The sequence below is a fragment of the Edaphobacter modestus genome, assembly GCF_004217555.1.
Classification (GTDB): domain Bacteria; phylum Acidobacteriota; class Terriglobia; order Terriglobales; family Acidobacteriaceae; genus Edaphobacter; species Edaphobacter modestus.
Genome location: NZ_SHKW01000001.1, coordinates 5414261 through 5644946, shown reverse-complemented (window position 1 = coordinate 5644946; position 230686 = coordinate 5414261). Strand labels below are relative to the sequence as shown.

The 230686-nt window shown below is 58.4% G+C and carries 200 protein-coding genes and 14 pseudogenes (2 of these 214 cut by a window edge); 111 read left to right on the top strand and 103 right to left on the bottom strand.

Annotated features, from left to right (window positions below; all coding sequences use genetic code 11):
- Window positions 1-587 carry the beginning of a nicotinate phosphoribosyltransferase gene (gene pncB / locus BDD14_RS23800; protein ID WP_130421830.1) on the bottom strand. The gene continues 718 nt to the left of window position 1, outside the view, so the window shows 587 of its 1305 coding nt (coding positions 1-587); it begins with the start codon at window positions 585-587; its stop codon lies beyond the left edge, outside the window.
- A 131-nt stretch (window positions 588-718) separates the two neighbouring features.
- On the opposite strand from pncB, the gene BDD14_RS23795 reads away from it, so the two are divergent.
- The 4 genes from BDD14_RS23795 (at window position 719) to BDD14_RS23780 (ending at window position 4789) form a co-directional block, all read left to right on the top strand.
- The gene (locus tag BDD14_RS23795; protein WP_130421828.1) at window positions 719-1786 is read left to right on the top strand and encodes a 1,9-bis(guanidino)-5-aza-nonane synthase; all 1068 of its coding nucleotides are present in this window, start codon (window positions 719-721) and stop codon (window positions 1784-1786) included.
- Window positions 1787-2161: 375 nt separating this feature from the next.
- Window positions 2162-3859, top strand: a complete 1698-nt coding sequence (locus BDD14_RS23790; RefSeq protein ID WP_242618166.1) for an ATP-binding response regulator — start codon at window positions 2162-2164, stop codon at window positions 3857-3859.
- Window positions 3860-3926: 67 nt separating this feature from the next.
- Window positions 3927-4352: a response regulator gene (locus tag BDD14_RS23785; protein ID WP_130421824.1), complete on the top strand. Its 426-nt coding sequence runs from the start codon at window positions 3927-3929 to the stop codon at window positions 4350-4352.
- Between the two features lie 107 nt (window positions 4353-4459).
- Window positions 4460-4789 (top strand): Hpt domain-containing protein, encoded by a 330-nt coding sequence (locus BDD14_RS23780; RefSeq protein WP_165420219.1) that lies wholly within the window; start codon window positions 4460-4462, stop codon window positions 4787-4789.
- Between the two features lie 7 nt (window positions 4790-4796).
- Here BDD14_RS23780 and BDD14_RS23775 read toward each other — a convergent pair whose 3' ends face one another.
- Window positions 4797-6734, bottom strand: a complete 1938-nt coding sequence (locus tag BDD14_RS23775) for a glycoside hydrolase family 88/105 protein (RefSeq protein ID WP_130421820.1) — start codon at window positions 6732-6734, stop codon at window positions 4797-4799.
- A 110-nt stretch (window positions 6735-6844) separates the two neighbouring features.
- Window positions 6845-9223: a DNRLRE domain-containing protein gene (locus BDD14_RS33800; protein ID WP_278045532.1), complete on the bottom strand. Its 2379-nt coding sequence runs from the start codon at window positions 9221-9223 to the stop codon at window positions 6845-6847.
- 256 nt (window positions 9224-9479) lie between these two features.
- On the opposite strand from BDD14_RS33800, the gene pgm reads away from it, so the two are divergent.
- Window positions 9480-11126, top strand: a complete 1647-nt coding sequence (gene pgm, locus BDD14_RS23765) for a phosphoglucomutase (alpha-D-glucose-1,6-bisphosphate-dependent) (protein ID WP_130421816.1) — start codon at window positions 9480-9482, stop codon at window positions 11124-11126.
- 59 nt (window positions 11127-11185) lie between these two features.
- Here pgm and BDD14_RS23760 read toward each other — a convergent pair whose 3' ends face one another.
- Both BDD14_RS23760 and BDD14_RS23755 read right to left on the bottom strand, forming a co-directional pair.
- Window positions 11186-11575, bottom strand: a complete 390-nt coding sequence (locus tag BDD14_RS23760; protein WP_130421814.1) for a DUF1634 domain-containing protein — start codon at window positions 11573-11575, stop codon at window positions 11186-11188.
- A gap of 2 nt (window positions 11576-11577) precedes the next feature.
- Window positions 11578-12414 (bottom strand): sulfite exporter TauE/SafE family protein, encoded by an 837-nt coding sequence (locus tag BDD14_RS23755; protein ID WP_130421812.1) that lies wholly within the window; start codon window positions 12412-12414, stop codon window positions 11578-11580.
- Window positions 12415-12520: 106 nt separating this feature from the next.
- On the opposite strand from BDD14_RS23755, the gene BDD14_RS23750 reads away from it, so the two are divergent.
- Window positions 12521-13828 carry an NCS2 family permease gene (locus BDD14_RS23750; protein ID WP_130421810.1) on the top strand — a complete coding sequence of 436 codons (1308 nt, stop codon included), beginning with the start codon at window positions 12521-12523 and terminating at the stop codon, window positions 13826-13828.
- 99 nt (window positions 13829-13927) lie between these two features.
- On the opposite strand, the gene BDD14_RS23745 is transcribed toward BDD14_RS23750, so the two are convergent.
- From BDD14_RS23745 to BDD14_RS23720, 6 genes are all read right to left on the bottom strand, one after another.
- On the bottom strand, window positions 13928-15028 hold the full coding sequence (locus tag BDD14_RS23745) for a DsbA family protein (protein WP_242618165.1): 1101 nt from the start codon (window positions 15026-15028) through the stop codon (window positions 13928-13930).
- Window positions 15029-15074: 46 nt separating this feature from the next.
- Window positions 15075-16751: an NAD+ synthase gene (locus BDD14_RS23740; protein WP_130421808.1), complete on the bottom strand. Its 1677-nt coding sequence runs from the start codon at window positions 16749-16751 to the stop codon at window positions 15075-15077.
- A gap of 51 nt (window positions 16752-16802) precedes the next feature.
- Entirely contained in the window at window positions 16803-18242 is a 1440-nt protein-coding gene (locus BDD14_RS23735) for a sugar transferase (RefSeq protein WP_242618164.1), read from the bottom strand.
- A 430-nt stretch (window positions 18243-18672) separates the two neighbouring features.
- The gene (locus BDD14_RS23730; protein ID WP_130421804.1) at window positions 18673-19695 is read right to left on the bottom strand and encodes an ABC transporter ATP-binding protein; all 1023 of its coding nucleotides are present in this window, start codon (window positions 19693-19695) and stop codon (window positions 18673-18675) included.
- 56 nt (window positions 19696-19751) lie between these two features.
- Window positions 19752-20474: a molybdenum cofactor guanylyltransferase gene (gene mobA, locus BDD14_RS23725; protein ID WP_130421802.1), complete on the bottom strand. Its 723-nt coding sequence runs from the start codon at window positions 20472-20474 to the stop codon at window positions 19752-19754.
- Complete coding sequence (locus BDD14_RS23720; RefSeq protein WP_130421800.1) at window positions 20474-21877, bottom strand: dipeptidase; 1404 nt, start codon at window positions 21875-21877, stop codon at window positions 20474-20476. The genes mobA and BDD14_RS23720 overlap by 1 nt, the downstream gene beginning before the upstream one ends.
- Before the next feature lie 205 nt (window positions 21878-22082).
- On the opposite strand from BDD14_RS23720, the gene BDD14_RS23715 reads away from it, so the two are divergent.
- Window positions 22083-22490 carry a cupin domain-containing protein gene (locus BDD14_RS23715; protein WP_130421798.1) on the top strand — a complete coding sequence of 136 codons (408 nt, stop codon included), beginning with the start codon at window positions 22083-22085 and terminating at the stop codon, window positions 22488-22490.
- 84 nt (window positions 22491-22574) lie between these two features.
- Window positions 22575-23378: a class I SAM-dependent methyltransferase gene (locus BDD14_RS23710; RefSeq protein WP_242618163.1), complete on the top strand. Its 804-nt coding sequence runs from the start codon at window positions 22575-22577 to the stop codon at window positions 23376-23378.
- Here BDD14_RS23710 and BDD14_RS23705 read toward each other — a convergent pair.
- Window positions 23375-23881, bottom strand: a complete 507-nt coding sequence (locus BDD14_RS23705) for a MarR family winged helix-turn-helix transcriptional regulator (RefSeq protein WP_130421796.1) — start codon at window positions 23879-23881, stop codon at window positions 23375-23377. The genes BDD14_RS23710 and BDD14_RS23705 overlap by 4 nt on opposite strands.
- 39 nt (window positions 23882-23920) lie before the next feature.
- Between BDD14_RS23705 and BDD14_RS23700 the strand changes: the two genes are divergently transcribed.
- The gene (locus tag BDD14_RS23700; RefSeq protein ID WP_130421794.1) at window positions 23921-25534 is read left to right on the top strand and encodes a DHA2 family efflux MFS transporter permease subunit; all 1614 of its coding nucleotides are present in this window, start codon (window positions 23921-23923) and stop codon (window positions 25532-25534) included.
- On the opposite strand, the gene BDD14_RS23695 is transcribed toward BDD14_RS23700, so the two are convergent.
- Complete coding sequence (locus BDD14_RS23695) at window positions 25531-26301, bottom strand: bestrophin-like domain (protein ID WP_242618275.1); 771 nt, start codon at window positions 26299-26301, stop codon at window positions 25531-25533. The genes BDD14_RS23700 and BDD14_RS23695 overlap by 4 nt on opposite strands.
- 330 nt (window positions 26302-26631) lie before the next feature.
- Here BDD14_RS23695 and secA point away from each other — a divergent pair, with 330 nt between their 5' ends.
- The gene (gene secA, locus BDD14_RS23690) at window positions 26632-29637 is read left to right on the top strand and encodes a preprotein translocase subunit SecA (protein ID WP_130421790.1); all 3006 of its coding nucleotides are present in this window, start codon (window positions 26632-26634) and stop codon (window positions 29635-29637) included.
- 62 nt (window positions 29638-29699) lie between these two features.
- Here the strand turns inward: secA and BDD14_RS23685 are convergent, their stop codons facing one another.
- The 3 genes from BDD14_RS23685 to BDD14_RS23675 are packed head-to-tail and all read right to left on the bottom strand — an operon-like array spanning window position 29700 to window position 33681.
- A complete protein-coding gene (locus BDD14_RS23685; RefSeq protein ID WP_130421788.1) occupies window positions 29700-30290 on the bottom strand; it encodes a hypothetical protein in 591 nt (196 codons plus the stop codon).
- Window positions 30287-32218 carry a sensor histidine kinase gene (locus BDD14_RS23680; RefSeq protein WP_130421786.1) on the bottom strand — a complete coding sequence of 644 codons (1932 nt, stop codon included), beginning with the start codon at window positions 32216-32218 and terminating at the stop codon, window positions 30287-30289. The genes BDD14_RS23685 and BDD14_RS23680 overlap by 4 nt, the downstream gene beginning before the upstream one ends.
- Before the next feature lie 2 nt (window positions 32219-32220).
- Window positions 32221-33681 (bottom strand): sigma-54-dependent transcriptional regulator, encoded by a 1461-nt coding sequence (locus tag BDD14_RS23675; RefSeq protein ID WP_130421784.1) that lies wholly within the window; start codon window positions 33679-33681, stop codon window positions 32221-32223.
- Between the two features lie 206 nt (window positions 33682-33887).
- Between BDD14_RS23675 and BDD14_RS23670 the strand changes: the two genes are divergently transcribed.
- Together BDD14_RS23670 and BDD14_RS23665 are read left to right on the top strand one after the other, a co-directional pair.
- Entirely contained in the window at window positions 33888-34214 is a 327-nt protein-coding gene (locus BDD14_RS23670; protein WP_130423551.1) for a rhodanese-like domain-containing protein, read from the top strand.
- Between the two features lie 126 nt (window positions 34215-34340).
- A complete protein-coding gene (locus BDD14_RS23665) occupies window positions 34341-35750 on the top strand; it encodes a two-component system sensor histidine kinase NtrB (RefSeq protein ID WP_165420218.1) in 1410 nt (469 codons plus the stop codon).
- Here BDD14_RS23665 and BDD14_RS23660 read toward each other — a convergent pair.
- A complete protein-coding gene (locus BDD14_RS23660; RefSeq protein ID WP_130421779.1) occupies window positions 35674-36654 on the bottom strand; it encodes a tyrosine-type recombinase/integrase in 981 nt (326 codons plus the stop codon). The two genes, BDD14_RS23665 and BDD14_RS23660, sit on opposite strands and share 77 nt — an antisense overlap.
- 14 nt (window positions 36655-36668) lie before the next feature.
- The gene (locus tag BDD14_RS23655) at window positions 36669-37616 is read right to left on the bottom strand and encodes a tyrosine recombinase (protein WP_130421777.1); all 948 of its coding nucleotides are present in this window, start codon (window positions 37614-37616) and stop codon (window positions 36669-36671) included.
- A gap of 181 nt (window positions 37617-37797) precedes the next feature.
- On the opposite strand from BDD14_RS23655, the gene BDD14_RS23650 reads away from it, so the two are divergent.
- The 3 genes from BDD14_RS23650 to BDD14_RS32575 all read left to right on the top strand — a co-directional run bounded on the left by BDD14_RS23650 (window position 37798) and on the right by BDD14_RS32575 (window position 39786).
- Window positions 37798-38079 carry a hypothetical protein gene (locus BDD14_RS23650; protein ID WP_130421775.1) on the top strand — a complete coding sequence of 94 codons (282 nt, stop codon included), beginning with the start codon at window positions 37798-37800 and terminating at the stop codon, window positions 38077-38079.
- Between the two features lie 61 nt (window positions 38080-38140).
- The gene (ffh, locus tag BDD14_RS23645; protein ID WP_130421773.1) at window positions 38141-39526 is read left to right on the top strand and encodes a signal recognition particle protein; all 1386 of its coding nucleotides are present in this window, start codon (window positions 38141-38143) and stop codon (window positions 39524-39526) included.
- A gap of 29 nt (window positions 39527-39555) precedes the next feature.
- Window positions 39556-39786: a hypothetical protein gene (locus tag BDD14_RS32575; RefSeq protein ID WP_207231813.1), complete on the top strand. Its 231-nt coding sequence runs from the start codon at window positions 39556-39558 to the stop codon at window positions 39784-39786.
- A gap of 594 nt (window positions 39787-40380) precedes the next feature.
- On the opposite strand, the gene BDD14_RS23635 is transcribed toward BDD14_RS32575, so the two are convergent.
- Window positions 40381-40719 carry a GIY-YIG nuclease family protein gene (locus BDD14_RS23635; protein ID WP_130421771.1) on the bottom strand — a complete coding sequence of 113 codons (339 nt, stop codon included), beginning with the start codon at window positions 40717-40719 and terminating at the stop codon, window positions 40381-40383.
- A gap of 248 nt (window positions 40720-40967) precedes the next feature.
- On the opposite strand from BDD14_RS23635, the gene BDD14_RS23630 reads away from it, so the two are divergent.
- The 7 genes from BDD14_RS23630 (at window position 40968) to BDD14_RS23600 (ending at window position 47469) form a co-directional block, all read left to right on the top strand.
- Window positions 40968-41366 (top strand): hypothetical protein, encoded by a 399-nt coding sequence (locus BDD14_RS23630; RefSeq protein ID WP_130421769.1) that lies wholly within the window; start codon window positions 40968-40970, stop codon window positions 41364-41366.
- Window positions 41367-41540: 174 nt separating this feature from the next.
- Window positions 41541-41924 (top strand): VOC family protein, encoded by a 384-nt coding sequence (locus BDD14_RS23625; protein ID WP_130421767.1) that lies wholly within the window; start codon window positions 41541-41543, stop codon window positions 41922-41924.
- Window positions 41925-42416: 492 nt separating this feature from the next.
- Window positions 42417-43979, top strand: coding sequence for an FAD-dependent oxidoreductase (locus BDD14_RS23620; protein WP_130421765.1), 1563 nt, complete (start codon window positions 42417-42419; stop codon window positions 43977-43979).
- Window positions 43980-44012: 33 nt separating this feature from the next.
- Entirely contained in the window at window positions 44013-44393 is a 381-nt protein-coding gene (locus BDD14_RS23615; protein WP_130421763.1) for a group III truncated hemoglobin, read from the top strand.
- A gap of 131 nt (window positions 44394-44524) precedes the next feature.
- Window positions 44525-45754 (top strand): GGDEF domain-containing protein, encoded by a 1230-nt coding sequence (locus BDD14_RS23610; RefSeq protein WP_165420217.1) that lies wholly within the window; start codon window positions 44525-44527, stop codon window positions 45752-45754.
- A 69-nt stretch (window positions 45755-45823) separates the two neighbouring features.
- The gene (locus BDD14_RS23605) at window positions 45824-47242 is read left to right on the top strand and encodes an alpha-L-fucosidase (RefSeq protein ID WP_242618162.1); all 1419 of its coding nucleotides are present in this window, start codon (window positions 45824-45826) and stop codon (window positions 47240-47242) included.
- An 83-nt stretch (window positions 47243-47325) separates the two neighbouring features.
- Window positions 47326-47469 (top strand): DUF3309 family protein, encoded by a 144-nt coding sequence (locus tag BDD14_RS23600; protein WP_130421759.1) that lies wholly within the window; start codon window positions 47326-47328, stop codon window positions 47467-47469.
- 65 nt (window positions 47470-47534) lie between these two features.
- On the opposite strand, the gene BDD14_RS23595 is transcribed toward BDD14_RS23600, so the two are convergent.
- Complete coding sequence (locus BDD14_RS23595) at window positions 47535-49073, bottom strand: helicase HerA-like C-terminal domain-containing protein (RefSeq protein ID WP_130421756.1); 1539 nt, start codon at window positions 49071-49073, stop codon at window positions 47535-47537.
- 26 nt (window positions 49074-49099) lie between these two features.
- Window positions 49100-49648, bottom strand: coding sequence for a GNAT family N-acetyltransferase (locus BDD14_RS23590; protein WP_130421754.1), 549 nt, complete (start codon window positions 49646-49648; stop codon window positions 49100-49102).
- A gap of 36 nt (window positions 49649-49684) precedes the next feature.
- On the opposite strand from BDD14_RS23590, the gene BDD14_RS23585 reads away from it, so the two are divergent.
- From BDD14_RS23585 to BDD14_RS23575, 3 genes are all read left to right on the top strand, one after another.
- Window positions 49685-50677, top strand: coding sequence for a dienelactone hydrolase family protein (locus tag BDD14_RS23585; RefSeq protein WP_242618161.1), 993 nt, complete (start codon window positions 49685-49687; stop codon window positions 50675-50677).
- A gap of 59 nt (window positions 50678-50736) precedes the next feature.
- Window positions 50737-51432, top strand: a complete 696-nt coding sequence (locus BDD14_RS23580) for a peroxiredoxin-like family protein (protein ID WP_130421753.1) — start codon at window positions 50737-50739, stop codon at window positions 51430-51432.
- Between the two features lie 65 nt (window positions 51433-51497).
- Window positions 51498-53039, top strand: a complete 1542-nt coding sequence (locus tag BDD14_RS23575) for a hypothetical protein (protein ID WP_130421751.1) — start codon at window positions 51498-51500, stop codon at window positions 53037-53039.
- A 217-nt stretch (window positions 53040-53256) separates the two neighbouring features.
- Here the strand turns inward: BDD14_RS23575 and BDD14_RS23570 are convergent, their stop codons facing one another.
- Both BDD14_RS23570 and pgi read right to left on the bottom strand, forming a co-directional pair.
- On the bottom strand, window positions 53257-54918 hold the full coding sequence (locus tag BDD14_RS23570) for a two-component system sensor histidine kinase NtrB (protein ID WP_242618160.1): 1662 nt from the start codon (window positions 54916-54918) through the stop codon (window positions 53257-53259).
- Window positions 54919-55350: 432 nt separating this feature from the next.
- A complete protein-coding gene (pgi, locus tag BDD14_RS23565) occupies window positions 55351-56988 on the bottom strand; it encodes a glucose-6-phosphate isomerase (RefSeq protein WP_130421747.1) in 1638 nt (545 codons plus the stop codon).
- Window positions 56989-57191: 203 nt separating this feature from the next.
- Between pgi and BDD14_RS23560 the strand changes: the two genes are divergently transcribed.
- Window positions 57192-58055 carry an IclR family transcriptional regulator domain-containing protein gene (locus BDD14_RS23560; protein WP_130421745.1) on the top strand — a complete coding sequence of 288 codons (864 nt, stop codon included), beginning with the start codon at window positions 57192-57194 and terminating at the stop codon, window positions 58053-58055.
- A gap of 28 nt (window positions 58056-58083) precedes the next feature.
- On the opposite strand, the gene BDD14_RS23555 is transcribed toward BDD14_RS23560, so the two are convergent.
- The 6 genes from BDD14_RS23555 to BDD14_RS23530 all read right to left on the bottom strand — a co-directional run bounded on the left by BDD14_RS23555 (window position 58084) and on the right by BDD14_RS23530 (window position 67805).
- Window positions 58084-59001: a type I phosphomannose isomerase catalytic subunit gene (locus tag BDD14_RS23555; protein ID WP_242618159.1), complete on the bottom strand. Its 918-nt coding sequence runs from the start codon at window positions 58999-59001 to the stop codon at window positions 58084-58086.
- The gene (locus BDD14_RS23550; protein WP_242618158.1) at window positions 58988-61846 is read right to left on the bottom strand and encodes a phosphoesterase; all 2859 of its coding nucleotides are present in this window, start codon (window positions 61844-61846) and stop codon (window positions 58988-58990) included. Before BDD14_RS23550 ends, BDD14_RS23555 begins: the two co-directional genes overlap by 14 nt.
- A 391-nt stretch (window positions 61847-62237) precedes the next feature.
- The gene (locus BDD14_RS23545; protein WP_130421741.1) at window positions 62238-63272 is read right to left on the bottom strand and encodes a UDP-glucose--hexose-1-phosphate uridylyltransferase; all 1035 of its coding nucleotides are present in this window, start codon (window positions 63270-63272) and stop codon (window positions 62238-62240) included.
- Window positions 63269-64441, bottom strand: coding sequence for a galactokinase (galK, locus tag BDD14_RS23540; RefSeq protein WP_130421739.1), 1173 nt, complete (start codon window positions 64439-64441; stop codon window positions 63269-63271). Before galK ends, BDD14_RS23545 begins: the two co-directional genes overlap by 4 nt.
- A gap of 68 nt (window positions 64442-64509) precedes the next feature.
- Entirely contained in the window at window positions 64510-67092 is a 2583-nt protein-coding gene (locus tag BDD14_RS23535; RefSeq protein ID WP_130421738.1) for an ABC transporter permease, read from the bottom strand.
- A gap of 2 nt (window positions 67093-67094) precedes the next feature.
- Window positions 67095-67805 (bottom strand): ABC transporter ATP-binding protein, encoded by a 711-nt coding sequence (locus tag BDD14_RS23530; RefSeq protein WP_130423543.1) that lies wholly within the window; start codon window positions 67803-67805, stop codon window positions 67095-67097.
- Between the two features lie 67 nt (window positions 67806-67872).
- Here BDD14_RS23530 and BDD14_RS23525 point away from each other — a divergent pair, with 67 nt between their 5' ends.
- Window positions 67873-68616 carry an arylesterase gene (locus tag BDD14_RS23525; protein ID WP_130421736.1) on the top strand — a complete coding sequence of 248 codons (744 nt, stop codon included), beginning with the start codon at window positions 67873-67875 and terminating at the stop codon, window positions 68614-68616.
- On the opposite strand, the gene truB is transcribed toward BDD14_RS23525, so the two are convergent.
- A complete protein-coding gene (truB, locus tag BDD14_RS23520; RefSeq protein WP_130421735.1) occupies window positions 68597-69469 on the bottom strand; it encodes a tRNA pseudouridine(55) synthase TruB in 873 nt (290 codons plus the stop codon). The two genes, BDD14_RS23525 and truB, sit on opposite strands and share 20 nt — an antisense overlap.
- 166 nt (window positions 69470-69635) lie before the next feature.
- Window positions 69636-70214 carry a TetR/AcrR family transcriptional regulator gene (locus BDD14_RS23515; protein ID WP_130421734.1) on the bottom strand — a complete coding sequence of 193 codons (579 nt, stop codon included), beginning with the start codon at window positions 70212-70214 and terminating at the stop codon, window positions 69636-69638.
- Window positions 70215-70330: 116 nt separating this feature from the next.
- Here BDD14_RS23515 and BDD14_RS23510 point away from each other — a divergent pair, with 116 nt between their 5' ends.
- Together BDD14_RS23510 and BDD14_RS23505 are read left to right on the top strand one after the other, a co-directional pair.
- Window positions 70331-71311, top strand: a complete 981-nt coding sequence (locus BDD14_RS23510; RefSeq protein WP_130421733.1) for an SDR family NAD(P)-dependent oxidoreductase — start codon at window positions 70331-70333, stop codon at window positions 71309-71311.
- Between the two features lie 65 nt (window positions 71312-71376).
- A complete protein-coding gene (locus BDD14_RS23505; RefSeq protein WP_130423541.1) occupies window positions 71377-72267 on the top strand; it encodes an SDR family oxidoreductase in 891 nt (296 codons plus the stop codon).
- Window positions 72268-72508: 241 nt separating this feature from the next.
- Here BDD14_RS23505 and BDD14_RS23500 read toward each other — a convergent pair whose 3' ends face one another.
- Entirely contained in the window at window positions 72509-73600 is a 1092-nt protein-coding gene (locus BDD14_RS23500; RefSeq protein ID WP_130417184.1) for an IS5 family transposase, read from the bottom strand.
- Between the two features lie 1282 nt (window positions 73601-74882).
- Between BDD14_RS23500 and BDD14_RS23495 the strand changes: the two are divergent.
- Window positions 74883-76044, top strand: a pseudogene (locus BDD14_RS23495) (IS30 family transposase).
- A gap of 153 nt (window positions 76045-76197) precedes the next feature.
- Here BDD14_RS23495 and BDD14_RS23490 read toward each other — a convergent pair.
- Complete coding sequence (locus BDD14_RS23490; RefSeq protein ID WP_130421731.1) at window positions 76198-76752, bottom strand: TetR/AcrR family transcriptional regulator; 555 nt, start codon at window positions 76750-76752, stop codon at window positions 76198-76200.
- Window positions 76753-76921: 169 nt separating this feature from the next.
- Between BDD14_RS23490 and BDD14_RS23485 the strand changes: the two are divergent.
- The 6 genes and pseudogenes from BDD14_RS23485 to BDD14_RS23460 all read left to right on the top strand — a co-directional run bounded on the left by BDD14_RS23485 (window position 76922) and on the right by BDD14_RS23460 (window position 81096).
- Window positions 76922-77661: pseudogene (locus BDD14_RS23485) on the top strand (3-oxoacyl-ACP reductase family protein).
- A gap of 73 nt (window positions 77662-77734) precedes the next feature.
- Window positions 77735-78502 carry an SDR family NAD(P)-dependent oxidoreductase gene (locus BDD14_RS23480; RefSeq protein WP_130421729.1) on the top strand — a complete coding sequence of 256 codons (768 nt, stop codon included), beginning with the start codon at window positions 77735-77737 and terminating at the stop codon, window positions 78500-78502.
- Window positions 78503-78522: 20 nt separating this feature from the next.
- Window positions 78523-78915, top strand: a complete 393-nt coding sequence (locus BDD14_RS23475; RefSeq protein WP_130421727.1) for a DUF427 domain-containing protein — start codon at window positions 78523-78525, stop codon at window positions 78913-78915.
- Between the two features lie 45 nt (window positions 78916-78960).
- Window positions 78961-79362 (top strand): nuclear transport factor 2 family protein, encoded by a 402-nt coding sequence (locus tag BDD14_RS23470; RefSeq protein WP_130421725.1) that lies wholly within the window; start codon window positions 78961-78963, stop codon window positions 79360-79362.
- A gap of 69 nt (window positions 79363-79431) precedes the next feature.
- On the top strand, window positions 79432-80346 hold the full coding sequence (locus BDD14_RS23465; RefSeq protein ID WP_130421723.1) for an NmrA family NAD(P)-binding protein: 915 nt from the start codon (window positions 79432-79434) through the stop codon (window positions 80344-80346).
- Between the two features lie 12 nt (window positions 80347-80358).
- Window positions 80359-81096, top strand: a complete 738-nt coding sequence (locus BDD14_RS23460; protein WP_130421721.1) for an SDR family oxidoreductase — start codon at window positions 80359-80361, stop codon at window positions 81094-81096.
- Between the two features lie 661 nt (window positions 81097-81757).
- Here BDD14_RS23460 and BDD14_RS23455 read toward each other — a convergent pair.
- The 4 genes from BDD14_RS23455 to BDD14_RS23445 form a co-directional block, all read right to left on the bottom strand.
- Window positions 81758-82813: an IS110 family RNA-guided transposase gene (locus BDD14_RS23455; RefSeq protein WP_130421719.1), complete on the bottom strand. Its 1056-nt coding sequence runs from the start codon at window positions 82811-82813 to the stop codon at window positions 81758-81760.
- A gap of 162 nt (window positions 82814-82975) precedes the next feature.
- A complete protein-coding gene (locus BDD14_RS23450; protein WP_278045501.1) occupies window positions 82976-83680 on the bottom strand; it encodes an NAD(P)H-dependent flavin oxidoreductase in 705 nt (234 codons plus the stop codon).
- The gene (locus BDD14_RS33795; RefSeq protein WP_278045500.1) at window positions 83664-84059 is read right to left on the bottom strand and encodes a nitronate monooxygenase; all 396 of its coding nucleotides are present in this window, start codon (window positions 84057-84059) and stop codon (window positions 83664-83666) included. The genes BDD14_RS23450 and BDD14_RS33795 overlap by 17 nt, the downstream gene beginning before the upstream one ends.
- Window positions 84060-84120: 61 nt before the next feature.
- On the bottom strand, window positions 84121-84516 hold the full coding sequence (locus BDD14_RS23445; RefSeq protein ID WP_130421717.1) for a hypothetical protein: 396 nt from the start codon (window positions 84514-84516) through the stop codon (window positions 84121-84123).
- Between the two features lie 258 nt (window positions 84517-84774).
- Here BDD14_RS23445 and nagA point away from each other — a divergent pair, with 258 nt between their 5' ends.
- Window positions 84775-85896, top strand: coding sequence for an N-acetylglucosamine-6-phosphate deacetylase (gene nagA, locus BDD14_RS23440; RefSeq protein ID WP_130421715.1), 1122 nt, complete (start codon window positions 84775-84777; stop codon window positions 85894-85896).
- Between the two features lie 570 nt (window positions 85897-86466).
- Here nagA and BDD14_RS23435 read toward each other — a convergent pair.
- Together BDD14_RS23435 and BDD14_RS23430 are read right to left on the bottom strand one after the other, a co-directional pair.
- Window positions 86467-86949, bottom strand: coding sequence for a hypothetical protein (locus BDD14_RS23435; RefSeq protein WP_130421713.1), 483 nt, complete (start codon window positions 86947-86949; stop codon window positions 86467-86469).
- A gap of 60 nt (window positions 86950-87009) precedes the next feature.
- Complete coding sequence (locus BDD14_RS23430) at window positions 87010-89460, bottom strand: ABC transporter permease (RefSeq protein WP_130421711.1); 2451 nt, start codon at window positions 89458-89460, stop codon at window positions 87010-87012.
- A 575-nt stretch (window positions 89461-90035) separates the two neighbouring features.
- On the opposite strand from BDD14_RS23430, the gene BDD14_RS23425 reads away from it, so the two are divergent.
- Window positions 90036-90818 carry a hypothetical protein gene (locus BDD14_RS23425; protein WP_130421710.1) on the top strand — a complete coding sequence of 261 codons (783 nt, stop codon included), beginning with the start codon at window positions 90036-90038 and terminating at the stop codon, window positions 90816-90818.
- Between the two features lie 616 nt (window positions 90819-91434).
- On the opposite strand, the gene BDD14_RS23420 is transcribed toward BDD14_RS23425, so the two are convergent.
- The gene (locus tag BDD14_RS23420; RefSeq protein WP_130421708.1) at window positions 91435-92349 is read right to left on the bottom strand and encodes a phosphodiester glycosidase family protein; all 915 of its coding nucleotides are present in this window, start codon (window positions 92347-92349) and stop codon (window positions 91435-91437) included.
- A gap of 150 nt (window positions 92350-92499) precedes the next feature.
- A pseudogene (locus BDD14_RS34665) lies at window positions 92500-92694 on the bottom strand (ATP-dependent DNA ligase); the annotation flags it as partial.
- A gap of 133 nt (window positions 92695-92827) precedes the next feature.
- On the opposite strand from BDD14_RS34665, the gene BDD14_RS23410 reads away from it, so the two are divergent.
- Together BDD14_RS23410 and BDD14_RS23405 are read left to right on the top strand one after the other, a co-directional pair.
- The gene (locus BDD14_RS23410) at window positions 92828-93112 is read left to right on the top strand and encodes a hypothetical protein (protein WP_130421704.1); all 285 of its coding nucleotides are present in this window, start codon (window positions 92828-92830) and stop codon (window positions 93110-93112) included.
- 295 nt (window positions 93113-93407) lie between these two features.
- Window positions 93408-93800, top strand: a complete 393-nt coding sequence (locus tag BDD14_RS23405) for a cupin domain-containing protein (protein ID WP_130421702.1) — start codon at window positions 93408-93410, stop codon at window positions 93798-93800.
- Between the two features lie 464 nt (window positions 93801-94264).
- Here the strand turns inward: BDD14_RS23405 and BDD14_RS23395 are convergent, their stop codons facing one another.
- The 3 genes and pseudogenes from BDD14_RS23395 to BDD14_RS23385 form a co-directional block, all read right to left on the bottom strand.
- Entirely contained in the window at window positions 94265-94597 is a 333-nt protein-coding gene (locus tag BDD14_RS23395; RefSeq protein ID WP_130421698.1) for an SDR family oxidoreductase, read from the bottom strand.
- Window positions 94598-94705: 108 nt separating this feature from the next.
- Window positions 94706-95817, bottom strand: a protein-coding gene (locus BDD14_RS23390; RefSeq protein ID WP_423201764.1) for an IS3 family transposase whose coding sequence is annotated in 2 segments (ribosomal slippage) — window positions 94706-95556 and window positions 95556-95817 — 1113 coding nt in all. Because the reading frame shifts where the segments join, the coding sequence is not laid out codon by codon here.
- A 75-nt stretch (window positions 95818-95892) separates the two neighbouring features.
- Window positions 95893-96477, bottom strand: a pseudogene (locus BDD14_RS23385) (integrase core domain-containing protein); the annotation flags it as partial.
- Between the two features lie 100 nt (window positions 96478-96577).
- Here BDD14_RS23385 and BDD14_RS23380 point away from each other — a divergent pair.
- On the top strand, window positions 96578-97546 hold the full coding sequence (locus tag BDD14_RS23380) for an AAA family ATPase (RefSeq protein WP_130421694.1): 969 nt from the start codon (window positions 96578-96580) through the stop codon (window positions 97544-97546).
- A gap of 388 nt (window positions 97547-97934) precedes the next feature.
- Here BDD14_RS23380 and BDD14_RS33230 read toward each other — a convergent pair whose 3' ends face one another.
- Together BDD14_RS33230 and BDD14_RS23370 are read right to left on the bottom strand one after the other, a co-directional pair.
- On the bottom strand, window positions 97935-98474 hold the full coding sequence (locus BDD14_RS33230; protein ID WP_242618156.1) for a tyrosine-type recombinase/integrase: 540 nt from the start codon (window positions 98472-98474) through the stop codon (window positions 97935-97937).
- A 6-nt stretch (window positions 98475-98480) separates the two neighbouring features.
- A complete protein-coding gene (locus BDD14_RS23370; protein ID WP_130421692.1) occupies window positions 98481-98705 on the bottom strand; it encodes a hypothetical protein in 225 nt (74 codons plus the stop codon).
- 593 nt (window positions 98706-99298) lie between these two features.
- Here BDD14_RS23370 and BDD14_RS23365 point away from each other — a divergent pair.
- Window positions 99299-100300 carry a class I SAM-dependent methyltransferase gene (locus BDD14_RS23365; protein ID WP_165420216.1) on the top strand — a complete coding sequence of 334 codons (1002 nt, stop codon included), beginning with the start codon at window positions 99299-99301 and terminating at the stop codon, window positions 100298-100300.
- Between the two features lie 57 nt (window positions 100301-100357).
- Here the strand turns inward: BDD14_RS23365 and BDD14_RS32025 are convergent, their stop codons facing one another.
- The 8 genes and pseudogenes from BDD14_RS32025 to BDD14_RS23330 all read right to left on the bottom strand — a co-directional run bounded on the left by BDD14_RS32025 (window position 100358) and on the right by BDD14_RS23330 (window position 112239).
- A complete protein-coding gene (locus tag BDD14_RS32025) occupies window positions 100358-100522 on the bottom strand; it encodes an SOS response-associated peptidase (RefSeq protein ID WP_165420215.1) in 165 nt (54 codons plus the stop codon).
- Window positions 100523-100621: 99 nt separating this feature from the next.
- Complete coding sequence (locus BDD14_RS23360; RefSeq protein ID WP_165420214.1) at window positions 100622-100966, bottom strand: carboxypeptidase-like regulatory domain-containing protein; 345 nt, start codon at window positions 100964-100966, stop codon at window positions 100622-100624.
- 1315 nt (window positions 100967-102281) lie between these two features.
- Window positions 102282-102827, bottom strand: a complete 546-nt coding sequence (locus tag BDD14_RS23355) for a recombinase family protein (RefSeq protein ID WP_479724023.1) — start codon at window positions 102825-102827, stop codon at window positions 102282-102284.
- Between the two features lie 204 nt (window positions 102828-103031).
- Window positions 103032-103738: pseudogene (locus BDD14_RS23350) on the bottom strand (IS6 family transposase).
- Window positions 103739-103897: 159 nt separating this feature from the next.
- Complete coding sequence (locus tag BDD14_RS23345; protein WP_130421687.1) at window positions 103898-105490, bottom strand: glycosyl hydrolase family 28 protein; 1593 nt, start codon at window positions 105488-105490, stop codon at window positions 103898-103900.
- A gap of 100 nt (window positions 105491-105590) precedes the next feature.
- Window positions 105591-109028, bottom strand: a complete 3438-nt coding sequence (locus BDD14_RS23340) for a TonB-dependent receptor (RefSeq protein ID WP_278045531.1) — start codon at window positions 109026-109028, stop codon at window positions 105591-105593.
- A 251-nt stretch (window positions 109029-109279) separates the two neighbouring features.
- On the bottom strand, window positions 109280-110728 hold the full coding sequence (locus BDD14_RS23335; RefSeq protein ID WP_130421683.1) for a metallophosphoesterase: 1449 nt from the start codon (window positions 110726-110728) through the stop codon (window positions 109280-109282).
- Complete coding sequence (locus BDD14_RS23330) at window positions 110728-112239, bottom strand: multicopper oxidase family protein (RefSeq protein WP_165420212.1); 1512 nt, start codon at window positions 112237-112239, stop codon at window positions 110728-110730. Before BDD14_RS23330 ends, BDD14_RS23335 begins: the two co-directional genes overlap by 1 nt.
- A 1074-nt stretch (window positions 112240-113313) precedes the next feature.
- Here BDD14_RS23330 and BDD14_RS23325 point away from each other — a divergent pair.
- Together BDD14_RS23325 and BDD14_RS23320 are read left to right on the top strand one after the other, a co-directional pair.
- On the top strand, window positions 113314-113934 hold the full coding sequence (locus BDD14_RS23325; protein ID WP_130421679.1) for a hypothetical protein: 621 nt from the start codon (window positions 113314-113316) through the stop codon (window positions 113932-113934).
- A gap of 515 nt (window positions 113935-114449) precedes the next feature.
- A pseudogene (locus BDD14_RS23320) lies at window positions 114450-115144 on the top strand (IS6 family transposase).
- A gap of 751 nt (window positions 115145-115895) precedes the next feature.
- Here BDD14_RS23320 and BDD14_RS23315 read toward each other — a convergent pair.
- From BDD14_RS23315 to BDD14_RS34660, 4 genes and pseudogenes are all read right to left on the bottom strand, one after another.
- Window positions 115896-116892, bottom strand: a pseudogene (locus tag BDD14_RS23315) (IS110 family RNA-guided transposase).
- Between the two features lie 92 nt (window positions 116893-116984).
- Window positions 116985-117587, bottom strand: a complete 603-nt coding sequence (locus BDD14_RS23310; protein ID WP_130421677.1) for a hypothetical protein — start codon at window positions 117585-117587, stop codon at window positions 116985-116987.
- Between the two features lie 295 nt (window positions 117588-117882).
- Window positions 117883-118413: an NAD(P)-dependent alcohol dehydrogenase gene (locus BDD14_RS33225; RefSeq protein WP_242618154.1), complete on the bottom strand. Its 531-nt coding sequence runs from the start codon at window positions 118411-118413 to the stop codon at window positions 117883-117885.
- Window positions 118414-118568: 155 nt separating this feature from the next.
- Window positions 118569-118718 (bottom strand): annotated as a pseudogene (locus tag BDD14_RS34660) (NAD(P)-dependent alcohol dehydrogenase); the annotation flags it as partial.
- Window positions 118719-119118: 400 nt separating this feature from the next.
- Here BDD14_RS34660 and BDD14_RS23300 point away from each other — a divergent pair.
- Together BDD14_RS23300 and BDD14_RS32570 are read left to right on the top strand one after the other, a co-directional pair.
- Window positions 119119-119490 (top strand): YybH family protein, encoded by a 372-nt coding sequence (locus BDD14_RS23300; protein ID WP_130421675.1) that lies wholly within the window; start codon window positions 119119-119121, stop codon window positions 119488-119490.
- A gap of 298 nt (window positions 119491-119788) precedes the next feature.
- The gene (locus BDD14_RS32570; RefSeq protein WP_207231812.1) at window positions 119789-120292 is read left to right on the top strand and encodes a Rossmann-fold NAD(P)-binding domain-containing protein; all 504 of its coding nucleotides are present in this window, start codon (window positions 119789-119791) and stop codon (window positions 120290-120292) included.
- Here BDD14_RS32570 and BDD14_RS32565 read toward each other — a convergent pair.
- Complete coding sequence (locus BDD14_RS32565) at window positions 120281-120460, bottom strand: hypothetical protein (protein WP_207231811.1); 180 nt, start codon at window positions 120458-120460, stop codon at window positions 120281-120283. The genes BDD14_RS32570 and BDD14_RS32565 overlap by 12 nt on opposite strands.
- Between BDD14_RS32565 and BDD14_RS32560 the strand changes: the two genes are divergently transcribed.
- Together BDD14_RS32560 and BDD14_RS32555 are read left to right on the top strand one after the other, a co-directional pair.
- Window positions 120459-120641: an anthrone oxygenase family protein gene (locus BDD14_RS32560; RefSeq protein ID WP_207231810.1), complete on the top strand. Its 183-nt coding sequence runs from the start codon at window positions 120459-120461 to the stop codon at window positions 120639-120641. The genes BDD14_RS32565 and BDD14_RS32560 overlap by 2 nt on opposite strands.
- Window positions 120642-120649: 8 nt before the next feature.
- A complete protein-coding gene (locus tag BDD14_RS32555) occupies window positions 120650-120943 on the top strand; it encodes an anthrone oxygenase family protein (protein ID WP_207231809.1) in 294 nt (97 codons plus the stop codon).
- Between the two features lie 166 nt (window positions 120944-121109).
- Here the strand turns inward: BDD14_RS32555 and BDD14_RS23285 are convergent, their stop codons facing one another.
- Window positions 121110-122168, bottom strand: a complete 1059-nt coding sequence (locus BDD14_RS23285; RefSeq protein WP_130421674.1) for a serine hydrolase domain-containing protein — start codon at window positions 122166-122168, stop codon at window positions 121110-121112.
- Between BDD14_RS23285 and BDD14_RS23280 the strand changes: the two genes are divergently transcribed.
- The 13 genes and pseudogenes from BDD14_RS23280 to BDD14_RS23230 all read left to right on the top strand — a co-directional run bounded on the left by BDD14_RS23280 (window position 122167) and on the right by BDD14_RS23230 (window position 134885).
- A complete protein-coding gene (locus BDD14_RS23280) occupies window positions 122167-122640 on the top strand; it encodes an IS110 family transposase (RefSeq protein WP_130421673.1) in 474 nt (157 codons plus the stop codon). The genes BDD14_RS23285 and BDD14_RS23280 overlap by 2 nt on opposite strands.
- An 86-nt stretch (window positions 122641-122726) precedes the next feature.
- Complete coding sequence (locus BDD14_RS23275; protein WP_165420210.1) at window positions 122727-123251, top strand: transposase; 525 nt, start codon at window positions 122727-122729, stop codon at window positions 123249-123251.
- Window positions 123252-123880: 629 nt separating this feature from the next.
- Window positions 123881-124207 carry a PadR family transcriptional regulator gene (locus BDD14_RS23270; protein WP_130421669.1) on the top strand — a complete coding sequence of 109 codons (327 nt, stop codon included), beginning with the start codon at window positions 123881-123883 and terminating at the stop codon, window positions 124205-124207.
- A gap of 9 nt (window positions 124208-124216) precedes the next feature.
- Window positions 124217-126904: an ABC transporter permease gene (locus BDD14_RS23265; protein ID WP_130421667.1), complete on the top strand. Its 2688-nt coding sequence runs from the start codon at window positions 124217-124219 to the stop codon at window positions 126902-126904.
- A 317-nt stretch (window positions 126905-127221) separates the two neighbouring features.
- Window positions 127222-128439: a LamG domain-containing protein gene (locus BDD14_RS23260; RefSeq protein ID WP_130421665.1), complete on the top strand. Its 1218-nt coding sequence runs from the start codon at window positions 127222-127224 to the stop codon at window positions 128437-128439.
- A 77-nt stretch (window positions 128440-128516) separates the two neighbouring features.
- Window positions 128517-129071 carry a hypothetical protein gene (locus BDD14_RS33215; protein WP_242618152.1) on the top strand — a complete coding sequence of 185 codons (555 nt, stop codon included), beginning with the start codon at window positions 128517-128519 and terminating at the stop codon, window positions 129069-129071.
- On the top strand, window positions 129035-129634 hold the full coding sequence (locus tag BDD14_RS33210; RefSeq protein WP_242618151.1) for a sensor histidine kinase: 600 nt from the start codon (window positions 129035-129037) through the stop codon (window positions 129632-129634). Before BDD14_RS33215 ends, BDD14_RS33210 begins: the two co-directional genes overlap by 37 nt.
- The gene (locus BDD14_RS23250) at window positions 129615-130397 is read left to right on the top strand and encodes a LytR/AlgR family response regulator transcription factor (RefSeq protein WP_130421663.1); all 783 of its coding nucleotides are present in this window, start codon (window positions 129615-129617) and stop codon (window positions 130395-130397) included. Before BDD14_RS33210 ends, BDD14_RS23250 begins: the two co-directional genes overlap by 20 nt.
- A gap of 206 nt (window positions 130398-130603) precedes the next feature.
- Window positions 130604-131764: an IS30 family transposase gene (locus BDD14_RS23245; protein ID WP_130417389.1), complete on the top strand. Its 1161-nt coding sequence runs from the start codon at window positions 130604-130606 to the stop codon at window positions 131762-131764.
- A gap of 959 nt (window positions 131765-132723) precedes the next feature.
- On the top strand, window positions 132724-133239 hold the full coding sequence (locus BDD14_RS23240) for a hypothetical protein (RefSeq protein ID WP_130421661.1): 516 nt from the start codon (window positions 132724-132726) through the stop codon (window positions 133237-133239).
- Between the two features lie 647 nt (window positions 133240-133886).
- Window positions 133887-134468 carry a beta-class carbonic anhydrase gene (locus tag BDD14_RS23235; protein ID WP_130421659.1) on the top strand — a complete coding sequence of 194 codons (582 nt, stop codon included), beginning with the start codon at window positions 133887-133889 and terminating at the stop codon, window positions 134466-134468.
- A 49-nt stretch (window positions 134469-134517) separates the two neighbouring features.
- Window positions 134518-134634 (top strand): annotated as a pseudogene (locus tag BDD14_RS34655) (hypothetical protein); the annotation flags it as partial.
- A gap of 59 nt (window positions 134635-134693) precedes the next feature.
- A complete protein-coding gene (locus BDD14_RS23230; protein WP_242618150.1) occupies window positions 134694-134885 on the top strand; it encodes a hypothetical protein in 192 nt (63 codons plus the stop codon).
- A 940-nt stretch (window positions 134886-135825) separates the two neighbouring features.
- Here the strand turns inward: BDD14_RS23230 and BDD14_RS34650 are convergent.
- Together BDD14_RS34650 and BDD14_RS33790 are read right to left on the bottom strand one after the other, a co-directional pair.
- Window positions 135826-136014, bottom strand: a complete 189-nt coding sequence (locus BDD14_RS34650) for a LytTR family DNA-binding domain-containing protein (RefSeq protein ID WP_130423539.1) — start codon at window positions 136012-136014, stop codon at window positions 135826-135828.
- Window positions 136015-136069: 55 nt separating this feature from the next.
- Window positions 136070-136348 (bottom strand): LytR/AlgR family response regulator transcription factor, encoded by a 279-nt coding sequence (locus BDD14_RS33790; RefSeq protein WP_130421655.1) that lies wholly within the window; start codon window positions 136346-136348, stop codon window positions 136070-136072.
- A 73-nt stretch (window positions 136349-136421) separates the two neighbouring features.
- Here BDD14_RS33790 and BDD14_RS32550 point away from each other — a divergent pair, with 73 nt between their 5' ends.
- Together BDD14_RS32550 and BDD14_RS33200 are read left to right on the top strand one after the other, a co-directional pair.
- Window positions 136422-136826 (top strand): helix-turn-helix domain-containing protein, encoded by a 405-nt coding sequence (locus tag BDD14_RS32550; protein ID WP_207231807.1) that lies wholly within the window; start codon window positions 136422-136424, stop codon window positions 136824-136826.
- Window positions 136748-137356 (top strand): annotated as a pseudogene (locus BDD14_RS33200) (IS630 family transposase); the annotation flags it as partial. The gene BDD14_RS32550 and the pseudogene BDD14_RS33200, both read left to right, overlap by 79 nt.
- 112 nt (window positions 137357-137468) lie before the next feature.
- Here BDD14_RS33200 and BDD14_RS23205 read toward each other — a convergent pair.
- The 4 genes and pseudogenes from BDD14_RS23205 to BDD14_RS23190 all read right to left on the bottom strand — a co-directional run.
- Entirely contained in the window at window positions 137469-137693 is a 225-nt protein-coding gene (locus BDD14_RS23205; protein WP_130421653.1) for a LytR/AlgR family response regulator transcription factor, read from the bottom strand.
- Window positions 137694-137893: 200 nt separating this feature from the next.
- Complete coding sequence (locus BDD14_RS23200; protein ID WP_130421651.1) at window positions 137894-138139, bottom strand: histidine kinase; 246 nt, start codon at window positions 138137-138139, stop codon at window positions 137894-137896.
- Window positions 138140-138378: 239 nt separating this feature from the next.
- Entirely contained in the window at window positions 138379-139005 is a 627-nt protein-coding gene (locus tag BDD14_RS23195; protein WP_130421649.1) for a nucleoside hydrolase, read from the bottom strand.
- 518 nt (window positions 139006-139523) lie between these two features.
- Window positions 139524-139760: pseudogene (locus BDD14_RS23190) on the bottom strand (IS110 family transposase); the annotation flags it as partial.
- Window positions 139761-141293: 1533 nt separating this feature from the next.
- Here BDD14_RS23190 and BDD14_RS23180 point away from each other — a divergent pair.
- Entirely contained in the window at window positions 141294-141824 is a 531-nt protein-coding gene (locus BDD14_RS23180) for a DUF4136 domain-containing protein (RefSeq protein ID WP_130421645.1), read from the top strand.
- A gap of 123 nt (window positions 141825-141947) precedes the next feature.
- Window positions 141948-142375, top strand: a pseudogene (locus BDD14_RS23175) (transposase family protein); the annotation flags it as partial.
- Between the two features lie 727 nt (window positions 142376-143102).
- On the opposite strand, the gene BDD14_RS23165 reads toward BDD14_RS23175, so the two are convergent.
- The 4 genes and pseudogenes from BDD14_RS23165 to BDD14_RS33195 form a co-directional block, all read right to left on the bottom strand.
- Entirely contained in the window at window positions 143103-144008 is a 906-nt protein-coding gene (locus tag BDD14_RS23165) for an OmpA family protein (protein WP_130421643.1), read from the bottom strand.
- A 369-nt stretch (window positions 144009-144377) separates the two neighbouring features.
- Window positions 144378-144566 (bottom strand): annotated as a pseudogene (locus BDD14_RS23160) (IS6 family transposase); the annotation flags it as partial.
- 237 nt (window positions 144567-144803) lie between these two features.
- Window positions 144804-145046, bottom strand: a complete 243-nt coding sequence (locus tag BDD14_RS23150; protein ID WP_130421639.1) for a hypothetical protein — start codon at window positions 145044-145046, stop codon at window positions 144804-144806.
- Between the two features lie 31 nt (window positions 145047-145077).
- Window positions 145078-145416: a helix-turn-helix domain-containing protein gene (locus BDD14_RS33195; RefSeq protein ID WP_242618147.1), complete on the bottom strand. Its 339-nt coding sequence runs from the start codon at window positions 145414-145416 to the stop codon at window positions 145078-145080.
- On the opposite strand from BDD14_RS33195, the gene BDD14_RS34645 reads away from it, so the two are divergent.
- Window positions 145408-145545 (top strand): YjbQ family protein, encoded by a 138-nt coding sequence (locus BDD14_RS34645; protein ID WP_242618274.1) that lies wholly within the window; start codon window positions 145408-145410, stop codon window positions 145543-145545. The genes BDD14_RS33195 and BDD14_RS34645 overlap by 9 nt on opposite strands.
- Here BDD14_RS34645 and BDD14_RS23140 read toward each other — a convergent pair.
- The 3 genes from BDD14_RS23140 to BDD14_RS23130 are packed head-to-tail and all read right to left on the bottom strand — an operon-like array spanning window position 145511 to window position 147347.
- A complete protein-coding gene (locus BDD14_RS23140) occupies window positions 145511-146263 on the bottom strand; it encodes a flagellar motor protein MotB (protein ID WP_242618146.1) in 753 nt (250 codons plus the stop codon). The genes BDD14_RS34645 and BDD14_RS23140 overlap by 35 nt on opposite strands.
- Entirely contained in the window at window positions 146260-147039 is a 780-nt protein-coding gene (locus BDD14_RS23135; protein WP_130421635.1) for a flagellar motor protein, read from the bottom strand. Before BDD14_RS23135 ends, BDD14_RS23140 begins: the two co-directional genes overlap by 4 nt.
- A gap of 35 nt (window positions 147040-147074) precedes the next feature.
- Entirely contained in the window at window positions 147075-147347 is a 273-nt protein-coding gene (locus BDD14_RS23130) for a flagellar FlbD family protein (RefSeq protein WP_130421633.1), read from the bottom strand.
- 247 nt (window positions 147348-147594) lie between these two features.
- Between BDD14_RS23130 and BDD14_RS23125 the strand changes: the two genes are divergently transcribed.
- From BDD14_RS23125 to BDD14_RS23060, 13 genes are all read left to right on the top strand, one after another.
- Window positions 147595-148446, top strand: a complete 852-nt coding sequence (locus tag BDD14_RS23125) for a flagellin (protein WP_130421631.1) — start codon at window positions 147595-147597, stop codon at window positions 148444-148446.
- Between the two features lie 169 nt (window positions 148447-148615).
- Window positions 148616-149983 (top strand): flagellar filament capping protein FliD, encoded by a 1368-nt coding sequence (gene fliD, locus BDD14_RS23120; RefSeq protein ID WP_130421629.1) that lies wholly within the window; start codon window positions 148616-148618, stop codon window positions 149981-149983.
- 14 nt (window positions 149984-149997) lie between these two features.
- Window positions 149998-150465: a flagellar export chaperone FliS gene (gene fliS, locus BDD14_RS23115; RefSeq protein ID WP_130421627.1), complete on the top strand. Its 468-nt coding sequence runs from the start codon at window positions 149998-150000 to the stop codon at window positions 150463-150465.
- Between the two features lie 67 nt (window positions 150466-150532).
- Window positions 150533-150898 (top strand): hypothetical protein, encoded by a 366-nt coding sequence (locus tag BDD14_RS23110; protein ID WP_130421626.1) that lies wholly within the window; start codon window positions 150533-150535, stop codon window positions 150896-150898.
- A 105-nt stretch (window positions 150899-151003) separates the two neighbouring features.
- Window positions 151004-152425 (top strand): hypothetical protein, encoded by a 1422-nt coding sequence (locus BDD14_RS23105; RefSeq protein ID WP_242618145.1) that lies wholly within the window; start codon window positions 151004-151006, stop codon window positions 152423-152425.
- Between the two features lie 32 nt (window positions 152426-152457).
- Window positions 152458-153075, top strand: a complete 618-nt coding sequence (locus BDD14_RS23100; protein ID WP_130421624.1) for a non-canonical purine NTP pyrophosphatase — start codon at window positions 152458-152460, stop codon at window positions 153073-153075.
- 181 nt (window positions 153076-153256) lie between these two features.
- The gene (locus BDD14_RS23095; protein ID WP_130421622.1) at window positions 153257-154063 is read left to right on the top strand and encodes a succinate dehydrogenase cytochrome b558 subunit; all 807 of its coding nucleotides are present in this window, start codon (window positions 153257-153259) and stop codon (window positions 154061-154063) included.
- A gap of 19 nt (window positions 154064-154082) precedes the next feature.
- On the top strand, window positions 154083-155858 hold the full coding sequence (gene sdhA / locus BDD14_RS23090; protein ID WP_130421620.1) for a succinate dehydrogenase flavoprotein subunit: 1776 nt from the start codon (window positions 154083-154085) through the stop codon (window positions 155856-155858).
- A gap of 224 nt (window positions 155859-156082) precedes the next feature.
- The gene (locus tag BDD14_RS23085; RefSeq protein WP_130421618.1) at window positions 156083-156295 is read left to right on the top strand and encodes a hypothetical protein; all 213 of its coding nucleotides are present in this window, start codon (window positions 156083-156085) and stop codon (window positions 156293-156295) included.
- 127 nt (window positions 156296-156422) lie between these two features.
- Entirely contained in the window at window positions 156423-157418 is a 996-nt protein-coding gene (locus BDD14_RS23080; protein WP_130421616.1) for an acyltransferase family protein, read from the top strand.
- Window positions 157419-157429: 11 nt separating this feature from the next.
- Window positions 157430-158191, top strand: coding sequence for a succinate dehydrogenase iron-sulfur subunit (gene sdhB / locus BDD14_RS23075; RefSeq protein ID WP_130421614.1), 762 nt, complete (start codon window positions 157430-157432; stop codon window positions 158189-158191).
- Between the two features lie 249 nt (window positions 158192-158440).
- Window positions 158441-158836, top strand: coding sequence for a GlcG/HbpS family heme-binding protein (locus BDD14_RS23070; RefSeq protein ID WP_130421612.1), 396 nt, complete (start codon window positions 158441-158443; stop codon window positions 158834-158836).
- Window positions 158837-159391: 555 nt separating this feature from the next.
- Entirely contained in the window at window positions 159392-160573 is a 1182-nt protein-coding gene (locus tag BDD14_RS23060; RefSeq protein WP_130421610.1) for a dipeptidase, read from the top strand.
- Window positions 160574-160700: 127 nt separating this feature from the next.
- Here the strand turns inward: BDD14_RS23060 and BDD14_RS23055 are convergent, their stop codons facing one another.
- Entirely contained in the window at window positions 160701-160997 is a 297-nt protein-coding gene (locus tag BDD14_RS23055; RefSeq protein ID WP_130421608.1) for a putative quinol monooxygenase, read from the bottom strand.
- 110 nt (window positions 160998-161107) lie between these two features.
- Between BDD14_RS23055 and BDD14_RS23050 the strand changes: the two genes are divergently transcribed.
- From BDD14_RS23050 to BDD14_RS23040, 3 genes are all read left to right on the top strand, one after another.
- Complete coding sequence (locus tag BDD14_RS23050; protein WP_130421606.1) at window positions 161108-161683, top strand: DUF1440 domain-containing protein; 576 nt, start codon at window positions 161108-161110, stop codon at window positions 161681-161683.
- 61 nt (window positions 161684-161744) lie between these two features.
- The gene (locus BDD14_RS23045; protein ID WP_130421604.1) at window positions 161745-162527 is read left to right on the top strand and encodes a peptidylprolyl isomerase; all 783 of its coding nucleotides are present in this window, start codon (window positions 161745-161747) and stop codon (window positions 162525-162527) included.
- 64 nt (window positions 162528-162591) lie between these two features.
- Window positions 162592-163113, top strand: coding sequence for a peptidylprolyl isomerase (locus BDD14_RS23040; RefSeq protein ID WP_130421602.1), 522 nt, complete (start codon window positions 162592-162594; stop codon window positions 163111-163113).
- 106 nt (window positions 163114-163219) lie between these two features.
- Here BDD14_RS23040 and mdh read toward each other — a convergent pair whose 3' ends face one another.
- The 5 genes from mdh to BDD14_RS23015 all read right to left on the bottom strand — a co-directional run bounded on the left by mdh (window position 163220) and on the right by BDD14_RS23015 (window position 169028).
- Window positions 163220-164149: a malate dehydrogenase gene (gene mdh / locus BDD14_RS23035; RefSeq protein ID WP_130421600.1), complete on the bottom strand. Its 930-nt coding sequence runs from the start codon at window positions 164147-164149 to the stop codon at window positions 163220-163222.
- Window positions 164150-164238: 89 nt separating this feature from the next.
- The gene (locus BDD14_RS23030; RefSeq protein ID WP_130421598.1) at window positions 164239-165645 is read right to left on the bottom strand and encodes an NADP-dependent isocitrate dehydrogenase; all 1407 of its coding nucleotides are present in this window, start codon (window positions 165643-165645) and stop codon (window positions 164239-164241) included.
- A gap of 139 nt (window positions 165646-165784) precedes the next feature.
- Window positions 165785-166567: an SIMPL domain-containing protein gene (locus BDD14_RS23025; protein ID WP_130421596.1), complete on the bottom strand. Its 783-nt coding sequence runs from the start codon at window positions 166565-166567 to the stop codon at window positions 165785-165787.
- Between the two features lie 28 nt (window positions 166568-166595).
- Window positions 166596-166997, bottom strand: a complete 402-nt coding sequence (locus BDD14_RS23020) for a hypothetical protein (protein ID WP_165420209.1) — start codon at window positions 166995-166997, stop codon at window positions 166596-166598.
- 603 nt (window positions 166998-167600) lie between these two features.
- Window positions 167601-169028: a glutamine synthetase family protein gene (locus BDD14_RS23015; RefSeq protein ID WP_130421592.1), complete on the bottom strand. Its 1428-nt coding sequence runs from the start codon at window positions 169026-169028 to the stop codon at window positions 167601-167603.
- Between the two features lie 320 nt (window positions 169029-169348).
- Between BDD14_RS23015 and BDD14_RS23010 the strand changes: the two genes are divergently transcribed.
- Complete coding sequence (locus BDD14_RS23010; protein WP_130421590.1) at window positions 169349-170326, top strand: carbon-nitrogen hydrolase; 978 nt, start codon at window positions 169349-169351, stop codon at window positions 170324-170326.
- Between the two features lie 781 nt (window positions 170327-171107).
- On the opposite strand, the gene BDD14_RS23005 is transcribed toward BDD14_RS23010, so the two are convergent.
- Window positions 171108-172340 carry an IS110 family RNA-guided transposase gene (locus tag BDD14_RS23005; protein ID WP_130421588.1) on the bottom strand — a complete coding sequence of 411 codons (1233 nt, stop codon included), beginning with the start codon at window positions 172338-172340 and terminating at the stop codon, window positions 171108-171110.
- A gap of 298 nt (window positions 172341-172638) precedes the next feature.
- Entirely contained in the window at window positions 172639-172857 is a 219-nt protein-coding gene (locus BDD14_RS23000) for a hypothetical protein (protein WP_130421586.1), read from the bottom strand.
- Between the two features lie 461 nt (window positions 172858-173318).
- On the opposite strand from BDD14_RS23000, the gene BDD14_RS22995 reads away from it, so the two are divergent.
- The 5 genes and pseudogenes from BDD14_RS22995 to BDD14_RS22975 form a co-directional block, all read left to right on the top strand.
- Window positions 173319-177254, top strand: coding sequence for a TonB-dependent receptor (locus tag BDD14_RS22995; RefSeq protein WP_130421584.1), 3936 nt, complete (start codon window positions 173319-173321; stop codon window positions 177252-177254).
- 75 nt (window positions 177255-177329) lie between these two features.
- Window positions 177330-178655 (top strand): oligogalacturonate lyase family protein, encoded by a 1326-nt coding sequence (locus BDD14_RS22990; RefSeq protein WP_130421582.1) that lies wholly within the window; start codon window positions 177330-177332, stop codon window positions 178653-178655.
- A gap of 412 nt (window positions 178656-179067) precedes the next feature.
- The gene (locus BDD14_RS22985) at window positions 179068-181686 is read left to right on the top strand and encodes an AMP-binding protein (RefSeq protein ID WP_130421580.1); all 2619 of its coding nucleotides are present in this window, start codon (window positions 179068-179070) and stop codon (window positions 181684-181686) included.
- 234 nt (window positions 181687-181920) lie between these two features.
- Window positions 181921-182949, top strand: coding sequence for an alpha/beta hydrolase (locus BDD14_RS22980; protein WP_165420208.1), 1029 nt, complete (start codon window positions 181921-181923; stop codon window positions 182947-182949).
- A gap of 198 nt (window positions 182950-183147) precedes the next feature.
- Window positions 183148-183885, top strand: a pseudogene (locus BDD14_RS22975) (CehA/McbA family metallohydrolase); the annotation flags it as partial.
- Between the two features lie 431 nt (window positions 183886-184316).
- Here BDD14_RS22975 and BDD14_RS32020 read toward each other — a convergent pair.
- From BDD14_RS32020 to BDD14_RS22945, 6 genes are all read right to left on the bottom strand, one after another.
- Window positions 184317-184826, bottom strand: a complete 510-nt coding sequence (locus tag BDD14_RS32020) for an EAL and HDOD domain-containing protein (RefSeq protein ID WP_165420163.1) — start codon at window positions 184824-184826, stop codon at window positions 184317-184319.
- 248 nt (window positions 184827-185074) lie between these two features.
- Entirely contained in the window at window positions 185075-185275 is a 201-nt protein-coding gene (locus tag BDD14_RS22965; RefSeq protein WP_242618144.1) for a hypothetical protein, read from the bottom strand.
- A gap of 737 nt (window positions 185276-186012) precedes the next feature.
- Window positions 186013-186666 carry a 2-dehydro-3-deoxy-6-phosphogalactonate aldolase gene (locus BDD14_RS22960; RefSeq protein ID WP_242618143.1) on the bottom strand — a complete coding sequence of 218 codons (654 nt, stop codon included), beginning with the start codon at window positions 186664-186666 and terminating at the stop codon, window positions 186013-186015.
- A complete protein-coding gene (locus BDD14_RS22955; protein ID WP_130421570.1) occupies window positions 186657-187538 on the bottom strand; it encodes a 2-dehydro-3-deoxygalactonokinase in 882 nt (293 codons plus the stop codon). Before BDD14_RS22955 ends, BDD14_RS22960 begins: the two co-directional genes overlap by 10 nt.
- Window positions 187539-187751: 213 nt before the next feature.
- A complete protein-coding gene (locus tag BDD14_RS22950) occupies window positions 187752-188798 on the bottom strand; it encodes a ComEC/Rec2 family competence protein (protein WP_130421568.1) in 1047 nt (348 codons plus the stop codon).
- A 119-nt stretch (window positions 188799-188917) separates the two neighbouring features.
- A complete protein-coding gene (locus BDD14_RS22945) occupies window positions 188918-192244 on the bottom strand; it encodes a TonB-dependent receptor (RefSeq protein WP_130421566.1) in 3327 nt (1108 codons plus the stop codon).
- Window positions 192245-192422: 178 nt separating this feature from the next.
- On the opposite strand from BDD14_RS22945, the gene BDD14_RS22940 reads away from it, so the two are divergent.
- The 8 genes from BDD14_RS22940 (at window position 192423) to BDD14_RS22905 (ending at window position 200428) form a co-directional block, all read left to right on the top strand.
- Window positions 192423-193253, top strand: a complete 831-nt coding sequence (locus BDD14_RS22940; RefSeq protein WP_165420207.1) for an IclR family transcriptional regulator — start codon at window positions 192423-192425, stop codon at window positions 193251-193253.
- A gap of 190 nt (window positions 193254-193443) precedes the next feature.
- Window positions 193444-194334, top strand: a complete 891-nt coding sequence (locus tag BDD14_RS22935) for a cupin domain-containing protein (protein WP_130421562.1) — start codon at window positions 193444-193446, stop codon at window positions 194332-194334.
- 39 nt (window positions 194335-194373) lie between these two features.
- On the top strand, window positions 194374-195327 hold the full coding sequence (locus BDD14_RS22930; RefSeq protein ID WP_130421560.1) for a cupin domain-containing protein: 954 nt from the start codon (window positions 194374-194376) through the stop codon (window positions 195325-195327).
- Window positions 195328-195352: 25 nt separating this feature from the next.
- Window positions 195353-196096, top strand: coding sequence for an amidohydrolase family protein (locus BDD14_RS22925; RefSeq protein WP_130421558.1), 744 nt, complete (start codon window positions 195353-195355; stop codon window positions 196094-196096).
- Window positions 196097-196104: 8 nt separating this feature from the next.
- A complete protein-coding gene (locus BDD14_RS22920) occupies window positions 196105-196389 on the top strand; it encodes an antibiotic biosynthesis monooxygenase family protein (RefSeq protein WP_130421556.1) in 285 nt (94 codons plus the stop codon).
- 36 nt (window positions 196390-196425) lie between these two features.
- Complete coding sequence (locus BDD14_RS22915; protein WP_130421554.1) at window positions 196426-197766, top strand: purine-cytosine permease family protein; 1341 nt, start codon at window positions 196426-196428, stop codon at window positions 197764-197766.
- A gap of 49 nt (window positions 197767-197815) precedes the next feature.
- A complete protein-coding gene (locus BDD14_RS22910; protein WP_130421552.1) occupies window positions 197816-199054 on the top strand; it encodes a mandelate racemase/muconate lactonizing enzyme family protein in 1239 nt (412 codons plus the stop codon).
- A 48-nt stretch (window positions 199055-199102) separates the two neighbouring features.
- A complete protein-coding gene (locus tag BDD14_RS22905) occupies window positions 199103-200428 on the top strand; it encodes an MFS transporter (RefSeq protein WP_242618142.1) in 1326 nt (441 codons plus the stop codon).
- Here the strand turns inward: BDD14_RS22905 and BDD14_RS22900 are convergent.
- The 4 genes from BDD14_RS22900 to BDD14_RS22885 all read right to left on the bottom strand — a co-directional run bounded on the left by BDD14_RS22900 (window position 200425) and on the right by BDD14_RS22885 (window position 203856).
- Entirely contained in the window at window positions 200425-201177 is a 753-nt protein-coding gene (locus BDD14_RS22900) for an SDR family NAD(P)-dependent oxidoreductase (protein WP_130421550.1), read from the bottom strand. The genes BDD14_RS22905 and BDD14_RS22900 overlap by 4 nt on opposite strands.
- A gap of 2 nt (window positions 201178-201179) precedes the next feature.
- Window positions 201180-201578 carry a hypothetical protein gene (locus BDD14_RS22895; RefSeq protein WP_130421548.1) on the bottom strand — a complete coding sequence of 133 codons (399 nt, stop codon included), beginning with the start codon at window positions 201576-201578 and terminating at the stop codon, window positions 201180-201182.
- Window positions 201579-203240, bottom strand: a complete 1662-nt coding sequence (locus tag BDD14_RS32540) for a TylF/MycF family methyltransferase (protein WP_207231804.1) — start codon at window positions 203238-203240, stop codon at window positions 201579-201581.
- Between the two features lie 124 nt (window positions 203241-203364).
- Complete coding sequence (locus BDD14_RS22885; RefSeq protein WP_130421546.1) at window positions 203365-203856, bottom strand: DUF3455 domain-containing protein; 492 nt, start codon at window positions 203854-203856, stop codon at window positions 203365-203367.
- Between the two features lie 169 nt (window positions 203857-204025).
- Between BDD14_RS22885 and BDD14_RS22880 the strand changes: the two genes are divergently transcribed.
- Entirely contained in the window at window positions 204026-204496 is a 471-nt protein-coding gene (locus BDD14_RS22880; RefSeq protein WP_130421544.1) for a hypothetical protein, read from the top strand.
- 364 nt (window positions 204497-204860) lie between these two features.
- Here BDD14_RS22880 and BDD14_RS22875 read toward each other — a convergent pair whose 3' ends face one another.
- A complete protein-coding gene (locus BDD14_RS22875; protein ID WP_130421542.1) occupies window positions 204861-206180 on the bottom strand; it encodes a sugar MFS transporter in 1320 nt (439 codons plus the stop codon).
- Between the two features lie 673 nt (window positions 206181-206853).
- Here BDD14_RS22875 and BDD14_RS22870 point away from each other — a divergent pair.
- The 6 genes from BDD14_RS22870 to BDD14_RS22845 all read left to right on the top strand — a co-directional run bounded on the left by BDD14_RS22870 (window position 206854) and on the right by BDD14_RS22845 (window position 211376).
- The gene (locus tag BDD14_RS22870) at window positions 206854-207918 is read left to right on the top strand and encodes an agmatine deiminase family protein (protein WP_130421540.1); all 1065 of its coding nucleotides are present in this window, start codon (window positions 206854-206856) and stop codon (window positions 207916-207918) included.
- A 69-nt stretch (window positions 207919-207987) separates the two neighbouring features.
- Window positions 207988-209337, top strand: a complete 1350-nt coding sequence (locus BDD14_RS22865) for an amidohydrolase family protein (RefSeq protein ID WP_130421538.1) — start codon at window positions 207988-207990, stop codon at window positions 209335-209337.
- 18 nt (window positions 209338-209355) lie between these two features.
- Window positions 209356-209955: a tRNA adenosine(34) deaminase TadA gene (tadA, locus tag BDD14_RS22860; protein WP_130421536.1), complete on the top strand. Its 600-nt coding sequence runs from the start codon at window positions 209356-209358 to the stop codon at window positions 209953-209955.
- Window positions 209921-210295, top strand: coding sequence for a DUF3175 domain-containing protein (locus tag BDD14_RS22855; protein ID WP_130421534.1), 375 nt, complete (start codon window positions 209921-209923; stop codon window positions 210293-210295). The genes tadA and BDD14_RS22855 overlap by 35 nt, the downstream gene beginning before the upstream one ends.
- A 28-nt stretch (window positions 210296-210323) precedes the next feature.
- A complete protein-coding gene (locus BDD14_RS22850; RefSeq protein ID WP_130421532.1) occupies window positions 210324-211097 on the top strand; it encodes an SDR family NAD(P)-dependent oxidoreductase in 774 nt (257 codons plus the stop codon).
- A 21-nt stretch (window positions 211098-211118) separates the two neighbouring features.
- On the top strand, window positions 211119-211376 hold the full coding sequence (locus BDD14_RS22845; protein WP_130423529.1) for a glutaredoxin family protein: 258 nt from the start codon (window positions 211119-211121) through the stop codon (window positions 211374-211376).
- 3 nt (window positions 211377-211379) lie between these two features.
- Here BDD14_RS22845 and BDD14_RS22840 read toward each other — a convergent pair whose 3' ends face one another.
- Window positions 211380-213320 carry a chloride channel protein gene (locus BDD14_RS22840; protein ID WP_130421530.1) on the bottom strand — a complete coding sequence of 647 codons (1941 nt, stop codon included), beginning with the start codon at window positions 213318-213320 and terminating at the stop codon, window positions 211380-211382.
- A complete protein-coding gene (locus tag BDD14_RS22835) occupies window positions 213317-213784 on the bottom strand; it encodes a MarR family winged helix-turn-helix transcriptional regulator (RefSeq protein WP_130421528.1) in 468 nt (155 codons plus the stop codon). The genes BDD14_RS22840 and BDD14_RS22835 overlap by 4 nt, the downstream gene beginning before the upstream one ends.
- A gap of 200 nt (window positions 213785-213984) precedes the next feature.
- Here BDD14_RS22835 and purB point away from each other — a divergent pair, with 200 nt between their 5' ends.
- The gene (gene purB / locus BDD14_RS22830) at window positions 213985-215295 is read left to right on the top strand and encodes an adenylosuccinate lyase (RefSeq protein WP_130421526.1); all 1311 of its coding nucleotides are present in this window, start codon (window positions 213985-213987) and stop codon (window positions 215293-215295) included.
- A 27-nt stretch (window positions 215296-215322) separates the two neighbouring features.
- Complete coding sequence (locus tag BDD14_RS22825; RefSeq protein ID WP_130421524.1) at window positions 215323-216153, top strand: translation factor GTPase family protein; 831 nt, start codon at window positions 215323-215325, stop codon at window positions 216151-216153.
- Here BDD14_RS22825 and BDD14_RS22820 read toward each other — a convergent pair.
- Window positions 216140-218173, bottom strand: coding sequence for a glycoside hydrolase family 127 protein (locus tag BDD14_RS22820; protein ID WP_130421522.1), 2034 nt, complete (start codon window positions 218171-218173; stop codon window positions 216140-216142). The genes BDD14_RS22825 and BDD14_RS22820 overlap by 14 nt on opposite strands.
- Before the next feature lie 105 nt (window positions 218174-218278).
- On the opposite strand from BDD14_RS22820, the gene BDD14_RS22815 reads away from it, so the two are divergent.
- Entirely contained in the window at window positions 218279-218923 is a 645-nt protein-coding gene (locus BDD14_RS22815; RefSeq protein WP_130421520.1) for a YkgJ family cysteine cluster protein, read from the top strand.
- Here BDD14_RS22815 and BDD14_RS22810 read toward each other — a convergent pair.
- Entirely contained in the window at window positions 218917-219939 is a 1023-nt protein-coding gene (locus BDD14_RS22810) for a hypothetical protein (protein WP_130421518.1), read from the bottom strand. The two genes, BDD14_RS22815 and BDD14_RS22810, sit on opposite strands and share 7 nt — an antisense overlap.
- Before the next feature lie 110 nt (window positions 219940-220049).
- On the opposite strand from BDD14_RS22810, the gene BDD14_RS22805 reads away from it, so the two are divergent.
- Complete coding sequence (locus BDD14_RS22805) at window positions 220050-220682, top strand: UbiX family flavin prenyltransferase (RefSeq protein ID WP_130421516.1); 633 nt, start codon at window positions 220050-220052, stop codon at window positions 220680-220682.
- Here the strand turns inward: BDD14_RS22805 and BDD14_RS22800 are convergent.
- The 4 genes from BDD14_RS22800 to BDD14_RS22785 form a co-directional block, all read right to left on the bottom strand.
- On the bottom strand, window positions 220679-221638 hold the full coding sequence (locus BDD14_RS22800; RefSeq protein ID WP_130421514.1) for an alpha/beta fold hydrolase: 960 nt from the start codon (window positions 221636-221638) through the stop codon (window positions 220679-220681). The two genes, BDD14_RS22805 and BDD14_RS22800, sit on opposite strands and share 4 nt — an antisense overlap.
- On the bottom strand, window positions 221635-222108 hold the full coding sequence (locus BDD14_RS22795) for an NUDIX hydrolase (protein ID WP_130421512.1): 474 nt from the start codon (window positions 222106-222108) through the stop codon (window positions 221635-221637). Before BDD14_RS22795 ends, BDD14_RS22800 begins: the two co-directional genes overlap by 4 nt.
- A 2-nt stretch (window positions 222109-222110) precedes the next feature.
- Window positions 222111-222758 (bottom strand): nitroreductase family protein, encoded by a 648-nt coding sequence (locus BDD14_RS22790; protein WP_130421510.1) that lies wholly within the window; start codon window positions 222756-222758, stop codon window positions 222111-222113.
- A gap of 129 nt (window positions 222759-222887) precedes the next feature.
- Window positions 222888-223919 (bottom strand): hypothetical protein, encoded by a 1032-nt coding sequence (locus BDD14_RS22785; RefSeq protein ID WP_242618141.1) that lies wholly within the window; start codon window positions 223917-223919, stop codon window positions 222888-222890.
- Between the two features lie 55 nt (window positions 223920-223974).
- Here BDD14_RS22785 and BDD14_RS22780 point away from each other — a divergent pair, with 55 nt between their 5' ends.
- Together BDD14_RS22780 and metG are read left to right on the top strand one after the other, a co-directional pair.
- Window positions 223975-224910, top strand: coding sequence for a FadR/GntR family transcriptional regulator (locus BDD14_RS22780; RefSeq protein WP_242618140.1), 936 nt, complete (start codon window positions 223975-223977; stop codon window positions 224908-224910).
- 259 nt (window positions 224911-225169) lie between these two features.
- Window positions 225170-227686, top strand: coding sequence for a methionine--tRNA ligase subunit beta (metG, locus tag BDD14_RS22775; RefSeq protein WP_130423523.1), 2517 nt, complete (start codon window positions 225170-225172; stop codon window positions 227684-227686).
- Window positions 227687-227738: 52 nt separating this feature from the next.
- Here metG and BDD14_RS32015 read toward each other — a convergent pair whose 3' ends face one another.
- Together BDD14_RS32015 and BDD14_RS33185 are read right to left on the bottom strand one after the other, a co-directional pair.
- Window positions 227739-227879: a hypothetical protein gene (locus BDD14_RS32015; RefSeq protein ID WP_165420205.1), complete on the bottom strand. Its 141-nt coding sequence runs from the start codon at window positions 227877-227879 to the stop codon at window positions 227739-227741.
- 27 nt (window positions 227880-227906) lie between these two features.
- Entirely contained in the window at window positions 227907-228161 is a 255-nt protein-coding gene (locus tag BDD14_RS33185; RefSeq protein ID WP_242618139.1) for an ArsR/SmtB family transcription factor, read from the bottom strand.
- Window positions 228162-228316: 155 nt separating this feature from the next.
- Between BDD14_RS33185 and BDD14_RS22765 the strand changes: the two genes are divergently transcribed.
- Together BDD14_RS22765 and BDD14_RS22760 are read left to right on the top strand one after the other, a co-directional pair.
- Window positions 228317-229327, top strand: coding sequence for a zinc-dependent alcohol dehydrogenase family protein (locus BDD14_RS22765; RefSeq protein ID WP_130421508.1), 1011 nt, complete (start codon window positions 228317-228319; stop codon window positions 229325-229327).
- A 294-nt stretch (window positions 229328-229621) separates the two neighbouring features.
- Window positions 229622-230212 carry a PEP-CTERM sorting domain-containing protein gene (locus tag BDD14_RS22760; protein ID WP_130421506.1) on the top strand — a complete coding sequence of 197 codons (591 nt, stop codon included), beginning with the start codon at window positions 229622-229624 and terminating at the stop codon, window positions 230210-230212.
- Between the two features lie 236 nt (window positions 230213-230448).
- Here BDD14_RS22760 and BDD14_RS22755 read toward each other — a convergent pair whose 3' ends face one another.
- On the bottom strand, window positions 230449-230686 hold the 3' portion of the coding sequence (locus BDD14_RS22755; protein WP_130421504.1) for a cupin domain-containing protein. The gene runs 218 nt beyond the window's last position; only the last 238 of its 456 coding nucleotides appear in the window; the start codon falls outside the window, past its right edge; its stop codon occupies window positions 230449-230451.

Sequence of the window (230686 nt, the reverse complement as noted above, 5' to 3'; positions counted from 1 at the left end):
GTTCCGAACTCCGAGATCCTGACCTCGGGAACCTGGCGCAGCTTTTCGATCTTGTCCCACAGGCGCGTCTTGGCACGGGCGTAGAGGATGTCCAGCTCCAGCTCGCTCAACTTTCCCAGGGCAACGCGGCTCTTCATCTCGCTCAGCAGGGCAAGGCCGTAGATCTCCCACATCGTAACCTCGGTCCACAGCCCTGCGAAGTGCAGGACAAGCTGTCCATCGCGTTCGGCGACCTCGTATTCCGAAAGGCGAAAGTCGTGCTCAAGCCAATCCAGAAATGCGGGCTCGAAGATGCTGCGGGTTCCATAGAAGGTATTTCCGGCCAGCCAGATCAGCTCGCTCTTTCGGAAACGAAGCCGACGCACATGCTCCATCTGTTCGATCAGGGCCGGAATGGGAATATGTTCGGCCAGGCGCACCGAAGCCGTTCTATTGGTTGTCTCCGAGGTGACGTGCACCCCGGAAAAGTTCTTCCAGATGAACTGCAACATCAGCAACTTGTAAAAGTCCGTGTCCAGAAGCGATCGGACGATCGGATCCAGCTTCCAGTTGTGATTGTGAGCCCGTTCCGCGAGATCGACATTCATGCTCTCCAGTCTCTCCCTTCCGCGCCAGCCAGGCAATCTCCGCCTGCGCTTCCATCCCCAGGAGAGAGGGGTCTAAAATTCACACACAGCCGCGCGAAACGCGGGGTTCGGCTTGCTATCCTATAAGGGCTATGCTCACGAAAAAAGAACTCCTTACCCAGCCCATCAAGCACATCGACATCAAGCAGCACAACGTCGTGGCCCTGGTCGATGCCATGCAGTCGATGGCCTTCAGCTCGCGCGATACTGCCCGCGCCGCTTCGATCTACGAGATGATGCTTCGCGACACCGACTGCGGTGTCATCCTCTGCCTCGCCGGATCGCTGATCTCGGCCGGTCTGCAGAAGGTCATCGTCGACCTGCTTCGCAACAACATGGTGGATGCCATCGTCTCAACGGGCGCCAACATCGTCGACCAGGACTTCTTTGAAGCTCTGGGCTACAACCATTACATGGCCGGCGACGAGTACAAATACGGGCACGAAGACGGCGTTCTCCGCGAGCTGATGATCGACCGCATCTACGACACCTTCATCGACGAAGAAGAGCTGCGTGACTGCGACGAGACGACCCACAAGATCACCAACTCCCTGGAGCCGCGGCCCTACAGCTCGCGTGAATTCATCCGCGAGATGGGAGCCTACCTGGCGAAGAACGGCAAGACTCCGCAGGCAGGCGGTCGCGATTCGATCGTTCTGGCGGCCTATGAGAAGAACGTGCCGATCTTCTGCCCCGCGTTCTCGGACTGCTCGGCGGGTTTCGGGCTGGTAGCTCATCAGCACGCACGTCAGGGCAAGCCTTCGGTCTCGATCGACTCGGCCAAAGACTTCTACGAGCTGACACAGCTGAAGATCGCCAATCCCACCACAGGTCTGCTGATGGTCGGCGGCGGCGTTCCGAAGAACTTCGCACAGGACATTGTGGTAGCTGCCGACATCCTTGGGGTCGAGGCCTCCATGCATAAGTACGCCATCCAAATCACTGTGGCCGATTCGCGGGACGGCGCTCTCTCCGGATCGACCCTGAAGGAAGCTTCGAGCTGGGGCAAGGTCGATACGACCTACGAACAGATGGTCTATTCCGAAGCCACGATGGCCCTGCCACTTGTCGCTGGTTACGCGTTCCACAAGAATGCGCAGGCCGAACGGCAGGGAAAGAAATGGGCCACGATTTTGGATCGGGTCACGGTAACTGCGTAGATAGTATCTAAAGTCATCACCCCAAGGGCCATCTCAATAAGAGATGGCCTTTTGTGCTGGATCTCCGATCTAAACGGATATCTTACTGAAAGGGGGTACCTTTAAGGGTACCCTTCACCATTCTTTATCAAAAGGCGCGGGAGATTCTGGCATTCTCAGCTGCGAGATTCTTTTACATTTTTTTCTTTGTTTTCATATAGATGAACCGGATTATGCAGTTACCCTCAAGTTTAGTTACTTTTGTTACCTGTTTTTGGGTGACTCGATATACCCTAACTCTTGAAGAAGTTGTATTTGCCCCACTTTTTTCGAACGGAGTTCGCTCTTGTTCTCCGTCTACTGCCAAGGTTACTTAAAGGTCCGTTCAGCATGCATATGCTTCCGGTTCTAGGGTTTCTCTCTCTGTCAACGGCATGCGGAATTCTGCTGCTCGCGCTCCTGCGAGCGCACCGCGCCCTTCGCGAACTTGCGGGACAACTTACCCAGGCGCGCGAGCAGCAACATCAGGACAAATTGCAGCTCTCCGAGCGTTCCCAGCTCGATACCCTCAAAGACGAGTTCATCTCGACGGTGTCTCACGAGTTGCGGACACCGCTGACGAGCATTCGCGGAGCACTCGGTCTTCTCGCCTCCGGAACCATCGGAGACCTGGAGCCCCGAGCGTTAAATCTCCTTCGCATCGCCACGACGAACACAGACCGCCTGATCCGCCTGATCAACGACATCCTCGATCTCGAGCGAATGGAATCGGGACGGGCTCCGTTACAGATTCGCCGGTGCTCACTCCGCGACCTCTGCCAGCAGGCGATCGAGACCATGGCGCCCATGGCGGAGGATCACACCGTCCATATCGAGCTGGTTCCCTTCACCGCCGGGCAGACCGCATCGATCGACTCGCTGTTCTTCGATGGTGACTCGGACAGGATCCTGCAGGTGCTGACGAATCTGCTCTCGAATGCGATCAAATTTTCCCCGCCTGCATCGACCGTGCGAGTCCATACCGATGCAACCTCGGATTCCATCCTGGTCAAGGTTGTCGACGAGGGACGAGGAATTCCCGCCGACAAGCTCGACTCCATCTTCGATCGTTTCCAGCAGGTGGAGCACTCCGACGCAAAGCAGCGTGGCGGAACCGGACTCGGACTATCGATCTGCCGGAGCATTGTGCAGCAACACAGCGGCTCGATCTGGGCACAGCGGAATCTCATCAAGGGAACCACGCTCTTCGTTATGCTGCCCCGGACCGCGCGGTCGACGGACCTTTCGATTCCAGCGACGCGTCCTTCCCCCGGCGAGGGTGCCATTCTCATCTGTGACGACGATGCTGGCATTCGGACCGTCGTCTCCGAACACCTTACGCGACAGGGCTACACGGTCGTCGAAGCCACCAGCGGCGAGGAGGCCCTCAAACTTGCCGCGGAACACGAGGTCGAAGCCATCCTGCTCGACCTTTACATGCCCGGCCTCAGTGGGTGGGAGACGCTTCAACGACTTCGCGACAATCCGGCGACCGCCGAAATCCCTGTAGTCGTGCTGAGTGTTCTCTCTTCGACACTGCGTCCCCAGCTCACCGGCGATGCGCAGGGCTGGGTGCAAAAGCCCTTCAATGAAAATCTTTTGTTCGCCGAGCTTGGCCGAGTTCTCCACCACGGAGACGGTCCCGCGTACGTCCTGCTGGTGGAAGATGACGACGACCTGGCGAGTGTTCTGATCGCAAACTTCCGTGACGCGGCCGTGCATATCGATCATGCCTCAACCCGGCAGGAGGCTATCCGTCACTGCGTAGGCCGCCGGCCAGACCTGGTTATTCTCGACCTGACGCTGCCGGATGGGGACGGGTTCTCTTTCGTGGAATGGCTTCGGCAACAGCCTCCTCTTCGCAGCATGCCCCTGGTTGTGTACTCCGGCCACGAACTCTCCGATGTCGAAATGTCGAAGTTGCGCCTCGGTCCAACGGAGTTTCTTACCAAGGCGAAGGTGCAGCCCCAAGAGGTCGAGACGCTGGTCCTTTCGATGGTGCGGCGACTCCGATCGAAGTTCGATCATCTTATTTCAGCCGGTCCCGCAGCTTAAGCATTTAGCAACAGAAAGATCCATTCGGCCCTCCACCCTCTTTTTCTGCATGAGAAAATAGGGATTCATGCGGCAAATTCTGATCATCGACGATGAGGACGATATCCGGGAGGTCGCATCGCTTTCCCTGGAGGCTACGGTTGGGTGGAAGGTCCTGACGGCGAGTTCAGGCTCCCAGGGCATCGAGCTCGCGATCTCGCATCAGCCCGACGCGATCCTGATGGACGTCATGATGCCCGGCGTGGACGGCCCGACAACCTTCCGCCAGATGCAGCAGATTCCCGCTATCGTGCACATTCCAGTCCTTCTGCTGACCGCCAAGGTACAGGGCGTCGATAAACGGCGCTTCGCCGATCTTGGGGTCACGGCAGTGCTCTTCAAGCCTTTTGATCCTCTCACCCTCGCCGAACAGATCGCCGAAGCCTTACATTGGAGCATTGTCCCGTCTTCCTCGGTGCGGAAGATATCGTCCATCTCCTCCGCACCGAAGTAACGGCGATACCGGCTGGATAACCTGTTCCCGCCGGTACACTAATGCAAGGGATCTTTCGGTCGCGAGCTGTCTTCGACAGGACTTTGCGGCTGCATTCGCAAACTTCCATGAACCAGGCTTCTCAACCCGATTCTGAACTTCACTCGCTTTTGCAGGATCTTTGGCAGCGTCACCTCCCCGCAACCCGGGAGCGTCTGGACCAGCTGGAAAAGGCCATCTGTGTTGCGGCAGCAGGTGACCTCGCGGAGAACGAACGGGCAGAAGCGCAAGCGACGGCACATAAGCTCTCTGGCAACCTGGGAATGTTCGGCTATACGGAAGCCGGGGAAGCCGCCAGCGAGATCGAATACATCTTCAAGGGACCTACCCCGAAGACGATTCCCGCTCTACGCGATCACATGCGCCGGCTCCGCACCTTGCTGGCCGAGCATCTCTAGCAATCTCTTATTTCGTCTGCCGAACTGCCCATCCTGCAAGATCAATTGCCGCGTCGTAGCCATCAAACTCCAGCGGGAGCTTGTTTCTCCGATCGACATATTCGTTGTAGATCCATGGGTCCACTACAGCAAATACAGTTCCCTTCCCCACCTTCGCCACAGCCATCAGAACGTCCCCTTTGTCCGTCAGGATTGACTTCGCTGGTGCAGAGAGCGTGATTGTGGAGATCTCTTTCAGATAGGCCTGGTGCGGATACTCGAAGACTCCCGTTCCCTCCGGGACCATCACCGTGCCCTGCGGCCAGTAGTTGTTGTCGACCGTATTGCGAAGCACGGCATTGAAATGAAGTCCGAAGCGTTCGGTCATCGTGTTGAAGTGATCGAACTCGGAGTTCGTCTTGTCGTTCTGCATCAGAATGAGAACCCCGCCCGCCTTGACCCAGGCTTCGATTGCATCCCCGCTGGCCAGGTCCATATAGTGCAGATTCGGGTTTTTGGCGGGAATATCGGGGGAGGCCATGAGGTAGATCTGAGCTTTACGCAGGTCCGCCACTGTAGGCGCAGTCGTGAGCGTAGCGAGCTTCACGCCGTACCGCTGAAATGCACGACCGAAGAACGCGAACCCGGGGTTGGCGTCGTCGTCCCACTTGTAGTGGAACAGTTCCGTCTGACCGGCCGCGTTCTTTCTCGTCTGGGAGTTGAACCATGCATCGACCAACACGGTCTTGCCCTGGCCAAGTGCTTCCGTTCCCGCTTGTGCCAACTCCGAACCCGCAAGAAGAAAGGCGCCTATGCCTTTGGCATCGTTGGTCGTCGTCTTTTCGCCGATGTAGTAGTCGAAGGTCCCCGAACGGTAGGGTGACCCGCCCAGTCCCCCCACTTTTACCGTTCCCTCGAGCGATGTCAGGCCATCGGCCCCGGTGGTTACAAACGTAGTCTGGATCGCCTTCCATCCCCGCTGCGCTGCGGCGTCGTCGGCCTGCGGCAGGTATCCCATCCGAGTGCCCTTTGCCAGGGCATAGACAAACATGCAACTCGCCGAGGCTTCGTGAAAGTTACCCTTTTGCGAACCTTTGTCCAGCACCTGCCACCACAGGCCTGTCTTCTTATCCTGATAGGCCACAATTGCCTTGGCTGTTCGATTCAACACTCGAATCAACTCGGGCCGATCCGGATGGTTGGCGGGAAACCAGTCCAGCACATCGACCAGCGCCATGGCATACCAGCCCATCGCCCGTCCCCAGGCCTCGGGAGAGCGACCGGTCTTCGGATCTGCCCACTTCATCTGCTTCGACTCGTCCCACCCATGTCGCAGAAGCCCGGTCTTCGCATCGCGCATGTGCTGATCCATCAGCAACAGCTGCTTCGCAATGTCGTTGAAATCCTCCGGCTGCTGAAAGGTGACTGCGTACTCGGCACGAAAGGGCGCTGCCATGTACGCTCCGTCCAGCCACATCTGGTTGGGATAGATCTGTTTGTGCCAGTATCCCCCGCTCGCCGTCCTGGGCTGCAGGGCGAGCTGGTCGTAAATATACTTCGCCGCCTTGTAGTACTTAGGCTGTTGGGTCACGCGATAAACCAGAAGCACGGACCTTCCCAGCTCAATCTCATCCAGACTATGCGCGTCGGCATGGTAGTTCTTGATCGTTCCATCTTCAGTTACATATTTATCGATCGAAGCCTTGATGTAGCGGAAGTCATCCCCGTTGGCAGTCGTATGCCACTGGGCTGCCATGCCATCCAGCAGGACTCCTTCTTCGTATCCCCAGTTGCTCGGATGGTTCTCCGTCGCCACAACCCCCTTCGGCCATTCCCGCATCGCCGAATCGGCCATCTTCGCCGAGGCCTGGTCGATCTTCAGCGCGCCTTCGGCTCTCGCGTCGACTCCCCACATCGCCTGAACCGCAAACATGCCTCCGATAGCCGCAGCACGAAACAACTTCATCCTTCTCTCCCTTGCAACAAGCTGAAATTCGTAAGACAACAGCATACCTGCTCGACGTCGCGGTTCGCGACAAGGGACATCTGAGCGGAATCATTGCGCGTATGGAAGGGTCAGCTGCAGGCCAGGGCCGTCCAAACCGCGGTCTGGGTTCCGTTCCCGCCTTCAATCTTAAGATCAACAAAGCTGCCCGCCGGAACGATCACGTTCGCAGTTGCTGTACAAGTGGAGTTGAGCGAAACGGTGCATGCAAGATCGGTCGCACTCATGCTCCCGGGCATTCCCACCCGTAGGGTGATCTTGATGGTGTTGGCCTGCTGGGAATAAGCCGTCAGCGTGGTCGCCGTACATCCTGAAGGTACCCAGGTCAGGATCGCGCTCGTTTCGCTTGCGTTTGAGACAGCATTGCTTACCGAGTAATATGTTTCGAACGCAACAGGATGGTAGACCGAAGCAAACGAGCCCCAACCGCTTCCCGAACCGCCAGCCCCACCCCCACTTGCGCCGGCAGGTCCCTGCGGAATCGTGAAGTTGAGCACAGCTGCCGTCGCACTACCTGAGTTGGTCACCACGGCAGGCGTTCCCGCAGGTGCTGTCGCCACCGTGCCGATGCTCACTGTTGCCGCCACTCCCACCGGCCCGGTTGCGCCTGCGGAACCCGCCTGTGCCAGCATGGACCATACCGCCGGGGTCGTGTCGGGCCTCGCAGCCAGACTCGTAGCCACGGCAAGGTAAGTGCTGCCTTCATAGAACACGGCATCGTTCGGAACATAGCCGGTTGCACTGGACCATGCTCCCTTGAAGCTCACTCCAGCCGAACCGACCGAGCCTTGTGGACCTTGAGCACCGGCTATGCCCTGAATCCCTTGCGGGCCCACAGCTCCAACAGCCCCGGCGGGCCCGGCTGCTCCAGCAGGTCCGGCAGAGCCTTGGGGACCTGCTGGTCCTGTAGCGCCCTGAAGACCCATCGCCCCAGCGGGTCCGGTTGCGCCCGACGGCCCGGCTAGCCCCTGAATCCCTTGCGGCCCTACCGGTCCCGGGGTTCCAGCAGCAAACTTTCCCCATGCCGCAGGCGTTTGATCGGGCGCATTTCCAAGATTGCTGTCGACGAGTGACACGTATCCGGCGCCTTCATAACTTACGCCGTCTCCCGCGGCGTAGGCCAACGACGGCGAATAGGTCCCGCGAAAGGTCATCCCCACCGGACCCATCGGTCCTAACGGACCCACAGGACCCGCTTGCCCCTCCGATCCTTGCGGACCTGCCGCCCCGGTAGCGCCTGTAGCTCCAGCGGACCCCGATGGACCTTGCGGACCGATCGGACCCTGTGGGCCCGCCACTCCAGCCATACCCTGGGGTCCTTGTGTTCCTGTTGGTCCTTGTGGCCCCGCTACACCATGGGCAGCAAGCGCGCTCCACCAGACAGACCCGATGGCTGGCGCATTGCCGTAATTGTCATCCATCAGAGAGACAAAACTGGCTCCATCCCAGAAGGCGACGTCACCCGAGGAATAGTTGATCGTTGCCCCATAGGCTCCTCGATATACCAGCCCCGGGGAACCCTTTTCCCCCTGCTGTCCGGTCGCGCCGGTCGGGCCCACGTCGCCTTTTGGTCCCTGCAAACCCATCGGCCCAGCCGGACCCGCCGTTCCCTGGGGGCCTACCGGACCGATCGGCCCCACGGACCCCGGATCGCCCTTCAGCCCCTGACTTCCTGTCGGCCCAATCGGACCGGGAATCCCCTGCGGTCCTATGGGTCCTATAGCTCCTATGGCTCCTGGGGCTCCTATGGCTCCTGGGGCTCCTATGGCTCCTATGGGACCAGCCGGTCCCTGTATCCCGGGAGCTCCCGTCTCTCCCTTCGGCCCCTGCGACACCAGCACCACATCAAGCTGCGGCGCATGCCCCGTCAGGTCGTTCTCCTTGCTGTCGAACTGCACAGCCGCAGTCGTCGACGTCAGTGCGATGCCATTATTGCTCGTTGGATTCGTGATCCATGCCTGAACCAACGACGTTATGTCGATAGAGACGTATGCCTGGTTGCTGCTCACAGCAAACGCCAGGGAAGCTCCTGCCAGCGCCGGCAAACTCGCATACGTTACGCTGTACTCTCCCCACGCAGAGTTCACCGCCTGCAGATTAATCGTTCCCGGGGAATCGGCTCGATTGCAGTACAGGCGAAGCACTGCGCGCGAAACCTGGGCGGCCGTCGCTCCGGACGGAAGATTTCCCAGGTCAAACTGCATCAGCGCCGTGTAATCTCCCCCGACATTCAGGTTTGAGATCGCCCCGCTGTTCGCCATCGGCCGTGCAGCGTTTACATGCGCATCCGCCACCAGCGTCGCCTCGATCGCCGACGCCCGTATCGTCACTGTCAGCAGAACTACCGCAAGGCCCACCCACCGAGGGAACATCCGCGCGCCATACTCCTTGAAGTCCTCTGAGTCAGGAGCCTCCGCCGGCTGGCCCGCCAGGCGGAAGACCTGACACATCCTACGCAACGATCAAAGCTCTGCGATGCACGTTGCCGCATGTTCATGGACGACCATGCGTTTCTCTATTCAGGAACAGAGACCGGGAGTAACTTTGTTGTAGGTCATAGGCCATAGGAATTACAAGCATTTGGCGTACAACTTCCGTAGCACGTTCACGTTTTCGAACCACTTCCTCACGCTCGAGGTTTTCCTCATCGCGTCTGCATCTCATAGAGTGAGAAGATCAATCGCACACTAAAGGACATTCATCCCAATGAGTTCAACTGAGACTAATCAGCCCGGCCAGGTTCCCTCGCTCGACTCTCTGGTCGACCTCCCCTGTCTCATCACTGCGTATTATGCCCTTCACCCTGATCCAGCTATTCCTGCGGAACGTGTCGCCTTCGGAACCTCGGGACATCGCGGATCGGCCTTTGCCGCCGCCTTCAACGACGATCACATCGCCGCGATCACGCAGGCCATCGTCGAATACCGTGCCACCCAGCACACCCTCGGCCCGCTCTTTCTCGCCCGCGATACCCATGCTCTCTCAGAGCCCGCTTTTACCACCGCACTCGAAGTGCTCGCAGCCAACGACGTGGAAGTGATGGTCGATGAACATCTCGGCTACACCCCGACACCGGTTCTCTCGCACGCCATCCTTACTCGCAATGCAAATCTCAAGCTCCATCGAGCCGACGGAATTGTCATCACACCCTCCCATAATCCTCCTGAGGATGGCGGCTTCAAATACAACCCGTCGAACGGAGGGCCTGCGGACACCTCGGCCACCAAATGGATCGAAAATCGTGCCAATGAGATCATCGCTGCCGGACTCAAGGATGTGAAACGCATCTCCTATGCGCGAGCGCTTGGAGCCGATAAAACTTATCGTCATGACTACATCACCGCCTACGTCGATGACCTCGCCAGCGTAATCGACTTCGAGGTCTTGCGCGGGACCACCCTCAAGCTCGCAGTCGACCCCCTGGGCGGGGCCGGCGTCCACTACTGGCCGAGGATCGCAGAGAAGTATCGCCTTCCGCTGGAGATCCTTAACCCAGGTGTCGACCCAACCTTCCGCTTCATGACGCTCGATTGGGACGGCCGCATACGCATGGACTGCTCCAGCCCGTATGCCATGGCGAGCATGATTGCCAAAAAAGACAAATACGACGTCGCCTGGGCTTGCGACACCGACCACGATCGCCACGGCGTCGTTACCCGGACGAGCGGTCTCCTCAATCCCAATCATTACCTTGCCGTGATGATTCAATACCTCTTCACCAACCGGCCCGAGTGGGGCGAAAAGACCGCGATCGGCAAGACGCTCGTCTCCTCGAGCATCATCGACCGTGTAGCAAAGGGCCTCAACCGTCCCATGCTTGAGGTCCCCGTGGGCTTCAAATGGTTCGTGGACGGACTTATCGACGGCTCGCTGGGGTTTGTCGGCGAAGAGTCCGCCGGTGCCACCTTCCTGCGCCGCGATGGAAAGGTCTGGACGACCGATAAAGATGGTCTCATCCCCGGCCTGCTCTCCGCCGAGATGACCGCACGCACGGGGCGAGATCCCGGCGAGCTTTATCGCGAGCTCACGGCGAAGTACGGCGACCCCGTCTACCAGCGCATCGATGCGGCTGCGAGCAAGGAGCAGAAGGCCAAGCTCGGGAAGCTCTCCGCCTCACAGGTCAACGCAAAGGAACTCGCCGGGGAGGCGATCACGGCCATCCTCACCGAGGCTCCAGGGAACCACGCCGCAATCGGTGGCCTGAAGGTCGCCACGGAGAACGGCTGGTTCGCCGCCCGTCCGTCCGGCACCGAAGACGTGTACAAGATCTACGCCGAAAGCTTCAAAGGCGCGAATCATCTCAGGCAGATCCAGGCTGAGGCACAGGCGCTGGTCAACGCCGCAATCGCGTAGACGGCACGGGCTGCCGGCCAACTCGGCAGCCCGCACACCTCGGACGGCGCGTTTCACAATCAGTGCAAGAGCATGCTGCACGTCAGGGTCGCGAGCACGACCGCTGTGATCACCACGTAAACCCGATCATGCTCGAGCGCGAAGCCGACGATCGACAATGCCACGCGGATAATCGGTGTGAGCAGCAGGCAGATGATGCCGACCTGAGCAATGGCAAGACCTCGGTTTTCGGTGTCCATAGTCTGCGGATGGAAGGCCTGTTGCACCGTTCTCGAGGGAGAAGCGAAGAGCGACTTCGCACCAACGAACGTTTGGAACGACACAGGGTCGGAACGATGAGAGTGGAGAAAGACAGTTCCACCGAGCACGCCGACCAGCACCGCCACAAGAACTCCGGTGCGAAGGGTCAGACTGATCAGACGTTGAAGCTGTTTGTCCTGGATATCCATCTCTAAAGCCTTCCCTTCAATCCCTGCACGATCATCTGAATCGCGATCACACCGACGATCACGGCAAAGAGCCGCCGAAGAACCAGGACCGGCAGACGCGGAAGGAGACGCGCTCCAAACATCGATCCCGAGAGAACGCCGAGCATCACCGGGAGCGCGATCACGGGATGAATATATCCGCGCTTCAGATAGATTGCCGCGCTGGCCACGCCGGTGACGCCGATCATGAAGCTGCTCGTTGCCGTCGAAACCTTGAAAGGAATCCCCATGATTCGGTCCATCGCAATCACCTTCAGAGCTCCGGAGCCGATACCCAGCAGACCGGACAGAACGCCTGCCACATACATCAGCCCAAACCCGGGTCCGGGATGAGAGACAGAATACGGAACCGTCTCTGTACGCGATCGGTAGATACCGCTGAGTTTCAGTTTCTCCGCAAGCGGGCTCGGATTGACGGTTACACCCGTCTCACGACGCGTCTGGCTCGTCTGCCATGCGGAGTGCAGCAGGACCATACCGAAGATAACCGCCAGGGCCGCCGTCGGAACCTTGCTGGCCAGCATAGCTCCGCAGATTGCGCCCACCGTCGTCGCCAGCTCGAGAAACATTCCTATTCGGATATTGGAGAGGCCGTCCCGAACGTAGGCCGCCGCCGCACCAGACGAGGTAGCGATGACGGAGACCAGGCTCGCGCCGATCGCGTAGCGAATATCCACGCCAAGCAGCAGGGTAAGCGCGGGAGTCACAATAACCCCACCGCCGAGGCCCGTCAGAGCTCCCACGAGACCAGCGGTCGTCGAGACGAGAAAGACAATAATCGTGAACTCGTAAGCGGGCATTCGCCTCCATCGCCGTCATCCTCCCGGACTTCGTTCGAGGCCCAGATCCTTCACGTATCCTGAAGATGATCTATTTCATTCTATTCATCTGACGAATTAGGGACGGATGCGTTCACGACTGGAACACTATTTTGGCTTCGCGGTGCGAGGCACCGATTGGCGGACGGAGATTCTTGCCGGATTTACGACCTTCATCACGATGGCGTACATCATCTTCGTCAATCCTGCGATTCTCCACGAGACCGGCATGCCCATCGCCGCCGTGACGGCCGCCACCTGCCTGTGTGCCGCCTTTGGCAGCGTATTGATGGGGGCGCTTGCGAACTATCCGCTGGCCCTGGCTCCAGGCATGGGGCTGAATGCGTACTTCACCTACACCGTGGTCAAGGCGATGCACGTGCCCTGGCAAACGGCGCTGGGAGCAGTCTTTCTCTCGGGCGTCATCTTTCTGGTGCTCACCTTTACGGGCATCCGGCAGTTGCTGGTGAGTGCGATTCCGCATCAGCTCCACGCCGCTGTCGCAGGAGGAATTGGACTCTTCATCGCGTTCATTGGATTCCGCAACGCCGGCATCATCGTTCCCAATGCTGCGACCACGGTTGCGCTGGGCAATCTGCACACACCCTTTACGGCACTGGCACTCTTCGGGCTGGTGCTGATCGCGACCCTCCAGGTCCTGCGGGTGCGGGCGGCCATGCTGATCGGCGTGTTGGGGACCATGGCCGCAGGGCTGGCCTTCGGGCAGGTCCACTGGAGCCCGGTTCCCTACAGCCTCGCTTCCCTCGGCGAGACGGCCTTTCGGCTGGATCTTCGCGGAGCGCTCCATATCGGCGCAGCCGAGATCGTCTTCGTCTTTCTCTTTGTTGACCTCTTCGACAATATCGGGACTCTTGTCGCGGTCTCCGAGCGAGCAGGGCTGATGACGGCAGATCACCAGATCCCGAGGCTGAATCGAATCTTCTTCGCAGATGCGACCGCGACCATTGTCGGCTCGCTGACCGGAACAAGCACAGTCACCAGCTACATCGAGTCTTCGGCGGGCGTCGCGGCCGGCGGACGAACCGGCGTGACCGCGATCGTGACCGGACTTCTGTTCGCGATCGCCTTGTTCATCGCTCCACTGGTGGGAGCAATTCCGAGCTTTGCAACGGCGCCAGCTCTCATCCTGGTTGGCGGCCTGATGGTCACCGGCCTCGGCAAGATTGAATGGAACGAACCGGTGATCGCCATTCCGGCGTTTCTCACCGTCACCACCATTCCGCTCACCTGGTCGATCGCGGACGGACTGAGCTTCGGGTTGACCAGCTACGCCGCACTTGAAATTCTGACCGGACGAGCGAAACGCTCCAGCTGGATGCTCTATCTACTGGCGGCACTGTTTTTGATGCGCTTTTTCTTCCTGCACCATGGATGACCCAAAACACTCTCTGAGTAACTTTCAGTCTCCAATTACAAAAAGCCTCGGCCGTAGCCGAGGCTTTTCCTTTGTTTCTATCTCGTCTCTGGATCGAGATTATCGGTTCAAACTCGGAGTCGTCAGACGGGGAGCGGGGGCAGGAGCAGCGCCCGTGCCGACACCATCCTGAGCGGCCTGATACGAGACGATGGTCTTCAACGTCTCATAAGGCAAGGTCGCGCTGAGCGGAATAAGACGGCCGTTGATCGCCAGCATCGGCGTCTGCTCGACGGCCATATCCTGGGCAAGCTTGATCGAGGCCCCCACCGCCTTCTTGGTGTCCTCGCTGGCAGCACAGACATCGACGGCACCGGCATCAAGCCCTGCCTTGGTAACCGCATCTTTCAGAGTCTGGTCACCGGTAGCGGGGGTAAGGGCTGCCTGTTTGTCGAAGACGTCCGCGGCAAAGGGGAAGAATGCCTCGTTCTTCTGTCTTGCGATGCAATAGCCGTACGAAGCTGCCTTGTAGGCAAAGGGATGAGTATCGACGATGGGAAAGCTCTGGAAGACAACCCGCGCGTTGGGAAAGTCCTGAACCAGCCGATCCATCGTGGCCTGGGCTTCCTTGCAGCGTGGGCACTGAAGATCTGCGAACTCGACCAGCATAAGGTCTTTGCCTGCTGCTCCGCGATAGGCTCCGTCTGCATGATCCTGCAAGGTCTTACGGGCATCGGCGAACGGTGTGGCTCCAAAGGGGATGATTCCCGAGGCATCGGCGATAGCATGCTTGCCGTCGGGCGTAACAAAGAACGACGCCGAGGCGACCTTCGCATTCGGCTTCTTATCAGAGACAAAGACCACGACCTTGCTTACGCCGGGAGCCTGTGTCGTCTGGATCGCCTCGACACGCCAGATGCGGTCGGAATCGTAGCCCCACAGAGCCTTGAGGAAGGCATCGACCGTTGCGACCGTGGGAGTGGTCGCGGTAAAGAACTTCGGGTTGACCGGCGGAAACGGGTCGGGATGGCTGGAGGGATCGAGCGTCTCCAATTGCAGCGGTCGACGTGGAGCAGGAGCTGCCTGAGCGGGCTGTGCCGGCGCGCCCTGCTGGGCAGGCGCCGTCTGCTGCGGCGGGGTGCCAGTTGCCTGGGCGGAAGCGAAGGTGGCTGCGCACAGGAACGGCGCAAACGCGGTCGACAGGATATAAGTTCTCTTCAAAATCAAAACCTTCCTTCTTGGGTGGCCACAAACGGCCGTGCCTGTATTAAACCTGAACCTTGACGGCAATGGGAAACCTGCGCCCGATTCCGAACGATTTCTGCGTAACTTTCAGAACCGGAGCCGCCTGCTGACGCTTATACTCGCTCTGCTCGACAAGCTTCAGCACGGAGCGGACAAGCGTGAGATCGAGATTCTGCTGGCGGGCAATCTGTTCGGCAGAGAGGAAATGTTCAACATACTCCATCAAAATAGGATCGAGAACCTCGTACGGCGGAAGCGAGTCCGTATCGCGCTGATCGGGGCGCAGCTCGGCTGAGGGCGGCTTCTCGATCGTGTTTCGCGGAATGATCTCGGCGGAGCGATTGGCGTAGCGTGCCAGCTGGTAGACGCGCGTTTTGTAAACGTCGCCGATCACGGCGAGAGCGCCAACCATATCGCCATATAGAGTGCAGTAACCGACCGACATCTCGCTCTTGTTGCCGGTAGTGAGAACGAGTGCTCCGAACTTGTTCGACATCGCCATCAGCAGCGAACCGCGAATGCGCGACTGAAGATTTTCTTCCGCAAGGCCAAAGGGAGTTCCCGCGAAAAGAGGCTCAAGAACCTTCTGGAACTGAGCGAAGACGTCGTGGATAGGAAGAAGCTCGAATCGGATGCCAAGATTGTGCGCCAGTTTACGAGCGTCATCAATAGACCCGAGCGAAGAGTATTCGCTCGGCATGCCGATGCCGACGACGTTCTCGGCTCCGAGGGCCTCCACCGCGATCGCAGCCACGAGCGCGGAGTCGATCCCTCCACTGAGTCCGATGAGAACTTTGGTGAATCCGCATTTGCGCACGTAGTCCCGTGTTCCAAGCACGAGTGCCTGCCAGACCTCGACAATCTCGCCACAGGGAGCAGGAGCAGCTTCGGTCGTTGCGGCGAGATCGAAGACGACCAGATCTTCCGTAAAGCAGCCCGCGCGAGCAACCACGGCTCCGGTCGGGTCCAGAAGAAGCGAGGAGCCGTCAAAAACCAGCCCATCGTTGCCGCCAACCTGGTTCACCAGAAGAACGAAGGCACGGTGACGCTGCGCAATCGCGGCAAGCATGCGCTGGCGGACTGCCGGCTTACCCTGGCTGAACGGCGATGCCGAAATGTTCAGAATGAGGCGCGGATGCCGATCGAGCCGCGTGGCGTCCGCGAGCCACTGCTGCATCAGCGCATTGACGGGGTCGATCGGATAAAGCTGGCGAGGCCAGAAGTCTTTATCGTTCCAGGCGTCCTCGCAGATGGTAATGGCTACTGGCTGATCACCCACAAAGGTTAGGCATTGCGACGTCGCTGGTTCGAAGTAGCGCTGCTCGTCGAAGACGTCATAGAAGGGGAGGAGCATCTTCTGTTGCACGAAGACAGTCTTCCCTCCGGAGAGAAGGACTGCGACGTTCGATACGCGTTTGCCGACGTGCGAGGCCGCTGGCATGACGGAACCGACGAGAAGCGCGGGCCGGCCCGGCTCGGAGGTCCACGCTGCGATCTCTTCTACTGCTCGGACGGCGCGTTCGACGAAGGCGGTTTTTTCAAGGAAGTCGGCTGGAGGATAACCGCAGACGGCCAGTTCGGGAAAGACAACGAGCCCGACTTCCTGTTCGGCAGCACGGGCCGCGTATTCGAGGATCTTTCTGGTGTTTCCGGTGAAGTCTCCCACCGTAGGGTTGATCTGCGCCAGAGCTATCTTCACGTCTTTAGTCTAACGCCTCCCTCACCCAGCGAGCGAAGGAGGCGGCCAGACCTAGCTTCCCGTTCCGGCGAAGACCACGCCGAGGGTACGCGCAAGGATCTTCATGTCGAGCCACAGGCTCCAGTTTTCGACATAGGCCGTATCCAGAGAGATATAGCTGTCGAAAGAGGGATCCTGCCGCGCCTCTACCTGCCAGAGACCCGTAATTCCAGGCAGAACATCGAGGCGGCGAAGGTGGTCGAGGTCGTACTGCTCGACCTCCCGCGCAATCGGAGGCCGCGGACCGACAAGACTCATATCGCCACGAAGAACGTTGTAAAACTGCGGCAGCTCATCGAGAGAATACTTCCGCAAACGACGCCCCACACGAGTAATGCGAGGATCGTTGGAGATCTTGAACAGCACGCTGTCGCGCTCATTCATGTGAGCCAGCTGCTCTTTCAGCTTGTCGGCATCGTTGACCATGGTGCGGAACTTGTAGCAGGCGAAGGTGCGGCCTTTGCGCCCGATGCGATGCGCACGGTAAAAGATGCTGCCTTTGGAGTCCAGACGAACCGCGATAGCAATCGCCAGCATAATAGGCGACAACACAGCCAGCGCGATCGACGAGAGCGTAATGTCGAGCACCCGCTTGAGCAGGAAGGCTCCAATCGGAAAGTCACGGCGATGGAGAGGAATGGTTGGAAACTGGCCGATATATTCGACCTGAGCATTCCAGGCGAGACCATCGTAGAGATCAGGCACGACCCGGACGTCGATGCCCGCCTGCCTTGCCTCTTCGACCGTACTGATGATGAGTTTTTTGTCGCCGGGTACAGAGAAGAAGATTTCGTCTACAAAAAGAGATCTGGCCAGTGAGAGGCAGTTTCGAACATCACCGACGACATCCGCATCGCCAAGCTCGGCTTCCCTCTCTGTGAGAGCCACGAATCCCTTGAAGCGAAATCCGAGGTGCTGGAGAGAGTCCAGATGATTGCGCAACGCGTGCCCTACGCGTCCCGCTCCTACGATCAGCACGTTGCGAGTCTCGATGCCCGCAAGGCTGCGGCGATAGAAGCTTCTTCTTTGAAGAGCGCGGCGCATGCAGAGCAACGCTGTCGAAATGACGACCGTCAGCATCACAACCATGCGCGAGACCGCGTTGCCATTGGAGAGATACAGCGTTCCGCAGAGGACCAGACCCGCGGTCAGCGAGCCCTGAATGGTCATGCGTTGCTCGTGTAAGCCGCTCCGTCCCTGAATAGGCCCATAGAGCCCATACGAGCGCGAAAAGAAGATGATGCACAGTGCATACCACAACACATAAAACAGCATCGTGTGCGGCGAAGCATGCAGCAGACTGGGAACGACCGAATAAGCCGGAAGCTGCGCTGGAATCGCAGTGTGAACTCGCAGCGCCAGTAGGCCAGCGAGCAACACTGTCATAAGGTCGAGCGAAGCCCAGAAGAGGCTCGTCACCGAGGGGCGACGAAAAACTCCAATCGGCCCCACCTGATCTCGACTTCCTTTAACAGATGACTTTCGTCCTGAGACAATTACTTGCTGTAGATAGTCTGGAGTCGCCATAATCTCACGCCCTGCAACCAGGGTTCCCAGGCTTGAAAGGTTGGCGGTGACCGTCCACATGACAAAAAAAAGACAGGGACGTCTTAACCAACAGAAAATATCAATTAGTCAGTTTGACACAAGGCTGAAACGGAAAGTTGCTTTGCAAACTCTTTGCGAACTTCTGCTGTCGTTACTTGGGGAGTTAACTCCATCTATACAGTAGTTTATCGGTAACAATCGCCCCACGCAACTGAATGCCAACTCTGTTGTAGAGCAAAAATGTAACCTTTGCGATTCCACTAAAGGGGAATGGCTGTTGATAACTTTCTGAGGCATATTTGATTGGATGCGCGTTGCGGCGAAAGGTCGTCGTTTATGAATTTGGCATGACAAGTTCATCAAGCTGAAGAAATTCGCGCAGAATCGGATCGTCGCTCTTTTCCATCTCTTCCATCGTTCCAAAAAAATGTGCCTTCCCCGCATGCAAAAACACAACGCGGTCGGCAAGCTTCTTGGCAAATCGCATATCGTGCGTGACGACGATGCTTGTGAGATGAAGCTGCTGCTTCAGCCGCTCGATCAGATCGCCGAGCAGGTGCGCCATCAGCGGATCGACCATCGTCGTCGGCTCGTCATAAAGAATGGCCTCCGGCTGTGCGGCAAGAGCACGCGCAATCGCAACCGAACGCTTCATGCCCGTGGAAAGGTCGGAGGGCAGAATGTCTTCCATGCCCGCCACACCGACCATCTCGAGCAGGCCCTTAACCACCTGCAGGATCTGCTCCTCTGTAAGCTCGCCACGCTCACGCAGGGGGAACGCGACATTCTCCCCCACCGTGATGGAATCAAAGAGCGCGCCGTTCTGAAAGACCATCGTCAATTTGCGCCGGACGATCTGCATCTTTCGCTCGTCGTAGCTCGTGATGTCATCTCCCGCCACACGGATGGTTCCGCTATCCGGCTTCAGGAACCCCATCAGCATATGCAGCGACACCGACTTTCCGACACCGCTTCGCCCCAGAATGCAGAGCGTCTCTCCGGGAAGTACGCAGAAGCTGACATCCTCGAGAACAACAAAACCGTCGAAAGACTTCGAGACATGCTCGAAGGAGATGTAAGAGCCAGGCTTATTGCGGGTCTCGGGAACCGCTTCGGCCGCGGCCTCGTTCTGCTGCGCCGCCTGCCCCATGAACTCTTCCACGACAGGTGCGACATCGGCAGACACATCGGAGATAAGCGGGGCCTCGGCTTCGGAACGCGCTTCAAGACGATCATCCGAGACGTGCGCCGCCCCTTCGGAATCATCTTTTCCGAAGAGGTCCCGCTTCTCGTGCTCCGAAGCTTCGTGCTGCCGGGTAGAGCCGTACTGCTGATTCTCCGATCGATCGCGAGCCATTTGTCTTCCTCTTCCCTATTGTTGCATCGGATACACCCACCAGGGCTCGGGGTTTCTCAACCGTCCAGAGCATCAAGATGCTGCAGCGCCTCCGCAAATTCCTCTGGCGTATTCAAATTCTCAAACCAGAGATGCGATGCAGCTCGCTGAGCCGGGGTAAGAATGCTCTCACGATCCCCTTCCCAGCCGTCCCCTCCAAGTTCTTCAAACAAGGAGAGCGCGTCTTCCTGCGTCCATGGATGGCGAAGAAAAACCTCTTCCAGCATGACGCTGCGCCGATGAGCGAGTGTGCGGGCAGCTTCCTCGATCGCCGGATAGAGCTTGTACCGGCCCTGCGTGGCCGCGGCGGAAAGCAAAGGCAGCATCTCCCGATGGAGGAGGCACAGCGTTGGCTGCGGAACTTCATCCACAATAAAGATTCCAGCCCTCGCTCCTTGCTGCCTGAGGACACCGCCAGCCCAGCGCCGTAGCAAGGCCGCCGGCAAAAACGGCATATCGACCGGAACGATCATGGTCCATTCCTGACTTGTGTGCGTGAGTGCCGCTTCCATACCTCCCAGCGGGCCACAGCTCTCACGAAGATCGGGCACCAGCGGAGCGAAGGACGCAAGCTCCGGCCGACTGCCAAGAATGGAGACATTCGGGGTCAGGCGCCGAAGTTTCGAAACCGCATGTTCGATGAGAGGCCTGCCTGCAAGCGGAAGCAGGGCTTTATCCCGCCCCATACGCGAGCTTCTGCCCCCGGCCAGAACATAGGCTGCGAGCGAAGTTCCGTTCATCAGGCACCGACTTTGGCGAGAAAACGCACGATCGATTCGATGCCGCGATGAAAGTTTGCAAGGTGAAACTTCTCGTTGGGCGCGTGCAGATTGTCATCCGGCAGGCCGAAGCCCATCAGCAGTGTAGGCATGTTAAGCTCGCGCACGAAATCACCCACGACGGGAATGGAGGCACCGCTGCGCACGAAGACCGTCTCCGTAGCAAAGACCTCATGCATGGCGCTGGTGGCAGCTTTGACGTAAGGATTGTCGGTCGAAACGACGATCGGATCGGCGGAGTGGATTAATCGGACTGTAACCTCGACCCCGCGAGGGACGATGGATTCAACGTAGGCCTTGTACTGAGCGAAGATCTCCGCCGGCACCTGATCCGGCACAAGGCGCATGCTGATCTTGGCAACAGCTTTTGCGGGGATGACCGTCTTCGCTCCTGCTCCGATGAACCCCCCCGGCATTCCATGCACATCGAGCGTGGGCCGAGTCCAGATACGCTCCAGCACGCCATACTCTGGCTCACCGATCAGCTCACGAGAGCCGATCTGGTTCTCTCGATAGCGCTCCTCATCGAAGGCCAGGGTCTTCCACGTTCTGAGTTCATCGGAACTGGGTGCAGCGACCTTGTCGTAGAAGCCAGGAATCAGGATGCGTCCATCCTCATTCTTGAGCTTCGCGATCATCTGAGCGAGCGCGACAAAGGGGTTCGGCGCTGCTCCACCGTACATACCGGAGTGGAGATCCGTTCGGGCGCCACGGACCTCGAGCTCCGTATAGATCATGCCGCGCAGACCGACATACAGCGTGGGAAGGTCGGGAGCGAACATATCGGTATCGCTGATGAGCACTACGTCGGCACGAAGCTGACCACCGTGCTCCCGCACAAACCATGCGATTCCCTCGCCGCCCACCTCCTCTTCCCCTTCAATAAGAACGCGAACATTGACGGGCAACTTGCCCTGGTGTGCGTCAAACAGCGACTCGAGCGCCTTCACGTGCATCCACATCTGACCCTTGTCGTCGACGGCTCCGCGGGCATAAAGATTGCCATTCCGTTCCGCAGGCTCAAACGGCGGCGTTGTCCACTCGTCCAGGGGCTCCGCAGGCTGCACGTCGTAGTGGCCATAGCAGAGTACGGTGGGAACCCCCTCTCCCGCGTGAAGCCAGTCGGCATACACCAGCGGATGGCCGTCGGGATGGCCGTCGGTCACGGTCTCAACCAGGCGAACGTTCTCCATGCCAATGCGGCGAAGCTCCCCGGCGATGAACTCCGCGGCGCGGCGCACATCCGGGGCATGCTCCGGCAGCGTGGAGATCGACGGTATACGCAAAAGCGCCTTCAGCTCTTCGACGAAACGCTGCTGGTTGCCGCGCGCAAACTCGATTGCCGCCGCCGTATTCTCTGCCATGAGATCGCTCCTTTTCCCTTTGGTGCGCTCTGCTCCATCATGCAGGAGAGGAAGCGCACGAATCATAAGTATGCAACGCGGTGCGCCTCGAAGTCAGCCCGAGCCGGAAAGAGCGCATCCAACAACCCGTAGACATAGGCCACCTGTAGGCGTAGGCCACCCATAGGCGTAGGATGTTGGCCTGAACGGGGAGGAGAGAAGAGCGATGACCACTTCACGAGACGACGGCAACATGATCGATGATCTTGCGCGATTCGACCTGACGCAGGAGATCGCCGATTCCCGAAGCAAGAAGCCCTGGACTGCCGGCCATTTCGCAAAGACCCTGTTTAAGAAGGCGGATTTCAGAACCGTTCTGATCACGATGGAGCGTGGCTCCCGGATGAAGGAGCATCATACCGACGGAACAATCTCCGTACAGGTCCTTGAAGGAGAGATCCGCTTCACCGCTCAGGGCAAAACTCACGATCTGCCACAGGGCAGCCTCATGACGCTGAGCGCCTCGATTCCGCATGAGGTCGAGGCCGCAAAAGACGCGGCGTTTCTTTTGACCATCGCGTGGCCCAGCAACCAGGAGCTGCTGGAGATGAAACACCGAGGCTACGGCACCTAGCCGTCAATTCGCACAACCGGAGGACACGGTGGAACGCCGTGCCGTCTCTATCCGAGACAGCTTATCCTGTGCCAAGAAATTCTAATGTTGCTCGCGCGAACAGCCGGAAGCGGCAACAATAGCCTTCACATGGAAACCACCGGACAGAGTTGGAATACAGAGGCCTACGCCGCGAACGGCCGCTTCGTCGCAACACTTGCTTCAGCTGTTGTCGATCTGCTTGCCCCGCAGCCCGGAGAGCGCATTCTCGACGTAGGCTGTGGAGATGGCGTGCTGACCGAACAGCTTGCGGCAGCCGGAGCACGGGTCAAGGGCGTGGACTCCTCCCTGGCGATGCTCGAAGCCGCGAAGAAGCGAGGCCTCGACGTAGAACACCACAGCGCCGACGCCCTTCCCTATCGGCACGAGTTTGACGCGGTCTTCTCGAATGCCGCATTGCACTGGCTCTCCGAAGATCGCCATCCAGCCCTGCTGGCATCCATTCATCGCTCGCTCAAACCCGGTGGCAGGTTCGTGGCGGAGATGGGAGGTCAGGGTAATATCGCGGCAATTCGCGCGGCGTTATCGGCAGTCCTTGAGCCCTACGGCATCGACCCCGAAGAGGCGGCGGCATCGTTTTATCCGGCTCCAGCCGTATATCGGCGCCTGCTCGTGGCCGCTGGATTCACGGTGGTGTCCATCGACCTGATTCCGCGACCGACTCCGCTTCCAAACGGCATGACAGCGTGGCTGGAGACCTTTCGCAATGGCGTCCTGGACAGGCTGTCCCCAGCGGATCGTGCGAACGCGCTCGACCAGACCGTCCGGCTGCTGCAGCCGATTCTCCGCGACGGCGACGGAAACTGGGTTGCCGATTATGTAAGACTGCGATTCGCCGCCCGCGCCTAGCGGCAGCCCCCGGCCGATTCGTCCGCAATATCGAGATTGCAGAGGCAACGCTCCAGCAACGCATTGAATCGCGTCAACTCACTGTCCGTGACCCCCTGCCAAAGCCCGGCCTGCAACCCCCGCACCGTCTTTTCGACCGACTGCACGAGCCGCTCTCCCGCAGGTGTAATACGTGCCGTAACGATCCGGTCGTTCACCGGGTCCTTGCCCCGCACGATGAAACCGGCCTCTTCCAGGTGTTTAAGCAGCGCTTGAGTGGTCTGCGGAGTGATGTAGCAGGATCGGGCAAGCTGCGCACCGGAGCTGCCAGGCGTATTGCGCACGGCAAACAGCACCTGCATCTGCGCGGTGGTAACGCCCTGGGGTCGAAGCTCATCGTCCATCAGCACGCGAAAGTGCGTCAGGATGCGCTTCATGGCCCGTAGCGCCTGCCTGGTCTGCTGATACCGCTGGTCCCGCTGACTCTCGTCCACAGGCTTCGAAATGTTCGATCTCTTTGCCAAATTAATATCAGTAAGCTGATATTATCTCAGGAAGCTGATATGTCAACCGCCGTCGCTACGCTGAGCCTCGCTCCCCCCATCTGGAAGCCGCGCCATAATCCATGGGCCGTCGCCCTGACGGTGACGCTGGCGACCTTCATGGAGGTTCTCGACACCTCGATCGCAAACGTTGCCTTGCCTCACATGGCCGGCACACTCGGCGCCAGCCAGGACGAAGCCACCTGGGTCCTGACCAGCTACCTCGTCTCCAGCGCCATCGTGCTTCCCATCTCCGGATGGCTCTCCAACCGGTTCGGACGCAAGCGCTTCTACATGACCTGCGTGGCGTTGTTCACCATCTGCTCGCTTCTCTGCGGTCTCGCGCAGACGCTTCCCATGCTCATCATCGCTCGTATCCTGCAGGGAGCCGGCGGCGGCGGTCTCGCGCCCAGCGAGCAGGCAATCCTCGCCGACACCTTCCCTGTCGAAAAGCGCGGGCAGGCCTTTGCCGTCTACGGCATGGCCGTAGTCGTTGCCCCCGCGATCGGACCTACGCTCGGCGGCTGGATCACGGATAGCTTCAACTGGCACTGGATCTTCTTCATCAACATTCCGGTCGGCTTGCTCTCGCTGTACCTCAGCAATCGCATGGTGGAAGATCCACCGCACCTTAAGGTCCGCATGAAGCAGTCCCGCAACGAACGGGTCGACTTCTTCGGGCTTGGCCTGGTCGCCATCGGCGTTGGCTTCCTCGAGTTCACGCTCGACAAGGGACAGGAGAAGGACTGGTTCGGCTCGCAGATGATCGTCACCTGCGCGATCCTCGCACTCGTGACCCTCATCACCTTCGTCATCTGGGAGTGGAACCACTCCCATCCCATCGTCGATCTGAAGCTGCTGAAGAACCGCAACTTTGGAACCGCCGTCTTTCTGCAGCTGGTCCTGGGCATGGTGCTGTTCGGGAGCACGGTGCTGATCCCGCAATATCTGCAGGTGCTTCTGGGATACACCGCCGAACGCGCAGGCATGGTACTCTCCCCCGCCGGTTTTGTGATGATGATCATGATGGCGGTGGCGGGCCGTTCGCTGGGTAAATTCGACCCGCGCCTGATGGTGGCGATGGGCTACGCCGCAACCGCGGCGGGTATCTACAACCTCACGCGGCTCGATCTCAATACCGCCTTCACAACCGTGACGCTCTGGCGCATGATCCAGGTGGTCGGCCTGCCCTTTGTATTCATCCCCATCAGCACGCTGAACTATGTAGGCGTTCCCGCGGACAAAACCAACCAGATCTCCAGCCTCTCCAACTTCGCGCGCAACCTGGGCGGAAGCATGGGAACCGCGCTGCTGACGACCTATATCTTCAGAAGCTCACAGGTCCACCAGGCCGCACTCGCCGCAAACGTAATCCCCGGCAGTGTTCCTTACCGGCTGTATATGGATCGCATGACGTCCATGCTGATCTCGCACGGAACGTCCACGGCAGCCGCCACGCAGATGGCTATCGGGCACGCCTACCAGGAGATGCTGCGCCAGGCGCAGATGTTGAGCTATGAGAGCGCGTTCTTTATCCTCTCCGTCGTCATCTTCTGCCTCATCCCCCTGCCGTTCGTCATGCGGCTGCCCGAAAAGAGGGTCAAGCCTGATCCGGAGGCAATGGGCGGACACTAGTGTTTCTCCTGCGATTCCATCGCCTTCAGGGCCAGCACGAACGACCCCGGTTGAACCGCTACCGCTCCTTCATAAGGCCGCGCCAGATCGGCGATCGCCGATAACGCGGTTGCCACCACAAAGGTAAGCGCTCCCACCTGGCAGTAGTGAAGCCACTTTTTGTCGTTCCCCAGCAAGCATGACGAAACAATCGTAGCCCCTCCGCCTAGAACCAGCAGAACCCACAACAGCGAGGGCATCTGGTCGCTGCGCTGGTGTTCGCGCATATTCCTCCGCTCGGCAAGATCGCTCATGGCGTACTGGATATGATCGATGCTGTTGGTCACGATGGCGGTCTCTGGCTTTGCGGTCTCGAGAACCTGCCACATCTCACCCAGAACAGCAGTTGTAGGACGATCTTCCTGCTGGTGCTGCATGGCCGGCCACTCCTCCTTCACGACAACCGATTCATAGCGCCGGGCCAGCTCACGGATTCGCTCTTTCTGGGGAGAAGGCAGTCCCCCTGCGACCCGGTAGACATTCAGCATCGAGGTCGCTTCAAGATCCGCATCGATCTGGGCTGCCCGAAATCCCTCCCATACCGTGTAGAGCATGAAGCCCAGAATGACTCCATACGTGGTCCCGAGCACCCCCAGCTGCCATCCGGTCACGTCGTTGAGCAGCTTGCGATTCTGAATCGGCCATAGACGATTCAGAACCATAACCAGCAGAAGCGCTCCGGCAACGGAAAGACAGATCACAATCGATGTTTGCGCATAGCTCAGCATCACGGGGATCACCTGCCTGATTCGCCAGAGTAAGCCATCCGCTCCCGCCCTCTTTCTGCCGGGAAGCGAATGGGAGTGCGGCCGCTCCTATTTCATGGAACTTTCATGAATCCGGCGGGAAGCATTCTTTCGGTACATGTCTTCTCCTGGGTGTATGCGAGACGAGGATGCATGTGTATGCGAGATTAGCCCAAAGCCGGCGGCAGTGTCAGCCGTTCTCTTTTTTTAAGAACAGGTTACGAATCGCCCCAGTCGGTGCGCGGCCATCGTCCGAACCATTTACACTGATAAGTGGGTAAGGATTCTGCGCCACCACGAAGGACATAGGTTTTGTTCAACTCAGTCTTAGCAAAAGTCTTTGGAACCAATAATGAGCGGGCGGTCAAGCGGCTGGTACCGACCGTTGCCCAGATCAACGCGCTCGGGTCCGCCACGGAGGCACTCAGCGACGACGAGCTGCGCAATAAGACGGCTGAGTTCCGGCAGCGGATCGTCGAGGCTATCGCGGGCATCGAAGACACTCCGGAGAACGCAGACGCGCGTTCCGCCGCCGAAACGGCCGCACTCGACGCCATTCTCCCCGAGGCCTTCGCCGTCGTCCGCGAGGCCGGCCGTCGCGTCGTGCACATGCGCCACTTCGACGTGCAGTTGATTGGTGGAATGGTGCTGCACTCCGGCAAGATCTCCGAAATGAAGACCGGCGAAGGAAAAACCCTCGTCGCTACCCTTCCCTGCTACCTCAATGCACTCGCCGGACGCGGTGTGCACGTCGTCACGGTCAACGACTATCTGGCCAAGCGCGACGCCGAGTGGATGGGCAAAATCTACGGCTTCCTCGGCCTTTCGGTCGGCGTCATCGTGCACGACCTCGACGATACGCAGCGCCGCGAAGCCTATGCCGCCGATATTACCTACGGCACCAACAACGAGTTCGGCTTCGACTACCTGCGCGACAACATGAAGTTCGAGATCGCCGACCAGGTCCAGCGCGGACACTACTACTGCATCGTCGACGAAGTGGACTCCATCCTGATCGACGAAGCCCGTACGCCGTTGATCATCTCCGGTCCCACCGACCAGACCACCGACAAGTATGCCCGCGTCAACGTCATCATTCCCCAGCTCGAAAAGGGAGAGCTGATTGAGACGCTCGAAAACAAGACCTGGAGCGGGGACTACGTCGTCGATGAGAAGACCCGCGCGATCACGGTTACGGATGAGGGCTGGGAGAAGATCGAAAAGCTGCTCGGCATCGGCAACATCGCCGACCCGGAGAACTGGGACCTGAAGCACCATGTCGAGGTCGCCATCAAGGCGCACTCCCTCTACAAGCGCGACGTCGAATACGTCGTGAAAGAGGGCGAGGTCATCATCGTCGACGAATTCACCGGCCGCCTCATGCCGGGCCGGCGCTGGTCCGACGGCCTGCACCAGGCAGTCGAAGCCAAGGAAGGCGTCACCATCCGCAAGGAAGACCAGACCCTTGCGACCATCACCTTCCAGAACTACTTCCGCATGTACAAGAAGCTCTCCGGCATGACCGGAACCGCCGAGACCGAGGCCGCGGAGTTCGACAAGATCTACAAACTCGAGATCGTCGTCATCCCGACGAACCGTGCCATGCTGCGAATCGAGAATGCCGATGTGGTCTATCGCACGGCCAAGGAGAAATACTTCGCCGTGGCCGACGAGATCGCCCGCCTGCACGAGGAGCGGCAGCCGGTCCTCGTCGGCACCACCAGCATCGAGAAGTCCGAGCTCCTCTCGGAGATCCTCAAGCGCAAGGGCGTTCGCCATGTCGTGCTGAACGCGAAGTTCCACGAGAAGGAGGCCGAGATCGTCGCCCAGGCTGGCCGCTTGGGTATGGTGACGATCGCGACCAACATGGCCGGCCGCGGAACCGACATTCTTCTTGGCGGCAATCCCGACTTCATGGCCCGTCAGGACCTCGTGCGCAAGTCGCAGGCTCGCGCTGTCTCCGCCGCGGAAGGAACCATCTCGCCGGTCGCAGGACCGGGAATGTTCCGCTTCTATTACCAGTCGCAGGAGTTCGAGACGACGCTGGAGTCCTGGGACGCCGCCGTCGCCGCTCACTCCAGCGCCGCCCAGAAGGAGCATGACGCCGTCATCGCCGCCGGCGGTCTGCACATTATCGGCACTGAGCGCCACGAAAGCCGCCGCGTCGACAACCAGCTTCGCGGACGCGCCGGACGACAGGGCGATCCCGGAGCCTCCCGCTTCTACCTGTCGCTTGAAGACGATCTCATGCGCATCTTCGCGCGGGAATGGGTCTCCACCCTGCTGCAGCGGCTCGGAATGGAGGAGGGCGTGCCCATCGAGAGCGGCATGATCTCCCGCCGCATCGAGGCCGCGCAGAAGGCCGTCGAAACCCAGAACTTCGAGTCCCGCAAGCACGTCCTCGAGTATGACGACGTCATGAACAAGCAGCGCGAGGCCGTGTACGGCCTCCGCAAGCAGCTGATGCAGGGCGTCGATCAGAAGCAGCTCATCACCGACGACTATCTCTCGACGATCCTGTCGAACATGCTGGATGAAAACACTCCCGAAAAGGTAAATCCGGAAGAGTGGAAGACCGAGGCCTTGTTCACGCAGATCTTCGATCAGTTCGGATCGCATCTTGAGAATGAGGTTGACGTCTCGAATCTCAATCGCCATGAACTGGGCGAAGCCATCTTCGAAAATCTCCGGGGCCGCTATGAGATCAAGGAGCGCATCCTTGGCCCGCAGGCGATGCGCTATCACGAGCGTGTGGTCATGCTCAGTGTCCTCGACGGTCTCTGGAAAGACCATCTGCTCCAGATGGACCACCTGAAGGAGGGCATCGGTCTGCGCGGCTACGCTCAGCAGGATCCCCTGGTGGCCTACAAGAAAGAGTCCTTCGAGATGTTCGAGACCATGATGATGCGGTTCCAGGAGGACACGCTGCGGCACCTCTTCCGGATGCAGATCATCGGTCCCGACGGCACTCCCATCGAGAGCGTCGACCAGCTCCCTCCCGGCTTCGGAGGTTTCGGCCCATCCGTTCCGGAACTCCCCGCACAGCCGGAACTCGCTCCCGCATCGACGCATCCTGCAGCGCCGGAGCACGCGCCCGTCCCGATTCCCACCCGTGCGCCCTCCACGACCATCGATGCCCTCGAGCGCGAGTTCCAGCGGAAAAAACAGCGTGAGCTCGACCAGGCCCGCGCCGTGGGAACCGCCACTGCGACCAACGGGAACGCTCCTCGTGTCACCGGCGAGAAGGTAGGACGCAACGATCCGTGCCCGTGCGGCTCCGGCAAGAAGTTCAAGAAGTGCCACGGCACCGAGGCATAGCAGGCCGGAATCCACGAATATCGACCGCGGCAAACGACAGGTTTGCCGCGGTCTGTCTTTAACTACTTCTCAAGATCATCGAGTAAGAGTTTTGCCTTGGTGGCCAGCGTCATCGCGCCTTCCGTATCGCCCGTGTCCAGGGCCTGCTGTGCCTGCTTCTGAAAGTTTCGAATACGGCTGATCTGTGTCTTTTCCATGTTCAGCTTCTGTGCGGGCAGACTACGCAGACGTCCCTCGATCGAGTTCAGCAGCTCCACTGCCTCCTGCTGGGCACGAGGATTGGCCTCTCCGCCCAGGGAGAGCGCACCGATTGCAGCCTCTTCGGGCGACACCGTAACCGCTGGAGTTTCGGCAGGCGGCGTCGGCTGCGCAGCCGACGTAGTCGTCGGCGCTGACGGTCGCCTTCGCCGTTCGCGTCGGGGCGATGAGCCCGTGGCGACAGGCATCGGCGGCAGGTCCACCTCTGGCGGCTCAATCATAGGAGGCGTCGCCGGTTCTGGAGAGCTCAATAGCGCCATCGGTTGCGTAATGGGCGGCAGGGGCGGAAGCACGGGCTTATGCCTGCAGCCACTCAGGCCGCAGGTAAGCGCGCAGGCAAGCGCCCATCGCATCGCGGTCCTCGCCGTTACCGGGTTGCTGCTATGCCGCCTCAAACGTGCTCTCCCAGGGCTCTACGGCTGGTTCCAGCCGACGTAGCCTTTCTTGTGTCTGCTGCGGAAGCCACCGGCAGCCGCAGCGTGAATGTCGTTCCTCGCTCGTGTGCGCGTGGATCGTTGTTCGAACGCACGTCCAGTGCGCCTCCATGCAGCTGCAGGATGCGATAGGTCATCGCCAACCCGATTCCACTGCCCTTGGGTTTGGTAGTGAAGTACAGCTCAAAGATACGCGGAAGCACCTCCGGAGCGATACCTTCTCCGTCGTCGGTCACCTCCACCACCGCAAACTGATGTTCGCGATGCAGTGTCAGGACCAGCTTCCCTCCCGCTGGCATCGCCTGCATTCCATTCAGCATAAGATTCAGCAGCGCCTGCCGGACAAGCTCCGCGTCCACGCGCACCATCAGCGGATCTTCCGGTGAGTCGACGCGGACGAGGACCCCGTTCTCATGCATCTCGGCGGCGGTCAAATCCACCACCGCGGCCACAACCTGGCGCAGATCCTGCTCGCGCAGCTTCATGTCCATCGGCCGCGAGAAGTCGGCGAGCGTTTGTACGACCCGGTCCAGCCGCTGCATCTCGCCGGCAAGAATATCGACGTGACGCTGCGCTCCCCCAAAGGCCTCCGGCCCCGCCGCCGAAAGCTTGCTGCGCAGCAGCTCCAGGTGAACCACCATGGCGTTGATCGGGTTCTTCACCTCATGCCCGACCCCGGCCGTCAGACGCCCGATGGCCGCCAGACGACGCGAGATCTCCAGCTCCTGCCCGAGCTGCATCACCCACTCCAGGTCGCGCAGCGTCACCAGGGTTCCCATACTTTCTCCCAGGCCATCGTTGAAACGATCCAGCGAGATCTGCACCCTCCGGCCGTCCTCGAGAGTCACGCTTTCGGCGGTGACGGAATCCCCATCGGCAAACGAGGCCAGAACCGCGGCCCCCAGCGCCGTATCCGGCTCGAAGATCTCCTCCAGCTGCCTTCCCACCAGCTCTCCCTCGGGATAGTTCAGAAAGTAAGCAACGGCGTCCGAGACCATCGCGGCTCGGCGGTCTGCCGTAAACAGAAGCACACCGTCCCGAAGGGTATCGAGCATCTGGTTCAGATTCGCCTGCAGCGTCGTAAAACCGGCCTCCTTGGACCGCATCTGCTCCCCCAGGCGGTCGATCGTCTGCGAAACGCGGACCATCGCATCGCTGTCGGCTTTTCCTTGAGCGGCGGAGGCTGCCGGCTCCCCTGCCTGCAGCGTCAGCTTTTCCAGCTGGCGGCTGATCTGTTCAATCGGCTGGAGCGCGGCGTTTGCCAATACCGCGGCGGCCAGCATCGCAGCCAGCGCGGCAAGCAGCGCAAACAGACCAGCCGCCCGCAGCCAGGGCTCGTAGGAGTTGCGAAGAAACGTGGACCGAACCCCGACATGGACCGCGAGAAAGGGCTGGCCATTCCTCTCCAGCGGCTGCACCGTGTCAAACACCTGGGGTCGTCCAAACACCTGCCGGCGCTGATAGGCAATGCTTCCGTTCTGAATGCTCTCGAGGCTGTTTCGCTGGGGAGCCGTCTGATTCACCGCCTCGGGATCGGTGCTCACGACCGTGATGCCACGGGCGTCCGTAACGCTGACATCCTGCACCGTGGGCGAGTAACGCACGATCGCGTTCATCACATCGTCCAGCGGCTGATACCTGCGCAGGGCGCCTCCGACGGCAGCGTACAGGGCTTCGTTCCCCAGGTCCGACGGAGGATTGGCGCGCAGGCCAGTCTCCACCGCCTGCCGCGTCATCAACGTGACCTCGCTCGCGAGCACGTTATTGGCAGCAGCTGTCTGCTCGATGCGCTGTCGCAGAAGCTCGCCGACAAACAGGAGCGAGAGCACCGCAACAATCGCGAACGTCAGTCCGGTAGCCGATACCACCAGCTTCGTCTTCAGCCGCATGCCTAATCCACCAGGGCAGAGTTATTCGAGTATTCCTTCAGTTTGTTCTGCAGGGTCTTCGAACTGATGCCAAGAATCTCAGCGGCTTTTGTTTTATTGTTATGCGTCGCCATCAGGGTCTTCAAAATCAGCTGCCGTTCCGCCTCATCGACCGTGGTCCCCACTTCCACTCGCACCGTATTCTGGTCCTCAAGATAACGCTCCACCTCGCTCGAACGAGAGCTGTCGGAAGCATTCTCCGCGGCTGCGGAACTGAAGCGGCCGCTCTTGGTCGTTGAGGGGGCAAAGCCCGGTTCGCCAAAGTTGGGTGGAAGATGCTCCACGCCCAACATTCCCGTTCCAGCCATGATCGTCGCCCGCTCAATCGTATTCCTCAGCTCCCGAACGTTGCCCGGCCACGAATACGCCGTCAGCTTCTTGAGGAGCGACTCTTTCAGACCGGTCACGGTACAGTTATGCCGCTCGTTCATGTCTCCAATCATCTTCTGCGCAATCGGCGCAACATCTTCAAGGTGCTCGCGCAACGGAGGCATCTGGATGTTGAAGACATTCAAGCGGTAATACAGGTCTCCCCGCAACTCGCCTGCGGCGACCGCCTGCTCAGGATCTTTATTGGTCGCCGCCACGACCCGCACATCCACCGGTGTCTCCGCCTTGCTTCCAAGACGTCGCAGCTTGCGGTCCTCGAGCACACGAAGCAGTTTGGCCTGCGTCGCTGCCGGCATCTCTCCAATCTCGTCCAGAAGCAGGGTTCCCTCTTCAGCCAGCTCGAAACATCCCGCCCTGCGCTCCACCGCACCCGTAAAGGCCCCCTTCTCATGGCCAAAGATCTCACTCTCGATCAGAGTCTCGGGAATCGCGGCGCAGTTCACCGCGACAAACGCCTTCTTGTGGCGGGAGCTCAGTTCATGCAGCGCGCGGGCAACCAGTTCCTTTCCGGTGCCGCTCTCGCCTGTAACCAGTACGCTCACATTCGAGGGCGCAATCCGCTCGATCAGCGAAAACACCGCCTTCATCCTCTCCGAGGTTCCCACCAGCGGTCCCAGCATCCCGGTCTCGCGTTGACGACGCCGTATCGTCTCCAGCTCGGTATCGACATCGACGTGCTGACGGCTCGCATTCTGCAGAATCGTCCTTAGCCGCAGAGGATCCACCGGCTTCGGCACGTAGTCATACGCGCCCTTCCGCATAGCCTCCACGGCGGATTCGATCGAGCCCTGCGCCGTCATCATCACAACCGCCATGTGGTTGGGAAGATCGGCAATACGATTCAGCAACTCCATCCCATCCATCCGTGGCATCTTCAGATCAGTGACCACGATGCCCGGATTCCATGCGATGGCCTTCTCCAGGCCCTCCACTCCGTCGGCGGCGCCTTCGGTCTTATACCCCCAGCTCTCAATCAGCTCAGTCAGTCCCGTACGCGCGTGGACTTCATCTTCGACGATCAAAACTCGTTCCAAATCTTCCTGCTTTCCGTACCAGAGTTTGTCGGCAGATACCTGCTTCGATGCCTCTAAATCCTTAAGTGTACCGTTTCGCGAGGCATCCTTGGATACCCGTTTCAACTGCTCTGCGGCAGATTGTCTAACTCTTGAACAAGAAGCGTTTAGCCTTTCTCCGGGGTTCCACCCCGATCTCCCGGCCTCTTGCGATACTCTTTAAACCTATGCTTCCTCCGGAGATCACCGCCGAGGCTTTTGCCCAACAACGCCAGCAACCTGACCCACCTGTCCTCTTGGACGTTCGGGAACCATGGGAGTTTAGTACCGCGAACCTCCCTGGATCCGTCCTCATGCCCATGGGCGATGTCCCCTCGCGCGCACACCAGGAACTTGATCCGGATCAACCCATCGTCGTGCTCTGCCATCATGGAGCTCGCTCGCTCTCGGTGACCATGTGGCTGCGGAATCAGGGATTTGAACACGTTCAGTCCCTTGCCGGCGGCATCGATCATTGGTCCCGCGCCATCGACGCTGCCGTGCCTCGGTACTGACGTACCCAAAAAGGCCCCTCCGATGCTGCAATCCCGTCGCCGCTGGCAGCGTTTGGGTCGACATTCTGCATCCTAACTCTGGTAATGGCTGCTGATCTACGAAATACCGGCCGTCGGGTAGGGAGCATGAGCACATCGGGCTCGGTACCGCGGGCAAACGGCGTTGAAGAGGAGACGGAAACCGTCGAGTCTTCTCCCAAAACCCGTGAATCGTCCGGCCCCACCCTCTGGACACCCAACGGGAAGCAAAGCCAACCGGCCTCCTCAAATTCCCTGGACTCCCGGAGTATCGCAAGGCTCTGGCAAGAGGAGCCGGATCGAAGCTACGCCCTCCTCGCCGCGATCGTCGAATCCTCCGACGATGCCATCATCAGCAGCGACCTCGACGGAACCATCACCTCTTGGAATAGAGGTGCGGAACGGGTCTTTGGCTATACTGCCGCCGAGATGCTCGGAAACTCCACCTCGGAGCTGGCATCCCCCACCTGCCAGGAGGACACGGAACGCGTTCTCGAAAAAATCCGCCGCGGAGAGTCGGTCGATCATTACGAAACCCTGCGCCGCCATAAGGATGGCAGCGAGATCATAGTGTCCATGACCGTTTCGCCTATCCGAAACTCTTCCGGCATTCTGATCGGAGCCTCCAAAGTCTCCCGCGACATTACCAACACGCGACGCGCCGAGCAGTCCATGCGCAATGCCGACAAACTGGCGCTGGCTGGACGCATGGCCGCCAGTATCGCGCACGAGATCAACAACCCTCTCGAAGCCATCACCAACCTGCTCTATCTCGTCGAGCACGAGACACTCTCCGACGAAGCCCGCACTTATCTCACACTGGCCCAGCATGAATTGGGGCGCGTCTCACACATTGCGTCCCAGACCCTCGGCTTCTTCCGGAACAATCGCGGGCCGTCCTCGACGCTTCTGTCGGAGATCGTCGATAGCGCCCTTTCGCTCCATCTGGGCCGCCTGACCACGTCCAATGTGGCAATTCACCGGGAGTATGCGCCTCTTGCGTCTCTCTTCGTGCACCAGGGCGAGTTGAGACAGGTGCTCGCCAATCTCATCGGCAACGCGCTCGATGCGATGCCGGCAGGTGGACGCCTGAGAGTGCGAATTCGCAAGGCATTGGATCCCGTGACAAAAACCAGCGGCGCGCGAATCATCATCGCGGACACCGGAACCGGGATGAACCGTGCCACCATGCGTCAGATCTTCGAGCCCTTTTACACCACGAAAGGCTCCGCCGGAACTGGCCTGGGACTGTGGGTCAGCAGCCAGATCGTTGCGCGCCACAAGGGACATATCTTAGTCAGAAGCAGCCAGTCTCCCCAACATAGCGGCACCGTCTTTTCCATCTTTCTGCCTCACCTGACTGAAGCGACATCCAGCTACTCCGAAGAGGGTCCCGCTTCGCCATCGCAGCAATTGTCGCTGCCTATCGCCGAGATGCCCTCTACTTCGCGCGAGGATGCGTCTCGTCATACACACGCTGAACCTGACCCACAGTCAACTGCGTATAACGCTGCGTAGTCGAGAGCCTCTCGTGCCCCAGCATCTCCTGGATGGCGCGCAGATCAGCGCCTTCCTCCAGCATGTGCGTGCCGAAGGCATGTCTCAGCGTGTGCGGATGCACGTCCGCGGCTAAGCCCCTGCTCAACGCGATCGCCTTCACAATCCGTCCCACGCTGCGCGTCGTCAGCCTGCAGTCGCCCCGGGCACGCAGGTTCATCAGCAGAGGTCCCTCGTGAACCAGCGCACCCTTGCCGGCAGCGCTCAGCCGCTCCGCACGGACCGGAAGATAGCTCCGCAGCGCTGCCGCGGCCTCGTCTCCCAACGGAACCAGCCGCTCCTTCCGTCCCTTCCCCCGCACCAGGATCGCCTCGTCGCCCCACTTCACGCTGTCCATATTCAGCCCCACCAGCTCGGAGTTGCGAATCCCGCAGCCATAAAGCAGCTCGAAGATCGTCCGTTCCCGCTCCGGCCAGGCAATAGGCTCGGCCTCGGCCGCTTCTGCGCTTCCCTGCCTCTGCTTCGAGGGTGCCTCCAGGGAATTCAACACCCGGTTGACCTCCTCCACGCTCGGAACGCGCGGCAGGTGTTTCGGAAGCTTCGGTGTGCTCACCAGCAGAGCCGGGTTCTGTTCCACCAGCCGCTCCTTCGCCAGCCATCGGAACCAGCTTCGCACCGCAGCCAGCGCCCGCGCCGCGCTTGCCTTCGTCAACCCGCGCTCGTAAAGCACTCCAAGATACGAGCGGATGTGCGTGTGCTCCACCGAGGCGATCCCGGCGCTCGCGCCCAGGCTCTCGGAGAGATACACCGCGAAGCTGCGAATCTCCCGCGCATAGGCCCGCACCGTGTGTTCGGACGCTCCACGCTGATTCGTCAGCATCGCCAGAAATCGCTCCGCCAGATCGCGAAACTCGCCCGCTTCCATCTCCGGCTCCACGGCTAAACCTCCGCCCCGGAATCAGGCCGCTTCCCTCGCGGATGATGCATGCGATGAACCTGCTTCAGACGGCCCAGGGCCACGTGCGTGTACACCTGCGTCGTCGCAATGTCGGCATGTCCCAGCAGCGTCTGCACGCTTCGCAGGTCGGCTCCGTGATCCACCATGTGGGTCGCACAGCTGTGGCGCAACTTGTGCGGGCTCGCCTTCCTTCCCGCGGGAGAAACGCTCCGCACCATCTCCCACACCCACTGCCGTGTCAGGGGTCTCCCCCGCACGCTCAGAAAGAGCGTGCGCTCTCTCTTCGTGCCTTCAAGCTCCGGACGCCCCAACGCGAGATATCGTTCCAGCGCCTCCAGTGCCGATCGGCCCAGCGGAACGATCCTCTCCTTGTCGCCCTTGCCGCGAACCTGCGCCCGGCCTGTATCCAGGTGAAGATCCTCCACATGCAGCGAGCAGATCTCCCCTACGCGCAGCCCGCCACCATACAGGAGCTCGAGAATCGCGTGATCCCGCAGCGCCAGCCCATCCGCATCGGCAACACGCGCGGCCACGCCCGTCTTCTCCAGCATCTCCGCCACCTCGCTCTCGGCGAGGCTCTTCGGCAGAATCTTCCAGCTCGACGGGCTCTCCACATTCACCGTCGGGTCGTGCGAGATCTTCTTATCCATCAGCAGCCAGCGATAGAACCCTCGCAGCGCGCTCAGCTTCCGCGCAACCGACCGCGAATCGACCCCGTGGCTTCGCAAACTCTCCATGAAGCCCCCGACATCCTCCTGCCCCGCCGTGACCAGCAGGCCGTCACGCCCCTCCACATGCTCGGCAAACTGCTCCAGGTCGCACCGATAAGCCTCGCAGGTCGCCGGCCTCATCCCCTTCTCCACGCGCAGGAACACCATGTACTCCCGCACAATCTGGAGATTACCCGACTGCTGCAACCGTGCTTGCATGAACCGATTATCTCCGCCACCGCCCGGGAAAATCCGACCCCGCTCGTTCGCGTACCAGCTTAGCTACGAACCCTCCGTCGTACTCCCCTCGAAAATTGTTCGCATCGGCCGACTAATATCGTTCCCAAAATCCGGATTCCGATATCGCCTTCCCGAAACCTCATTCGAAAGGAGAAATCTCATGCCCCATCTCAATCCCCTGCTGGCGCTCGGTGTGCTGGTCTCCACCGCCGCCACCGATGCCGTCTACGTGCTATTCAACGCCGCCGTCTCCTCGCGCCGCCGCGTTCCAGCCGCCACCTGGAGCAGTATCTGGTACATTCTGTCCGCCTTCGCCGTCATCAGCTACACCAGGCACTGGATCTACGTCCTCTTCGCCGCCCTGGGATCGTGGATCGGCGCCTACGTCTCCATGACCTTTCTCACCCGGCCAAAGGAGATCCCTGGACCCAAAGTCTCCTGAGCGCCCCCTGAACCCCTTGGCGACCACAGCCCTGAACCCCGCTGCTAAACTTGAGACAGTCATGTTCGAAAACCTCTCAGACAAGCTCCAGCGATCCTTCAAAAACCTCCGCGGTCAGGGCTCCATCACCGACGAGAACATCTCCGACGCCCTGCGCGAGATCCGCCTCGCCCTGCTCGAGTCCGACGTGAACCTCGCCGTCGTCACCGAGCTGGTCGAGCACATCCGCGCCCGCGCCATGGGCTCGCAGGTCGCCACCGCCCTCTCCCCCACTGAGCAGATCGTCAAGATCGTCCACGACGAGCTTGTCAACGTTCTCGGCAAGGACACCGCCCGCTTCCAGAAGTCCTCGCAGCCCCCGTCGGTCATCCTCATGGCCGGGCTCCAAGGCTCCGGTAAGACGACCACCTCCGGAAAGCTCGCCCAGTGGCTCAAGAAGGCCGGGCACCGACCCATGCTCGTCTCCGTCGACGTCTATCGTCCCGCCGCGCGCGAGCAGCTCGCCATCGTCGCCCGCTCCATCAACGCCAATCTCTACGAGGGCGATATCAAGGGCGAACCCGCCGACTCCCGCCTCGTCGAGCGCCTCGCTCGCGAAGCCAGGCGCGAGGCCGCCAACTTCGGCTGCGACATGCTCATCGTCGACACCGCCGGCCGCAACCACATCGACTCCGAGCTCATGGACGAGATGGCCGGCCTCAAGAAGCTACTCTCGCCCTCCGAGATCCTCTTCATCGCCGACGCCATGACCGGCCAGGACGCCGTCAACTCCGCCAAGGCCTTCAACGACCGCCTCACCATCACCGGTGCCATCCTCACCAAGATGGACGGCGACGCCCGCGGCGGCGCAGCCCTCTCCATCCGCCACGTGACGGGAGCCCCTATCAAGTTCCTGGGCACCGGCGAAAAGCCCGACGCCTTCGAGCCCTTCCACCCCGACCGCATCGTCTCCCGCATCATGGGCCACGGCGACATCGCCACCCTTCTCGAGCGCGCCGAGGAGCGCCTCGACCGCGGCAAGGCCGAGCAGTTCGCCAAGAAGGCTCTCTCCGGCGACGGCTTCACCCTCGAGGACTTCCGCGACCAGCTCCGTCAGATCAAAAAGATGGGCTCCATGAAGTCCATCCTCAAGATGCTTCCCTCCGTCGGCCCCTTCGCCGGAATGCAACAGGCCATCGACAACGTAGACGAAGGCCAGTTCACCCGCGTCGAGTCCATCATCAACTCGATGACCAGGAAAGAGCGACTCGACCACGAGATCATCAACGGCAACCGGCGCAAGCGCATCGCCAAGGGCTCCGGAACCACGGTCCAGGACGTCAACAACCTCCTGCGACAGTACGCCCAGATGCGCAAGGTCTTTAAGACCATGGGCTCAGGCGGAGGCATGAAGGCCCAGCAAAGAATGATGAGCCAGATGCAGGGACGACAGCGGTTCGGAAGATAGCTTTGACGAGGATGTCAGAGAGCCACCAAATGACAACGTTCGAGTATGAACAAGATGACAAACCCCGCTCGATGCGTGAAGCAGGCGTGCGACAACGTCGACAAACAATGCTTTACCAACCGCACATTGCACCTTTGACTGCATATGCGGCCAAGCTGCGCGAGCGTGGTTCAGTAGAGGTCCCTGAGTTCGACCCATTTGACGGTGGGATTCATGCGCAAGTCTTTCTTATTCGAAAAGCCCGGTCCAATGACAGCTAGCCAAGACGGTTCGGGATTCATTAGCCGCAACAACGATGATCCCAGTGCGGAAGCAACGTTCAACTTTATGCAACATGCAGGGATCCCTCGAAAACTAACTGTTACGTGGAATGTAATCCCCTGGTGGAATGGAACACGTAAAGTGACGGGGCAGGAGTTGGACGAAGGTGTAGCCCGGAGCATTGGAACTCGTCAGCCTCCTTCCAATGCTCCGGGCTGTAGTTCTGGTTGGAAGCAAGGCTGCAAAAGCCAAGGCATATCTCGGCGAGACAGATCTTACATTGTTAACTTCGGCGCACCCATCGCCGCTGGTCAGAGCAAAATTTCCAGCGAGATGGAACGCAATCTCTTCACAGTGGGCGCAGGTGCCAGCCGTTTTAGCCGAGAGAGCAGTCTAGGCGGGTGGCCCATAAATTCCGAATAACCTACCATCGGGTGCCGGGTGCCCCATTCATGCGGTCTCATCGCATGAGTGGGACATTCGCGCAAAGCGCGAACCTGCCCGATACCCGAAAAAACGTGTCATCCTGAGCGAAGTGGTTCGCGCATTTGCGAACCACGCAGTCGAAGGACCTGCGGTTGCTTTTCCAGTCCTCAAACCTCACCAATCATCTTCACCGGCTGGCCCCACTCTTCGCTCAGATCCACCCAAGCCGGATTCTCCCGTTCAATCAACCCTATCTTCTTGGCGCGAGACCATCCCTTCAACTGCTTCTCTCTCGCAATTGCATCCTGAACATAGGGATGCCGCTCAAACCACACCAGTCGGTTGCAGTTGTACTTTTTCGAATACCCTTCGAATCGACCTTGCTTGTGTTGCTCAACCCTAAGTTCAATCTCACTCGTCATACCGACATAGAAGTTATGACTGCGACTTGCACAATGTAGGTGTAATACATGGCTTCGTTCATCGAGCCCAGCATAGCAGCGCATCTCCCCTGAACTCGAGCAAACCGCAGGTCCTTCGACTGCGTCTGGCGCAAAGAACGCGCCAAACTTCGCTCAGGATGACAAATCCCTGGACGTCACGCAGGGCCGCGCACCGCGTAAAGCGCGAACCCAACCCATCCCATCGGTCATCCCACTCCTCCCAACATCTCTCCATCACCAGCCCGCTTCTGGGACTACAATTGCGCACCCCGGGGAAGTGCAATTCAAGCCTTGTGAAAGAGAGATCCATCATGCTCGGAGAACAGATTGGCGAAACCAAAGGAAAAAGACTTGTCCGACGGGTCATCTCCATCGACCCACCAGCCGCAGAAGTTTCCTTCGAAGACACCGGCCAGATATTCGGTACTCCCACCACCGGTATGGGAACCTACACCTCCGTCATCCGTCCGGATGGCTCCATTCTTGGCCAGGGACAGGGCCTCAGCTTGACGGAGGATGGCGAGGCCATCACCTGGACCGGAACCGGCGTAGGTAAATTCGGCCCCGGAGGTGCTGTCAGCTACCGCGGCATGCTGTTCTTCCAAACCGCATCCCAGAAGCTTGCGCGCGTCAACAACGTCTGCGGAGCCTTCGAATACGAAGTGGATGCCTCCGGCAACACCCTCTCCAAAATATGGGAGTGGAAGTAGAGCTGAATCGGTTGGGCCGAGTGGCCCGAACCTCCTCCACGAAATCGGGTGCCCATCTTCGCGACGGCATCATCGTCGCCAAGGTGGGCATTCGCGCGGAAGCACGAACCATCCCCGCGTGGAATCCGCGATAAACTGCCTCCACGGCCCTTCAAGTGAAGCGAAGGAGGCACCATGATCCCCACCACCCTTGTCCCGTTCCTCTCTGTCCGAAACGGAGCCAAGGCAGTCGAGTTCTACAAGGCCGCCTTCGCAGCCGAAGAGCTCTTCCGCTTCGAAGACCCGACCAGCGGCGTAGTCTGCAATCTCGCCATCAACGGCTACGGCTTTTGGGTCGCCGATGAAGCCCCCGAGTACAAAAACTTCAGCCCCGAGACCCTCAACGGCGGCACCGTCCGCATGATCCTCACCATCGAAGACCCCGACGCCGCCTTCGACCGCGCCATCGCGGCCGGCGCTACCCCCATCTGCCCCATCAGGACCGAACACGACTGGCGCATCGGACGTGTTCTCGATCCCTTCGGCCATCACTGGGAGATCGGCAAGCCACTCGCCTGACGCAACTAGATCAAAAACATCCGTCCCGGGTTTCGCCACAAACCTGTCAAGCCCTATACCCATTTAAATCACCTATCATCAACAATTTAAAAGTGCCGATCAGTTTAACCTGATTCGCTATACTGGAATGGAAATCAAACAAGTGGGAAAGCCCCGGCATTCTAATGCCTGGGGCTTTCCTCTTTAGAATCAAGATTTTGACCCATAAATTCCCTGCTTTCAATATTTTAGCCCTGTGCAAATCGCGTAAGCTGCTCCAATAAAAGCGCTTATGAAATCACCACCCGGGGGTAGGGCCTGGGCGAGCAAAAAGAGCCTCCACTCTCCGTCGGGCGTGAAGCGACACCATACGAATAAAAATGAATTCCCGCCGGGTCTCTGCTAGGTTTGTAGCCCCGGGACAATTGCCTCATCGTATTGAATTGCTGAGCCTTGTTCGATTCCTGTCCCGAGGTGAAACGAGAGCCCGGATTTCCACGGGCAGAGGTCTTAATGGTCATCGACGGCAGGGCTGTCGGAACGGACTTTGTAGTGGAATCTGCCTACTGTGTCGTTGGCTCCGGAATGGGGGGAGCCGCGGTTGCGTACACCCTCGCCAGGGCTGGTCAGGACGTGCTTCTCGTCGAAGCAGGAAACGTCAACGGACTTCCTCCTGAGCGCCACGACAGTGTCACCGCGGAGATTACCGGCCGCCCCTTCGGCATCCCCGTTACCCGCTCCATCTCCCTCGGGGGAACCAGCAATCTATGGCATGGAAACAGCAACCCTCTCGAAGAGATCGACTTCGAGCCCCGGCCCTGGCTCGGCCTCGCCGGCTGGCCCATTCGCCGGAAAGATCTCGACCCCTTTTACGATCGAGCCGCGCAGATGCTTGGCCATGAGGAGTGCGCCGGCCTGCGACCTGAAGCGCTCAGCGCTTCCGCCCGCCGCGCGATGAAGGCAATCGACTTCGATTCCTCCATCCTGCAACAGAAGCTGATGGAGTATCGAAAGCCGCCTCACCTGTGGCAGAAAAAACTTCTCGAGCTCGCTAAGGCCGGACAGCTTCGATGTCTCCTCAACACCTGCGCGCTCGAGTTGATCTCGAATGAAGAGGGCAACCGGATCATCGCTCTCAAGGCAGGCGCGGGTGGAAAGATCTTCCGGATCAAAGCGCAGAGGTTTATCCTTTGCGCCGGCGCCCTCGAGACGCCCCGATTGCTGCTCAACTCCCGCTCCCGCAGCCCGGAGGGTATCGGCAACGATCACGACATGGTCGGCCGCTTCCTCATGGATCATCCTACCGGTCCGTTCTCAATGCTTCGCTTTCGATTTCCGCTGCGCGCGCCCGCCTATTCCACGCTCTCGCTTCCCGGCGGCTTCAGGCATCTGCGCGTCTCCCTTACGCTCCGGCCGGAACACCAGGCAGCCGCCGCTGTGCCCAACCACTACTTCATGATTCGACCCTGCATTGCCGGGCAACACATCCGGGCAGACCTGAGACTTTCCTTTATCGGCACGCGAGGCCTGCGCGACCTTTCGGTCGGCCAGATTGCCGGAATCTTCGGCTCGCCCAATCTGCTCTACCGCATCCTTGTTGCGCGCTGCCGCTTGCCCGCGATCTACCGCTATGGTGAGCTGTTCTTTATGACCGAGCAACTGCCGAACTCCGACAGCCGCACCCGTCTCTCCCCAAAAGTACGAGATCGATTCGGCTACCCGGTCGCTTCCGTGCATTGGCAGCTCCATTCAAGAGATTTCACTAGCTTTGAAACCTTCACGCGCCTGGCCTTCGACAAAGGCCTGCGATCCAGACAACATCGCATCGAGGCCGTAGATCGAATCGAGGACTGGACAAAACATCTCACCTCTGCGGCTCATCATCTGGGAACCGCGCGCATGTCGGATTCTCCCTCGGGAGGCGTCGTCGACGCGCAGCTCCAGGTCTTTGGGGTGAACAATCTCTATGTCTGCGACGGTTCTGTGTTTCACACAGCCGGAAGCGCAAATCCATCCCTGACGATCACCGCGCTTGGAATCCGTCTCGCCAACCATCTTATGGAGAAGCGAGTTTGACGCCGTCAAAGCAATCGTGAACTGATAGATGCCATGGAACCGAAGATCACCGAGGCCGAGATCGCCACGCTCGTGGACACCTTCTACGCCAGGGTCCGTATCGATCCCGATATCGGTCCCATCTTCAACGCCATCGTGGGTGACTGGCCTCATCATCTCTCCACACTCAAGGATTTCTGGTCGACCATCCTGCTCACCACCAGCCGCTACAAAGGCGACCCCATGATGACGCATCTTCAACTTCCGCTCGACCCTGAGCACTTTGAGCGCTGGCTCAGTCTCTTCGCCGTGACGGCAAACGAAGTTCTGCCGCCCCGTCATGCTGCCAACGTCATTGCCCGATCGCAGAGAATCGCGCAAAACTTCAAAGCCGGCATCGCCTATAAGCGGCAGCAGAGCCCCTCCACAACCTAGACTCTCGCCGGCGAGGTCGACGGCCAGCTAACGCGCGTCTCAGCGGAGAAATGAGGCTCTTGCCCGGGATCGGGCACACCTAAGCGGGAGGCAAATCTCCGAATCAAAACAAAGCTGTGCAGGAAAAACGGTTGTTTAGCATAAGATTGTCGCAAACTGGTATCGGGGCCACCCACTTGGACATTCATACTCTGCACGTCGAGCATGCCGTCTTTCTCGCCTCGTATACCATCCTGACTGTCGCCAACTCATGGCTCTACAAAGGGACAAAGGGGGTTTACGCCTTCTCCCTTTATGGCTTTTTCGTCTTTCTGGGGGCGAGCGCGGTCGCGATGAGAGGGCATATCCCCGACCTTATCTCGATCGTTCTTGGAAACCTCTTCGTCGTAATCGGCTACGCCTTCCTTTCTTTCTCTCTCATCGGCTTTCTGGGTCGCAAGACTTCGTATTTCTACCTGCAGATCTTTTTGTTCCTGATCGGTCTGGTCACCATGCTGCAGTATGGCTGGTTTCATCCAGATACGGGAAAGCGGCTTATAGCACTTAGCCTGGTGCTCGGCTGTCAGCATGGCCAGATCGCTTTCTTTCTTTATCGCAATCGCAGCCCGGCCCTGCGAATTCCTATCCTCTCGATGACGCTGATGTTGGTCGGGCTTTGTATCACCAACATCGTCCGCATTGTAGGAGTCGCACTCCATGGTGCCCCGCATAACTACCTCAACGCGGGACCGTTCCTTGCATGGATTCTCATCGTCAACTCCTGCCTGCAAGTGGGAGCCATGGTCTCCTTCGTCTGGATGACGGCGGCCATGCTGCGCGGCAAGCTCGAGGTCCAGACAATCACCGACCCTCTTACCGGGGCATTGAACCGCCGCGGCGTGGAGCGCGCCGCTGAGCAGAGCATTCTGATCTGCAGAAAAGATTCCGTGCCCCTCTCTGCGGTTGTAATCGACCTGGATGCTTTCAAACAGATCAACGACTGCTTCGGACATCATTGCGGCGACGCCGCCTTGATTGCCGTCGCCGCATGTCTCCGGAATCACCTGCGCCCAGACGATATCCTCGCTCGCATCGGTGGAGATGAGTTCGCCGTACTGCTGCCTCGAACCTCGATCGCCGAAGCCTCCACGATCATCGAACGGATCCGCGTCTCCATTGCTGCGACCGAGATTGTCTACGGCCAGATCCACACGAGGGTGAGTGCAAGCTTCGGGCTCGCCGAGCTGAACTCGCCTGAGCAGGACTGGGAGCAGCTTTTCATGCGGTGCGACAAAGCGCTCTACGAAGAGAAGAATGCAGGCCCAACCAAATTACGCCCCAGGGACGTCTCCAGTTCCAAGCTGGGTCTGCTCCCAAACTGACCTGAAGCAAGGCAATCGCGAATCCGCGGATTGGATAACCGCTCACGGCACTTCCAGCCAGACGGTAACATGCGAACTATGGTCCTTCCATCTTTCGACATCCCACGCGTCCGATCCGTTGCAATCGGAGTACGGAAGATCTGCCTCCTCCTTCTCGCCTCGCTTCTTCCGTCCAGAACGCCTGCGCAAAGCTTTCAAGACATCAAGCCAAGTCCCCCGCAACTGCAATGGCAGGATCTCGAGATCGGTGTCATCCTGCACTTTTCCACCAACACCTTCCTGAATCGCGAGTGGGGAGACGGTACCGCGTCCCCTTCCGTCTTCAACCCAGCTCACGTCGACACCGATCAATGGATGCAGGCCGCCCGAGCGGCGGGCGCGAAGTACGCCGTACTTGTCGCCAAACATCACGACGGTTTCGCGCTGTTTCCGAGCGCCCACACCGACTACTCCGTCAAATCCAGCCCCTGGCTCAACGGCAGAGGCGACCTCGTCCGCCTCGCTTCCGACTCCGCGCGCAAGGCCGGTCTTGGCTTCGGAATCTATCTCTCTCCATGGGATCGACACGATTCCCGCTATCCCGATCCCAAGGCCTACGACGCTTACTATCTTTCCCAGCTCACCGAGCTCGCCAGCCACTATGGTCCTCTCACCGAGTTCTGGCTCGACGGAGCAGGCTCCGAGGGCCGTACTTACGACTTCGACACGATCGTCCAAAAGCTGCGCACCTACCAGCCCAATACCCTCGTCTTCGCCGACGTTGCGCTCTATAAGAACGCAGACATCCGCTGGGTCGGCTCAGAAGATGGAACCGTTCCCTACGAAAACTGGAACGTCATCGACCGCTCGGGCTACCTCCGCTGGCGCCCCATCGAGGCCGATACTCCGCTTCGCAAGCTTCACTGGTTCTGGCATCCTAATGACGAAAGCTCTCTCCTCTCGGTCGACGAGCTGCTCGACATCTATACCAGAACCGTAGGTCGGGGAGCACAGCTCATGCTGGGCCTCGCACCGGATAACACCGGACGTCTGCCCGATGCCGATGTCGCCCGGCTGCGCGAGTTCGGTGAGGCTGTTCAGCGCCTTTACAGCACCAATCTCGCTCTCAAAGCGATGCACCCCTCGAAGGCTCCTTCTGACGCAGCCATCGATAACAACCCCGCGACCTTCTGGTCCGCACCTGAACGGCATGCCACCCTGGAACTCCAGTTCGACAAGCCCGTCACCTTCGACCGCGCCGTCACCATGGAATGGCTCAACGAGGGTCAGCGCATCGAGGAGTACAGCATCGAAGCCTGGCAGAACGGCGCATGGAGATCGCTCGTTCACGCCCATGCCATCGGCCATAAGAAGATCGATCTCTTCCCCGCTACGACGACACAGCGTGTCCGCTTGAACCTGCTGTCTACAGTCGGATCGGCGGCGATCCGCGAGTTTCAACTCTACGATGGCGCAAGCAGCGTAAAGAGCTCAACGCCGGGGAAATAACTTCGAAGGCTCCTCCGCGTGACGCAAAATCTGCATCGTACCTCTCGTAATGCAAATCTGTGTTAGGAGAATGAGAAAAGAAAATGATCCTCCTTCTGATCATCCTGATTTTGCTCTTCGGATTTGGTGGCTATCGCATGGGTCCCGGTCTGGGCTACTACGGTGGTGGAGGCCTCAGCCTGATCCTCACCATTGTCCTCCTCCTTCTTCTTCTGAAGGTCATCTGAACCAGCTGTATTCGCAGGTGTGCTCGTGGCCCACATTCCTTGCAGGAATGATGGGCCACTGTTTGCTAGCGTCGCCTGCTCGTGGCCCCGCCCAGAAGCGAGCCCAACACCCCGCGCACGATCTGCCGGCCGACCGTACTTCCCATGGTGCGCGCAGCACTCTTCACCATCGCCTGCACCACGGTATCGCCGCGCCCACGCGAGCCGCCGCCACCGAGGATGCCTCCAAGCGCAGTGCCCGCAGCTTCCAGGCCCCCCAGCCATCCTCCGCCCTGCTCTACCGTTCCCGCGCCTGCCCCGCCTGAAGCGGGCGCGGCCTCCGCAGTCGACGCGGCCACTTTGCCCTTCAGCTTCTCGTAGGCCGACTCGCGATCGACCGTCGCCTCATAAATTCCCGCAACCACCGAACCCTTGATCAGGGCTGCTCTCTGCTCCGCAGTAATCGGCCCAATCTGGCTGTGCGGTGGACAGATCATGGCACGCTCGACCACGCCTGGAATGCCCTTCTCGTCGAGGAACGAGATCAGCGCTTCGCCAACGCCCATCTGCGTAATCACCTCTTCCACATCGAGCTTGGGATTGCTTCGGAAGGTCTGCGCGGCCGCCTTCACCGCCTTCTGGTCCTTCGGGGAAAACGCGCGCAGCGCATGCTGAACACGATTTCCCAACTGACCCAGCACCGTGTCTGGAACGTCGATCGGATTCTGCGTTACGAAGAAGACGCCAACACCCTTCGAGCGAATCAGCCTCACCACCTGCTCGATCCGTGACTGCAGCACCGGGGGAAGGTCGTTGAACAGAAGATGAGCCTCATCGAAGAAGAAGACGAGCTTCGGCTTCTCCGGATCGCCCACCTCGGGCAGCTTTTCGAACAGCTCACTCATCAGCCACAGCAGAAACGTCGCATACAGCTGCGGCGACTGAAGCAACTTGTCAGCCGCCAGGATATTCACAACGCCTTTGCCGGCTGAATCGGTCTGCAGAAGGTCTTCGATATTCAGTGCAGGCTCGCCGAAGAACTGATCTCCGCCCTGCTGCTGCAGCGCCACCAGCCCGCGCTGGATGGCCCCGATGCTCGCCGCCGAAATATTGCCGTAGTTCGTCTGATACTCCTTCGCATGCTCGGAGACATGCTGCAGCATCGCCTGCAGGTCTTTCATGTCGAGCAGCAGCAGGCCGTTGTCATCGGCGATCTTGAACACCAGCGTCAACACACCAGTCTGCGTATCGTTCAGGTTAAGGATGCGACTCATCAGCAGCGGTCCCATCTCGCTGATTGTCGTCCGCACCGGGTGCCCCTCCTTGCCAAAGACATCCCAGAAGACGACCGGAGCCCCAGCAAACGTCCAGTCACCAAGCCCGAGAGACTTCACGCGCTCATCGAACTTCGGTGAACTCTTGCCGGGCTGGCTGATTCCCGAGAGATCGCCCTTTACATCCGCCGCGAAGACCGGCACTCCGATCGAGCTCAGCGCCTCGGCCATCACCTGCAGCGTAACCGTCTTTCCCGTTCCAGTCGCTCCCGCAACCAGACCGTGGCGGTTCGACATTCCCGCCAGCAGAGACAGCTCTCCGGCGCCCTTGGCAATCTCCATCTGCGTCATCGCAAACCCTCCATCGCGTTACCAGCCTACAACGAGGCGTCCTTTACCATCCGCACAACTTCGATCTGCTCCCCATCTCCTACCGGAACCATCACACGGTCCACCTCGCGATATCCCTTCAGCGTATACAGCTCCACACCGGTCAGCGTGCTCCCCATCTCGAAGCGCAGGAAGCCCGCCTGCACCGCAGCCTCCTCCGCCGCGGCAAGAATCCTGCTTCCCAATCCCTTTCGCGCAAAGCTGGGATGTACGAAGATCGCCCGAACCTTCGCTGCGTCGACCGACGGATCCAGGAACTCCGGCTCGCTCTTCTCCACCTGGTGATCGCCGCCATACAGCGTCTTGCGCCGACTCCAGCCTCCGCATCCCGCAAGAGTGCCGTCCTCGCTGAACGCCACGAAATACGTTCCATCCGCGATTATCCGGCTGTCGATCGTAAACACCGTCCGCAGCGAAGCCTCAATCTGCGCCGGTGAATAATCCTCCGCCTGCAACCTGCGTACGGAAGCATCGATCAGCTCACGAATTGCCGGAACATCCTCCTCGGTCGCCACTCTCAGCTGAAAGCCCGCCATCCGCGCAGTATAAGCGCCTTGCCGAAGTGCCGCATCATGCTCCCGCTCCCTCGCGGGCAAGACTTTTACATCTTCCCGATTGTCGAGGAAAACATCAGGGCTTACACTCCTCCCATGCGCCGCGCAACGCTTTCCCTCATTACCCTCGTTGTTTTCTTCGCCTCCCTCTCCGCCTCCGCGCAGGACTGGGCAAAGACGCGTCTCGATGCCTCACCTCGTCATCGCGAGTACGTCACCCTCAAACACGGCGACCGTTCGCTCCAGGCGTTCGTCGTCTATCCCGAGGTCAGTGGAAAGGCTCCCGTCGTCGTCCTCATCCACGAGATCTTCGGCCTCGCCGACTGGGTCAAGGAGATGGCCGACGAGCTCGCCGCCGCCGGCTACATCGTCGTGGCTCCCGATCTTCTCTCCGGCTCCGGGCCCAACGGAGGCGGCACCGACTCCTATCCAGGTATGGACGCCATCACCAAGGCGGTCTCCGGCCTCAACCCCGACATCGTCAACGCCGATCTCGATGCCGCAGCGGACTACGGAAGGAAGCTTCCCGCCTCTAACGGCACCGTCGTCTCCGTGGGTTTCTGCTGGGGCGGAGGCAAGTCCTTCGCCTTCGCCGCGCATCGCAAGGATCTCACCGCGGCCTTCGTCTTCTACGGTCCGCCCCCCTCTGAGTTCGCCAGCATCGTGGCGCCCGTCTACGGCTTCTATGCTGGCAACGACGCCCGCATTGGAGCCACTCTCCCCGCAACCATCGAGGGGATGAAGGCCGCTGGAAAGAAGTTCGATCCCGTCACCTACAACGGCGCGGGACACGGCTTCATGCGCGCCGGCGAAGATCCAGCCAACAACAATCCTGCCAACAAGGTTGCGCGCGATCAGGCCTTCACCCGGCTCACCTCGTTGCTGAAGTCGTTGCCTGCCTCACATAGCTCCACCGCAGCACCCTCGTCCGCAAAACCGTCGAGCCGGGATGCGAAGTCCACAGCCGCGGCGGCTTCGTGTCACTCCGAAGCTGCCACTGCAACCATGTAGGCGCTCGAGATAACCTTCCTCCACAGCGCGCTTCGCGAAGAGGCTGCGATAATGAAATCGTGGCCTCTTCGTTGAAAATCTCGCTCCAGGACCAGCTCGATCGCATCACCCAGAACACCCGCGCTCTCGTGCAGCCCGAGCGTCTCGCCTTCTCCGAGAGAACTGTCGCTGAGCTCTTCGCCACCGGAATCGAAGAACGCATCCTCAAGCCCGGTGCGCAGGCGCCCTCGTTCACGCTGCCCGATGCCCGCACCGGCAAGCCAGTCCACTCTGCGGACCTCGTAGCACTTGGCCCCCTCGTTCTCAAATTCTTCCGTGGACGCTGGTGCCCCTACTGCGTCACCGAGCTTGAAAACTGGCGTGACCTCGCAGCCGAGCTGCGCAATCGTGGCGCGCTGTTCGTCGCCATCTCTCCCCAAGCGCCGCGCCAGAATGTCTTCATGCTCGATCAGCACGGGCTGCCCTTCCCTCTGCTGAGCGATGCCGGGTGCAAAGTTGCCGAGCAGTTTGGACTCGCGTATACCGTCTCCCCCGAACAGCGCCGGTACTATCAGTCGATCCTCGTCAACATCCCCTTCAACAACGCCGGGCTCAACTATCAAACCGCTACAGAAGAAAGCTGGCGCCTGCCCCTTCCCGGAACCTTCATCGTCGATCGCCGAAACACCATCACCTTCGCCGAGGCTCACGCCGACTTCCGTGTCCGGCCGGAGCCAGCTGACGTTCTCGCCGCCCTCGCTGCCGCAGCAATGTAAGCCTCGCTTTCCGTACCTTCCCTGTAGGATGATCCGCCTTCATCCGGCTGATATAGTCGTCTTCGATGAGCCCTCTTCCCTTCGCACGCCGTAAATTTCTTCGCCAGTCCTCCCTCACCCTCGCTCTTGCTGCTCTTCGCCCAGCCTCACTTTTTGCCCAGGCCCCGACCGCAGCTCTCAAGCTCGGAAGCGGCGCGCCCATCGCCAAAGTTCCAGCCGACTTCATCGGCCTCTCCTACGAGGCCATGCAGCTTGAAGACCCCACCTTCTTCTCCCCCGCGAATACCGGCCTTATCGCAGAGTTCCGTAAGATCTCATCTCACGGCGTCCTTCGTCTCGGCGGCAATACCAGCGAGTTCGGCTGGTGGAAGGCTACTCCTGCCAGCCAGCCTCCTGTCCGCACCTCCGGCAAAGCCGATAATGGTGAGCCGCCGCCAACGACCATCTTCGCCATCACCCCCGAGGCCATCCACAACCTCAACGGCTTCCTGAAAGCCACCGGCTGGACCTGCATCTACGGCCTCAACCTGGGATTCGCGGTCGAAGCGGCCGACGTCGCCGAAGCCCGTTTCGTTGCTCAGACGTTAGGCACGCATCTTCAATACTTCCAGCTTGGCAACGAAGTCGACATGTTCAATCGCCATCTGCGCGACCCCAAGACATGGGGAGTCGACCAGTACCTCAAGGAGTGGGTCCCGCTTGCTCTCGCCGTCCAGAAGGCTGTCCCCGGAGCAAAGTTCGGCATGCCCGACGTCGCCTCCGACGTCTCCTGGCTGCCAAAGATCGCCGACCGCTGGGCATCTCTTCCTGAAAAGCCGAACGTCATCACCCTCTCCCATCACTACTACTGGGGAGGGCCGCCCAGCAGCGCGAACGCCAACATCGAACGTCTCCTCAGACCCAGCCCCGCCGTCGCTCAGAAGGCCGCTCTCGCCCGCGAGGCCGCGACGAAGATGGGTGTGCCCTTCCGTATGACAGAAGGCAACACCGTCTATCAGGGCGGCAAGCCCGGCCTCAGCGACGCCTTCGCCGCGGCACTCTGGGGAGCCGACTATCTCTTCGAGCTGATGTCCCTCGGCTACAGCGGCGTTAACCTGCACGGCGGCAGCGGTCACGCGCAGGCCGTCTCCGTCGGCGGCTTCCTCCGCGGCGAGCAGCTCATGAAGGACCCCAACGTCCCTCACCCCAAGCCCTTCTACACCCCCATCGCCAACGAAGGCACACTCGCAGGCTCTGGCGTCGACGGCAAGCTTAACGGCAAATACCTCATCGAGCCTGTAGGCTACGGCATGAAGTTCGCCTCGCGCTTTGCCGGAACCACACTGCTCCCTATCGACTTCAATCCTGGCACCGTCAACGCTGTCGCCTACGCCGCGCGGCGCGCCGACAACAAGGTCATCGTCGCTGTCCTCAACAAGGACGCCTCGCAGGAGCTTACCCTCTCCATGGCCGCCGCCCAGGTCATCGAAGTCCTCAGCGGCAGCGCGCTCGACCAGCCCGAGACCCACATCACACCTGGCGGCAAATCCATCAAGTCCACGAAGGCCGCCGAAGGCCAGACCATCACCATCCCCGCCCACACCGCAGTCATGCTGCAACTACGCTGACGGCAAAGAAACTGGCAAAGTGTGAGCGACAACAGTAAATGCCGTACGCACCGCGGATTTGGCGCACGCTTGAACATCACTGGACCAACACGAGAAGGACTGTCTGCTGTCCACAAGCCGACATGTCGGTACTAATCCGGGGCCTGAATGAGTGCATCGGCGGTTTTGCGCAAATGACCCCGGCTTGGGCGCACTAGGGTCCCGAGGAAATGTGGAATTACGTGACAGTATCGTGATTATTTGCTTCTTCCGCTGCCGAAGGCAGTGCGAAGTGGAATGTCGCGCCGCATCCCCCGTTCATTGTTGCCCATATACGGCCGCCGTGTGCCTCAACGATCGACTTACTGATCGACAGGCCCATGCCGCTGCCTTGCGGTTTCGTTGTAAAGAAAGCCTCAAATAATTGGTCGGACTTACCGGGCGGTAGCCCGGGGCCTGTGTCGTTTACAGAGATCTGGATCTTGCCGTCTGGGCCTAATTGCGATTTGACCGTGAGCACGCCGCCTGTCTCGCTCATCGCCTCGATGCCATTCAACATCAGGTTCATGAGCACCTGCTGAAGTTGCACTCGATCTGCCGCGGTCATTGGAAGATCATCTTTGAGATCGGTGCGGATCGATACTCCGTGCCTTGTGGCTTCACTTCTCAGCATCCCGGCCATTTCGCTGACGACCTCATTCATCGCGACCAACTCTCGTTTGGGAGCGGCCTTCTTGTACAACGATCGCAGGCGGTCGATGATTTCCGACGCACGAGTGACAGCTTCGATGATTTTTTCGGTCCCTTCGCGAACTTGCGTCAGATCGGGCGGGTCGCGCTGAAGCCATCGCAAAGATGTCTTGGCATTAAGGGTTGTGGCCGTGATGGGTTGTAGGAGCTCGTGCGAGATGGAGGCAACCAATTCCCCCATTGAGTTGACCCGGTTAATATGGGTAAGACTTGCCTGTAGCTGCTGGGCGCGCTGGCGGTCTTCAATATCCGTCGCCGCGCCACACCATTTCAAAATCTTCCCGCGCTTATCCCGCAGCGGCACGGCGCGAATCAGGAACCAGCGATATGCTCCATCCGCGACGCGTCCAACGCGTACTTCGTGCTCCAGAGGTTCCCCCGAAGCCAAAGACGCACGCCATCTGTTGACAACTCGACTGAGATCGTCCGGATGCACGGCAGCCTGCCAACCTGATCCGGACGACCGTTCTACGGTCAATCCTGTAAATTCGACCCAACCCCTATTTACGAACGTGCAATAACCGTCGGACCGAGTGATAAGCGCCATCGCCGGCATAGTTTCGATCGCTTCCCGAAACTTCTGTTCCTCGTTGGCCAATCGCACCATTCGGTAGCGAAAGCAGGCTGCGACGATCACTGCCGATGCCAGCGTTGCAGTTAGCAGAAACCACCACGTCTGCCAGAACACTGGTCTGCCCTCCACCACCGCCACCGCAACTACGCCGTGGCCCGTGGACGGCAGAAAGTCAATTCTCGCCGGAGGCTGATAAGTCGCATCCACGAGGAGCGCGGCGTATTCTGTTCCGAAATGTGTCGAGCTCCGCCACTTGGAATCTGGTTGGATGGTCGTGAAAGGATGATCAACGAGCGGCTGCACCCACCAGGTTCCCCAGTGCGCGAATAACACAACACGTTGTCCTGGGCTGCCGCGAATCACCCGGCCCTCGATTGGCTCCATTCGATCGGGACCGCCCTCGGTTGCGAGTGGAACTCTAGTGAACTCGATGGCCGGCCCGGACGGGTTCTTATTTGCACGACACGCGAACATCATGCAGGACAGCGCCATAACGCTGACCACCCAGCGAACTCGCCACATCTGACGAGCTACAGCGTACGGGTAGCCGCAACGCGGTCGAAGTGCTGAGTTCATTTCCTCCAGCGCCCGAGATCGCAAGGATGCTGCCACCTGGAATTCCCCGAATCCCAACAGATTAGTCGATTTCGAAATAGAAGACACTTTTACTGGTTGAGACCCACAGTCGGCCCGCGTCATCCTTCGGCCGCTCCACGCGGACGCTGGCCAGCAGCCTGAACCTAATGAGTCGGGGGTTCGCCACGCAAGTGTGGCCTGGTCAGATTCGGGGCAATCGTCGTTCCAAAACCGTTTACGTCCAGCGGGTCGCCCGCAGCTGATGTCATCTGTTGCTAGCAGTCCATAAGGACTCAATGAGCTTGAATTGAGGTTGGTTCAGAGAATTAGTACCCGAAAACGCCGTTGTAATATCTCAATGGCAGTCGATAGGAGATGGAACACCATGTCCGGTGCAAGGTCCATTACTTGCACCGGGCGAATCTCCAACCGTTACTTGTTCTTCCTGTACCGCTTGATCAGGTTTGTCGTCGAGCTATCGTGCTCCAGCTTCGGCTCGTCCTTGCTCTCCAGTTCGCCCAGGATCTTCGTCGCAAGCACCTTGCCCAGCTCCACGCCCCACTGATCGAACGAGTCGACATTCCAGATCACGCCCTGCGTAAACACCGAGTGCTCATACAGAGCCACCAGCTTGCCCAGCAGCGCCGGCGTCAGCGTGTCCGCAAGAATTGTGTTCGACGGACGATTGCCCTCGAACACGCGATGCGGAACCAGCCAGTCCGGCGTACCTTCGGCCTTCACCTGGTCCGCCGTCTTGCCGAAGGCCAGTGCCTCAGCCTGCGCGAAGACATTCGCCATCAGTATGTCGTGGTGACGGCCCAGCGGATTCAGCGCCTTCGCAAAGCCAATGAAATCGCACGGAATCAGCCGCGTCCCCTGGTGAATCAACTGGTAGAACGAGTGCTGCCCATTGGTTCCCGGCTCGCCCCAGTAGATTGGCCCGGTCTCATAGTTCACCTTCGTCCCATCCAGCGTCACGTGCTTGCCGTTCGACTCCATCGTCAGCTGCTGCAGGTACGCCGGAAACCGCTTCAGGTACTGCTCATACGGCAGAATCGCGACAGTCTGCGCGTCAAAGAATTCTGTATACCAAACCGTCAGCAAACCCAGCAGCACCGGCAGATTCTTCTCGAGCGGCGCCGTGCGGAAGTGCACGTCCATCGCATGGAACCCTTCCAGCATCTCGCGGAAGCCCTTCGGCCCGATCGCAATCATCGTCGAAAGCCCAATGGCCGAGTCCATCGAGTACCGTCCGCCGACCCAGTCCCAGAACCCGAACATATTCTCCGTGTCGATGCCGAACTTCGCGACCTCCTTCGCATTGGTCGAGATCGCCACGAAGTGCTTCGCCACCGCCTTCTCATCACTCAGCTTCTTCAGCGCCCATTCACGCGCCGTATGAGCATTCGTCATCGTCTCCAGCGTGGTGAACGTCTTCGAGGCCACCAGGAACAGCGTCTCCTCTGCATCCAGATCCTGCACGGCCTCAGCGAAGTCCGTACCGTCGACATTGGAGACGAACCGGAACGTCATATCGCGCTGTGAGTAGTGCTTCAGCGCCTCATAAGCCATCACAGGCCCCAGGTCCGATCCTCCGATCCCGATGTTTACGACGTTCTTGATGCGCTTGCCCGTGTGGCCCTTCCACTCTCCACTGCGAACCCGATCCGCAAAGCCGGACATCTTCTCCAGAACCTTGTGCACCTCGGGAACCACGTCCTCACCGTCGACGACAATCGATTCGCTCTTCGGCGCACGCAGCGCCACATGCAGAACCGCGCGGTTCTCGGTGATATTGATCTTCTCGCCGGTAAACATCGCCTCCGTGCGTTGGCGCAGGCCCGCCTGCTCGGCCAGCTGCACCAGCAGCTTCAGCGTCTCATCGGTCACGCGGTTCTTCGAGTAGTCGAGAAAGATTCCCTCCGCCTCCGCCGTCAGGCGCTCGCCGCGAGAGGAGTCCTCCGCAAACAGCTCCCGCAGATGCTTCCCGCGAATCTGCTCTGAATGAGCCTGAAGGGCCTTCCAGGCCGGCTGGTCGACATGAGGTGTGGATTTAGTTGTCGTCTGCATGCGATCTGTTTCTCCTCTGCTGTTAAATCGTTTGTCGTTGAGTGTGATGTTCGGCGAGATCGAAAAGGAACATTTCCGGCTGTATCTTCTCACAGCGCGCGCCCCCGCGGTATATACGGGACTTGCGACAAGAGCGCGTGTGCGTTTATCGTAAAACAAGACCGGCTATCGCCCCGATGCGGTCGCCGGAGGAAAGGGATCCCATGAGCCTCACTCCGCGTCGTCCGCTTTCACCCGATACACCTCCGCTCCCAGCGCCTCCGCCTCCAGCGCAAAAGCAGACGCCCGCAGCCTCGCTCGATGTCTTCACCGGAGATCCGAACTTCATGACCTCGCTCGCGCGAGGTCTTATCGTTATTCAGGCCTTCACCCAGCAGAACCCGCAGATGACCATCTCGCAGCTCAGCGTGCGCACCGGCCTCTCCCGCGCGGCTGTCCGCCGCTGCCTCTACACCCTCACCAAGCTCGGCTTCGCCGGTGCTGAGGACGGCTCGCGCTACTCGCTTCGTCCGCGCATGCTCACCCTCTCGCACACTTACACCGCTTCGAACACTCTCTCCTCCGCGGCACAACCGATCCTCGAGCGCATGTCTGCCGCGTTGCGCGAGTCCTTCTCGGTCGCCACCCTCGACGGAGACGACATCGTCTACGTCGCCCGCACCACTGTCAATCGCGTCATGGCCGTCGATCTCCACATCGGCAGCCGCCTCCCCGCCTACTGCACCAGCATGGGACGCATCCTGCTCGCTTACCTTACCCCCGAGCAGATCGAGGCCTACCTTGCCCGCGTCAACCTCGTTCCCCACACCACCCGCACCGTCGTCTCCGTCGAAAAGCTGCGTATGCTGCTGCGCAACGTTCGCCGCAACGGCTACGCTCTCTGCGATCAGGAGTACGAAGTGGGCCTGCGCTCCCTCGCCGTCCCTGTCCTCGCTCCCAACGGACGCGCCGTAGCCACCATCAACCTCAGCGGCAGCGCGCCGCGTATCTCCGCGCTCGAGATGCAGACGAGATTCCTCCCGCATCTCCGCAACGCCGCCAGCGAGCTGGCCGTCTTCCTGCGCTAGCAATCGTTCCCTCGCCGTCTCCGCAGTTCTAGCCTGCGGAGACGGGAGCCACGCACCGCACAAACGTCGCGCCCTCTTCCGCATCGACGATCACCTCGCCCGTACCTTGAGGAATCACCACAGCCTTGCCCGGCTCCAGCTCGACCTCATCGCCCGGCGTAATCACCCACACCTTCCCTCTCAGCCCCACCAGGCATCCGGCGCCATCCATCGTCAGGCTTCTTTCTTCCATCCTGCCCAGCTCGAACCGGTCCACCACAAAATACTTCTGCTCGATCAGCCGCGTGAAGCCCGCCATCTCCTTCGGCGCAACCTTGCCGGCGGCAGTCTTCGCCCGTATCACCTTCAGGCCCTGCTCCAGATGCAGCTCCCGCGGACGCCCATAGTCGTACAGCCTGTACGTGATATCGCTCGTCTGCTGCGTCTCCAGCAGCACCACGCCCGGCCCGATGGCATGTACCGTTCCCGCATCGACGAACAGCATATCGCCCACGCTCACCGGAACCCACTCCATCAGATCTTCCATCGTGCCATCGGCAATAGCGGCCTTGATCTTCTCCGCATCGGCGCCCGGCTTCAGCCCCAGCGCCACGGCCGCGCCCGGCTCAGCCTCCAGCACATACCAGCACTCCGTCTTACCCCGAGCCCCGCCAGCGGCCTGCGCCTGCGCATCGTCCGGATGTACCTGCACCGACAGCTTCTCGTTGGGAAACAGCAGCTTCACCAGCAGAGGAAACTCGCCGCCCAACATCTCCGAAAGCGACTCCAGAGTCCTCCCTTCCAGCTCGCCCTCTTCCACGACGCACTGCGGCCCGGTCAGCCAGGCCTCGCCTACAAGCTCGTTGGTTCCCGTCTCCGCATACCATGGCTTCAGGTCCTTCCTTCCCCACGGTCTTTCACTGAACCACGGCTTCAGCCGGAAGGGCGCAACATTAGTCGTCGTCATCGTCATCTTTTTTAATCTTCTTCCTTTTCTCCAGCAACATCGGAGGCACAGGCTTCTCGCCCATGGCGTCCATCCATAGAATAACGTTCAACTTCACCGGATCGGCCCGGTCCGCATGTTTGAAGTCCATCTTTGACGACAGCTTCGCTCCGGGAGCCGTGTTCTGGTTCGCCGTATAAATCAGCCCATTCTCGCGATTCACGTAGTTCGCCACAAAGGGCTTCTGATCTCCCGGCCCCGCAAACAGCGGGCTCATCATCGAGCTGAACGCATCGTTGTTGTTCATCGGCGGCAGCCCCAGCAGCGTCTCCATCGTTCTGATCACACTCACCGTCGAATAGAACCGACTGTCCACAAACGCGCCGTCGTCCTCTTTGTGCGGTGCATACTTGCTGATCACCAGCGCCAGGCTTCTGTGCGCGTCCACGTGGTCAGCCCCATTCTGCGCATCGTCCTCCAGAATGAAAAACGCCGTGTCGTCCCAATATGCGGAGTGCGACACCGCATCCACCGCGCGCCCGATCGCAAGATCATTATCCGCAACCGACGACCGCGGCGTAGGCCCGCCCGGAGTCGTCCCCGCCGTGTGGTCATTCCCCATCCGCAGGATGATGAAGTTCGGCATCGTGTCCTTGCCCTCCTCGCGGTCCTTCACCCACCCGTTCAGGTGCCGCATAAAGATCTCCGCACGAATCTGCTCCGGAATCCGCAGATTGAAGTCCGGAGCCTCCGGGGCGAAGTGCCCAACGAGCTCCGGCTTGGTCGCAATGTTCTTCGCAACTCGCGGAATCGCCCACGGCCACTTGTTCACACCGCCGCCCCACTCGGCCGGAATCTCCTCACCTGGGTTGATCGCCGGTCTCTCGCAGCTCTGCCCCTCCAGCAACGGCCCCTGCTGCGGATTCGCCGTCTTCTTCGCATCGCAGAACTTCGACGAGATGTACTCGCCGAAGTTGTAGTACGTCTTTCCATGTTTGGCCAGATTGCCCCACAGGTATCCACTCGAAGGCTCGTTCACATCCGGAATATTCTGCAGCAGCGGATATCCCTCCGCCACCACGCCCTCGAAGTCATACGTCCGCTGCGATCCGCGGTAATCCTGCTCCCAGGTCCTCTCCAGGTAATCCGTGCCGATCGCCGCCATCGACCACACATGGCCGTCGCCCGAAACCTCGCCGGAGTCATAGAAGTTGTCCAGCACGCCAAACTGCATCGCCAGCGCATGTTGATTTGGCGTCACGTCGTTCCCGTACATCGTCAGGCTCGCATCCCCGTTGCCCACGCGCTTGCCATTCTGCTCCAGGTCGCCGAACACCTGGTCGTAAGTCCGGTTCTCCTTGATGATGTAGATCACGTGCTTGATGCGGCTGTCCGACCCGTCGGAAAAGCGAATTTTCTCCTCCGCTGCCTTCATCCGGTTCGACTCCAGCACCTCAGCCGTCCATCGCGGAAGCTCGCGCTCCATCGCGGCAACATCCAGCGATGCCACCGATCCGTAGATCAGCGTGCCGATATAGGTAAACTTCGACTTCCCATACCGCGCCTGCGTCTCCGGCGTCAGCCGCTGGGGAAAGTTATTCGGCCCCATCCCCTTGCCCTTCGCTGTCGCGACATAGAGCTTCCCATCCAGCAGGGACATCGCCGTCGGCATCCACTCCGTCGGCACAAAGCCCACCGGCTCCACCATGCCCTTGCTCGCCGTCTTCGCTGTCAGCTTCGTTGTATCCAGCACCGCAACCGCGTCCGAAGCAGCGTTCCCCACGTACACCCGCTTGCCATCGGGCGATACCGCGAGCGCGTCCGGCTCCGCGCCAAAGTAAGTTTGCCCCGGCAGCCGAGTATCGAAGTATCCCTTTAAGCCAAAGCGTCCCTTATCAAGGCTCACCGCAGCCACAGCATCGCGGTTCGCCAGCGCGATGTACATCGTCTTCTCATCTGGCGCAATCTCCATAACCACCGGATGAGTTCCAGCGGCCGTCGCCACAGTAGGCTTCAACAGGGCAAGCTTCCGCCCCACCGTGCCCTTCTTCAGATCCAGCTCCATAACCTCCGAAGCATTCCACAACGCCACAAACGCCCGCGACTGGTCCTTCGTGACGGCGAGAGCAATCGGATAAGTTGACGGCACGGCATCCGACTCCGACAGGTCGAATCGCTTCTCCGCCGCGCCGGTCGCGGCGTCCATCAGCAGCACATCGTCCGAGAGATTTCCCGCAACCAGAAGCTTCTCCGCACCCGCCTTCCCAATCACTGCGATCGCCGCCGGAAACGGAATTCCCTTATCGCCCTCAACACCACCCACCAGCAGCGTCTTTCTTCCCGGAGCAAGCTGCTGCATCGGAATCTTCAGCATCTTCTCCCGCGTAATCTTCCCATCGCGAAATCCATAGACGATGATTCCGCTGCCCATCTTCTTCTCGCCGTCGCCCAGAGGATCCGTCTCCGAACCGAGGCTCGCGTACACATGGCCTCCGTCCACGCTGAAGGCCAATCCTGAGTACAGAGTTTGCTTCGCACCCACAAGGGTCCAGTCGTCCGGAAAGTCCTCGACCTTTCCCGTCTTCGTATCCAGCACCGAGAGCGACTGCATGTACCGTGACTCGTAGGTCCCATACCCCGCGTTCACCGTCACCACATAGCGCTTGTCCGGCGAGACGGCCATCGACAGCGGAAGGCTGTTCACCCTCTGCGGTCCACCCGGAACCGGGGGCAGAATCTGTTTACTCGTAGGCAGGTTGATCGCGCCCTGTGGTCTCGGCTCCTGTGCCCGAACCATTCCGACCACACTCACTACGCCCGCCACCGCCCATGCCGCTACTCCGGTTCTCACCGCGCCTCGAATCACTCTTGCCTCCGTACAAAATCCTGTCAAGCCCTCGACCCGCTTAAATCGAGCAGCAGCAACAACATCCATCTGCCGATTAGTTTCGGTGCAACCTCTATACTTAGATCAAGAAGATTAAACAAAGATAACTAGCTCCGTCAGCACCCGGCAGGCCCAAGCCTCTTCCCACCGAAGTACCCAAGCCGTCATTCTGAGCGAAGCGAAGAATCGCAGCATTTTGAGTCCTGCACCCAAAATGGCAGTAAAGCGAGAGCATCAGCCCGCTAAGTCTTTTAAATTCAATATTTTGCCACTTAACTCTTTTGCCTTCAATATTTTATCGAACCTAATTTGCAGTAAACACCACAAAACAAACAGGTTGTAAAAAATGGGTACCGGGGGGGGGTAGGCCTCACCGCAGCGAGGCCTGTCGCAGAGTCTCGGCAGCCGACTCCGGTGTAATGTCCCTCTGCGGCGAGCCCAGAAGCTCAAAGCCCACCATGAACTTCCGCACCGTCGCAGACCGTAGCAGCGGCGGATAGAAATGAAGATGGAAGTGCCACTCCGGATGCTCGTTCTCATCGAACGGCTGCGGATGCAGGCCCATCGAGTAAGGAAACGGAGTATCGAAGACCTTGTCGTAGGTCGCGGTAACCGTCTTCAGGATCGCCGCCAGATCGTCGCGCTCCGCATCCGTCATCGCCGCCAGATCCGCAACGTGGCGCGACGGCAGAATCATCACCTCAAAGGGCCACACCGCCCAGAAAGGAACCAGCGCAACAAAGCTCGCATTCGTCGCCACAATGCGCTCACCGCGCGCCATCTCCATCTCGCGATAGGCACACAACAGGCAGCAGCCGTGCTCCTGAAGATAAGCCGCCTGCGCCGCCTGCTCCAGCACGGCCTCGTTCGGAATCGAGCGGCTCGCCCAGACCTGTCCATGCGGATGTGGATTGCTCGCTCCCATCATCGCGCCGCGGTTCTCGAAGACCTGCACGTACTGAATGTCATCGCGCGCGCCAAGCTCCTGGGTCTGCGCGTCCCACAGGTCGACAACCTTGCGGATGTCCGCGACCTCCATCTTCGCCAGCGTCAGATCGTGCCGCGGCGAAAAACACAGCACGCGGCACACGCCGCTCTCGCCCTCGGCGATCAGCAGCCCCTTGCCGTCCTCGTCGTCGAGAAAGCGCGGAGCATCCGGTTTCAGCGCCGCGAAGTCGTTTTCGAAGACGTATGTGCTGGTGTAGTTGTCCGTGCGCAGTCCCCCGGCGCGCAGATTGCCGGGACAGAGATAGCAATCCGGATCGTAAGCCAGCGCAGCAGGCTGAACCGGCTTTTCCACCTGCCCCTGCCACGGACGCTGCGTCCTGTGCGGCGAGACCAGCACCCACTCCCGCTTCAGCGGATTGAATCGGCGGTGAGGATTCTGCTGTGCCAGCGGGTTCAAGCCGTACCGCCTTCCTGCGCCAGCGCCAGAGCACCGTCCGCTGGCTCGCAGACGAAGCAGTCCGCGTCGATTCCCATAGCCTGCGCGTACTCCCGCCGCAGCGCGGCAACAAACGCCTCGGTCTTCGATTCGCTCACCACATTCACCGTGCAGCCTCCGAACCCGCCGCCGGTGATCCTCGCCCCACTGCAGCCCGGCTGGCACAGGGCGAACTCGACCAGCAGATCGACCTCCGGGCAGCTCGCCGCAAAGTCGTCGCGGAAGCTCGCATGCGCTTCGACCATCAACGCCCCGAAGCGTTTCATGTCGCCGGCCAGCAAGGCCTCGCGAGCCTTGAGCACACGGGCATTTTCGGTAAGGATGTGCCTGCACCGCGCAAAGCTCTCGGCAGACATCTTCTCGCGACATGCCTCGAGATCGGCAACCGTGGCATCGCGCAGCAGCTCGATTCCCCGCTCGCGCTGCAACACCTGCTGCCCTGCTTCAACCTCGTCACGCCGGTTGCCATACTCGCCCGTCGCAACCGCATGCTTCACCATGGAGTTCGCAATCACCACGCGCACGTCATCGGGAAGCGGCAGAAGATCGAATTTGAGTGAGCGTGTATCCAGCATCATCGCGCGGCGCGCCACGGCCCCGGCGACCACAAACTGGTCCATGATTCCGCTCTTCGCTCCCACATACTCGTTCTCTGCCCGCCGACAGAGCGTCGCAACCTTTTCGAGCGGAAGCGTCGTGCCCGCGAAATCCTGGATGGCCATCGCCACGGCAACCTCCACCGAGGCCGACGAGCTCAGTCCCGCGCCCAGAGGAACGTCTCCCGCAAGGGTCATGTTGAAGCCGCCGAACTCGATGCATTCCATCTGAAGGCTCCATGCGACACCTGCCGGGTAATCGCTCCAGTGCCCGCGTCGACCGAGCTTCAGATCATTCTTCTCGACGACGGTCTCTTCCTTGTAGTTTTCGGAGTAGAACATCATCCGGTCATCGTGCCTGGGACCGATGACCGCCACGGTATGAAAATCGATCGCCATCGGCATCACCAGGCCGCCGGTGTAGTCGGTGTGCTCCCCAATCAGGTTCACTCTGGCCGGGGCCCGAAACAGCTTGCCTGGCTGTCCGAATCTATCCTGATGCGCAAGCAGAACCGCTTCGCTTTTTACTGTCATTCCCTGCACCGCAAGATTTTAGAGATTGCAAACCTCCACCATCCTACAGCCTCTCCATGTTCGATCGATCACTCTTCACGCAACACTTCGAGCGGCTTCTGCCCTAAGACGCGAAAGCTCGCGGCCCAGCCGGTCGCAACCGTGGCAGCAGCGGTAGCCAGCAGAGCGAGCGCCGCCCAGCTCCAGTGGAAGTGAAACGGAACCGACATCCTTCCGAGCAGAACACGCGCGATGATGTTGGCGAAGGCAATCCCCACGATGCCCGCGACCAGCCCGAGAACCGCAAACTCGATCGAGAAGACAGCGGCGATACGTGCCCTGGTAGCTCCCAGCGTCTTCAGCACGACCACCTCCCGAACCCGGCGATAACGCGTTCCCGCAATGGCGCTCGCCAGGATGACGATGCCCGCGAAGACGCTGAAGGCCGCGAGAAACTGAATCACGTAGGTGATCTGAATCACCACGGAGCGCACAGTCTCAAGCGCCTGCGCGACATTGATGACCGTCACCGTAGGATACTCTCGGTACAGTGCCCGCTGCAGCTGTCCCACGCGATTCGGATCTGCATGGACACCGCCGTACCAGACAACCGGCAGCCCCTTGAGAACTGGCTCCGGAAGAATAAACTCCGCCCGTGCATAGGTGTGCTGTCCATCCACCTTGGTGAGCGCGACGACTGTAGCGACGATCTCGGAGTCCTGCGCGGCGAAGGTCACCTTCGACCCCACGTGAACGCCGAGACGCTCCGCCTGTCGCTGCCCGATCGCAACCACAGGCTTATTCTCCTGCGCGGACCACCATGCGCCATCGACGACCGTCGTACCCGGAGGCGCGCTCGTAAAGGTTGTGAGTGAGATCGATCGCAACATCCTTCGAGGAAAGTTTTTGAGCGTGGCTTTGGTGGCAGGAACTCCGTCGATAGCAATGATGCGCGAGGAGACGACCGGCAGAAGCTCCGGTTCCGAGGTCACGCTGGGTTGCGACTTGAGCAGACGTCGAACGCCATCAATTTCCTTGGGAACTATATCGACGAGAAAAACATTGGGCAGATTGGGAGCACTCGAAAGGTGGAGCTCCCTTACGACTGCGTGCTGGACCAGAAACACCGACATGATCTGCATCACACCCAGCCCAACGGCAGCCAGCAGGGCCGCGGAGGGATTGCCCGGGCGATAGAGATTGGCAAGCCCGTGCCGGATCGCCGACGGCAGATGCAATCGGGTCTTGCCGAGAAAACTTCGCAAGGCAGCGAGAAGCGCGGCGCAGGCGGCAAGCAGAACAGCCAGGACCGCGACAAGGCCGAGCGAAAACACCTGTCCAACCGTCGCGGAGTCAGACAATGTCGTCGCAATTGCGGCGAGCCCGGTTAGAATAAGCACCACCGCAGCGATCTGAGAGAGATTCTGGGTCGCTCTCTTCCGCAGCGCGGTCAGGAACGGGTCGGAGCTCTCGTCGACGGTGCGGCGAAGAATGAGAAGAGGCCGGACCGAGCGGATGTCGAGCAACGGAGGAAGAGTGAACAGGAGCGTCGTAAGAATGCCCACACCAAGCCCGGTCAACACCGTGCGCATCTGCAGATGCACGACCGTCGGGACACCGAGCAGCTTTCCCAGAAAGTAAGGAAAAGCCATCTGCACCAATCCCCCGAGAGCGACTCCCAGAAGACCCCCCAGCAACCCGAGCAGAAGCGTTTGAATCAGGTAGATGCGGATGATCTCGGCAGATCCTGCGCCGAGAGACTTCATGATCGCAATCGTATCGAGCCTCTGCTCCAGATGAGCACGCATGGCCATGGCAACGCCGACAGCGCCTAGAACGAGGGCCACCAGGCTCATCAACGAAAGCAGACTGGTGGCGCGATCGAGCCCCTGGGTGAGCGCGGGATTGGTCTCGCGGTAGTCGATCACCTGAGATTCAGGCAGAAGCTTTTCAAGCCGCTCCTTCAGATCTGCAACCGCCTTCTCGGAGATGGGTGTGCCGTTGGCGGGCCTCGGAACCTTGAAGAGATACCGCTGCCCCGCATGGCTGCCCGGCGCAAGCAGACCGCTGGTATCGAGCCCCTCGCGCGAGATAAAGACACGCGGCCCAGCGGCAAAGTTCCCGGAGAGCCGATCGGGCTCGTTCACCACAACAGCCGCAATGCGAAAGAGGCGGCTACCGATCTTCAACGAATCCCCAACATTCAGATGAAGCCTTACGAGCAGATCGTCGGCGACAATAACCGTGTCGCTCTTGAGAACGTCCTTCAGCTTACCCGCCGGCGCGAGCTCTACGTCTCCATAGAACGGATAGAGCGAAGGATCGACTGCTTTGAGCGAGACAAGAAGAGGGTCGAGCGTTTTGGCTGAGCTCGCCATCGAGAGCATCTCGGTGACCGGAGTTATCTGGACGGATTCTGCCGCGATGGCATCCAGTCCCTTCTGCTCCTCGGGCGTGGGCTGCTGAAACATGCGTGCGGAGAGATCCGCCGCCATGATCGACCGGGCACGATCGAGCAGCGCACCACGAAAGGAAGAGGAGAAGCCACGGACGCCGGTCAGCGCGGCGACGCCAATGGCCACCGACAGGACGACGAAGAAGAACTTGCCGCGCGAGAAGCGAAGCTCGCGGGTGGCGATCTTGATGGCAGAACGATACGAGAGCGCGGCCATCGCTAGACAGCCGCCGCAGGTTGAACGGGCTGCTGCAGTGCGTCGGAGATGACGGTTCCGTCACGAAGCACGATGCGTCGGTCGGCATAGCCTGCCAGCACCGGATCGTGCGTGACGAGAACGAGTGTCGTCCCTACGGTGCGATTGAGATGCAGTAACAACTCGAGCACGTGGGCGCCGTTGGTCGTATCGAGATTGCCGGTCGGCTCGTCCGCCAGAACGATGGGCGGACGAAGGATGAAGGCTCGCGCCAGGGCGACTCTCTGCTGTTCGCCACCGGAGAGCTGCACGGGATAGTGATCGAGCCGGTCGCTCAGCCCCACACTGCTCAGCAGCTCGCGAGCGCGCTGCTGACCGTCGTTGCCGTTTGAATCTTCGGCGTTGAGCTCATAGGGCAGAAGAACATTTTCCAAAGCGGTGAGCGTAGGAACAAGTTGATACGACTGAAAGACGAATCCCACGGTCTTTCCCCGAACCTTGGCAAGCTTGTCTTCGGGCAGGTAGGAGATCGCGTTTCCGTTCAGCCGCACATCCCCGGCGCTTGGAGTATCGAGGCCCGCCAGCAGGCCCAGAAGGGTCGATTTGCCGCTGCCGGAGGAGCCCATGATCGCCACAAACTGCCCGGCAGGAACGGTAAAGCTGATGCCTTTGAGGATATCGACCGTGCGAGCCCCATTCCGGATCGATTTGCGTAACCCTTCGACCGCAATCATCGTAGATCCTTCCTTCACTCCCTGGCCCCCTCGGCTCGACGTCGTCTTGTTTGATAGATTCGTAGCAATGCGGCGAGTCGCCATTGTTCCTATACTAGCGGCAATCCTGATCTCTCTTACGGGTTGCCGGTCCAGCCAACCTCCACCGGTCTCATCGTCACAGGAGGCGGAGACGACGCCACAGTCGCCTACAACTGTCGGGAACGAGACCCCTGAACCTTCACTTGAGAGCGATACGCGTCCTCGCATCGTCTGCTTCGGCGACAGCCTGACGGCGGGATACGGAACCGATCCGGGGCAGGCGTACCCTGACTTCCTGCAGGCCGATCTTGACAGCAAGGGATACAGCTATCGAATTGTGAATGCAGGCGTCAGCGGCAATACGACGAAGGATGGCGTCGAGCGCGTCGACAGGGTGATCGCGATGAAGCCCGCGCTGGTTGTGGTGGAGTTCGGCGGGAACGATGGCCTGCGGGGGATGCGAATCGCCGACACGAGGGCCAACCTGGACAAGATCGTCTCGGCACTGGTCGCCAGCGGTACCCAGGTGGTGCTGGCGGGCATCACGCTACCTCCGGACTATGGCCCGGACTACATTCGTCAGTTCAACCAGACTTATGACCTGGTAGCGAAGAAGTACCGCATACCCATGATTCCCTTTGTACTGAAGGGAGTCTTCGGGGTCGACGGAATGATGCAGCCGGATCGGACCCATGCAACCGGGGCAGGCAACAAAGTCGTCGCGGAGAATATCTTCGGACTGATTCAGCCTTTGCTCAAGAAGCAACCCTCTAGCCAATCACGACAGTAGGCTGGATCAGCGTGCCAGCGACACGCCGCCCAATGGCAAGCAGGTCAACCGGGCTGGTAAAGATCTTGATCAGCGGTGCGTGCGAGAAGTCCGGAACATTGACCTGCAATCCGTTCCGCAGCCTGCCCGCAGTCTGCTCGTCGACCGTGACGCTCGGCATCTCGGGCAGCAGAGTGCGCGGATGCGGCAGCCGAGCCTCGATACCGGAGGGGGTGAGCGATTTCAGCTCATCGATGCTGATTGTATGATCCAGGGTGAAAGCTCCTGCGCGCGTCCGCCGAAGCATCGAGAGATGGGCTCCGCACCCGGCAAGCTGACCCAGTTCCTGTGCGACGGAACGGACGTAGCCTCCAGCGGAGACATGCATCGTGAAGGCCGCCTCCTCGGCATCGAGGGAGAGAAGCTGGAAGTCGTGAATGGTGATGCGAGCGGGCTTCACCGCTACCTCGGCGCCCGCCCGGGCAAGCTTGTGAGCGGGAACACCCTGAATCTTCTTGGCGGAGTAGACGGGAGGCACCTGATCTAGCTCTCCGCGAAAGCTTTCAGCCAGCCTGCGGAGCTGCTCGAGGGTCAGAGTCAACGGCTTCGGCGGCGAGCTGGGCGTGCCTTCGGCATCGAAGGTATCCGTAGCGTAGCCGAAACGTATTCGGCCCTCGTACCACTTATCTGACTGCCCGAGAAACTGCGCGAGGCGAGTGTATTTTCCCATCAGCAGGGGCAAAACTCCTGTTGCCATGGGATCCAGGGTGCCAAGATGACCGATCGAGCGCTCGCCGGAGGCCCGCCGGACGATCGCAACCACGTCGTGCGAGGTGATACCCGCAGACTTGTCTATAACCAATAGTCCATTCATTCCATCGAATAGTGTAGCGGCTATGGCCTCTAGTGTGGCGACAAGAGATTAGTACTGTGAAGTCAGCTTGCGTTCACTGATCTGCGAGTCGGGTTGGAAATCCCTCTTGGTGAGTATCGGCTTGTGATTCCTTCGGCGTGGCACCACTTAGCAGACAGGCTGTTCGTTAAGGCCGGGAGCCTTGAATGAGGATGTCCACGAACTGCCGCGCCTTTTCGGGCCAATCGTCTGTGCTGCCCGCGCTGGAGACCCCATAGATGGCGCGCAGCATGTCCATTGGATCGACATCTGGCCGAAGATCTCTGCTGGCGATGGCGCGGCTCGCTAGCGCATTGGCGGCCTCTTCCATGAGACCGTTGGTCTGCTGAAACACCGGAGAAGGGCCGCCTGCCATTGCGTTCAACGCCGGAGCGATGATCTTTTTCGCAACAATGTAGTCGATGAAGATCAGCATCCACGCCCGCAGCGCCTCGACCGGAGGCAGCTCGGCGGAGAACTTTCTCTGCGCCTCGGCCAGCTTCTCGACTTCGCTGATATAAACGGCGGCCAGCAGCTCATCGCGCGTAGGAAAGTGACGGTAGAGCGTCCCCGGGCCGATCTTGGCGCGCTTGGCGATCTCGTCCATGCTGGCCTCGGCGCCTCGGCGCGTGAAAACCTGCTTCGCGACTTCGAGAATCCGCTCACGGTTGCGCTGCGCGTCGGCTCGGGGCTTGCGGCCAGTTCTCTTTGCGGCTGACGTTTTCATCGACTTTTTCTGAAACCGGAGGAACTCTCCGATAATCTCATTAGCATAACGGAGATTGACTTCGTTTTATTCCGGGCCGAGGCCCATGTCAAAGATTTGTGATCGGAGTGTGCAGCATGGCAGCGAAATTTGGAGCAAAGTCAACGACGGAAGATGTCCTCGAAGGGGTCGATCTGAAGGGTAAGCGGATTCTGGTCACGGGGGTGTCTGCGGGCCTCGGCGTGGAGACGGCCCGTGCGCTGGTGGCGCATAACGCAGATGTTTTAGGCGCAGCACGTGATCTGGAGAAGGCAAAGCGGACCACATCGGAAGTCAGCAAGACCGCGGCGGAGACCGGCGCGAGCTTCGAGGTGGTCGAGCTCGATCTCGCCAGCCTGAAGAGCGTGCGCGCCGCCGCGGACAAGCTGGTTGCCGATGGCCGCCTATTCGATGTGATCATCGCAAATGCCGGCGTCATGGCGACTCCGTTCGGGAAGACGGAGGATGGTTTCGAGACGCAATTCGGGACCAATCACCTGGGCCACTTCGTCTTTGTGAACCGTATCGCGAAGCTCATCAAGGACGGCGGACGCTTGGTCAACCTCTCTTCCTCAGGGCACCGTTTCAGCAATGTGGACCTGAACGATCCCAACTTTGAGACGACGCCGTACGAATCCTTCGTGGCTTACGGGCGTTCGAAGGCCGCGAACATTCTCTTCGCAGTTGCTTTCGATCAGCGGCATCGAGAGCACGGGGTCCGCGCGGCGGCTGTACATCCAGGAGGCATACAGACCGAGCTTGCCCGCCACATGGATCCGGCCCACATGGAACAAATGGTCAAACAGATCAATGAACAGGCCGCAGCAGAGGGCAAAGGGCCGTTCCAGTTCAAAACGGTTCCCCAGGGAGCCGCCACGTCAGTATGGGCAGCTGTTGTTGCGCCCGCCGAAGAGGTAGGAGGACGGTATTGCGAGAACTGCCACGTGAGTGACGTCGTCGCAGATGATGCCAGGCTGGGCCTGCTTGACGAAGGAGTGCGCGGCTACGCTCTCGATCCACAAAACGCTGTTGCGCTTTGGAAGAAAAGCGAAGAACTGGTCGGCGAGACGTTCCAGTAAGCAGGTGCCTGGGGACAGGCGAGGTGGCTTGGCCGCGCATTTGTGGACCTAAAGGAGACATCATCATGCGTATCTTTGTGACCGGGGCAGCGGGATTCATCGGTTCGGCGCTTGTTCCGGAGTTGATTCAGGCAGGGCACCAGGTGCTTGGGCTGACACGATCGGAGGCCGGCGCCGAAGTTCTGCGAGCAGCTGGAGCCGATGTGAAGCATGGCAATATCGAGGACCTCGACAGCCTGCGCGACGGAGCGGCCAAGTCGGACGGCGTCATTCACATGGCCTTCAACCACGACTTCTCGCAGTTCCAGAAGAACTGTGATGACGACCGCAAGGCGATCGAGGCGATGGGCGAGGTGCTGCTGGGCTCGAACCGGCCGTTCGTTGTCACCTCGGGGACGGCGATCGCGGCCAATGTCAATGGCAACCCATCGACGGAGGACGGAGCGACCGCTTCGTGGAACCCGCGCGCAGCTTCGGAAGCGGCGGTGAAGGAGTTGACGACGCGCGGCGTAAACACCTCGGTGGTGCGGCTGCCGCAGGTGCACGACATGCGCAAGCAGGGGCTGGTACCCTACCTTCTCGCGGTGGCGCGCGAGAAGGGTGTCTCGGCGTACATCGGTGACGGCAACAATCGCTGGCCGGCGGCACACGTTTCCGACGTGGCGCTGCTGTACCGTCTGGCGCTTGAGAAGGCGGAGCCGGGCGCGATCTATCACGCGGTCGACGAGGAGGGCGTGTCGATGAAGGCCATCGTCGAAGCGCACTCCCGCGGGCTGAAAGTTCCGGTGGTCAGCATCAAGCCTGAGGAGTCAGAGGCACACTTTGGCTGGCTTGGCCGCTTCGCCGGGCACGATATGCCGGCCTCCAGCGCGCTCACGCAACAGAAGCTGAACTGGAAGCCAACAGGGCCGGGCCTGATCGCCGACCTGGACGGCATGGACTACACACAAGTCTGAGTCGACCGACGGCGCACCGGTGGCTGCCTGCAGAGTGCCGGTGCGCTTTTCGTTAGGCCTCGCAGGCTTCGAGCATGGCTTACACGTGGCAGGGAGCCTCTAGGAGCTTGTTGAAATAGCTAGAGCTGACTCCTTTACTGATGAGGTTTTGGGTTGATGCAGGGGAGTTGGGTTGTTTATGACGGCTGGCTGGCGGATTCTGCGGCATGTTTTCTTGCCGGGTTGAAGACTCAACCGGCCTTCAGGCGCACTGCTGCTGTGGGTCCTGCTGAGTATGGCTTTGGATGAGCCTTGGCAGACGCAGCAGGTTATGTGCGGCGCAGCTGAAGACGAAGATCCAGTCGACCTTGGCGAGTCCTCGCACCTTCAGCTGGTCGAGCGGACCGGTCTGCTTCAACCAGCCAAATGTCTTCTCCACGAGCCAGCGGCGGCTGAGGCTGAGCGCATAGCCGGCGTGCCGGGTGGTCCTGCCATCGAGGTTCGAGCGGCGTCCCTTGTCGTTCTTCTGCACATGTGCGGTGACGTTGAGGGCGCGGGCTCCGGCGATGAAGTCCTTCGCGTCGTAGGCCTTGTCGGCACCAACCGTGATGCGCCGCGAGCTGTTCTTCTGCCGCTCGTCGAGCATCAGCAGGGCGGCGTCGCGCTCGGCATGGCCGTCGGCCTGGGTCGCCATCGCGGCGGCGATCAGGCCGTTGCGGTTCTCCACCAGCGCATGGCCCAGGTACGCGAGCTTCGACTCCTTGCCATAGCTCTTCTTGTAGAGCCGCGCCTCCGGATCGGTAGTCGATTGATGGGTCTCGTTCGACCTCTTCTGCCCACGGAAGTTAGTGCCGTCGCCATCATCGGAGCCATCCTTCGGCCGGAAGCTCTTCTGCGATGCCCAGGCCTGGATCAGCGTGCCGTCCACGGTGAAGTGCTCGTCACTCATGAAGCGCTTCGCCAGCACGTTCACCTCGGCGAAGAACCGCTGCGCCACGTCCGACGTCAGCAGCCGGTCGCGGTTCTTGGAAAACACGGCATGGTTCCACACCGCGTCGTCCATGCCCAGGCCGACGAACCAGCGGAACAGCAGGTTGTAGTTCAGCTGCTCGACTAACTGGCGCTCCGAACGCACCGAATAAAACGCCTGCAACAACAGCGCCCGCAGCACATACTCGGGCGCAATCGAAGGACGGCCTGATGCCGAATATAGCGCATCGAAATCCTCGTTCAGCGACACCAGAACTGCATCCGTCAACTTGCGAATCTCGCGCAAAGGATGATCCTGTGGAACCCGCTGCTCCAACGTCACACAACTGAACATCTCACCCTGAACCCGCTCGTCGCCACGCATACAACAGAGACGGACCAACACCCAGATCAGACGAAGCCAGAACCTATTTCAACAAGCTCCTAGACGACTGATCAGTAATGGAAAGTCGGCCAGTGTTTACCGATGGCCGCCACGACATTACCACCGGCTCTCAGCTAGCACGAAGATGTCCTCTAAATTCCAGATTGATCGCTGACTCAAATCAAAGAATCGAACAGGATGAATGCTCGACCGATAGCGCTCCGGTTTTCTCATGATTCACATGCAACAATTCGCGTTCCATTTTGTCAGCGAGTATAGGTCGTCTCATTTCTCGCAACCACGCAATTGCCTTCATAATTCCTGTGGTTGTGTGCGCCTCTTCGTTGAGTGCTATTTTCTCGTCCCTCAGCTATTGTTGTACCTTCCCAGGCACACACGGTCTTGGCGAAATCGTAGTGTGCAGCTACACGAGTGTCATTTTGGAAACCAGAAGCCAAAATGAGAAAACATTTCCACTCAGATAACGTAGAGGTTGGCAACTCAGTATAAAAGATGGACACATTAATCGGACAAGTCGTGACAACCCCTTCAGCACCTCCTATGGGGACCTTTTATGGCGCATGGAAGTGCAATAAGTCGGACAGCTGCAACGCAGTCTTTTATTCCTTTGCTTCTGATTCCACTGGCAATGTCGCACTGCAAAGGCTGAGTCTTCGGTTACACCTTACGGGACGAAACAGCCTGGCTGGCACCGGCGAAAGTTCCTCGTGCAATTTGCAGGGTGAAAACTGCGTTGACCAACCAGGTGGTTTCCGATTTACGGGCAAGCGCATGACGTCAAGGGAGGAGTAGAAGATCATTCGGACCGGAGTCGACCTGGACCATCTGAACCCCAATTGCACCGGCGCAAACGCGAGTTGCATTCGGCGTTTGTTGGGAACCTGCTACAGATGGTCAAATGCAGGTTCTTCGACTCCCTTCGCTTCGCTGGGGTCGATTAGGATGACAGGCGGGTGGCCCACATCCTGATCGCCCGCCAAAGCTCGGTGCCCGAGGTCTCGATTCTGATACCTGGGATAGCACTAACCTCAGCCCGACTTCGGTCACGACTCAAATGTCGATTCGCGCCAAATCGCCAAGTCACTTGTTGACGGCGCTCATTTCACATGGACGTGTAGTCGCCATCTCAGACAAGTGGCTCAGGTAGCTGCCGGAAAACGGGTTATCGGCAACTTCAATCGAACTTGCCGCAAGGCGGGGCGGTCTCAACCGGTCGATGCCACACCATCTGATATGAATCATTTTTCTAAAGGTGGTGTTTATGACACAAGGAAAACGGGACAGGCTTTCCGCGGAGAGGACCGACATGTGGCGCCGTTGGAAGGCGGGCGAGTCGTTGCATGAGATTGGGCGCGCCTTCGGCAAGCACCATGGCTCCATTCAGTTCTTGTTGTCGCAGCGGGGCGGGATAGTTCCGGCCGCTCGTCGGCGCTCGCTGCGAACGCTGACGGTGGCCGAGCGGGAAGACATCTCACGAGGAATTGCTTCCGGTTCGTCGATTCGGGAGATAGCCAAAGGGTTGCAGCGGGCTGCGTCGACGGTGAGCCGGGAGGTGGCGGGTCACGGCGGGGGTCAACTCTATCGAGCCAATGAAGCCGATCCTCAGGCCTGGGAGTCGGCTCAGCGACCCAAGGCGTGCCTTCTTGCCATCCGCGGGAAGCTGCGGACGATCGTTGCCAGTAAACTGATCCTGGACTGGTCGCCGGAACAGATTTCGGGATGGTTGAAGATACGGTATCCCAAGAACGAGAGCATGCGCGTGTCCCACGAAACCATTTACCGCAGCTTATTCATCCAGGCACGAGGAGTGTTGAAGAAAGAAAGAGCTGATTCAGCACCTGCGGTCCAAGCGGTGTATCCGCTGCTCACGGCACTCTCGGGCTGGCGGACAGTCCCGAGGTCAGATCGTCGATGCCATCTCCATTCGGGAAAGACCTGCAGAAATTGAAGACCGCGCCATTCCCGGTCATTGGGAGGGCGATCTGCTCGGCGGCACCAGGAACAGTCACATCGCAACACTGGTGGAACGACATTCGCGTTTTACCATCCTGGTCAAAGTGCCCAGCAAAGACACAGCGACGGTCGTCGCCGCGCTGAGCCGGCAGGTTCGTAAGCTCCCCGTGTCCCTGCGGCGCTCGTTGACGTGGGACCGAGGGCTGGAGATGGCCAAACACAAGAGCTTCACGGTGGCCACGAATGTGAAAGTCTACTTCTGTGATCCGCAGAGCCCTTGGCAGCGCGGCACCAACGAAAACACGAACGGGCTGCTGCGACAGTACCTCCCTAAAAAAACCGCCTTGTCCGGCTATTCTCAATCCGATCTCGACAAAGTAGCGCTGTGCTTAAATCAACGCCCGCGAAAAACCTTGGACTTTGAAACTCCTGCGAGTAAACTCCAAGCCGGTGTTGCATCGACCGGTTGAGACCGCCGGACTTTCCGGGCAGTGGACATCAAGTTATCTATGAGCTCCGCTCCAATTCATTGAATGCTGTTGAGTTCAGCTCCCAGGATTAGTAATGGAAACGCCCGTTCTCGTCACTGATGATAAGCCGCCTTCAGGGGGCCCATCCTTCAATCATAGGCTGCGAAGGGCGGTCATGAAGTTTTCGACCTTGCGGGTGGACGAGGCCTTGCCGGATTTCAGGTTGCGCTCGATGCACAACCCAGAAAAAAAGGACAAAACCATCTCCGCAATTGCAGAAGAAGCCATCCTGGGCTTTTCGGCTTCGATATTCATGGAGAGAAGGTGGTGCAGCAATGCTCGATTCCCGGTAATGGCGCCATAAGCCTCGTCCGGAAGGATGGCGAACTCCCGCATCGAGTTGATGGCAAAACATCCCTGCTGTTCTCCGTTGTTCAGGGGACCATTCTTGAGAAATGTTTCGATGTTCTTCCAGCCGAGAGGCTCTTTGGTGAGAAGCCCTCTCTCGTCCTGGCTCTCAAGATAGTGCCGAAGGCACGCTACAAACAGATCTTCCTTGTCGCGAAACTCCGTATAGAGCCCTGACTTGTTCACGCCTGTGGCTCGTTCCAGGTCCTGAAGACTCGTGTCCGCGAATCCGTGCTTCCAGAAGACAGGCATCGCCTTCTCCAGCACTTCCTCGCGGCTAAAGTTCTTCGGGCGCCCCATGCACACATTATCTGATAAAGAACTAAATAGTTCAATATTTCTGCATCCCCCGCCGCAGCTTCGCCATCATATAGAACCAAACGGTTCATAAGTCTGGCTGGGGCGGGCAAGATCGCAGTCAGTTGAATCAGTGGAGCAGTGAATTATTCACGGAAACAGAGGAGAATCTATGTCTAAGTTGGCTAACAAAGTGGCACTCGTAACCGGCGGTTCCCGGGGTATTGGCGCAGCGATTGCAAAGCGTCTGGCCGCCGATGAGCAAGCGTGGCCATCACGTATGCGAAGGACGCGAGCGCGGCTTCGGCGGTGGTCAAAGCGATTGAGCTCGGTGGCGGAAAGGCTGTCGCGATCCAGGCAGACGTTGGCGACGCCAAAGCTGTTAAGGGTGCAGTCGAAAAGACCGTCGCAACCTTCGGCAGACTGGATGTGCTTGTGAACAACGCCGGGACAGCCATCCCGAAACCGTTCGAAGAGGCCACACTGGAGGAGATGGATCGTGTGATCGACATTAACATTCGCGGCGTATTCGCCACCACCCAGGCTGCGCTGAAGCACATGAACGATGGTGGCCGCATCATCATGGTCGGTTCGGCGGTGGGAGAGCGCGCTGTTGCGCCCGGGCTGGTGCCATACGCGGCCACGAAAGGAGCCGTCAAGATGTTCACTCAGGCGTTATCCAGAGAGGTCGGTAGCCGGTGCATCACGGTCAACAACGTTCAGCCGGGCCCCATCGACACGGATTTGAATCCCGCGTCGGGTGATTGGGCGGTACCGCAGAAGGCTGCCACAGCGCTCAACCGCTATGGGCTCGTTGAGGAGATCGCGGCAATGGTGGCATTCGTCGCCGGTCCTGAATCCTCGTACATTACCGGGGCGAATCTGACCGTCGATGGCGGAATGAACGCCTAAAACAGTGTGTCCGCCCAGCAATGGGCCCAAAGAGCGATCAATCCCGTCATGTGAAAGGGCAAGAGGGCGAATAATGGCTGCACTTCAAAACAAAACAGCACTTGTGACGGGCGCATCGAGAGGAATTGGCCGCGCGACGGCAACGGCGCTCGCTGAGGCCGGGGCGCACGTCCTGGTTCACTATGGCCGCTCAAAACAGGAAGCGGAGTCTCTTGCGGTCGAGATCCGAGGGGAAGGCGGGCGTGCAGACGCAATCTCGGCAGACCTGGGAACTCCAGACGGTGCTGCGCTACTAGCGAAACAGGTGCGCTCTATAGTCGGCGATCGCCTGGACGTGCTTGTGCTCAATGCCGGGATCAGCAAACTGGCTCGCATCGCGGATCACACGGTAGAGGATTTTGACAACCTCTTTGCGACCAACGTCCGAGGCCCGTTTTTCCTGGTGCAGCAACTCCTTCCCGTGCTGGGTGATGGTTCAAGCATTGTTGCTATCTCCTCTGCTGTAGCCCGCACCGTGGTGGGCAAGCCCGGTTTGGAAAATCCTTCCGTTCTTGCCTACGCCTCTACCAAAGGGGCTCTTGAAACTCTGGTCAAGCACTTGGCTGCCATCCTCGGGCCGAGCGGCATACGCGTAAACGCTGTCGCTCCAGGCGTCATCGATACAGATATGTCGAATTTCACGAAGACAGAAGCGGGACGCGAGGTCGCGCTGGGAATGCAGGCGTTGAAGCGGCTCGGCAAGCCCGAGGATGTTGCCGACGTAGTCGCTTTTGTAGCCTCCGGTGCCGCGCGCTGGATCACTGGTGCCAGTATTCCCGTCGATGGCGGTTCGAAGCTCTGACAGGCAACATGAGGAACGCAATGAATAACACTCCGAGCAAAGGTAAAGAGATCAAAATCCCTGGCCCCGACCATCCCATCACGATTTCGCCAGTTGAGGGCAAGGTTCGTGTCACGGTCGCTGGAAGGATCGTTGCTGAATCGACACAAGCACTTCAGTTGGAGGAGAAGGGATATCCACCCGTCTACTACCTGCCGCGCGGCGATGCGGACATGTCCTTGCTCGTTCGGACAGCGCACTACACCTATTGTCCGTACAAGGGCGATTGCGCGTACTACAGCATTCCCCTTGGCGGAACGAAATCGGAATATGCGATTTGGACCTACGAAAACCCTTACGAGGCAGTCGCCGACATTGAGGACCATCTGGCGTTTTATCCCACGCGCGTCGATGCAATCGAAGTAGTTGCCTAAGAACGTTCACCTGCCAATCATCCGGACACACCCCAGGAGCCGAACATGCCAAAGACAACACCTGAACAGAACAAGGCGATCGTTCTCGAAGCCTTTGACACCCTCTTCAATAAACGCGACTACGCGGCGGCAGAACGCTTCTGGTCGCCGAAGTACATCCAGCACAGTGCGCACATTGCGCCGGGACGTGAAGGACTGTTCACTCTTGTCCGCTCCTCGCCAGATACGTTGCGCTACGAAAACCAACTCATCGTCGCAGAAGGCGACTACGTCATCGCGCACGGCCGTTTCACTGGGATAGGAAGGCCCGCAGCCTGGATTGCGGCCGACGTTGTCCGATTCGAAGACGGTGTTCTTAAGGAGCATTGGGACGTTTTGCAGGACGAGGCTACTAAGGCTGAATCGGTCAGCGGCCTTCCCATGTTCGGCGACACATTTCCCGAGTGAGAGCCGAAAACATCGCCATCGTTCTGGCGGCGTTCGACACCCTTTTACCAAAGCAAGGAGACATGAGCTATGACTTCACCCGTTGTTGCGAATGGCAAATATGTGATTTTGGGCGCGAGCGGGAACACCGGCTCCATCATCGCTGATTATCTGTTACTAAAGGGCAAGAAAGTGCGCGTCATGGGACGCGACGTTGGGCGGCTACAGCGCTTTGTGGACAAAGGAGCTGAAGCGTTCACGGCTGATTTGAGCGATGTGGCTGCGCTCAACAAGGCCTTCAACGGTGCACACGCGGCGTACTTGATGTTGCCGCCGGCAAAATCTCGCGAGGACCAGGAGCAAGAGAGCACTGCGATCGCGCAAGCTGTGAAGGAGTCTGGCGTTGGCTACGCGGTGCATTTGAGTAGCTATGGTGCACAGGTTCCGGAGAGCACCGGGCCAGTTGCGGGGCTGCATTCTTCGGAGCAAAAGCTAAACGCGATAAGCGGCTTGAACGTCTTGCACCTGCGGGCCGCGTACTTCATGGAGAACAATCTGAAGGCCATCGGCATGATCCATGGGATGGGGTTGCTAGGAAATGCACTGCGACCCGATGTGAAGCTACCCATGATCGCGACCCGCGACGTTGGCGACTATGCAGCGGAGCGCCTTCTGCGCCTGGATTTTTCCGGCAAACAAACCCGCGAGTTGCTTGGTGAGCGCGACCTGTCGATGACGGAAGCTACCGCAATGATTGCGCGCGGCATTGGCAACCCCGATCTGGAGTACAAGCAGTTTCCCTATGACCAAGTGGAGCAGGTATTGACGGAGATGGGTATTCCGCCGAAGGGAGCTGCCATGTACATCGAGATGTACAAAGCCATCAACACAGGAGTCCTCATTCCATTAGAGCCGCGTTCGCCGGAGAACACCACACCGACTTCCTTTGAAAACTTCGTGCAGGATGTTTTTGCGGCTGAGTATCAACAGAACAAGGGACACTGAGGCAGGCCACCAATGACTGGAACTAAAAAGCTGCAAGGAAAAGTAGCAGTGATTACTGGTGGCACCACCGGGATCGGGTTGGCTGCCGCAAAGCTCTTCGTCAAGGAGGGCGCCTACGTCTTCATCACGGGTCGCCGCCAAAAGGAGCTAGACGAGGCCGTGGAAGCAATTGGCAGCAACGTCACTGGCGTTCGGGGAGACATTGCCAAATTGACCGACCTTGATCGTCTCTACGAGCTCGTCGCGGCCAAGGGGAGAATCGATATCGTTTTTGCCAATGCTGGCGTCGCCGAATTTGCTCCCCTTGGCAAAATCACGGAGGAGCATTTCGACAAGCTCTTCGACATCAACGTCAAGGGAACACTGTTCACGGTGCAGAAAGCCTTGCCGCTGCTGAATGATGGAGGTTCGATCATCCTCAACGGCTCGGTAGCGAGCGTAAAAGGTACGCCCGCCTTCGGTGTCTACGGCGCGACGAAGGCCGCTCTCCGCTCCTTCGTCCGAACCTGGACCTCGGATATCAAAGACCGTCATATTCGTGCCAACGTTATTAGCCCGGGGCCGACCGATACGCCGGTTATCGATGGACAGCCCGCAGACGCTATTGCACGAATCGTGTCCACCATCCCGATGGGACGGATGGGGGATCCCGATGAAATTGCCAAAGCGGCGTTGTTTCTGGCTTCGGATGACTCCAGTTTCGTCACAGGTATCGAACTGTTCGTTGATGGCGGCAGAGGGCAAATATGAGCGTGAGCTCATTGAATGCGACGGAATTGCTTCCGGGAAGCCGACTTTTCACAGGACTAGTCCGAACCTCGATGAGCGCATTGGCGATTTGTACTAAACCCGCTCCGCGGGTAGGTGGAAGCGTGGTAGAGTTTTTGGCAGGACAAGTTGCATGTTGCCCACGGCAGTCACAACGCTTCCGCTCAAGTCAGCACAAAATAGCTGCGATGGATTGAATCCCCATAAAGCAATTGTCCTGCCAAAACCTCACCGGGTTTAGTACAAATCGCCGTATCCACAATGCTCGCTCCAAAATCTTTCTGCAGGCCAAACTCTGCCTGCCGAGCACTGTCGATACGGCGCTATGGATTTACCACTCGTTGAGAAAGCGGTAACGAGTCAATTAGCCGCTATCACTCGTCCGGATAGCCGGTTTTACATCCATCTCTAACAATCTCGGCTGTGTCAATGCATTTTTGAGCGTAGGACGGCACTCACTCCGAGGAGCTGTTTCGTTACGCTTTGGTTGAACAAACTCATCATCGTCGACAAAGGTTCGCATGTAATCTTTCGGGCGGAATTCGGTCCGACCCAACCATCTCTCCGATCGCACGTTCGACCATGATTATTACTTCGAACTCCCTGGATAGGGAGCGGGATGCCCAATCAAGTGGGCGGTGATTTACTTCACACCATGGACGAATCCAGGCTCTCCCGCGTGCGAACCGAACTGCAAAGTCTGTTGATAATCGCATTCCTTACGCCACATCCAGTAGAGGCTGACGGCCAGTTTGCGTGCCATCGCAACCTTAGCGATGCGGCGGTCGCGACGCATGGCCAGATGAACGAAGCGACGTCGCCAGTCCGGGTCCCAGCGGACAGCAGCCTGGGCTGCCTCCACCAGTAGAAAGCGCAACAGAGAACTTCCTTGTTTGGTGATGTGCCCCAGTCGTTGACCATCGGCGCTGGAGTCCTCACAGGGAATGAGGCCCAGATAGCTACCTATCTGATGGCCGCAACCGAATCGATCCGGAGATCCAAGCACCAACACAAAGGCCAGGGCTGTGATGGGCCCCACGCCGGGATGCGTCATCAGCCGCAGTACCTCGGACCGTTTGCGTGCCTCCTGCTCGGCTGCTGCGGTAAGCTCGTCGATAGCTGTGTTCAATCGATCCACCAACTCCAGCAGGTCCTGTCGGCGCCGTGTGGCCCACCGAGCAAGCGGGAGTGCCTCCAGTTGCCTTCGTCCGGTCTTGCTCCACAGTGTCTTTTTGCGCCGTACTCCCTCGTTCATCGCTGCAGCCTGGATTTGGTTCATGGCCCGCGTGCGCATCTGCACCAGGCGATGCCGATGCCAGATTAGCTGGCGTAGATCACGGTTCTCCGGATTCGGGACCCAGATCTGGGGAAAGCGACTCTCTACCAGTAGCCTAAGCAATAACTGAGCATCCTGCCGGTCGGTCTTTTGCTTGAGTACCAGTGCTGCCTTGATCTTGGCCGGATCCCCAATCCACAGCTCGAACTTCAACTCTGCCAGAAATCGCTCAAACCAACGTGCATGTCCGGTGGCCTCTATCCCGACACGCACCTTGACCTGTCTTCGCTGTAGATCGCGATAGAAACGCTCTGCCTCTCCATCGCTGTGGTTCAGTCGCCGTTCGCCGGTCTCGCCCGTCTCCGTATCTAAAAACGCTACTTGCTGAACGCTTGGATGATAATCCACTCCTACAATGATCATGTTCGGCTCCTTCTCCCGAACCTTCCGTCGTCGATGCCCAGAGTCTAATCGCGCCTCGACAGAGCAAACACTGTTATGAAATCACGTGGACTGGATTTGTAAATACTAGCCGACTTCACGTTACCAATCTAGGTTCAATGGGCGCATCGGCGAAAGCACCTATCAGATGCGATTCAGCCGTTCCGCCGCACCTTCCACCAGGGAGTGCAAAAGTTCCGGGATTCCGGGGCAATGTGCCAGGTTGGCACTCTGTCCGGCCCAGAGTGCGAGCAGGTCAGATCTGCCAGTCTCTTGCGCGGGGAGTGCCAGGCTACGCATAAGGAACCTCTGCAATGGATATGGCAGTATCTCGGTGCCGGGCTTATTCAGTTGGAGTAGTTCGTTGTCTATTCCTCGTGCGAGTCTGCCTGTAAAGCCTTGAGTCGGTGCGGTGTGTCCGGCACTGCCGCTGAGAATGGCCTCGCGATGCAGCGGGTGCGCGCCAGACTCTTCGCAGGCGAGAAAGACGGTGCCCATCTGTACGCCTTCCGCTCCAAGCGCGAAGGATGCGGCAATGCCGCGAGCATCGGATATTCCGCCAGCGGCCACGACCGGAACCTTTACCGCATCCACCGTCTGCGGCACAAGTGAGAAGGTTCCTGTCAGCGAGTCTTGTGCCGATCTTAGAAAGGATCCGCGATGTCCGCCCGCCTCAAAGCCCGATGCAACCACTACGTCGACTCCAGCCCGATCGAGAGCGATGGCTTCGTCCGGCGTGGTAGCCGTTCCGAGCGTAACGATCCCTCTCTTCCTTGCCTCGTCTAATATCTCTTTTGGTGGAATACCGTAGATAAACGAGAAGGCGGGAACGTTAGTATCGAGAAGCACGCGCCTGATCCTCAAATCGGATCGGCTTGTACGGTGCAAATGCCGGTTGTGTGCCGCCGAGCGCTTCGATGTGTGGCGAGAGATGCGACAGAGCGCGGCGGAATGCTGCAGCGTCCGATGTGCGCGCTCCCCCATCTTCCATCGAAACCCACAAGTTCATCGCAAATGGCTTCGCCGTCAGCGAACGAATCTCGGCAATCACTTCTTCAATCGCGTTTGGTTCAAGACCGTGCGCGCCAAATATTCCGAGCCCTCCGAAATTCGATACAGCGGCGGTAAGTCTCTGCGATGAAAGACCGCCGAGCGGTCCCTGGATGATCGGGTACTCGATCCCCAGAACCTCTGAAACGCGGGTTTGATTCCATGCTCTCGCCATCATGCCACCTCGCTCAGGAAAGAAGGGGCGAGTGTCTCTCGCCCCCTCAGGCTTCAATAGTCGTTCATATCGGCAGCTCGGTCCCTACGCGATGGGAGTCCCTGTGTGTCAGCAAGACATAAATGAGAGCCAGCACCATCACCATGAGAGCATCGACAAAGAACCAGCCATATCCCAACACGAAAATGTGACTGAGAATTACGGCAGTCATCCACACAGTCAATCCCGCTCCCAATCTGGCTGTCTTCGGGATCAGGAGCAGAACCGCCACTACCGTCTCGAACACCCCTGACCCTAGTCGGAATATCGGCTGAGATACCAACCCGTGGACCACTCGCGACATCTGCGTGAACAGGGTCACCGAACCTGGCACCCCTGCAAACTTGAGAAAGATGGCGGCATACAGAAGGTTCACGGACACAAACAATCGAATTGGCAGTAGTGCGATTTTTTTACCCATACAATCTGGCCCCCTTGACGACCTCGAACCGGCCAATGCTTCGCGAGGTAGTACTCATTTCTGCGTTGTAGTTGGCAGGAAATCCACGGCCATCGAGCAGTTGGGAACTCTCCGGAGCATAGCAACGAAGACTCCACCACGTTTTCAGTGTTTCGAGATAACGTACCCTTGTATCAAGGGGCTCTACCAAACGCGTTCGTACGTTTCCCAAGAGCAGAATCGAGGTTGCACATTCCCGTAAAGCGAATTGCAGCGAAAATGCTAGCGACTCCATCTGGCATCCTGGCGGACCCGATGGTGACCATTGATGGGGAGCACATTCTGGAAATCAGCACACGGTGTGCACAACAGATTGCACATATCGACCATGACTTTCCGGATGGGACAATCACAGCTGGCTTCTTTGACATTCATTTCCACGGTATTGCTGGCCAAGATGTGATGAATGCTTCTCCCGAAGGCTTTCGAGATATTGCTCATTCTCTGGCCCGTGCAGGTGTGAGTAGATTTCTTCCGACCACGGTCACGGCTCCACTTGAGACCACAATGTCCGCACTGGAGAGGATGGCGGATTACATCGATGCGGATCCACTCGCAGGAACATCACAAGCGGCTGGCATCCACATAGAGGGCCCCTTCCTTTCGCATGCCAAGCGTGGCATGCATTCCGCGGAGCATCTGCTATTGCCTTCGCCGGAGCTTCTGAACCGGCTTTGGGAGGCTGCACACGGCAACATTCGTCTGATGACGATTGCACCTGAGTTGCCCGGGGCTCTTGAGACAATCAAACATGCAACGGCTCTGGGTATCCGTTCCTCGATGGGACATTCGATGGCTACGCAGGCGGAGGCGATTGCAGGCATAAAGAGCGGCATTGTCTCTGCGACACACACGTTTAATGCAATGCGCGCATTTAATCATCGCGAGCCCGGCATCCTCGGAGTTGCTCTCGATCAGGAAGATCTGTATGCAGATCTGATCTGCGATGGCTATCACGTTGCTCCGGAGGCGGTGCGCTTATGGTTAAAGGCGAAGGGGCCAGAGCGTGCAATATTGATCACGGACTGCCTATCGGCTGCCGGCAGGCCGAACGGTAAATACATGACAGGTGAAACTGTCGTGCATGTCGAGGGAGACGTATGTCGAACAGATACGGGAGTGCTGGCCGGCAGCGTAATCACTCTCGACCGAGCCGTAGCCAACCTTAGGAAGACTGCTCGTGCGGAGTTGCATTCAGCTGTTCGGTTGGCGTCCATAAACCCCGCAAAAATGCTTGGCCTTCCAGAGCTTCTCGCACCAGGCGCTGTTGCGGATTTTAACGTCTACGATGCAGATGGAATTAGACGAGAGTGCTTTATCCGCGGATCGTTGGTCGCATGACACTTCAATCAAATTTCTGTCGGGCAACGTTGCAAATGATCGCATGAGTCCTTAGAAGTCGGCTTTTGCGTCGGGAATCCGAGAGCAAAGGTCAATCCGGCATTCCCCGATGCTGCGGCGTTTTTCAGGACTAATCTTGGAGGGGCGCCTAACCAGTTTTCGATGAGTGCATTGACCTGTTGGCAACAGTTGACAGTTCGCGCTGCGGAAAATCGCTGCAGCGCTGGCCGCGACAGAAGCGGGGACCCTCCAGCGCCTATATACGGACGGGGCGGTCTCACACTACCTGATGATAGGCAATAACGACGGCTGGCAGTACACCATTCAGGCTACTGACGTGGTGAAGCGCGATACGAACGGTCGATACTACGAAGAAATCGGCTGGTCGGGCCTCGCTTCCAGCGCTCAGCAAGCGCTCACTCCTGCAAGCCTTGCTCGGCGCCAGACCGTTTCTCTGGATGACCCTGCGTCGTATATGAGGGTGCCGAACTTGGCTAACGTTCAACCTCTCCTGATCGGCTCTGGTGCAAAATAGCAAAAACTCCACTCCATGCGGAGGAGTGAAAGAGGTCAGAGTTGCGAGTTTCCCGCCATTTCTGCACATCGAGAGTTGAAATTCGTTGAGCCAAAGCGCGCTAAGAAGCTATTTGCACCAGAGCCCTGCATGGAATGATTGCGGCGGACTTGGTCATCGGCGCGGCCGTTAGTCGGCCGCAGATAAATGTGCTCGAACTGACCGTTCTGAAGACGGAAGGCAATTCCAATAAAGCCGCGCGCGGCACTGGCTGCGCCGGCGGCGGGACGCCCTGCTAGTTCCACCTCGATCGCACCATCGTGAAACATGGTGTCTTTCACAATAGCGTATGCTTCGCCATTGGCCACTTGGCTCTCTTCCGTGATCTTTACCGCCCGCTTACCGAGGTAGTCGACGGACTCCACTTTTACCTTGTGCGGAATCAACTGACCAACGGTTTGGGCGGATGCCACTGGCACGAAGGCGATGAGACTCCAGAAGACCGGATTGCAGAATGACACCATCAGTGGCTTTTTCATGGTCCTCCCATTTTCAATCACGCTGGAGATGCGAGAACATGCGTCTCGAGAATGCCGCCTCTATTCGTCGCGAAGCACAACCAGCGGATCCACGCGCGTGGCCCGCAGCGCCGGAAAGATGCTTGCGCCCAGCGCCACCAGCATGAGCAGGATCGTCACGGAGGTGGAGGTGAACGTCGCAAGGTCTCGCGAGCTTACACCGTAGATCATGCTGGTGGCCACGCGTCCCAGCGCGATCGCTGCAATCAAGCCGATTGCGATACCGATCACCGTCGGCTTCATGCCCCGTGCCACTACCACACGCAGGACGTCGGCCTTCGTCGCTCCAAACGCGATACGCAACCCGATCTCCTTCATCCCGCGCCGCACCGAGTACGCTAGTACGCTATAGATTCCCCCCGTGCATAGCACCAGCGCCAGCAGACCGAAGATGGCCAGAAGCTGCATATTGAAGCTGCGCTGCGTAAGCGTCTCTCCAACGAACTCCTCCATCGTCAGCACATTGTCCACCGGCACATCCTTGTTGATCTCCTGGATTGCCGCGGTCACTGCCGTCGCGAGCGTGCGCGGCTCTCCCGCTGTCCTCACTACGAGAGACAGCGAGCGCGGCATCCACGGTCCCGCTGGCGCACCCGACGTCTGCGCCAGCGGCCAGTACAGCGTCGCGATCCCTACCGAGCTGTCCAGGCCGTCCTGTTTTACATCGCCCACAACGCCGACAATCTCCCGGTCCTTGTCCGGATAGAACGAGAGCTTAAGGTGGTGGCCAACTGGACTGCCGTCAGGCCAGAACTGCTTCGCCATCGACTGGCTGATCACTACCACCGGAGCGGAATTGGCTGTGTCGTCCGCACTGATGTCTCTGCCTTCCAGCAGCGGAATCCGCATCGTCTTGAAGTATCCCGCCGTCGCCACCCTCACCGAAACCTCAGGCTGCTCCGACAGCGACGCGGCGGCATGCCCTTCAATCGCCACCGGCTGGTTCGATCCTCCCACCAGCGGCAGATCGTCTACCGCTCCCGCATGCTCCACTCCCGGCAGCGCGCGCACCCGCTGCTGAACCTGGTCGAAGAACTGCGCCTCCTGGTCAGCCGACGTGAACTGCTTCTTGCCCACCTTCACGCTCATCGTCAGCACGTGGTGCTCATCGAACCCCGGGTCGATCGTCTGCAGCTTCCAGAGGCTTCGGATCATCAGCCCCGCTCCCACCAGCAGGACCAGCGATAACGCGACCTCCATGACCACCAGCGCTGACCGCATCCCTCGCCCGCCGCCATCTGCGTCCGTGCGCCCGAGGCCCTGCTTCAGCGCCTCGTTGATGTCTCCCTTGCTCATGCGCAGCGCCGGAATCAGCCCCGAAAGAATCCCCGTCACGACCGATACCGCCAGCGTGAATGCAAGCACCGGCAAGCTCAGCCCGATCTCTCCCATCCTCGGCAGGTTATCGGCGAAGTACTTCAGCAGCAGCTCGATCCCGAAGTGCGCCACCACCAGCCCCACCACTCCGCCGAAGAGTGCCAGGAGAACCGTCTCCGACAGAAGCTGCTGCACGATGCGTGGCCGCGTCGCTCCCATCGCCGTGCGGATCGCGATCTCCTTCCTTCGCGCAAAGGTCCGCGCCAGCACAAGGTTCGCCACATTCGCGCATGCGATCAGCAGCACAAACGCCACCGCGCCCAGCATCATCAGCAGCGCCGGGCGGATGTCTCCCACTGTCTCCTCGCGCAGCGGGACCACCAGCGCGCCCCATCCTTTGTCGTCTCCGGGATAAGCCCGCTCCAGCCGCTGGGAGATCGTGTCCATCTCCGACTGCGCCTGCTTCAGTGTCACCCCCGGCTTCATCTTTCCCAAAACCCGAAAGTTATGCTCGCTTCGTACCGCCTTCTCCGCAGGCGTCAGCGCCAGCGGCACCCACATCTGCGCGAACTCCGGCTTCGTCATCGCCGGTCCCATCACGCCCACAATCGTGTATGGCTCGCCGTCCAGGCGGATCGTCCTTCCCACTGCTCCCGCATCGGCACCATAGTGGGTCTGCCAAAACTTATAGCTCAGCACTACAACGCGATCGTGTCCGCCCCCGCTCTCTCCCGACAGAAATGTCCTTCCATGGAGCGGCTTCGCTCCCAGCACCGGAAAGAACTCCGGGCTCACCGAGCTTGCCGTCACCGCCTCCGGCTTGCCCGCGCCCGTCACATCGAAGCGTGTCCCCGAATACAGCGCCATCTTCTCGAACGCCGCGCTCTGCTTCTGCCAGTCCAGAAAGTTTGCAGGCGAGACTGAGAACTTCTTCATCCCCGGAAAGCTCGCCTGCGGAGGCGTGTGCCACACCTGCACCAGCGGGTCGATGTCGCCAAACGGGAGCGGCTCCAGCAGGACCGCATGCACGACGCTGAAGATCGCCGTATTCGCTCCGATTCCCAACGCCATGATGACCACAGCCACCAGCGTGAATCCCGGGCTTCTCCGCAGTTGTCTGAGGGCAAACTGCATGTTCTGCATCATCGTGGTCATCGCGCAACCTCCCGCTAAACGAGAGCAAATGCAATCGTCATACCACTGTTAAGTGGCTTCAAGAAGCTTGTTATCAATACAAGCCGGCACCGTGGGGAGCCGCTGCCGTCCAATTCCGGTCACTCACGTCCGCTCATGGACACACCGGCGAATTATTCAGCGACAGCTATGACAGAAAGCAGCTCATCCTGGAACAAACTGAACTTTCAAAGGGGCTGCCTGCCGATATGTCGAAGTATACGACTTCTCCCATAGGCCCATGGAGATTCGGTGGCAAGGCGATCTACTTCCCATCGCGTCTTCAACAAGGATCAACATGTGAGTCCTGCTGCCATCGCTTCGGTTAGACAGAGGCAGCCCGGTCAATGGGCGACACAATAACATTTTCATTGCCAGCAGACGATGCTCAGAGCGATCATAGGTGCGCTTCTGCAGCTTGCGGAGAAGATTTCCCGACCTGCGAGGTATTTGCCGCCGTCGTCGGCAATATCTCTCTCGCTTTCCTTTGCTGATCTCGCAATCCCGCAGATGACCACCCCATTCACCCGCAGAGGGGAATTCTGGAGCGTGTGATCATGAAAATTTCTCTTTCTAAATGGACCCTGGCAGCAATCATCTCCTTAGCAACCGCTACCGCGGCGCAAAGTCCCCTTGCCGGCAGTTGGAAATTCAACGCAGAAAAAAGCCAACTTACCGGCGACACCATTCAGTTCACCCCTGCATCAGAAGGCATGGTCCGCGTCACCAGTGGCGGACAGAGCTACTCCTTCAAACCCGACGGCAGTGACACAACCACTCCGATGGGTTACACCGCCCAATGGGAAAAAGTCGATGACCAGACGTGGAAGCAGACAGTGATGAACGGTTCGACTAAGCTTTCCGAGAACACCTACACGCTCTCCGGCGATGGGAAGACCATAACATTGACCTCCGAAGGAACGAAGCCGAATGGCGAGAAATTTAATGATTCGTTCACATATACGCGGATGAGCGGAACAAATGGCTTTATGGGGAACTGGAAGAGCACAAAGGTCGACCTCAAATCGTTCTCGGGATATGAGTTCAAAGACAACGGCGACGGCGCGCTTGTTTGGAGCTTACCGGATTACCACGCCACGGTCACAATCAAGACCGACGGGAAGGACTATCCGGCAACTGGCCCGACTGTTCCCGAGGGCCTGACCCTGTCGCTTACAAAAACGGGACCGCGCACTTTCACCATGGTGCAAAAAATGAATGGCAAGCCGATCTACAAAGCGACCGAGACCGTCTCAGCGGATGGCAAGACGCTGGAAGAGGTCGGCAGCGCGGTTGGCGTAAACGAAACCGCCACCACAATTTACGAAAAGATCGATTAGAGCACACGTCAAACTACTAAATGTCCATCTAGGCGCGCCCGTGGCGAAGAGCGGTCCTCCGGCAATTGTCGTGGCGCGTTTCCTGGATCTCTCTGGCCGCGGACGAGCGGCCATCAGAGGAGTAAGCGCTTGATCCTGTCGAAGAGTTGGTCGGAACGCCTCATAAAATGCCCGTAACAACCTGGACCACAATGGGCTGGACGTTACCTCGCATCCGCTATGAAACAGCGGGACCGTCAGCAATTTATAGCGCACCAGCCGCTAATCGACGGCGTGTCCGTTGTTGAGTTCATTACTCAAATGTTGGACCGCGTAAGGCTGTATCATCGAAGATTATTTGGCTTATTGCTTTCAGGCCCATTTGCCAGGGGGCGCAGATATTACCGAGATTCCGATCCCGCTACGCCCAGCTCAAGCGGCGGAACGATTTTGGCTCACTCTTCCTGATGGAGGGAAGCGCACTTGGCAGCTCGTCTATCCCGCCCGTAGATCTGAAGAAACGTAATGCTGCTTGCGCGCGACGGGCCCGTAGCTTTCCTCTAGAGTTCGAAGATCCCGTCCATCGCTTCATCGACAGAAGGCCGCAGCGCCTGTTGCACGCGGCCCCCCATCTCGGTTAGTAGTTCTGGAATGCGTTGTAGAAATCTTCAAGAATCGCCGGGATCGAAAGAGATTTTGGCAGAGGCACCGCGCGAATGCCGAGTTGGTTCGCATCGAAACGCTCCACGCCACCGCTCGGATGGTTGACGACCTGCGCTCCACCCTGACTGTTATCCTTTACCAGCGAAGTGGAACCGCCACCGTCAAGGTTTAGCGCTGTGTAGGCACCCAGCTTCAGCATGATGTCGGCACTCTCGACGCTCGTCGTGCCGACGCTGTAACCCGGCTGCCGCCCGTCGATGGCAACTACATAGAGATAGCGCCCATCCTTCGATAGACCCAACAAAGAGCGCGGATTCGGATCAGCACCATCACCCTGCAGCCCGCCTGTGCTGTTGCCCACGTTCTCTCCTTCGCTGACAACGATGCCCGATCCAGTGACCGCCGTAAAGACATTGGTCAGGTCCGTTTGCTCCGTCGTGGTGACGATGGAGGCTTCGTTCTTGCGGGTAATCAGCAGCGCGGCGTTCTGTCCGACCGCACTCACCGGCACGCCTACAACATTGGCGTCGGAAACCGCCACACCATTGAATGTCTTCTCCTCGGGGGCAGCGTTGCAGCAAGGCGCGAAGAAGTTGGCGTTAATGACTGCTTGCAGCCCGTATTTGACCAGAAACTGGCTATCGGTGGACGCGATTGTCTGCTTGCTCCCTTGGTGTGGCGTGGAGTAAAAGCGGATGCCGGGAGCTTGCAGATCGATCCGCATTGCATAAGCTACGCTGGCGTCCTGGCCGTCGATCGTGGCGGTAGTCTCTTCGATACCGATGAAGGCTGGTTTCCAATTATTGACCTTCACCGTGCTTGCTGCGGCAGGGAGCAGTGCAGCGGAGACGAGGCATACGGAAAAAACCCAATCGCGGAACTGTGACATGTCATGTCCTCCTGAAGTTGCGGATGGGCATGATGATCTACGCGCAAAAGATGAAATGGAATCACAGGCGGATGAAAATACGCAGAATTTGAGTCGCCGTATTGAGCCCGTAAGTGGCACCCGACTAAGAGTTACAGTTTTTTCAAGGATTCAAAAACAGAGTGCAGCGGGGCTGTATGAATAAACACCGTCGGCGCGTTTGGCAATCACACCTTCTAGTCCTTGTTGGCGAGTGAAAGCCAGCATTTCGGCTACCGTCTTGTTCGCCACTACTGACAGGTCAACGTGTTCGTTGGGCTTGATGATGGACTGAAGAATTTCTCTTCGCTCCGACAAGAGAAGGCTAGTAAGGTCACGATTCCAAAATCATCACATCCTCTTTATGCCTTTCTTCGGTCGGTCTTCCAGACTATGTCTGAGGTCTCTCTCTTACGTTCGTTTGTTGCTGGAGAGAAAAATGGCTGGAGGGTAGAGATTCATGTCGCCGTTGAATAGCTTTGTTGGGAATGAGCAGAGCAAGGCTATTACAGAAGAAGCGTTGCCGGAAAGTCAAAAGGTAGCACAGGGAAATTCAGCCCAGCCGCAGATAGAGGCAGCTCCACACCAGACCACGCCTCCTTCATCCTCTTCTGCGCCTCTTGAACAACCTTCCCGCGCCGAGGTCGCCCGTGAACCATTATCCTCCGATTTGGTATATCAGGCTCCAGATCACACAAGGACAACAAACCTGAATCCTCCGAAGATGAGCAATCCCATAGTTTAAAGGGCGCTGATTCAAATCCATCCGCAACCAATCTCTCAAGCATTACGGCCAATGGACTCGTTTCGCTTCCTCAATGAGCGCATTATCGACTGGTCACTCGCTGACAATGGAACGCAAGCCCATAGTCCGTTGGGTCGGCATGTCGCGCAGACGCCTGTGTAGAACTCCATTCCTGAGTGACGGGCAAACCGGAGAGAACCGAATTACTCTTTGTTTTGCCGACGATTCCGCGATTTAGACGACTTTGTTCTAGACTGTGGTGTCGCCCCGGACCAGAGTGAAAGGAGAACTCGCCATGGCAGCAACTCCCTCCTTCCCTTACGAGACGCGCCTAAACGTTCTGCACAAGTCCTTGGAGGTAATCGACGAAAAGGCTCTAGCGGACGCGTGCGAGTTTACGTGGTACAACCAGACTCTCTGCAAGGTAAATGACTCGGTGGTCCGACTCGGAGTCGTACAGGGAGAGTATCACTGGCATAAGCACGATCAAGACGAGGAGTTCTTTTATGTTGTAGACGGTCTATTGTTGATTGACCTTGAAACACGCACGGTCGAGCTTTCGCCCCGACAAGGATTTGTCGTTCCAAAGGGCGTGATGCATCGCACGCGTGCGGAGTGCCGAGCCGTGATTCTAATGGTCGAAAACGCTGGGATCGTACCGACAGGCAGCTCGACTTCCCATCCATAGCCCGCGCGATCATACCGAATCCGGCCTAATTACGTCGACTCGGAAGTGACGGATTGCTTCCGAATGGCCGACGATCCGTTCGGAACAATGGGTAGACACTATTCCGTTCGACCGCGAACTGCTTGGGGCCGCGTACGTAGACGGCGCTCCTAGTGTGGTAACTGGCCTAAGAAGTGCTTCGTCTTCCTCGTCAGTTCGCTTAGCCATCGAAGCTGGATCTCCGAACCGGTTCTCAGAAGCTGCAGCAACTCCGCCGGATGCTCGAGAAATCGATCTTGATTGCACCCCAGTCCGGCCGACGTCCGTCGGCGTCTGTGAATCGATACTCGCGGCCTAGCTCCCAGGAGCTCAAAAGCTGTCCAGATCGCTCTAATATCGCAGGATCTCCTGCGAACGCGGCAACGGCTCGTCCGACAAATAGTGGGGATTCTGATTCCATAAAGTTCTTGTCTTTCTTTGCGCCCTCACGCCACGTCTCCTCGGTAACGCCGAACCGCTCCAGCATCGTTTCGCAGAAAACCGGGCGTTATCGCAACGGCTGAAACACCGTACGGGCGTAATTCCGCCGCCATGTTCAGAGCTAATCCTTTGAGGGCGAGCTTTACCACCTGAGTTACAGGATTGCCTCCAGCGCTAAGAACGTTGTTCTCCGTGACCTCCACTATAAGCCCGCTGCGGTTGCGAATCATATAGGGAGCCGCATGCTTAGCTGTGATGATGTGGGAGACGAGTGACTGCCGGAGGGCCGTCTCAGCGTTCTTGAGATCGGTCTTCCAAAATGAGCACCACTGCGCCATCAGTGGGTCTGGCCTGCCCGATGTTTTGTACCAGTGAGGAGTTAGTGTAGCGCGTTTATTGAAGGGCCTAGTTTTCCTGTACCAAGAGCAGTGTTAGTCCCGGCCGGTTTAGGTTGCAGCCAGATCGCGGCTAGCCGCGATCTGGCTGGCGAACTCGCTTGGTGTCCTGTCATCGAGAGATGCGTGAGGACGGCTCTCATTATATTCCCGCCTCCAGGCTTCGATGAGCTTCCTTGCCTCTTTCAGATCCAGGAACCAGTGGGTGTCGAGGCACTCTGAGCGGAAGGTCCCATTGAAGCTCTCCACGAACGCGTTGTCAGTCGGTTTGCCCGGTCGGGAGAAGTCAATCTTCACACCATTCCGATAGGCCCATAGGTCCATCGCCTGGCTGGTGAACTCACTGCCGTTGTCACAGAACAGCACCTTTGGAACGGCGCGTTCGAGCTTCACTCGATTCAACACTCGTACCACATCGTCTCCTTTCAAGCTTTGTCCAGCTTCGATTGCCACCGCCTCTCTGGTATAGACATCGACGATGGTCAACGAGCGGAACTTTGTGCCATCCTGCAGCTGGTCGGCTACGAAGTCCATACTCCAGGCCTGATCCGGGCCGGTTGCCTTCAACCGTTCTTCGCGATGTCGCGCTGCTTTGCGCTTGCCGGCTGGCTTCATCCGCTTCAGAGTCAGGCCTTCTTCCACGTACAACCGATACACCACATACTTACCCACTTCCCAGCCTTCGCGGTTCAACAGTACGCGGATCTTACGGTATCCATAGCGCACTCTTGCCTGAGCGATCTCGCGGATACGCATCCGCAGCTCAGTTCGTGGATCGAGGCAGCTTCGATAGCGGTAGGTCGCTCTTGGAACCCACAGAACACGGCAGGCATGCCGCTCGCTCACCAGATAGCTTTCCACCAGACGCTCCACCATCGGTCCACGCCGCGAAGGCTTCACCATTTTTTTGAGAGAACATCCTGCAGCATCGTCTTATCCAGCGTCAGTTCCGCCACCAGCTGCTTCAGCCGCAGGTTCTCTTCCTGCAGCTGAGCCATTTGACGGACCTGGTCCACTTCCAGACCGGCATACTTCGCCTTCCAGCGGTAGAACGTCTGCTCGCTGATCCCTGCCTTCCGGATCACCTCCGCTACAGGCACTCCAACCTCCGCCTGCTTCAATACTCCGATCATCTGCTCCACACTGAATCGCTTCTTCCGCATCCAAATCCCTCCGCCTTCTCAGGCTAAATTTAGCGGAAACTAACATCTGCTTTGGCTCAGAATTACCGGGGCCCATCATTTATCTCTGAGTTCAGATAGCCGCCGTCCGGGGGTGTGGAGAAGTGGGAAGCGCGAAGCGGTTTCCACTTCTCCATGCCCCTTGCCTGTTGAGGTCATCCACGTCTCCGGAGCTGGTGGTTTATATCCCAGCGAGGAGTGCGGTCTGACGGTGTTGTAGTGAACGCGCCAGCGCTCAGCTAGCACACTCAGTTCTTTGATGGAGTAGAAGATCTCTCCGTTGAGGAACTCGTCTCTGAGTTTGGAGTTGAACGATTCGCAGTATCCGTTCTCCCATGGAGAGCCGGGTTCGATATACAACGTCCTCGCTCCTGAGCCCGCAAGCCAGTTGCGCAGATCCTTCGCGACGAACTCAGGACCATTGTCTGAACGTACATGTTCCGGAACTCCTTTCAAGACCATTACACTAGCCAGTGCTTCGATGACTTTGGCCGAACTCCAGCGTCGCTCCGCACGGATTAGCAGGCACTCCCGCGTGGATTCGTCGATCAGGTTCAGGATGCGCACGCTGCGGCCGTCGTGCGTTCGCGCACTCACGAAGTCATAACTCCACACATGGTTGGGGTGTGTCGGCCTGGCACGCGCCAAACGACGTCACGAATTGCGAACCCTTCTCAAGGATCGCCAGAAAGCTGTCGGCACCTTAATCAGTCTGAAGCGCGGTCGCACCCGGAGGAAGCCAATGCAAGCAGCCCCGCTTCAGAAAAGCTCTCAGCCTCAAAGATCAAACGCTACCGCAACGAGTAGTGATGAGAGCTTCGTTGAGACGCTGGAATACAAGCGGTTCGTCGAATTCTGCGACGCCTGCCGTCAGTACCGATACATTGGGCTTTGCTTTGGACCGCCGGGCGTGGGCAAGACGCTCTCTGCGATCCGGTACAGCCGGAATGAGATCATCGGCAAGGTCGATCCCTGGACCGCAGAATTATCCATCGAACCTCTACTCGACACCATTCTTTACACACCTTCAGTCATTAACTCTCCTTCCAGGATCGATCACGACATCCGACGGCAACGCGAGATGCTCGCCGGCTTTGCTAGACGTCCGCTCCGTCGAGAGTCGCAGGCCGCGCTTGTAGTTCTACGAGCACGGGACGAAGCGCACCGGAAAGCCAATCTCGACAAACCACTACAAAAGCGAACTGAAGTCTCTTCGCTGAAGCCGATGTATCTCGAAGCTTTTACCGGCTTCGCAGCGCGAGAGAAGGCAATGGCCGATCCGACCACGCTTGTGCTGATCGACGAGGCAGACCGGCTTAGGATGACCAGCTTAGAGCAGATTCGCGCCATCTTCGACGAGGGCGGTGCCGGCTTAGTCCTCATCGGCATGCCGGGAATCGAGAAGCGGATGGCACGCTTTCCTCAGTTCTACTCAAGGATCGGTTTCGTGCATGAGTTCCGACCGCTGAACACGCCGGAGATGCAGGTGTTACTTGAACGGCACTGGACACCGAGCGGAGTTCATCTCCCTCAAGACCCTTTGCTACCCGAGGTAACAGCCGCGATCATCCGGATGACGGCCAGAAATTTCCGCTTGTTAAATCGGTTGTTGGCGCAGATCGAGCGGGTTCTCGCCGTCAACGGTCTTCACCAGATCACCAGTGACGTCGTTCTCGCAGCGCGGGAGAGTCTCGTCATCGGTCAAGTCTGAGTTTACAAACCGATGTTGTCATTCACCGCTATTGCGATCTCCTGCTCCGAGCCGAGGTAACGTTCTGTCGTCTGGATCGAAGAATGGCCAAGCAAGGACTTAATCTGTTGCCGCCTGACTTGCGGCAGAGTTTCGCACAGGTGCGGCGAAGGTCGTGCGCGCCGAATCGTTCGATGCCGATTTGCTCCGCTGACTGTTGTACAACCGACCAGACCGCCCAATCACTCAGGCTACTGCGGGCGACTTTACCGCCCTACGTCACTGATCGGAAGAGTTTGCCTTCCAGCAGTTCAGCTGAGTCTAGCCAAGCACTGATCGCGTGCTTGACCCACAGCGGAACGGCAACGGTGCGGATCCGGTTGCCCTTGCAACAGAGATCCGCAATCACCTAGCGTCCCTCACGTTCCTGAAGGTCCGACATCTCGAGCGCTGCTAACTCACGCCGCCGAAGAGCACATCCAATCAGTAAGGCCAGGATTGCGTAGTCCCGCTTCCCTTTCAGCGTCGAACGATCCGGCACCTGCAGCAGTTCTTTCGCCTGCTCTCGGGTAAGCCAGTTTCCCAGTCGGTTGCCACGCTGCCGCACATTCGGAATGTCTGACAAGTTAGCGGCATCCTCTGCTGAGATCAAGCCGTTGCGCCGGGCCTCTCCGACAAGTCTCCGGACGGCTGAAAGCTTTACATTGATAGTCGAAGGTGCCAGCGCATCCATCGAGGCTTTCCACTCCTGCAGCAATGCACGGGTCAGTGGCCGACCAGCAGAGAAAGCAAACAGTTCATCCAGTGTCAGGCCATAGCTCCGTCGTGTATTCGGTGACGTGACGGAGTCGAGCACCATCTGCTTCAGCAGGACCTGGGCTTCCGTCAGTTCGCGACTCCCCGCGGCACTCTCGGCAGACTCAGGCGCGACTAGAAGGAGATCACTCATAGCACCTCACGCTAGATATACGACATTTAGCGTGAAAAGAATACGACGGAGATTGTGATAAGCAACAGCAATGTTGAACACGAATGATGACGTTCTAGCACCCCCAGGATCGTCGACCTTGTACACAGTTGCCGGAACGACCTGCAGACGCAAGTCGGGCTGACTGACCTGTGAAGTTCCGACGGCAACTACCGGGGCAAACACAACCAAAGGCAGCAGAACTCGATTCATGCGGCGCACTCCTGCGCAGAGCCAGAGGCCGGTCTGCCGTTGGCAACCCTGGCGAGGACAACCCCCAACAAAGGCGCACCAGCGAGACCTTTATCCATGAGCAATTTTATTGTGTGCGACTTTAGTCTAGTGTGCACGGTCTGAGCAGCACTCTTCAACCGCTGTCGGCTGTCGATGCGGCTCACCAGCATCCACCCTCTCTGATTCAATGACTTATGTCGACACCCCAGACAGAGGTGCCGGAAGACTGAGACGCTCACGCCACTCGCCGCAGGCCCTCTACCCGCCTCAGCCACCTCTCCAGCTGGTTCCAACTCGTGAAAATCCGGCTCCCCGACAACTCACATTCCCAAACGATGAGTGAACGCCATCCGAGCGTCTTCAGATCTATCCGAGCCTCTTCACCGGCACCTTCCGCAACCGCGCAACGGGCTCGTCCCTCTTCGCAGTAGATGTCGCAACGGTTAGGACTGCCGCCGCCTGACTGAAGCCACCCACTCCCGCACCTCAGCGTTGGCCTCATCCTCAGCGCGCCAAGCCCCCAACTCGACACCTTGTCCGTCTGCCCAGCCACAATTATAATGACCTACCTCATGACCGACACCCTTCTCGACCCTCTCGGCAAGGTCCTCCTCGCCCCCCTCCCTGACGGCCGTTTCCGCGTCACCCTCCAACCCCGCAACACCGCTACATTCGTTGAGCTCCGCACCTGCGAAACCGCCTTCCCCGTCGAAATCATCCAGTTTCTCCTTCAGAAAGGCATTTTTCCCTGGCTCTGCGACTGTCTTGCCCGCCATGAGGACCCCGCATACGTCATCGGCGCCATCGAGCGGCAAGTACTCGCCTACTTTCCGCGCGAGGCTTTCGTCGGCAAGCGCCTTCTCGATTTCGGCTGCGGCTCCGGCGCTTCCACCCTCGCTCTCGCGAAACTCTTCCCCGACTGCGAAATGGTGGGCGTCGAACTGAACGACACCGCACTCGACATCGCCCGTCGCATCCAAACCTTCCACCACGCCGCGAATGTCTCGTTCCTCCGCTCGCCTGATGGCGACAGCTTACCACCTGGCATCGGCTGGTTCGATTTCGTGATGCTCAGCGCGGTCTACGAGCACTTGCTCCCCTGCGAGAGGCGCACGGTCATGCCGCTGCTATGGTCGAGTGTGAATCCGGGCGGAGCCATCCTGATAAATCAGACGCCGCACCGTTATTTCCCAAAGGAAAGCCATTCCACGGGACTGTGGTTCCTAAATTACATGCCGGATTGGCTGGCTTGCTACATGGCGACCAACCACTCGCGCTACAACTTCGACGAGAATCGCAGGCGCGATTGGAAAGGGCACCTGCGAGGCGGTATTCGCGGAGGGACGGAACGGCGCATGCTCCGCGATTTGCTTGCCAACTCTGACGGCGACGCTCGCATTCTGCAACCCAATCAGGGTGGCCTTCGCGACCGAGCCGATTACTGGTTATCGGGAACTAGTTCGGCTCATCGCGGCGTCAAGCGCGCACTTACCTCACTGTTCCGTGTAACCGACCGCCTGCTGGCTACCATCCCTGCTAGCCATGTCGATGTGGTGATTCAGAGAGTCCGCTGATGAACAAGCGCCACCGCCCGGGCTGTTCGATTGGTATAGCTTTGAAGCCACTGTCCGTTAGCGGGGTCCTTCCATGTCCCACAGGCCAGCGAACGCCATCATCTTGCCGTTGACGAGGTCGAAGGCGAAGGGCTGCTTGTTCTTTGAGTCGATGCGTCGGTCGAGTAGGCAGTCGGCGTTGCCGCCGACCGCCCCTCTAAGAACCGTGGTGAGAGTTTCCAACTCACACGGCTCAAGCCTTCCTAATGTCTCGTCAGAGACACGGGGGCGATAGCGGCAGAGTTGGCTGTGCAGTTGGCGATGGCATTCGGCTCTGTTGCATTAACCGTTGCAGGCACAGCTTGCCCCTACCGTATGTTGCTTCCTGATCTGCAACATCGGTACGAGCGAGTTGCGTCTGCAACGGTTAATGCAACAGAGCCCGCCATGAACCCTATAAATGCCGGGAGATATCGCATCGATGCGATATCTCCCGGTCGCCTCCGACATCACCGTACGGGTCTCATTTGTATCCTGGTTAGTAGCCGTAACGGCAACCCCTTGGATCACCGCGCCCGTAGCGTCGCGCACGACGCCGGACAGAATGCCCTTACTGGTCTGTGCGGTCAGCATGGCAGCCGTGACCAGCATAGCAAACGCGGCTAGATATAAGCTCTTGAAGCCCATGAGATTACCTCCTGTCATTCCTTTGTCCCGGGGTCTCTCGGGCTACCGATATGGTCGACTCCCCGAACCTTCAACCATGTTTGAGTAAATTATGAAGATCGGCTTCATATCCGCGTGTTATTCCATAGATTTAGGGTGATCGGCGCCCGGAGATTGCGTTGTCCTTTAGACGAGAAATAGCCTACACCTAACGTCGATGCGAGCCTATAACCCGGATTTCCCGAATTGCTAGTGATCAGGACAGTGCTCCATTCGAATTGGTCTTGCTAAGTCGGGAAAATCCGCTCATTGAGGTACTGGTTGCGGACTAAACGACCACGGCACCCGGTTTAGTTGCTATCACAAGCTGTACCGCCAGGTATCTGCTCAGTCCTCTTTGCGATGACTGCGCTGGGAGGAAACCAAAACTCTACGCCTCCTCCGCGTTGGTCAAAAGCAGGAGCGACAACGCCCATATATGCCCGCACTCCGGGCCTTACTACTTCGGCGTAAGCGATGCATGCTGGCGAATCGGGCAATGCCAATTTCCTTTGAATGGCGTCTGCGTCGAGCAACCGCCCTCCTTCGCTGACAGTGTCCAGGGTAGTCCACCAACTACCATTGCGTGCCGAAATGGATTTTGTAGAGACGCGTACCAATCCAGTTGGGCCGATGAATGAACCGCCGAATTTATCGGTAGTTACGAACGTGACCACCTCAGTGCCAGGCACGAATGCGGGATATAGAAGGCCATCCATCTCCGCATTGACCCGGCGAGCGGACCTGAGTTCTATATTGATCTCGCCACTCGCCAGCAGCCGATCATAGAGAGGACAGATTGGTGAATTGTAATCAGTCGTTCCCTTCGTTTGGATCTCCGGATCTGCAAGGCATCCAGGAATTGCTGGCCATGTCCAGGTGTTCCGCGATGCTGAAGTCCGTGTCGGCGTTGTGTTTGTTTGAGCATAAACGAGTCCACCTGTCCAATTGATCCCGGATACAGGAATGCCAAAGAGTAATACAGACGCTATAACTCTAATGAATAGCATGTTGAGATAATGCGGAAAGCGTGCAGACGTGATAGACATAAAGCTCCTTAGACAACTCAGCGTTGGAAGCTTGGGCTAAACTGCGAGGACTGTTCGAGGCGATGCTAAAGGTGGAGTGTCAAGCGCGTCAATGGATTTTTGCGCGAAAGACGCTCAGAGCTTCGGGATACGTTTTGTGTCACCAGCGGCGACACTTTTGGCAGACTGAGCCCAGCGCGTTCGAACAGGGCCATCTTGAACTGGCGTTCTAGTTCCGCAGGCTCTCCAGCTCCGCTTGCATCTCCGATTCACTCATCGTTTCCCTCTCCGATTCCCTGCATAGAATTCATTTTCCAAGCTTTCCCGCTCGGCGCTTTTTTGACAGGAACATACCGATATAGCGTATCCCGGCTGATGCCGAACTCGCGAGCAAGCGCAGCCTTCGAGGCACCATCGGCAACTCGCCGTCGCAGTTCGACCGCCCGCGCGGGTGTCAGAGACGGCTTTCTGCCGCTGTACTTCCCTTCCCGCTTTGCGATCGCAATTCCCTCGCGCTGGCGCTCACGGATCAGTTCTCTCTCGAACTGAGCAAAGGCCCCCATGACACTCAGCAACAGATCCGACATGGGTGAATCTTCGCCGCTGAAGGTCAGGTTTTCCTTCACAAAGACAATATGGACGCCCCGCTCCGTCAGACCCAGCACGATTCTCCGCAAGTCATCGAGGTTGCGGGCCAATCGGCCCATCGAGTGACAAAACACTGTATCGCCTTCGCGGACGAAGCTCTGCATGGCCTCCAGTTGGGGCCGCTTTACATCCTTGCCGGAGGCTTTGTCGGTGAAGGTTTTGTCCAGGGCCAGCCCTTCGAGCTGGCGAACCTCGTTTTTGATCCAGGGAGCTGACGCGCAGGTAGCCTACCTGTTGGCCGTGGGACTGCTTGCGCGTTCGAGCGGGCCGAGGTGTCCGAATAGACCTTTTGACCTTCGTCACTACCTGTACGATAACGGCTCTGTTGCATTAACTTTGTTGGTCGCAGTTCGTCCGTTGCGCGGTTTACATCAGACAGCGATAACGAAGATGTCGAACAGCTTGTTTACGAAGCGCACCTCGTCTTTGACATGCGGCTTACACGTGAGGCAATGTCCTCGGCGGATCATCCGCATCACCTCGAACCCCTTCATCGTAGCGGCAGCCGTCTTCATTGTCTGAAAGCCTCGCGTGGGGCGAATGACTCGCTTCAGTGCGCCGTGGTCCGCTTCAATGATGTTGTTCAGATACTTGCACGTGCGATGCTTGGGATTGCTTGATAGCTTGCCTTCTCGTTGCAGCCGGCTAATGGCTTTTGGATAAGAGCCGAGTTGGTCCGTGGTGATGGAGGACGGCGGCCAGTGGCGCATTGTCGTCAACGCTTTTCGCAGGAAGCGATGGGCCGCACGGGTGTTTCGCCGATCCATCAACATGAAGTCGATCAACCGGCCATGCTTGTCGACGGCCCGGAACAGGTACTTCCAGTGGCCACCGACCTTCACATACGTCTCGTCCACTCGCCACGAGGAGGTCGCACCACGGTACCCCTGGTACCAGCGGACCCGCTCTCAAGCTCGGGCGCGTAGCGATGAACCCTGTGCATGATCGTGGTCGGATCCACGTCTACGCCGCGTTCCTGCATCATCTCCGCCTGATCCCGGTAGCTTATCCCATACTTGCAGTACCAGCGAACGCACACCAGGATGATATCCACAGGGAAACGACGACGCTTGAACATGAACAAGGCTCCTCGGCGAACCACTCCAGACTACGACACCCCCGTTAATGCAACAGTGCCGATTTTGCGTACCTTCTCAGCTAAAGCCTGGAGCGCAACTGTTCCCGCACCATCACAAGCCGGCGACCTGACGCTGAAGTAAATCAGGGAAACGACTCACTAGACACTCGACGTATGCACAGCTCCGCACGGAACACTCGTGTCGACCGAGAGGTTCGTCTTCCAATCGAGGACGCCACTCCCTTTAAAGAATAGATTGCTCGTCTTCGCCCCACTCACTCGATACGAACGAGCGGGTACCGGCAGGATCGCAAGACATTCGAGCCAGGAATCCCGAACATTATTCAGCCACAAATGCGTCGCATTCGTACCGAGTTCTTTCTCATAGCCGTGGAGCCGCAGGTTCACAACATCGTCGGCCACGATATCGGGACGATCTTCCTGGGCGGGCGCCTTGAGCTTCACGTCTGACAGAACCAGATTCGCAACGTGGCGCAGGAACAGGCCGAAGGCGGGGAGTGCGCCGAACATAACGGGTTGGGGATAGGCGGTCGGCTGCTCGGGCACCGCCTCCAAAGTCTTAGGGCCGGTGCCCGCGACAGCCATGGAAATTGAAACTCTGCTGATGTGAACGCCCGTGACGGGGGCATCCGGCAAGCCTGCGATGACGCTTGTAAACTTCGCGCCGGTTGCGATGATGTTCGAGATGCTAATAGAACCGAGAGGCCCCGGGCCTTTGCCGAGCGAACAGCGATCCCGGTTGCCGCGAATGATCGCCAGAGGAGTTCCGACGTCCCGCATGACGATGTTGGAAGCAACAACACCATCGAGGTTTCCGCCATCTACTGTGTATAGTGCGATGCCTGGGTTGCCGTGTCGCATGCCCAAGCCGCCTTCAAAGACGCAGTTTGAGATGGTGATGTTCCGAAAGTCGCCGCAGCTTTCCGTCCCACATTTGAAGTGGATGCTTGCCGTCCGCAGTACGCAGTTGGTCACCGTCACGTACTCCGTTGCGCCACGTTCACCGAGCGAGCCGCTCGCCTTCAGACATAGGCTATCGTCCGCCGACTCAACGAAGCAGTTGGCGATGCGCACGTAGCGACAGCAGTCGGGATCAATCCCGTCGGAGTGGCCTCCCTGAATCGTGACGCCATCAATGTCGACAAACTGGCAGCCGAGCATGCTGATGTTGTAGTTCCGGGCGTTGCGGATGGTGATACCACGCAGGCTGACGCGCATGCAGCGCCTTAGCGCAACTGGCTTGGGGCCTCCGCCTTTCTGCTTACCTTGTTCGCACTCGATGACGCCTTCTCCGAATACCGCGATGCTCTCGACGGCATCACCCACGAGTAACGCAACGTGAAAGTCGGAGGTCGCCTGGTTCGCTCCGGTCTCGTAGGTCAGCTTCTCCGCGGGAAGAAACTCAGCAACATCCGGACTCATGGCGAGGATCGAACCGTTGTCGAGCCACAATGAGACATTGGACCGCAGCAGCAAAGAGCCGGAGACATAGCGGCCCGCAGCAAGATGCACCGTTCCACCACCGCGCTCATGTACCTGATCGATTGCACGTTGCAACCGCTTCGTGTCGCTCGTCTCGGTTGCGGCACGTGGACCAGGTGTAAGCAGCGCGGATCCCTCTATTCTCTGCGGCTCCTGGGCATCGGCTATCCCACCGAAGTACGTTGCAGGACTAACTGCTGCGAGACCGAGGCTGCCGAACTTCAGGATCTGTCTACGATTGGTGCTCATCAAACTCCCGTTTCCGCTGTAAGTAAAAGATTCGAACCCCGGCCCTGTCTTCGCTACAGGGCCGGGCTTCAGGTTGTTTCGTGAGTCAGGCTGACCGGATCTAGAAACGGATGTGTGCGGAGACCTGCAGCGTTCTCGATTCGTTAGCCTGTCCGGTGATTGTGCCGAAGGCCACACTCGTGGGCGTCAGGTTAGGGTTACTGAAGGTAACGTGGTTGAGAAAATTGAATGCTTCGACCCGTAGCTCTCCGGTGATGCGGTCGCGATAGCTGACCTGCTTAGCCAGAGACACATCGATATTGTTCGTGATATCTCCACGCCAACGTGAATCGGTAGTGTGAAACGTACGGATGTTGTAGGTGGGTTGATGGCTCGGGTCCATGTCAAACCGGCTGGTATCGAACGCCGCACCGACAGTTTTCTTCGGATTGAGATGGAGTTCACCACCTAGATAGACAACATTTCCCCAGGAAAGCGGGGCACCCGATTGCAGAAGATAGGTACCGCTAGCCGCCCAGCCGCCCAACAGTGCATGTTGAAGATGCCCCACGATTCCATCTCCGCCAAGCACCGGGTAAGGCAGTTTGTAGGTGGACGAGATCACAAGGTGTTGCGGATAGTCGAAGCTGGAGATGCGCTTCTCGTACTTGGCATCCGCCTCGTTCAGCAGCGAATCCTGCTCAATATTGCGCGACCAGGTATAGTTCGCCAGCAGGGAGAGACCGTGCGTCAACCGACGCTGAATACGCGCATTGAAGCTGTTGAACCTCACCGAACCGTTGCTGACGTTCTGCTCGATAACCTGATCGACGGGGTACTGTGGATAGGGCAGTAGCAACTGCGCCCGGGCTATCATAGAACCATTCAGCGTTGTGCCCGGCAGCAAACCACTGAACGGATTTGGAACGTTTGAGCTCAATGAATTGACGAGAGTCGTATCGCGGATCGGGCTCGTGCTAAGGTACTGGCGCGGAATAAAGTTGAGCGACCGCTGAACCGGCAACTTGACATAATGAGCGCCGAGATATGCGATTTGCATATAAGTATTTGCGTCGAGTTGTTGCTGTACAGAGAACGCATACCGCTCCGAGTATGCGTTGTGGAAGTCTGGATTGAACCAGTAGATCAATTGTCCCTGGGATGTCGAAGCGCCTAACGACGATCCCGTCGGCTGTAGATAGCCTGCAGGAAACGGATCGCTCAGACTGTGAGCCGCTGTCGCGTAGTTGTCGTTTGTCGCAACGTAGGGCGTGGTCGAACTGAAGCCCGTGCTGTTCACAGTACCTACATCGAGCAGCGGGAAGACAAAGATGGAAAATCCGCCTGTCAGCACGGTCTTGCCATTGAGGTAGTCAGGACTCCACGCAAAGCCTACGCGTGGGCTGAAGGTCTTGGACGGAGTGTCGTATAACTGTGGCTTGGCATCGCTGGCATAAGTGAGGCCTCCGGGAACATTGAACTGCCCAATAGGAATCTCAGGAATAGGCTTAGCATTGTAAGCGGCCATGGCATGCGCGCTGAGTGGCGTCGTGATTGTGGGATCGAATCCATTGATGGCACGGTTATGGCGCTCGTACAGCGGGAAATCGTGATCGAAACGCAGACCGAGGTTTAGCGTCAGGGTCTTAGACACCCGCCAGTCATCCTGCACATAAATTCCAAGATAGTTGCTATGCGTCGAGAGAAAGACGTTATGGTCGTATTCGCCTGCGGTTGGCAGCCCGAGAAGCAGTGCGGCAAGATCCTGCCCGAGCGGAGCAGGCGCCGAACCACTGGACGCCTGGGTGAATGTATTCCCGAACGTGAACTGTCCCGCCGAGTAGTTATAAGCAATATTGGCAACCCGGTACTGGCGTGCATCCACACCGATCTTCAATACATGCTCGTGGATCACCTTGGTGAGGCTGTTCAATAGGTGATAACTTTCAGTGTAGGTTGATGCTGCAAGATTATTCGGCGTGAATAGACATGCGTATGTAGTTGTTTTGCAAGTGCTGATTTGAATGGATGGATACTCCAGCAGGGTCGTGTTTGCGGTCAAATAGCCCGGGTACCCAAGCGGAGTTGGGTCCAGTCCCTGGCTTCCGGCGATCGCGTAGTTAACGTAGCGGTTCCAGTTGACGCGCGTATTGATCAGGGTTGTCGGATTGACCGTGTAAACATTGTCGACACCTGAACCCCAGTTGACGCGATCCAACGGATCGCCGGTCGCAATGTTGTGAAAGTAGTTGTTCGTGGTCTGTGTACGTTGGCTATGCCGCACATCCAAGAACAGCTTGTCCCTGGTGCCTAGATTGAAGTCAAGACGTCCAAATTGATTGTCGTATAGGTCAACGCTTGGAAAACTCGTGAAGTAGTTGTTCGTTCCGTCGAAAGACGTATTAACAGTGTTGGGAGCTGGATAGAACTTCATCAATTGCAGTGCGATTGGATTCAAGCGACTCTGTGGAATGATGTTGTTCTTGAACGGCTGTCGTGTGACGTTACCTTTGCTATCGACTGTGGCAGTCGCCGGATCATAGATCTGATACTTCGTTCCACCTGCAAGCAATGCAGAAAAATCACCAGCTCGTTCTGCATCTGTAGGCACAGTCAGAAATCCACTCGCAGGCTGCGAATCTCGAATTCCCTCCCATGCAAACTCGAAGAAGACACGGTCGCGTCCATCGAACAGCTTCGGTATCCGAATCGGGCCACCGAGAGAAAGACCATACTGGTGATAGTGGGTATTCGGCTTGGGCTTATGCTGTTGATCAGCAAAGTAAGTATTGGCGTTCAGAGCTGCAAACTGGGCATACTCATATACCGATCCGTGATAGTTATTGGTGCCGCCCTTGGTCACCTGGTTGAGCACGCCGCCACCGGAGTGTCCATAGCCCGCGTCCACCTGGAACACGTTCACGTTCACCGACTGAACAATGTCCTGCGGAGGGCTGTATGCCAGCTTCAACAGGTTGTCCGTATCGGGCGAGCCATCTAACAGGATCTCGGTGCTCTCCGTAGGCGTACCCGCAATGGAGACTGACGCCGCACCCGCATTGTCGAACGGACGCGTCTGTCCTGGGTGATTCGTGCTCGCGACACCCAAGGCCAACTGCGCCAGCACCACCGGCGTACGGCCATTCTGCGGAAGGTCTTCCACTTCGCGGGTCGTAATAACCTGGCCAATCGCTGCATTGGACGCATCCACTATAGGAGCATCAGCGGTCACTTGGACCTCCTGGCTCACATTGCCGAGCAGCAGCATTACATCCACATGCAACTGCTCACTGGCCTGCAGCGTGATGCCGTTTTGCAGGAAGGCACGGAACGTGGGAGCCTCCACATGCACCTCATATGTGCCAGGCGTGAGGGATGGGGCTATGTAGTTGCCATGATCGTTCGTCTTTGTACTGAAAAGCGCGCCTGTGTCCGTGTTTCGAACCATGACAGCAGCACTCTTGACAGCGTTGCCCCCGGGATCAGTGACGACGCCAGCAATGGAGCTACGGAACTCCTGCGCCGGAAGGGAAAGAAAACAACTAACAATAAAAGGCATCAAGAGAAGGGCATGAATAAAGCGGTGACGGATTCTATTCGAACAGGGCGTTCGGCTGGTCTTCTGAGTCTGCATAGATCTTCCTTTCGGAAAGAGGTTTGACTCCGTGGAATCACATGGAGCGGTGACTTCATGCGTTGCGGTTAAAGGCATTTTTGCAAAGCCTCGGCAGATCTCGTCCTCAGAAGCGAGGTCCGTCGCTCTATTCGGTTGTCGAGGATCTTTGCGAGTGATCGAAATCAATGCGCTACTTATTTGTGAACGATTGAGGAATACAGTTCTTCCCCGTTAAGACCGATAAATCGCAACTTGATCTGATCCCTGTCTGCATCGAGGACAGTAAACCCATACTGTTCCTGCTTGAAGATGGAGTGCGAATAGTTGGGCTGCCGGAACGGATATACACCTGCGCCGCCGCCCCCGCTTACAAAGAAGTGCACACCATCTTCGGGCTTCAACTCCTGCAGGTTATGATCGTGCCCACATAGATAGACATCGACGCGATTACGCAGAATCGGCAGTAGTCTTTTGATCAGATTCTGTTCATCGCCGCGCGTTGCTGAGTAGATCTGGTAGTGACCGTAGACGATCTTCCATCGCGCCTTACTCTTTGCGATCTCTGCGTCGAGCCATGCCATCTCTTTATTGGGCAATGCGGAGTCCGACAACTCGATTGTGTCGATTGCGAAGAATTGAACCGGTCCGGCCGTGTAGGTGTAGTAAGTCGCCGGCATCTTCCAGGAGGGGCTTTTCTGCGTGTAAAGAATCTCCGCCGCAGGTCCGTCCGCACGAATATAATCGTGGTTTCCAAGTGTGGCGTAGAACGAGAGTCCGAGCGGACCGTACATGTCCTCCCACTTCGCCTTCCACTGTGGATCGTCGGGGCTGGATACGCCGTTTGGGTAAAAGTTATCGCCCAAAGTAATTCCAAAGTCGAATGGGTTCTTCTTCTGATACTCCTTCATCGTTGCTGCCAATTGAACCTGCTGCGGCGAACTTGTGCCGAAGTCGCCAAAAGCAAGCACACGAATCGGCTTCTCTTCGGAAGAGACCTGAAACAGAGGTGGCGGTGTTCGCATAAAGTTCGGAAGATTCATCTGTCCATCCCACTCCGCCCATTTGTCCCCTTCATCCAGCAGTTTCATCGCACCGGCCACATCGCCTTCCGAGCGAGCCCGGTTTGCGCGGGCCACAATGAACTGAGAAGAGTGGCCCCACTCCAGCCGGCGAAGAGCCTGAATCGCGACCAGCGATACTCCCGCATCCTTATCCTGCAACGCAAGACGCGTCAGTGTCTCGCGGACCTTGTCGCGTTGCTCTCCTTCATGGGCATAACGTACATAGGGTTGAATTCCGTACTTGAGAATGAGGCTACGACGCTCGGCGGAGCTCTCCTGTACCAACTGCTGGGTCATGAAATCGAAGCCCTCGGGATTGATCGACATTCCCTTCAGCGCGAGCGCCAGCGGAGCATCCGGGTACATTGCGGTTTGCTTCAGGATTTTTTCCTGATCCTGTGCGGTCGCCGTCAGATGAAGCTTAACAACCTCTTCTCGATATCCTGAAGGAATCTTCTGAAGAAGATCGTCTGAGATCGCAATCTTCGGTGACGGCAGTTCGTCCATCGTTTGTGCTTCGAGCAATCCTGAGAAAAAGAGAACGCCGAGAAGAAGCCCTTTGTAGGTCGTACCGCGGTGCATTATTGTTTCTCCGTCTTTCGGTGATATCGATCTGTCGCTGAGTGAATGTTGAAAAGCGCCTGGAGGCCCGCATCCATATGCATCTGGTTGTGGCAATGGAACAAAGCACGACCTGTCTGCCTGGGAATCATGAGCATCTCCACTTCGTTATATGGAGGAACGACAACGGTATCCTTCATCAACCCTGCAGTCGTCCTCCCCCGAAAGCGGATCAACTCGAAGGAGTGGCGATGAAGGTGCATGGGATGCCATTCGTTGCTCTCGTTCCTGATGCGAAGACGGTAGGGGTTGTCCCGGTGCAGTACGGTCGGAAGCGGACTATTCTTCCCGTTCACCCGGCCCGTCATCTCCCATCTCTCAGTCCCCTCTTCCGTCAAAGGCAGACGGCGCAGCGCGATGGAGACCTCTTCCGCGATGCGGTCCATTCCCTGGCTGGCAAAGAGTGTGTAATCCCAGTCCGGGGCCATCACATCGGTCCATACAGGATCGCCCCGCCTCCCGGCGTACTCGATCACTACGCCGAGACCCATATTGCGAGTCTCCTCATCGGTTGAGCCAAGTACCCACACACCCGGGGCTTTCATCTCTACAATCGCGTCGATGCGCTCTCCCACGCCCAGGTCGAGTACGGCGACGGCGGCGGGATTGGGGACGCGATGCCCGTCCATGGACTGGACGAGGAACTCATGGCCAGGAAGTGCGATCTGTATATTCTCTGTAGCGCTGGCGTTAAGAAGATGCAGGAGAATCCGTTCCCCCTCCTTTACGCGAATCGGCTCTCCATGGCCCAACGCCTTTCCGTTAAGAGAGGCAAGCCGGTACCGGATATCCCACCCGCCTTCGCCGGGAGCTTCGCCCTCACCCTTCTCGGGGTCGATCCGGAGGTGGTGCATCTCCTCGATCGATCTTTCCTCCTGCGTCTCATTCACCATGTACGGTTCCCACTCATGGCTGCTCAGGAATATCTCCTGATCGTAGTCCCCGGCTTCCCGAGCCGGCTCGACGTAGACGAAGGCGAATTGACCGCCATACATTCCCGCACCCATATCATGGTGTGCCATCGCATGGGAGTGAACATAGTAGGAGCCTGCAGACTGTGCGGGAAGCATATAGCTCAGTCGGGACAAAGGACCGACTGAAAGGCTATTCTCCTCGGCCGTTCCGTCCAGTGCAGCATCCAGAGAAAAGCCATGCCAGTGCACATACTCTTCGGTCGAGGATTCATTGCGGATCTCGACCTGAACGGACCTGCCCTCAGGGATGCGAAGAAGAGGGCCGGGAGCGCTGCCGTTATAGGCCGTCGTATGGATAATGTGCCCTGGGGCTACCTCGATCTGGCAGGGAGTGATCTGAAGGATGATCTCCGGCCTCACTTCCGCAAAGGCAAAGCCTCCGAATTGCAGCAGGCTGCCGGCAGTCAACGCACCGCCGAAGGAAAGGAAGCGACGGCGAGAGAATCCCCCGTCGAAGCCTCCGTGCGGCGTGCCCCCCGCTATGCGCGTACTACCCAAATCGTTCTCCAATACTGTGTGCCGTCAAGGTCCTTGATCGATGTGTCTTCGTAGTCGCAGAGGACTCCGCAAGCCGTTGCTTTTAGATCAACCGACTGATTTACAGAAACGTCAATTCATGTTGCTCGCGGGATGCCTGATTCCGGAGCGCGTCCTGCCAGATGGGTTCCGCGAAAGATCCCACGGTAAGCCACGCGACTTGCGCTGAATTTCTCTTGATGTGCTGCGATAGACCAACTCTAGGAAAGGCATCGAAGCCGCACAAGGTTACAAACGGTAATACCTCGGTAGCTTCAGCGTGCGCTCGACTTCTACTCCCGAAGCTTTGCTGAGCATAACTGCCCGTAACGTCCCGTATTTTCCAGCCTCTGTAACACGATATTCATATTGACGCGTCACATTTCTGTAAAGTAATCGTGCTTTCATAGGAGCAGCGGCTTTGTGTCGATCCAACATCAGGCTTCAAGGTTGAAGTCCTCGAGCATCATTGGATAGTCCAGGAACACAAGCCGATCGATATTGCGTGTAAAAACCTTTTCAGGTGCTCGGCCCCAGATGTTTGACAGAAAACAAAACGGTCTAAGACAGAGAGATGGTGAAAATCTGTCTTCTACATATAGCGATGCGGAGGTTGAATCAGAATTAGAGCGAATTCTCGCAAGCGACTTCTTTAAGAGTAGTGCTCGCTGTCAGGACTTTCTCAAGCATGTGGTGTGGGTGGCCTGCTCGAAGTCTCAAGAATCTCTCAAAGAGCGCAATATCGGGATTGCGGTATTTGGTCGCGCTCCGGACTACGACACAGGCGCGGATGCCATAGTACGAGTCAAGGCCAGCGAGGTTCGGCGGCGTCTCGCTCAGTACAATCAGAGTGCAGATCCGCAGAGGTCGGTCGCAATCGAACTGAGCCCTGGTTCGTATGCACCGAAGATTACGCGGCGGCTGTTTCCGGGACCGCTGGTCGTGGACACAGCTCCAAAACGCGTGTCCGGAAGAATCATTCGCACAACGGCAATAACAGCTCTGCTCTTGATTCTCGCTGGAGTCATTTATACGGTATCTTCAGTCGCGTCTCCCTTGAAGAAGTTCTGGCGACCCTTTTTGGGGCACGACAAACCCATCATCTGTATATCCCATCCAGGCGCATACTATCTCTCTCTAGATCGGTTAGCCCGCAGAGGCGATGCCTCTGAGGGATTTCATCTCAGCGAAAAACTCCAGAACTTAGGACGCTCAAGCCGAATAGCAATAGCAAACGATGTCTCCGCCTCGGACCTGCAGGTGTCGCCCATCGTCCTGATCGGAGGGCCGAGATTCAACCGTTGGACCCTCGCGCTGACACAAAACCTCAGGTTTGCCTTTCAACTCATCGACAACAAACCGAGAATTGTCGATCGAGATAATCCGGCGCGCTTCTGGGAGATTGAAGAAACAAACGCGGTGAAAAGCTCGGAAGACTATGTCGTCATCACACGTCTTGTAGGTTCAAGCTCCCGAAAAGCAGTCATCTGCGTCGCTGGACTGAGGGCGTACGGTAGTCGAATCGGAACCGAATTGATTGTCAGTCCGGCCTTTCTGGAGAAGGTACTGAAATTCGCCCCTGAAAATTGGGATAAGAAAAATTTGCAGTTCGTGATTCGCATTGCCTCCGATAAAGGAATCGATGATCCTGAGCTAGTGGCCACTACTTACTGGTGAGAACGATAAGGTAAACATCGATAGCCTTGTCCACGAGCTCGACCCGGTCCAACTCGTGTCCTGAATGTTAGAAACGATGCCTTTTTCTATCGGCAGCCAGAGCCAGTTCAGACTGCGCCACCGGGTAGACGGTGCTGCCCAGGACAATGCCGCGCCGCGATGCGCCAGTACAAGGTGAAGATCTGCCGCTGCCTGCTGGGTCCTGCCCATCTCCATAGAGGCGAGTCCGAGCAGATATGGCGTCAGCGAGATCGCATCATACGGTTCAGTGGAGATCAGTTACTCAATGGCGTTGTCGCAAGTTCAGCAATCCTTACCTCGGCTATCGCGCTGCACTTAAATCCTGGATTTTCGTGACGTTAGAGTGCTTTAAATCTTGGACTCACGGGAGTCTGAATCGGTTCGCCAGCGCAGCTTGTCCCGCTCGTGGTGGGACCATGCATGTTTGAAGCGAGGACTCTGTTGCATTAACGGGCGTGTCGTAGTCTGGAGTCGTTCACCGAGGAGCCTTGTTCATGTTCAAGCGCCGTCGTTTTCCTGTGGATATCATCCTGGTGTGCGTTCGCTGGTACTGCAAGTATGGGATAGGCTACCGGGATCTGGCGGAGATGATGCAGGAACGCGGCGTAGACGTGGATCCACCCACGATCATGCGCTGGGTTCATCGCTACGCGCCTGAGCTTGAGAAGCGGGTCCGCTGGTACCAGGGGTACCGTGCGACCTCGTGGCGAGTGGACGAGACGTATGTGAAGGTCGGTGGCCACTGGAAGTACCTGTTCCGGGGCCGTCGACAAGCATGGCCGGTTGATCGATTTCATGTTGATGGATCGGCGAAATACCCGTGCGGCCCATCATTTCCTGGGAAAAGCGCTGACGACAATGCGCCACTGGTCGTCGTCCTCCATCACCACGGACCAACTCGGGTCGTATCCAAAAGCCATTAGCCGGCTGCAACGAGAAGGCAAGCTATCAAGCGATACCAAAGCATCGCACGTGCAAGTATCTGAACAACATCATTGAGGCAGATCACGGTGGTCTCAAGCGGGTGATCCGTCCCACCCGCGGTTTTCAGACGATGAGAACAGCGTCGGCCACCATCAAGGGATTTGAAGTCATGCGTATGATCCGCCGCCGTCATTGCCTCCTCTGCAAGCCCAAGGTCGCCGGCGAAATTAAATTCATCAACAAGCTGTTCGATGTTGCTGCCTGATCTGTAGCATCTGTAAGGGCGAGTCGCGTGTGCGCCCGTTAATGCAACAGAGCCGAAAATCTGCCGGTGGCGGTACCTGAGCGTGGGTAGGAGATCCCGGCTGCGCTCAGTCCGGCACGGCGGGTGCAGATGCCGCCGGGGATTAGGGCGCTTGCGCGTGCAGCGGGTGCGCTGCCGTGCAAAGCATCAGGATGAGCAGCGGAACAAAGCAGGATCGTTGGAGTGCGAGGCGGTCAATGAAGACTTGCATAGCGAAGAACTTTAGCAGACCGCACACACTGCCCGCGTGTCGAACGCCTGTTCGTGAGTTCAAGATCATTGATCGAACGGACGAAGTCCCTGCACGCGAGCGGATAAATTGGAAACTCATTCTCAGTTGATGCAAACAGAAGGCCAAAGCACGTCTCCAGCCCCCGGCCGCTGGAAACGCGCTTTGGCGATGATGCGCTCATAGAGAGGCTTTCACGGGTAATCTCCGAGTTGCCGAATGTATGGTCCGCCGTGTGAATGCAAGGGAAAAGTTTTTCGAATGAAGGAAAGTCTGCGTCAATGTATTCGGCCTTTTAGGTGGAGAGTTTTCTCCTGGCCTTGATGAGATACGCCGCGTACCTGTCCTTAGAAAATGCGCCGGCCTCGTATGGGCCATTTCGGCAAGCAGGTTTCAGGTGCGCCGTTTTGACTGTTCTTTCATCTTCACTTATCCGGTGCAGACCTCGGTGGAGAACTTGATGTTGCTGGTTTCTAAGCTTGCTTATGCCGTCAGTGCCTCGGGTACTGCTCGATAGTCCTGGCCCGTTGAGAGCACTGCCCACGCCATCCGCGCCAGTTTGTGTGCTGTTGCCACGATCAATACGTTTCGTGGCGCGATTCGGTCCCGCTTGGATCGCAATACGACCGCGCGTGCTCCATGAATCAGGATCTTGCGAAGGTAAGAGTTGCCGCGCTTGCTGATTCCATACAGCCTCGCCTTGCCACCGGTCGAATGCTGCTTCGGCAGCAGCCCCATCCAGGCTGCGAACTCTCGTCCCTTGCGGAAGGCTGCGCCGTTACCGATGGAGGCCACGATCGCGGTTGCAACCAGCGGTCCGATACCAGGAATCTGCCGCAGTCTCCGACACGCTTCATCGCTCGAAGCGATCCGTTCCACTTCGTCGTTCATCTGCACGATCTGAAGCTCCAGGTCCTTCCACTCGCTCCACAGCATGGCAACCAGGTTCCGCATCCTCGGGGTGAGGTTCTCGTTGACGTTCTCAAGCACCTCAGGCAGAGCTTCCCTCAGCCGAATCGGGCTCTTGGCGAACACTGTGCCTCGCACCAGCAGAAACGCACGAATCTGGTTGATCAGAGCGGTTCTTCGCGCCATGAGCCGGTCACGCACGCGATGGAGAGCTTGCAGGTCGAGCTGATCATCTGTCTTGATCGGCACGAAGCGCATGTTCTCGCGATCCACGGCCTCAGCAATCGCTTCAGCGTCGATGAAATCGTTCTTGTTCGACTTCACAAACGGCTTCACGAACTGGGCTGGAATCAACTTCACATCATGACCTTGTTCCCGTAAAAGCACGGCCGAGGAAGTGCGACCCCGAACATGCTTCCATCCCGATCAAGCAGGTCTGCATGTTCGCGGTGAAGGCAATCAACTGCTTCTGGGTAAACTTCTTCTTCAGCAGCACCTTGCCGTTATCACCAAGTGCCACCAGGTGAAAGGTCGTCTTGCCAAGGTCAATACCAACCGATCGAATCTGCATGTCGATGATCCTCCTTGAATCTGCCTACAAGATCTTCCGGGGAAGATCAAGCGGCGGACCATCTTAGTAAACGCGGAGGTCAGCAACTCCATTCAATCTCTCGAAAGCTCGCAAATCCAGTTCACTTCCCAGGTCTTGCCCCCGTCGGGCGAGAACGACTGCTCCATCCGCGCCGATCGCGGTGAAATATTCAGCCAGACGTAGCGAACGAGAATCGCCCGTCCTTTATAGTCCTCCTGGTCAAAAAACTCTCCCCGATCCCCGGTGAACTGACCGACGACTGGCGGAAGGCTGAGCACACCTTTGTCGACGTCGAGCAAATAGATGCTCCACTGGTGCGATTCCGGCTTGTAGAGCCTTAGTGTCTGCGCCTTGATGTGAAAGTGCTTCACGGGGTTGTCAACTTCGAACTCCTCGAAGTTGGAATTGCTATCCAGAATTTTCTTGTGGTTCGATATGCCGTCGTACTCGACCCAGGCGTTCGAGCCGTTGAGTCGATCAGGGAGCCGCCGCACGTGCGCCTTCCAGTTTCCGATTAGGAAGTCGAAGTCATGCGCTCCATCGCGCTCCGCCTTCACCGGAGGCGGCACATTCGGGGACGCGGCTTGCTTTGGTTGCGCTCGAGCGAGACAAAACGAAAAAAGTCCGGCCGCCAGTACCGCGCTGCAAAGCTTAGTCATCTGCTTTAACGTCATGTCTTCCTCCTTAGAGCCCTTCGACGCTGAACAGCCAGAAAGCTAAACGCCCACAATCTCTCGCCAAGTGCGTCCACCTAGCTTACATGCTGGCCAATTCTGCGCCTGTGCGAGAGCCTATCCATCGCCGCAACGGTCCCAACCTAGCGTCACTTGTGGCTTCTCTCCCGAGTGGTGAGGACAAGCTCCAAATCACGGGACATCCGCAGTAATTCCCAATTGACGACTCCAGGGCTATGCGCTCATTGAAGCGATCGTTGGCGACCGCCTGGCCGACAAATAGGAACAGGTGACTCTACGCGACCGCGATTGTGACCTTGCCTCGCGCGTGGTAGGATTCCACATAACGGAGAGCCTCCGCGACACCGCTTAGCGGGTAACTCCGATCGAGCGCTGGTTCGATCTTTCCGAATTGCAAAAGGTCGCCGAGAACATTCAGGTCGGCCGCGTTGACTTTGGCGAACACTCCGGTATGTTTCTGGCTCGTAGATGGCGACGTCACGAGACGCCCCACCATCATGGACAGAAGCTGACTGGCCGGTTTGTCGGGTCCGCCTCCTCCGCATCCCACAAATGTTCCTTTCGAGCGCAGAACACGCCGTATTGCTTTCAGTGGATGGTTGCCAACGAGATCGAAGATCACGTCGTACTGGTCGTCGCTGCGCGTGAAATCCTGAAGGGTGTAATCGATGGCGCGATCCGCGCCGATGGACTGCACAAATGCCACGTTACGCGTGCTGCAGACGCCAGTGAGATGTGCGCCGAGCCATTTACCAATCTGCACGGCAAACGTGCCGACGCCACCCGCTGCCCCAATGATGAGCACGCGTTGTCCGGGCTGCACACGGCCACAGTCCCGAAGCCCTGCAGAGCCGTGATGCCCGCGATCGGAGCCGAAGCCGCTTGTTCAAAGCTCAGCCGCTCCGGCTTGGGAACCAACTCGGTTTCCTTGCCGCAAGCGAACTCAGCAAATGCTCCCTTGCAAACGCCGAACACCGCATCGCCAGGCTTCAAACGCGTGACTCCTGGGCCAACTGCTACGGTCACAGCCGCCACATCCGCTCCTAGGTACGGCGATTTTGGACGTCGCAGTCCGGTAAACAGACGGATGAAAGACGGCGTCCCGCGCAGAAAATGCCAGTCGTATGGGTTGACCGACGCGGCGGGAACCTGAATCAGGACCTCTCCTGGGGCAGGAATAGGTCAGTCTAATTCCTCGTATTCGAGAACATCGGGTGGACCGTAGCGGCGATAGATGATTGCCTGCATCGGCTACCTTTCGAGACACCAAGTATACGGAACCTAGCCGAATGCGAAAGATCAACTACCATTAGCGATCCAGTCTCGATGAGTGACTTGGCGATTTGCCGGAAATTGAGAGACGCTGCCCCCAACTTCTGATTTGCTGACATCCGTGTATGTCTCTGTCTGTCAGAGTACGGATTTGCCTGGGAATCACAGCCTGCTCGAGCGAGAGCCAAAAGAGTTACGCGAATACCGATGTGCGCATCTAGTAGGGAGGAGGTGCAGCATGTCAGCAACGAGTCCCGAGCAAATCTGCCACCTTTTCAAACAGTACATGGCGGAGGGTGATATTGAGGCGCTGCTCAGTATCTACGATCCGGAAGCGGTCTTTCTAAATCAATCAGGCGAAACTAAGCAGGGCAGGCAAGGACTGCGAGGGGAGTTGGCCCCTTTTGCTTCAGCGAAAGCTATCTTTGACTTCAGCATCAAGCAGATTATTCAGTCTGGCGATATCGCATTGATGCACACTCGGTGGACGGTGTCCTCTCCTCAGCCAATTTCCATGTTTGCGATCGAGGTTGCACGTCGCCAGCCGGACGGGACATGGTGTTGGCTTATTGGCGACCCTTTTACCGTTGGTAGGCAGACCACTGCCTGAAGCGAAGGCCCAACCCAGGATAAGGATCAGTAGAATTAGCGCGATTGTGGTCCGATGACAGTCTGCAAATAATGAAGAGCCTTCGTTTACCCGATCGACGACCGAAGGCACTCTCTGAGTGAGTTTGAAAGGAGGAATATGAATCAGGATGATATGACACTGGTTGTAGGTGGAACTGGGAAGACTGGTCGAAGGGTAGTCCAGCGGCTGCAGCGGCTTGGGCTTCCATTTCGTGTAGGTTCGCGGGGAGCCCAGCCTACATTCAATTGGGAAGACAGCAATACATGGTCGCCTTCATTTGAAGGGCGTAGTCAAAGCGTATGTCACCTATTACCCGGATCTGGCTGTTCCTGGAGCATCGGAAACAGTTCAATCCTTCTTCGCTCATGCGATCGATGCCGGAGTCGAGAAACTGGTTCTTCTGTCTGGTCGAGGCGAAGAAGAGGCGCAGCATGCAGAGCAAGTGTTGAAAGCCTGCGATGTAGATTGGACAATTTTGCGCTGCAGCTTCTTCAGTCAGAACTTTAGCGAGAACTTCTTCCTGGACCCGATCCTGGCTGGCGAAGTTGCCCTGCCTGTAGGCCCTGTAGCGGAACCCTTTGTCGATGTCGAGGACGTTGCTGACGTTGCAGTCGCGGCGCTGACTCAGGATGGCCACTCACGGAAACTTTATGAGCTTACAGGCCCACGCGCACTGACCTTTGCCGACGCAATCGGAGAAATCGCGCGCGCGACAGGCCGGGACATCCGATATCTTTCTATTACGCCCGAAGAGTATCGCGCTGCCATGTTACAGGCGTAGGTCCCTGAAGACATCATCGATCTGGTTCTCTATCTGCTTGGTATCGTGCTCGATGGCCGCAACACTCCGACAGTTGACGGCGTGGAGCGTGCGCTCGGTCGTCCACCGCGGGATTTCAGAGAGTATGTCCGGCAGACTGCCGCGAGCGGTGTGTGGGGAAACCAGCATGGATAGAACGCTCCTCGCTACTGGCACCGTTTTCGTCGCGGCGATTGGCAGCGGGATTGCCGCCGGAATCTTCTTTGCGTTTTCGTCGTGCGTGATGGCAACGCTGGGGCGCATTCCTCCCGCGCAAGGCGCTGCGGCGATGAACTCCATTAACACTACCGTTATTATCCCGGCTTCATGAGTGTGTTCATGGGCACAGGTCTTTTGTGCCTGCTCATTGGCGTCCGTGCGCTCTTCACATGGAACCAGGGAGGAGCGAAGTTGATCTTCGCTGCGAGCCTTGTGTACCTGATGGGCACTTTTGGCGTCACTCTGATTTTCAATGTACCGCTCAACAGAAGACTTGCCTCGACGACTGATCCCGCCCAGACCATAGCGTTCTGGCCGAATTATCTCGCAGCCTGGACCATTTGGAATCACATCCGCACTGCTGCCGCAGTCTTGTCCGCAGTGCTTTTTACCTGCGGCCTTTGCCGGCGCTGACTCGCAGGACCGGAAGGAAAGGACCGCAACCGTTGCCAACAGACCAAAGCACGTTTCCAGCGCTACCGCACCTCGAAACGCGAATTGGCGATTTATCGCTCATCGAGGAATTAGCCGCACTCACGACCGTAGATCGATCCATAGCTATTAGCTCAGCCGGGCTGCTTCATTTCAGCCACGCGAATGCCTGGGAATCTGTGTCTATTGCTGTGTCGATGATCGACTTTGCGACGTTCAGCGCATCTTGGCCGTTTGCGAAGATTACGATGCCTGACTTTCTTGCAGGGTCGGCCATCACAAAAGCTTTGAAGACGCCGTTATCGCCCCAATGCCAGAGCATGAGACTATTGTTTCCGCGCTGAATACCCCATCCCAAACCCCAGAAGAGCGTTTTCGACAGCTCTTTCGGTTCTTGTTTAACGCAAATCCTGCAAGTCGGGTCGAGCGCGATCTCAGGCGTCTCCATCTGACGGAGCACGGAGGACGAAAGCCCTTTGCCATTCAGAACTGCGTCGACGAAAAGCGCATAATCTCTGGCGGTAGTATTCAGGCTGGATGCTGCTCCGGCTTCCTTCGGCTTCTCTAGCTCACCCGGTGCTCCTTTGGAGTCATACCCCGTAGCCGTCAGAGAATCAAAGCTCGGTCTCCACACATAGCTGCTATTCGTCATCCCCAACGGCTTGAAAACAACTTCGTCCATATAAACGTCCAGCGGCTTCCCGGTAATCTGCTCGACCACGCGTTGCAGATAGATATATCCCTCACCTGAGTAGCTGAAACGTTCTCCGGGGGAGAAATAGATTGGAAGCGAGCCGTCGTCGCCTCGCCAATTCGGAAAGCCGGTTCGATGACTCAATACCAATCGAGCCGTGATCTTGCCTACGCGTTCGTCTGGAACGTAGGGCTTTGGCAAATAAGAACTCAACGGAGTGTCGAGATCGAGCTTTCCCTGGTCGACCAACTTCAGCACGCCGTAAGTGAATACGGGTTTGCTCAGGGAAGCGGCTTCAAAGACCGTGTCCGTCCTGACGGGTTCTCCCGTCTTCTTGTCTTTGACTCCGAACCCATGCAGCCAGATCGTCTTCCCATCACGGATCAAGGCGATCGACATCCCAGGAACTCCGCCCTGTTTCATCAAACATGGAACCTCGTTTTCCAGCCGCGAGATCACATCTCGCGTGGACCGAACCGAGGGAACCTTCGGATCGGAGAGACTGTTTCCCATGAAAAAGACAGCGCAACACCTAATCGCGGTAGTTCCCGGCAGACGGTCCAGAGTCGAGAAGACGATCGGTATCGACGTTGGAGATGTCTGGAGCCATTACTGCCCCCTCAACGAAGACGGCGAGGTAGTCGATCTAGGCAATTTCCGAACCAGCCCGAAGGCAGTCGAGAAGTGGTTTACCGGTCTACCGCCAGCGCGAGTGGCGATGGAAGCCGGGACCCATTCGATCTGGATCAGCGAGCAGCTTCAGGAACTTGGACACGAAGTCATCGTAGCGAACGTCCGTGAACTGCGGGCGATCTCGAATAGCGACCGGAAGAGCGATCAGGTCGATGCGGAGAAGCTGGCCCGTTATGCTCCGCTTGATCCGCAGATCCTACGGCCGATTGCACGCCGCACGGTGGAACAACAGGAAGCATTGACGTTGATCCGTGCACGCGACCTTCTGGTTCGACTACGCACAGCGCAGTGAACGCCGTGCGTGGCCTGACGAAGTCGTGCGGCTATCGCATGCCCGCTTCCTCGACACGGTGTTTCGCCAAGCGAAGTCTGGCCGCGATGCCACCGGGACTCGCGCAGGCACTCGGTCCGGTACTGGTGCAGATCGCGGAGATGACCGCTAAGATCAAGCAGTACGATCGACAGATCCAACAGGTCGGCCAGACAGATTATCCGGAGACACAGGCACTCCTGAAGGTCCACGGTGTCTGCCATATTACGGCGCTGACCTATGTGCTGACCTTGGGTGGTAAAGAGCGCTTTCGGCAGAGCCGCGATGTAGGCTGCTATCTCGGCCTGCGACCTCGACGCAGCCAGTCCGGTGATCGCGATCCTCAGCTTGGCATCACCAAGGCTGGCAATGTCTACCTCCGAAGTCTGCTCATCGAGTGCGCAAACCACATCCTCAGACCTCATGGCAGGGACTCATCGCTTCGACAGTGGGGACTACATCTGGCGTCTCGAGGTGGCAAGCAGGCCACGAACAAGGCCGTCGTTGCGGTCGCACGTAAGCTGGCCGTCTTGCTCCACCGCATCTGGACCACGCAACAGCCCTATATGCCTTTCTACCCAACAGCTGCTTGAGAGATGATCATGTCTACCTGTTGCGACGATACCGCGTTCCGATGACTGCGAGCCGACTTTGGCCGTAAAGGCCGTCTGACAAATGGCAGCATCGATCTCCTCTCGAACCCCAACCGGCACCGAGCTCCTCGAATGGAAGCTCTTCAAGAGTGCGAATAGAAAACTTGGTGGAGAGCAACATGCGTCGCAATAAGACACAACAGCAAAAACCTATGAAGGAAAAACTAAGACGAATATTGACACAAGTCACCTGCTCATAGAAAGTCGGCTGACGTTGACTGATCCGCGGCTCAATTGGCGTTAACAGGGGCGGTGTTGAAAAAGTCGCTGTCAGAGAAAACAGCCGCATATTTGGGATAGAAAATGTCCAGCCGAGTCGAGAAAGTCGCTTGCAGGCATCCTAGTGCGATGAAACTTATGAGCGCTTCCCGAGGATGAGTTTTTCAAAACACAGGCAATGCACTCATCGAAAACAGCGGAGGCCGATTCGTCCTATAAACGCTCTTGTGTTCAGTGAAGGGTTTCCTATAAGCCGGTTTACCAAGGCACAATCTTACTTTTAAGCCTTGACATCTAGGTATGCGCGGAGCAATCATTTTTAACACCTAGATTTCGAGGCATCGACCGCTATGGCTAAAAACGACCTCCAGGGCACACTCGAGCTGCTCATCCTCAAGACCCTCGCTCAGAACTCCTCCCTCCACGGCTACGGCATCGTCCTTCACATCGAGCGCGTCTCGGGCGAGCTGCTGCGCGTCGAGGAGGGTTCGCTCTACCCCGCGCTGCACCGCATGGAGCAGAACCAATGGGTGCGCTCATCATGGGCGCTCACCGAGACCAACCGCCGCGCTAAGTTCTACTCGCTGACCGCCGCTGGCCGCAAGCAGCTCGCTATCGCCGAGAAGAGCTGGGAAAAGACCGTCAAAGGCATTCAAGCCGTCATGCAGTTCGCCTGAGGTAATCCGATGACCCTCCTTCGCCGCATCGCCGCCCTCTTCCGCCGCTCCTCCATCGACCACGAGATTGAAGAAGAGCTGCAGGCCCACCTCGCCATGCGTGCCGAAGACAACATCGCCGCTGGCATGCCACCTGCCGCCGCCGCGCTTGATGCCCGACTCCGCTTCGGCAATCCCACCGCCACCCGCGAGCGTGTCGAACATGTCGACGTCGCACTCAGCCTCGACTCCATGTGGCGAGACATCCACTACGCCGTCCGCGGTTACCGCAACGCTCCCATGTTCGCCATCGTCGCCATCACTACCCTCGCGCTCGGCATCGGAGCCAACACCGCCATCTTCCAGCTCCTCAACGAAGTCCGCCTCCGCAGCCTACCCATTGCGCATCCTGAAGAGCTCGTCGACATTCGCATCATCGGCGGCAATCATGGACTCGGTATCAACGACGGCAGCTACACCCGGATCACCCGGCCTGTCTGGCAAGAGATCGAGCGCAACCATGATCCTCTCTCCGGCGTCTTCGCCTGGCGCTCCAGCTTCCAGAATATGCAGACCGGCCTTACCGCCAACGACGTCCGGCCCGTTCGCGCCCTCAACGTATCTGCCGACTTCTTCAACGTCCTCGGCGTTGCTCCCTTCGCCGGTCGCCTCCTCGGCCCTGAAGACGCATCCAGCGCATGCACCTCATCCAATGCTGCCGTCAGCTACTCCTGGTGGGAATCGCAAATGGGTGGTCGTCCCATCAGCAACGCCGAATCCATCGTCCTCGACGGCACCCAGTACCACATCGTCGGTGTCACGCCTCCGCGCTTCTTCGGCCTCGCAGTCGGCGAAGGCTTCGACTTCGTCACCCCCCTCTGCACCCCTCCCAACGTACAGCGTGAGCACTTCGACATCGGGGTGATGGGCCGCCTCGCCCCCGGCTGGACACTCGAACGTGCCACACAGTGGTTCACCTCCTCCAGCAAGGCCTTCTTCGAAGCCGCACTGCCACAGGGCTACAGTACCCAGTCCACCCAGCTGTTTCGCGACTTCAAACTCGGCGCCTTCTCCGCCGTCACCGGCGTCAGCAACCTGCGCGATGCCTACGACTCATCCCTCTGGATCCTCCTCGGCATCACCGGACTCGTCCTGCTCATCGCCTGCGCCAACCTGGCCAATCTCATGCTCGCTCGCGCCAGCGCCCGCCAGCGCGAGCTCGCCGTCCGTATGGCACTTGGAGCCACGCGAGCGCGTCTCCTCCGCCAGCTCCTCATTGAATCCTCGCTCCTCGCCGTCACCGGTGCCCTCCTCGGCATCGTCCTCGCCCAGCTCTTCAGCCGCCTTCTCATCCGCGCCCTCACCACCGGCAACGACTCCCTTACCCTCGCCGTCCACACCGACTGGCGCGTTCTCCTCTTCGCCACCGCCGTCGCAGTGTTCACCTGCGTTGTCTTCGGAACCCTCCCCGCCTTCCGTGCCTCCAAGGCCGATCCCATCCACGCCCTCAAGAGTGGCGACGGCCACGCCAGCAGCCGCCGTGAGCGCTTCTCCATGCAGCGCATCATGGTCGTCACACAGGTCGCCATTTCCATGGTGCTGCTCGTCGCCGCGCTCCTCTTCGTGCGCAGCTTCCGCAACCTCATGACCGTCGACCCCGGCATGCGCGAACAGGGAATCACCGTCGCCCTCTTGAATTTTTTCAACGCAAAGATCGAACCCGCGCACCTCGGCGAATTCAGGCGCCAGCTCCTCAACGAGGTCCGCGCCATGCCGGGCGTCACCAACGCCGCCATCACCACCATGATCCCGCTCATCGGCGGAAGCTGGGGACACGGCATCGATGTCGGACCAAAAGAAGGAAACAGCCGGTTCACCTGGGTCAGCCCTACCTACTTTCAGACCATGGGCATCCCTATCCTCTCCGGACGGGGCTTCAACGATAACGACACCCAGTCCTCCCCGCGCATCGCAATCGTCAACCAGTCCTTCGTCCGCAACTATCTCGACGGGCAAAACCCCATCGGCAAGACTGTCCGCTCCAAGGCCGAGCCGCGCTACCCTTCCACACTCTTTGAGATCGTCGGCGTCATCCCCGACACGAAGTACAACGACCTGCGCGGCAACCCCGAGCCCATGGCCTTCGTTCCTGCCATGCAGTTTCCCATCGAAGCCGACGGCCCGGGCCTCGGAATGGTCATCTCCTCCACCCTCCCCTCCGCCGTCATCAGCGAAGATATCAAGCGCGCCCTCGCCGCCTCACATCCTGAAATTCGCACTCGCTTCTTCGAGCTCCAGGTGGCCATCCGCAACAATCTCCTCCGGGAGCGCCTCCTCGCCATCCTCTCCGGCTTCTTCGGAATCCTCGCCGCCGTCCTCGTCATGGTCGGGCTCTACGGAGTCGTCGCCTACCTCGTCACCCGCCGCCGCAACGAGCTCGGCATCCGCATTGCGCTAGGCTCTACGCGCCAGCAGATCATCTCGCTGGTCATGCGCGACGCTGGACGCATGCTCGCGATCGGGACCGTAGTTGGCGCAATCGTCTCTCTGCTAGCCACACGCGGCGCCGGCTCAATCCTCTTCGGGCTGAAGTCGTGGGATCCCACCTCGCTCGGCTTCGCTATTACGCTGCTTGCGATCGTCGCAGTTATCGCAAGTTTTCTGCCGGCCCTCCGCGCGGCGAGACTTGACCCCGTCGAGGCGTTGCGGCGCGAATAGGCCATAGCTGATATTCGTCAGAAGCCACTCATCAACATCACTCACGCTAAGCCGACATTGCGGTACCAATCCGCTCATCAATGTGTGACTTGCCGATTTCTCAAAAACTGAGGACTGCACCGGCTGCTATCTTTGGGCAAGTCCCCGAAAATCCCGTCTTTTGGGAACACCAAGTTGTTTTTGAGGGAGTCGAGGTCGACAGCTTTTCTGCAAGACGTGCAGGCGATGCGATTAGCTGGAAAGCCGCTTCGCAACACGGATGTCCATCTCGCAACATTTCGCGCGACGCTCATGCCGGCACTACCTAGGATTGGGCCATGAAAAACTCAGTCGTCAATTCTGTCGCACATATCGTTCCCATCCGCCCAGTAAATTCAGGGTGGAAGGCCAGATCACTCCTCGCCTTCGGCCTGTTCCTGCTGAGCGTATCGCACTTGGCGCTTGCCTCCGAGCCAGTGGAGATTCCCATGACTGCCGACCGATGGACGACGACGGGCGGAACAGTGAACTTTATCGAGTACATGGGAAAGCACTCTATTGAGTTGAAGGCGGGTAATTACCCACAGCACATCCAATCCGGCGCGGCGGTGCTCAACGGCCTTACCTTTCACAACGGAACTATTGAGTACGATGTGGCCGCAACCAGCGACATGGGCGCGGGCTTCATCTTCCGTCGCGTCGACAAGGACAACTACGAGATGTTCTATCTGCGGCCGAGGCCGAAATGCGAAGAAGCTCCCGACTGTGTGCAATACGCGCCACAGACGCATGGGGTCTTGTTATGGGATATGTTCCCGCAGTATCAGGGGCCGGCTCCCTTGCGCCAAGGCGAGTGGAATCATGTGAAGCTCGTCGTCTCTGGAAAGCGAATGAATATCTTCATCAATGGCGCAGTTGAGCCGACGCTGAAGATTGGGCGCCTCGAAGGGGACACCGAAGAAGGCGGCCTGATGCTGCAAGGCCCGGGAATCTTTGCCAATCTAACGGTCGCGCCGGAAGCTGTGGAAGACCTGCCTGGCGATCCGGAAGAAGACGCGACGGCATCGGATGACCGATACGTGCGCCATTGGCGGATCTCGCCTTTCTCCAAGCTGGCAGCGGATCAGGCACCCACCTTGGCCGACCTGCCCGCGCCAACCGCCCACTGGACCTCACTCGACGCTGAGCGTAGCGGACTGGTGAACGCGAGCCGAGTCTATGGACTGCCCCTGGCGCGGCCGGATCGCGCTGTGGTCTGGCTCAAGACAAGGATTAACTCCAGCACAGCGCAGCAGAAGCACGTCTCCCTGGGATGGGCCCGGGAGATATTCGTCTTCGTGAATGGCCAACTGGTCTTTGCGGACAAAAATCTCTACCAACCGCCGGAGGCGCGCAAAACGCCAGATGGTCGGCTGTCGTTCCAGAATGGCTCGTTGATGCTGCCCCTTAAGGCCGGTAATAATGAGGTGGCAATAGCGGTCGTCAATAATTTCTACGGTTGGGGACTCGAGATGCGCTTCGACGATGCGAAGGATTTGCTCCTGGTCGCGCAATAGAGTCTGTCGCGACCCACAGGATTGCAGCAGGTGCGGGGGAAGCTATCGAAACGAGCAATACGAGCGATCGATTAACTTTGGACGAGCGGTTCCGCGGGCAATCGATGCGACGCTGGTGGGGCCGCTTGCTGCTTGCGGCTCTGCTCTGGAGCGTGATCGGGCTGCTTTTTGCGCTTCCCGCGTTTTCGTCTGCTGGCTGGAACCGTACGCTGCTCGGTTCGCTCGCGCAGTGGTGGTCCTGGGGCTTGATCACTCCGCTTATTTTCTGGGTGGACGAACGTCTTCCGTTCAAGGAGCAGCGGCTCGGCATGCGCATCCTTGCGCAACTTATACCCAGCCTGCTTTTGACCCTCGTCTACTTCTACGTATTTTTCGCTGTTCGCGCACTGCTCGGCCTGAGCCCATGGGCTATGTTTACCGACATTCACATGCTCAGCAACGCATTCCGTGGCGGAATTCTTTGGAGCTGGCTGGTGTATTGGCTGATCTTTGGCGCGCGCCAGACTTATCGGTATTACCAATACTATCTGGCGAGCAGCTACGCCTCGAGCGCATGGAGCGCAGCTTTTCTCAGGCACGCCTCAACGCGCTCCGTATGCAGCTCGATCCGCACTTTCTCTTCAATGCGCTGAACACCATCTCCTCGCAGGTGGAGCGTGATCCTAGGTTGGCGCGCAACATGATCGAGCATCTGGGCGATCTGCTGCGTCTTTCACTCGAAACCCGCAATCGGCAGGAGGTACCGCTTGCCGAAGAGATGGCCTTTCTCGATCACTACGTCGCCATCCAGAGGATTCGCTTCGGAGCTAACCTGCAAATCGAAATTCGAATCGCACCTGAGGTCAAGTTCGTGCTGGTGCCTTGCCTTATCGTGCAACCGCTGGTAGAAAATGCGATCCGTCACGGCATCTCGCGCCGCGCCTCCGGCGGAGCGGTAACGGTGACGGCGGTACGTGTAGCGGAACGAGTTGTGATTCGAGTCGTGGACGACGGTGTAGGGCTGCCGCCGGGATGGACGCTCGATAACTCACAGGGCCTGGGCCTTTCCGTAACACGCGAACGAATCGCCGGCCTTCATTCCGAAGGCGGAAGCCGCTTTACCGTCACCCGGCGGAACGGCGGCGGAACGGAAGTTGAGATATCGTTGCCACTTCGATGGGCGGGAGGGGAAACGGATGATCGCCCCGCGCTCTGAAGGCATGCGCGTCCTTGTAGCTGACGATGAGGTGCCTGCACGCCAGCGTCTCCTCGATCTGCTGCAGGCGGACGCCCAGGTTGGCGTCGTACTGGAAGCAGGCGATGGGCAAGCCGCCGTTGAAATCATTGAACGCGAGGCGCCTGATCTCGTCTTCCTCGATGTGCAGATGCCGGAGCTCGACGGCCTCGAAGTAATTGAGGCCGTGGGTGCTGCCGCTATGCCGCTTACAGTCTTTGTGACCGCATACGACCAGCACGCGATTCACGCCTTCGAAGCGAACGCACTCGACTATCTGCTCAAACCATTCAGTGATGAGCGGCTCGAAGCCTCACTTTCTCGCGCCAAAACCCGTCTCGATGAACGTAGTATCCGCGAGTTCGGCCGCAGCGTCTTGCGGATGGTCTCCACCAGGGAGCCTGCAGATCGCTACCTCGACCGCCTCGTTATAAAGTCGGCGGGAACGCGCTTCATTCGCGTGGTGGACATCGATTGGATCGAGGGCGCGGGCGTCTATGTCAACCTGCACGTCGCAGGCAAGGAGTTTCTCTACCGTACGGCACTCAATGAACTCGCCGATCGTCTTGATCCGATGCGCTTCGTGCGCGTCCATCGATCGGCGATCGTGAATATAGACAGCATCGTCGAGCTTCAGGTCATTTCCCATGGCGAATTCGCAGTGGTTCTGCGCGATGGTCGCCGTTCGCGCGTTAGCAGAACCTATCGCCCTCAGCTCGAGAGACGATTGGGGCAATCTCTGTGATCTATGGATCTGCGCCAGGAAGCCACTCAAATAGTGATAATAGACCGAGTCACTCATCGAGCTATTCGAATCGATCTATGTCTTCGGCAAGTGGCCGAATAACCGGCTACTCGGAAGTTGACCTCGAACCTCCCGAAAAGTCGGGTGCATTCGATAGGTCGCTGCAACACCATCTAGTAGAAGTTCTTCTATTGAGGATGGTGTTTATGAGTGAAGGAAAGCAGTCGAGACTATCTCCCGCGGAGAAGGCTGATGTTTGGAGCCGATGGAAGGCGGGGGAGTCGTTGCATGAGATTGGGCGTGCCTACGGCAAGCCCCATAACTGCATTCGCTGTGTGTTGTTGCCTCGCGGAGGGATTGCTCCAGCCGCTCGCCAGCGCTCTCGCATAGCGCTCACCTTGGCTGAGCGAGAGGACATTTCGCGAGGAATGGCTTCCGGCTCATCGATCCGCACGATAGCCAGCGGCCTCGGTCGGGCGGCGTCGACAGTGAGCCGGGAGGTCACGCGCCATGGCGGCCGTGCCGCCTATCGCGCCCACGATGCGGATAACCAGGCCTGGGGGTCGGGGTTACGACCCAAGAGGTGTCTTCTGGCCAGCAACCGCAAGTTGCGGAAGATGGTTGCGAGTAAGCTGGTGTTGGACTGGTCGCCGGAGCAGATTTCCGGATGGCTGAAGACACAGTATCCTGACGACGAGAGCATGCGCGTGTCCCACGAGACCATTTACCGAAGCCTGTTCATCCAGGCGCGGGGCGTGCTGAAACAAGAGCTGATGGAGCACTTGCGGAGCAAGCGGCGCATGCGCCGCTCGCTCCATGCAACGGTCAGCGGACAGTCCCGCGGCCAGATCGTCGATGCCGTCTCGATCCGTGAAAGGCCCGCGGAAGTGGAAGACCGAGCGGTTCCTGGGCATTGGGAAGGTGATCTGCTGAGCGGCGCAAAGAACAGTTACATCGCGACTTTAGTGGAGCGTCATTCACGCTTTGCCATGCTGGTCAAGGTGCCGGGCAAAGACACTGAAGCGGTCGTTCAAGCCTTGAGCCGGCATGTTCGTAAACTCCCGGCGACCCTGCGGCGTTCGCTGACGTGGGATCGCGGGTTGGAGATGGCCAGGCACAAGGAGTTTACAGTGGCTACCAAGGTGAAAGTGTACTTCTGCGATCCGCAGAGTCCCTGGCAGCGCGGCACCAATGAAAACACCAATCTATTATTGCGACAATACTTCCCCCGAGGAACCAACCTTGCCCCTATCTCGCAAGCGCAGCTCGACCAGGTCGCGCTGCGCTTGAATCAACGTCCCAGAAAGACCTTGGGTTTCCAAACTCCTGCAGCTAGACTGCAAGCAAGTGTTGCGTCGACCGTCTGAGCCAGCACTTCTTATAGGAAACTTGCCGAAATCCGGTGCGCAGGAAGCGTAGACCGCCACACGTTCGCGCTACGCTACCCCTTGTGCAACCGGAAGGCTAGTGGTTTGTTCGTGCGTTCGCCTTTGAAAGCGGTTTTCTTCACCTCAGCGACTGGGCCGCGTTTGTCTGGCCGTCCGTCGGAACGCGAGCATATCCACTAATCAAGCGGAGAAGAAATCACAAATCGTATTTTTATCTCTTTGCTTGTGACATGGCGTATGGGGCGATTTCGAGAGACTCATAAACCGTCGTTTGTGAGCTACGATGAAGGCGATGAAACAAAGTGGCGAAGGTACAAATCGAGGAAGAAAGCACTCGAATATCTATCTGACTCGCTTCAACAGCTGCCCGCCACGTCTCTAAAGCAGCCGCTGGGTTCCGGCCTAATTGAATCGCTATCTCATCCGGATCAACAACACCACTGCGTCAGTCCTGATTTGTCTCTGAAAATTGGAGTAATATCAATTCCGCCCTGCGGCCTATTGGCTTCGCTCGTCCTAACCGCTGGAGGCATGCGATGATTCACCGGCATTGCACTACGATGAAACTGTTGGCGTATCAATTGACCGAAGCATATCGACTTCTTCACCTTGCGAGCGTTCTGAAAACAGGCGAGCAACTCCAAGCTGCAATCCATCTTCGTGACGTCCATAGTGAGATGACTCTCCATAGAGAGACATGCACTGAATGCCAAGAGATTCCCCGATTGGTCAAGCCCGAGCGATCCGCGGATTCTCGTTCCTTGGTGGACAAAGCACACTGAGATTGTTTCGATCACAATAACTTACGCCGTCCAGAAATCGCACAACATGCTTGCCGTTGTATATTCGCTTTTATTTCGCCTAAATTGTGCTTCTGCCCACCCTCGCCGGCCTCTCTTTTACTTCGATCACATTGCATCCAGTGCTAGGCTGCTCATATGGCAACCAAACGAAAACCGCCACCGAAAGCTGAGCCTACGGTTAGTGTCGAAGAACGCCTTATTGAAGCACTCGCCCAAAAGCCTAAAAGTGAATCCATCCATGATCACCCCGCCGCCGTCCAGGTTGGTGACAAAGTCACGGTCGGTGACGGAGAGTCCATTTGGACAGTGAGCAGAGTCTCCTCGGACGGAAACCAAGTCGATCTTCATATTCCGGAAACAAACCTTCAGCGCTTCCGCGTCCTTGTTGACGATCTCGAGTTTGTAGAGCGCACGCAGCACCCGAAACCTAGCAAACCTGCCGAGCCTGAGATTGACGTGGACGAGGTCCGCAAGCGGATTGCATCTGCGCGAGGTGAGTTCATGGAACATTTCGATGAGCAGATCAAAGTCCTGAAGAAATTCCTGAAGAGCCATAACATCCCAGCTAAGGAACTCGACGAGCTCCGTATGGATATCGAGGATCGATGGAGTGTAGCCGAAGAGGCGATCATGGGTGAGATAGGCGAATAGCTTCACGTAGCCTCCTCGGTCGAAAGCGGCATCAACTATCCGTGGAGGGTTTGGCGATGCCGATTGACGAAGTCGAAAAAGCCAAGCTCTGTCTTGCCAAGAGCCCTCGTCGAATTGGTGTAGGGAGCGGCAAGTTTCCCTAGTCCTTCAACGTAGAAGTATGGCGCTGACTGGGAGGGCGCGCTGTGCGACTCAAGCCGACAGAAGCAGCGGCCTCCTCTCTTCTGGAGGCAAAGACTTTACGGGGCAGTTGCCGGAATAACTTCGATTTCTGTCGGGAAAGTCACCATCGGCATCTAATCCAGACATGCTTATAAGACCAATACCGAAGATGTACCCAACACTACTTCTGAGGAATATGCGAACACGTAATGCAGGTACTTCAAGTCTGTTCGCTGTTGTTGCGACTCTTCAGGGGCCTGTCCTGCTGAATTGAGGGATTGGCTCTACGGACCGCTAGTTCCTTCCGTAGGAATTCATAAAGCAGGACAGATTGGGGGATCAAGAGCAGTCCCTATGGGATCGTGAATTTGCCCTACCCGGCCAATGGATCGAAATCCTGCACCTTGCCGGGAGAGCGATATGTCCTATTCAGTTTCGGGTTTGGCGCAAACATATAACCCAGAATCCACAAGAAGAGGTTTCCTATGAGTGCAATTCTCGATGAAGTCCTGAAAGCAAACGCCCGTTATGTTGATTCCTTCGGGAGCAAGGGCGATTTGGCACTCCCTCCAACCCGCCGCTTCGCTGTTCTCACGTGCATGGATGCACGCCTCGATCCAGCCAAGTTCGCCGGATTGAGCGAAGGAGATGCGCATGTGATCCGGAACGCCGGGGGCCGTGCTAGCGATGATGCGATTCGCTCCCTTGTGATCAGCTACAAGCTGCTTGGTACCCATGAGTTCTTCGTCATTCACCATACGAATTGCGGCATGGAGTTCTTCACGAACGATACGATTCGCGGATTGTTAGGCAGTAGCCTTGAGACTGCTGAGCTAACGTCCGAAGGCTTCAAGGATGTGGGTAAAGGACCGGGATCTCGCGCTGGTGAGTTTATCGATTGGCTCACGATACGAGACCAGAAGCAGGCTGTGATTGACGATGTGCTTCGGATACGGCAGCACCCGCTCGTACCACTTTCAATTCCGATCTACGGATACGTTTATGACGTTAAGACAGGCAAACTGCTTGAAGTTGACGGAGCTTCTGAGGCGGGTGCTGCCATCTGAAGTCGGCCGAATTGGCGCTAGGCTATCTATGTGCGAATCAAAATAGCAAATGTCGGAGAGCCTGTTCTGCGGACTGCAGCTCGTCCACTCACCTCAGAGGAGATCGGTAGCCGCCGAATTCGTGAACTCATTTGAACACATGCGCGAAACTCTGGCCGACGCACTGGGTGTTGGACTCGCCGCTCCCCAGATCGGCGAAAACCAACAAATGAGCTGGTGCGGGAGATGTGCTCACTGCCGAAATTCCTGCTGGGGTCAACACCAGCCCGACTCTATCCGGAATCACCGACGCACTTCTTCGTCCTTGATGAACCGCAGGAACTCTCGTTCAATGTCGACGCTCAGAATAACGTCACTGGTGTTGAGTTCATCACGCCGTTACGCCATCACCTGTTGAAGAAGACCGAGGCGCCCTAATTATTCGATGAAGAAAAGCGATCCGCCAAGGCTTTCTCTATAGCAGTTGACCTGCACATCCGGATCACGTGCAAACATTCTTTTTTGCGGAGCCCTCTATGCACCAGTTGGTAATGCGAAGCTGTATTGTAGGAAGCGACCTGTTGTTCCCAAGTAACGGTCAAACCGGAAGTAATCCCGTTGTGGCGGCAATGCGCGCGCGCTTTGGCCTACGAGCCCGACCGATAAATAGCAGCATCGACTCTCCTCTTGAACCGAATCGGCTGGAATTGCCTGCCTCGTCGAAATTTTGTATTTTCCGATTCCTAAACTCCCGGTTGCCGGCAACGTCGGGATTTCGGCAAGTTCAACCTTCGAAGTTGCCAACCCCGTTTTGCGGGGCCTATGAATCGGTGGATTGTTTCCGAGCTCGCCTCAGGTAAAAGCCAAGAGTTTCTTGATGTGGACGATGGTCGGCCATGCGTTCAACGGTTACGACCGAGTAACAAGATACTGATGCACCATTGAGACGGCCATTGCCCCCTCTCCGACGGCAGTCGCGCAGCGCTTGATCGAATTGTGACGCACGTCACCAGCCGCGAACCGTCTCCGCCCGTAACTTCGCCGAAACCAACGACTCACACGGCTGGCTCGGTCTCCGGTTCCAGTTGCAGCCCGGTGGTCCTCCCAACGACTCCCTGTGGAGGCATGAGCGCCCGTGAAGGGAATGTAACCGTGACGCACCGATTACTTCCTGTTTGTCGACCACTCGGGAGTTTCGTGACGACCAGAGCGGTTTACCATTATTTATCACATATCAGTCCGGCTAATTCGTCGCTCAAAAGCGATACCGGTCATCGGGGATGAGTTATCCCGATTTGAAGTTACATGAGCGATTTAGGAACCCGACTTGCGCTGACTCGGATGTCTTCGCAATAGCAAAGTGACTTAGTCAGGGAATTTATCCTAAGGGAATACGTTTGCCCGTCAAGGCCTCGACTGCTTTATGCTGGTACCGGCTCAACCGCAACTCGCTCCCATCTTTCATGATGACCAAGTGGCCGCCCTTGAACCATGACTGCACTTCCTTCACAAAGTCCACGTTCACAATCGTTGATCGATGAATGCGGACAAAGCGCGTAGGGTCCAGCTTTTTTCCGGGCTGAGCAGAGTCTCACGCACCTCAAAGGTTTGCTTGCGTGTGACTAACTGAGCGTAGTTGCCCATCGCTTCGATTCGTTCGATCTCACGGTGGGGAGCAGGTGAATGCGTCCGCCCAAAGCCACGGGAACACGCTGCAAGTACGTGCGCTGTGCCTCCTGCCGACGCATCTCCATCAACATCTCGTTGAGTGACGAGATATCGATAGCGCGTTCGAGCGTCTTTTTCAGCCGGTCCCTCGAGAAAGGTTTTAGGAGGTAGTCGACGGCATGTACTTCACACGCCTGTAGCGCGTGTTGGTCGTAGGCCGTGACAAATACCACTGCTGGAGGATTTGCTGAACCTAGTGGACTGTCGCAGAGTAACCATTACCATATTTTGTGCTTCTAAGATGGTATGGCTACTGGCAACGAGCTCATGCTTACCGAGGATCAGCATTCCGAACTGCGAGCCATCGCTCAGTCTCGCTGCTTGCCAGCGGGATACGTCTTTCGCGCCAAACTGATCCTGCTGCTGGCCGAGGGCGCGTCCTTCAGCACCATCAAGCAGCGCTTGCAGACCACCGCACCGACGATCATTCGCTGGAAGCAGCGTTTTCTTCAGGATGGGCTCGATGGCCTCGACACCTTTCATCCCGGGCAAACGGCCAGCGTACTGACCCCTGCTCTGCGTGCCCGGATTCTGGCTGCCGCGCGGAAGAAGCCGAGCGATGGTTCCACCCATTGGAGTTGCCGCAAACTGGCGGCGGCCTTCACGTCAGTAAGGACGCCGTACATCGTGTCTGGAAAGAGGCTGGCCTGAAACCGCACCGTCTGGAACGCTACATGGCCAGCGACGATCCTGAGTTTGAAGCCAAGGCGGCCGACATCATCGGACTCTATCTTCGTCCGCCGCACCATGCTGCGGTGTTCTGCGTTGATGAAAAGACAGCCATTCAAGCACTGGATCGTCTGGACCCGGTCTTGCCGCTCTCCCCGGGACGCGCCGAGCGTCATGGTTTCGAGTATTACCGCCACGGCACGCTCTCGCTCTACGCCGCGCTGGATGTGAAGTCCGGCAGGGTGACGGGCAAGACCGCAGCCCGGCACACCAGCCGCGACTTCGTCGGCTTCCTCCGGGAAGTCATTGCCTCGTGCCCGTCCAACCAGAAGATTCACATCATCCTCGATAACCTCTCGGCTCACAAGACACAGGCGGTCCGCGAGTTCCTGGAACAGAATCCGCGAGTCCGCTTTCACTTCACGCCCGCCTACTCCTCCTGGCTCAACCAAGTCGAGATCTGGTTCGCCAAAATCGAACGTGACGTCATCGCTCGCGGCATCTTCACCTCGGTCTCCGACCTGGATCGCAAGCTTCGCCGCTACATCAACGCCTATTCAGCCAACGCACGCCCTATCCAATGGAAATACTCCCATACTTCCCGCCGCATCCGTACTAACGAATTCACCACGACACGCCACTTAGCGCCTCAACCACCTCAAAGCCGTCACGTTCCGGCATACGAATGTCCAGAAACAGCAGGTCTGGCCGCAGACTTCTGGCCAATGCCAAAGCGCGCGCTCCGTCGCCGCATTCCCCCACGACATCGATATCGCTCTCTAATCTCAACAGCCTCGAGAGGGCTTTCCGGGCCAGCGGCTCGTCGTCAACGATGAGGGCGCGAATCATCGCAATGCCTCGCTCCTTATACATACGAATCGTTGCTGCGACACCGCGGGGCTGCAGTTCCCTTAGTTCCAGCGTTGCCGTAGAGCTGCTCCAGCCTTGCCCGAGTGTTCCGCAGACCCACCCCATGGCCGTTATGGTGTGATGTCGAGGAGATGCTGCTTGCGAAGTTTTCGCACCTCCAACTCAAGAAAATCGCCGTGCTATAAAGTTGAGATCTCCACGATATCCTGATCGCGATGCGCGCCGATGCCGTGATGCAGGGCGTTCTCCACCAATGGCTGAAGGATCAGACTCGGCACACGTAGTGACATCGCGTTGGCATCAGCGTTCAGACATGCCGTCAACCGATCACCGAAGCGCTGCTTTTGAATCCCGAGATAAAGGTTCAGAAACGTAAGCTCCTCCTCGAGCGGCACCTCCTGATGGCTCATGTCATCGAAGGCCACACGCTTAACCGTAAAACCACCAGCTCCGGAAACGTGACTGACTGCAACCAGCAAGGGGCATGGAGAAGTGGAAACCGCTTCGCGCTTCCCACTTCTCCACACCCCCGGACGGCGGCTATCTGAACTCAGAGATAAACGCGCTACACTAACTCCTCACCGGTACAAAACATCGGGCAAGCCAGTTGCTGCGAGATCCGAACTGGAGTGACCGGCGCCTCTTCAGTTTTTGAACGATCGAACTACGAGAAAGCGTCAAGAAATGCATTGCGAAAGATTTCAGCGCTCGCTGACGTCGCCACCATGACTTTGTTGGGGCTAGATGGATCAGCCCTTGTCCTTCCCACCTCCGGTGGTGAAGTCACAATCTGAATAGCTACGGACTGGGATTGCACAACCGACGGAGCTACTACGCTGACAGCAGCGAGCGGGTCCCAGGCAAAGTAGCTTTTATCGTTGCTCTTATAGCCAAGCCGGAGCAACTGGAAGACAACGTGACCCAGCGGGCTCGTGAACTTTTTGGCTGCATCCAGAAACGACTGATCTATAGGGACGAACTGCGTCGCGTCAAGAGGCACCATGGAGATAGGCATTCCCGATGTAAAGACAGACGAGGCTGCATCGGGGTCCTCAAATATGTTCCACTCGGCTTTCTTGTCATGATATCCGGTGACATTACCTTCGACAAAGACCGCTCCACCCATCATGATCATCTGCCCTATTCCGGAGACAGTGCGTTGATTCTGGGCAAGCGCCTCTGCCAGGTTCGTTTGGGGACCGAGGGCGAGGAGAGTATAAGGACTTGTCGAGGAGAAACGGCTAGCCAGAAACGCAACGGCATCGGATAGGTAAATTATGAGACGTCTCATTTCGTGGGCATCCTAACCATCTGGAACAGTACGGAAGGAAGGGAAGATCTCAAAGAGTGCTCTGGCCGAAAAGCCGACTTCGGGGCTGATCGGACTTTCGCGTTGGTCACTCCACCTCCATTGCGCGATCAGGGGAGTCGTAGACCTCGACGTACTGGGATATCGGCAACTTCGAATTCTGAGATTGTTTCGAATGTATGGTCCGCCACGCGACTGCAAGGGAAAAGTTTGGTCGAGAAGACAAGTCTGCGCAAATGTATTCGGCCTTTGGGTGGAGAGTAGTTCTCCTGGCCAGGATGAGTTGCGCGCGTGTCTGTCCTTTAAAACTCGTCGGTCGTTGAAGACCATTCGTAACACCAGGTTGCGGACACGCCGCTGTGACTGTGCTTTCGTCGTTACTTACCCTGTGTGCAGACTTAGGTGGAGAAACTTCAAGCCGTCGTGGTGGTGGTGTGGGAAAGTGGGAGCGCGGGCGGTTGGCCCCTGGCGATTCTTCGGAAGGTCGGCGAACTGGATGCCACAAACTGGGCTGAAATCAGCCGGACATCGTGCCCCTGCTTGTGCAGTGCCCGGCCGAGGAAGTGGGCGCCGGAGCACGCCTCCAGCCCGATCAGAGAGGTCTGCATGTTCGCGGTGTAAGCCAGCAACTGCTTCTGCGTGAACTTCTTCCGCACAAGCACCTTGCCGGCTGCGCCGAGCGCTACAAGATGAAAGGTTGTCTTGCCAAGGTCGATGCCAACTAAATGTATCTGCATGTCGATGATCTCCTTCACAGGAACTGCCAACCACGATCAACCTGCTACCCCAGGTGAATCAAGCGGCGGACCATCTCATTAACTCTATGCTCGGACCACCCCAGCTATCGCTGGTCCAACTTCGGAGTTTGCCGACAATCATCCCGTAACACCTCAAGCTTTCCTGCTCAGGGCTCAATGAAGTACGTCGGCGTTGGCACAATCGAGAGGTCCGATAGGCGTTCAATGTCCGCAGCGAGCGAGCTAACGCACGCGACAAGTTCCTTCAGAAACTAATCCGAATTCATATTGACAAACCTGTTGTTCAAGCTGTGCCTTAGGTGTGAAGTTGTCGGCGGCCCGGTCCTCCACTGATCGCTTCAATCCTCGTTCGAGAGCGGCCCCTGCTTCGCCAGCCGGTCGAACGTCGACGTATTTGCCGGCCCGCCGAACGCGCTCATGTGGCCGTAGCCGATGTCGTGGCTCATGATAAGCAACACATTGGGCGCGCCCGTTGGCGCTCTCAGCGGCTCGGCAAATCGGCTTCGAATCCTTATAGGCTACTTCGATCTTGCCCTGGAACGCTGGGTTTGGGGGCGGCAGCACGGTCCGGTCTACGGCGGCGGCCGCGCCCGGCCCGGCAGTCGTCGCCTGCCCAGACTTCTTGCAAGCCCAAATCGTCATCAACAATGCGGCCAATATTAAAGTGAAAATGCAATTCGCGAACCGCCGCACGGTCATCTCCTATCGCTGATCCAGTTTCATTTCTCCAGTTACTGCGATGGAGTTCTGTTCATATCTTCCGAGGAAACCATGAACTATGAATATCGATACAGGAGCCTTGAAGTAGCAACTAGTGGTTTTACTAGGCACAGCATACCCACCCACAGTACTCTCGTTGTTGAACAATTTCTGGGCAGTGACCAAATCTATCTCTTCAATTCAATTCTCCCGATATGAACTGCACACCTATGCCGGCTCTTTCTCTGGACGATGAACCTGATTGCGAGGATCTTTCATTTATGCTCCTGACGCAGCTACGGCTGCACAGTTAGATGGACAATGCTAAGTTTGCTCGAAACCACTTCGCGGGGCACTCGGGATTATTTCCGGTTTTGACCGTGGCTCGGGCAGAACCCCCAGCGGAAGACTGCCATCGCAAACGGGGCATTCCAAATTCGGTCGTGATCTAAGACCGATGCGATGTAGCGGTTAGTCCCCATCGCTTGGATACGGGACTGACTTGGCAACACCTGTCACTTGGGACAGTTGCAGCGAATGAATCTCTTCCTCTACTATTGTTCCCGATCGGACTCAGCTTTCGAACGGCCCCCGCATGTTGATCGCTTTCTGTCGTAAGGAGACGAAAGTATGTCGTTCAGAATGGGTCTCGCTGTTGTCGCGTTCTGCTCTTCTACTCCTGACGCCAGCCGTGCTGTCGGTTGGTATTCAGGCGCAGCAAGTTCCAATCCCGACAAAGCTTGCCCAAGTTCCTCGCCCGTTCCCGGCAATACGATGTGTATCTGTTCTGGTTAGCAATGAAGGGAGACTATCATGAACCGGACGTTTCGGATTTACCCAACGATTCTCGGAATCGCACTTCTGATTTGCAGTGCCGCGATTGCACAAGATGTGAAGTATAACTTCATGCCTGGCACTAATTTCGCAAAGTACCACACTTACAAGTGGATCAGCATAGAGGGTGGCGCACACCCTAACCAAATCATGGACGCCGAAATAAGGCAGGCTGTCGATGCGCAGCTGGCTACGAAGGGCCTAACCAAGTCAAGCGACAACAAAGCTGATCTCAACGTCGGTTATCAGATTGCGGTCGATCAGGAAAAGCAGTGGAATGCCTATGGAATGGGTGGCGTTCGTTGGGGCGGCGGCGGCATGGCTACAGCAACGCAATCGACGATCAACATTGGATCCTTGGTGCTTGATATGTATGACCCTGACACAAAGCAACTCGTTTGGACCGGAACTGCCACGAAGACGATTGATCCTAGCAACAACCAGGAGAAAAATCAGAAAAATCTGGATAAGTCGATGGAGAAGCTTCTGAAGCACTATCCGCCAAAGTAACAGCCCGGCTGAATGCAGGACCGGGGCGCAGAGGAAAACTTCGGACTCCGACGTGACTCAGCAACCACGAGGAGATGGCATTTGCCGGCATTCCCGGTGGGCCGAAACATGTCTCCGCAGAGACAGATCGACGGGAGTGATCACCAATGGTTTGAAGATCGAGGTTAACCCTGCACCCTGCTAGTCTTCATCGACGATGCTACAAGCCGTCTGATGCAGCTGCGGTTTGTTCTCAGTGAAAGCACCGAATCCTGCTTTGAATCTTTGCACGGATACCTTGTGACGTATGGCGCTCCTGTCGCTTTCTACTCGGATAAGCACACCGTATTCCGTGTCAATCGGGAGGCTAAAGGCGGTCCTGGTATGACTCAGTTTGGGCGTGCCCTTGCAGAGCTGAACATCGAGATCTTATGTGCCAACTCCATTCAGTCTAAGGGACGGGTGGAGCGTGTCAATCGTGCGTTGCAGGGTCGACTTGTCAAAGAACTGCGGTTGGCTGGAATCATGACGTCGCTGCCGGCAATGCGTTTCTACCGGAGTTCATGAAGCACTCGTGGAATGAGGCATGGTATACGGTGGGAATTCTATGGCCGGTAAGGCGCGTTGCCATGGTTAGACGTATTACCGGCGAGAGCATTGCACTACGTGTACTCCGACAGACTGGAATGCCGCCGGAGTGACATTGCACTTTTACCTCCGGAACAAGCCATGACCCGGTCACTATTAAATTCATTTCGCAAATCCCAGTATTTTTGCTAACAGGATTTGTATATTAAAAACTAAAAAATCTTCTGCTGGCTTCGGGCTGTTCTTCGCAGTCGCATTCGACGGGGAGAACCAAAAATGGGAACATCATCTGGATCGAAACGCCTGGAATCGGACCGAATAGCCAAAGCCGAGTGAGTTATCGGTCGTTGTGGCGGAAAGGCCGAAGCTGCAATGAAAGTCGAGTTGTTGATGGGGTGTAGGTTTGTACGCCATCCAAAAGTCGATCATGTTTTGTGGACTGCCCCGGTTGGGGGAAAGCACCTGAATACTCGACCCATGCGTCCCAGGTCGATTTTGATCCGACGGTCAAAGTACACACTGGACTAGGCGGTCAGATTTTCGCCGCGGTCTCCCGCTTGGCCACATCAGCGAGAACATTCCTGCCACCGTCCAGTTCTTTGACAGCGTCCGGGACCACGGTAGTTGAATGGAGCCCGAAAAACTCCGCTGTGCGGGCCGGATTTCGACGATGCTAGAAGCCGTCTGATGCAGCTGCAGTTTGTGACGGCCCTAGGTCCCTGCGATGCCTTTGTTCTGGAGGATTCTGACGACTACGCGGCGGTTCTGAGCTTGGCCTTCCGCTGTTTTGTCGGAATCTACCTGGGAGGAAGTACCCATGGCACCGGGGGCGAGCATGTTGGTGAGGGGAATACTGCCATCCTGCTCGAGAATCTCAGTGACGGCGTTTGCGCGCTCGCTGCTGAGTCGCTGGTTGAGGGCGGCGCTGCCGACCGTAGAGGCGTATCCCTGCACCTGCAGGATGTAGGCCGTGATTGCCTTCGCCTGCTGTGCCAGCTGCAGGAGCTTTGCCTTGTCTGCGCTGTCGACGGTGGTTTTGCCGTTGGCAAAGTAGACGGTGGCCTCGCCCAGGATGTTGTAATCACCAAGCTCGCCGAAGCGTTTGTTGGCGGCGGCGATTGCGGCTTTGTTGGCGGCAATCTTCTTCTGCTCGGCCGTGAGCTGGGCTTGTTGGGCCTGAAGAGCAGCCTTTTGCTGGTCGACCTGCTGCTGGGTTTGCTGAAGTTGCTGTGTGGTGGGCTTGAGGCCTGCCTGCGCGTCCATGGCGGCTTTGAGGTCGGAGCCTTTGAACTTGACGCTGTCGGCGGCGAGCTGGTTCTGGGCGTTCATGCTTCCGCTGACGTCAACAGGAAGACCGGGGATGAGAGAGGTCATCGGCATGTCTTTCTTGCGTCCGTGGAAGACGCCTTCAACCTCCTGCACATTAGTCGTGTCGGAGAGGAGAACCGTGGTGTCGGGGGAGTCGACTACCTTGATGGACATGGTGGCGCCGGTTCGTCCGTCGATGATTCCTTTGATCTGGGTGGATTGAGCGATGGCCGGGGAATTGGTTAGAAGGAAGGTTGTTATGAGGAGGCTGGGGAGCGTCAGGGACCCGGCGAGACGTGGCTTGCACATGGTCGTTACCTCGATTGCCCATAAGTGTACCGCAATGGCGAGATGGTGGCGGTTGCTGTGCGAAATGTCAGTGGAAGTGTGGCGGGATAAGCTATTTTCCGTGGGTGGGCCAAATCTTTGAACGGAGGGGATAAGGAGCGATACGAAGAAAGATGGCTCTGTTGCATTAACTGGCGCAGAGGCAACTCGCTCGTACCGATGTTGCAGATCAGGCAACAACATCGAACCGCTTGTTGATGAATTGAATTTCGCCGGCGACCTTAGGGTTGCAGAGAAGGCGATGGCGGCGGATCATACGCATAACCTCAAATCCTTGGGCTCTGTTGCACTAACTCTGTTGGTCGCAGTTCGTCCGTTGTACAGTTTGCATCAGACAGCGATAACGAAGATGTCGAACAGCTTGTTTACGAAGCGCACCTCGTCTTTGACATGCGGCTTACACGTGAGGCAATGTCCTCGGCGGATCATCCGCATCACCTCGAACCTCTTCATCGTAGCGGCGGACGTCTTCATTGTCTGAAAGCCTCGCATGGGGCGAATGACTCGCTTCAGTGCACCATGGTCCGCTTCAGATGTTGTTTAGATATTTCGACGTGCGTTGCTTCGTGTCCTGTGGCAACTTGCCTTCGGCTGCAGCCGGCCAATCGCTTTGGGATAGGAGCCAGCTTATGCCACCGAAATATTCGGCATCCTGCCGTTTCAGCGTGTAGCAGGTCGCGCAGAGGCCCAAGGCGAGGATCTTCTCGTTCCCGCAAGGACAGCAAATTGTGGTCTGGATCCCCCTTCTTCAAAGCCCTATTCCTTCGTCGTCAGCTTGGAGTCATTTTCGCGGATGAACGCCTTGATCTCCGGCGCACACGCCAGGATGCGCAGCCATTGTTCTTTGTAGAGTGTGACCGGAAACCGGCCCATGCCGTACAGAGAGAGCCCGCCTTTCTCGCTCACCTTCAATGTGAGGCCGCCCTTGTCTTTGCTCTTGAGCTGGGCATTCTCAGCCCGCAGGCGCTCCAACTCCGCTTGCATCTCCGATTCACTCATCGCTTCCCTCCTCCAATTCCCTGCATACAATTCATTTTGCGAGCTTCCCAGCCCGGCGCTTTTTGACCGGAACATACCGATATAGCGTATCTCGGCTGATGCCGAACTCACGAGCAAGCGCAGCCTTCGAGTTACCATCGGCAACTCGCCGTCGCAACTCGGCCGCCCGCGCGGGTGTCAGAGACGGCTTCCTGCCGCGGTACTTCCCTTCCAGCCTTGCGATCGCAATTCCCTCACGCTGACGCTCGCGGCTCATCGAAGATATCGGCACATGGCTTGAAAAGCTTGCCCGCGCTGGCCCGGCTACAAGCACCATCGCACCGGCTAAGACAATGCCGACGCGCACCTCAAAGCCCTTCTCCTGCACCACGAGACGACGCTTCCCGTCACGAAAGGGCGCCTCGACCTGGGAACCTGGCAGCGCATCTTTTACGCCGAGTTCGACGGCCAGCGCTCCAAGCGGGTCATCGTGAAGCTTCTCGGTCTCGCAAAAGAATGATGTCCACGCGCCGGTTCTGGCTCCGTCCCTCGACGGTAGCGTTCGAAGCGACGGGATGATACTCCGCATAACCGGAGGCAGAGACATTTGCCGGGCGAATCGATCCGCGCTCCAGCAGCAGACGAGCGATCGCACTGGCCCGCGCCGTCGAAAGCTCCCAGTTTGAAGAAAATTGCGCTGTGTGGATCGGCATATTGTCCGTGTGCCCTTCCACACGCAGCGGAGCATTGGGAATCGTTTCAGCCAGCTTCGTCAGGATAGGGATCGATTCGTTACGCACCTCCGCTGAACCGGAGGCGAAGAAGCCGATCTCATGCAAGGAGATCGCCAGACCTTCAGGAACCACCCGCGTGGTCACGCTGCCAGCCGGAAGCCGCGCTCCCGCCTCCTTGATCAGCCGCGTCAGTCTATCCTCCATCTCCCGCTCGGGCGTCAACTGCCCTATCTGTGGAAACGGCATCGCCAGCGCCGCAGGCCGGGTTACGGTTGCGGCGCTCGGTGCCTGCTCCAGCGGAGGCGTCTTCGCATGTGCCTCAAAGCTTCCCAGCGGTGTAAACGCGGTCTGCATCGCGGCCGCCACCTGCGCTTGCTTCTTCCTGTCCGACTGGCTCGAGGCGAACAGCACTACGAAGAACGCAAACAAAAGCGTGATGAAGTCGGCATAGGAGACCAGCCAGCGCTCATGATTCACATGCTCATGTTTCTTCTTGCGGCTCACGCTGCAGCCTCCGCCGTGTGCTCGATCGTCTTGCCGTCGGCCAGGAAGGTGCGCAGCTTCGTCTCCATCATGCGCGGATTCATACCTTCAAGAATGGAGATGACGCCTTCGAGGACCATCTCCTTGGCCATCTGCTCCTCGCGGTGTCGGATCTTCAGCTTGCCCGCTACCGGAAGGAAGACAAGGTTCGCCAGCGCCACCCCGTAGATCGTCGCAACGAACGCAACCGCGATGCCGCGACCTACCTCGGTGATGTTGTCCAGGTGCTGCATGACCTGGATCAACCCAAGCACAGCCCCGATGATGCCAACCGTGGGCGAGTAGCCGCCCGCCGCCTCGAAGACCTGGGGAATCTTCTCCTCCATCTCCGACTTGTTGTCCAGCTCCATCTGCATGATCTTGCGAACCTCGTTGGGCTCCGTTCCATCGATCGCCAGCATCAGCGCCTGGCGAAAGAACGGATCCTTGATCGAGCCAAGATCCTGGTCGAGAGAGACAATCCCGCTCTTGCGTGCCTTGTTGGCGAACTGAACCAGCTGCCGCAGGAACTCCTCGTTATCGCCTCCGCCTGAGATGAAGATCCTCATCATTCGCTTGAGCGCGGCAAGAAAGATGTTTAGCGGGAACTGCAGCATCACCGCTCCCATCGTTCCCCCGATCACGATCAGGGCCGCTGTAGGCTGAGCGATCTGGCCAATGCTTCCACCCTCAATCATCATGCCGGCCAGGATGCCGAGGATCGCGACTAAGATGCCACCAATGCTGGCGATGTCCATAAACTTCCTCTTCCAAAATGGAATCTGTCTGCAGTTCAGCTTGTGGATTTGTCGGATTCGGAGACGAGTTCCTGCACGGTCCGGGCGTTCTTTGCCGCCAGAGCCATATCCGCATCCGGCCACGCTGAGCGAAGCACAGAGGCGCGATATTCCATGGTCCTGCGCATAACCTCGCTGCGCGGCTCCAGAACCACAAGCTTCTCTCCGGTCACCAGCGTCAGGACCGTGTCCGGGGCTGAGTCCGCATATTTAATGAGGTCGCAGTTAATGCTGAGGCGACTGCCGTTCAGGCGAGTCAGTTCAATCATGGCAACACTTCCTCTCTGTCCTTTCATCGGCGGATGCCCCCCGGGCAATAGATCCGATCGCTCGTAACCTCCTCAGGCCTTCCGCGGAAAGAAACGGCTCAAGTCCCGGCACCCCGCGCCGATGAGGTGGGGGAACGCAACGCCTTTCGTAAGGTCAGACGGATCGAAGGTTCTCTACCAAGATCCGGATCACCCGGGACAGGCAGTGCGGTAACTCAAATTGAGTGATTAAGAGGAGCGTTCCCCCATGTCCTTGGGTGTATTGAACAACATCTCAGCCATTTACGCGCAGAACAACCTCAACCAGACCCAGGCGAGCCTGCAGAACACCCTCACGCAGCTCTCCTCGGGTTCGCGCATCAACAGCGGCGCCGACGATGCGGCCGGCCTGGCTCTGGCCGACGGCCTCCACGCCAACGTCGCCGCTCTCACCCAATCGGCACAGAACGCCAGCGCCGGCGTCGGCATGCTGCAGACCGCCGACGGTGCCCTGGCCCAGGTCACCAACCTGCTCAACCGCGCTGTTACGCTCGCCACCGAGGCGGCGAACGGCACGCTGAACACCAGCCAGGTCAGCTCCGCCGATCAGGAGTACCAGAACATCCTGACCGAGATCGGCAACATCGGATCGACGACGAACTACAACGGCAACCAGGTCTTCTCCGCGACCGCCGTCAACGTATTCGTCAGCGATGGAACCTCAACGGGCGCGAGCACCTTCGCACAGACCGTCGGTGTCCTCACCACAGGCAGCGTTGGAACCACCTCTGGCGGCGGAGCCGGCGCTGATCTTACGACCAATGCAACGCTGGACGCCACCACGGCAACGAGCATCCTGACCACGCTGACCGACGCCGTTGCGGACGTCGCCTATCAGCGCGGCACTCTCGGCGCCAACATCAACCAGCTCAATGCGGCCGCGAACGTTGCGAACACGCAGTCGGTCAACCTGTCCTCGGCGGAGAACAACATCCGCGCAACCGACTACGGCCAGGCGACCAGCGACATGGCCAAGTTCCAGGTCCTCACCCAAACCGGCATCGCGGCTCTCTCCCAGGCCAACGCCGTCCAGCAGGACGTCCTCAAGCTGCTCCAGTAAACCCTTGAACAGGTCAGCGGCAGGCAGCGAAAGCTGTTTGCCGCCCTTGTTCTTTTTGCGAATTCGCACAGGACAGAAATTCTTATTAATAGCGCCTAATTCTTGAACAGAGATTTAGGCCTTCCAGTTGCACATGTCAGCATCGCAGGCTGCGTTTCAGGAGAACGAGATGGGTACAGTTGGAATCAACTTCGGTCCAATCAACAGCGGCCAGGGTTTCGATGTCGCTTCCACGGTAACCCAGATTCTCGCGGCCCAACAGGCCGTCGAAGATCCCTGGAAGACCCAGTTATCCAACCTGCAGGCGCAGGACACCGCGCTCAGCAAATTCGGCACGGACCTCTCGACCCTTTCCACTGCGCTCCAGTCCCTCACCGATTTCAGCGGCACCTTCGTCTCGAAGCAGGGTTCGAGCTCTGATACCGATGTCGTGGCGCTCAGCTCGGCCAGCAATCTTGCCGTGGCCGGAAGCCACACCATTGTCGTCAACAAACTCGCTCAGACCTCGTCGCAGTACTCCGACAAGATCACGAACGCAAGCGATACCCTCAGCGGGTCGCTGAGCTTCACCATCAACGGACAGAGCCAGCAGCTCGACTTCAGTGGCAAGACGCTCACACAACTCGCAGCCTCGATCAACGGAGCCTCCATGGGGGTCTCCGCATCTGTGATCACCGATACGACAGGCTCACGCCTCTCTCTCGTGAGCAGTACGAGCGGAGCAGCCGGAGAGATCACGATGAACGCCTTGTCCTCTCTGAGCGATGATGCCACTGGAAACACCATCGCATTTCAGGTGGGCATGCACGGGCAAGATGCGAGCCTCACGGTCGATGGCCTCGACACAACGAGCGCATCGAACACGGTCACCGGCCTCATTCCCGGCGTCACCTTCCAGATTCTCTCCAAATCCGACCCTGACAATCCTGTGCAGGTGCAGATTACCAACGACAACACCTCCATCGAGCAGGCGATGGCCAGCTTTGTGACTGCCTACAACGCGGTGGTTGACGACATCAAGGACCAGGAGGGAAAAGACTCCAGCGGCAATCCGGAGCCTCTCTATGGCGATCCCACGGTCGCCCGGATTCAGAATCAGCTCACGCAAGGGCTGCTGTCGGGTGCCCCCAGCGGTTCCATCAAAAGCCTGTCCCAGTTCGGCATCTCCGTGGACCAGCTCGGCCATCTCAACATTGATGGCGGCACACTGGACAATTCACTCAATACGAACTTCGCCGACATACAGGGATTTTTTCAGAACGCAAACAGCTTCGGGCAGAACTTCACCTCGACCCTGAACGGCCTGAGCGGCACCTCGACCAAAGGCGCAATCTCTCTCGCGCTCAAGCAGAACTCCGCCCAGGAAGCCACTCTGAATCAAAACATCAGCGATCAGGAGGCTCGAATCGCCGACAACAAGAGCCGGCTCACCGACGAGTTGAACCTTGCCAACCAGATCCTGCAGTCGCTTCCCGACCAGGTGAACGAGATCAAGCAGCTCTACAGCGCAATCACCGGCTTTAACACCGGCCAGTAACGAAGAGGAGAGCGATGGAACCGAACTATCAACAGCAGACGCTGATGGGCGCAACCGGAATGGAGCTCGTCCTTGCCCTTTATGACGGCGCAATCCGCTTCCTGTATCGCGCGGCGCAGTGCATCGAAGAGCAGGATGTGCGTGGCCGTCGCATCGCGGTCAGCCGCGCGCTCGATATTCTGATGTATCTGCAGGCACGGCTTCGGCCCGACCTGGGCGGAAGCACGGCGCAGTCTCTCTCCGATTTCTACGCCGCCATGTTCACCCTGACGCTCGAGGCTTCACACTACGAGTCCATCGAACAGTTCCACGAGATCATCGCCTCCATCCGCAATGTTCGCGAGGCCTGGGTCGTCGTGGCGCGTAACCCGGACGCTAGCCGCGTATTACCGCGCGAGCTGCGTACGAAGGAAGAACTATTCTCTGCGCCTCCTCCCTCCTCCCTCAACGAGGAGGCTGTGTCTTCCCGCTGGTCCGCATAGCCCCGGCTGCTAAACTGTACCTGTTGGTGTAACGGTTTCCCCGCGAATCCGTCTCAACAGATACAGCATGAAGCACTCGCTTTCGAGTCTCGTTGCGGTCCTCTGCCTGCTGGCGTTCTTCGTCAGCTCGGCAGCCTGCTTTGCCGCGCCTCTGCCCCAGCAGGCAAACGAGATTCACATGCACAGTATGAGCGCGCCCGGCCATGCCTGCTGCCCGAACCACTCGCCCGCCGATACGCAGGTGTCGAACGCATGCTGCACCGTGCACCACCAGCCCGCCTCGGCCACCTTCGCTTCGGAGTCGCAGCAGCCAGGCCTTCCCTCTCTCATTGCATCTGCTCTTCCATCGCTCACCCGCCTGACAGCACATGCTTTTGCGAACGTGAGAATCGCACCGCAGCAGCATCCCCCTCTCATCGCCCTTCGAATCTGATTCCGACTCTTCCCTAAGGTCTGCCTGCGTCCGTAAGCGCCCCAGTTGCATGCGCTTCCCAGCAGGCACATTGTTCTCGCCTTATCCCTCAGGAGAAATAGAGTCGTGACCCCGCGTATTTCGCGTAGCCTGCTACGCACTCTCGCACCCGTTTTTCTGTTCTCAAGCCTCGCCACGATGGCTCAGCAGCCGTCCGAGATGCCCGAGATGCCGATGTCCCAGATGGATCGGCAGCAAAACATGAATTCCATGCCGCAGATGCCGGGAATGATGATGCAACCCACCAACCTCATCCAGGCACAGTTGAATCATCTTTCCTCCGGCACCACTGTCGAACCGCCGTCGACCCCGATGTACATGATGATGGGCCATCGCGGTGCATGGTTGTGGATGCTGCATGGCGAAGCCTTCGTCACCGACATCCAGCAGCTGGCCTCGCAGACACCTCAGGGTCGTCGTGGCGGAGACAAACTCTTCTCTGCCAACTGGATCATGCCGATGGCCATGCGGCGCCTCGGTCCCGGCCAGCTCACGCTGCGTGCGATGTTCTCACTCGAGCCCGCGACCATGACGGATCGCCAGTATCCGCTCCTCTTCCAGCAGGGCGAGACCGCCTTCGGCAAACCCATCGTCGACGGACAGCACCCTCACAACTTGTTCATGGAGGTCGCCGCTCTCTACGACATCCGTCTCAGCGAACGCACTCTTTTGAGCTTCTACGCCGCTCCCATCGGCGATCCCGCCATCGGCCCCACTGCATACCCGCATCGCATGTCGGCCTCTGAAAATCCAATCGCGGCACTTGGACACCATCAGGAGGATTCCACCCACATCGCCTACAACGTCCTGACCACCGGCCTCACCTGGCGGTGGTTCCGCATCGAAGGCTCTGGCTTCCACGGCGGCGAACCCTCCGAAGGCCGCTGGCAGTTCCAGCCCTCGTCGAACGGTCTCGCCATCGACAGCTACTCCACTCGCCTGACCGTCTCGCCGACAGCCAATTGGAGCGGCCAGTACTCTACTGGACGCATTACCAGCCCCGAGGCGCTCTACCCTCACGAAGATCAGCTCCGTCAAACCGCCTCCATCATGTACAACCATCCCTTCGGAGACCGCGACGCCAACGGCCTCACCGCCGGCAACTGGTCGAACACGCTCCTCTGGGGACGCACACGCTCGATTGCTGCCGGACACGACGAGCACAAGGTCAACAGCTATCTCGCCGAATCGCTGCTCAAGTTCGCGCGCCGCAACTACGTCTGGACTCGCATCGAGAATGCCGGGCGAACCAGTGAGCTGCTGCTGCCCCCAGGCAGTCCTCTCCCCGCTGGCTTCGAAGAGGATCCCATCGGACACGTCCAGGCCTACAGCTTCGGCTACGATCGCGACTTTCGTCTGAGCCGTCACCTCACGGCCGCCCCTGGAGCCCAGTTCACCACCTACACCACCCCCGAGACGCTGCGATCCACCTACGGCGATCGTCCCTGGGGCGTGGCAGCCTTCGTACGCTTCAGAATTGCGAGGTAGGCGGCTATCGAGTCGAATGCTTGAATAGAGAGATGACTCTCTACGTAGCCACCTCCAACCCGGGCAAGCTCCGCGACTTCTCCGCTGCAGCGGCAGAGGTCGCGGGCACAAACGTCAGACTTGAGACGCTGCCCGGCCTGGCCACGATCCCTTCGCCTCCCGAAGACGAGCCGACCTTCTCTGGCAACGCCTGCGCCAAGGCGGCCTATTACTCGCTTCAATCTCCCGGCCTGATAGTCGTGGCAGATGACTCCGGGCTTGAAGTCGATGCGCTGGACGGCGCGCCCGGAGTGCGTTCCGCACGTTATGCCGAAGATGCAGGCTTCGCGCAGGACGAATCGCTCCCCCTTGACGAGCGTAATAACCGATGCCTCCTCGAATCGCTCAAAGGCGCCTCCGAAGCCGATCGTCGGGGCCGCTATCACTGTGTCCTCGCCGCCGCGCGCGACGGGGAGATCATCGCCGTCGCAGATGGCACCGTCGAAGGAACCATCCTCACCGCTCAGCGTGGAAGATCCGGCTTTGGGTATGATCCCCTCTTCTTCCTACCCGAACTCGGCAAGACCATGGCCGAGCTCGAACCCGCCACAAAGCTCTCTTTCAGTCATCGCGGACGCGCTCTTCGGAGACTGCTCCAAACGCTCTCGTAGAAAAGAAATATAGGACCCAAAGAATCGTAATTTCACGTCGTCCGCTTAATCGCACAAACTTCACGGTAATCGCACGAAAACCCGTTGATTCCTTGACTCTGCCTTAACCGGAGCGGAATAATCAGCCTGCTGCAGAAATCCACGCGCAGCGCACTCCCAACGATCTTCAAGGAGTTCCGCCATGGCAACCGCCGCACCGCCAGCCCCACCTGCCACTCCGTCTCTTCGCGGCGTGCAACCGCTCCGCGCTGGCGAAGGGCATTCGTTCTTCTGGCGCAGGCTGCACTCGCTCACCGGCATCGTTCCCATCGGCGCCTTCCTGGTCGAGCACATCATCTCGAACTTCGAGGCGATCAACGGTCCCCTTGCCTATGCGCAACAGGTGAAGTTCCTCAACAGCCTGCCTTTAGTGCGTCTGCTTGAATGGGCCTTCATCTTCATCCCCCTCGCCTATCACGCCGGATACGGCGTCTTCATCGCCGTGCGCGGACGTTCAAACGTCAACGTCTATCCCTGGGCTGGCAATTGGATGTATCTGTCCCAACGCGTCACCGGCATCATCGCGCTTCTCTATATAGCGCAGCATGTCTGGCGGCAGCGCTTCAGCGGAGTCATGCTCCCCGAGCATCCCGGCGCGGCCTTCGCGAAGGTCCAGCACGAACTCGCAAACCCCTGGATGCTCGCCATTTACATCATCGCCATGGTCGCCACCACGTGGCACTTCGCCTATGGCGTCTGGCTCTTCGCCGCCAAGTGGGGCATCACCCCCGGCGACAAGGCTCGCAAGCGCTTCGGCTACGTCTGCGCCGCCGTCGGCGCGGGACTCTGCCTGATGGGCTTCGTCAGCATCTGGGCCTTCGTAGGACCGAAGTATGCCAATGCGCCAGAAGATGTCATGCCGCCGCAACCTCCCGGAGTAACCATGCCGGCCCCCGAAAATCCTGTTCCCGGCTCGACCAATCCCGAGCCCTCCAGCCTGCAACGCTAGGAAAGGTTACAAAAACGACATGGCAGCAGCAACTCCCAGAATCATCGTCGTAGGCGGCGGTCTCGCCGGCCTCGCCGCCGTCATCAAGATCGCCGAGGCGGGCGGCAACGTCGACCTCTTCTCCATCGTCCCCGTCAAGCGCTCGCACTCCGTCTGCGCCCAGGGCGGCATCAACGCAGCCAAGAACCTCAAGGGCGAGGGCGACGATGTCTTCAAGCACTTCGACGACACCATCTACGGCGGCGACTTCCTCGCCAACCAGACCCCCGTCAAGCAGATGACCGCGCAGGGCCCCGCCATCATCGACCTGCTCGACCGCATGGGCGTGCCCTTCAACCGCACCCCCGAAGGCCTGCTCGACTTCCGCCGTTTCGGCGGTACCCTCTACCACCGCACCGCCTTCGCCGGAGCCACCACAGGCCAGCAGCTTCTCTACGCGCTCGACGAGCAGGTTCGCCGCTACGAGTCCGAGGGCAAGGTCAAGAAGTACGAAGGCTGGGAGTTCCTCTCCGCCGTGCTCGACTCCAAGGGCGCCTGCCGCGGAATCTCCGCGATGGACCTCCGCACCATGGAACTTCGCACCTTCCCCGCCGACGCCATCATCGTCTGCACGGGCGGCAACGGAGCCATCTTCGGCAAATCTACGAACTCCGTGGTGTGCACCGGCTCCGCGCAGTCGGCCCTCTACCAGCAAGGCGCCTACTACGCCAACGGCGAGTTCATCCAGGTTCACCCCACCGCGATCCCGGGCGAAGATAAGCTCCGTCTGATGTCTGAGTCGGCCCGCGGCGAAGGCGGTCGCGTCTGGGTTCCCAAAGACAAGAACGACAAACGCGCCGCCCAGTCGATCCCCGAATCCGATCGCTGGTACTTTCTCGAGGAGTGGTACCCCAAGTACGGCAACCTCGTCCCACGCGACGTCGCCACCCGCGCCATCTTCAAGGTCGTCTACGAGCACGGCATGGGAATCGACGGTCAGCCCATGGTCTACCTCGACGTCTCCCACCTCGCGCCGGAGCGGCAGCACAAGCTCGAAGGCATTCTCGAGATCTACGAGAAGTTCGTCGGTGACGATCCTCGCAAAGTCCCCATGAAGATCTTCCCCGGCATGCACTACACCATGGGCGGCCTGTGGGTTGACTTCGACCAGCAGACCAATATCCCCGGCGTCTTCGCCGCGGGCGAGGCCGACTATTCCATCCACGGAGCCAACCGGCTCGGAGCCAACTCGCTCCTCTCCTGCATCTACGGAGGTTTCGTCGCCGGCCCTCAGGCCATGCAATATGCCAAGTCGCTCGCAGCGCCAGAGGGCGACGGCGGCCACGCGGCCGAGCTGCAGCGCCAGAAGGAGTACAACAACATCCTTCTCAACAATCCCGGCACCGAGAACCCCTTCAAGATCTGGCGCGAACTTGGCGAGACCATGACCAAGCACGCCACCATCATCCGGTACAACGCCGGTCTTGAAGAGGCCGACGCCAAGATCGTCGAGCTGCAGGCGCGTTATCGCAACATCAACCTGAGCGACAAGAGCCAGTGGGCCAACACCAGCTTCGCCTTTGCCCGCCAGCTCTACAACATGCTCGAGCTCGCCCGCGTTATCGTTCAGGGAGCACGTCTCCGCGACGAATCCCGCGGAGCTCACTACAAGCCTGACTTCCCTGAGCGCAACGACGAAAAGTTCCTGAAGACCACCAAAGCCAGCTTCGTCAACGACGCGCCTAAATTTGAGTTTGAGGACGTAGACATCAGCCACATCAAGCCTCGCCCGCGCCGTTACGACGCCACGGCCTGATCCTGAAGAAGAGAGGTCAGCATGAGCCTCACAAAACTCGTCATCGCCGCGGCAGGAGTCGCAATTCCTGCCGCCCGTGCCTGTCACTTCCTGCCCTGCCGGGCGGGACGAACCGCGAACTGCTCCTGACAACGCCTTGAACGTGCCTTATCTGGTCAAAAACAGTACCACCAGACTTATGCAGCCAGGTACCCTTACAACTCGCTTGCGCCATCTAACCGGGCATGACAGAGACAGTCTCCAACTACTTTGTCTTCCTGGTGCTTCCGACGATCTTTATCGCGGTCTGGAGTTACATCCTTCTGTACAACAGGCGCGTAAAGAAGAGAATCAAGCAGATCGAAGCCTCAGGAAGACATCTCACCAGCGAGGAAGAGGGAATTTCTCTCGTGACACTGGAAAAAGAACGTACCGGCAGAATAGGCGGTATTTCCTAGTTCACGACGCAGTCTCCTTCTCCCGCCTGCGGGAAAGTTCTGTCTCTCTCTACGAGTCCGCTATCTCACCGCCCCACATAGTTTCTGATCGGTATCTCCCCATCTCTCGCATGAGGATGGGTTCTTTATGAGCCGTCAGAACAACTTCGACATTATCCGCCTGCTCCTGGCTGCGGTTGTCGTTTTTTTTCACGTCGGATACATCAGCGGAGCACCTGCCTTCGAGGCTTTTCCGCGTTACTTCAGCGGTCATCTCGCGGTTGAGGGTTTTTTTGCCATCTCCGGCTTTTTGATCTTTGCCAGCTACGAGCGCTCGTCCTCGCTTCACGACTACTTCATCAAGCGGGCGGCGCGCATCCTTCCCGGATATTGGCTCGCGACGGTATTCTGCCTCTTTGTCGCCTTCTTCTACGGCAGCTTTCATGTCGCTCGCTTTCTGTTTGCAAACCTCACGTTTGCCAACTTCCTCGCCGGCTCAATTCCCGGTGTCTTCGCCTCGAATCCGTTCGACGGGATGAATGGAGCCCTCTGGACCATCAAGATCGAGGTCATGTTCTACATCCTCGTCCCGGTCATCGTCTGGCTCTGCCGTCGGCTCAACCGCGACGCCGTTCTATGGACTTTGTTCGTCCTATCGATCGTTTATCGCGTCGCAATGGCCGATCACAATACATTCGCGCTCCAGCTTCCGGGCCAGCTCTCCTTCTTCATGATCGGCGCGCTCATCCACTACCACCTTCGGTGGTTTGAGACCTATGGCAAGTGGCTTACCGTAGCCGCCGCGCTTCTGTACATCGGCCATCTGGCCACGGGATGGTTCGCCCTTCGTCCCGCGGGCGTCGCCACCCTCACCCTCAGCGCCTCGCTGCTCTTCCCCACAGTCAAAGGCCCCACGCGCTGGGGAGATTTTTCCTATGGGATCTACGTTCTCCATTGGCCCATCATTCAGCTCTTTGTCACCACGGGACTCTACCATACCCGCCCGTGGGTTGCGCTCGTCCTCACCCTCATCACGATTGCCATCGCCGCCGTTCTGTCCTGGTTCTTCGTAGAAAAGCCCTCTCTAGCTCTTGCTCATTCGCGGCGAATTAAAAACCGCTATCCCGCCGTTACCCCCAGCTAAGGAAATCGATCATGCCCAGCACAATCAAAGTCGAGATCAAGCGACAAGCCAACCCCGATGCCCCAGCCGTAACCGAGAAGTTCGAGATCCCCCATCGTCCGGGGATGAATATCACCTCGCTGCTCGGAGAGATTGCACTCAATCCCGTCGATATCACCGGCAAGGCCACTACGCCCGTCACCTACGACTCGAACTGCCTCGAGGAGATCTGCGGCTCCTGCGCCATGCTCATCAACGGCAAAGCTCGCATGGCCTGCTCCGCCCTGGTCGACAAGCTGATGGGCTCCGATATGGCCCAGCCCATCACGCTGGCACCGCTCTCGAAGTTTCCTGTCGTGCGCGATCTCGCCGTCGACCGCTCCGTCCTCTTCGAAAACCTCAAGAAGGTCAAGGCCTGGGTTCCCATCGACGGAACCTACGACCTCGGTGCGGGCCCCCGTCAGTTCCCGCAGGTGCAGGAGCAGCGCTATCCGCTCTCCAACTGCATCTCCTGCTGCTGCTGCATGGAGGTATGCCCCCAGTTCAACGACGTCACCAACTTCGTCGGAGCTGCAACCATCGCTCAGGCCAAGCTCTTCAACATGGACCCCTCCGGCGCAGTCCTCTCCGAAGATCGTCTTCGCGCTCTCGCGGGAGACGGCGGCATCCAGGAGTGCGGCTTCGCGCAGAACTGCGTCCAGGCCTGCCCCAAGGAACTCCCTCTCACCGAGGCCATCAGCGACATGGGCCGCGACGTATTCATCCAGCAGGTCAAAGATATCTTCACCCGCTAATCAGGCTCACCAGGCAATACAAATCGGTCGGGTGTCCCATCATCGCCGCTTTATCGCGATCCGTTGGACACCCGTCTTGACTTTGCAGCTGGCTTCCGATTAGACCGCTACCGCACCCAACGAAAAGCACGCCTTTTATTCCTTCCACGTGAACTTCCGCGCCCGGGAATTTGAATTTTCTGCATTTCAGAGACGGTCCCTACACATGCAGGCACCAAAGAGGTTAAGCTCCCCACAGGAGAAATAAACATGATCCAGCTCGCAGATGCTCGCCGTATCATCGCCGCCGCCGAAAAGAAAGCCGCTGAAATCGGCCAGCCCATGAACATTGCTGTGGCCGATGCCGGTGGAAACCTCGTCGCCCACGTCCGCATGGACAACGCATGGATCGGCTCCATCGACATCTCCATCAAGAAGGCCTGGACCTCGCGCGCCTTCGATATCACCACCAAAGATCTTGCGGCAAACTCGCAGTCGGGCGACCAGTTCTTCGGAATTCACGCGTCCAACGATGGCAAAGTGATGATCTTCGCCGGTGGCATTCCTCTCAAGAAGGACGGAAAGGTTGTCGGGGGGATCGGAGTCAGTGGGGGCTCCGGCGAGCAGGATCACGCCGTAGCCGAGGCAGGCACAGCCGCATTCTGATCTTGCATCAAAGCGGCAAGAAAAAGAGTGGCTCCCGAAATCGGGAGCCACTCTTTCTTGTTAGGAGGACAAGTACGTTTCGTTTCACTCACTACTTCTAAAGGTCGGTTTCCCTTACCTTGTCTCCGCCTGCCTATTTCGTGAACATCGTATTTCCATGCGTCTTGTTCTCGTTGCTGTGGATGCGATTCTGGGCGCGCTTGGCGCTCTGCATCGCTTCATCATCTGCTCTCTGCTGGGCTGTCTTGCCGACCTCAGTCGCGCTGGCGTTCTGTTCAATCGCTTCGTGTGCCGGCCGTGCTCCTGTCTTGGTCGAGTTCAGTCCTTGTGCTATGATTCAACCTCTCTGCATGGAGAGATGACCCTGCCTCGTATGCGGTTGCCGTCCTCGAGTGTTGCTACAATCGCTCATAGCCTATGAGCTTTCGCGTCCCCACTCAAACAAATGAAAAGCAGCGTTTTATGCGCATCATTGCGTTATCCGCCTGCACTCTTTTGCCGAGCGTCGGACCTTTTTCACACGCCCAGGCAACCAGCCGGGCCCACAAGGAAACAATGAGCGCAACCCAGAATCCTGTCGTGGTTCACAACTCTTCCATCGTCATCGACACCCACGCCGACACGCCGCAGCGTTTCGTTGATGAGCACTGGAACTTCACCGATCCCTTGAACGGCGGCATGCTCAACTACGACAGCGCAAAGAAGGGCAACCTCGACGCGCAGTTCTTCTCCATCTGGGTTGACCCCAGCCAGTATCCCGCCAACGCCTCAGCCCGCCGTACCCTCGACCTCATCGACGGCACACTTGAGCAGGTTCGTCGCGCTCCCGATAAACTCGCCCTCTGCGTCACTGCCGACCAGATCCTCGCCGCGCACAAGCAGGGAAAGTTCGCCGTCCTGATGGGAATCGAAGGCGGTCACTCCATCGAGAACTCTCTCGGTCTGCTGCGCGACTATTACCGCCTCGGCGTCCGCTATATGACCCTCACCTGGTCCAACACCAATGACTGGGCCGACTCTTCCGGCGACATCGACGATCCCACCATCCTCCATCACAACGGCCTCACTCCCTTCGGCAAGCAGGTCGTCGCCGAGATGAACCGCCTCGGCATGCTGGTCGACATCTCCCACGTCTCCGACAAGACCTTCTGGGACGTCATCGAGACCACGAAAGCCCCCGTCATCGCCTCGCACTCCTCCGCCCGCGCCCTCACCAACGCACAGCGCAACATGACCGACGAGATGCTGCGCGCCGTCGCCAAAAACAACGGGGTCGTCATGGTCAACTTCTTCCCCGCTTTCATCGACGAGCAGTGGCGACAGGCATGGAACGCATCGAAACCCGAACGCGAAAAAGAACAGGAAGCCCTCGAGGCCGAATACAAAGCCAAAGGTCTGCCTGTGCCTTTTGTGGCCTCCGACAAGATCGACCGCAAGTACGCCGCACAGATCGGACGGGCACCGTTCGATTCGCTGATAGCCCACTTCGATCACGTCATCAAAGTGGCCGGGATCAACCACGTCGGCATCGGCACCGACTTCGACGGCATCCCCGTCCCCCCCGAGGGAATCGACTCCGCCGCCGATCTGCCGAAGATCACCGCCGCGCTGATGGCACGAGGCTACACTGCCGACGACATGCACAAGCTCTTAGGGGGCAACCTTCTGCGCGTCTTCCGCGACGTACAGGCCGCACAGCAGAAGCCACCTGTCATCGCACCCGGACAAGGCCAATAGGAATCGCGGCTGAAGGAAGATCGTTTCTTAAAATCATTTCGCCGGCTCCGAGAAACCGGAACCGGCGAAACTTTACCAGTTCAAATTGGTTCTTACGTCCTCTCGTGCATAAGTCCTGAAGAGACGCCTACCCCTTGACCGCAAAAATCCCTAGCTTATGAATCTGGACCGGCCCGTCCAGCAGTTCGTCTGCTTTGGCCATCAGTGCCTTCGCGATCGGCCCATTCAAATGAGCGTCCCGCCCGGCCTCGTCATTGAAGGTATCGAAGATCGCGCAGCGGCCCTCACCTTCGTCAATGGCATACCAGGTCACTGTACCCGGCTCCTGTGCGGCCATCTGCGCACCCTGCTTCAAAAACTCTTTCAACTCCGCCTCTTTCCCTGGCTTCGGTTTCAACGGAACGTAAAGTGCAAGCGTCGGCATCGTAAATCTCCTTTCACCGTTGGATGCCCAACAACTCCGGCAGTCACGCCTTGTCCTCGGAATCCGCATCACACTTGTGTAAATATTTGTGAAGCAGATCGAGGTGCAATGTGATTCAAAGGATCTTCCGGCGCAGGCATCATCCCAACGTCTTTCGCGGAGTCGTCACCGGCATCACCGCAGGCATCGCCGCCACCCTCATCATGGACCAGTTCCTGAAGCTGACCTCGGCTGGCCAGAAAGCCGCCGAAAAGCAGGTGCGGCTCGCACATCACGAATCCAAAGAGGCCATCGAGCGCGACCAGCGGCAAAAGGAAGAAGAAGCCGCACAGCAGGAAGGCTCCACCGAAAAAGTCGCCCGCAAAATTGCCTCGGTCGCGGGCAAAGAGCTTCCGCAGCAGGACAAGAAAAAAGCAGGCCAGGCCGTCCACTACGCCTTTGGAACCCTCATGGGCGCGGTTTACGGTGTCACCGCCGAGCTCGTCCCCGAGGTCACGACCGGCGGAGGCACGGCCTATGGCACGCTTCTCTTCCTCGCCGCAGACGAAGTCGCCGTTCCGGCATTCCAGCTCTCCCCATCTCCCGCCCAAACACCCGCTCCCGATCACCTTCAGCACTGGGCCGCACATGTCGTCTATGGCGGGTCTCTGGAACTCGTACGCAGCCTTCTCCGCCGCTTCATGTAGCGGTGCGGAATTGCTCCATCGGAGCGTCTGCGATAGCCTGTTCCATGGAGTTAAGCTACGCATGACGTTTCGTCTTCTCGCACTTGCCCTGGCCCTCGGCAGTGGCTCGGCCATGGCCCAGTCTCAGCCCGCGTCACCTACGTCGCCCGTTCCCCAGTCTCCGACACCGCAGACCCAGCCAGCTCCGGCGCCCTCCTCGGACGCGCTACCCGACGCTCCCAGCACCACCAGCCAGGCCAAAGCGCCCGTAACGCCGACAGGGCCTACCGCAGTCATCGACACCAGCATGGGCCGGCTCACCTGCAAACTCTACGACCAGCAGGCTCCCGTCACCGTCGCAAACTTCATCGGTCTCTCCGATGGCTCCAAAGATTGGACCGACCCCAAGACCCTCCAGAAGGTCCATGGCCAGCCCTTCTATAACGGCACCACCTTCCACCGAGTCATCCCCGGCTTCATGATTCAGGGCGGCGACAAGCTCGGCGATGGACGTGGCGACCCCGGCTATCTCTTCAAAGACGAGTTCGACCCGACCTTGACCTTCGACGAGCCCGGCCGTCTCGCCATGGCGAACTCCGGTCCCAGCACTAACGGCTCGCAGTTCTTCATCACTGAAGAGCCCGTCCCGCAGCTCGACGGCAAACACACCATCTTCGGACAGTGCGACGCTCACACCGTCCTGCTCGTCGCCTCCATCGCCCGCGTCGAGCGCAATCAGGACGACAAGCCCAACACGCCCGTCGTTATCAACAAGATCACCATCGTCCGCGACGGCCAGCCCATGCCTCCCGAGCCCGCGCTTCCTGCTCCCGCACCGGCCGCTCCCGCCCCGCCGCCGCAATAATTCTTTGCCCTTCACCCTGTTCGAAGGGCCTCACTCACAACGTTCGATCTTCAAAGGAGAAAACATGGCAAGAAAGCCAGGAACCTACGCAATCTTCAACACGTCTGAAGGAACCATCGTCACCGAGCTCTTCGAGAAGGACGCCCCCGAGACCGTCGCGAACTTCATCGGCCTCGCCGAAGGAACCAAGCCGTGGGAGAGCCGCAGCAAGAAGGGCGACAAACTCTACGACGGAACCGTCTTCCACCGCGTCATTCCCGAGTTCATGATCCAGGCCGGCGATCCCGAAGGCACCGGCATGGGCGGCCCCGGCTACAAGTTCGCCGACGAGACCCGCGGCTCGAAGCACGGCTTCCAGGAGAAGGGCAAGCTCGCCATGGCCAACGCCGGCCCCAACACCAACGGCAGCCAGTTCTTCATCACCGTAGCCCCCACCAGCTGGCTCACCGGAAAACACACCATCTTCGGTGAAGTCGTCGAAGGCTATGACATCGTCGAGAAGATCTCCAAGGTCTCCCGCGACGGCATGGACCGCCCCAAAACCCCCGTCGTCCTCGAGTCCGTCACTATCGAGCGCGTAGCGTAAGCTACTGCTCCAACCAAATGAAAAAGCCCGCGTCATGCGGGCTTCTTCATTTGGTCATCATTCTGAGCGAAGCGAAAGAATCTCAGTATTTCGCCTGTCGCGCCAGTTAAGCGACCCCAATCACCGTGCAGAGCTCCTTCACCGCATCGGCACTCTTGTTCAGCGCAGCCTGCTCTTCAGGCGTCAGCTTGATCTCGATGATCTGCTCCAACCCCTTCGATCCCAGCTTGCACGGCACACCGACATAAAGCCCGGAGATGCCATACTCGCCCTGCAGATAAGCTGCGCAGGGAAGAATCTTCTTCTTGTCCTTCAGAATCGCCTCGACCATCTCGACGGCAGCCGCCGACGGAGCATAGTAAGCCGAGCCCGTCTTCAGGTATTTGACGATCTCCGCGCCGCCATTGGCCGTGCGCGTCTCCAGCTCTTTCAGGCGATCAGCCGGAATCAACTCCGTGATCGGAATTCCAGCCACGGTCGAGTAGCGCGACAGCGGAACCATCGTGTCGCCATGGCCACCAAGCACGAACGCCGTCACATTCTCGACCGAAACCTTCAACTCCTCGGCAATGAATGTGCGGAAGCGAGCCGAATCCAACACACCCGCCATACCGATCACGCGCTCACGCGGCAGCCCCAGCTTCTTGAACGCCGTCTGTGCCATCGCATCTAGCGGGTTCGAAACGATGATGAAGATTGCGTTCGGCGAGGCCGCCAGCGCCTTGCCCGCAACATCGCTCATGATGTTGAAGTTCGTATTCAACAGGTCGTCGCGGCTCATGCCCGGCTTACGCGCAATGCCAGCCGTAATCACTACGATGTCCGAGTTCGCCGTGTCTGCATAGTCGTTCGTGCCGATCACCGACACGTCGCGCTTCTCGATCGGCAGCGCCTCCAGCAGATCCAGCCCCTTGCCCTGCGGCACACCCTCAACAACGTCGATCAAAACAACATCGGCAAGTTCCTTCGAAGCAATCCAATGAGCAGCAGTAGCCCCAACATTTCCAGCACCGACAATCGTTACCTTCTTACGCATCTCTTCTCCTTGCGGCAAAATCTTTATGGCTGTCATTCATATTGAAGCGGAGGAGTCTGCTTTTCATCAGACTCCTCTCTTCAACAACATTACTTAGACATATTCTCAATCATCCGAGTCGCGAACTCGCTCGTCTTCGCCTTCGTCGCGCCCTGCATTCCTCGCTCGAAGTCGTACGTGACAAATTTCTGTCCGATCGTCTTTTCCATCGACTTCTCAATCAGACGTGCAGCCTCCGTCCAACCCATAAAGTCGAACAGCATCACGCCCGACAGGATCACCGAACCCGGATTGATCACGTCCTTGTCCGCATATTTGGGCGCCGTTCCATGCGTCGCTTCGAACACGGCATATCCATCGCCAATGTTTCCGCCCGGAGCAATTCCAAGTCCACCCACCTGAGCCGCAGCAGCGTCGGAGATGTAGTCGCCGTTCAGGTTCGTCGTAGCCAGAACGCTGTAGTCCTCAGGCCGCAGAATGATCTGCTGGAAGATCGAATCGGCGATCCGGTCGTTGACCAGGATCTTCTTCTTCCATTTGCCATCGCCATGCGATGCGCCGATCGAAGCGATCACCTGCTTCACCTCGGCCACAACACCTTCGCCAAACTCCTTCGCGGCAAACTCGATTCCCGGCTCGATCAGTGCGGCGTTCTCCTCAGGTGTCAGGTTCGGATTCGCCTCAAGGTTCCCAAGAATCCAGCTCTCGCGCTCCGTCACCGTCTGGTCGCGAAACTCCTGCGACGCAACCTCGTATCCCCACTCGCGGAACGCGCCCTCGGTGAACTTCTGGATGTTGCCTTTGTGCACCAGAGTGACAACCTTGCGATTGTTATCCAGCGCATACTGAATTGCTGCGCGGACCAGGCGCTTCGAGCCCGTGATCGAGATCGGCTTCACGCCCACGCCGGAATCCGTACGGATCTTCTTCTTGCTGCCCTTCAGCATCTCGTCATTCACGAAGCTGATGAACTTCGCCGCCTCCGGCGTTCCCTCGCGGAACTCGATGCCCGCGTAGATGTCCTCCGTGTTCTCGCGGAAGATGACAACATCTAGCTTCTCGGGGTGCTTTACCGGGCTCGGTACGCCAGCGTAATACTTCACCGGACGAACGCACTGATACAGGTCCATCAGCTGCCGCAGAGCCACATTCAGCGAGCGAATACCTCCGCCTACTGGTGTGGTCAGCGGCCCCTTGATCGACACGCGATAGTCCACCGTCGCCTTCACCGTATCATCGGGAAGCCAGTTCTGCGTCTGGCGGTACGCCTTCTCGCCGGCCAGCACCTCGAACCACTTCACCGCGCGCTTGCCGCCATAGGCCTTCTCCACCGCCGCGTCGAACACACGCTGCGAGGCCTTCCAGATATCGCGTCCCGTGCCATCGCCTTCAATAAACGGGACGATCGGGTTATCGGGAACCGTGTACTTTCCGTTGGCATACTGAATCGGCGCGCCGTCCTTGGGCACCGCAATCCCGTTGTAGCTCTCCTGCATAACTAAATCGTCTCCCCTCATAGGTGATGAGAAAACCAAACTATCATCCACAAAGAAGCTCTGGCAATATTCGCACGATGAATACGATAATCGAACATCGCCACACGCTCTGACGCCCGCAAAGGCATTAAGAAAAATCCTACTTCACCAGGTAGTAATCCACCGTCGCCACCACGCGAACCTTTTTCATGATGCTCGCATCCGGCCCCTGCCCGCCGCCGCCCCCACCGTCTTCGCCTGGCGCCACTCCACTCCCCGCATCCGCTGCCGATATGGAAAACACGCCTTGATTCGCTGACCGGATCGATCCAACCTCACTTCCCGAATCCGCCGCAAAGCGATCCGCAGACGCGCGCGCATTCTTCGTCGCCTCTGTAATCATGTCCGGTTTGAGCGCATTCAGACCGTTGAAGACGTAACGAATTCCCTGCCCATACCCGCCCACCACGATGATGCCCGCCTGCAGCAGCTGCGCCGTCTTCTGCCCCGCCTTCGCGATCTTATCCACATCGTTCGAACTCACCGTCACCGTCTGCTGCACGATATACCGCGGGCCCGCGCTCACATTCCCACCATATTCGTTGGCCTGCTTATCCGTAACCTGAATCTGCCCTACCGAAATCTCCTGCGGAGTGATTCCCTGCTCAGCAAAAAACTTCAACACTGCGCCACGGTCCTCTTCGCTCTTCGCATACACCTGCTGCAGATCGTTGCCCGTCTCCTTGAACGTGACGGGCCAAACCGCGCTATCGGACTTGACCGTCCGCTCTACCAGCCCCTTCACGGTCACATACCGATCAGCCAGCCGCGTCTCCTTGATCTCTTTTCCCAGCAGCCACCCGCCAAGCACCAACCCCAAAAGGAGGCACCCACCCAGCACCGCCGAGGCTCTCACCTCTAGCCCACTCCATACATCATTCATAGGCAAGCATCTCCACTCCAGACAAACATCAATTCAATTGAGTCATCTCTGAGATTCCCAGGCTCCTGATGGTACCGCAAGTTCCTCCATTCGCGAGAAACAAGTCGGCAGAAAGATGTGTTGCGGCCATGTCTGTCAGAGATCCCATCATCTGCAGGGTCGATCCATCATCCATATCGAAGGTCAGGGTCACCCGGTTGCCGTCGATTTCACTAAGTGATTTCGTGCTGATCGCACCCGAAGTAAAGCACCTTAGGCCCTCAACCTGAATACTGCCGGAGAGAGCCGCATTGCTATAAGCTACCTCTCCGGTAAGCGGGTTGGTCGTGCTAGCTCCCTGCTGCAAGGTCATCCTGACCATCGCCGAGACCTGCTGGGACAGTCCGGTCTTCACGCCTGGAATCGTGAAACTGCGGTTTCCTGCAAACACTCCAGACATAGCCTGAATGGAACTTGCTGTAAATGGCCCGGAGAACTTGCCACTGCAGCTTGGCGTGTCCACGGAAAGGTTGTAGCTGCCCGACCAAGACCCCTGGCTCGTCGTCGGTACACTTCCCTGTACTGAAAAAGCAGTCCCTGACGCCGAGATCGCGCTCGGCAACTGTGCCGTAAAACTTCCGTCCGACAAAACTGTACCCGCAATGCGTTGGCCAAATTGATCATCAGCCGGGAGGTATTGTCACAACGAACACTCGCAAATCCTCCGGCCCTGATACTTGAACCGGACACATCAAAGGTCATCGTCACCGCCGGATCCGTGATCGGCCCCCTACACTCGGAAGCATCCCCGTGAGGAGCCAGTTCCCCGTGAGTGTCTTTGTATCGAGCGGTGCAGCCGGAACCGATTTGCCTGACCTTCCACAACCGCACAGCGCCAGGACTATCCCAAACATCAAGCTAAACTTACGAAGCCAGGGGTTCATACCGGCCTAACCTTAGCATGGATCGGGGAGACCGTTCGTTAGCTTTGTTATCAACAAGAAAGGCCCCGGTTCTTTTCCGGGGCCTTTCGTAATTATCGTGAAACCAGAGCCTAGAAGATGTTCCAGAGCAGCTGGTTGTAAACGTCGTGGTGGAACTGCACCTCAGGTGCCTTCACAATCGTTCCCAGCAGCCGTGGGCAGCGATCCGCCGAAGCCTGCTTCAGGTCCGCATAACGTCCCTTTACATCCGCTCCCAGCAGCTTCGTGGTCCAGTCCGCGCCGCGGAAGTGCTCAATCGCGGTGTAGATGTTGTCCGGCAGATAACGCTCGGCCTGACGAAGGTTCTTGATCTTCGAGGTGTCGCCATGCAGGCCACTCTTGAAGATCGAGTACAGCACCAGGTACGGATTCGCATCCGGCCCTACAGAGCGCACCTCAACACGGGCCGACTTCTCATTGCCGATCGGAATACGAATCATCGATCCGCGATCCACAGCCGATGCCTTGATCTGATTCGGAGCCTCGAAATGAGGATCGAGACGACGATACGCATTCACGCTCGCGTTCAGCAGCAGGCACAGGTCGTTGCCATGCGTCAGAATGCGGTCCGTGAACTGCCATGCCATCCGCGAGACCTTCTCCTCGCCCTTCGGATCCCAAAACAGGTTCTTGCCGTTCTTCGTGATCGAAACGTTCGTGTGCATACCCGAGCCGTTCACGCCCACAACCGGCTTCGGCAGGAAGCTCGCGGTCATGCCCATCTGGGTAGCAATCTGGCGGCAGATCAGCTTGTACAGCTGAATCTGGTCAGCGGCTGCAACCACTTCGCCGTAGGTATAGTTGATCTCGAACTGCGAAGGCGCAACCTCAGGGTGGTCCTTCTCGTTCTCAAAGCCCATCGCGCGCTGTACTTCGGCGGACGTGTCGATAAACTCGCGCAGCGGGTCGCCCGGCAAAGAGTGGTAATAGCCGCCCTTGTTGACGTACTCAAACACGCCCGTATCGTGGAACTTGCGCTCCGCGTCGATTCCCTCGAACAGGAAGCCTTCGATCTCGTTGGCCGCATTCAGCGTGTATCCCTGCGTGCTGAACATCTCATTCGAGAACTCCTTCAGCACGCCGCGAATGTCCGCGCTGTAGGTTCCGCCGTTCTTATCGATCACCTCGCCGAACACCAGGACCTTGCCCGGTCCGAAGACGTCGGCCGGAGCCCAGTAAAACGCGCTCCAGTCGATTCCCAGACGCAGATCGCTCTCACGCTGAGCCGTAAAGCCGCGGATCGACGATCCGTCGAACGTCAGGTTGTCATAGCTCTTCACCAGGAACTTCTTGTCATAGTCCAGCATGTGCAGCCGGCCTTCGAGGTCGCTGAACAGCACCGTAACCGCCTTGATGCGGCGCTCATCGGTCAGGTACTTGAGCCGTTCTTCCTGGATGACGTCGGCAGCAACGCGCTTCCGGCGCTGCTCCTTGGCCTGCAGGTTGAGGTCCTCGAGTTCTGAGTAAGAAAGTTCCAGGTAATCACGTAATTCGCTCAACGTCTTTTGCTCCTTCTGCAATGAGATACACGACTGGCATGGTCGGCTGACAGGATCGTTTGGGGATGATGGAGAAATGGATCCGCTGGCGTCGCGGGCAGAAGACCCTACGTCCACCTTAACAGAAAGTTACACAGGAAATAAAGAGAGGTCCACCCTTTCCATCCTGAAAGCACCGCTTTTCACCGCACCATCGGCCCACCATCGGCGTAGGACGCTTCGTCCGCTGCTTGCCGTTCCCGCCCGCAATAAAGATCCCGCCAATCGCAGAACGCCTCCACAACCTCACGGCACAACCTCTATAAAATAGAGCTATAGCCATGACGAACAATCACTCGAGCACTCCCGCCGGAATCAAGCGCGTCGCCCTCATCCAGATGTCCTGCGATCCGGACACAAAGCTGAATCTCGACAAGGCCGCCGAACGCGTCTACGAAGCCGCCCGCCAGGGAGCCACCCTCGTCTGCCTGCCCGAGCTCTTCCGCGCTCAATATTTCTGCCAGCGCGAAGACCACGACCTCTTCGGCCTCGCCGAGCCCATCCCCGGACCTTCCACCGACGTCCTCACCCGCGTCTGCAGCGAGACCGGCGTCGTCCTCGTCGCCAGCTTGTTCGAGCGCCGCGCGCCCGGCCTCTACCACAACACCGCCGTCACCATCGAGAAGGACGGCCGCATCGCCGACATGTATCGCAAGATGCACATCCCCGACGACCCGCTCTACTACGAGAAGTTCTACTTCACCCCCGGCGACCTCGGCTTCAAGGCCACGCAAACCACCTCCGGCCCCATCGGTACACTCGTCTGCTGGGACCAGTGGTACCCCGAAGGCGCCCGCCTCACCGCCCTCCGCGGAGCCGAGGTCCTCTTCTTCCCCACCGCCATCGGCTGGCACCCCTCCGAGAAGGATGAGTTCGGCGACGCCCAATACTCCGCCTGGCAGACCGCCCAGCGCGCCCACGCCATCGCCAACGGAGTCTTCGTCTGCGCCGTAAACCGCGTAGGCCATGAGCATGGCGACGTGAAGTTCAAGGTCACCGCCGCCGACGGCAACCCCGCCACAGTCGAGCTCCACGGCCCCGGCGACCACACCCCACAATCAGGCCTCGAGTTCTGGGGAGGCAGCTTCATCGCCGACCCCTTCGGCCGCATCCTCGCCCAGGCCTCTTACGACAAAGAAGAGATCCTCATCGCCGACCTCGACTCCAAACTCATCGAAGTAACCCGCCAGCACTGGCCCTTCCTACGCGACCGCCGCATCGACGCCTACGAAGGCATAGCCAAACGCTTTTTGGACTAGATATGGATTGTCACAGCCAACTTTCGGCAGCTCTCGCTTCCATCCGCTACACGGAAGGCGTTCTGGCATGTCCAGGCGAATATTGTGCGATTCGCGGCAAAAGGCCACGTGACGGACGACTTACCTGTTGAAGCCATTTAGAAATGTCTCTACTTTTGCCAAGTAGAAATGCTGTATACACCATTTTCAAAACGAAAATGTGTCAACCTGGAGTTAGTGTGTCTTTGCGATTTACCTATAAACAGCAGGAAATAACGGGTTGTCAAAACGAATACGGGATGTGGGTTTGGAGCCGCAGCGTCAGGAGTAGATTAAGGATGACTCCCAAATGAGCGTCGCCGAGCTGGCTCTACGAAAAGTTGAGGAGTCAATTCGGCCCTTGGCTGGAGAATTACAATTCAGTCCACGTCCAGGTGAGAGATCTCGCTGGTCAACGAATCGTATCTTTCTCGGTCAATAGTTCGGACAATAAAGGTGTGGTCGTCTTTCTCGATGAAGACCTGGCTCGAGCTAGGCGCACCGACGTCCACGCCAATCAGCTTCGTAGGTTGGATGTCGATTGGGCATCTCTCTCCTCCTTCCTTTTGACCAGCGCTGTGCTCCAATTCGGGCGACGGTGAAGGAGGATGGAGACGGTGCTCCAGCATCATGCGAATCGGCTCGAAGTGCGATTCTTGCAACTGGCGATGAGGGCTTTGAGTTCGTCGCGAGTGTCATGGTGGAGAAAGAATAGCGCGATGATAGCGCATCATAAAGGACATTGTTCTGAGAATAGGTCGGTCTACTCGCCTGCCAGCGTGGGGTAACCAAGCTTCTTCAGACAGCGTAAGTGGTAGCGAGCGCGCTCTTCCTGTCGTTGTGTTTCTTCGGTCAACTGTGCTTCGCGGTAGGGTGATCGCGTCGAGAGAACTGCGTGGACTGTGATCAGCAGGGTATGGCCAAGTGCAACGATGGCGCGCTTGTTTCCGCAGCGAACACGCAGAGCATGATAACGAGCCTGGAGTCGTGAACCCTTTCGGTTGGTGGCCGCCCAAGCGCTCTGTGTGAGCGTACCCTTGAGCCAGACGTTTCCTCGGTTTGTGCGAACACTCTTCTTTACGCCGGCGCTTTCGTGGTTGGCGGGACATAGGCCTGCCCAGGAGCTGAGCTGCGCGGCGCTTGGGAACTGCTGCATGTCGGCGCCGACTTCGGCCAGGATGCTTGCGGCGGATTCTTCCTTGATGCCGGGGATGCTCTGCAGCAGCTGAAACGCTTCCGCGAGAGCCGGGTCTTCCATTCGGCGCAGGATCTCCTGACTGAGCGCCTCTACCTCTTCTTCCAGGAACTGCAGATGCCGGAGGGCATGGCGGATCAAGAAGCGCTGATGATCGGTGAGGCGATGGCCGGCGATGGATGCGGCGATCTGCGGGATCTTCATCCTGGCCTTCTTCTTGGCCAGCTCCGCGATCTGTTCTGCGCTCAGATGGCCGTCGAGCAGTGCTTGGAGCATGAGGCGGCCGGATACACAGAAGACATCCGACAGCACGTCCCCCAGCTTGACGTTGGCATCCTCGAGGACTTTTTGCACGCGATTGCGCTCGCGGGAGTTTTCCCCGATCAACTGCCGACGCCGACGGGTCAGATCCCGCAGCTCGCGGATAGCGAGTGGCGGGATAAAGCTTGGCCGGATCATGCCGTGACGGAGAAGATGCGCCAGCCAGCGGCTGTCGTTCGGATCGGTCTTGTGCCCGCGCCGGTTCTGCACGTCCGCAGCGTTGGCAAGAATCACCCGGACGTGCGCCTCGAGCAGGTTGAAGGCCGGCTTCCAGTAGCTCCCCGTGCTCTCCATCACGGCGTGGGTGCACCCCTCGCTAACCAGCCAGGCGGCCAGCCGGTCGAGCTCACTGACGATGGTGCCGAACTTCTTGATCTGCGTCCGTGGTTCGTCCTTGGCGCCGCCGGTCATCACGCAGACCAGCACGAACTTCTTGCCGACATCGATGCCGGCACACCGCTCAATCACTGCTTCGATCAACGCTCCTCCTTGCGGACAAGCAGCCGGCGGCGATCAGGGCATATTGTTCTACGGGCTCAGAAGAGGCACCAGTCAGGTGTACGTAAGCCGCCGGCGGGTCAGATTATCATTCGGGGTCAAACCACCAATAAGTCCGCGACCCTTTTGCCTGTGCGCAAGAAAATTCTCTCCGGCCGACTAACGCCGGTCAAGGCAGATCTTCTCATCCTCAGGTGCGGCCGCTCCGCGGCCATCCGGGATTATCATGCGTGAAAAGATCTCCCACATGGTAATGCCTTCCGTCCTCACTCCGCCATCGTCAGCCCTCCTCCGGTTCGATCTTCGCTGCCTGCTCCGGCTCAGGCCCGGTCGCCCGCGCCGCCGTCCGAACCGCCTCCATGCGCTCTCGCGCCCGCTGCATCTTCGACCCGTCAGCCCGCTCGCTACAGACGGCCACCGTCTCGCTGTGGCCGAGAAGGACGAGCACAGAGGCTTGTCGGGCGTTCACAACGGCACGCAAGCTTCTGATTCCAAGCAAGGCGCTCCATGACCTTGTATCGCTTTTGGGATCTACCGATGCGGAGTCTGTCGTAACAATGCCGCGTCAGCTTTCGCTGGTTCAATGCACTACTGTCGCTATACCGTAAGGCACTTTAGCTTTTGGCGAATTTACCGACTACAGGCAAATGACTCCACGTTCTCCTAGGCCTTATGGCCTATTCGATGAAAACCAGCCCCAAAAAGTGGTCAGACCGATGGTGTCTGCCTCACGGGCTCTCTGCCGTTTGAATTCTTCAAATTGTGAAGCGCATTCGTGTATGGGTGTAATTCTTATGCAGAATAGTCCCTCCTGATTCGTGATCTCGACAGCCTGTCTACAAGGAATTGATACGGCCAATTTTTACTATTGGAGAATATTTTCCTATTGACACTTCTAATTTGCGCCCCATAGAGTTCTCTCCGAAAGAAAGCCAGCCTTACCGACCCCTTGGAGGATCTATGAGATACATGATGAGCGCTCTGAAGAAGCGCGAACCCCTGACAAGACCATTTCAAAACGACAAGAGAGCTCGTCTGTTCTTTGTCTTTCTGCTGGTCCTGCTCGCTTTTATGCCAATGGGCCTGAAGGCTCAAACCGGTGGAGAGGCCGGAATTCAGGGTACGGTGACCGATGCCGAGGGCGCGGCAATTCCTAATGCGACCGTAACCGTCACGAATGACGCTACCGGTGTGGCTCTCACGCGACAGACGACCGGCGATGGACTCTACACCGTGTCACCGATTCTTCCGGGCAGCTACACGGTGCGCGTCAAGGCACAAGGCTTTAGTGACTATGTTCAGAAAAACCTCACCGCAAATGCTCTGTCTATGACGGCTCTCAATATTTCGATGAAGGTCGGAGCGGCGGATACGACAGTTGAAGTGACGGATGCTCCCCCACAACTGGTAACCACCAACGCGACCCTTGGACTCACGGTGGAGAACACCACCTATGCGAACCTTCCGCTGGCCATGAATGGCCAGCAGCGCGATCCGACCTACGTTGCACAGCTTTCACCGGGTGCCACGGCCGGCGCACGTCTGCCGATCATCGGAGGCACGGGCAACTATCTGGGACAGCTTTACCTCGACGGCCTTCCGGCGCAAACCGTGAGCCAACAAGGGGACAACCGCCTGGTATCGCAGGCCGTAACCGTTGATGCTATCGATCAGATCCAGGTCGTCACCAGCACGCCCCCAGTGGAGTATGCCGGCGCGGGCGCGTCGAACTTCACGATGAAGTCGGGAGGCCTGAAGTATCACGGCTCCGTGAAGGATTTTATCCGGAATACTTCGCTTGATGCGTGGCCCTTCAGCGGCAAGACTAGAAATGCAGCGGGGCAGCTTGTTTCGCAAAAGCCTGTCGATCACCAGAACGAGCTTTCCGTCACGCTGGGTGGCCATGTTCCCGGCACCAAGCGGGTCTTCTTCTTCTTTGCTTATGACCGATATCACAACCGTACACAGGCAAATCCAACGACTTTCACGATTCCCAGCGTGCTTCAACGAAACGGCGATTTCACGGAGCTGAACGGCGGCGTCGGCACCGGCGGCCTTACAGGTATTGGACCGGATAATCCGGCATTTCTTTTCGACCCGACCTCCACAACCTGCAGCAATGGTGTGTGCACACGAAGGCCGTTTCAGGGAATGAAGAATGGCGTTGCTACTAACAATGTCATCCCGGATAGTTACATCTCTCCGATCGCGAAGGCGCAGCAGCAGTTTTTGCCCGATCCGACGAATCCTTCCACTCTAACCAACAACTACTCGGCCGGCCTGGCGAGGGGCTTTAATAATCATCTCTATAACTATCGCGTCGATTTCCAGATAACTCCCGATCACCGCATTTCGACGGTAGGCGTCATGGGGACGGTCAATTACCTTAATAACTACAACTTGCCCTACTTACCGCTACCGTATACGGGTGGCACCCTCGCGAATATCTTTCCAAAGGTCTTCGATGTTCAGGATGCCTTTACCATCTCGAACACAATGGTGAATCAGCTGAAGTTTGGGTATGTGCGCTTCTTTCAGAACATCCAGAATCCGACTCAGAACGACTCCAGGTATCAGATCGGTGGGCTTGGGATCACTAATCTTCCTGCAGGTCAGGCAGGACAGAATTTCCCCGCGGCAACCTTTGCCAGTACCGGTCGATTCGGCAACCCGATCCAAACATGGCAGGCAGCACAGGGCACGACCCCTAGCAGCACCACCTCCACCCAACAGACAACGCCAAATAACTACACCGTGCTGGACAATCTTCAGTGGGTCAAAGGAGCTCACACGTTGACCTTTGGCATCACCATTCAGTGGCAGCAGATCAATAATGCGAATCCCGCAACTTACACAGGAGTTTTGAATTTGCCCTACAACGCGAATTCAACCGCTAACTTTGCTGGAAGTTCTCTATCTCCAAACACCTCTGGTCATTCCTACGCAAGCTTCCTGCTGGGCGCTGTAGCTCCGATTTCTCTCGGCCTGCAGCCGGTCAGCGAAGTTGGAGGACGATACCGAACGATCGCTCCTTATGTGGGAGACACCTGGAAGATCAACTCCAAGTTCACACTTGATGCCGGTCTTCGTTGGGACTATCTCCCTCCCTATCGTGAGGTCAAGGACCGCTGGAGCTTCCTGAACCCCGACCTCACGAACCCCGCGACAGGGACTCCGGGAGCAATTCAATTTGCAGGAAACTATGGTGGACCGGGGGTCAGTTGCAATTGCCGCACTCCCGTACAGACCTACTGGAAGAACTGGGGCCCGCGTGTAGGCCTTACGTTTGCCCCCGACGACAGAACGGTATTTCGTGCCGGTATCGGCCGTGTTTATTCACAGGGTGGTGGCGTCGGCGGCCGCGGCGGCGCGTTCGGTGGAACTGGCCAGCTCGGTTTCAATACGACGGCTGCTTCTCCGGCTGAGAGTATCTCCGGCGCAGCGGCGGGACCATCCTTTTATCTAAATAACAGCCCCTATTTTCAATCCATCGGCCTCGCAAACACCTCGCTCTTCGGTCCTGGATATGTCTATCCTACCGCCCCCGTCCCTGGCATCGCATCTCAAGCGTTGAATGCCGGAAACTACGTGAGCAACGGTCGAATCGTGACAGCCAGCAGTGTGTCTTATGCGGATCCGTATTTCTCCAGCCGCGCTCCGAATTTTATGTTTTACAACGTGGGCATGCAGCGCGCTCTTACCAACAATCTGACGCTTGGCATCAACTACGTCGGCAATCAAAGCCATCACCTTATCAATTCCACCAATACAGGAGGAGGTGCCCGCGGGTATTGGTCGAATCAACTCAACCCGGTATACCTTGCCGGCCTCGGCAGTCAGGTTGGAACCAGCCTGAATGGCGGCAATGTGCCTCTATTGCAGGCTCCGGCAACGCCGCAGAATGTTGCGAGGGCACAGGCTGCAATGTCAGGAATCAACATTCCGGCATATTTTCAGACGGCGGCGGCGGCTGGCGACGGCGCGGCGACTATTACGCAGGGCCTGGTTGCCTTTCCGCAATATAGTGGCGTAACGGACACCTGGGGCAATGTCGGCAACTACAGCTATAACTCTCTCCAGGTCACGATGGAACAGAGAATGTATCGCGGCCTGACGTTCCAAATGAATTACACATGGTCGCGCAACGTCGGAAACGACGGGACAAACCGTAGCGGCTTCGATATCCCAGCAGCAGCGATCTCGGGAGGCACACAAAGCTATCACCAAGGCAGAATCGAAAGATCGCAGACCGTCGTCAACAGTCCACACATTATTAATGCATTCGGTGTCTGGAGTCTTCCCTTCGGCAAGGGACACATGGGCGGCAGCAGCTGGATCGGCAGAGCGCTTGCGAGTGGGTGGCAGCTATCGGGCATCTACACGTACTCATCCGGTACTCCGGTTCTCGTGACCTACGGTGGTTGCAACTCACCTGGCCAGGGGCAGTGTATGCCCGACCTGAACCCCAACTTCTCCGGAAATGCTCGCATCAATGGCAGCTTCGGTACCGGGCCGAACGGACGCACCGCATGCAACCTGGGACAGGGTATCGGGTGCACGGCGGTCAAATACTTCGACACGAATGGCTTCAAGGCTCCAGCAGTCATTTCGCCAGCGGGTGTCACGGCGATCAATCTGTTGGGCAATGCTCCCCGAACCGGGGCGCTGCACCTTACCAATCCCGGCGCGCAAAATGTAGACACGGCGATCAAGCGATCGTTCGCTCTGCCGCGCGAGGGGATGGCGTTCCTCGTAGAAGTGGACTGCTTCAACACCTGGAACCACACGATCTTCAATGCCCCCAATGCGGTCTGGGGATCTGCGGCTTTCGGCACCATCGGCTCGGTAAGAAACAATCCTCGTGCATTCATGCTCGCGGGCCACATTACCTTCTAAATCCTGCCTGGCGTGAACTGGATTCGCGCCAGGCACCCCCTCCAAAGTTGAGCAGCACCAGAAAGGATCAAACGAATGAAGTTTTCGTCTGCGCAAAATATCTTGTTCACCGTTTCCCTTGCGATCCTGTCTTACCCCGTCGCAATTGCGCAGGCTCGTCAGGACACTCGGCCGCCCGACAAGATGCCCACGCAGGAAGAGTTAAAAAACCCGCCCAAGACATGGATCGATAAAGATACCGGCCATCGCGTTACACGACTTACCGACGAGCCTGGATCCGCGAGTTTTTACTTCAATGTAAACGGCTACACGCCCGATGGCACAGAGATGGTCTACACAACTAACGAGGGCATCAATGTTCTGAATCTCAAGACCCATGCTACGCGCAATGTCGTGAAGGGCAAGGTTCGAACCATGGAGGTAGGGCATAAAACCTCGACCATCTTTTATATAAAGACCGATGAAGACGCGATCTACAAGACTGACCTGAACACGGGTGCGACAAAGATGCTCGCCAAGGTTCCGTCTCGCGGCCGCGTTATCACGGTGAACGCGGATGAGACCCTAGCCGCCGGGACTTATGACGAAATCGACAAGCCTGACGAGCAATTTGGGCGCAACGGCGGTAAGGTCACTTCGCCCAGCAGCCCGCAGACGAGCCCATTGGACCAGGCCGCAAACAAAGGCGAGATGATGGAGAAAAGACTTGCAGCCCGGATCCCGCTCGTGCTCTTCTCGATCGACCTCACCGGAAGCGGAAAGATCACTCCCCTGCTCCACAGCACCGACTGGGTGAACCATCTGCTCTTTTCTCCCAGCGATCCAACGCTGCTCATGTACTGCCATGAAGGACCGTGGCAGAAGGTCGATCGCATCTGGACTATTCGCACAGATGGAACGCAGAACCAGTTGATGCATCAGCGCACGATGCCGGGTGAGATTGCCGGCCATGAGTTCTGGGGCAAGGATGGAGAGACAGTTTATTACGATCTGCAGACTCCTAAGGGAGAAGATTTCTGGCTCGCTTCACTCGACGTGAAGACGAAAAAGCGGATCTGGTATCACGTCCAACGCGATGAATGGTCGATTCACTTTAACGTCAATAAGGGGGCAACCCTGTTCACCGGGGATGGTGGTGATCCACGCCAGGTAGCGAAAGCGAAAGATGGAGAGTGGATTTATCTATTCCACCCGCAGATTCTAACCACCAATGGAATTACGAACGATAACTGGCCAACACCAGGGGTGCTTCACGCCGAACGGCTGATCAACATGTCGAAACACAATTACACCCTGGAACCGAATGTAAGCTTCACCCCCGACAGCAAGATGGTAATCTTCCGATCGAATATGTTCGGACCAACCTACGTCTTCGGAGTCGATGTAGACAAGGCGAAGTAAATCTTTTATTTGCGCACCGTCTTCGGCGAAGACTCCTTCCATGAAAACGACCTTCGTGGGAGTCTTCGCCTTTTTCCTCTCTTGAGGCCCCGAGCGCGTTCTGGGTAGATGACGGTCCATTCGGAAGAAACGTGCGTGGGTAGCCAAAGGCTACGGTTCGTTTCGCGGCACATGGCGAATCCTTGAGGGTATTGAAACAGCGAACATGATTCGAAAGGGACGAGTGAGGTGGTTAGCCAAAGACGATGCCAGGGCTCAAGCCCGCTTCATTGCAAACCTCTTCGGCATCGCTGCCTAGAAAATTAGTCTTCCGACCGATACACTCCCCTATCGATCTCTCTTCAATCAAACTTCGCAATGGAACCTGCATCGCTGTTCATTCTGCAATGAGATAGACGGATATGATGGCGGAGTGCGATTTCATCTGGCCAGCCTTGTGGAAGACTTTCGCCGGCACGCTGCGGAGGCTGCGGTGGTGGCTCATCGCGGCAATCGGCGCTATGCGACAACATACGGTGAACTCGCGGAGCTTGCAGGGCGGTCTGCTGCCGAACTCGATCGGCGCGGAATTGCCCCGGGTGAACGGGTTGTGCTCTGGGGTGAGAACTCGGCGGAATGGCTTGGCGTTTTCTTCGGCTGTCTGCTGCGGGGAGTGATCGCTGTTCCACTGGATGCGGCAGGTTCAAACGAGTTCGCCAACCGCGTCGTGAAAGATGTTTCGCCGAAGCTGATCGTGGGCGATCGCGGCCGGTTGGCTTCCATGGAAAGCGATGTTCCGCGGTTGTTGTTCTCAGAAGTAAACGTGCGATTGCCCGCCACGCCGATGTTCGCGGTGAGCGATGCCATCAAAGGGGAGACGCCGTTTCAGATCATCTTTACATCGGGCACAACTGCGGAGCCAAAAGGAATTGTTCTTACGCACCGCAATGTTCTTGCCAGCCTCGAGCCCATCGAGGCCGAGATATCCAAATACCTGAAGTACGAGCGGTGGGTGCATCCGTTGAGGTTCCTGCACACCCTGCCGCTGAGCCATGTCTTCGGGCAGTTCATGGGCATGTGGGTGCCTCCGTTGCTCGCGGCGGAGGTCCACTTTGGCGAACAGCTTGAGCCGTCGCGGATGACGGAGCTTATACAACGTGAGCGTATTTCGGTCCTGGTCACCGTGCCGCGCGTTTTGCATCTGCTCCGGACGCACCTGCTGGCGCGTTACGGTTCGCTCGCAGGAGACCTGGAACGGGCAAAGGACCTCTCAGTCTGGAAGCGGTGGTGGCGCTTTCAGCAGGTGCATCGCGCTCTCGGGTGGAAGTTCTGGGCAGTCATCTCGGGCGGAGCGACATTGCCCGCCGATCTGGAAGATTTCTGGAACAGGCTGGGTTTCGCGCTGATTCAGGGTTATGGGATGACCGAGACAACCGCGCTTGTGACGCTCAATCATCCATTTCGTATCGGACACGGAACAATCGGTAAGCCTCTGCCGGGCCGTGAGGTTCGCATCAGCGACGACGGCGAAATCTTGGTGCGCGGAGACATGTTGGCAGCAGCGACGTGGCAGGGAGGCACATTGCGTCAGCGCGAGGGCGAGTGGCTGGCGACCGGCGATCTGGCGGCGAAGGATGAGTCCGGCGAACTGCGGTTTCTCGGCAGAAAGGGTGAAGTGATCGTCACCGGTGCGGGGATGAACGTGCACCCCGCAGATCTCGAAGAGGCGGTGACGAAACTGCCCGGAGTACGCGGATGCGTCGTGGTGCCGTGTGAGACCATCAGCGGCCCAGAGCCGGTTGCAGTCGTGCTCTTTTCGGGGAGCGATTCCGACCTTGATGTACTTGTTGGTCAAGCAAACCGCGGGCTGGCAGAGCATCAGCACATCCGGCGAGCACTGAGATGGCCTCATCCGCAGTTCCCATATACCTCGACGGGGAAGCTGTTGCGCAGAGAGCTGGCAGAGTGGGTTTGTGCGACACTTTCGGGGGCTTCGGGGGTAGCCGAGGGAGCGGATGTGGTGCTCAACATGATTGCGGAGATCACGGGCGAGTCTCTCTCAGGCGCCAATGACCAGCTACGGCTGTCGGAGGATTTGCACCTGGACAGCCTGGGCCGTGTCCAGTTGCAATCGGCGCTGGAGCAGCGATTGGGCCTGGAACTCGAGGACGATGCCATCGTCGGGGTGGAGACGCTGGGCGATCTGCGGGCGTTGATGGATTGGAAAGAAGGAACGGCATCGCAGGCGGCGGGTACCTCGGCGGAGGCCGGTCCTGCTCCGGTGAGTCCCGCTGACGTGCCGGCGGCGGTGTCCCTGCCCCAGATGGCGTTCCCAAAAGAGCGGGATGCGTCTGAGCATGTGTTTCCGCGGTGGCCGTGGGGTTGGCCGATTCATGCAATTCGGGTTGCCTTCCTCGAACTCGTGATGCGCCCGCTGATCTGGGTGCTCGCCGCGCCACGGATAGTGCGCGAGACGCCGGATCTGCCGCTCAGGCCGGTACTCGTTATTGCGAATCATGTGACCGCCTACGACGGCGCGCTGATCTTGTACGCGCTGCCAGCAAGACTGCGGCGACGGGTTGCAATTGCAATGTCGGGTGAGGTGCTTATGGACCTTCGAAAGGGACGAAACCAGCAGAGCACGCTTCGCAACCTGCTCGCACCAGCTGGGTACTGGCTGGTGACAGCATTGTTCAATGTATTTCCTCTGCCGCGGCTGCGTGGGTTTCGAAAGAGTTTTGCGCATGCAGGCGAGACGATGGATCGAGGCTACTCCGTACTGATCTTTCCAGAGGGGACCCGGAGTCCCGATGGGCTGCTGCACCCGTTCAGGCCGGGGATCGGCCTGCTGGCGCAGCAGTCGCGCGTGCCCGTCGTGCCGGTAGCGTTGATCGGGCTGGGTGAGATGCGCGGAGGCAAGACTCGATGGTTCCGTTCCGGGCAGCTGGAGGTGCATGTAGGCGAGGCTGTAGCCGTTGAGGAAGGTGGAGCGCCCGCGCAACTGACCGCAAGGCTCGAGGAGAGCGTACGGCGGCTTCGATCCAAAGAATAGATCTGCGCGCTGTGTCCCTTAACGCTTTCCCGTATACGCCTTATAGGTAATTTCAACGGGGCTCTTTGCTTTGACAGCCGTTTGGTATGATTTCTCCCCAATGAGAGCCCATTGTTGCAAACTTCCCTGGTACAAGAAGGCGTTTCGTACCGACCACCTGAAAATGGACAATAATCCTGATGTTTGGCAGGAAGTGGAGACATTAATACTGCATGCCATAGAACAGGAGTGACAGTGAGCATCCTACTTCGGGTGGTAGCGGTGCCCTTGGGCGTGCTGCTTATTGGGGCACTATTTCAAGCCATAGGTTCAGCGATTGATCGACGACGCTATCCTCCACCGGGCAGGCTTGTTCCCGTGCAAGGTACCCGTCTCCATGCCTATTCGGAAGGTGAAGGCGAGCCGACGATCATATTGGAATCAGGAATCGCAGCTTCTTCGCTGAACTGGAGAGCAGTGCAAGCGGAGTTAGCGCAGTTCACGCGGGTGATCAGTTATGACCGCGCAGGTTTCGGGTGGAGCGAGGCCGCGCGCACCCCGCGCACGATCGACAATTTGGTGTCCGAATTAGAGAAGATGCTTGACTCTCTTGAGATCTCCGGACCGCTCATTCTGGTTGCGCATTCCTTCGGTAGTTTGATTGCTCGTACGTACTGTTATCGCAATCCCGATCGCGTCGAGGGACTTCTGCTGCTGGATCCAATCGATTGTGAGTATTGGCGCACGCTGCTCCCCGAAGGCAACGAACGATTGGCAATCGGTGCCAGGCTTTCAAGACGCGGTGCCTGGCTGGCGCGAGTCGGTGTGGTTCGTTTTTCCCTGATGTTGCTGTCGGCAGGAGCGAGGACGCTACCGAAATTGATCGCGCGCATGGCAAGTGGCAGCGGCGAGAGCGTTATCTCGCGCGTCACCGCCGAGGTCAGCAAGATGCCGAGCGAACTCTTGCCCGCGGTACGCGCACATTGGTCGCGCCCGCAAAGTTTTGAGACCCTGGCCCAGTATCTTTCTCGACTCACCCGGTGCGTGGATGAAATTCCATACGCATCGCTGGGTCATCTTTCGCTGATCGTGATTTCTGCCGAGAATGCAACTGAGTCAGAGGTAAGGGAGCATCGCAAGCTGGCTTCACTCTCCAGCATCGGCGAGCACGTCATCGCGGAAAGGAGCGGCCACTGGATACAGTTGGATCGGCCCGATCTGGTCGTTAGCTCATTGCAACGATCCTATCGCGTGTCTCGGAAGCCCTCTATTCCTTTCCTTTAGTGGTAAAGCCGAATCTTCCTGTTTTCTGCGTTTCCGCTCTATCCGCTGGAGCCCTGCGGATTGACCTCGCTCGCGGCGGCTCTGCGAGACTCCGCTAATGCGATACAGCGGCTACGCGACCAGAACTATCCAGATGCCGCAAGGATTGAGAACTGGCCATCGTGGAGTCTTCCAATTTTCAAATAGGCGCGTGATCAAGGCGCCGTGGTTGGATACGCGCACGGTGCCATGGGATTATTTGTCGCCTCCGGCGAAGCAGTCGACTTCACCTCGGGCGCCGAGTTCAGTCCCGTCGCGGAGCTCAATATCTGGTATCACGTCCTGAACTGCGGATTTCGGGTGGCGATGCTCGGGGAGACAGATTTTCCCTGTATCAGCAGTGAACGGGTTGGTACAGGAAGAACCTATGTCGGGCCGGCCAATCCTCCGATTGGAGATCTCGGATACGGGTCGTGGATTGAGGGCATTCGCAATGGACGATTGTACTTCGGTGATGGACGTAGTCACTTTATCCACTATCAAATCAATGGCCATCACGTGGGCACTGGCAACATAGAACTGCCAATACCCGCTACGTTAGTGGTTACCGCACAGATTGCTGCACGACTTGAGGAGAAGGCAAATCCAAAGTCACCGCGGGCGGCCTGGCGTCTCGAACATGCGCGAATCCCCGGAACGCGCAGTGTAATGGTAGAAGTAGTAGTCGGTCAGCCGTTGCTCAAAAGACAATCTCTGCGAGTGGTGAGTTGGTGGCGTTTTGGGATCGAGATCAGGATTCAGCGCATCTCCTGGGTGGGGTTGCGAATACTCCCATCCGGACACACCCATCCGATCTTCGTTCGCGCTGGAGGAAAGCCTGTCCGGGCCTTCCGGCGGAGCGCTGAGTGGTGCCTCACCTGTATCGATGCTGTTTGGCAGAGAAATCCCCTCAAATAAGAACCTCGGAATTGAAGGACGCTAAGGATGCCTACGAGCACGCCCCTACGGTGTATCGCAGAGTAGCTACCGAATGTGAGGGTTGAATGATGATTGCAAGACTAACTAGGATCTTGGTCCTTATTGCTCCGTGGTTGCGGCAGCGCATGGGCGAGCGCGACGCGCTCTGCGAGGAGACCCGGCCGGAGAAAGCATTGCCGGATAGCGTTGTGGCTCTTTCGTCAGCAAAAAACAGCCTGAAACATGCGCCATTGCTTCGAATACCAGATCGGAACGCATTTGTATCCTCCTGGAAGGCTTGATTTTTCTCTTCCATAGCTGCTGAATCTGCTGAGTTCACCAGGCACAACAACGGTATGCAACAACCGGTAGCAGAGGGGAGGCTTCTGCCTCGCCGGCTCGGTCACTTTCTCACACGGAATGGGAAGGAACTAGCTCCGTGCTGCCAGCCGACGGAGATGGTTCACACCGTGAGTAGAAATTTTGCGCTTTGAAAAGATCTTAGGACGCGCCAAATAATATCCCTGAAATAACCGGAATCCTTCTTCAAGAGCCATTTCAAATTCTTCGTTTGTTTCGATTTTTTCCGCCACGAGCATCGTGGCATTACTCTTCAGGCGACGAATAATCTCCCTGCGCTCCTCTTTATCGGAGAGCCGAAAATCGACCTTGACATAATCTGCCAGCGCGAGCAGTCCTTCCATTTTTTCGCAATGCTGAAAGTCATCGAGCGCAATCTGGTAGCCCAAGGCTTTCATTCTGCGGCAGGCAGCCAGAACCTCTTTGTCTGGCTCAACCGTTTCGAGAAGCTCAAGCACGGTCGAAGGCGGAAGCCGTGTCAACAACCCTCGGACCAATGCATCCCGTGTGCAGTTCAGAAAGGTGCGATGGCCTCCTGTGAGTTCGTCGAGTCCATGAAACATCCAGTCGCCAACCATCATCTTCGTCGCCGCGTCGGAGTCTCCAGTAAACCGGTTATCCCATCCCGAACGAGACAGTGCTTCGTAACCGAAGATCTTTCTCCGGCGATTGAAGATCGGTTGGAGCGCGAGAAAGCGGTAGTCACAGGCATCCGGGCCAGACGGCGCCCACGGAGACTTCATCCAGTTTCCAAAGCTATCGCCCAGCCTTGGAGTCTTGCGGCGTCGCCGCACTGAACCGAACATATTCAAATTTCGCCTCCTTCGAATTAACCCAAGGCACGTGCGAGAGCTACAAGCAGGCCGTCCGAGGCGGAATCGTCGCGCAAGGTACGCGGATGAACGCCCGGGAGGAACCATAGGACAACCTGTGAAGGACCCTCGCGACCAACTCCGTGCCCGTCCCAGTCGCGCCGGTGGCGGGTGGTGGCCACACGAATAGCGTTTGTTAGGCCGATTTCTTTATCCATGAAGCGAACTCGATGATCTTGCCGTACTGTTCACGGCTAACCCATTTCACGCTTTTTCGGGAGTTATTCGATATGTAGAATTCGATTACTTTTGCCACAGTCACCCCTTCCTTCTCTTCTACAGCGGGCCTGCGATCTTTATTGCTGCCCGCCCTGTGTAAAGCAATTTGCGCACCAAAGGTGCGGCGCTTCAACGCGAGAAGTGGTTAGCGGCTGACGATAAATAAGTTAGCTAAAAAGTAGGATTTGCGAATGTCACATAAGGGTTGAGTGACGACGTAGCGATGACAAGATACCGTCATTGTGTCGTCACCTTGACAGGCTCGCAGCCGCTTCCTGGTCACAACCTTCCCATGTTGATCCATCCCTACCAGATGGAAAACGCTCTTGCCCACATCAATGCCGATAACCTGCATCTGCACAAAATGAGCCTCCGTGAACCGCTCCCAACACGATCCCCCCTCTTCTCCGGCGAGATCAAGCGACCATCTCATTAACATCGGGCAAGCCAAAATCGCGGACGACGTTCGCGACGACAACCGTACGAACCTCATCCACCGACGGCCCTTTGGATCGGGCAATGGCCAGTCATCCCGGCATGCCACACTAGATGCAGTGCGTCAATCTGTCGGGAGAAAGACGTATAGTCCGAGAATTACAGCGTACAGGAGATAACGTATGAACGGTACGATACGGGACGGCACACAGGACAATGATGTCAGTACACATTGAACAACCTACAATCTGTCAATGTCGTTGAAAGTCCGCACGGCATCTACCAGAACCTTTGCCTTCTGCTTCACTGTTTTTGCGTCGTCACCCGGCCTGTAAATAGACGAGCCTGCACCGAAGCCGTTCGCTCCTGCTGCCATCCATGCAGCGATACTCTGTTTGTCGATCCCGCCGACAGGAATAACGAGGGCATCCTTAGGCAGAACAGCTTTCAAGGCTTTCAGCATAGAAGGTCCCACAACCTCGGCTGGAAACAGTTTGATGGCATCTGCCCCTGCTTTCAACAAGGCGAACGCCTCGGTGGGATTGAAGAACCCGGGAACAGCAAAGAGACCGGCTTGTTTTGCGGCGCGAATGATGGAAAGCTCGGCGTGCGGCGTTACGATCAGCCTTCCCCCCGCGCGCGCTACCTCAGTAACCTGTGCAGGATCGGTTAGCGTCCCCGCACCGATCAACATTCGATCACCGAAGACACGCGCTAGCGTCCCAATACTTTGGAACGGATCGGGTGAGTTGAGTGGTACCTCAACAATGGTGACGCCGGCCTCCTCCAAAGCATCGCCTATGAATTCGGCCTCGTCAGGCCTGATGCCACGCAAGATCGCGATCACCGGGCAACGCGATATCCATCCCCTGAGATCACTGCTCTCTATAGCCAACCCAGCCTCCTTCCGATAGCCGCAAGCCCACGTGCCGCCGCATCTTCGTCTTCGAGGGTGGCCGCGCCTCCGCAAGCCGCAATCGCTCGCTGATACAGCTTGCATAGTTGTACCGCACCCACTAGGTGAACATGCACGTCTGCTGGCATCACCGCCCGGACCTCATGCCCAATCAACAGACCCGACAGATATGAAGCCGTGGTTTCTTCCTTGAGGTCGCCAGTCAGCGCCAGGGTGCGGACGCTGAAGAGATGATGCAGCAGGCCGCCCGCATCGGCGGAACGGGCAACACCGCGAAGAAAACTCGCCTCGTCCATGGCTGCTTCCGAATTCATGAGCCTCGAGAGGATCGTGTGTTTGCGTAGCGCAGCAAACGCATCGCCCGTCATGCAGGTGAGGAAGCTCACGATGGACCGGTCCCTGAGTTTGATCCACTTCGTGTGCGTGCCTGGCAGACACACCAATCCGCAGCCGTCGCAATCGTCGACGATTCCCATCGCCTCCGTCTCTTCTCCACGCATCACCTCGGGAACACCATTAGAGTCTTCTCCCATAACGCCTGGGATCAGCATGGCTTCAGCGCCCGCAAACGATATCTTCATGACTGCCTGGGCGAGATCGTCGATCTTCACCGGGCACCGAAGGTAGTTGGCCTCAGTCCATCCCTGGCGGCTCCCCACCATACCGCACAACAGCACACGTGTTTCGCCGTTGGCGATCCAGTCCCCCACCTGCTCCTGCAGGGTTTCGGCAAACTTCCCTTCCCGCACCTTGAGGATACCGATGGGATACGATCGCCGCCCAATCACCTCTCCGGTGTTACCGAAGCGAAACGCCCGGAAGTTGCTTGTACCCCAATCGACCCCGATCAATCCTGTCCTCCCGTAAACTCTCACTTCATTGAAACAAAGGCATCCCGTGCAAACAATTGCTCGACATCACGGTTCACTGATCGCTTCGTACGATGGGCGCCATGAATAGACACACGAGAAAGCGAAGCTCGGGAAATCCTGACCATCGAGCACACCAATCTCAGTCCACGCGAAGAACCGTCTCTTGGATTCCTTCGTTAGCCACAGGTTACCCTACCGTGCCGCGTAAGTCTTACTCTGCTTATTACCCGAGTTGAAGACCGTGAAGCTTCCCTTTGGACTTGCCTTCACGACGATGTAATTTCCTTGGTCCGGTCCCTGAGGATTCGCAATATACTCGGCTGCTGTGTTGTGCTCCGCGCCACCCTCCTCCGAGTAGTGCAACTGCCACAGCGTCTCCAGGCTCGGTGACTGGCGGATCGTATCAAGCACCGGAATATTGCCACCCTTCGTAGCACCGTTATCCATAATCGCCACCCGCGGATGAATGGCATCGATCAGGGCATGGCTGGAGCTTGGACGAAATCCGTGATGCGAAACTACTAGGAGGTCCACCGTGCCAATGCGATTAACCGGGCACATAAACATGTGCTCCTTCTCCCATGTCAGATCGCCCAGGTCGAGAATCTTCAATTTGCCGAAGTTGATCAGCACGCCCAGCGAGTGCGAGTTCTCACTGCGGTCGTTCGGCTTGTTTTCGGCGATGTCGCAATACTGGTTATTCTCTCCGCCTCCAGGCAGGTTGTGATCGATCGCATTGCCGTCGCTGCTGATTACCGTGGCCTTCATGCTGCCGATAGGAAAGACGTCGCCCGCCTTAGCCGAGATGCGTTTGTACTTCCCCGTTGCCAGCACCTTTTGATAGGCGTCCCAGATCTTCATCGTCGGCCCGCCGGGCTTCGTGTCGATGTTCTCGCCATGATCAAGGAACGTCCCCACGGGAATTCTGTCGACGAGCTGAGGAACTCCACCAGCATGGTCGTCGTGATAGTGCGTCAGCAGCACGTAGTCAATCCGGTTGATTCCGGCCAGTTTGGTGGCTGCAATGATTCGGTCCGCATCGCGCCCATCATTGCCCGGCCAGCCGGTATCCACCAGCAGCGAGTGTTTGTCCGGCGTTACGAACAGGGTGGCCTGCCCTCCCTCTACGTCCACGAAATAAATCTGCAGATCGCCCTTATCGGCCGCCCGCAGCTGCGAAGGAAGAACCGCAACACCAGCTCCCAGCGCAAGGGTAAGCGCAAGGGAAGGAACTCTCATCTTCGACCGCCTCGTAAACTTCATATCACTCCCATTCAGGTTGCAAACCTATCTATATATGGTCGGCTAAAATTTGCAGTAGAGCGGAAAGCCCGATTCTCCTTCCGCTCCGCTGCAGTTTAGAACTGGAACCGCAGGGATGCCTGCAGATTCCTGGCTGTGCCTACGATCGACGTGATCTGACCAGCCTGCGTGGTTCCAATATTCGCATTCGGATATCCAAACTGCGGATGATTGAAGATATTGAATGCCTCAAAGCGGAACTGGAAGAGCATCTGTTCGTGGATAGGGAACGTCTTCAGCAGCGACATATCGAAGTTCGTCCTTCCCGGCCCGACCAGCGAGTTGCGCCCCGCGTTCCCGTAGGTGTACTGCGCCGGAATGCTAAAGGCCGACGCGCTGAACCAGTTGGTAAGCGTCTTCGGATAGTTCACCGTACCAGTCAGATTCGGTCTGCTGCCGGTGCCGGTATTCGTTGTTGACGTAGCCAGCACAGGGGAAAAGTACAGCCCCGTCTGCGTGAAGAAGATGCCGTTTGTCTGCCATCCTCCGAGCACCCAATTCAGCGGTCCTCCGCGGTTCATGAACTCCCGGCCCTTGCCAAACGGAAGCATCCAAAGGTAGCTGAGTGTGAGGCGCTGGCGCTGATCGATAATGGAGTTACTGCGCTCTGCTGAAAGAAATCTTGGGTCCTGTGGCGTCGGACCTGCGGCGCCACCGCCAAACTCCAGCGGAACGTTGTCGATCGAGTGCGCCCAGGCATACCCCATCAGGAAGTTCACCCCGTGGCTGAGGCGCTTATCCAGCGTCACCTGCAAGGCATAGTAATTTGCACTTCCCCTGGACGTCGCATACGTCACGTCGCTTAGGTTGGGGTTGATGGCATACAACGGACGCCGTGTGTTCAATGTGGTCGCCCCTGGAATCGCCTGGTTGGCGTTGTAGGGGAGGTAGATGGCCCGTCCCAGATTGCCCACACCCACAACCTTCAGCACCATGTCCAGCCGCTGGAACTCCTGCTCCATACCGAGGTTGAACTGCTCGGCATAACCGGGACGGAAGTTGGGATCAACAGAGGACTGCGCTCCGCTCGGATTGTCAGCCTGCGAGTAGTTCACCGTCGGCGCCGGTGGAAATCCCTGGCTGATTGTGCCGCCAGGAGTGATATCGCTCTGCGAGTTGCTGATCGTCAATCCAAAAGGCACATTGCGCGCGAGACGCATATTCACACTCTCGCTGCCGGACGCATTGTAGAAAAGTCCAAAGCCGCCCCGAATTACCGTTGACTCATATACCTTGTAGGCGAATCCCACGCGTGGGCCGACACCTTTCTTCCACGGCAGTACTCCGGACGTCAGGCTGACTCCGTTGCGCTCTGCTATGTCCATCTTGCCCGTTGTTGGATTGAAGTTCGACCACTGATTATGTGCTTCGCTCGGCGGGCTGAAATAGTCCCACCGTATACCGTAGTTCAGCGTCAGCTTTTTGGTCACCCTCCAATCGTCTGCCGCATAGAAACCATATTCATTCAGGCGGATGCCCGGAAAGGGGAAGGTGTAGTCATGCGCAATCAGAGTAGGAAGGCCGAGCATCATGCTCGCCACGCTGTCTCCGCCCGTTCCCGCCGGGTTGCGAGAATCCGTTAGAGCCGCCGAAAAATTGAATCTGCCGTTGCCCTGGTTGGTCTGGTAGATCGACAGCTGACGGCGACGAAAATCTCCTCCAAACTTCAGCGTGTGCGAGTTGTGCGTCCACGTCAGGTTATCCAGCTCCTGAAATGTGTTCTCTCGGCGGTACAAGGGGAGTGAACGTGTCTGCCCGATCCCGAGATACGTCGAAGGTGAGAAGATCGGCAGGTTCTGTTCCCGCGGAGTCACATTGGAATTGGGTACGCCAAGTTGATTGCCAAGACCACCGTTCTCGACAAAATCCACCGGAACGTAGTCCAGCCGGTATCTGTTGAATCCGAACCGGAAGTCATTCGCAATCGTTGGAGTGAGTATTCTCGTGTAGCTAGTGGCTACGTGCTGGACAGGCGCGGTTGAGCTGCCAGCGAAGGAAGCCTCATCGCTCAGGTGTACCGGTGTCGATATTCCAGGAATATTTGTCACTGGATACGTACTCGGCGAAATGTTCAGTGACTTCTGAATGGAATAGCGCGCGAAGAGCATGTCCTTTTCCGTTAGCTGTTCATCGACGCGTACGTCGCCTGAATCAGAATTGGTAATGATGGTCTGGCTCGAAGAGTAGTTGTTGATGCGCCCGGGACCTGTTGGCAACGGATAAGCATTGATCATCTTCATCGCAATCGGATCACGCCGCCCCACCGGAATGATGTTGTTCCCAAATGGCGTCCTGAGGAATCCTCCAGGCACGTTCGGGTTTGCACGGGTCGTCGTGGGATCATAGATGGTGGCCGTCTCACCGAAATCGCCATTGCGCATCCGAACGGTAGGGACGTTCCCTAGAAGGAACGCCTGCGTGCTCCGCCGCGACCCCTCATAGTCAACGAAGAAGAAGGTCTTATTCCTGCCGTTATAGACGCGCGGAATAACTACAGGCCCCCCAAAGGATCCGCCAAACTGGTTGAGCTTCAGCGACGGGAACGCCGTGCCTGCCTTGTTGAAGTACGTCCGCGAATCCACAGCGGAGTTGCGGATAAACTCGAACGCGCTTCCATGCAGCCGGTTCGTGCCCGACTTCGAGATCACGTCGATAACGGCACCCGAATTGCGCCCGATGTCGGCGCTATAGAGATTCGTCTGGATCTTAAACTCGCGAACGGCCTCTACAGCCGGCCGAAGCACGACCGACAGCGTAAGCCGCTCATTGTCGTCCACGCCGTCGAACAGAAAATTGTTATCTCCCTCGCGATTGCCGTTGGAGAAAATCTCTGACCCCGGCCGCCTGTCATCCGGTCGCGTGCCGCTCTGGATCGTTCCCGTAGCAGACGACCCAACTCCGGTCACACCAGGACTCAGCGTTGCCAACTGAGTAAAGTTGCGACCATTCAAGGGAAGCTGGTTCACCATCTGCTGGTTAACCACCGTGCCGATCGACGATGACTCGCCCTCGAGCAGCGGCGCTCGCGCCGTTACCTCCACAGTCTCCGACGCCTGACCGACCTTCAGCGTAAGGTCGAGCCGCACCTGCTGGTTCACCTGAAGATGCAGACCGGTCTGCACCAACTTGCTGAACCCTACCGCTTCGGCAGTGAGTGTGTAGGTTCCCGGTCGCAGGTTCGTCAGCACATAATCCCCATTGGTTGCGCTCTTGGTGCCCTGAGCTGTGCCCGTCTCGACGTTGGTCGCCGTGACTGTGACGCCGGGAACCACTGCACCTGAAGCGTCCGCAATAGAACCGCTGATCTCTGCGGATGTCGCCTGCGCTTCGCTACGCAGACTCATCAACGCGACTAACACCAATAAACATGCAGTTTTTAACACGTCGGGTCTCCTCGTCCTCATACCACAGGGGAATGCTGAGTTCATTGCGCCGATCACTCTATATCTCAAAAAACTAAAATTGCAATCATTTATTGAAATGAATTTCGTAATTTGACATAAAAGAGCGGAAAAGCCTAACGTACCCTCTCAAATGAATTGCAAAGTGCTTTCAGATAAGATGAAACCTGTACAAGCCCTTATGGTGAAGCCCAAGACAGTCCGGAAGTTAGTAGCGGCCAAGCGCGTCGATGACTCGCCGCACGATAAGTACTTTTCTCGCGCCGTCAGCAAGGCACTGGAAGCACTCGAGTTCCTGCAAAACGAAGGGAACTCTATGTCCATGAATGAGATCGCCCAGCGTTTGCGGCTCTCCAAGACCTCAGCATTTCGCCTGCTGAAGACCCTGGAAGCTACCGGCTATGTGGCCCAGGACGGCCGCGGACAATATAAGTTGGCCCCCGGCATCCATGCCGTCACGCCAACCCAATGGCTCAGCAAACTCGTGCGGATCGCCGTGCCGCACATGCAGGCGCTCACTCACGAGACGACGGAAACCGTAAGTCTGGCTGCCCTGTTCGAGAACAGGATCGAGGTCGTCGCCGTCATCGAGAGCCCTCACGTCATCCGAATGAGCAACGTCGTCGGCCACATCTTGCCGCCCAACGCCAGCTCTCTGGGCAAGGCCATCACCGCCTTCCAGCCCCCCGCAGGACGGGAGAAGTTGCTGCGCAGCTTCAAGATCTACCGCTTCACCGACCACACCATCACCGACCCTCGCGACCTGGCCCACGAGTTCGAGAACATCCGCGCTCAACGATTTGCCGTAGACCGCGAGGAGTGCGCCAATGATGGCATCTGCTTCTCTGTGCCGGTCTTTGGTCCCGGTGACGAGGTCTCCGCAGCCATCAGTCTCTCCATGCCGAAGTTCCGTCTGCGCGGCGAGGAGCACGAAGCGTCCATCATCGCCGCTCTCCGGGCGACCGCCTTGACTCTTGCTCGCGACCTGTAGGCGACCGAAGCCTCTTCTATCGATAAACCTCTCTCATCTAACTCATGTTCTACGTATTTTGAACAAAAGTTCGTTTTCTTGACGAAAGTTGCAATTTTCACTTGACGTTGGTAATCCGTCACCTATAAAGTCCCCGCTGTCGTGAAACCAGGTTTCGCGAACATCTTCTAAAGGGTTCTTTACAAGCGTGATGCGGACATCCCGTCTTTCTCTCTTTCTCGCCATTTCTGCGCTTGCAACCCACAATCTTGCAGCACAGATGACGCTCGCCTCCAGAATCGGCCACACCGACCCAAGCAAATACAAGCACAGTCGCTCTCACGACAGTGCCGGCGACATGGCCTGTGAGCTCCTCGTCTCCCCCACTGCACTCAACATCAATCTCAATTTCATGCACCGCTGCCAGATCATGCCCGGCGGCGGCGTCGGCCATCACTTCCACAACTCCACCGAAGAGATGTTTATCGTCTTCGATGGTCAGGCCGAGTTCACCGTCGACGGCCGCACCTCCACACTCAGCGGAACCGTCGGCGCCCCCGTCCGGATGGGCCACTCCCACGCGATCTATAACCCCTCCGACAAGCCGGTTGAGTTCATGAACATCAACGTCGCCTCGATCAAGGGACACTATGATGCCTTCAACCTCGGCGATGCTCGCGTAGGCGCTCCCAAGGATGCGACACCCGTCTTCATGACCATGAAGCTCGATAAGGCGCTGCTCGCACCCATCAAGAATCACAACGGCGGCGAGGGCACGGTCCGTTACCGTCGCGCGCTCGACCCAGACGTCTTCCTCACCAACTGGGCCTATGTCGATCACCTACTCATTCCCGCTGGCGCCTCCGAGGGCCTGCACCGCCATCGCGGAGTCGAGGAGATCTACTACGTCCTCAACGGAGACGGCCAGGTACGTGTCAACGACGAAACCGCGGAGATCCACAAGGGCGATGCCGTCCCCATCCGCCTCAACGAGCCGCACTCTCTAACCAGCACCAGCGGCGATCTTGAGCTGATGGTCGTCGGCATCTCGACGCAGAAGAACGTACTCGACACGGAACTCGGTGCTCCCGCACACCACTGAAAACAGTGCTCCATGAGCTGCTTTATGAAGGGAGAAAGAATGCTGACCGGTAAAACTGCGCGGATTACGCTCTGTTCCCTTCTCGCCCTTCCGATCGCATCCCTGGCGCAACAATCGCCAGAGCTGGCGCAACGGATCGCGCACACCGACCCCGCAAAGTATCAGCACCTCACCTCGGTCCACAACGGCTCCGGCCCCATGGATTACATGGCGCTCTTCGACGTCAAGAGCTCGCAGTCCGCGAAGTTCAACCTCGGCACAAACCTCTTCTTTCTGCATCGCGGCGTGCTTCCCCCCAATGGAGGCATAGGAGCGCACTTCCACAATCACTGCGAAGAGATGTTCATCATCCTCGACGGCGAATCGCAGTTCACTATCGACGGCCGCACCTCCGTGCTCAAAGGGCCGGCAGGAGCGCCCGCTCGTCTCGGGCACTCGCACGCGATCTCCAACACTTCCGGCAAGACCGTCCAGTGGATGAACATCAACATCGGCCTAACGAAGGGCTTCTACGATGCCTTCAACCTCGATGACCCACGAGTGGGAGCCCCCGTCGATCCAATCCCGACCTTCATCGCGATGCATCTTGACCGTTCCTTGCTGAAGCCCGTCTCCAACATGCATGGTGGCAGCGGCACCGTGCAGTATCGACGCGCACTCAACCCCAGCGTCTTCTTCTCCTCGTGGTCCTATGTCGATCATCTGCTCCTTCCGCCAGACACCTCGGTCGGTCCTGACACACAGCCTGATATGAGTGAGGTCTATTTCGTGCTCTCTGGTGAGGGTACGGTCACGCTCAACGGCGAAAAAGCCGCGATCCACGCGGGAGACGCAGTCCCCGCCGGCCTCGGTGAGACGAAATCATTTGCCAGCACCGGCTCCGCGCCACTCGAGTTCATGATCTTTGGTATCGCACGCGATATGGCCGCCAAGGAAGCGTACATGACCTCGCCAACCGGGATGACCGGCCTCGTACCGACAGAAAAAAAATGAGTTCAACCAACAAGGAGCCTTCGCAATGCCTAAGGTAATCGACACCCACGCACATCTCGGCGAGTGCTGCGTCTTCGGCCTCTACGGTACCGAGGAAGATATGATCCGCCGCATGGACGAGTGCGGCGTTGACGCCACCATCGTGCAGCCCTTTCCCGGAGCCAGGGACTACGTGCATCGCCACGACGAGATCGCCGAACTCTGTGCGAAGCATCCCGGCCGCTTCTTCGGCCTCGCCAGCCTCAGCCCACACGTCGGCCGCGACAAGTACGAACGCGAGGTTGAGCGCTGCATCAAGGAGCTCAAGTTCGTCAGCGTCAAGCTGCACACCATCGGTCACGGCGTAAACCCGCTCACCGAGGACGGCGACCTGGTCTTCGCCACCGCGCATGCACTCGGAATCCCCTGCATGGTCCACACCGGCGCCGGAATTCCCTTCTCGCTCCCCGCGCTCTGCATCCCCGCAGCCAACAAGTACCCCGACCTCAAGATCGTCCTCGCCCACGCCGGCGGAGGAATCGTCTCCGCAGAAGCCCAGGTAGCGGCCTCCATTTGCGACAATCTGTACCTCGAAACATCTTGGTGCCTCGGCGAAGACATCCGCTGGATGATCAACACCATCGGCCCCGACCGCGTCATGATGGGAGCCGACCTCCCAAGCAACGTTCCCGTCGAGTTCGCAAAGTACCGCGCGCTGGATCTAGAAGCCGAGGTTTACAACAAGGTCATGGGCCAGACAGCCGTCGAAGTCTTCAACTTGAAGTGGTAAGGAGGCCCATGTTCGTTCTGCATGTTGAACTCAAGGTGAAGTCCGGGTCGCAGGCTAATCTCGAAAAGACCTTCGTCGAGCGCTTCTACCGGGCCATATCGGCACAAAGTGGTTTCGTCGCAGCAGAGCTTCTGCGCTCGAATGATGACGAAACCAGCTACCGCTTGTGCCTGAGCTTCGATCAGTGGGCTTCGCAGCAAAAATGGGTGGCCACCGATCTGCATCAGGAGGTCTGGCCGCTCGTTGAAGATCTCTGCGAGAACTACGCCGTCGCCGGATACACCGCTATCTAGAGCTGCTTCGATAAAAAAGGAAAATGAGGCTCTTCTATGCAGCGTGCCGTCCCCGACTACATCTCCAGCTCCGTTCCCGTGCCAACATCTGCGCGGGTACCGTGGTACAGCAGCACCTTCCCCACCTACTTCGGAATTTTCCTCTGGGTTGGCTTCTATCTGAAGATAGCCGAGCCGACGATCGGATACGCCAGTCTTGGCCTCTGCCTGCTCGCTCTCCTCGTCGCCGGCCTGCTCTGTTTCGCACTCTATTATTGGGTGCCAGCGATGCTCGGCATGCAGAGCGGACGGCCGCTCTATGTCGTCGGCTCCTCTACCTTCGGAACCTCGGGCGGCTATTTCATTCCGGGACTCATGATGGGCTTCCTCCAGATCGGCTGGGTCGCTGTAATCGGAGCCGTCTCGGCAGACTTCATCATGAAAGGGCTGAACCTCACCTCGCGAACCCTCTATTGCGTGCTCGTCGTCGTCTGGGTCTACAGCCTGGGTTGGGTCGCCATCAAAGGCATCCACCACGTCGCGCGCGTCGCGAAGTTCCTTAACTGGGTCCCGCTCTTCATGGTCCTCATCGTCTTCTGGGCCAACCGCGACGGCATCGCACGCTACCAGCCGGCGCACACGCAGCCGCTGACCGGCTTCCTCAACGTCCTTAGCATCGTCATCGGCTACTTCGCCACAGCAGGAGCCGCAGGGGCGGACTTCGGGATGAACAATCGCAACCGCAAAGACATCCTCCTCGGTGGCTCGCTCGGAATCGTCGGCGGCGCGCTCATCGCAGGCGGCCTTCCACTTCTCTCCATCGCAGGGTATCTCGGACGCGGCATCGGTCCCACGAGTTACGACTACACGGCTGCCATTGCCAGCGTCGGCACTCTGGCTCCAGTAATGTTCTTCCTCTTCGCTATCGCCTCCATGGTGCCTACCTGCTTTTCGTCGTTCATCGCATCGAACAGCTTCAGCACCATGCTGCCGAAGATCCCGCGCATGGTCTCGACCTTCATCGCTCTCACCATCAGCATCCTCCTCGCGGCCACTGGAGTCGCAAACAACCTCGTCGGCTTCTTCAGCCTCGTCGCCGCGTCGTTTGGCCCCATCTGCGGCGCGATGGCTGCCGACTACCTCCTCGCTGGACGCCGCTGGAGCGGACCGCGGATCGGTATCAACTGGGCAGGATACATCGCCTGGCTCATCGGCTTCCTCGTCGGCATTCCCGAGCACATCCCCGGCCTGCCGCCCGCACTCCTCAAGGCCGACAACCCCTCCAGTCTCTATTCCTTCTTCGTAGGCTTCATCATTTATCTTGTTCTCGCCAAGGTGGGTATGCGTTCTCCTGTAGTTGAAGCAGGAAGCAACACGCCGCAGCAACTATCCGTCTGAACTCTTTCTCCATAACGAATACCGCGAACCCGGCAGGAGTAACCCTCTCATGAATCGAAGAACCTTCCTTCAATCCCTCTCGGCAACAGCGCTCTCCGCTGCAGCGGGCAGCTTTCCTGCCTTCGCTTCACTTCCAAAGATGAAGATCACGCGCGTGCGTGCCTACTTTCCGCCCAACCCGAATCCGCTCTTCAACCAGAGCGACGTCGTCGTCACCATCGAAACTGACGCGGGTATCACTGGTATTGGCGAAGGCGGATCGAAAGACACGCTGGCCCAGTCGGCCGGCCGCCTCATCGGCCGCGACCCGCAATACATCGAACAGCTATGGCAGGATATGAATCGCGCCTTCTTCTATCCTCCGGGACGAGAGAAGACAGACGCCATCGGCGCGCTCGATCTCGCCCTCTGGGACATCAAAGGCAAAGTGCTCAAGCTGCCCGTACACGAAATACTGGGCGGCATGGTCCGTAAACACGTCGAGTGCTACAACACCGCCGGCCTCATTCCCGGCATTACCCAGGGAATGCCCATCAAAGACCGCGCCCGTATCACCGTCGAGGCCGGCTACCGCGCCTTCCGCTTCGGCGCCGCCGACACTAAAGCCAACACCACCTTCAACACCCGCGAGCGCATCAACAAGGTCCGCGAAGAGTGCGGGCAAGTACGCGAAGGAGTCGGACCAGACGGCGACTGGTGCATCGACTTCCATCAGCGCTTCGATCTCGCCGACGCCATCCGCGGCTGCAATCTCATCGAAGAGTACAACCCCCTCTTCGTCGAAGACCCCGTCCGCGCCGAAGCCTTCCTGCAGGACGTCCCCACCCTCCGCAGCAAGGTCAACGTTCCCCTCGCCGCAGGCGAAGAGTGGGGCAACCGCTGGGACTTCAACCCGCTCGTCGAAAACCACAGCATCGACTATGTGCGCGCCACCCTGCCCAACGTCGGCGGAATCACCGAGATGATGAAGATCGCCGCACTCTGCGAGACCCACTTTATCGGAATCGTCCCCCACTTTACCGGCCCCATCGCGACTGCCGCACTCGTAAATTGCCTCGGCACCTATTCAGGACCCGTCCTGATGGAATACAACTATCAGGGCCGTACTTTGCCTCATCTTCCCGTCTGCCTGGACTTCAAAGACGGAAAACTGTTTGCAAACGAAAGGCCTGGACTAGGAGTTGAGCTGGACTTCAAACAGTTGACCCAGATCGCCGAGTTCACCGAACCCGTCACCGCGCGCGCGCAGACTTACTTCCGTCCGGATGGTTCCATCACCAACTGGTAGATATCCAACGAAGCCACGAACAGCAGTAAGAGTGAGATCAGAAGGCGCATGATACAGAACCGGAAGCCCGCCACCGCTCTGCCCATGCGCTACCTCCTCGTCGTCCTTCTCTTTCTTCTCAGCTCCGTCGCCTACCTCGACCGGACCAACATCTCGATCGCCGGAATCCAGATCAGCCACGAGTACGCGATCGACAACACCCATCTCGGCTGGATCTTCAGCGCCTTCCTGATCGGATACGCCGTCTTCCAGGTCCCCGCCGGGCTGCTGGCGCATCGCTTCGGCTCGCGGCGGCTACTCACCTTCGCCGTAGTCTGGTGGGGAATCTTCACCGTTCTCACCACACTTGTCCCGCCCTCCATCGGCAACGCAGTCGCCGTCCTCATCCTCGTGCGGTTCGCGCTCGGTGCCGGCGAGGCCACCATGTACCCTGCCGCAAGCCAGTTCGTGGAGCGGTGGTTCCCCGTGCCCGAGCGCGGAAAGGCCAACGGCATCATCTTCGGCGGAGTTGGCGTCGGCTCCGGCTTCACGCCGCCCATCGTTACCGCCATCATCCTGCACTTCGGCTGGCGGGCCTCCTTCTGGTTCAGCGCCGTCTGCGGCATCATCGCCGGTATCGTCTGGTACCTCTCCGCGCGAGACACGCCCGAAGAGCACCCGCGCGTGGGCGAAAAGGAACTCGCGCTCATTCGAGCCGGGCGCGGGCCGGAGCATACCGAATCCGCGAAGCGCAGCGTCCCCTGGCGTCGCATCTTCTCCAGTAAAGAGATCCTCGCTCTCACCCTCAGCTACCTGGCCTTTGGCTACGTCGCTTGGGTCTTCTTCGGTTGGTTCTACATCTACCTCGCCCAGGCCCGCGGACTCAACCTCAAGACCAGCGCCGTCTACTCCATCCTTCCCTTCATCGGTATGACTATCGGTGCCATGGGAGGCGGCGTCGCCAGCGACTGGCTTGCACTGCGCTTCAGCCTGCGAACTGGCCGCTGCATCCTCCCCTGCTTCGCCATGGCCACCACCTCCGTACTGCTCATCGCAGGCTCCCGCGCAGAACAAGCGAGTACAGCAGGCATTGTGCTCGCGCTCGGCGCCGGTGTCCTCTACATCGCACAGAGCTGCTTCTGGGCCATCACCGCCGACTTCGCAGGCGAATACGCAGGCCTTGCCTCCGGAATCATGAACATGGGTGCGCAGGTCGGCGGCGCCGTCGCCACATCCCTCACACCATTCCTCGCCGCGCGCCTGGGATGGCACACAGCATTCTTCACCGCCGCCGGACTAGCTGTAGTCGGCGCATTGTCGTGGCTGTTAGTCGACCCCACCCGCAGCCTCGCGCTACCGGCCAACGTCCTCGAGCCAACGCTTCAGCAGAACTAGTACGTCGCCCTGCCCCCGCTCAAATCGAACACTGCCCCCGTGGTGAACGAGTTCTCCTCCGAGACCAGCCACGCCACCATCGCACTCACCTCTTCTACTTTAAGAAAGCGCCCGCGCGGAATCTTCGAGAGCATAAAGTCGATGTGCTCCTGGCTTACCTGCTCAAAAATGCGCGTCTTCGCTGCTGCGGGTGTAATGCAGTTCACCGCAATGTTGTAGCTCGCAGTCTCTTTACCGAGCGATTTGGTCAATGCAATCACTCCCGCCTTCGATGCACTGTAACCGGATGCCGTCGGATTACCCTCCTTGCCCGCAATCGAAGAAATATTCACGATGCGTCCATAGTTGCGTTCGACCATGCCAGGAACGATCGCGCGACAACAAAGAAATATCCCCGTGAGATTGATCTCCATTACTTGGCGCCATGCGTCAATTGGGTATTCCCATGTCTTAAAATTCGGCCCCGCAATCCCTGCACTCGCTACCAGGATGTCGATCGCGCCGTGCCGCGTAATTGTATGCGCTACAGCGGCATCGATGTTCGCAGCATCCGAAACATCCACTACCTCCGTCGTCACCGTTCCAGCGTTCTGTAGCTTTTCCGATGCACTTTGCAAAAGCGCCGCGTCCCTGTCCCACAGCGCGACCGAGGCTCCTGAGGCAACCACTCGCTCCGCAATGGCGAACCCAATGCCCTGCGCGCCCCCTGTAATCACAGCATGGCGTCCGTTCAGATCAATATGATTCACGTCTATCTCCGCGAGATAGTTATAACGCAGGCTGGTTCTCTGATGTAAAACCTGAAGGGTGATGAACCAAAGCGATTTGGAAGGATTTGAGCGCCGGGCTGGACTTCTGCCGCGTCCACGGCTTGGGAGATCAGGGTGGCAATCGTCATAGGCCCCACGCCGCCCGTGACCGGAGTATTTGCAGAACAACTTCCGATAGCGGAAGAGAGTTCGATATCGCCAACTTTTCCCGGATGTGAGCCCGCGTCCACAACTACGGCGCCCTCTCGAATCCAGGTCCCCTTAATGAACTCGGGCTTTCCAAGTGCACCTATGAGCCCCGCAGCCTGCTCGAATCCCAAACCGCAGAACCCGTCTAAGAACCGAACCACTAAAGAAGGACGGGTGGCCGGGTGGCCCATTCATGCAGTCTCATCGTATGAGTCGGCATTCGAGCAAAGCTCGAACCCCTTCCACTCCGGCCTAGGCAAGACTCCCGACGCAGCCCCCATCTTCTGCCAGAAAACTCCATAGCCATCGATCTCCTGAATAGGAGAGCCTATCTTCCGGCCCTCACGAAAGTCCTCCACTGCCTTTCGGCATCCCGGAACCGCTCCATAGTCATCCACAATCACGAAGCCGCCCGGCGAAACCTTGTCATACAGATGAACCAGCGCATCCATCGTGGACTCGTACATATCCCCATCCAGCCGCAGGATCGCCAACTCCTCGATCGGCGCAGACGGCAGCGTCTCCGAGAACCATCCTTCAAGGAACCCGACCTGATCGTCCAGCAGCCCATACTTCATGAAGTTCGCCTGCACCTGCTCCCGCGAGATCGCAAGCTCCGAAAACGTATGGTGCATGTCCCCGCAGTCCGCGGCCACGTCCGGACTCGGCTTCGGAAGCCCGCAGAAGGAGTCCGCCGCCCATACCCTCCGATCCGTCACTCCATAAGCCTTTAGCACCGCCCGCATCATGATGCAGGCCCCACCCCGCCACACACCCGTCTCGATAAAATCACCCGGAATCTTCTGTTCCAGCACATACTCCGCGATGCGTCGCAGATTCGTCATCCTCGCATTGCCGATCATGCTGTGCGCCTGCGATGGCCAGTCCCGGCCCAGCTGGCGCAGCTCATTCCGGTATTCGTGCGGCGACCAGCGATCCTGATTCGGGTCCTCATAGATCACATTGATCAAACACCGCTGCACCAAATCCAGGTATAACTCCTGCAGACTCTGCTCGTGATTGGCAGGCTGAGGCAACACCTCCGCCAGAATCCGCACCGCCGAGCGCTGCGAGAAATGTACGAATCCCCTTTGCTCCAACTCCCTCCGCCTCCGCTCGTCGCGAACTAGCTCCAGACATCCTGCAACTATCTTCTCTGCCGGAAACACCGCAACCGCATCCGCATACGTTCCCATATCCGGCGAAGGCTCGCTCACGACGGCCTTCGAGTTCGCCAGCAGGTAGCTCACACGCACGATCTCAAAGAGATTCGTCTCATAGTAGTGAAGGTTCAACACCACCCTGGCACGAGCAATCAGCGCATCCCGCTCCCTCCCATACACACCGAAGGCGCAGTGAACGTTGATCCCGGCCTGTTCCAGTTGAAGCAGAATCTTCCGGCGATGTTCATTCACCGAGCCATAGAACAGCACATCGATATCCTGCTCCGCCTGCGAGACGATACGGCGCAGCTCCGGAGCATATCCGATCTCGACCAGGCGCGGCGGATAGAGACACCCGGCCTCCTTCCACCTTTCCAGGTTCACCGGGCTGTAGTCCCAGATCGTATGCCGTTCCGCCAACCGGCGATACGCCTCAGAAAGATGGCTCGCTCCCAGCTGCTCCAGGTTATAGATCACGGTTCCCTCGGGAAGCGTCTTCATCTCCGCCTCGCTGAGCAGATGAGCTCCCAGGATGATATTCGTCGCCTGACGATCGACGATGTTCTCGATGACGGCCGCTCTATGACCAAGCGCCTTCAAAGCGAAATGCAAAGTCTCGGCAACCTCCTGAAAGCAGGAGCTGTGAATGTAACCGCTAGGACGAATGATCGAGATCAGGTAGTCAGCCATGGTAATCCTGACGACCGAGGAAGCATCCCGCAGGCCAAACGAATGGCCCCTCTCGTGTGAGAAATCTAATTCAGACAGGTGTGCCGGGACGGTTTTTCACGAACGTGTAATTGCAAGTTACCTTCTACTGCACGCTGTAGAAGCTGTAAATCGCAGTATAAGGAACGCGCAAAGACCGGCCCGCATGTTCCACATCGCAACCGGTGCTGGGCGCGTCGCCCCCGTGAGTATCGGACCGGCGAACCAGGGTAACCTTCGAGAGCGCCCCGGCGGGGCTTTCGGAAGGAGTCGCCGAAAGCAGGAGCCACGGAATGCTGGCGGAGTCAGGCGACGGAGCTTTCACCAGAACTTTACCTGAGACGGAGCTTCCATCCTGCCAGGTCCAAACAGGACCCGCACCATGGGTTCCAACCTGCTTATGCGTCGAAAGGTCGAAGAGCTTCGCTACAGGAGCCTGAAAGATCCAGGCGAACCCCGACCCCTGCTGCATGCACTCGTAAATCTGTACCCCGTGCCCCGCAGTGAGGTACACCACATGAGCTCCCGAAGGGGGTAAGGTCGAGTCAGTCGTTTGCGAAACAAATAGAAAGGCAGAAAGAAACAAGACAGTCAGCATCTTTACCAGACGACCAACAGCGAAAAGGGTTAGGCTCCTTACCCATCTCTCGCTTTTCACATCCCCCCTGTAACCAAACGCCAAAGCGCAGACACCTCCGGGTACGCAAACACCTTCAAGGCGTCTACCGCCGGGCAAGTACAATTTCTCCACTTCGAAAAGAGGACCGATGCTCTCTCTCAAACTCTCTGCACTCGCTCTATTCGCTGCAGCTCCGCTGTTCGCTCAGTCTGCCGCCACCCTCCACTCCGCAACCGATCTCGCCCAGGTCGAGACCAGATTGACTGCCACCGCCAAATCCAGTCCCTCCGGTGTAGGAATAGACACCATCGACGACTTCGGCTCCGCCCGCACCCTCATGGTCGTCCGCGTTCATACCGGCGATGCCGAGCTTCACGACCGATGGGCCGACCAGATGTACATCACCAAAGGAACGGTCACTCTTGTCACCGGAGGAGCGATGAAAGGCGGCCACACGCTCGCTGGCCAGGAGGGCGAAACCCGTGGCCCGTCTGTGGACGGCGGCCAGGAGATCGTCCTCCACGTCGGAGACACAGTCCACGTCCCCGCCGGTGTACCGCACTGGGTCAAGGTTCCCCCCGGTACCACCACCACCTATCTCATCTTCAAGGAGAAGTAGACGGCAGGATCCCGGCCCCATTGATACGGATCTCTTATCTCGGGTGCCCCATTCACGCGGTTTCACCGCTTGAGTGGGATATTCGCGCGGAAAACGCGAACCGCTTCCAGGTACCGGCAAGCCTCCAGGCTTGGCCCTCTCTGCTGCACGAAAAGAAAAGGGGCTTTAGTCTAAATCCCACTTTTTCGACACGTCATTCTGAGCAAAGCGAAGAATCGCAGTGGTTCTCCGCCCCATTCATGCAGTCTCATCGCATGAATGAGGCCGCCGCGCAAAGACGCCAGATGTCGGGTGCCCATTCACGCAATCTCATCGTATCGGTGGCAATGGAGGGCAGTCAGAGCAGGCAGGAAGCAGAGCCTCCTCAAGCCAGCCCAACCTCACGCTCCGCCCGTCTTCCCCCCAGATACCCAAACAGCGCAATGTAGATATAGCAGACCGCCGGAATCACAAATGCGTGCTGCACGCCGATCTTATCCGCCAGATGTCCCTCGGCCAGCGGAATCAGCGCACCGCCCACAATCGCCGCCACCATCAGGCTCGAGCCCTTGCTCGTCAGCGGCCCCAGCCCCGACAGCCCGACCGTGAAGATGCTCGGAAACATCACCGAGTTGAACAGCCCCACCGCCAGAATCGCCCACATCGCCGTATGCCCATGCGTCAGGATCGACATCACCACCAGCCCGAACGCCACCACGGCCGCCGTTCCCAGCACCGTGCTCGTCTTGAGCTTCGTCAGCAGCCACGACCCGATAAACCGCCCGATCATCGCCCCGCCCCAGTACAGCGAGACGTACTTCGCCGCCGTCCTCTCCGAAAACGCCGCAATATCCGGCAGCCCGAAGTAGTTCACCAGGAAGCTCCCGATCGACACCTCTGCCCCGACATATACAAAAATCCCCAGCGCCCCCGCCAGCAGTACTGGATGCTTCCAGATGCTGTCTCCGGTCGTATCCGCATCCAGCTCGCCGGGACGGATGTCGCGCGTAAAGTCCATCGTCGGCATCTTCAGCACGGCAAACGAGATCGCCAGCAGCACCAGCGTCAGCCCGATTCCCATATATGGCAGCCGCACCGAAGAGGCCTGCTCCATCCGGTACTGCTGCAGCGCCGCGGCGGAAAACGACTGCAGCCTCTCCTGTGTCGCCTGGGTCGAGCTCAGAATCAACGCGCCGCCAAAGAACGGAGCCACAAACGTTCCGAAGGAGTTGAACGCCTGGGCCAGATTCAGGCGCGCCGCCGAGGTCTCCGGCGGTCCCAGGTTCGCCACATAAGGATTCGCCGCCACCTGCAAACTCGTAATTCCCGCCGCCAGGATCACCAGAGCCGAAAGAAACAGGGCGAACGAAGCCGCCGTCGACGCTGGAAGGAACAGAAACGCGCCCGCCGCCATCACCAGCAGGCCGATCACCATCGTTCCCTTGTAGCCGCGCCACTCCACCAGCTTGCCCGCCGGCAGCGCGAAGATGAAATACGACGAGAAGAAACAGAACTGCACCAGCATCGCCTGCCCGTAGTTCAGGTCAAAAATGCCCTTCAGGTGCGGAATCAGGATGTCATTGAGGCACGTCAGAAAGCCCCACATGAAAAAGAGCATCGTCGCGATGCTCATGGCCCGGATGTCGGTCTTGCGCGCTCCGGAGTACTGTGTCGTGGCTGCTGTTGTTCCAACGCCGATGGCCATATCTCTGGGTAACCTCTGCCGGGCAATAAAACGGTTAAACTCTTCCAGCCCATCCCATCCTAATACGCTTCGATGGCCCTATGCTTCCCAGGGCGGACCCCAACGCTTCGATGGCCCGACGCGCTTCCCAGAGCCGACCACTCCTCCCGCAAAGCCATCGCCAGATCCCCCAGACTCGATCCCACATGCCACTCTCGAAAATGCGGCAGAAAAACCCATGCCCCCGAAGAGTGTCATCCTAAAAATGCGGCAGAAACCCGCGCCCCGGAAGAGTGTCATCCTGAAAATGCGGCAGAACCCACCCCGGAAGAGTGTCATCCTGAGCGAAGCCTCTCGTAGTTTTATCGCGAGAGGCGAAGTCGAAGGATCTGCGGTTCCACTACCTAACGCCACCGCCCGCTTTCCTTCACGGCGCCCTGCCAAAAACCTGTCAAGTCTCCACAAGACCTAAACCTTCATCCATCAGTCACATTGCCAGTGCCGATCAGTTTCCCCTCCCCCGCTATACTTAAATCAGGGACTGAACCGGAGCGCATGCCCATCCGAAACACCGGGCACGCGTCGTTTAAACTTCACAGGTACCGACCTAACTTACATCGTTTGAATATTTTGCACACTTAAGACGGGGGAGGGGACGCTCTCCAGTCACTTACGGAAGAAGATAAAGAGCCAGATGACTACACCTCGCGACCGGAACCTCCGCATGCCCGCCGAATGGGCTCCCCACACCGCCACCTGGATCGCGTGGCCCCACAACGCCGAGGACTGGCCCGGAAAATTCCAGCCCATCGCCTGGGTCTACGCCGAGATCGTTCGCAACCTCTCCTGCTGCGAAGACGTCCACATCCTCGTCAACGACGAAGGCTCGGAGAAGCGCGCCCGCCGCATCCTTCTCCGCGCCGGAGCCAACATGGCCCGCCTCCACTTCCACCCCTGGCAGACCGACCGCGTCTGGCTCCGCGACTCCGGCCCCATCTTCGTCAAAAATCCCCAGGGTGAGCTCGCCCTCACCAACTGGCGCTTCAACGCCTGGGCCAAGTACGACAACTGGCGCCGCGACGACCAGATCCCGCACCACATCGCCAAACTCTACGGCCTCGAGGAGTTCCAGCCGAAGATCACCGGCGAAGATGGCAAAGATCACCGCCTCGTCCTCGAAGGCGGCTCCATCGACACCAACGGAGCAGGCGTCCTTCTCACCACCGAAGAGTGCCTCCTCTCCGACGTCCAGCAGCGCAACCCCGGCGTCTCCCGCGAACAACTCGAGCAGGCCTTCCACGATTACCTCGGCATCGACCACACCATCTGGCTCAATCGAGGCACCGCCGGGGACGATACGCACGGTCACGTCGACGACATCACCCGCTTCGTCGCCGAGGACACCATCCTCACCTGCGTCGAGCCCAGCACCCACGACGAGAACCATCTCCCTCTCGCCGAAAACCTCGACCGCCTCCGCTCCGCCCGCAACCTCGACGGCAAGCCCTTCAGAATCGTCGAGATGCCCATGCCCGCGCCGGTCGTCTTCGATAACCAGCGCCTCCCGGCCAGCTACGCGAACTTCTACATCGCCAACGACCTCGTCCTCGTCCCCACCTTCAACGACGCCAACGACCGCCATGCCCTCAACATCATCGCCGGCTGCTTCCCAGACCGTCGTGTCACCGGAATCCACTGCACTGACTTCATCTGGGGTCTCGGCGCGCTACACTGCATGACACAACAAGAGCCTGCGTAAACCGATTCGCCTACGCTGGCATCCAAAGATGTTTTACTGTTACGTTTCGTAATTAATTTCGGAGACCTGATGCGAACCATCGCCTGCGCCCTGATGTTCTCGGCTGCCATTGCTGCAACGGCCCAACAGAAGCCCATCATCCTGCACGATGCAGCCCTCGTCGACGGCACCGGGGCTCAAATTCGCCCGCACGTCGACATCACACTCCACAAGGGCTACATCGAGAGCGTCAAGCCCGCCTTCAAGAAGGCTCCCAAGGATGCAGACATCATCGATTGCACCGGCAAGACCGTCATCCCGGGGCTCATCAGCGCGCACTCGCATCTCGGCATCCTGCTCGACAACGCCACCCCATCGGCGAATGCCTACACCACCGAGAATGTCACCGCCGCTCTCAACCAGTTCGAACGCTATGGTGTCACCACCATCGTCTCGCTCGGCCTCAATCGTGATCTGGTCTACGAGCTTCGCGACCAGCAGCGTGCAGGCAAGCTCGGCGGAGCCACTCTCCTCACCGCCGGCCGCGGCTTCGGCGTGCCCAACGGCGCGCCCGGCCTAGATGTAGCGCCCGACCAGATCTATCGCCCCGCCAACGCCGACGAAGCCCGTAAAGACGTCAATGAACTCGCCGGGCACCACGCTGATCTCGTCAAGTTCTGGCTCGACAGCGGTCACGGCAAGATTCCTCCGATGGATCCCGCCGTCTACACCGCCATCCTTGAAGAGGCGCACAAGCACCACATGAAGGTTGCCGCACACGTCTACAACCTTGCCGATGCCCGCAGCCTGGTCAACGCAAACATCGATATCCTCGCTCACTCCGTGCGCGATCAGGCCGTCGATCCCGCCTTCGCCCAGTCGCTCATCGCTCACAAGATCTGGTACATCCCCACCCTCACTCTGGACGAAACCTTTTACGTCTACGCCTCAGATCCCGACGTCATGAAGTCGTCCTTCTTCCAGCAGGCCGCCGGCCCACAGCTCCTCGCAAAGCTCCAGGCCCCTGACTACGCCGAGAAGACTCTTGCCTCACCGCAGACCGAGCAGGCGAAGAAAGACCACGAGATTGCCATGAAGAATCTCAAAACTCTTTACGATGCTGGAGTCAGCATCGCCTTCGGCACTGACTCTGGCGCAGTACCGGGCCGCATCCCCGGCTTCACAGAGCACCGCGAGCTCGAAGACCTGGTCGCGGCCGGCATGACTCCTCTGCAGGCGATCACACTTGCGACCGGCGAGAACGGACGCCTGCTGCACGAGCTCAACCCGAAGCTCAGCGTCGGCCTCATCAAGCAGGACTACTCCGCCGACCTGCTCATTCTCTCTGCCGATCCTCTGATGGACGTTCGGAACACGCGTCACATCGAAGCCGTCTACCACCACGGCGTCCTCGTTCCCAACACTCCGCCACAGAACTAGATCGCCACACGGAACTGAATGAAACCGCGCGAACAGCCTGACGCCCCCGAACAGCGTGACGCTTTCGATGAGCGCATGATGCGCCTCGCCATCGCCGAGGCGCGCGCCGCAGAGGCGGCAGGCGAGGTCCCCGTCGGTGCCATCGTCCTTGCGGCTGATGGCGAAACAATTCTCGGACGCGGCCAGAATCGCGTCCTCCGCGACAGCGACCCTACCGCGCACGCTGAGATCGTCGCCATGCGCGAGGCCGGCCGCGCCCTGTCCAACTACCGCCTGCTTACGCCGGAGGGTGGCTGCACCCTCTACGTCACGCTGGAGCCCTGCGCCATGTGCGCCAGCGCCATCCTGCACGCCCGCATCGCACGGCTCGTCTACGCCGCCGACGATCCCAAGGCGGGGGCCTGCGGCAGCGTTCTCGAAGTGATGAATCACCCGCAGCTCAATCACCGCACCGAGGTCCGCACCGGCATTCTGGCTGAAGAGTGCAGCCGGATGCTGAGCAACTTTTTCCTCGCCAGACGCGGAAGGCAGCGCGTCGACCCGCATCCTATGGATGCAGAGGAGGCCCTCCTCGGAGGCAACGATGGCGACGAAGAAAAAATGGTCCGCAAAAGTTGATACCGATTCCACACATCCCGATGAAGGTCTGTTCAAAAAAAGTCCGTCCACAATCGCCAAAGCATTAGCTTCAAAGAGGATCTCGCCCAAGGGCCCAGGCTCGCGTAGGCGGATGTTGACCTTCTATAGCAACAGAGCCGGAAAGAATCTTCCGGCGGAACGAAAGACTGCTCTCAAAAAGGCGAAGACGATCCTCTCCGGAATCATCGCCGACCAGAAGGAAAAGCCTGCCGCCCAAAAATCTTCTACACAAAAGGCTGCAGCAAAGAAGGCAACACGAGAGGCAGTGAAAAAGGTAACGACTCGCACAAAGAAGAAGGCTACAAAGAAAGCAGCGTAAGACAGTTCCGCTCACGCAAAGGGGTTTCATGCCAGGCCGCCTCTCCGGAAGAGTCGCCATCGTCACCGGATCTTCTTCCGGGATCGGCCAGTCCATCGCCATCCGTCTCGCCACCGAGGGAGCAAACATCGTCGTCGACTACCGCAGTCACCCCGAAGGCGCCGACGATACCAGGAAGCAGATCGAGGCGGGTGGAAGCAAGGCCATCACCCTGCACGCCGACGTCTCGAAGCTCGAAGACACACGGAAACTCGTCGAGCAGGCATGGCAACATCTCGGTGGCTGCGACATTCTCGTCAACAACGCCGGTATCGAGAAGGATGCCGACTTCTGGGACGTCACCGAAGAGGACTATGACGAGGTCCTCAATGTAAATCTCAAAGGAGTCTTCTTTCTCACCCAGGCCTTCGTCCGACGTTTGCGTGAGGCGAAGCGTCCGGGCCGCATCGTCAACATCAGCTCCGTGCGTGAGGACATGGCCTTCCCGCACTTCTCCACCTATTGCTCCTCCAAAGGAGCCATGCGCATGCTAGCGCGAAACCTCGCCGTCGAGCTTGGGCCGCTCGGCATTACCATCAACAACATCGCGCCCGGTGCCATCATGACGCCCATGAACAAGTCCTTGCTCGACGACAAGCCCAGGCTCGACTCCCTGCTCAAAAACATTCCACTCGCACGTATGGGCAAGCCTGAAGAGGTCGCCGCGCTAACCGCCTTTCTCGCTTCGGACGAAGCCTCCTACATCACCGGAAGCACTTACATCATCGACGGTGGTCTCACCGTCAATTATCACGAGCAGTGAAGGGTCCCGTAAAATATGGCTATGGAGTTGACTGTCTACACTGCGGCATGGTGCCGCGACTGCCGCGAAGCGAAGCGTTTTCTCGACACCCACAACATTCCTTATCAGGAAGTTGACATCGAAATCACTCCGGGTGCCGCCGACCTCGTCCTCGAGAACGTCGGCAAACGTGCGATCCCTCAATTCGTTATCAACGGAAGATGGGTCCAGCCGTACCGTCCTGGCTATGGCTTTCTGCATGACGAGATGGCGCAACTGTTCGGCGTAAACAACGCCTGATTTCTATTTTTCCGCGTGCGTCGTCATGGCCGTCGCCTCGGAATCATCGCTCAGAGCCCTATCCCCGGCAGTTCGGCGGTCGCCGGTACGCCCATGGCGGTTCGCGCTTTCGTACGCGCTGTCGACAAGATGGTCGAGGAACGGCGCGGTGTTCTCATGCTGCGCGAAAGGCCAGCGAAGACGAAGAATTCTTTGTCGCTCCCGGTCACGGAGGCTGGCTTTGCCACGAGCCTCAAGCAGGTCCTCGATATTGAGGATGCCGACCAACTCTCCGTCATCGTTCGTAACAGGAAACGACCGCAGCTTCGACTCGGCCATCTTTTCAGCGACCGAGCGCAGCGTCTCCCATGGGCCCACGGCTACGGGATTAGAGATTCCATCCTTGATCAGGGGCGCGGAAGGATCTCCCGCCTCGGCTGCCGTGATCATCTGTCCGCGGGTCAGAATGGCCTTTATTCCGCCACCTTCGCCGAGAAGCGGGAAGATACGCTGCCAGTGCGCCCAGGCCTCGCCTCCGCGCTTGTTCATCTTCGCGAGCCAATCCATCGCATCCTGTCGCGTCGCACTCGCAGGCAGGGCGAAGACGCTGGTGTGCATCACTTCGCGCACCATCACCGTCTCCAGCGGATCGACGCCATACTCGCGGGAGAGGTGAAGCCCCTTACGGCTCAGGCTCTCCGTCAGCATCGATCGGGGCTGTAGCAAGGCGCTGATCGCATACGCAGTGACGCAGGCAAGCAGCACCGGAAGCATCAGACCGCCGTTGTGGGTCAGCTCGACCGCAAACATCGCCGCCGTGAGGGGCGCGCCCAGGGAAGCGGCAATGATCGACGTCATCCCCACAACCGCCCAGGCACCGGGGGAGATCGGGGTCAGCAGATGCCCGACAGCTACGCCCATCGCGCCGCCGATCATCAACAGCGGCGCCAGAATTCCGCCCGCCGTCTCCGATCCCAGAGCGACCACCCAGATAAACGATTTGATCAGAAGTATGCCTGCAAGCAGCTTCCATGTGACCTGCTCATTCAGCAGCTGACGGATCACGTCATAGCCCACGCCCAGCGACTGCGGAAAGATCAGGCCACCGAGCCCGACCACGATACCGCCCAGCGCAGGCCACCACATCCAGTGGATCGGGAGGCTCTCGAACTTTGTCTCGAAGAAATGGATCGCGCGGCTCAAGCCGGTCGTCAGCAGCGCGGCAAGCATTCCCATCAGCAGCGCCCCCAGCATCGCCGCATGATGCATCGCGACGACGGTCGGCTGCATCAGGAAGATCGGTCCCGGCCCCAGCAGAAGCCGCCGAATTGCACCGGCTGTAATGCAGGCGATGGCGACCGGGACCAGGCTTCGCGGTCTCCACTCGAACAACAGAAGCTCGACAGCCAGCAGGGTCGCAGCCATCGGACAGCTGAAAGCCGCCGCCATGCCCGCCGAAGCTCCCGCCACCATCAGCACTGTGCGCTCGCAATCGGTTACAGGAAGCAGCTGACCGAGCACCGACCCCACAGCGCCTCCCGTGATGATCACCGGGCCTTCCGCACCGAACGGTCCGCCCGAACCGATGGAGATGGCCGTGGCCAGCGGCTTGAGGATCGCGACCCGCGGCTGTACCCTGCCGCGCTGAAAGACGATCACCTCGACCGCTTCCGGCATACCGTGTCCACGCACCTTCGGGGAACCGAAGCGCGCAATCAAACCCACGATGAGGCCACCGATGACGGGTATGAAGGCCACCCACCAGCCCATATGGTGCCCCGACGGTTCGACCTCCACAAAAGAAAACCGCTGATAGTAGAAAAGGTTCGTGGCAAGCGCGATCAGCTCCAGAAGCGCCCATGCGAGTACGCTGCTTACAGCCCCCAGTACCGCCGCCAGCACGCTTACATACAGCACGCGCGCATCAACCGAATAGTCGCGAAGCCTGTCTCCGGGAGCGCTCATCGTGTTCCATTCCTCTTCCCAGATTGGCGGCCGCTGATAAGTTGCTGTAATGCATGCAGCAGCTCCGGGCCCTCTGTCTCTATTTCGGCAAGATGCGCTTCTACCAGAGTGGTCAGCACACGGTTCCCTTGTTCGGTGACCTCTACGAGCGAGCGTCTGTGATCGGCCACATCGGCAACACGACGCACCAGGCCCGACCGCTCTGCCCGATCCACTAACTCCACGGCGCTGTTATGACGTAACAACATGCGCTGAGCCAGGTACGAGATCGAACATTCACTCCCTTCCGGAACTGCGGCCACCACCTGAAGCAGCTGGTATTGTTGCGCCGAGATCCCGGCAGCCTCGGCAGCCGTTTCGCTGAAGCCGAGAAACCGCCGAAGCCTGAAGCGAAACTCCGCCAGCTCGGCCAGTCGCTCTGGCTTGGCGTGCACGGTCTTCTGTTTTTTGGTCAGAACAGCCATTTATGTCGCATCACGATTATATCGCATTACGATATATTTAAGCTCTCCACCAACTCATACCCAAACACCACCAGATACCAGCTCCCTATCCCGCAGTAAAATAAAAAGGAACCTTACCTTCCCTGGAGAGCCCGCACCTTGATCTCCCGCTACACTCGCCATTGCGCAGGCGCCTTCAGGACCTATTCAGGAAGACATCTATGATTCCCCGCTACACTCGCCCCGCTATGGGCCGCATCTGGTCTGACGAAAACAAGTACCGCTGCTGGCTCAAGGTCGAGGCCGCCGCCTCGCAAGCCCTCGCCCGCTTCGGTCTCGTGCCGCAGGAGGCCGCCGACGCAATCCGCGACCGCGGCGACTTTACCGTCGACCGCATCAATGCCATCGAGGCCGAGGTCCGCCACGACGTCATCGCCTTCACCACCACCGTCGCCGAGCACATCAACAACCCGGAACACTCGCGCTGGCTCCACTACGGCCTCACTTCCACCGACGTGGTCGACACCGCGCAGGCTCTCCAGATCCGCGAAGCCTCTGTCATTATTCGCGCGGGCATCGTCGAACTCTCGGAGGTCCTCAAGCGCAGGGCTCTCGAGTTCAAAAACACTCCCATCATCGGCCGCACCCACGGCATCCATGCCGAGCCGTCCACCTTCGGACTCAAGCTCCTGCTCTGGTACTCGGAGATGCATCGCAACCTCGCCCGCTTCGACGCCGCCGCCGAAGACCTTCGCGTCGGCAAGCTCTCCGGAGCCGTCGGCACCTTCGGCCACCTCAAGCCCGAGCACGAAGAGGCCATCTGCGCCGAGCTCGATCTCAAGCCCGCCGACATCGCTACCCAGGTGCTCCAGCGCGACCGCCACGCGGCCTACATCTCCACGCTCGCCGTCCTCGCCAGCACCCTCGACAAGATCGCCACCGAGATCCGTCATCTGCAGCGCACCGAGGTCCGCGAAGCCGAGGAGTTCTTCTCCGAGAAGCAGAAGGGTTCAAGCGCGATGCCGCACAAGCGCAACCCCATCACCAGCGAGCAGATCTCCGGCCTCGCACGCGTCATGCGTGCCAACGCCCAGACTGCGCTCGAAAACGTAGCCCTCTGGCACGAGCGCGACATCTCGCACTCCTCCGCCGAGCGCGTCATCTTCCCCGACTCGACCATCCTCGCCGACTACCTGCTGGCCAAGACGACCAACCTCATCGAAAAACTCCTCGTCTATCCGGCGCGCATGCTGAAGAACCTCGAATCCACGGGCGGCCTCATCTTCTCCGGCCAACTGTTGCTCGATCTCGCCGAGTCCGGAATGAGCCGTGAAGATGCCTATCGTCTCGTTCAGGGTCACGCGATGAACTCCTGGAAGAACGATCTGGTCTTCCGCGATGAGATAGCCAGGGTCCCCGAGATCACGGCGCGTCTCACGCCGGAAAAATTGGCCCGCGCCTTCGACTACAACCGCCAGCTGGCCAACGTCGATGCCATCTTCAATCGCGTTTTAAGCAGTACCAAAAAATAACCTGTGGTCTAAATGTGAGTTGACCTCATGAGGCCGATTCTTGCGATAACGATCTACGCGAAGAGCAACATGGATCGATGGAAGATCGATGTTGCTCTCGCGGAGCTCTCGCAGCTCGATAAAACCTTCAGCCATCGAACCGATCCTGAATCAGGGCACGTTGTAGTTGCCGGCGAGGGTGAGCGGCAACTGCGCCAGCTTATCGATCGCGTCTTGCACGACACAGCTGTCACAGCTGAGCTAAGCGAGCCCCAGGTCATCTACTACGAAAGCATTCGTGCTGAAGCCCAGGCCGAAGGAAGGTACATTCGCCCATCCAACTATGCTCAGGTCAGAATTCTGATCGAGCCGAGGAGTCGGGACGAAGGCTACGAATTCTCAAACGAACTCGGCGACAACAGATTACCCGCGCCGTTTCTTCACGCTATCGATCAGGGGATTCAGGACGCAATGCTCGGAGGCGTTCTTGCAGGCAATGAACTGGTTGGTATCAAAGCGACGCTCCTCGACGCCAGCTTTCACGAGACCAACTCGAATGAAATGTCCTTCAAGATCGCGGCTTCCATGGCTCTCAAGGAAGCCGCCAGAAGGGCAAAGCCCGTCCTTCTCGAACCGTTGATGAGTGTCGAAATCTCATACCCCGAGCAGGTGATGGGGGCCATCATCCAGGACCTCAATCATCGACAAGGAAGAGTCGAGGGAATGAAAACAGTCAACGATATCCACCTCATCGAGGCTACGGTTCCGTTACGTACGATGCTCCACTACGAGGCTGATATTCAGTCGTTCCTCCAAACCCACGTTACCTGCATCATGCAATTCAAGCGGTACGAAGCATCCCCACTCAAGCTTCCCTGAACGGAATCCAAACCTGCATCGCAGAAGGAGCGCGGTTGGCCCACACATAGTAAGGAATCAGGGTAAGCATCGTGGCCGTATTCTCGCCTGCTCCGGCAACACCAACACGGTAAAGATCGCCTGCCTGTTCGGTCATGACTCGACCTGGATGTTCCAGGACGACCACGCCTCCCAGCATCTCCGGCTCGAACCGAACCTTCGTCTCGCCCTTTAAATCGGCCCGAAGATTCGAGAGATTCAAGCCCTGGTTCTGCGCTCTCTGATCGACGCCTTCCATGCAGAACACCACGGGGCCGCGCTGCATGGCCGCCTTGCCAACGTCCTCCATTACGGCGGCGTTGGCCTGCAGCAACCGCGGCGCCATGTCCATCGCCAGTTCGACCTTGTCCCCCGCATTCCAGGTCCTGCGAATAGCCAGATACTCTCCCGGCTTTGCCCCGTCCACGGCCTTTCCATTGACGCGAACGTCGTTCTTCGCAGACCAGCTCGGTATACGCAGGTAGACCGTAAATTCATGCGGCTTTGCAGGAGAGACCGTCAGCTCGACATCGCCCTTCCACGGATACTCCGTCTTCTGCACGATCTTCAGGCCGGTGCCATCTTCCAGATGCCAGTTCATCTCGGAAGCATCGTACAGGTGCACATAGATCCCATCCTTGCTGGTGCTGTAAAAGTACCCGGGCAACGATGCGAAGGTACGCTCGATATTTGGCGGGCAACAGGTGGTGTCGTACCACGGATTACGAATCACATCTCCCGTCGCCGGCTCGAAAGCCAATGGATTGCGGTAGCAATACAGCTTTCCGTCCAGTGACATGCCGGAGTTGATACCGTTGTACAGCGCCCGCTCCATCACATCGGTAAACCGCGCCTCGCCGGTTGCCGCCAGCATGCGAGCATTCCACATCATGTTGCCGATCGCTGCACAACTTTCACCGTAGGCGCGCGCATTCGGCAGCTCATACGCATCGCCAAACGCTTCGCCTTCTGCTCGAGCCCCCACTCCGCCCGTGACATAGAGCTGATGTTTCACCAGATCCTGCCAGAGACCCTCCAGCGTCTTCCAGTACGCCGGATCTCCAGTCTCCAGGTAGTAGTCCGTCGCCCCGCAACAGGCATACATCGCCCGCACGGCATGTCCTTCGAGCTTCGTTCTTTGTGGAAACGGAATTCCGCAATACATATACACAATGGCACTCGGCTTGATGGTCCATCGCGTATCGCCGTGCAGAATATACCCCGCCAGCTCCAGATATTTCTTGTTTCCCGTCGTACGATACAGCTCGATCAGCGACATCTCGATCTCAGGATGTCCCGACACAATCGGCGTCTGCGTAGCTCCCGGTCCATAGTTCGGAAGCAGAAAGTCATCTACAAACCGTATCCCCGCATTCAGCATCGTGGGGTCGCCCGTAGCTCGGTAATAGGCAATCGCACCCTGCAGATAGTGACCCATGTTATAGAGCTCATGGCCCACCTCCTGCGTATGCTGCTGCATCCGCAGCGGCTTCCGGTCCTCGATGTAATAGGTATTCAGGTATCCGCTGGGCTCCTGCACCGCCACGATCTCTCGTATCTGCGCATCCGCCACCTTCCGCAAATCCGGCTGCGCCTCCGACTGCAGCACGTACCCCACCGCCTCCGTCCATTTGTACATGTCCGAGTCCGAATACATGGGACCCTTCTGCGGCTCCTTCGACTTCCCCTGCATACGCTCGAAGTTCGTCATCCGCCCATGCTGCACCATCTCTTCACGCATGCTCGGAATACTGCTCTCAACATTTGTCTTTCGCCTGCTCGCCCAATACCCGGTCACCGTCACCGCGGCCACAGGCACCTGCCGCAACTTCGCATACGGAGACCTGGAGAAATCCATCACCGGCTTCATCTTCCAGTCGGCAAAGGGTTTTGTCTCCGGTGCAACAAGCATTCCATGCGCGCGACGCGGTGCGGCGAGAACCGCAGCCGCAGCCAGCGTTGTAGAGGCAAGAAAGTTTCGCCGCGAAACCAGATCAGACATCAATGCACCTCTCAGGATCACCACGACTCCGCATCTTATAGATGCAACGTACTCTCGTCGAGCCTTAGCTGCCTTTGCAGTAAAGTGATCATGAGGATGCGCTCCATGCTGAAAGAAGTCGACGGTTGCGACGACGCAAATCTCGTCCAGATCGTAGATGCCGCCCTCGCCTCATCCAGCCAGCGCAGCGGCCATCATCTCGCATGTCGCCCCGGTTGTACTCAGTGTTGCCACGGCATCTTCCCCATCTCTCATCAGGACGCCGCGCGCCTCCGCGAAGGATTACGCATACTCGACCGACATGACCCCAAGCGCGTCGCCCGCATCCGCAGCCGAGTAGCTTCGTCCCTCGCCCGCCTCGCCCCACTGTTCCCCGGCGACCTCGCAACCGGCATTCTCAACGAGGACTACGAAGATTCCCTCCTCTTCGCCGACGAATCCGAAGACAGCATCGGCGACAACGAGCCCTGCCCCGTCCTCGATCCCACCACCGGCACCTGCGACCTCTACGAGCACCGCCCTATCGTCTGCCGCACCTTCGGGCCGCCCATGCGTACACCCGAAGGCAACCTCGCCACCTGCGAGCTCTGCTACATCACGGCCATCACCGAAGAGATCGCCTCCTGTGAGCTCGATCCCACGATTCCCTCGCAGGAGGCCGCCAGCAACGAGGCCTTCAACGCAGCGCACGCCGTCTGTGGCGAAACCATCGTCGCCTGTGCACTCCAGGATTCAAAAGACCCTCAGTGATTCTGCGCCCCTGTTCCTGCCGTCGGTAAGCGAAGAGCAGTTCTGGTTCCGGCCGGTGTAGCAGCGCGATCGACCGCCGAGTCCGTGACCTCCACATCGTCGATCTGGAACACCATAGCGTCCTTTGGCATCTTCAACCGTCCATCGACGAGGTACGCCACCACAATCGCACCCGAAACCTCAGGGTTCAGCGCGACCAGAGGAATAATGTACTTCTTGCTCTTCACCAGCGATTCGGCAACCCCATCCACGCTATGGCTTCGCCGCATGTTGCCAGGTACCTGCGGAATGACGAATGCTGTCATCTTCAACTCAGGATGCTTCTTCCCATAGCTCACCAGGGAGCGCGCCACCTGTTTCGGCGTCGTCAGTCCCGCATCTGCAATAAAGTTTCTATGGATCGCATGCGGAAAATACATATCCAGCGCAACCCGCGAGAAGTCCGCGCAGTTATGGAGAAACAGGTTGAAGTGCCCGACGTTTTTCCTATCGTTCACATAAGCGATAAACCGCTCATCCTGTTCCTGCGTGGTCTCCACCTGGAACCCATGGATCGTCCGGTCGTAGGAGGCTCCCACCAGTTGCGCCCACTCGCCCTTGGGCGCCGCTCCCTTGTCTGTATCCGGAGCCAGCCTCTCCAGGTGCGCACGACGATAGGCATCCCGCAGCTCTGCCACCTGCGCCTTATCCACCGTCACCGGTATCTCGTCGATCGAGTTGACCGCATAGAGATAAGGAATCAGTGGAACCGCGATCCAATCGTATCCATCCATCTTGTGATACCTGCTGATCACCACGCCATACTCTCCGTCGTGGCACATTCGAAGTTCCGTAGGGCTTTCGGCGCAAACATGGTTCAGATACATCGCCGCGTGCCCGGTCGGGTTGAACGCGCCAAACTTCCCATATGGCTCTTCCATCAGCAAGGCAACCGAAGCCTCTGCTCTCCGTCCTGGCAACGAAGCAAACATGACAGCACATAGTGCGGCGATAACGCACCCTGGTCGACTTTTCATCGGCTTCTCGATCCCTTCGCCGCAAGCTCTCTAAAAACGGCTCCTATTAACTTTTTATCGCATCCAGGAGCCTCCGTGCCACCGCCCGATTTCCTTCCTAAGCGATAATCATGGCTGTGCCTGAACATCCTCCAGCCGCGCACAACATCACCCTCGCCGTTACCGGGGCCAGCGGCAGCCTCTATGCCGCCGAGATGCTGCGCGCTCTCGCCAGCGACGATCGCGTCTCCCGGATTCACTTCGTCGCCTCAGAGAGCGCTCTCCGCGTCTTCGCCGAAGAGCTTGGCCTGAGCGGCCGCAACGACCTTGCGGAAAAACTTCTCGGCTCTCCCTGCACAAAGCTCCGCCGACACGCCGACTCCGACATCGGCGCCAGCATCGCCAGCGGCAGCTACCCCATCAGCGCCATGATCGTGCTTCCCTGCTCCATGGGAACGCTTGCCGCCATCGCCAACGGCCTAGCCTCCAACCTCATTCATCGCGCCGCCGATGTGTGCCTCAAGGAGCGCCGGCCGCTCGTGCTCTGCGTCCGCGAAACCCCCTTCAACCGCATTCATCTGCGGAACATGCAGCTCGCCGCCGAGGCAGGAGCAACCATCTTTCCCGCAATCCCTACGCTCTATAACCATCCGCAGAGCACCACGGAGATGGCGCAGCAGTTCGTACACCGCGTACTCGCACACATTGGCCTTCCACAACCCGGAGCTTATCAGTGGGGCGCTGACGAAAGATTAGAAGATTAGCGCGAAGCCGCGAGAGTTCTCTCGCCACGCTCCATCGGAGGCTGCGCGTGCAGAAACATCTCCGTCGTCTCCGACACAGGCTGCCAGCACTCCAGCGGAGCCAGGTGCCCGCACCCTTCCACAATGCTGAGCGACGAGTTCGGAATCCCCTCATGGATCCGCCTTCCCACCGCCAGTGGAATCAGGTGGTCCTCCGATCCCCACACCACCAGCGTGGGCTGGCGAATCTCATGCAGCCGAAAGTCCAGCAGATCACGTCCAGTCGTCATCGCAGCCATGCTGCGCTTCGTCACCCATCCATTCCGGGCAAACTTTCGCAGGACATCCCGCGCCACAAACGGAGGCATCGTCTGCGGGTGAGGGGTAAGCGCCTTCAACAAACGCGCAATCCCCGGCGAATCGACAGGCACAAACAGCTCCGCTCCAAAATCAGCCGGGAAATAGACCCCGGCACTGTCATACACCACCAGCCGATCCACCATCTCCGGATGTTCGACCGCCATCTTCATCGCCACCCATCCGCCCATGGACCATCCGCCGACAAACGCGTGTGGCAGATGCACCGCCTGCGCAAATGCCACGACCGCGGCCTCCTCCATCGCGATCGAATAATCCGCATCCTTCGGCCGTGATGACCTTCCGTATCCCGGAAGATCCGGTGCATAGACATGGAACCCGTGTGCTGCCATGGCTGGAATCATATTCGACCAGTCCTCGCCACGCGCACCCAGGCCGTGAATCAGCAGCAGGGGTTCTCCTCCACCTTTCTGCGGCTGGGCTTCAAAGTAATGCAGCCGGTATCCGCCCGCCTCGACATACTTACTCTTCACGCCCTCACGCCAAAGATGCAGACGCATCTGCTGATCGGCTACCCACAGCGGGTTGAAGTAGAAGATCAGGCCGCACGCAACCGCAAACACGACCAGGATCAGCAAGGCACGCCCCAGGATCTTCATCGCGCCATCGTCTCCACGAGCCCAAGGGCTCGTTTAATGACGCCCAGTGTAGTCTCGTCGAGATCATAGCTGCCGAAAAAAATCTCGTCCCGAGTCACCCATCGGGCCTCGACTGCATCGTCGCCGCATACCAGGGGTGCTGCATCGTCTTCCGCCAGGCAAAGCCACTCCACCAGAACATAGTGGTAGCGCACCCGGTCTTCCTCGTCGCGAACGATGCGGTCCAGAGTTGCAACAATCTGCACTGGCCGCGCCTCGACCCCTGTCTCTTCGAAGATCTCGCGAACAACGCCCTCTGCGGTCGTCTCGCCCAGCTCCAGCGCACCTCCCGGCAGTGACCAGGCGCCCAGCAGCGGCTCACGTCCGCGGCGGATCAGCAGAATCTTCCCCCCACACACCACGACAGCCGCAACCCCCACAATGGGCGCCTGAGGATACTCGCGCCCTTGCCTTGCCGCCTCCGTGTCCATGCTCACTTCAGCGGTTTGCCAAACTCTTCGCTGAAGACCGTGTGACTGATCTCGAATCGTCCGCCGTTGTACTTATCCGGCCCTTTGAGATGTCCGATCCCCAGCAGAGCCACCACCCAGTAACTCATCGGCAGACGCAGCACTTCATGAACCTTATCCTGCTCGAAGCCTTCCATTGGAGCCGTGTCGTATCCCATCACCTCGGCCATCAGCATCATGTGCGTCAAGGCAATCATCACATGCTTGTTCAACCATCCGTGCATCTGCTCTCTGCTGAATCCGGAGAGGAAATTCGAGACGCTCGTGCTTGCCTGCGCCGCGTAGCTCTCCGGCATTCCGCCCTCACGGCCCAGTTGGAGCATCAGGTCCACGTCCTTGCGCCAGCCGTCGGCGTCCCCACAAGCCACAATCACCGCCGAGGCCTCTTCCACCTTGGCCTGGTTGTAGCTCGCCGCCCGCAACCTCTTTCGCTGCTCGGGCGACTGAACCACGACGAATCGCCACGGCTGCATGTTATACCCGCTCGGCGCGTGAAGACCGGCATCAAGAATCTGCTTCAGGTCTTCCGCTGGAATCGGAGTTCCGTCGAAGCTGGGCGTCGCCCGCCTCTCCGCTATTGCCTGGGCTAAGGTCTTCCTGGTATCTGCCATCGTTCCCTATTGGTTTCTTTACTTAGGATGTCGTCTTTCGCCCGCAGGGCTTCCCCGCACGTTGCAAAGGCAAAGGCGTCTTCAAGATAGCATCTTGCCCGCATGGAATTAACCCGAGGCCGCGAGCCCCTAACGAACTTCGTTCATCGCGAGCTCTGTCGCGTAAGGAGGTTGCCCTTGGACCTCGGCCACAATCCATACACCATGAAATCCCTTGCGCAGTTCGGGATAAGCCCCCAGCAAGGCACTCATCGCATCAAGATTGCGCTTTCTCGCCGCCACTGCATCGCCAATCTGTTCCACTTTTAGGTGAGCCATCACGTCAATCTTGTCCGTCGCCAGCGAATCGTCCACACCCAGCCCGATAAAGTGATACTCCACCCCATCGGCTCCCTTCACCACCAGCGGGGATTCCATGCTGATTCCGCCCGACAAAGCAGGCGGAGCTGCTGAAGCCTGCTCGTTATGCAGCTTCTCCAGGTGCGTGCTCAGGATCAGTCCCGATGGATTCAGTAAAGCTTCCGCCTGCCGGTAATAGAGCCACGCATTCCATTGCTCTTTGCTCTTCGCCATCGTACGCGCCGCTGTCCAGTACCACAGCCCATCACGCCCCGCCGCCGTCATCGCCCCGGGATAGAAGCCAGCCATCTGCCACTGCCCCTGCACCTGCTCCATCAAAAACGACAGGCGCCACGGAGCCGCGATTCCGCGCGCCTCGACGATCACAAATCCATACTTACCCGCTGGAAGCGATGGGATCGAAAAATCCGCCTCGGCAATCGACCGGTTCAGCGTGCACAGAAACTGCGCATTTCCCGGCTTACCGTCCGGGCCAGGCTTCATGTCGCTGGCATCCAGCAGATAAACCTGCTCCACCACCAGCGTCGCTCCCTTTACCTTCGCCGATGCATTCCCCACCGCAGCCTGAATGGCTCCAAAATTCTGCGCGTACTCCGCAATCGTTATCGCCTGCAGTCCTGCAGCATCATTCGCCAGAACCTTCTCCGCCATCGCCCGACCCGCGCCCGCCAGAGCATTGCGGTCGGTGTCCGTCATGGCGGACTGCGTCGTACACTTCTCTCCGCTAGCCACACCGCACGCCAACACTGCCGTGAGCACTCCTACACTCCAGCGCCTCACAATCGGTCTGCAATCCGGCACCCGCACGCTTCTCCTCCTTATGACGACTCAAGTCTAGTACACGGCGGGCCTGCGCATGTCCGCGCATCTCATTCCGCCCGGCACCCGCCACACTCCCCCATACTCTTCGACGCATCTGCCGGACCTGCGTTTCATCTACTCCCGTGTGGTCCTCCTATACCTTCCGAGTCTTAGCGGTCCCCCCACCCTCCGTGTTACCCTTCTCCCACTTCCTGAGGGAGGAGTCTGTTCCGAAGTGAAAAATGAGGCCGTCACCGACGCAACCCCGCACAGCCAGCTCACCATGCAGGTCGTCGAGCACGTTCGCTCCCTGATCTCCTCCGGGGAGGTCAAACCCGGTGACCGCCTTCCCCCCGAGCGCGAGCTGGCCCGAAAGCTCAAAATCAGCCGTTCCAGCCTTCGTGCCGGAATCGGCTTCCTCTCCGCCATGGGCGTACTTAAAAGCCGCCACGGCGCCGGAACCTTCGTCTCCAGCGGCCCACCCGCCCTCGACTCCAGCTCCCTCTCTGTCCTCGGAGCCCTCCACGGCTTTCTCCCCTGGCAGATGTTCGAAGCTCGGCTCGTCCTCGAGTCCTCCGTCGCGGCCCTCGCCGCCGAGCGCGCCACCGACGAGCACGTCGCCGAGCTCGCCGAAGAGGTCGCTGAAATGTACGCCTCCCTAAGCGACCCGCAGGAATATCTCATCCACGACGTGCGCTTCCATCGCACCATCGCCCGGGCCGCCGGCAATCCCATCCTTGGCGCACTGATGGAGACCATCACCGCCAACCTCTACGAGTACCGCTCCAAGACCGTCCAGAACGCCCAGGACCTCAAGGAGTCCGCCGAGATGCATCGCGAGATCTTCCGGGCCATCCGTTCGCGCAATCCCGTCCTCGCCCGCCAGACCATGGAGAAGCACCTCAACCTCGCCCGCACCGCGCAGGCCGCCGAAGCTGACCAGCCGCAGACCGCCGACGCCGACTCGGACTCCGTCGCCATCACCGACTGAACACCGACACATCCGCGTGCCGGCAGATTCTCTTCCGCCTTGCCGGGATGTAGTGTCTCCTGTCCCCACCCCATTCCCATCGAACCTCACCCATCCGGGTGCCCATCTTCGGCGCAGTTTCATCGCGCCTGAGGTGGGCATTCGAGCGAAGCTCGAACCGCACTGCTTTGCACGTACGGCTTCAGCCGACGCAACCAGCCAGCGCAAGCCTCTCCAGAGCGCTCCCGCTCACCCTGCTAAACTGGCTTTTACTTCACTCATGTCCGACGCACAGAAAAAGTTCTACCTCACCACCCCGATCTACTACGTCAACGCGCGCCCTCACATCGGCCACGCCTACACCACCATTGCGGCCGACGTCATCGCCCGGCGCCAGCGCCTCCTGCTCGGCACAGACAACGTCTGGTTCCTCACCGGCACCGACGAGCACGGCCAGAAGATCCAGCGCTCCGCCGAGGCCGCCGGAATCCCCCCGCAGCGCTTCGCCGACCAGGTCTCCGAGCAGTTCCGCTCGCTCTGGCAGCGCATGGGCATCACCTACAACGACTACATCCGCACCACCGAGCCGCGCCACACCCGGGGCGTCCAGCGCCTCTTCGCCGAGCTCTACTCGCGCGGCCACATCTACCTCGACACCTACACCGGCCAGTACTCCGTCGGCGAGGAGATGTTCGTAGACGGCCCCCCCGGAACGATTGGCCCCGACGGCAAACCCACCGAGACCGTCACCGAAGAGAACTTCTACTTCCGCCTCTCCTCCTACCAGGCCGAACTCATCGACAGAATCGAAGCGGACGAAGACGACCCCAAAGCCTTCCGCATCGAGCCCGAAGCCCGACGCAACGAAGTCCTCAGCTTCCTCCGCGGCAACGTCGCCGCCGCTTCATCTACAGAAGGTGTCATCCTGAGCGAAGGCGGCAAAGCCGCCGAGTCGAAGGACCTGCGGTTCTCCTCCAAGGGCAATCCCTACGTCCCCGGAGCCCTCAAGGACCTCTCCATCTCGCGCAGCTCCTTCGACTGGGGCATCCCCGTCCCCGAGCCCGCCGCCTCCAGGACTACGAAGAAGCACGTCATCTACGTCTGGCTCGACGCCCTCACCAACTACATGACCGCCGTAGGCTACGGCTCCGACGATCCCGCGCAGCAAGAGCAGTACAAAAAGTTCTGGCCCGCCGACCTCCACCTCGTCGGCAAGGAGATCATTCGCTTCCACTGCGTCTACTGGCCTGCCTTCCTGCTGGCCGCGGGCGTCCCTCTGCCGAAAAAAGTCCAGGCCCACGGCTGGCTTCTCTTCGAAGAATCCAAGATGTCGAAGTCGCGCGGCAACATCGTCCGCACCGAAACCATCCTCGACGCCTTCGGCAGTCTGCTCACCCCCAAACCGGTGTTATCCACGTCCAGCACCGCGTCATCCATTTCCAACACCGTGTCATCCCGACCGGAGCGAAGCGGAGTGGAGGGATCTGCGTCCCCCGAGCCGCCACCACCACCAACCAAAGCCGAGCAGGACCTCTTCGCCTCCGACGTCCTCCGCTACTTCCTCCTCCGCGAGATTCCCTTCGGTCAGGACGGCTCCTTCAGCTTCGACGCCCTAGTCCAGCGCTACAACTCCGACCTCGCCAACGGTTACGGCAACCTAGTCAGCCGCACGCTGTCGATGATCCGCCAATACTTTAGTACAGGTGAGGCAGTTGGAAGATTGAGTGGTTATGCTCCTGTACCCCCTCTAGAAAACGATGAGACTTCATTCCCTCTTAATGAGGCAATTCGTTCTTCTGTAGGTGTAGTTCTCGGACGAACCAACGAAGCCTTCGAAGAGAACGATTTCGGCAGATTGCTGGAATCTGTATGGAGCCTTATTGGAACCACGGACTCGTTCATTAGCGAAAAGGCCCCTTGGAAACTCGCGAAGCTCGATTCGACCGACGCCATAATTACTTTGCGCCAGGTTTTGTACTCAGCCGCCGAGTCCATCCGCATCATCACCGCGCTCCTCTACCCCGTCCTGCCCTACTCCACCGCCAAGGTCTGGGACCAACTCGGTCTCGGCGACATCGAAGCCGCAGCGCGCAACGGCGAGCTCAACGACCTCACCTGGGGCAGCCTCAAGCCCGGAACCAAACTCGGCCAGCTTGGCCCCATCTTCCCCCGCGCCGATAAAGGACTCATCCAGATCATGACCGACGCCGAACAGAACGGTAGCTCGACTCCCCCCACACCCTCGAAGTTCGTCGACGAGAAGACCACCCACACCGCACCCGCGCCCTCCGACCCCACTCACCCCGGAGCCGCCCCGCGCACCAGCCTCCTTCCCCACGAAAACCCCGGCACGCAGGTCGGAGCATCCTCCGCCCCCGTTCCCGAGCTGGCCAGGCCTCCCGCCCCACACTCCGAGGCCCCCGCCTCCGGCGTCTTCGCAGGTTCAGCGGCCTCCGACACGCAACAGATCGCCATCGACGACTTCGTCAAGATCGAGCTCCGCGTCGCGAAGGTCCTCGTCGCCGAGCGCATCCCCAAGGCCGACAAGCTGCTCCGTCTCGAAGTTGACCTCGGCTACGAGAAGCGCCAGATTCTCTCCGGCATCGCCCAGTGGTACACCCCCGAAGACCTCATCGGCCGCCGCATCATCATCGTGGCTAACCTCGCGCCCCGCAAGATGCGCGGCCTCGAATCCCACGGCATGCTCCTCGCCGCCTCGCACGGCGAAGACGGCAAGCCCATCCTCGCCACCTTCGCGGAATCCGACGAGATCGAGCTCGGCTCCCGCCTCAAGTAGACAAGGAAAAAGCGGCGCATCGATCAGGTGCGCCGCCCGTCTCTCAGCCCGATCAAAAGCCGCGGAGCGCCGCAGCCGAGGGAATCGAGTCCTCCGCCACACCCGCCTTTTCCGCCACTCCCGTCATTCTGAGCGAAGCGAAGAATCCCTGTATTTCGCTCGGGCCACCGCAGCCACCGGTCGAGGCAAACATTCATCTTCGCGCACAGCGCGGACCGCTTTACCGCAACACAGCCTTCAACAACCCCGGAAACCGAGCGTCCAGGTCTTCCCGACGCAGCGTATTCATCAGGGTCTTCCCGTCCTTCCGTGTCGCCACCACACCCGACTCCCGCAGCACCCTGAAGTGGTGCGACAGCGACGACTTCGGCCGGTCCACCTCGAACACCCCGCACGGCTGCTCGCCGCCCACCGCAAGCTGGCGCACGATTCCCAGCCGCACCTCATCGCTCAGCGCATATAGAACCGTCGCCAACGACAGTTCCTTCCTCGTTGGCTCTCTCGGCAGAAAGATTGGCAAGACCTTCACTCCCCTCAAAGTTGACAAAGCGGCGGCGCCTCGTCCATAGTTCGAATTGTACGATAGTTCGACTATATTCGAATTGACCAGGAGAGGATCGAAGAGAAGATATGAAAGCATGGCAGCTCCAGGCCTTTGGCCGCGAAAACCTCGTACTCAACGACATTCCCCAGCCCACGCCCGGCCCCGGGGAGGCCCTGATTCGCATCTCCTCGGTCTCGCTCAACTATCGCGACAAGCTTCTCTACGACGGCAGCTACAACCCGCACCTCGAGTTCCCCATGACTCAGGTCGCCGATGCCGTCGGCGAGATCGTCGCTCTCGGCGCCGATACCACTCGCTTCAAGGTCGGCGACCGCGTCGTCACCAACTACTGCACCCGCTGGGTTGATGGCCAGCCCACCGGCAAGGAGACTCTCTACACCCTCGGCAACGTCATCCCCGGCTCCCTCGCCGAGTATCTCGTGCTCACCGAGCAGGCCCTCGCCCTCGCGCCCGCCTACCTCACCAACGACGAGGCCGCCGCCCTTCCCTGCGCCGCTCTCACCGCCTGGTACTCCCTCGTCGAAAAGGGCGGCCTCACATCCAGCCAGACCGTCCTCGTTCAGGGCACCGGCGGAGTCTCCCTCTTCGGCCTTCAGATCGCCTCCGCCCTCGGAGCCACCACCATCGTCACCTCCTCCAGCGACGAGAAACTCGAGCGCGCCAAAGCCCTCGGCGCAACCCACACCATCAACTACAAAAAGACACCCGACTGGGAGACGGAAGCGCTCGCTCTCACCGACAAACAGGGCGTCGACCAGATCCTCGAGGTCGTCGGCGGCCCCAACCTGGCCCGCTCCATCAAGGCCATCAAGCCCCAGGGCCAGATCTCCATCATCGGCATCATCGACGGCTTCGACGCCACCATCCCTCTCTTCGGTCTCATCCAGAAGCACGGCATCCTTCGAGGCATCTCCGTCGGCCCCCGCCGCGCCCTCGAAGACATGCTGCGCAAGTTCGACGAGCTCAAACTTCATCCCGTCCTCGACACCGTCTACCCCTTCGCCGAAGCCAGCAAGGCCTTCGATCACCTCGAACGCGGAGCCTTCGGCAAGATCGTCATCCGCGTCCGCGATTAAGCGATCACTAAAAACAGAGATCATCACAAAGCTTTGTTGAAAACGAAGTGTCATCCTGAGCGAAGCCTGGTGCCGGGTGCCCCATTCATGGCGCAGTAGTATCGCGACATGAGTGGGCCATTCGAGCGAAAGCTCGAACCGCCTCGCTTAAGGGCACGGCTTTAGCCGTGCCATAGCTGCACACAAATGGAAAGGGGCTTCAGCCCCTGAGGTCTATTTTTCCAGTAGGCACTTGGTTGACTCGTATCCTGCAAGGCTCTACGCTTTCCGAGCGTACTCGTCAGGAGAACCTTTATGCATCGATCCCTCTTCGGTCTCGCTGTCCTTGCCTCGGTGCTGGCTCTTCCTCTCGCCGCCCACGCCGACACAATCGACGACTTCCTCCTCACTGGCGGAGGCCATACCATCTCCTACTCGTATCCCGCCACCAACACCTTTCCGAAGCTCGAGTTCATATACATAGGCGCCTCCGCCACCATCGACGGCATCCCAGGCTATCCCCTAGGGGTAGGCTTCAACTCCAACCCCTCCCCATTTACTACACTTCAGCTCTACGTCCCCGAAGCGATCTTCGGATATCCAATGCTTCAGTTCCAGGGTCCCGGGCTCGTCAGCACCATTCTCGTACCAGCCGATCCATTCGATCCATTCAATCCGTTTGATCTCGAGACAACCTTCATCCCCGGCACCTATCCACTCATTGGAGTGGGAGTGTTTCCTGGTCAACCAGAAGGGCCTCCCGTCCCCTACACCCTGACCATCACTCCGCAGACGGCAACTGCCGCAACTCCAGAGCCTTCCAGTCTGGTCCTGCTCGCCACAGGCGTCTTCGGTCTCCTCGGATTCGCAGCAATCAGGCGTAGCCGCATGGAGTCGACTCACTAGAAGTCTGTCTTAAAACCGACCGAAACCGTGCGCGCAGCTCATCGCGCGTCTCGGTGCTGGTGGGTGCCCCATTCATGCGGTCTCATCGCATGAGTGGGCCATTCGCATTCGCGCAAAGCGCGAACCGCTCTGTTCAAGGGCAAGGGCTCAGAGCCTTCCTTGAGCGCGGTCGATCGAATGCCGCAACCGTCGCTGACGAAGAGGAACTTTAAACCCGCGGCAGACCATACTTCTCGTTACGCATCCGCACGGCTGATCGCAATCACAAAGTAATTCGCCGTAGTCGTCCCCACATTCTTCAACCCGTGCATCACGTTCGACGCGTTGAAGATCACCCCGCCCGGCCCCAGGCGGCTCTTCGTCCCGTTGCTGTCCACCTCCAGCTCGCCCTCGCGAATGAAGATGAACTCCGAGTGCCGGTGCTTGTGCGGAGGATGCGGCATCTGGCCCGCCGGCAGCGTCGTCTCATGCAAC

Excerpts from the sequence above, each read along its gene's own strand:
- BDD14_RS23795 (WP_130421828.1), top strand. The coding sequence starts at position 719 with ATGCTCACGAAAAAAGAACTCCTTACCCAGCCCATCAAGCACATCGAC.
- BDD14_RS23790 (WP_242618166.1), top strand. The coding sequence starts at position 2,162 with ATGCTTCCGGTTCTAGGGTTTCTCTCTCTGTCAACGGCATGCGGAATT.
- BDD14_RS23785 (WP_130421824.1), top strand. The coding sequence starts at position 3,927 with ATGCGGCAAATTCTGATCATCGACGATGAGGACGATATCCGGGAGGTC.
- BDD14_RS23780 (WP_165420219.1), top strand. The coding sequence starts at position 4,460 with ATGAACCAGGCTTCTCAACCCGATTCTGAACTTCACTCGCTTTTGCAG.
- BDD14_RS23775 (WP_130421820.1), bottom strand. The coding sequence starts at position 6,734 with ATGAAGTTGTTTCGTGCTGCGGCTATCGGAGGCATGTTTGCGGTTCAG.
- BDD14_RS33800 (WP_278045532.1), bottom strand. The coding sequence starts at position 9,223 with ATGTGTCAGGTCTTCCGCCTGGCGGGCCAGCCGGCGGAGGCTCCTGAC.
- pgm (WP_130421816.1), top strand. The coding sequence starts at position 9,480 with ATGAGTTCAACTGAGACTAATCAGCCCGGCCAGGTTCCCTCGCTCGAC.
- BDD14_RS23760 (WP_130421814.1), bottom strand. The coding sequence starts at position 11,575 with ATGGATATCCAGGACAAACAGCTTCAACGTCTGATCAGTCTGACCCTT.
- BDD14_RS23755 (WP_130421812.1), bottom strand. The coding sequence starts at position 12,414 with ATGCCCGCTTACGAGTTCACGATTATTGTCTTTCTCGTCTCGACGACC.
- BDD14_RS23750 (WP_130421810.1), top strand. The coding sequence starts at position 12,521 with ATGCGTTCACGACTGGAACACTATTTTGGCTTCGCGGTGCGAGGCACC.
- BDD14_RS23730 (WP_130421804.1), bottom strand. The coding sequence starts at position 19,695 with ATGGCTCGCGATCGATCGGAGAATCAGCAGTACGGCTCTACCCGGCAG.
- mobA (WP_130421802.1), bottom strand. The coding sequence starts at position 20,474 with ATGAACGGAACTTCGCTCGCAGCCTATGTTCTGGCCGGGGGCAGAAGC.
- BDD14_RS23720 (WP_130421800.1), bottom strand. The coding sequence starts at position 21,877 with ATGGCAGAGAATACGGCGGCGGCAATCGAGTTTGCGCGCGGCAACCAG.
- BDD14_RS23715 (WP_130421798.1), top strand. The coding sequence starts at position 22,083 with ATGACCACTTCACGAGACGACGGCAACATGATCGATGATCTTGCGCGA.
- BDD14_RS23710 (WP_242618163.1), top strand. The coding sequence starts at position 22,575 with ATGTTGCTCGCGCGAACAGCCGGAAGCGGCAACAATAGCCTTCACATG.
- BDD14_RS23700 (WP_130421794.1), top strand. The coding sequence starts at position 23,921 with ATGTCAACCGCCGTCGCTACGCTGAGCCTCGCTCCCCCCATCTGGAAG.
- BDD14_RS23695 (WP_242618275.1), bottom strand. The coding sequence starts at position 26,301 with ATGCTGAGCTATGCGCAAACATCGATTGTGATCTGTCTTTCCGTTGCC.
- BDD14_RS23680 (WP_130421786.1), bottom strand. The coding sequence starts at position 32,218 with ATGCGGCTGAAGACGAAGCTGGTGGTATCGGCTACCGGACTGACGTTC.
- BDD14_RS23670 (WP_130423551.1), top strand. The coding sequence starts at position 33,888 with ATGCTTCCTCCGGAGATCACCGCCGAGGCTTTTGCCCAACAACGCCAG.
- BDD14_RS23665 (WP_165420218.1), top strand. The coding sequence starts at position 34,341 with ATGAGCACATCGGGCTCGGTACCGCGGGCAAACGGCGTTGAAGAGGAG.
- BDD14_RS23660 (WP_130421779.1), bottom strand. The coding sequence starts at position 36,654 with ATGGAAGCGGGCGAGTTTCGCGATCTGGCGGAGCGATTTCTGGCGATG.
- BDD14_RS23655 (WP_130421777.1), bottom strand. The coding sequence starts at position 37,616 with ATGCAAGCACGGTTGCAGCAGTCGGGTAATCTCCAGATTGTGCGGGAG.
- BDD14_RS23650 (WP_130421775.1), top strand. The coding sequence starts at position 37,798 with ATGCCCCATCTCAATCCCCTGCTGGCGCTCGGTGTGCTGGTCTCCACC.
- ffh (WP_130421773.1), top strand. The coding sequence starts at position 38,141 with ATGTTCGAAAACCTCTCAGACAAGCTCCAGCGATCCTTCAAAAACCTC.
- BDD14_RS32575 (WP_207231813.1), top strand. The coding sequence starts at position 39,556 with ATGACAACGTTCGAGTATGAACAAGATGACAAACCCCGCTCGATGCGT.
- BDD14_RS23635 (WP_130421771.1), bottom strand. The coding sequence starts at position 40,719 with ATGCGCTGCTATGCTGGGCTCGATGAACGAAGCCATGTATTACACCTA.
- BDD14_RS23630 (WP_130421769.1), top strand. The coding sequence starts at position 40,968 with ATGCTCGGAGAACAGATTGGCGAAACCAAAGGAAAAAGACTTGTCCGA.
- BDD14_RS23625 (WP_130421767.1), top strand. The coding sequence starts at position 41,541 with ATGATCCCCACCACCCTTGTCCCGTTCCTCTCTGTCCGAAACGGAGCC.
- BDD14_RS23620 (WP_130421765.1), top strand. The coding sequence starts at position 42,417 with ATGGTCATCGACGGCAGGGCTGTCGGAACGGACTTTGTAGTGGAATCT.
- BDD14_RS23615 (WP_130421763.1), top strand. The coding sequence starts at position 44,013 with ATGGAACCGAAGATCACCGAGGCCGAGATCGCCACGCTCGTGGACACC.
- BDD14_RS23605 (WP_242618162.1), top strand. The coding sequence starts at position 45,824 with ATGCGAACTATGGTCCTTCCATCTTTCGACATCCCACGCGTCCGATCC.
- BDD14_RS23600 (WP_130421759.1), top strand. The coding sequence starts at position 47,326 with ATGATCCTCCTTCTGATCATCCTGATTTTGCTCTTCGGATTTGGTGGC.
- BDD14_RS23595 (WP_130421756.1), bottom strand. The coding sequence starts at position 49,073 with ATGACGCAGATGGAGATTGCCAAGGGCGCCGGAGAGCTGTCTCTGCTG.
- BDD14_RS23590 (WP_130421754.1), bottom strand. The coding sequence starts at position 49,648 with ATGGCGGGCTTTCAGCTGAGAGTGGCGACCGAGGAGGATGTTCCGGCA.
- BDD14_RS23585 (WP_242618161.1), top strand. The coding sequence starts at position 49,685 with ATGCTCCCGCTCCCTCGCGGGCAAGACTTTTACATCTTCCCGATTGTC.
- BDD14_RS23575 (WP_130421751.1), top strand. The coding sequence starts at position 51,498 with ATGAGCCCTCTTCCCTTCGCACGCCGTAAATTTCTTCGCCAGTCCTCC.
- BDD14_RS23570 (WP_242618160.1), bottom strand. The coding sequence starts at position 54,918 with ATGAACTCAGCACTTCGACCGCGTTGCGGCTACCCGTACGCTGTAGCT.
- pgi (WP_130421747.1), bottom strand. The coding sequence starts at position 56,988 with ATGCAGACGACAACTAAATCCACACCTCATGTCGACCAGCCGGCCTGG.
- BDD14_RS23560 (WP_130421745.1), top strand. The coding sequence starts at position 57,192 with ATGAGCCTCACTCCGCGTCGTCCGCTTTCACCCGATACACCTCCGCTC.
- BDD14_RS23555 (WP_242618159.1), bottom strand. The coding sequence starts at position 59,001 with ATGACGACGACTAATGTTGCGCCCTTCCGGCTGAAGCCGTGGTTCAGT.
- galK (WP_130421739.1), bottom strand. The coding sequence starts at position 64,441 with ATGACAGTAAAAAGCGAAGCGGTTCTGCTTGCGCATCAGGATAGATTC.
- BDD14_RS23535 (WP_130421738.1), bottom strand. The coding sequence starts at position 67,092 with ATGGCCGCGCTCTCGTATCGTTCTGCCATCAAGATCGCCACCCGCGAG.
- BDD14_RS23530 (WP_130423543.1), bottom strand. The coding sequence starts at position 67,805 with ATGATTGCGGTCGAAGGGTTACGCAAATCGATCCGGAATGGGGCTCGC.
- BDD14_RS23525 (WP_130421736.1), top strand. The coding sequence starts at position 67,873 with ATGCGGCGAGTCGCCATTGTTCCTATACTAGCGGCAATCCTGATCTCT.
- truB (WP_130421735.1), bottom strand. The coding sequence starts at position 69,469 with ATGAATGGACTATTGGTTATAGACAAGTCTGCGGGTATCACCTCGCAC.
- BDD14_RS23515 (WP_130421734.1), bottom strand. The coding sequence starts at position 70,214 with ATGAAAACGTCAGCCGCAAAGAGAACTGGCCGCAAGCCCCGAGCCGAC.
- BDD14_RS23510 (WP_130421733.1), top strand. The coding sequence starts at position 70,331 with ATGGCAGCGAAATTTGGAGCAAAGTCAACGACGGAAGATGTCCTCGAA.
- BDD14_RS23505 (WP_130423541.1), top strand. The coding sequence starts at position 71,377 with ATGCGTATCTTTGTGACCGGGGCAGCGGGATTCATCGGTTCGGCGCTT.
- BDD14_RS23500 (WP_130417184.1), bottom strand. The coding sequence starts at position 73,600 with ATGCGTGGCGACGAGCGGGTTCAGGGTGAGATGTTCAGTTGTGTGACG.
- BDD14_RS23490 (WP_130421731.1), bottom strand. The coding sequence starts at position 76,752 with ATGGGGCGCCCGAAGAACTTTAGCCGCGAGGAAGTGCTGGAGAAGGCG.
- BDD14_RS23480 (WP_130421729.1), top strand. The coding sequence starts at position 77,735 with ATGGCTGCACTTCAAAACAAAACAGCACTTGTGACGGGCGCATCGAGA.
- BDD14_RS23475 (WP_130421727.1), top strand. The coding sequence starts at position 78,523 with ATGAATAACACTCCGAGCAAAGGTAAAGAGATCAAAATCCCTGGCCCC.
- BDD14_RS23470 (WP_130421725.1), top strand. The coding sequence starts at position 78,961 with ATGCCAAAGACAACACCTGAACAGAACAAGGCGATCGTTCTCGAAGCC.
- BDD14_RS23465 (WP_130421723.1), top strand. The coding sequence starts at position 79,432 with ATGACTTCACCCGTTGTTGCGAATGGCAAATATGTGATTTTGGGCGCG.
- BDD14_RS23460 (WP_130421721.1), top strand. The coding sequence starts at position 80,359 with ATGACTGGAACTAAAAAGCTGCAAGGAAAAGTAGCAGTGATTACTGGT.
- BDD14_RS23455 (WP_130421719.1), bottom strand. The coding sequence starts at position 82,813 with ATGATCATTGTAGGAGTGGATTATCATCCAAGCGTTCAGCAAGTAGCG.
- BDD14_RS33795 (WP_278045500.1), bottom strand. The coding sequence starts at position 84,059 with ATGATGGCGAGAGCATGGAATCAAACCCGCGTTTCAGAGGTTCTGGGG.
- BDD14_RS23445 (WP_130421717.1), bottom strand. The coding sequence starts at position 84,516 with ATGGGTAAAAAAATCGCACTACTGCCAATTCGATTGTTTGTGTCCGTG.
- nagA (WP_130421715.1), top strand. The coding sequence starts at position 84,775 with ATGCTAGCGACTCCATCTGGCATCCTGGCGGACCCGATGGTGACCATT.
- BDD14_RS23435 (WP_130421713.1), bottom strand. The coding sequence starts at position 86,949 with ATGAAAAAGCCACTGATGGTGTCATTCTGCAATCCGGTCTTCTGGAGT.
- BDD14_RS23430 (WP_130421711.1), bottom strand. The coding sequence starts at position 89,460 with ATGACCACGATGATGCAGAACATGCAGTTTGCCCTCAGACAACTGCGG.
- BDD14_RS23425 (WP_130421710.1), top strand. The coding sequence starts at position 90,036 with ATGAAAATTTCTCTTTCTAAATGGACCCTGGCAGCAATCATCTCCTTA.
- BDD14_RS23420 (WP_130421708.1), bottom strand. The coding sequence starts at position 92,349 with ATGTCACAGTTCCGCGATTGGGTTTTTTCCGTATGCCTCGTCTCCGCT.
- BDD14_RS23410 (WP_130421704.1), top strand. The coding sequence starts at position 92,828 with ATGTCGCCGTTGAATAGCTTTGTTGGGAATGAGCAGAGCAAGGCTATT.
- BDD14_RS23405 (WP_130421702.1), top strand. The coding sequence starts at position 93,408 with ATGGCAGCAACTCCCTCCTTCCCTTACGAGACGCGCCTAAACGTTCTG.
- BDD14_RS23395 (WP_130421698.1), bottom strand. The coding sequence starts at position 94,597 with ATGGCGCAGTGGTGCTCATTTTGGAAGACCGATCTCAAGAACGCTGAG.
- BDD14_RS23380 (WP_130421694.1), top strand. The coding sequence starts at position 96,578 with ATGCAAGCAGCCCCGCTTCAGAAAAGCTCTCAGCCTCAAAGATCAAAC.
- BDD14_RS33230 (WP_242618156.1), bottom strand. The coding sequence starts at position 98,474 with ATGAGTGATCTCCTTCTAGTCGCGCCTGAGTCTGCCGAGAGTGCCGCG.
- BDD14_RS23370 (WP_130421692.1), bottom strand. The coding sequence starts at position 98,705 with ATGAATCGAGTTCTGCTGCCTTTGGTTGTGTTTGCCCCGGTAGTTGCC.
- BDD14_RS23365 (WP_165420216.1), top strand. The coding sequence starts at position 99,299 with ATGACCGACACCCTTCTCGACCCTCTCGGCAAGGTCCTCCTCGCCCCC.
- BDD14_RS23360 (WP_165420214.1), bottom strand. The coding sequence starts at position 100,966 with ATGGGCTTCAAGAGCTTATATCTAGCCGCGTTTGCTATGCTGGTCACG.
- BDD14_RS23345 (WP_130421687.1), bottom strand. The coding sequence starts at position 105,490 with ATGAGCACCAATCGTAGACAGATCCTGAAGTTCGGCAGCCTCGGTCTC.
- BDD14_RS23340 (WP_278045531.1), bottom strand. The coding sequence starts at position 109,028 with ATGCCTTTTATTGTTAGTTGTTTTCTTTCCCTTCCGGCGCAGGAGTTC.
- BDD14_RS23335 (WP_130421683.1), bottom strand. The coding sequence starts at position 110,728 with ATGCACCGCGGTACGACCTACAAAGGGCTTCTTCTCGGCGTTCTCTTT.
- BDD14_RS23310 (WP_130421677.1), bottom strand. The coding sequence starts at position 117,587 with ATGACGTTAAAGCAGATGACTAAGCTTTGCAGCGCGGTACTGGCGGCC.
- BDD14_RS23300 (WP_130421675.1), top strand. The coding sequence starts at position 119,119 with ATGTCAGCAACGAGTCCCGAGCAAATCTGCCACCTTTTCAAACAGTAC.
- BDD14_RS32560 (WP_207231810.1), top strand. The coding sequence starts at position 120,459 with ATGGATAGAACGCTCCTCGCTACTGGCACCGTTTTCGTCGCGGCGATT.
- BDD14_RS32565 (WP_207231811.1), bottom strand. The coding sequence starts at position 120,460 with ATGCTGGTTTCCCCACACACCGCTCGCGGCAGTCTGCCGGACATACTC.
- BDD14_RS32555 (WP_207231809.1), top strand. The coding sequence starts at position 120,650 with ATGGGCACAGGTCTTTTGTGCCTGCTCATTGGCGTCCGTGCGCTCTTC.
- BDD14_RS23280 (WP_130421673.1), top strand. The coding sequence starts at position 122,167 with ATGAAAAAGACAGCGCAACACCTAATCGCGGTAGTTCCCGGCAGACGG.
- BDD14_RS23285 (WP_130421674.1), bottom strand. The coding sequence starts at position 122,168 with ATGGGAAACAGTCTCTCCGATCCGAAGGTTCCCTCGGTTCGGTCCACG.
- BDD14_RS23275 (WP_165420210.1), top strand. The coding sequence starts at position 122,727 with ATGCCACCGGGACTCGCGCAGGCACTCGGTCCGGTACTGGTGCAGATC.
- BDD14_RS23270 (WP_130421669.1), top strand. The coding sequence starts at position 123,881 with ATGGCTAAAAACGACCTCCAGGGCACACTCGAGCTGCTCATCCTCAAG.
- BDD14_RS23265 (WP_130421667.1), top strand. The coding sequence starts at position 124,217 with ATGACCCTCCTTCGCCGCATCGCCGCCCTCTTCCGCCGCTCCTCCATC.
- BDD14_RS23260 (WP_130421665.1), top strand. The coding sequence starts at position 127,222 with ATGAAAAACTCAGTCGTCAATTCTGTCGCACATATCGTTCCCATCCGC.
- BDD14_RS33210 (WP_242618151.1), top strand. The coding sequence starts at position 129,035 with ATGCAGCTCGATCCGCACTTTCTCTTCAATGCGCTGAACACCATCTCC.
- BDD14_RS23250 (WP_130421663.1), top strand. The coding sequence starts at position 129,615 with ATGATCGCCCCGCGCTCTGAAGGCATGCGCGTCCTTGTAGCTGACGAT.
- BDD14_RS23245 (WP_130417389.1), top strand. The coding sequence starts at position 130,604 with ATGAGTGAAGGAAAGCAGTCGAGACTATCTCCCGCGGAGAAGGCTGAT.
- BDD14_RS23240 (WP_130421661.1), top strand. The coding sequence starts at position 132,724 with ATGGCAACCAAACGAAAACCGCCACCGAAAGCTGAGCCTACGGTTAGT.
- BDD14_RS23235 (WP_130421659.1), top strand. The coding sequence starts at position 133,887 with ATGAGTGCAATTCTCGATGAAGTCCTGAAAGCAAACGCCCGTTATGTT.
- BDD14_RS23230 (WP_242618150.1), top strand. The coding sequence starts at position 134,694 with ATGTGCTCACTGCCGAAATTCCTGCTGGGGTCAACACCAGCCCGACTC.
- BDD14_RS32550 (WP_207231807.1), top strand. The coding sequence starts at position 136,422 with ATGGCTACTGGCAACGAGCTCATGCTTACCGAGGATCAGCATTCCGAA.
- BDD14_RS23205 (WP_130421653.1), bottom strand. The coding sequence starts at position 137,693 with ATGATTCGCGCCCTCATCGTTGACGACGAGCCGCTGGCCCGGAAAGCC.
- BDD14_RS23195 (WP_130421649.1), bottom strand. The coding sequence starts at position 139,005 with ATGAGACGTCTCATAATTTACCTATCCGATGCCGTTGCGTTTCTGGCT.
- BDD14_RS23180 (WP_130421645.1), top strand. The coding sequence starts at position 141,294 with ATGAACCGGACGTTTCGGATTTACCCAACGATTCTCGGAATCGCACTT.
- BDD14_RS23165 (WP_130421643.1), bottom strand. The coding sequence starts at position 144,008 with ATGTGCAAGCCACGTCTCGCCGGGTCCCTGACGCTCCCCAGCCTCCTC.
- BDD14_RS23150 (WP_130421639.1), bottom strand. The coding sequence starts at position 145,046 with ATGAGTGAATCGGAGATGCAAGCGGAGTTGGAGCGCCTGCGGGCTGAG.
- BDD14_RS23135 (WP_130421635.1), bottom strand. The coding sequence starts at position 147,039 with ATGGACATCGCCAGCATTGGTGGCATCTTAGTCGCGATCCTCGGCATC.
- BDD14_RS23130 (WP_130421633.1), bottom strand. The coding sequence starts at position 147,347 with ATGATTGAACTGACTCGCCTGAACGGCAGTCGCCTCAGCATTAACTGC.
- BDD14_RS23125 (WP_130421631.1), top strand. The coding sequence starts at position 147,595 with ATGTCCTTGGGTGTATTGAACAACATCTCAGCCATTTACGCGCAGAAC.
- fliD (WP_130421629.1), top strand. The coding sequence starts at position 148,616 with ATGGGTACAGTTGGAATCAACTTCGGTCCAATCAACAGCGGCCAGGGT.
- fliS (WP_130421627.1), top strand. The coding sequence starts at position 149,998 with ATGGAACCGAACTATCAACAGCAGACGCTGATGGGCGCAACCGGAATG.
- BDD14_RS23110 (WP_130421626.1), top strand. The coding sequence starts at position 150,533 with ATGAAGCACTCGCTTTCGAGTCTCGTTGCGGTCCTCTGCCTGCTGGCG.
- BDD14_RS23100 (WP_130421624.1), top strand. The coding sequence starts at position 152,458 with ATGACTCTCTACGTAGCCACCTCCAACCCGGGCAAGCTCCGCGACTTC.
- BDD14_RS23095 (WP_130421622.1), top strand. The coding sequence starts at position 153,257 with ATGGCAACCGCCGCACCGCCAGCCCCACCTGCCACTCCGTCTCTTCGC.
- sdhA (WP_130421620.1), top strand. The coding sequence starts at position 154,083 with ATGGCAGCAGCAACTCCCAGAATCATCGTCGTAGGCGGCGGTCTCGCC.
- BDD14_RS23085 (WP_130421618.1), top strand. The coding sequence starts at position 156,083 with ATGACAGAGACAGTCTCCAACTACTTTGTCTTCCTGGTGCTTCCGACG.
- BDD14_RS23080 (WP_130421616.1), top strand. The coding sequence starts at position 156,423 with ATGAGCCGTCAGAACAACTTCGACATTATCCGCCTGCTCCTGGCTGCG.
- sdhB (WP_130421614.1), top strand. The coding sequence starts at position 157,430 with ATGCCCAGCACAATCAAAGTCGAGATCAAGCGACAAGCCAACCCCGAT.
- BDD14_RS23070 (WP_130421612.1), top strand. The coding sequence starts at position 158,441 with ATGATCCAGCTCGCAGATGCTCGCCGTATCATCGCCGCCGCCGAAAAG.
- BDD14_RS23060 (WP_130421610.1), top strand. The coding sequence starts at position 159,392 with ATGAGCGCAACCCAGAATCCTGTCGTGGTTCACAACTCTTCCATCGTC.
- BDD14_RS23055 (WP_130421608.1), bottom strand. The coding sequence starts at position 160,997 with ATGCCGACGCTTGCACTTTACGTTCCGTTGAAACCGAAGCCAGGGAAA.
- BDD14_RS23045 (WP_130421604.1), top strand. The coding sequence starts at position 161,745 with ATGACGTTTCGTCTTCTCGCACTTGCCCTGGCCCTCGGCAGTGGCTCG.
- BDD14_RS23040 (WP_130421602.1), top strand. The coding sequence starts at position 162,592 with ATGGCAAGAAAGCCAGGAACCTACGCAATCTTCAACACGTCTGAAGGA.
- mdh (WP_130421600.1), bottom strand. The coding sequence starts at position 164,149 with ATGCGTAAGAAGGTAACGATTGTCGGTGCTGGAAATGTTGGGGCTACT.
- BDD14_RS23030 (WP_130421598.1), bottom strand. The coding sequence starts at position 165,645 with ATGCAGGAGAGCTACAACGGGATTGCGGTGCCCAAGGACGGCGCGCCG.
- BDD14_RS23025 (WP_130421596.1), bottom strand. The coding sequence starts at position 166,567 with ATGAATGATGTATGGAGTGGGCTAGAGGTGAGAGCCTCGGCGGTGCTG.
- BDD14_RS23010 (WP_130421590.1), top strand. The coding sequence starts at position 169,349 with ATGACGAACAATCACTCGAGCACTCCCGCCGGAATCAAGCGCGTCGCC.
- BDD14_RS22995 (WP_130421584.1), top strand. The coding sequence starts at position 173,319 with ATGAGATACATGATGAGCGCTCTGAAGAAGCGCGAACCCCTGACAAGA.
- BDD14_RS22990 (WP_130421582.1), top strand. The coding sequence starts at position 177,330 with ATGAAGTTTTCGTCTGCGCAAAATATCTTGTTCACCGTTTCCCTTGCG.
- BDD14_RS32020 (WP_165420163.1), bottom strand. The coding sequence starts at position 184,826 with ATGATGGTTGGCGACTGGATGTTTCATGGACTCGACGAACTCACAGGA.
- BDD14_RS22965 (WP_242618144.1), bottom strand. The coding sequence starts at position 185,275 with ATGGATAAAGAAATCGGCCTAACAAACGCTATTCGTGTGGCCACCACC.
- BDD14_RS22950 (WP_130421568.1), bottom strand. The coding sequence starts at position 188,798 with ATGAGAGTTCCTTCCCTTGCGCTTACCCTTGCGCTGGGAGCTGGTGTT.
- BDD14_RS22940 (WP_165420207.1), top strand. The coding sequence starts at position 192,423 with ATGAAACCTGTACAAGCCCTTATGGTGAAGCCCAAGACAGTCCGGAAG.
- BDD14_RS22935 (WP_130421562.1), top strand. The coding sequence starts at position 193,444 with ATGCGGACATCCCGTCTTTCTCTCTTTCTCGCCATTTCTGCGCTTGCA.
- BDD14_RS22930 (WP_130421560.1), top strand. The coding sequence starts at position 194,374 with ATGCTGACCGGTAAAACTGCGCGGATTACGCTCTGTTCCCTTCTCGCC.
- BDD14_RS22925 (WP_130421558.1), top strand. The coding sequence starts at position 195,353 with ATGCCTAAGGTAATCGACACCCACGCACATCTCGGCGAGTGCTGCGTC.
- BDD14_RS22920 (WP_130421556.1), top strand. The coding sequence starts at position 196,105 with ATGTTCGTTCTGCATGTTGAACTCAAGGTGAAGTCCGGGTCGCAGGCT.
- BDD14_RS22915 (WP_130421554.1), top strand. The coding sequence starts at position 196,426 with ATGCAGCGTGCCGTCCCCGACTACATCTCCAGCTCCGTTCCCGTGCCA.
- BDD14_RS22910 (WP_130421552.1), top strand. The coding sequence starts at position 197,816 with ATGAATCGAAGAACCTTCCTTCAATCCCTCTCGGCAACAGCGCTCTCC.
- BDD14_RS22905 (WP_242618142.1), top strand. The coding sequence starts at position 199,103 with ATGATACAGAACCGGAAGCCCGCCACCGCTCTGCCCATGCGCTACCTC.
- BDD14_RS22895 (WP_130421548.1), bottom strand. The coding sequence starts at position 201,578 with ATGGGCCACCCGGCCACCCGTCCTTCTTTAGTGGTTCGGTTCTTAGAC.
- BDD14_RS32540 (WP_207231804.1), bottom strand. The coding sequence starts at position 203,240 with ATGGCTGACTACCTGATCTCGATCATTCGTCCTAGCGGTTACATTCAC.
- BDD14_RS22885 (WP_130421546.1), bottom strand. The coding sequence starts at position 203,856 with ATGCTGACTGTCTTGTTTCTTTCTGCCTTTCTATTTGTTTCGCAAACG.
- BDD14_RS22880 (WP_130421544.1), top strand. The coding sequence starts at position 204,026 with ATGCTCTCTCTCAAACTCTCTGCACTCGCTCTATTCGCTGCAGCTCCG.
- BDD14_RS22875 (WP_130421542.1), bottom strand. The coding sequence starts at position 206,180 with ATGGCCATCGGCGTTGGAACAACAGCAGCCACGACACAGTACTCCGGA.
- BDD14_RS22870 (WP_130421540.1), top strand. The coding sequence starts at position 206,854 with ATGACTACACCTCGCGACCGGAACCTCCGCATGCCCGCCGAATGGGCT.
- BDD14_RS22865 (WP_130421538.1), top strand. The coding sequence starts at position 207,988 with ATGCGAACCATCGCCTGCGCCCTGATGTTCTCGGCTGCCATTGCTGCA.
- tadA (WP_130421536.1), top strand. The coding sequence starts at position 209,356 with ATGAAACCGCGCGAACAGCCTGACGCCCCCGAACAGCGTGACGCTTTC.
- BDD14_RS22855 (WP_130421534.1), top strand. The coding sequence starts at position 209,921 with ATGGCGACGAAGAAAAAATGGTCCGCAAAAGTTGATACCGATTCCACA.
- BDD14_RS22850 (WP_130421532.1), top strand. The coding sequence starts at position 210,324 with ATGCCAGGCCGCCTCTCCGGAAGAGTCGCCATCGTCACCGGATCTTCT.
- BDD14_RS22845 (WP_130423529.1), top strand. The coding sequence starts at position 211,119 with ATGGAGTTGACTGTCTACACTGCGGCATGGTGCCGCGACTGCCGCGAA.
- BDD14_RS22840 (WP_130421530.1), bottom strand. The coding sequence starts at position 213,320 with ATGAGCGCTCCCGGAGACAGGCTTCGCGACTATTCGGTTGATGCGCGC.
- BDD14_RS22835 (WP_130421528.1), bottom strand. The coding sequence starts at position 213,784 with ATGGCTGTTCTGACCAAAAAACAGAAGACCGTGCACGCCAAGCCAGAG.
- purB (WP_130421526.1), top strand. The coding sequence starts at position 213,985 with ATGATTCCCCGCTACACTCGCCCCGCTATGGGCCGCATCTGGTCTGAC.
- BDD14_RS22825 (WP_130421524.1), top strand. The coding sequence starts at position 215,323 with ATGAGGCCGATTCTTGCGATAACGATCTACGCGAAGAGCAACATGGAT.
- BDD14_RS22820 (WP_130421522.1), bottom strand. The coding sequence starts at position 218,173 with ATGTCTGATCTGGTTTCGCGGCGAAACTTTCTTGCCTCTACAACGCTG.
- BDD14_RS22815 (WP_130421520.1), top strand. The coding sequence starts at position 218,279 with ATGCTGAAAGAAGTCGACGGTTGCGACGACGCAAATCTCGTCCAGATC.
- BDD14_RS22810 (WP_130421518.1), bottom strand. The coding sequence starts at position 219,939 with ATGAAAAGTCGACCAGGGTGCGTTATCGCCGCACTATGTGCTGTCATG.
- BDD14_RS22805 (WP_130421516.1), top strand. The coding sequence starts at position 220,050 with ATGGCTGTGCCTGAACATCCTCCAGCCGCGCACAACATCACCCTCGCC.
- BDD14_RS22800 (WP_130421514.1), bottom strand. The coding sequence starts at position 221,638 with ATGAAGATCCTGGGGCGTGCCTTGCTGATCCTGGTCGTGTTTGCGGTT.
- BDD14_RS22795 (WP_130421512.1), bottom strand. The coding sequence starts at position 222,108 with ATGGACACGGAGGCGGCAAGGCAAGGGCGCGAGTATCCTCAGGCGCCC.
- BDD14_RS22790 (WP_130421510.1), bottom strand. The coding sequence starts at position 222,758 with ATGGCAGATACCAGGAAGACCTTAGCCCAGGCAATAGCGGAGAGGCGG.
- BDD14_RS22780 (WP_242618140.1), top strand. The coding sequence starts at position 223,975 with ATGTCCGCGCATCTCATTCCGCCCGGCACCCGCCACACTCCCCCATAC.
- metG (WP_130423523.1), top strand. The coding sequence starts at position 225,170 with ATGTCCGACGCACAGAAAAAGTTCTACCTCACCACCCCGATCTACTAC.
- BDD14_RS32015 (WP_165420205.1), bottom strand. The coding sequence starts at position 227,879 with ATGTTTGCCTCGACCGGTGGCTGCGGTGGCCCGAGCGAAATACAGGGA.
- BDD14_RS22765 (WP_130421508.1), top strand. The coding sequence starts at position 228,317 with ATGAAAGCATGGCAGCTCCAGGCCTTTGGCCGCGAAAACCTCGTACTC.
- BDD14_RS22760 (WP_130421506.1), top strand. The coding sequence starts at position 229,622 with ATGCATCGATCCCTCTTCGGTCTCGCTGTCCTTGCCTCGGTGCTGGCT.